Consider the following 228,957-nt stretch of genomic DNA (forward strand, 5'->3'; position numbering starts at 1 on the left):
CGACCTTAAGACTTGATTTCGGAAGGCAGTGCATTGGAGAAGACCCTCCCAATCTCACTATTCAACCTTTCCAATAGATCCAGCCGCTTAAACTTGATATGTCCGTTCTTGTTTTTGAAGATCTTCAATGAGAAATAATCATTCCAAGGCGCGTCCTCCCAGCAATTCAGATTAAGCATCCTGAATGTAGTGATTCGATGATCGAACTCCGGCTTCCCATCAAGTGAGCACATGACTCTTGCCAAGTCATCGATAACATTGACACTTGATTGATCAAAGCCACCAGTCCAGTCAGACAACTTAACAATGCACTTTTCCGCGAGATAGTGATGGTCATTGCACTTATGATCACGACTAAGCTCCAAATAAATATCCCTTAATCCTTCGTCTCGCATTTCCGCTCTTGATTCATAGTATTGGCGAAAAGTAGCCTCTACATTATCTGAACTGAACTCAGGAACTGGATCATACCCACCCAACCCTCGCGTCCATTTATCGCGCCTTGCATCATTAAGAAACGTCCAAAGTCCACTTTGTTCCATGAAGTAGCGCCATGCTGATCGATCAACCGTGTCGATCAGTGCGCTCTCAGCGCGCTTGAAATATCGCTCGCCTTCGTGCAATGGACGATCAAAAAGCTTGCCATCCCTGGCCATTTTTATCGCATCTTCAATTTCATCAAAGCCTCTCCTAATCCTGTTGCAGATCTCGGCCCTGTCTTGGATGTAGCCGGAAAAATCAAGCCCCGGGAGCAAATCATTCATGCTTCACCCCTTTTTTCATAGTAAAAGTAATCTTTAGTTCCCCCTTGCAGAGCAGCGGTCGAATTACTCAACATACATGACCTCCTCCAACTCGATAGTCATGGTCATCGACTCCCCAAAAGCATCGTTATCAACTACCGTCACATTGATTTTCACAAGTGCAGTCCCAATTTGGGTATAGAAGGAAAATGAAAGGTCCGCACTCTCATCCGATGTGCATCGAAGCTGCTCAAGAGCTTTCATACTGACAATGATGAAAACCTGCGAATACTCCAACTGAATATCGTCTCCATAAGAATAATTCTGGACCACGTGTGCAAGCTCCACGTCCATCAGAATGTTATTCCTGCCGGTTGAATCAAGTTCACTCAAATTGATGTAGCTCATTAAGCTCTCCACTTATCTGACGCCATGCCAGACTTCGATGAGAACTGTATTTTCATTGGAGGTTTTGGTCCACGTGAAAGGCGTCCCTTTCCATAAATGCTTGTTCAGCATCCGCCGCCGAGCATAAAAAAGCCCCGCAAAAGCGAGGCTATCAGCTCAGCTGGAAGGCTGAAAAACTACTGTGGCTGCAAATTTCTCGCAGAGATTTGATCAATCCAAGTTGCTTGGGCAATCCCGGCAACTGCTTCAATCGGGCAATCGACATAGCGAACATTGATGTGCTCTGTCCCCTGCTTTTCCAATGTGACCAACCCGAACGGACCATCCACTCCGAAGAGGTGGAAGTCGCCCTGGATAGCACCACACGCTTGGCAACGGTTGACCAGATAGCGCGTGCCCGATCCCTTCGTCGTCGCCATAAGCATCCAGGGCGCAGCTGCTGAGATGTGCTGCGCGGCTGGAAGGTTGATCGACTCCACAAATCTGAGAACGGCTGCGTCTGCGACGGACAGCTCTTCGTCGTCATCAAAGCGCTCAACGAAGCTTGGCACCCAAAGAGCGCTGACCGATGTCGCTGCCACGCATGTCCAGCACTCGTGATCTGTCGTCAGCACTGCAAAACTGGGGCTTAGGATGACTGAGCTGAGCTCCGGCAACGCCGCTAATACTGCTTTTCGGTCTGGTTCGATCATGTCCCTATCTCCCCTTGGCCAGGGCTTCCCGGGCCTGCCAAGTTTCCACCACAAACAGGCACAAAGAATGAGCTGAGTGGACAACAAGACGTGCGTGCCTTGGAGCGACCTTGTAGGCGCGTTTGTGCTGGCCGTGGGCACTGCCCGCATGCGTTCGATAAGCACCGAGGCCATCAATGATGGAGCTTAGCCCCGACAGCACACGCTTCAAGTCATCGTCTTCCAGCTGCTCAGGCGACAGCTTCAAGTGCTTAGCAACGACAACCCACAGGGGCTTCACTGTCTGACTCGTGGGTAGATCCAGGCGCTCAGTGGCGATGTAGTGCTTACAGAGAGCTTCGACAATGGCGCATGCTGCCGTGACGGCAGCAGCCGGATCACTGTCAATGAATCTCACCGCTCGCTCAAACTCTTCCTCCACCTCTGCGACCGAGAAGTCCTTCAAAGCATCGCCGAACGCCTTGCTTGGAGCTGTGACAGAGTGAGCGCCCAGAATGCGGCCGCCAAATCCATAGGACAGTTGATAGCGAGCAAGAATTTCGTTGATTCGCTTGCGAGCAGTGAGCTCTTTGTCGGGGTCCCAGGTCGAGACCTCACCATCCATCAGCGTTTCAATGAGCTTGCCAAGGATCGTGAAGGCCTTAGAGACATCCTCCTTCCCTTCTCTCACAAGCCAATTTTGAACCTTATCAACGCAATTTCCCTCAGGAACATCGCCAGAAGCGCCTGCTTCATAAAGCATCGTCTCCAAGCGTCGGTGACTATAGTAGTAGGAGCCAACGACATCACCAATGGTGGCAGCCAACGGCTTGGGGAACTCTTTCAGCATGACTTGGTCCGGTCAGTAAGGGGTTGGCATGGCCGATAATGCAGCCTGTCCGTAGAGCATAAATGCAGCGCCGAGCGCATAGATCAGCCATCCATATGCTGGGCGCACAAACGCGACAAGAATCAACCCGAAGATCATCGGGATCGCCGTGATCCCGAGGTAGTAGCCCCAAGTTGACGGAATCGTGCTCACCGAACTTGGCGACTCCTGGAACTCCACAAGTAGCCCGAAGGCGAGCCAAGACGCGAGAGGCCCCAAGAACAGAAGAGCTAGCCCGTGCACGAACCGCGTTCGCCTGCGAATTTTAGACTGTGGCATCTAGAGCACCTGCCGATAGACCACACGCTTGTGCTCGTCGTTGGTGTAGCAGACCAGTGATGTCATCTTGCCAAAAACGCCTATCTTTTCTACGTCCCATTCGTTCTTATATTCCGGATAGGTGTGCAGATGCATGGTGTCTCCCTTGACGAAGTCAGGTCGCTCAAAGGTCACACCGTAAGCCATGGCAATCGGGCCGTAATTTTTAGCTTCCTCTACGGCCACTGGACACTTCGAGGGCAACGCATAGCTTGCGTATTGGGAGGAACGCTTAGCGATCTTACGAACATCTTGTGGGGACATGAGCACCGAATACTCGGTGTCTGTCTTCTTCTCAAACAGTTGGGTCTGTCCGTAGACCTCCCGCCTGTTGACTAGCGGCGCACCCTCGACACTAGCCAGGCGGCAAGCCAATGTGTTCTTCAAGGCGGTGAAATCGTAGTCCGTGCAAAAGCTGGGATCCGCTGTATACGACCCTTGATCAGCATCATATTTGACCTTCGTCGTGAATTCGAAGAGATAGACTTTGCCGGCATCAATGCCAACAGGTAGAGATAGCTCCGCTTTCCGCTTCTCATAGTCCGCGGTGGTTTCGAACTCGCCTTTTGCCACCTGGTTGCGCGCCCGGATGATTTCCTGGTAGAACCGGATGGGAGGATTCAAACGAACCGTCTCACCATCGAAGGCTTTGCCTACCCAGGGCTCCTCTGTAATGACAATCGGAGGCTTGCTGTTTGCCCCGTGACCGGAGCTTGTTGAAGCCGCGTCCTGCTGACAACCTACAAAAAAGACGCATAGTGCGGCCAGGACGGCCGGTGAAATGGTAGAGCGCACGAACTTCCCCTGTTCCCTTGACGACAACCGCATTGTAAGCGCTACGTGAAGACTAGGGGTGTCAGAAAAATCTGACACTCGGCCGATGCACCGTGTGCTAGCTCAAAGACGACGGGAACTGGTGACTCGCGTTACAGATGCCGGACCAAGACTATGCTGGCTTGCAACGCATTCCTTGAAGCTCGGGGGAATTTCCACTGAGTTTGTCTGGAACTCTTTTTGGGTCAACGTAGACTCATCAGCGCCTTTAGTATGTGAGCACCTTTCCACGACACGCCACTGATCCTCCATGTTCTCGTCATCGTATTCGACTCGATCAAGCCGAAGGCTGCTATCTGAGATGATGTATGAAGTTCCGTTCTCATCTGAAATCACAGCTCCGGCCAGACCAAGATGATAGGCGGTTCGGCCGCGTATGCTCTGCAAATCCCAGGCTGGATCTTCTCCATTGGCATATTCAATAAGCTCATCGTTGCCACTACAGTCGTCAAACTCAATCGCGCATGCCCACAGGTTCTCCCACTGTTCTTTATCGTAATCGAATTCAAGGCAGGCTTTTTCGAAAGCAGATCTAATATCTTCCCCCCTAATAATTAACGGGTTTCCATGCCTGTCAGACATGTAGTCAATAGAATTGGTTGGTGATACATCCAGGTTGTGAAGCATATCGGTAGTGAGCATATTCCCCTCATCTTTAAGCTCTATTCGATACGTTACGTCACTAAAGTGATCTAGAGCGTTATCAGAAAAGCACAGTCCACGAATGACATTGTCCCTCGTAAAATCATCTAATGGAATTTTGCAAAGATTTTCGTTGTCAGTGCAGTGATATAAAAACATGAGATCTCCCAATTATTTGAACAACCTCATTAAAGCGCAAAACTATTCTTTAGCAATGGTTTTTACCCTTTATTCGCAAGAATTCGCTCGCCATAGGTGGCAGCGCAACGAGCGCTCACGGCGGTAGACTGCTGCACATGCAATGAGTGATCTACGCACCTAATTCAGTCCGCCCAGGAGGGCAGATGTCTGTCATTACAATGATCGCGGGTGCTATCAGCACTGCTTCGCTTGTTGCCTTGATCCACTACGTTTGCAGTGCTCACTTCGAGCCTGAGGCGTTCGTTCGCCGCGCCCACGTCCAATCGGGCATGTCACCCCTAAAGTGGATCTACTTTGGCCTCGCGTGGGTGGGACTTGCGATCATGTTGTATGGAGGCACACAGAGCGCACTCTTCTGGATGCCGGACGACTGGGGCTGGACTGACGAAGAGGGCGACATCCAACCTTTGAAAACCTTCATTGCGGCCGGAGCAGCGGTGCTGCTGACGTTTCCTGCCTTAGGCTTCATCTACCGTGCGGCAGCAGATCGATGGGATGCCATTGAGCGGAAGAGCCCTGGTTCGTGAGCAAGCGACTCGGGCCCGCCCGGGGCGATCAATGATCGCGTGCGAAGCACCCAAGGCGCGGTGGGCCAACGGCCCATGATCCAGGTCAAGCCGCTCGAAGCTCTCGAGCAAACTCCATCTTTGATTTGATGAGCTGCTGGACTTCCCAGCGCCGGCGTTCCTCTCTCTCTACCAGCTGTTGCTTGACTCGTTCAACAGCACGCCATTTATGATCCTCGATGGCTTGACTCTGCAAGAACAAAGAGCCCTTGCCCGAAATCAGAACCGTGTCTCGTCCGTAAACGTTGACTAGGCCTTTGCGTGCCGCTCTGTCAAAAGCATGATCAAAATCAGACTGAGCATACCCCGTTAATTGATGAAGGAATTCAGTTGGAGAGCAAAGACCAAAGCTCTCTTTAGCAGCAAGGCAAACTTGGACATCTGAGATATAAGCGTTCATAAGGTCTCCTGGATTAGACGAATCGGCGGACTGATTTGGTGCCATCGAAGCAGCAGAACTCGACACGGGTCTCAACTTGTTCGTCACTAGTCCTGTTGGTCGTCATCAGTCCTTTAAAGCGCTTCCAATAGATCCCCATCGAAAGCTTGGGAAGTCCCAAACCGTCTTTGCCGATATGCCCTCTCAGCTGTTCGGCGGTCGTGATGTCTTTGAGCTTAATTTGAGTGTTCATGATTGATCTCCTTTGATAATTTAAGTAAAAGGCAGATCTCATTTTTGTCAATACACGCAGCTGTAAAAAAGCCGCCTTTCGGCGGCATTTCCTTATACATAGCAATTGAGCTCGCGCTCTGGCCTTTGACCCAATGGCATAAACAGCCCTTTTTCTGTGTAGATCCAAAGCTCTTCGTCTACGACATTTGTAGACGCTGCCTCATCCCAGACAAGCAATTTCTCCTTGATGCCTTTTCCCGTTGAAAGAAAGACTCCCTCTTTGATCGAAATAACTCCGGCCTCACGAGCCTTGCAGATGAGCCTTTGAATTGCGTTGATTTTCATGTGATCTCCTTAATTTGAGTGGATGACTCAAGCAAAAGGCAGATCAAACTTTTGTCAAGCCTTTAAGGTCAAATTAGCACCCTAAACTGGGCGGGCTGGGGCTTGCCTCAATTGTAGCCAGCCCATTAAGCGTGGGCGCAACGGACAGAATTGGGCCATAAAAAAAGCCCCTGCTGGGGGGCCTTTGGATGTTTAAGTTGGGGCGTCACAGTCTTCGAGCTTTGGCTCTTTGAGTTGCCACCGTTCCCTGGCTGTCTGACTTAGCGTGATCAACGCATTCATTGAGGCTCTGAGGGATTTTGGCAGTGGATGCTTGAAGCTCTCTCATCTTTATCTTCGCTTCGACACCTCTTACCATCGCCAATTCCGTTTCATCAAGGCTCTCACAAGCGGCGTCTACATCAGATACAGGAATAAGCAACTCGATAATTTCTTGATGCCCCCCGAAAGCAGCCCAACCCAATGCTTGCGAGTTATGAGACTTAGGATCCGAGACAGGAATTAGAATTTCAGCTATTTTCAGATATCCTAATTTCGAGGCATCCCATAGAGCATAGCGAATTGACTCAGGGTCAGAGACAGGGATGAGCATTTCAACGATTTCATTGTGTCCATTTTCTGACGCACACATCAGTGCCATTGAACCATTTGCTTTGAAATCTGAGACAGGAAGGAGCATTTCAACGATCTCTTTGTGTCCCTTTTCTGCCGCATACAGCAAGGCCCTTGAACGATCTGCCATGGGATCTGAGATAGGAAGAAGCATTTCAACGATCTCGTTATGCCCGAAAAAAGCAGCCCAGCCTAATGCTCGTGAGCGATCTTTGAGATCTGAGAAAGGAAGAAGCATGTCGACGACTCTGCTATGCCCTTTTTCCGCAGCAGCCTGCAATGCACAGCAGTGATCTGCCAAGGGGTCCGAGACTGGCAATAGCAGCTCGACCATGTCGACGTCTCCATGTTCAGCCGCATAGCGCAGAGCTTGCGAATTCAGAGCCTTGGGGTCAGCGTATGGAATAAGCATTTCAACCAAATCTTTGCGACCTATTTCTACGGCATGTCGCAGCACGTAAGAGTTGTCTGCTTTGGCATCCGAATGCGGCAAGAGCAAATTTATGATTTCACTTCTTTGGGTGGCCACAGCGCAACGAAGCGCTGCGGAATTTCCCGTTCTAGCGTCTGCTACCAGCAAGAGCCTTTGAACTTCGTCAGCTCGCCCTTCTGCCACGGCTTCAATCAGCAGGCGGTCATTCGTTATAGGCAGGCTCATCAGAGTCTTCGGGCCTGGGCTCTTTGAACTGTCGCCGTGCCCAAGCTGTCAGACCTAGCTTGATCGACGCATCCTTTAAAGCTCTGTGGGATTTGGACAGTGGATGCTTGAAGCTCTTTCATCCTGAAATCCGCCTCCATAGCCTTTACAAGTGATATTTCTGATTCATCAAGCTGTTCGCAAGCAGCTTCCACATCAGACACGGGAATTAACAACTCAACAATTTCTTTATGCCCGTTAAATGCAGCATGTCGTAACGCCCGGGAATGTTCTGCCATAGGATCCGAGAACGGAATTAGCAATTCAACAATTTCCTTATGGCCTTTGCCTGCGGCAATATGCAACAAATACGGGCTTACCTCCTTTGGATCTGATACGGGAATGAGCATCTCAACGATCTTTGCGTGTCCTCTGACTGCAGCGACGCCCAGCGCCTCCGAATCATTCGCCTTAGGGTCTGAAACGAGGATCAGCATTTCAACGATTTCTTTATGGCCTTCACCTGCGGCATCTCTCAGCGCCCGTGACTTTCCTGCTTTCGGATCAGATTTCGGGATGAGCATCTCAACGATCTCTGCGTGTCCTCTGACTGCAGCGACGCCCAGCGCCTCCGAATCATTCGCCTTAGGGTCTGAAACGAGGATCAGCATTTCAACGATTTCTTTATGGCCTTCACCTGCGGCATCTCTCAGCGCCCGTGACTTTCCTGCTTTCGGATCAGATTTCGGGATGAGCATCTCAACGATCTCTGCGTGTCCTCTGACTGCAGCGACGCCCAGCGCCTCCGAATCATTCGCCTTAGGGTCTGAAACGAGGATGAGCATTTCAACAATTTCTTTATGGCCAAAACGCGCGGCATCTCTCAGCGCCTCTGATTCTCTTGCTTTCGGATCCGAAAACGGGATGAGCATTTCAACAATTTCTTTATGACCTACATATGCAGCATCTCTCAGTGCCACTGATTTTCTTGCTTTCGGATCCGAAAACGGGATCAGCATTTCAACAATCTCCTTATGCCCCTCACATGCGGCATCTCTTAGCGCCTTTGATTTTCGTGCTTTCGGATCCGAAAATGGGATCAGCATTTCAACAATTTCTTTATGGCCTGCACGTGCAGCGCATCTTATTGCCTCCGAGTCTCTTGCCTGCGGATCCGAAAGCGGGATTAGAATTTCTACAATCTCTTTGCACCCACTCCTCGCAGCACTTCGTAGAGCTTGAGACTCATACGCCTCAGGATCTGATATTGATATTAGTCCTTTAAAGATTTCTAAGCGCCCATAAATTGCTGCTTGAATTAATTTTTCTTCATTAGTCATAGCGATCTCCTTTCCCCCAGTAAAAGGCCAGCCGCTCTTTTGTCAATACCCATTAATATAAAAACTTCAACAAATAACCAGGAGAGCAAAGACTGTCCTCACAACCTCCGGCCAACAGCACGCGCATTTGGAACTGGTGTCGCCCGGTCTAAGAAGTAGGCTTCTAGCCGCCTGGATGCCGCAAACCAAGCTCTCTCCTGGCAATAGCTCACAGCTTCCCCAGGGCAGCAGTGGAGATAGAGAAGTCCCATCAAGCCCTCGTGCTCCTCCTCCGCAGCGATTGCCATGGCCCTGCTGTATTCGCTCGGGCTACCTGGCCCCACTCTCCCTGCCCTTGCCCACTCGACCATTCGAAGGATCAACTCAGGGTCTGTGCCTTGCCGTAGATGGCACCAGTGCTCAATGGCTTCGGCCTCAGACAACGGATAGAGAACCAGGGCGGCGTGGAGTCGAACATTCATTGCCGCCACTGCCAGGGCTTTCGAGTGCTGAGCCTTGGGGTCAACCTGGACCAGCAACGCACGCATTTTGACCATGTCACCCGTCCTAGCAGCCTCGAGGAACTGCTCTTCCGTTGAGCTAGTCACCTGCCTCATCCCCTGATCGAGCACGAGTGACCTTCAAGACCATACGCTCGCTCCTGAGCACTTTCGCACCATATTCCGCGAGGGCTATCAGGCCGGTGGTCCAAGGCTCACCAGGGTCTTCCAGGAGCTCTTGGATTGTGTCTTTTAGACGCGGCGGCACGGTGATCATTGAACGGTTGGTGCGAACGCCGTCAGGAGTGCGGTAGTCCCGGAGTCGGGCTGTTCTATGGATCTGCAACTGAGGTTCTGACCCCTTCCTCTTCTGAACATCCAAGCCAAAGTAGGATTGCCGGCATTCGTGCTCGCCAGGCTCAGGTGCAGACCTGAGCTCGACGTTGACCCGCTTCTCGTTGCGATGCCCAGACTGATGGATGACATCCAGGGCAGCGCCGAGGTCTGGCACCTTTCTCATAGATCGCCCCAGCTTTGACTGTCAAAGCGTCTGAGAGCACGTGCAATCGCTTTAATGTCCAGTTGCGCGTGCCTGGCTCTCACCCCGACATGATCAAAGACCGTCTCCCCGTAGCCATAACACGAGGAAAAAATGGCGCGATCTCTCACGATAAGCGCGCCAGGAGGGAGCTGTGCGAAGCGCTGGCGATGCTCTGAGCGGTCGGGATTGAAGCGGTTTGCCACCACGATGTGAGGCAAGCCTTTCTTGCGCACGAGCTGCATCGTTTTCAAGAACACGACATAGCTCACAGCATCCAAGAGTGTTGGGATGATGTAGACGTCAGCCTCAGGAACAAGACCGTTCTCAGGCAGCTTCGGTGGCGTGTCAAAGAGGTGAAAGTCATGCTGTGCCCGTGACTTCACGACACCGACAGTGAAAGGCGTCTCCCCAGCCAACCTTGCCCATGCCAACGATGAGCCCTGGGCATCTAGGTCGGCGACATAGACGCTGGAACGTGGGTAGGTGCACTGTAAGCAGTGAGCGAGATTGAGTGCGAGGGTTGTGCGCCCCACTCCTCCCTTACCGTTCAACATGCAGATCTTCATGCGAGCACCGCCTGCTCTTTAGACGCTTGCTGGCGGTTCCAATGCATGGTTCGACGGCTACGGTCTTTAGCTCTGTTCTTTAAACGCGATGCACGCTCCTCTTTTTGATTGAAATACATCTGATAGAACTTGACCGTTGTGTCGATGTCGTATTTGATTTTCATATTGATCTCCAATAGGGGTTATTCCCTAGATTGAAGAAAAGCCAGTTCAAACTTTTGTCAATAGTTTATACCCCAATTACTTGACAAAATTTCAATCGGCCTCTTAATCAATGAAAGGCACTCAAAGCCCCATCATCTAAAGGAGATCATCATGTTCAAATATCTTTTCAACCACGAAAGTCTTTTAATTTCACTAGGCTCGATGGCAACGCTTGCGGCCTTTGCCTTGCTTGGGTGCTACGCAGCGCTGTCCGGAATTGGCCGCTTGATCAGTAGTGCCCTGGGAACGGGCGCATGAGACGCCTGATCACATGGCTAGTTCTTATCGCTTGCTTGATGATCGGACTTGACTACTTCTCGGCGAAGGCTATTGGAAGCATTCGAACGATTGAGTCGTCTCTTGCGAGAATTGGATCCAGATAAAGCAAAAGGCCACTTGAAGTGGCCTTTGTCAAATCAAATCATCGACGCTTGGTCTTGAGCATCTCTTTCCGAGCACGTTTGATCAATGGTCCAGATCGACTAAGGTATATACCCATCTCTCTTGCGACATCTGAAACTATTTTTCGAGAGTTAGGAAATAAACTGGAAACATCGCTCCGCGTCATACCTTTTTTGAGGGCATGGCGCAGAAAAGCTCTAATTTCCGCTCGTCTCTTAACTCTTTTCAAAGAAACAGACTCGTGGAGGACCATCTTCCTAGCACTCTGGACAAGCGAGCCTGGGACCTGCTCATCTCGCGCAAGCTGGGCGAGACATTGCCCAGGATCTCTAACGAGCAACGCCGCGATTTCGAGACGCTTCTTCTCTAGCATTTCAGTTCTACTAGGTGCGCCGACTTCGATGCAGATGCGACCAATCCGTTGTCTAGTCAAACCGAACTCGCGCGCGAGGGACGAATGCTTCTCGACGCCCCGCTTGAGCTTCCGCACCAATCGAGCCTTCTCCTTTACGCTTAGCCGTCTCATAGTCATAGAGCGACCTTCGCTCGCATTGCGCGTTGATGACGCGCCAAGACTGACCCCTTCTTTTCGGAGGACGCTGAGGCGTCACCGGAAGCCTTTGCCGCTCGGAATTGATCAAGAATGACGACGTTGGTGCGAGATTTGCTGACAGAAAGAACGTTGTGCTTATTAATCGAGAAACCGGTAACTAGTCCACACTTCGGGGCAGACAAAACTACCAACGCCCTCTTGACTTCAAATTTAAATTTCTTCAACTCGAACCCGGAACGCGCCAGGCGTTTTAACTCCAAAAGAGAAATTGGAGGAACAACTTTGTGAGTAGCAATGAAGTCGTGAAGCCACAATACAAGCTGATTATTCCCAAGCGACACTTTGCGAGTCAGATCATTGACCAGAACTTCATCATCAAAGAGCTTGGATAATTCGTTGTTGATCGTGATCGTGATGTTCCCTTTCCGAACCCTCGTCCCAACGTTGACTCTGGCAATCTTCACTCCAGAGACCAACCCTCCGATGTAGTCGTGTGTTGCCGTTTGATAGCTGATCTCCCCGCTTCTTAGATCTCTGAGCATGTTGACCAGGCGACTGTGCATCTGCGAGCAGGTCGATTTATTACCCATCCTTCGCAGCAACTCGTTCCCACTGATTTCAACGGTGTCGGTTTTCTGCTCGACATATGCAGAAATGATGCTCTGCCACAGCAAAGAGTGATGCTGATTGAGCACAGGCCCTGTGTAGCTCACCTTGGTGGCGCGTAGATTTTGAACGGCTAAGCTGGTGTCTTCGAGATGAATTTCTACGCGCTCACTCTTCACTGCCATAGACGTTCCAAAAAGGGCGGATCGCGCCAGCCCCAATGGAATTTTAGAATAAATATCTTCTTTACACACGAAACCATCTCCTTAAAATGACATCAATTAAGGAATAGGCCAATATCAACTTTTGTCAACTTCAAACGGCAAACTGTTAAACGCTTAGGTTAAATTCTCCTGCGATATATCGAGAACTTTGCGCGATATAGCTAGAACCGCACTGCGATATATCGAGAACCATCACTGCGATATTTCAAGAACTTTATGCGATATATCTAGAACCGAAACAGCCGAAATCCCTTGTGGCACAGCGGTTTCCAGCGTCCTTAAGGCTCTTAGGTTTAAAGCTAAAGGAAAGAAGGGCGCTGTCGCGCTCTTTTTTTGGATCAAGAAAAGAGCAAGATCGTCAGCACTTGTCACCCCTTCCGCCTATGCCCCCTGCGAGGGGGCGGCGGGTAAGCCGGGGCTATCGCTTCACCTGGCAGCTGCGCTGCGGCTTCGCCCGCATGAGCAATGAGGGCCGCTTGGCTCGGCCAGATGGGCGATAGCCCGTTCCACAGCCAGCCCCCTGGGGGGCGTTGCCGCAGGGGGGTTGAAGTCGGGAGTGATCTACGTTGTGATTTGCTTGCTCGCTTTGAGCGACGATGGGATCAAGGATGAAATCACACACCGTATTCGCAGCAATTCTCCTGCTGAGCGTTACGCACTCGGCCCATGCCCAGGATCTTGGGAACTTGGCTTTCGACAGGTTCAACAACACGGCCAAGGGCCTGTGCGGCCCAAGCATCATCGAATACACAGGGGTCAATCAAAACCGAACTGATGGCCGCGTTGGCGGATGGAACTACGATGGAGAGGTGACGATGAAGGTCACGTCCGGGCAGAAGGTCATCACCCCGCCCTTGGGTGTAGGAAGAATCACTGCCGTGTGCCTGGGAGAGTCTCGGCCGATCCTGGTGGTCATAGAAGACAAGGCACCTTCAAAGCGATTTTTCAAGGCTTACGACGCGCGGAGTCTCGCCCCAATCAGCGAGAAGGAAGGTTGCAATTTCGTGTGTATGGAAGAAGCTGGCGTCAAGATCCCACCGAAGCTTGCTTCGTTTGATCCGCCGATTGACTGACCATAACGACCCACTCACTCAAGAAGAACGCCCATGTCTTTTTCAGAACACTTGCAATTGAAGGACGGCGAGACGCTTCGCCTCGACAGCTCGCGCGAGACAGGTTTTATGGGGAACGTTGACGTCGACAATTATTCAATCCTGAGCGCCGATGGCGAAGTGGTCGGCAAGGTTGAATACACTGTTGACACTGCCGTCAAAGGCTTGAAGGTGACATACAAGGTCGTCCAGACCGATCTTGAAGGTAAGACTGTCCTGCAAAAATTCTGGTAGAGCGTGCCCTGATGTAGACGATGAAAGCCCCGGAAATCCGGGGCTTTTTTGTTGCTCAGTTCCAGCCGAGGTCAACTCGATCAAGATCGTAGTCGCGACCAATTTGGTGAGCGGCTTCAAGAGCTGAAAGATCGCCGTAGCGCTGCTTGAACTCGGCTTCTGAGAAGCCGGCTTCGTCGATGCTGATGCCGAACATTCTGGTGAAGTGCTCGTTTGCTTCTTTGAAGAACTTAGTGCTCATCATCTTGCTCCAATTGAGCCAATTGCTCGCGATGAGTTGTAGGGAAGCGGCAAGAACGCATTGCACTGAAAGCCGAAACGCAGTGGAGGAGCGCGTGCGCTTGCAATGCGTTCAGCGACCGACCTTTGTCGCTAGCTATTTGCCTGTTGGACCAAATAAATTGTGCTAGAAACCCTTGCCAAACGAGTCAGTTGCCTTAGCTTGTTCAAGAGGAGGCATTTATGACTGATGAAGATCTGTATTTTGAAGAGAGGGCGGTCACACCTGATGATATCTATCCGCCATTTAGGCGGTTCGTCGCAGAACGGCACGGGGACGGCCTGCTGTTCAGCGTAGCAACTGATCAGACTGAGGCCGAAGGCCATTTCAACGACTTCGAGATCATCGATCTTGTCGATCTGGCTCTCATGCAACACCGCAGCATTTGGATTGGCGCATGAGCAAGACAGACGACTACGCGCGCCAATTTGCTGATCTCGTGATCCGCAGCCTGGAGAACCACACAGCGCCATGGACAAAGCCTTGGAAGCCCGGCGAAGTCCCGGCAGGGCCCCACAACGGCGTCACCAATCGTAGCTACCGGGGCAGCAATTTCATGAACTTGCTCTTGACGCAGCAAGAACGGGGCTATCAGTCTGCGGAGTGGTTGACGTTCAAGCAGATCGGGGAAGCTGGTGGCAAGGTCCGCAAGGGGCAGAAAGGCACTTCGATCCAATTCTGGAAGACGTCGGAGCCAAGTGCAGAGCAACTTGCTGAGGATCCAGCGGCAAAGAAGCGCATGCAAGTCTTTTACTTCACAGTCTTTAACCGCGATCAATGCGAGGGACTGCCAGATCCAAAGCCTCAGCTACAAGTTTCTGAGCAATGGCGACATGAGAAGTGCGAGCAACTGATGAGCGATTCGGGAGTTCCGTTCCACTTCAATGGCGGTGATAGGGCTTACTACCGTCCTGACATCGATCAGATCTTCATGCCTTCGAAAGCAGCGTTTAGCAGCCCAGATGGCTTCTATGCAACAGCACTTCACGAGCTAGGCCACAGCACCGGCCATAAAAATCGGTTGGGGCGTGATCTATCGGGAAAGTTTGGTAGTGAGAGTTACTCTATTGAAGAGCTGCGAGCTGAATTCTTCTCTTTTATGTGCGGCGAACGCTTGGGGATCGGGCACGATCCAGGGCAGCACACGGCCTATATCAAATCATGGATCAAAGTGCTCAAGAACGATCCCAAGGAAATTCTGCGAGCGTGTGCGGATGCAGAGAAGATCTGCAATTTCTTGAAGATCGAGCGATATCAAGAGCTTGAGCAAAACAATGTCCAGGCTCAACAGCTAACGGGTCAAGAGCGCCGTCAAGGACGGCCGGTGCGTAAGGCAGGCGCGAAAACTATCGATCCTTTGGCACCCGAACTGCTCGACGATCAGATCAAAGACATGAAGTCCCGGCGCAAAGCCGAAGAACTGGCAGTAGCGCTATGAACGAACGACTGCCACAAATCCATAATTCGGACAGCGAAGAGAGCCGGCAGTGCTACACACAGCCCGGGCATGAACCCCGCCCCAATCTCTTCGATTTTGGCAACCTCAGCCCTGAATCCCAGGCAATCTATGATGCAAGCCGCGCCGGTTCCAGGTTCGATCACCTCATCGACCACGCACTACTCATTGCCCGCATCCGGGGTGACAAAGAACAGCTTGTCTACGCCTCAGAGCCAGATGACACGCTCCCCGGCACGACCCTGTTGGACGCCGTGGCGAACGGGCGCTGGAACGAAGCCAGAGGCCTTATCCGCTCACATGTAGACGTCAATGCGACCAACACGTTTGGACAGACAGCCTTGCACATCGCTGACGACCCCGGAGTGATCGATGCCCTACTCCGCTTTGGTGCGAAGCAAGACATTGTCGATGACTACGGCAACACACCCATGCAAGCGGCTATAGAGCGCGGTGATCGCGATGCACAGCACTTGATGGTGAAATACCGATATGGATCCGATTCGAGCGCCACCTCGATGCGCCGATGATGTTCAAGGCTTAAGCCGATTCTTTAGGACCTGACCCCTGGGTGAGCTCAGCTTGGCGACGTATGCAGCCTCTCCCAGCATCGCAACCATGTTGCCATCACGATGCGGCATCTCAGGCCAGATCTGGTCGGGGATCTGATCAAGGTAGATCGGTATCTCAACCTCATCGTCCGGGCCGAGAGAGGCATAAAAGTCAAACGACGGCGGCTGCCAACCATCTAACGGCAATGCCTTATTGACGATGATTGCGAATGCTATGGGATAGCACTTCATGATCATCACTTGTGAGGCTATCTTAGTCCCAATGTAAGTTATAAATAGATCACGCGCGACCGTTCGTCCAGCGAATGGATAGACCCAATAGCAGACTCTACAATCTCGCAAGAAGGTCGATTGGTCGTTGAGCACATACTCGCCAAATTTCTGCGGGTCTCCCTCGTTGTAGCGATCGATGCCTAGCGCACAGAGGTGACCTAACACTGCCCTGGCTACGAGTTGCGGCTTGACTCGAATGGCCTGCGATCCATCAAGCAGGATCGGTGTGCGCAACATCGCAGTCACCTGGTCTGCCATCGCCACTAGGGCCTTGTCGTAGCGTGACAACACGACGCCATTGCAGCGCTGACAAAGGCTTCTGAACTTGATGCCGTCTGGCATCTTGGTGCCGGGAGGCGCCTTCTCTGCACCCAACTCAGAAACGAGATGGTTGAGTCGCAGAGCGATGTTTTGCGCCAGCGCTTTAGGCGGGATGTGATCTTCGGTCAAAGGCCCTACGGCGCCACAGATATTGCACCTACCCGACTTCGGACCAATGACGTTGAAGACCGGCATGCTCGTGCTACCTCATCGATAGTTGGCAAAGCAGACACGACTGGAACGGGCCCATAGGATCCAACCCGCTATATCCTTAAAGGCAGCAGCCCTCATGCGAGCCTGACTGAGGTCTCGTGGACGACCCATTTTGACGCGTCGGTCAAGTTCATGCCACTACCCTAGCTTTGCGGCGGATCCACGCCGCGATCTACCGAAAAGGACAGAACTATGACGAGTCGCACCTTTGGACATTTCGCCGCCATTGCCGCACGCGCTTCCGGCAGCCTTGGCGCGTTCGTCGCCGCACTGGGCGTGGTGATTGTCTGGGCGGGAAGTGGCCCCTTCTTTAAGTTCAACGACACTTGGCAACTCGTCATCAACACAGGCACGACGATTGTGACCTTCCTTATGGTCTTCCTGATTCAGCACACGCAAAACGGCGACACGGCGGCGCTCCATATCAAGCTCGATGAGCTGATCCGTGTGACTAAGGACGCAAACCAAGAGCTTCTCAACTTGGAATCTATGGACCCGGCCCACCTTGAGGAGATCCGTCAGCGATATGAGTCATTGGCGAAGACCGCTGCTGACATCAAGTCGAAGAAGGAACGCTGCATGCCGTGCCAAGCAGACACCCCCACCGACCCTGAATGATTTAGCGAGAATCTTGAGCGGTCCGGCCTGCCGGGGGGACTCGCGAAAGGCCTCCGGAGTAAGATCACCCGTGCCCTCAAAACAGCACTTGCCATGCCCTACTGCGACCCATTTCCGGCCGTCCATGGTTCCCTTCTGGTTCTCGAAGACGACGATGAGCTTGGGCCATTACTTAAGGACGTCCTCACCATGGCCGGCTATGACGTCTTCTTGGCCAGCACCCACTCGGAGGCCATGCCTCACCTAACGGACACGCCAATGGCGGCGGCCGTCCTGGAATGGTCGACACAGAAAGGCGGCGCCGGAACATTGGCCGACCACCTGTTTGCCCAACGCATCCCCTACGTGGTTGCATCCGGGTCCGTTGCTCACTGCATGCTGCCGGTTTGCCACCAATGGGCGCGCTTCCTGCCAAAACCGTTTGCTATCACAGACCTGATCACGGCGGTGGAGGCCAGTAGAGATTTTGGAGTGCCCGTTGAAGGTTGGCCAGCAGCCCGGTAGAAGCGGGCAAGCTGCGGATTCTGTCGATAGTGAAGGAAGTCTCAACGCGGAGGGCCCTGCCTTCACATCTCTTGGGCGAGCCTAGGGGCATGGTATTGGCTCACCCCAGCAGAGGATGCATCTATGGCAATTAAGACCGCCGAAGAGCTGTTTGTTCACGAGCTTTCGGACATTTATAGCGCTGAGAAGCAGCTCACGAAATCCCTTCCCCGCTTGGCGCGGGCTGCCGAGAATCCTGACCTCGCCGCTGCATTTGAGACCCATCTCGAAGAGACCCAGGGCCAAATCGAGCGCATTGATCAAGTCGTCGAAGTCCTGGGCATTCGGCTCAAGCGCATTAAATGCGCCGCGATGGAAGGCCTGGTGGAAGAGAGCAAGGAAGTCATCGATTCGATCGAGAAGGGACCCGTGCGCGACGCCGCGCTGATTGGTGGGGCCCAAAAAGTAGAGCACTACGAGATCGCCTCTTATGGCACGATTGCGGCGCTCGCCAAACAGCTCGGTTACAAGGACGCCTTGCCCTATCTCCTCGAAACGCTAGAGGAAGAAAAATCGACCGACGAAAAGCTCACCCTTCTCGCCGAACAGGGTGGCAATCAAAAGGCCGCAGCGGGCAAGTGACCGAACTACAGGCGGGCCCCCGGGCCCGCCTCTGACCTGGATAGGAAACATGTGGCGTCGAAACGGGTTATCCATCGTCCTGGTAGTGCTGACCGTGCTGTTCTTGAGCGCGCAGGCCGTGACGGGCTGGAACGTCCACAATGAGGAGCTGGCGCAGCATGGGCAAGCCGCCCTGGGCTTTGGGACCTACCTGACCACCGGGCATTTCAGCAGTGCAACCTTTGAGAACTGGGAGAGCGAGTTCCTTCAAATGGGGATGTATGTGCTGCTCACTGTCCGACTGCGTCAACGCGGCTCGGCGGAGTCCCGTCCCCTCGACCCCAGCGAGGAAAAACCCAAACTCGACGCCGGCCCTGCCCCGTGGCCCGTCCGCCGAGGAGGGATGTGGAAGAAAATCTATGGTCATTCTCTCGCCATCGCCTTTCTAAGCCTGTTTGCGATCTCCTTTGCACTCCATGCCCTTGGCAGCTGGCGTGCGCGGTGCGACGAAACGCGGCTGGAGAATCTGCCCGTCCCTGACTTTCTGGAGCATTTATTCAGCAGTGATTTTTGGTTCGAGTCGATGCAGAACTGGCAGAGTGAGTTCCTCGCCGTATTTGCCTTGGTGGTGCTGACCATTTTCCTGCGTCAGAAGGATTCGCCCCAGTCCAAGGCAGTCGAGGCTCCACACGCCCAGACGGGGGACTGACGTGCCGCGCCCGGCCCTGCTCATCGTTGATCTTTTTTCGCGTTTCGACTTCCCAGATGGGCCAAAGCTCGCTCCACTGGCGCTCAAAGCTGCCAAGAAGGTTCGGCAAATTCGAGATGTCTTTGACGAAGAACAGTTGCCGGTCATTTACGCTAATGAAAACTTCGGAGACTGGAAGTGCGGGTTCGATCAGCTGGCCGAGGTCTGTCGCCACGACGATGGTCCGGCTGGCGACATCGCAAAGCTCCTGTTTCCCGGACCGGACCACTACACGGTGCTCAAGCCGAAACATTCGGCCTTCCTTGCCACGCCACTGGCCTTGCTTCTTGCAAAGCTGGACATCAGCACGCTGGTGCTTGCCGGAATGGCCTTGGACTCTTGCGTTCTTGCCACCGCCATCGATGCAAATTCCCGCGAGTTCTCCACGGTGGTGGTGTCTGATGCAACCGCCTGCGTGCCGGATCGCAGGCAAGCCGCTTTGACGCTGCTGCGCTCCACAGGGGGCGTCGAGGTTCGCACGGCCCAGGTGTTTTTGCGCTCCCACGAGAGGGGAAAGGGTCATTGACCAACGGGCGGTCTGGCCGGTCTTCTGCAGGCCATCAAGAGCCGGAAGTCGATGCCGTTCACGGAAAACCAGCTGACATGTCCCTACCCTTACCGTCATGTCTGCCTCCAGCCAAAGAGGGACTCCAGTGATCGAGCAAGCCCGTCTGTCTGCCTTGCACTCATTGAATATCCTGGATTCAGACCCCGAGCCGTTTTTTGATGCGCTTACCCGGGCTGCGAGATCGGCAGCAGAGATGCCCATCGCGCTGATCTCACTGGTGGACGAGGGCCGTCAATGGTTCAAAGCCCAAACCGGGATGGAGGGCGTCCGTGAGACCCCACGCGACATGTCCTTCTGCACGTGGGCAATTCTTTCAGAAGAGATCTTTGAGGTGGAAGACGCTTCCATCGACCCCAAGTTCTGCATAAACCCACTGGTGCTGGGCGCTCCTCACGTCCGGCACTACGTGGGGGCACCGATTCAAGTGGCCGGCGGCCATCGGACGGGCACCTTGTGTCTGCTGAGCCAAACGCCTGGCAAACTAACACCCCCCCAGCGGGAAATCCTTCAGTGCTTGGCCGAGGCCGCTGCCGTGGGGATGGAACAACGGGCACAGCTGCTCGATCGGGTGTCCGAGGCTACTCGACTGCACGGCGATCTGAAGAAGAGCCAAGCGCTGCTCGAACAGACCAACGCCGTGGCCAAGGTGGGTGGGTGGGAGCTCAACGTTGATACCAACGAGTTGGAGTGGACCCAAGAGACCCGCCTCATCCATGGGGTGACCGATGCGTCTCCCTCCTTGGAGGCGGCGCTCTCCTTATACCCAGAGTCGGCACAGGGGCCCATACAAACCGCCATCGCCAGCTGCGCCGAGCACGGCACCCCTATCGACCTGACGGTGCCATCCACCAGGGCTGACGGAGAGCGGATATGGGTTCATGTCGTCGGACAGCGCCTCCAAGACGACCGTGGCACGCGCCTGATCGGGGCGGTTCAAGACGTGTCGCTTCAGCGCTCCGCCAGCGACGCGTTGGCGCTGAGCGAATCGAAATACCGACGGCTTTTTCAGCACAGCATGGGTTTGATCTGCACGCACACCATGGAGGGCATTATCACGTCCATCAACCCGGCCGCCTCCCTTTCACTGGGTCGGGAAGAGCAAGAGCTCATCGGCCAGCCGCTGTCAGCGATCCTTCCGCCGGACAGGCGGATGCAACTCGATGCCTATCTGGCCAAGATCAAAAGAGGATCAGAGCGACTCAGGAGTGATGGAACTTGTTGCCTCCGACGGGTCTCAGCGCTTCTGGGCCTACCACAACGTTCTGGATACGGAGGCGGAGCCTCCCTACGTTCTGGGGCACGCCCAGGACATCACCACGCAACACCTGCAAGAACAGCAACTCCAAGAGCTGGCCATCCGTGATCCGTTGACCCGATGCTTCAACCGGCGCTATCTCACCGAGCTCGCTCATCGTCAGTTGGACGCTTGGGGCTGCTTGGTGTTCGACCTGGATCACTTCAAGGAGATCAACGACACCCAGGGCCACGCAGAAGGGGATGCTGTGTTGATCAAGTTTGCTGCGTTTCTAGAGTCCAAGCTGCTGGACAATGAGGCCGTCATCCGCCTAGGAGGCGATGAGTTCCTGGTCTTCGTTCCCGGCGCGACGGCTGAGCGCATGCACCAGTTGGAAGACTGTTACCGGGATCACGCCGATGAAGCGCCAATCCGATTTTCCGGCGGTTGCGCCGTCAGCCGACCTCATGAGTCGGTGGGCGACACCATCAATCGTGCAGACCTGAAGCTCTACGATCGACGGAAGCAAGAGCGTTCATGACCCTTTTGGGGCATCCGTCAGGGGAGCAAACCTAGCAAAGATTGGTGAGCAGCCACGCCTGCCAACGCCCCTTCGCCCACCGCCAAGGCAATGTTCCCGGCAAACCGGGCCGCATCCCCGCACGCAAACACCCCCGCGACGGTGGTCTGCTTGGCCGAATCGGTGGTGATGCATCCTGCATCCTCTGTCTCGCAGCCCATGCGAGTAGCCAAGTCCGACGCCAAACAGGTCTCGGGGTGAACGAACAAGGCTTCCACGTTCCGCACGCTTCCGTCCGCAAGGTTCAAGATCGCGTTGCCAGTCACACCCGCTAAGGCACTTTCCTCTAACGTCACGCCAATGCCCTTCAGCTCCGCTGAAAGCTCTTCCATCTCGGCCGCTGAGAGCGTTGCGGCGTGGAAGGCCGTGACAGCGCCCCATTGCGAGAGCGCCTTGACCTGGTCCATTGCCTCCGCTTTGGACGCAATAAGCACGCCGATGTTTGTTCCGCAGATTTCATAGCCATGGCAGTAAGGGCAATGGAGGACCGTTTCGCCCCAGCGCTCCGCGAGCCCAGGAATGCTGGGCAACCGATCCACCACCCCATGGGCAAGGATCACCCGCCTGGCGTGGTAGTGGTCACCGGATGCGCAGTGGACAGCGAAGCCCGTCTGGAGAGAGCCGGTGGCCTCAATGGCCTGATCGGTCGCCCATTGCACTCGGTCGTAGGCGAGGAGCTGCCGACGTCCCAGCTCAAGGATCTGGGACGGAGCCACCCCGTCCCAGCCCAAGCACCCGTGTGCCTTCGCAGCGCGTTCGTTACGGGGTTGGCCATGGTCAATGACCAGCACCGTGCGGCAAGCCCTGGCCAGCTGCAGCGCGGCGGACATGCCCGCATAGCTGCCGCCGACCACGACTGCGTCGAAGGGAGGCAGGTCCTGTGACGTTTTGCTGCCAGGGCTGATCATCGTGCTTTGTTCCACTGTCGATAGGGAAAGGATGTTCTGATGTGCACAGGATTTGATGTATTCGCCTCCGCGCAGGCGTAGGCAGACTCAGAACAACTCAACCTGCGGCGCGGGGTAGATCAGGTCCTGCCCCACCGCCTTCGCCATCGGGCTTAGCGGATGGGGCTTGGGTTCTGCGTTGGATACGATGTGCAACACCTCATGGCCCCGGTGCGTCAAAAGGTCGGAGATCAGGCGACGATGGCAGCGCCACCATGGCGCCTCCGCGCACATCAGCGCGGTTCGATGTGCAGCCGCCAGCGCAAGAACCTTCGTTAATCCGCTGGCAAACTCTGCGGAAGCCATGTGGTCTGCATAGCCTTGGAACGCGGCGTTGTCCCATGCCCCGTTGGGAGAGTTGGGCTGCGCCCTGCGCCGGCCACCGAGTTCGGGAATCCACTCATACATCACACCATGGGCCGACAACGTCTCTGCCATCTGTTCCGATGCAAACCAAGGGTGGCGCCGAGACCCCGCGAAGCGCCGCACGTCCGCAATGGCCGCTATGCCTTGCGCAGACAGCAGTTGCAGAAAGTCGCTCCAAGGCCGAGTAGAGTGGCCGATGGTCCAGACAGTCAGCGGGTGCGGGATAGACGGATCGGACGGCATGAAGCAATTGAACACCGTTGCGGATAAAGGCCGTGTCATCACTGCATGGGAGAAGGCTCCAGCCCCTGCGTTAATGACGTCGTCCTGCCGGCGCCTTCATTGAGGAGCCTCGAAGAAGGGTAAGGCTCCTTTGCCCACGCAGGTTTTGCTGGATCGTCGTGCCACGAACACACATTGGTGAATTTGCACCGGCAGCACCCTGTTCAAGTGTCGGAGCTGCGGCACTCATGAAGCGGTGCGCAACGCAAAAATTGCCGAACTAAAATGTGTCACGTCCCGGCTCCGATCCCCATAATCGGTTCGCTAGCTCTGAACCGAGAATCCGTCTGCAACCGTGTTGAGCTTCGTCTGAGGAGAAGCCCGTCGGCCGGCGGGCTTCATTTGAACCGAGTTACGTGAATCTGGTCATGGCTCCCGTGGATTGACGTCGACAGCCCCGGCACCAGGGCCTGCGCCCAGTTCTGCGCCCGTCGCCGGGCGCGCGTCGGGATCAGAGAGGGTTCTCGCAGCCATGGCTTCCAAGGCGACTTGCTCCCTTTCGCTGAGGTCCACATCGCAGCTTCCATCCCCGCCGTCCAATGCCGCTTGAGCGTCACGGTCGGTGACCCGCTCCCAAAGCTCGCCGCTGTTCCAGCTGCCCTCTACATCGCCCTCGCCTTGCGACATGTCCATGTAGAGGTCGGTGAATGCGGGATCCCCGGGCAGCTTGCCAGGAGGGAAGTTGGGCTGGATGCTGTAAAGCGCCTTTTCAAACGATTTCTGGTGTGCGATTTCACGGGTCATGAGGAACCGAAGGGCGTCTTTGATGCCCGGGTCATCGGTCACGTTGATGAGCCGTTCGTAGACGATCTTCGCGCGTGCCTCTGCCGCGATGTTCGATCGCAAATCCGCCGTGGGCTCGCCAATGCTGTCGATGTAGGCGGCCGTCCATGGCACGCCGCTTGAGTTGACCAACGCCGGGCCACCGCCATACAAAATCTGCTCGGTGTGACTGGTGCTATTTTGGCCCATCAGTCGCATGTCTTCGGCTTCCATCATGCCCTCAGACTGAATTGCCTTGGGGCCACGGTTGAGCATTGCGATGATCGTGCCGATGATCTCCAGATGGCTGATTTCTTCAGTGGCGATGTCCATCAGGAGATCCTTGCGGCCCGGATCCGCCTCGCCGAGACCCTGCGTGAAATACCGCATCGCTGCGGCCAGTTCGCCTTGCGGACCTCCGAACTGCTCGAGCATCAACGCCGCCAAGGCGGGATTGGATTCTTTGACCCGAACCGTATACATCAACTTCTTGTGGTGAAGAAACATTTGCGCGTCTCCTTGGGGCTGGCTATGGCTTGCCTTTATGGAAGAGTCGTCATCTCCTCTGCGGCATGGGTATGGTGCCTGCTCGGGCATCGACGTCCCGTAGAAAACCGTGACGAAAAACCCGCCCTTTCGCACACGCGCTCCTGATCTACGCGTAACTTCTACGCGACTCCGCGCTTCCGTGAGACGTCGGCCGCCCAGAACATCTGAGCGGCATTCCCTCGGGCTGCTCGTGACCGGTTGCGGCCTGGCCATCGGTCACCTATACACCGACCTGGTCAGCGACGGAGCGGGTTTACTTCAAAGGAGGATCGGTCTGCTGATAGGTCCCCACAAGCTGGCCCTTGCCAATCACATGGCCTTTGGCTGCCTTGAGCACTTCATCGCGGGTCGCCCCAGGACGAACCTCCAATCGGGCGTCCAGTGCCAAGATCTGGAAATGGTAGTGGTGCGGGGGAGCCCCTACTGGCGGCTTCGGCCCGTAGTAGCCGATCGAGCCGTGGCTCGTTGCCCCTTGAAGCACGCCCTCGGGATCGGTCAGCCGGGGCTGAGTTTGGAGACCTTCCGGTAGACCGGTCAGGGATCCGGGAATGTTCCAAGCGACCCAGTGGACGAAGGGATTGATGGGTGAGGCATCGGGATCCTCGGCGACCACCACGTAGGTCACCGCCTTTGGGACGGGGTTCCACGTCAGCTGGGGTGATACGCCTTCGTGATACGCACTGAACCGCGTGGGCATGGGTTGACCATCCTGGAAAGCCGGGGACTGCACCGCAATGGACGCTGTTTCGGGGGTGCGCTCCAAGACCAACGGGACACCCGTCCCGGCGGTGACCTGCCGCTCAAGGGACTGCGAAGGAATCGCGGTGGGCTGCGCTGCAGCAGGGGTGCCGCCGCTGTAGCTCACCCGATAGAGCGTGCCATTGGCATCATCGCCCACCAACAGGGCTCCGCCACGTGTGATGGCCAGCCCCACGGGCCGGGCCACGTGCTTCTGGCCCCCATCGACCAGGAACCCGGTCAAGAACGGCTCAAAGGCGGTGGGCTGCCCGTTGCGGAAGCGGACCCGAACCACCTCGTAACCAGAAGCGGGCTTTCGGTTCCATGAGCCACGCATGGTGACGAACGCATCGCCCCGGTATTCCGCCGGGAACTGGCTGCCCGTGTAGAACACCATTTGCATGGGGGCGGCATGGGCGGTGTAGCCCAGCGTCATGGGCGCGCTCATCTGAGCCCACTGCGCCTTCGTGATTTCCCCCGGCGGGGTGCTCTGCGGGTTCTGTCCGTCCTTCCCCCAAATGTGCGGCCAGCCATACTGCTTGCCTTTGACGATGTGGTTCAGTTCTTCCGGCTGGACGTCATCGCCCAGGAAGTCGATGCCGTGATCCATGCCCCACAACTCACCAGATTTCGGGTCCCACGCGAAGCCGATCGTGTTTCGCAGCCCACTGGCAAAGATCGTCCTGCTTTTGCCATCCGGCGTTGACCGCAACAAGGCGGCATGCTCCGGGTTGGTCTCGTTGCATGCGTTACAGGACGAGCCCACGCTGATGTAGAGCATGCCGTCTGGGCCGAACGCCATCGTCCGGTTGGGATGCTGTCCGCCGTCCGGCAAATCGTTGATGATTCGCTCCACGGCACCCAGGGAACCGTCTGCATTGATGGGCGCTCGAAAGACCTCGGTTGGGGTAGCCATGTAAAGCTGTCCGCCTCCGATTGCCAACCCATGAATGTTCGGTCGGTGGGTCACTGCCCTAGGCGCCTCATCAAGGACACCGTCTTCGTTGGCGTCCTTCAAGAGCAACACGTCGCCTTGCTCCCGACGGGAGACGTAAATGTCGCCGTTTGTCGCAACGGCGATGATCCGAATGTTCTTCAGGTCCTTGGCGAAGGCCTTGACCTCGAATCCCTGCGGCACCTTCAGCGCGGCAATGCGCTGGTCAGTAGCGGGGACCTTGTCGGGTTTGAAGGTGTTGACCCGGGCGGGAACGTCCGTCCCATCGCCCTGCTGGGCAAGCACGGGGCCAGTTAAGACGCACAGCAGAGCGGCGTATACGAGGGTCCGTTTCATGGGCGTTAGTCCAAGGATAACCAGGACCTGAATCATCAGGCGGCCCCGATCAACCGCGTGCGAATGCTATGCGAGTGGAGCGTGAGCGGGCTTTCAGTTGGTCATGCACCCTTCGGAAGGAGTCCACTGCCACCCGGTTGAGCCCTTGGACGTCGCATTCTGTCGCGGTCACAAGGACTCCCTGACTCGGCGCTCCTCGCCGTCAGCCTGCATACGGCAAATGGGTTCCAAAGCAGGGGCCAAGATCAGTCGTCTTGTGCCCACCGGGCCAGGTTTTGCTGAATTGTGTTGATGTCCGCCCACGGATCTTTTCGGCGCCGCTTCAGCTTTTCGGGCACCTCCTTCATGGTGAAAGCATCCGCACGGGTCAGCTTGGAGAGCTCGCTCCAAGCGATGGGCATGGCCACGGGCGCGCCGGGCCGACCGCGCAGTGAATAGGAGGCCACAGCCGTTGCGCCGCGGCCGTTTCGCAGGTAGTCGACAAAGATGCGCTTGTTGCGAAGGCTCTTGGTCGAGGTCGCCAGGAAGCGGGTCGGCTCCGACTGAGACAAAGCCTCGGCGAACCCCTTGGCAAACCGCTTGGTCAGGTCCCAATCGCACCCGGGGTTCAAGGGCACCACCACGTGCAAGCCTTTCCCTCCCGACACCCGCAAGAACGACTCCAGTTCCAGTTGCTCAAGCAGCTTCCGGATGTCCACGGCGGCCTTTTTGACCTCGGAGAACGGAACATCCGGGCCCGGGTCCAAGTCAAAGACCACGCGATCAGCCCTGTCCGGGTTCTCTGCGTGGCTGCCCCAGGGGTGAAACTCCAGCGCGTTGAACTGCACCAGCTCCAGCAGGCTGGCCGCGTCGCGAACCACCAGGTAGTGCGCGTTGACGCCGCTGTCCTCTTTGAGGCGAACCGAGTCCACCAGCTCCAAGCCGGCCGTGTGGTGCTTTTGGAAGAAGCAGGGTTTGGCCGTCCCGCTGGGACAGCGAATGATCGACAACGGACGGTCGATGATCTCGGGCAGTAAATGATCCATCACGGCCGTGTAGTAATCCCACACGTCCTGTTTGGTCGCCTTGATGTCCGGAAAGATTACCTTGGTGGGACTGGACAGTTTGGGCGGCGTGCGCGCTTCACCTACCGACTTGGCCGAGCTCCCCGCTGAAGGTTTTTTGGTCGCCTTCCGGGACGGCTTTAACGGGACAGCATCCGTGGCCTTGTCCGCTGGAGGCGTCCTGTCTGAGTCGGCCAGGTCGGCCACGTCTTTGTCTCGCCGAACCGCTTTGAGCGAGGGTTGACGCAGCAGTTGTTGCCCACCAATGCCCCGGTAGAACACTTCCACGACAAAGCGCGGCTCAAACCAAGTCGCTGACCGCAGGTCGGTGTCCTTGGTGGGCACGTGGGCCGTGGGCGTCTTTCCACCCGCCCGGCCAATCAACTGGCTCAACTCCTTGATGAGCGTGTCGGAGAAGCCCGAGCCCACTCGCCCCACGTAAAGCCACCCGTGTTTGGGATCCGGCTTGGCCAACAACAGCGACCCAAAGCCGGCGCGGCTTCCCTTGGGGTCGGTGTAGCCCACCACCGCAAACTCATCGCTGGCCAACTGCTTGGTCTTCTTCCAGTCCTCGCTCCGGCCACCGTGATAGGCCCGATCAGTCCGCTTGGAGATAATCCCTTCGAAGTGGCGGTCGCCGGCGAGCTGGTAGGCCGATTCCCCGTCCCCCTCGATGTGCGAGCTGTAGGCCAAGTGCCCTGGACTCCCTTCCAAGAGCTCTTGCAGGAGTTCCTTGCGCTCCAGCAGGGGCGCATCGGCGATGTCGATTCCGTCGATGTGGAGCAAATCGAACAGCGCGTATGCCAACGTGCCTTGGCGCTCGCCGGACAACGTGGCCTGGAGCAGGTTGAAGTCCTCCTTGGTGCCACTGCCGGCGATGAGTTCGCCGTCCAATGCGCCTGATTTCAGCCCCAAGGTGGCCACAGCGTCCCGGATTTCGGGAATCTTCGACGTCCACTCCAGCGCATTGCGGGACCAAAGCCGCACTTGGCCTTCGGCGATCGTGGCCAGAATGCGGTAACCGTCCCACTTGATCTCATGAACCCACTGGTCTCCCTTGGGGGGCACGTCTCCCAGCTTGGCCAGCTGCGGCTCGAACGGGCCTTCGGGCGCTTTGGCTTTCTTGGCTTTGGTCAGCGCCAAGGCTTTCTTGGCCCAGTCCTTGCGCCGTCCTTTCTTGGGCAACGCCACGGCGGTGAGCTTCTTCTTCTCGGCCTTCCCCGCGCCCGCGCGCTTCAGATCTTCGGCGGGCGGTGCGGTCACATCGCCGAGCAAATCGTCCGCCTCCACGTCGCTTGCGAAGGCATCGTCGTCCTTGAAAAGCAGCCACTGGGGCTGCTTGGCGGGCTTTCCCGACCTCACCAGATGCCATCCACCCTTCAGTTTGGTGCCGAAAAGCTCAAACCGAAGATGCCCCTTGGCGAGCTGGGCTTCCGGGTCGCCCGTCGTCGCCCACACGCCGTGGTCGAACTGGGCGACGTGCCCGCCGCCGTATTGCCCTTTGGGGATGTCGCCTTCGAAGCCAGCATAGTCCACGGGATGGTCTTCCACCTCTACGGCCATCCGTTTGACCGTCGGATCGTAGCTGGGCCCTTTGGGAACGGCCCAGCTCTTCAGCGCGTCCCCGACCTGCAGCCTGAAGTCGTAGTGCCGGCGGCTGGCATGGTGTAGCTGGACGACGAAGATCGCCCGTTGCCCCTGCGGCAACGCCTTGCCAGGCTCCGGCTCCTTCGTTTTGTCAAAGCTCCGCTTGCGGCGGTATTCCGTAAGCGACATGCCCTTCTCCGGTCACTTGCCCAAGTGCTTTCGCACTGCGACCGCCGTGGGACCTACGGCCTTCACCGCCCCCCGCAGTTCCTCGGCGCTGACACCCAGCGCCTTGGTCCAATACTGGAGCTCGTAATCTTCATTGACGTTGATGCGGTCGCGGTCCGGGTTGCCAGTGTTCTTTTTGTCGTCGGTCATGGTGATCTCCTCCGTTGGTCCTAAATGGTTTTGGCCCAAGCAGCTGCCGGCTCCAGGTCACTGCATAGCGGGAGATGGGGTCGCGGCGAACGCTGTTGGCCGAACAGCGACAGGCCCGTAGGCCATCTCGCCTGCAGCAGCAATCACTTCCAATAGGTGAGCTGCGACGGGGCCTCGCGTTTTTCGCACGCCGATAAAGTGGACCCATGAACCATCCACTTCCACGCGTGTTCCGGCAAGCTCTGGGGACCGGCTCACCAGCCCTTGCAGGTTCTGAATCCACGTATCGCAGGGGGTCGCGTCCAGCTGGACCACGGTGGTGGCATCGCCCGCATAGAGATCCGCCATTTCCATTCGGGTCACTCGCGGTGTTGCAGCCAGAAACTGTGGATAAGCGCTCATACGATTCTCCTAAGAAGGTTGGAAACGAATATCCGCTTCAGAGAGAGCACGGCGTGTCACCAAGGCGTCAAGGAGACGTCAAACCGCCTGGCAGCTATGGTCACGTCGCCATTCATACAAGAATGCTCGCACGCGCGACGAAAACACACGCTGTCGTAAGCCGTAGTTCGCTAGTATTTTCGGTAGAGCTAAGCTTGCACCCATTACGTGGGAGTCACGGTGAGAAGTGATTGCAACCGATTCCGGGAGCTACAATGTTCAACTCAGCGATGGACGTGACGATTTGGCTTGGCCTTTATCTGCTTTGGCTTACTGCAGGGGCCATCGACTTTCGGCTTCACAGAGCCAGCAGCATCGAAACCACGTCGGGGCTAAAAGAATCCGCGCTGCACTTGGTGCAGATCGCGATCCTGGGGGCGGCAACGCTGCTATGGCTCTCCTTTCGAGCGTCTCAACCGCTTTTCTTGATCCTTCTGGCGCTGGTGTGCCTGCATGCCATCACAGGCTATTGGGACACACGCGTGGCCTATCCCACGCGAGCCATTCGCCCGTTGGAGCAGCACGTTCATAGCATCTTGGACTTGGCCCCTTGGATCGCAATCGGCGTCGTTTACTGGTCTATGCCTGATACGCACGTCGTAACTGCCCTGGCATTTGACTTGGCTCCCATCGCCTTGTGGTTGTTTGCCATCGTGCCGGCGCTGCTCCTTACGGTGCTTCCCGCCCTCACTGAGTTCCGACGCTGCATTGTCTACCACGCGCCCTGAGACGCATTGCAGGTCGAGGCCCCGTCGGAGCGTCGTAGCGCATCCGACAGGGCACTGATGACGATCCAGCCGTTACTTCCTGGCTTCGACGCCTGGGGTCGCGTCGCGCACCAGGAACTCCTCCGTCACTTCCGGCAAATGCGTTGCCAGCCAGTCCGCCATCGCTTCTTCTTGAACCAAGATTTCCTCGCACACGCGTGCCGTTTCCGGGTCACCTGCGGTCTTGGCTGCCGCGATCAACGCGGTATAGGAGGCAATTTCAAAGTGCTCGAACACGTAGCCGGCCATCGCCCCTTTCACGATTTCGTCCGATGCCGTCATCCCACCCAGTGCCTGGCCGAACGCGGCCATCTTCCCCATCATATCTTTGATGGTGGAAGGAGAACCGCCGAGGCGCTTGATACAGCCTTCAAGCAACTCTCGCTGTCCGATCGTTTCCTGGATGTGCTCCTCGATCCGAGCTTTCAGCACCGGATAGTGCTCAATGCGGGAAGCCTGCCCCTTCAACATGGTCTCTGCCTGCTGCTCCATTGCATGAGCGTCGCGAAGCCAGTCCAGCAGGTTCTCTTTGGGTTCCGCCATTGAAAATCTCCTCGTTGGGTAGGTGGAAGCTCACCCTATCCAGGAGGTCATCGATGCGAGGCGATGTCGGGGTGAAGGCGAGGCGAAGCCAGAAGCGGGGGTCAGGCGGAGAGCTTCTCTTGAAGCTCAGTGATCGCGCGATGGATGTCTTTGAGACGGAACGGCTTCTCCATCACCGGAGCGCGCTTGAACCGCTCAGGCAGGGCGGTCTTCCCAAACCCCGTCGTAAAGATAAACGGAATTCCACGCTCCACGAGAACGTCTGCAACAGGAAACGACTCTTGACCATGCAAATTGACGTCGAGCATAGCGACATCAAACGCGACGCTTTTCGCACGCTCTAGTGCCTCCGGTAGATACTCTGCCTTCTCTCCGACGGCGTAGCCCAAGCTCTTGATCGATTCCTCGAGCACATACATCAAGCTCGGCTCATCCTCGACCAAGAACACACTCACTCCTCCAAGTCCGTCTGCCATAAGGCCACCCTCTCGCGCTTTGCGTTTTTCCATGCAGCCCTAGTTTGAAGGCGGAGCCGTTTAGTTGTGTAAAGAGGGCATCAAAGTGCGCACGACGTACGGTTTTTACGATTTCTTTACAAACTCTCCCTTAGGGTGAAGCGATCTCGGGGAGGATAGACGTGACTGAGTTGCAGCACCCCAAAGATGTGTTCAATGACGAGTCCCGGCAGTTCGCCCTTCTGGTCAACTCCGTCACCGACTATGCAATCTATATGCTTGACACAGATGGCGTAATCCGGACCTGGAACCCTGGCGGACAGCGAATCAAGGGCTACACCGCCGAAGACGTCATTGGGACGAACTTCTCTCGCTTCTACTTGCCCGACGATGCCGCAGCCGGCGTGCCCGAGCGCAATCTCCGGACGGCAGCTACTGAGGGGCGATGCATCGAAGATGGGTGGCGGGTTCGCCAGGATGGTTCCCGCTTCTTGGCGAGCGTTGTGATCGACCCTATCTGGGTCGATGGCGTCTTGGTCGGATACGCCAAGGTGACTCGCGACATCACCGAGCGGCATGACGCTCAAGAGCGGTTGCAGCAGGTCCAACATAGCCTTCTTCAAGCGCAGAAGATGGAAGCGATTGGGAAGCTGACTCTTGGGTTGGCCCATGATTTCAATAACCTATTGACCATCATCGTCAACTGCCTTGATCTCATTAGCGTGCGTGTCAAAGACGGGCCCGCTGCCAAGCTGATTGAGACCGCTCTGCGCGCGGCGGAGCGTGGCGCGCTTCTCTCTAGGCAGTTGCTAACGTTCGGCCGAGGCCAAAAGCTATCTCCTGAGCGCTTGGATTTGACTGCCTCCCTTCGTCAATCCCAAGAAATCTTAGAGCGCTCTGCGGGAGAGGCTGTCAAGTTGGTCTTCGACCTCCATGAGGATCTTCCCTGCGTATTTGTCGACAAGGCACAACTAGAGGCGGCGGTGCTGAACTTGGTATGCAACAGCCGAGACGCGATGCCCAACGGCGGCACAATTACGATTTCGACAGGCGCAAGGGAAGCGCGTGATCCTGCCTCAGCCAATGGCGCCCTCGAGCAGCACGTCTGCTTAACCGTTGAGGATGATGGCGAGGGCATCCCAATCGCTCACCAGGCTCGCGTTTACGAGCCGTTCTTCACAACTAAGCCGGTAGGACGGGGTAGCGGACTGGGACTTAGCCAAGTTTTTGGATTCACCACGCAGTCTGGTGGTTTTCCCCAACTTAGCAGCGCCCCGGGCGAAGGCACCCGGATCGTGCTCTGCTTCCCCATCCATGAGCCTTGATATGCCGATCAACGTATTGTTCGTAGAAGACGAAGCCGACCTCCGCACGGTAGTTGTTGAGGCGTTATCAGATCAAGGGTTCGCGGTCACCTCTGCGTCTGATGGCGTCGAAGCAGTTGCTTACCTTCAAGGTAAAACGCAATACGCCGTGGTTGTGACCGATGTGAGCATGCCTGGCGGGATTTCGGGCCTGGATGTGGCTGCACAGGTTGCTGAAACACAGCCGGGTGCCCGGGTATTGGTGGTGTCTGGCCTACAACGGTCCCAGCTTCCCCCTATTCCCGCCTCTGTGCGATTTTTGCCCAAGCCCTATCGCTTCAAACAGCTCATCACGGCAATCCACGAGCAGCTGTCGTAGACCCTAACGGCGACCTTGCTCAGCTTGTTAGAGCTATGAATGTCCTTGCCAAACATGGCATGGCACGCCGATACACACGCATGGACGCATTCCAGGGATGCAACAATGAATCATTTATCGTTGGCCGACTGTCTCCACGCCTCGCTCACCGAATTTAGACGCCTTCTCCGCAGTGGAGGGTGCACATTTTATACACGCTCAGGACAGGCCTGAGTCTTTGCGGAGATAAAGAAATGGCTAACCAGAACAACCAGCAGCAGAACGATCAGAACCGCGAAAACCAGAACAATCAGCAGAACCAGCAGCAGAACGATCAGAATCGCCAAAACCAGGACAACCAGCAGAACCAGCAGCAGAACGATCAGAACCGCCAAAACCAGAACAACCAGCAGAACCAGCAGCAGAACGATCAGAACCGTCAGAACGAGCGCAACGAACGCTGATCCGTCTGCAACAGATGACGGGTGCCCCATCCGGGGCATCCGTCTCTCATACTCAACCCACGGTTCGAGCATGCTCCCATCGAGCGATGTTTACCGACACACTACTTTTTCCGCGATCAGTGGTTGCCACCACTCCAGCAGCCTCGCGTTTATCACCTCAACACCCTCTGCCAAGTCCGACGCCTACGAGAGCGTCCTATGGGTCATCGATATCACAGATGAACGCCCCACTCCGACTCGGCTTTCCTACGAAGGGTCTGTCAGCTCAGCGTGTCTCTCCCTTGATGGGAAGAAAATTGCCTTGTTGGGCCAGCGTGCAGATCAGCGGCGACCGATGGTCTACGTCATTCGCGTCGACGGCGGCGAAGCCCGACCGCTCCAACTCACGGACACGCTGCGAGTGGAGTCAATTGTGCAATGGTCTCCGGACGGCCGCCGATTGCTGGTGACGGTAAAGGCTCCTTGGGCCGAAGACGCTCGAGACGATGTAAGCCACTCGGCGCGCCCGGTCATCGCCCGACACCTTCCCTACAAGCTTGACGGTGTGGGGGCGACCGCTGGGTTCCGCACCCACTTATATGTGATCGATGTGGATGATAACGATCCCCCACGACCTCTGACGAGCGGGGACTTTGATGTAAGGGCCGGCGCGTGGTCTCCTGACGGTGACGCCCTGGCGTTCGCCTCCACTGATTCTGCCCGGCAGCGGCATCTGGTGAATGTGCATTTGATAGAGCGCGATGGCAGCCCCCGTCAAATAACTGATGACATGGCAGCAGTAACGGGGCTGGCATGGTCGCCTTCGGGTGAGTCGCTGGCCATCTCCGGGAGCCTGCACCCAGGCGACTCCGTCAACCAGCTCTTCTTCTGGCGCCTAGACGGCCAGCGGCAGGCCGTGGACGCGGCGCTGCAACTGGAAGGCAGTGACATTGCCTGGAGACCCAATTCTGAGCAAGTCGCCGTTCGGGCTCACCATTGTGGCTGCATCCAAATCGCCCGAGTGGACATTGGGACGGGCAGTTGGACTTTGGACGATCTGGGCGACACACACGTAGGCGCCTTGTCACCGTGCGGCCCAAGCCTCGTTTACTCGATCACATCGTTCGAGCAACTGGACGAACTCCATTGCACCGCCTGGGATAAGCAGAACCATGCCCAGCGGCTGACCGATTTCAACGAGGATCTCTCACGGTCATTAGATGTCCGTTGCACAAAGCGGCAGTTCCAAGTGCCAGATGGCGATGGCGGCAAAGAACTGATTGATGCTTGGCTGCTGGCCCCTCGCAGCGCTGCATCAGAACTGCCCCTTTTGGTGGACCTGCACGGCGGCCCTCATAGCGTTGCGCTGATGGATTTCGCTTCGCATGTGTATATGTATCTGCTTGTTTCGCGAGGCTGGGCCGTCGTGCTTCCAAACCCGGTAGGGTCGGTGGGCTATGGCGCGGAGTTCTATCAGCGGCTTCGTGGCCGTTGGGGGGTGCTAGACCTACCCCAGATCGAGGCGGTGGTCAGCGCGCTTCAAGAAGATGGCACGGCGAATGGTTTGGCCGTCTGCGCAGGCAAGTCTTATGGCGGATATCTCTCCGCTTGGTGCGTCGCCCAGAGCAAATGCTTCGATGCAGCGGTGGTCTCTGCCCCAGTCGCCGACATGGCTTCGCATGCGGGCACGTCAGACACCGGCTTCTACGTCACCCCATTCGCCATGCGAGCCGAGCCAAGTGAGGACCCGGGCCGATATGAGCGACTGTCCCCCGTCTCCTACTTTGATGATGTCTCGCGCCCGGTGTTGTTGCTTAATGGCGAGAATGATCAACGATGCCCTGTTGGGCAAGTGGAGCAACTGTTTGCCAGCCTAGTGCGCAGTGGCAAGGCTGACGCCACGATGGTCCTTTACCCTGGTGGCACGCATTCCTTGGCGGGCAGTGGGCGGCCCAGTCATAGACAGAACTACCACGAACGCATTGTGGATTTCGTCGAAGCTAGGCGCGCTAATTTTGGCACGACATAAGGCAAATCAGCTAGATGGGCGCGAGAAAGTTTTGCACGTAAGCTCACGGGGTTAGCCATAGCCCTCTCGAGAAACGCCTTTTTATGCTCCGAGTTCTGACAGAATTTTTCTCATGCAAGTCTCAGTCGCTTCGACATGATTGAACGCCATGAGCGGCGCGAGATCGAGCGAAAGCTCTTGGCTCTTGTCTGCAATTTGAAAAAGGATCCGCGTCACCGCGTCGAAGTCGGCATCAAGCTGCTCCCAGCTGATTTTAGCTTCATCAAAGAGCTCTCGATGCTGCTCGCGCTGGGTCGAATTATGAGAGAAGAGCTTGTTGCGAAAGACACGATATTTGTCGCAGATCTTCGCAGCTTCTGCTTCCAGCTCTGTCGGGACTTCTGTGCCATCTGCTCGGATCAAGCGAGCGAGCTCGGGGATCGAAGCACTTCCCTTGCTGTCTTCCAGCACCGCCACCAATCCCACGAACGTAGCGAGCTGGCATGACCAAAGGATGGGCAGCGTAACGTCCTCGAAACCGCTGAGCCGTTCGGTCAGTCGTCTGGGACTGTCTTCGCCCAATGCAAGATTGAGTGCTTTGCTAATCGCGTAGGACTGCCGTGTATCCACGAGTCTAGAAGTGATCAGGCGATAGACCACCACAGTCTTCGATTCTTCCATGTCCATACGTCCGCCCCTCTTCCTTAGGTCGCTGCACCTGGCTCATCTTCGCAGGCTATGCCGTGCTTGGTAAGCATGGCACTGACGCGTTGAGCGACCAACTCCTGGTGAGCGAGCTCCCGCGTTGTCTTCAATGACGTCTGCCAGGCCTGCGAAGACTGCCCAGAAGTCGCCAGAGCTGGAGTGGGCCTGGATCAGCAAGGGAAGGTCGGTTTCAAGCGCGTTGAGTTGAGCTTCCAGCGTATTCAGGTTCGCAGGCATCGGGCCGGTCCTTCTTCATCAATGACTTATGGAGTTTGTTAGTAATTTCACTAACTCAGTTCTAAGCTAGCGCCGTAGCAGCATGCTGAGGCCTGTCAGTCTCAGCCCGTGATTCAGCTTTCTCGGACTCTCCAACTATGCACCCCAACCCCCCTCAAAGCCTCCTGGGCGCTTTCAGCCCCACTGCACCTACCCATACGCTTCCCGTGCTCAGGATGCGCGTTAGCTGTGGCTTCCCAAGCCCTGCGGAGGACTTCTTCGGGGCTGAGGACACGCTATGTCTCAATCAGCACTGCATCAGCAATCCAGTGGCCACGTTCTTTGCCACCGCTGAGGGGGACAGCATGACCGGGCTGGGAATCGACGAAGGCGACACGTTGGTCGTTGACCGCAGCCTAGAGCCGAGGCACGGGGACATTGTCCTGGTGCTGTGGGAAGGGGGGTTCATGGTCAAGCGGCTTGCCATGAGCCGGAATCGTCTGGCGCTCCACTCGGGACACCCGGACTACCCTCCTATCCTGGTGCCCCCAGACATTGAACTGGATGTCTGGGGTGTGGTGACTTGGTCTTTTAAAAAGCAGCTGAGGCGATGATGCGCGAGCGTATTGAGCAGTGGAAGAGCATCTTCCAAACCGACGAGAACAGCATCTGCAAGCAGCTATCCGGAATGGCTTGGGACCTTGCCGTGTTCACCTGCCTAGTGGAAGCCATCGACCAAGCTCCAGATGGCCCTCAAGGCAAGCAGCTAAACGGAGTCATGGTCAGCATGCTTGCCAACGGTTTTTGGCACAGCGCGTTCCTGGGCGTCCGTAAACTGGCTGACAAACATCCCATTGGGGGTGCACGGGGCGTCTGCTCGATTGGAGGCCTCATCGCTGATGCGAAGGCGGCTCGTGAGCTCATCACTAGACGGGTTTTTGTAGAAGAGATTGCCGGCCTCAACTATGACTACGTAGCCACTCGTGCACGGTTCGAAGAGTTCGTTCGCGCTCATCCCGCTGGCACAATCGTCTCCGGGCGGAGGTTCGATGAAGAACTATCGATCCGTAGGCATCTCGAGTTCGACACGCTGAGCGGAACGACCGAGCAAAACAGAACGGCTGATGATGTGATTCGAGAAGACTTCTTTGTTGCGCTGGAACAGCGTATGGCAAGGCTCGAAGGTGTGGTTACACACACGCACATCGACGTGGCTCATGCGGCTACGGAAGCAAGTCGGGCAGGAAGGCAGTTGGAAAGCTGGCAGCTTACGGATGCAAAAAATGCATTCAGGGACCTTGCGCAAACGGCAGAGATCCTAGGTAGCGCCCTTTGCTATGACGGCATTGGCTCGGTCCTTCCAAGGCCCCAGTTCGATCAGTTTGAGCACATCGAGCAACCACTTTTCAGCGGCGACCCCGCAGTTCTTCACGCGAAGTGGGATGAGCTGTCGGCTGAGATCACGCGATGGCACGATGTGAGCGAGATCAGGCTGTGAGCATGATCGCTCTTCAAGACGGGAACAACTTCTACTGCTCTGTTGAAGCAAGTTTCGATCCGAGGCTTCGCGGAAAGCCTGTGTGCGTTGCAAGTAGCGGGGATGGCTGTGTCATTGCAAGAGATGCACTGAGCAAAAAGCTCGGTGTGCCGATGGGTGCGCCAATACACCAGATCCCACCAGACGTGCGCCGGCAGATCACTTTTCGGTCTGCAAATTTCGCGCTCTACGGTGACATCAGCACCAGGATTGCGTCGATCTTAAGAGACCTCTTTCCTGCCATCGAGCAATACAGCATCGATGAAAACTTCATTGACCTGGCAGGCATCCCCTCAAAGGATCACGAGCGTCTCGCAGCAGAAGCCCGTGCTCGGATTTTGAAGTGGACCGGCATTCCTTCATGCGTTGGCATTGGTCCGACGAAGACGCTCGCGAAGCTCAGCAACAAGAGGGCCAAGTCCATCATTGAAGGCGTCGTTACGACGATGCCTGACGACCCTGCCCTGCTCACTTACCCTGTCGAGGATGTTTGGGGTGTGGGAAGGAAGCTCACTGCAAGATTGGGAGCGGATGGCATCCTGACGGCTGGTGATCTCGCTGCCACTGACGTAGACACTCTGCGTTCTCGATATGGTGTTGTGCTGGCACGCACGCAGCGTGAATTGCAGGGCATCTCGTGTGCAGAACTCGAAGAACACGAGCCGCAACGCAAAGAAATTATGGTGTCTCGCACGTTTGGCAAAGACATCACGTCACAAACCGAGCTGGTGCAAGCCATTGCCACCTTTGCCCAACGGGCTTGCGAGAAGCTTCGTTCAAGGCAGCTGCAAGCAGCGGGTGTCTGGGTGTTCATCCAGACGAACCCTTTCAAGCAACATTTGCCGCAATACAATCCATCAAAGTCGTTCCGGTTGCTGATGCCCTCTGCGGACACGAGGGAAATTTTGATGGTCGCCCAGGGGCTGACCAAGGCCATGTTCCGTCAGGGTTACGGCTACAAGAAAGCAGGTGTCAGCTTGCTTGATCTGAGCCACACGGATGTCCAGCAGGGGGATCTGTTTGCAGGGATCGACCAGCGCAGCAAGGCCATTATGGAAGTGATGGACCGGACCAACCAGAAGTTCGGCCGGGGCTCCATGGGCTTTGCTTCCACGGCATGGAGACCCAAGGGCAAGACGCTTGAAAAGCCCGCTTGGTCAGTCAAGAGGGACATGCTCTCGCCGGCTTACACGACGGATTGGAAGCAGCTCATTCGCGTGAGATAAGATCAACCTGAGAACGGTCGATGTCTGCCTCGATCACAGATTCCCGATGACGGCAACGGGTCCGATAGGCCCCACCCCAATAGCATAAGGTGCTCACGATGGATGACATGGAACGCTTCCGTATTCGCAACCTAGTGCTGAATGACATTGACTCTCAGCTAAAAGGGGATGACAGCTTTCAAGTTGCCAGATACAAGATGTTCCTGGGCATCAAACATCACATGCCGAAGTTTAAGCATGCACGCTATCACCGTCCCTTTGAAAACGCTAAAAGCATCCCAGGGACAGCGATGGTGCTCGACAATGCCCTGTCGAGAGCAATGAGAGAGATTGCAAACCAGATCAACGGCTTTGGTCAGATGATACGCAAGCTTGAAGCATGGGATCTGGTGATCGAAGGACTGGAACACGAGCAAGTATTTTCGCTTGCGATTGAGCACATTGAGCCGCTTGCCAATCTCGCTATCTCGGCAACGCAGGCAATCCGAGGGCAAATGATCTACGCCACGGTCGAGTGTGGCGCACTCATCAACGCTCTCATTGATGAGCCCCTGGGCTGGGACGGCAGCACCCATGTGACCATGAAGGTTGCAAAGTCCGTGGCTGAGAATTGGAAAGCGTGGCCGGAATTAGCAGAGAAGCTGACCCTCCTTGAGGCCCAGGAACTCAACGAGGCAAGCGGACACTTCCGGAACAGCTTTCAGCACGGCGCGCCTCGCCAGCTCGTCATTGGGCTGACGGAGCACACTGAGTGGACCAAGCATGCTGATGGTTCCTTTTCATGGGGAATTGGGACTCAGGATCCCATCAAACTCAAGGAGATCATTCCCCACTTGAAGAAGGCTCACGACGACCTTCTCACGGCACACGAAGCGCTAGTAGAGCTTTCTAAGGAATGGGAGTCTTCTGTGATGAATCCAGTTCCATAGATGCTCCATTGATCACCGCTCGCCCGACTTAGCGGCAAGAAAATGGTCAATGATCTCGGATGCCACGATGGGAATACCGCTTGCCAGGTTGAAGTGGCGATAGCTTGAAAGCGTAGGTTCGCGAGATGAACCGTCATCAAAAGATGCGGTGACCACCTCTGTCCCAGGCCTAATGCGCTCCTCAACAAATTTCCACTGGCTCGTAAGCTTGGAAGGATCAAAATATAGAAGCACGGCCATCGATGCCGGAAACAACGAAGAAATCGTGTTGTTGGATCGGAAAGCGGCCTGATTTCTAACCTTGACCAAGCGCCCGTGCCCAACCATCGTCACCTCATCAATAAATCGAGAGCATTCTCCTTCGCCGATTTCGTTGCAGATGATGTCGAGCATCCCATCTACCCACTCACGAGCACCGATGGCCTGGGCCGTGAGTTCATCCTTCAAGTAACAAGCTTCAACCAAGCGCTTCCCTGTGGGCGACAGACTGTCTTTAGCCCACAGGCCCAACTGCTCGATTTGCAGCTTGTCATGCTCAACAAGTGATGCAAGGAAGTCCTTTGGCACCATCCTTCCGCTACCAGAATCCGGATGGAGATTGAAGAGCGTGGACACATGTGCGCTTCTGAGCTGCTCGACTTGGTGAAAGCTCAACTCGCGTAGGACTTTGATGAAATGCCGCCGCTCTGACAACACTATTCGCCCAAGCGCAATAGTTCGTGCAAGACGACCATAAAGAACAGATTTTTCTGCTTCCATGTCCTGTTCGAGGGATCGCATGATTGCTACCAAATCCTCAGCAGTCATGGCTTCCGCATTCTCAGGAAAAACATCTCCTACGCGTGCCGCATCGATGAACTCTTGGTATCGCTTCTCGCGCCTTTGATCCATCCATTCTGCAAGGACGCGGGGTCCTTTAACGATCAGGGCGAACGGGTCTCTCGCCGTCTCCAATGCTTCGCCAAGCCAGTCTGCCACAGCCCACCCCCACCAGTTGTAAGTTCAAAAGAACTGAAAAAACTTCCCAGAAGATTAAGGATAGCCTCTAAAGTGGACTAGGAGTGGAAGTTGATCACAGGGAGGTCTTGAAGATTCTTGATGCTTTCAACCATTTCTTCTGAAAACTGAAAGAACTTGTCAGCGTCATGGACTCGATAGCAGAGCTCAAAGAACATGCCATAAGAGATCACGTAGCAAGGGATGCTGCGCTCCACCATCAGCACATTGAGGATCTTCGCGTATTCTTCGCTCTCTCGCTCAAAGACTTCTTTGATGATCGTGATCGCAAAGAGCTGCTTCTGACTGATATCGATTGACTTCTCTTCGCCGTTGAGGATGTATCGAAGCGTTCCGTTCCCTGCTTTGATGTAACTTTGTGCACCCCGAACCTGTGCCACAGCTTTCTTGAAAGCGGTCATCGCATTGGTTTGCTTCCGACTGAGCTTCTGCTTTGCGATGCGCTCAACGTTCGGACTGTCTTTGGCTTGGATGATGAGCACTCGATCATCTGTCACCACCAAGACGTCACAAATCTCTTCCTTATCAGTTGTTCGTAGTGGTCCGTGGTTGATCAGGCTTTGGGGAAAGCACATCGCCAAGCACTTGATGATGTCTTCTTCCTGAAAGTTCCCAGGCTCTTCCCGCTCCAACATCGAGATGCTGTATCCCTTAGCCCCATGGTGTTGATGGAGCGGATACCGAGCATCTTGTATCGCGAGGCTCTCCCCAAACGAGTTGTGGACCAGCTTGACTGTCAGCGCCTCTTCATCGTCCTGGGGGGTTCGAAGGCCGAACCAGTCGCCGACTCCATGCAGCATGTTCTGAGCCTCGACGAAGTCCGACCCAAGCAGCTTCAACCCATCCAGGTGCTTCTTGGCGACGTCTGGGACATCAATCTCGGCTTCGTAGACCAAGAACTCTCGTCCATGCTCATCGAAGAAATGGACGTTGACGGAAGGACTCGTCAACGCCGCCAACAGCTGGCGACTCTCGACGTCATCGACCAGAGGTGTGCGAATGATAAATGGTTCGTCTTCGTCGTCGAAGAACGCGAAGACCAAAGCTAGCGTCTCTCGTCCGCCAAGGTCCGCAGGGCACACATACACCTTGAAAAAGCCACTAAGCTTCGCGGCTAGAAGGACTTCCTTCGTCGCTTTGACGATCAAGAAGGGACTACCGCCATCAGGATCAGGAGCTGCCATCATGCCAATGGGGAAGCTCAAGACCTGGTGGTAAATCTCGGGGTGGAGGACGGTTAGCATCAGGCGAGGATAACGCCTTACCCTCTGCTTGTGTAACAGCGGGGTCTAGCGACCGAGCAGCTGTGAGAGAGTGTCTATCACCACTGACCAGAAGCCCTTTGTTGCAGCAGGCCATGGCAGGGTCTTCGCGAGCTTTAAGCTGTTAGGCGTCTGCTGACGTCTGCAATCCACGACTATGCCAGGTGGCTTGGCAAAGATTTGATGCCCTTGTGAGGCTGCGACATAGCGCCAGGCTCTCTCGTGATCCTCAGCTTCAAGCTGTGTGCCCTGAATCGTCGATAGGTGCTGGAACTCGAAAGCGCGAGGCCAACCACCAGCGATTGACTCGTGCTCCTTGCGCCTGCGTTCCATATCAACCGTCTGGCCGATGTAGACTGCCCCACTTTTAAACTTGAGAGCGTATAGATGCCGCTCTCTTGCATGGTATTTCTGATCTCGCTTATACCGCACTGGATCTCCCGGCTTGCTGAGTTAGAACCAGCAAAACAGAGAATCCAGAATTGGCAATAATTTATTTATTTATAATTCCGTCACACCTAGTGTCAACCAGAAGAACTTGGGTAGGTGCAACTAGCTTCTCGGCGTTGAAGCATCAAGCTCAGCCCGATCAGCAATCGCTTTGCTTTGCGCCTGCTCTCGATCCAGCCATAGAAGCTTCTCCCGGTGCTTGGTTTCAAGATGTTTCCGGTAGGCCTCTATGTAAGCAGCCTTTTCTTCATGCATCGCCCAGGGCTTCTCAATTGCCTTTTCAGGCGTAAGGGCGACGATACGACATCCAGTCCGTAAGGTATCTGACAAGAGCTCGTCTGAGACAGAGGTGATCAGGCTATTGCAAAGAACAACCGGCCTGCCGGTAATCTTGTCTTTGAAGACGATAAAGAGGTTTGGGCTGGGACGAAGATCGAGTCCAGCGCTGCCTTCGATTTCCTCTTCTACCCCGCTCTTTTTCTTTAAGACCGTTGCCCACCATCGCAATATCTGATCTTTGCGAGCTGTGTGGCTTTTGGACAGGAAGAAAGGATCATCATATTTCTTTCGGGCTTCTCGCAAAGCACTACTGGTGATTCCAAGGAAGAACGACGTCATTGATAGCGTGAATAGAGCATCACCACTCATCTCATGAAGCTTCTTGCGCACTGATGCATAGTCCTGGCTTTCTAATAACTCATCGCGCTTATCCTGATCTGCAAAGATCGACTCCAAGGCGTTCTTGAAGCCTTCTTCCTCAGCCTTCTCGTTTGTCATTCTCGGCATATAAAAAAGCCGACATTGCTGCCGGCTTTCCTAGGTTCAATGAGACATCAGGACTTGTGCGGGTATGCCGGATATTCGTGATCCGGGTTGGCTTTCTTCCACTCCTGGAAGGCAATCGGGGTGCGGCCACGACCGCTCCATTTTTCACCGGTCGGCAGCTCATACTTCGGCTGCACACTGCCCTTTTCCTGAGACTGCTTACCGCCCTTCTTCGCTCCGCGAACCTTGTCAGACGGGAAGAACGACTTCAATTCAGCCTTTTGTTCGGCAGTGAAGTGCTGGAAGAACTCAGACATCTTGCCGTGGATGTCTTCAAAGTGCTTCGTTGCCTCGGCAGCGAGCAACTTCTCCTTGTCCTGCTCAAGCTTTTGCAGAGCCTCACGAAGTTCTTTCTCTTTCTTCTGAATTTCTGCGTAAGTCATTGCCATTCGTTTGCACTCTTAGGTTGATCAAAGGAATTCGGGATGCATCCGGATCATATCGAACCAGCATAAAGCTGGCAACGTTCTGAACTGATCTTATAGCTCAATCCATTGAGTTTGGACCAAGCCTCAACTTGTAATTCAGCGCCGCAAGGCCGGGCGAGTGCTTACCCATACCATTGAGCTTTTCGGCGGCAGTGAAGTCCCTACTGTAGGTCGCATGGTGCTCATCATCGAGCTCGTGACCCACAATTTGAGCGCGAAGTTCAGAAGACACACCAAGTCCTTGCAACTCTTGAATGAAGGTTTTTCTCAACGAATGGAAGCCACGCTTAGCCTTCGGCCAGTCTTTGCCAATGACAGACAAGTGCCGGCTGAATGCCTTGGTGATCCAATTTCCTTGCCCGTTGAGAGCAGTGCCTTTGGCTTGGGGGAACAGGCGCTTATGTCCTGCCGCTCGTCGGTGCTCAACCCAAACAAGAAGGCCTAGTTCAATCAAAGCTGGATGCAGAGGCACAGTGCGAAGACTGACCTCGGTCTTCACCTTCTGATTTTCACCCTCATCCGAAATTCGGATACAAGCCAATTTCCCTTCATTGAAGACGTCTGTCACCAGCAACTGGCCCACCTCAGAAGCACGAGCACCAGTGTAAAGCCCGATCAGCGAGGCCCATTTGGCGTTTTGTGAGAGCTTTTCAAAGTTGCTGGGTGAGAAGATCGTCTGGATCTGCTCATGGTCATATGCTTTAAAACCAAGCTTCCTGCGCGCCCGCTTCTCGCGGAGCGAATAGCTAACATGCCCTGTGGCAGGGTTATCGCCATTCGGGTAGAAGCCTGACGCAATTGACCAATCGAAGAAGCCGCCCTTTCCGCCTACATAGCTTTGCTTGTTCGTGAGCGTGGGCGTGGATGCACCGTTGTCGCGAAGGTGCTGATACCAGCGCGCCAGGTCAGGTCGGGACACAGTGTGGAGCTTGGACTTCGGCCCGAGGAATGAAACCAACGATTCCACCGCTGCAAGCTTGATCGTGTAGGTCTTGGGTAGCGTGCGCGGTTTGATGCTTGCAAGCCACGCATCGCGAGCCTTCTCGAGGCTAATGGTTTCGGTGACTTGGGGTCGAGAAGCGTGTGTCCGCCGAACGGGAGTGGGATCAAGGACGCCGATTGCTGCGACTTCCGCAGCATTCGCCTGGGCTTGCGCCTGACGGAAGAGCTTTACGTCTTCCTCGCTATCCATCTGCCACCGCTCTGTGATCGTGCCATCAGCGGCTTGAGTCCGATGCAGAGTGAGATCATTTCGACCTGCACCTTTGCTCAGCCGCTCAACAAGATCTTCCAGATCCTTTTTACCGAACTTCTCCACACTTCTTTCTCGCAGCAAGTCATAGGCCTGAGCATAGCTTGACGCGAGAACGGTTGCGCGCATACGAGCGCAGCTAGTGTCGGCAGTGTTTAGAGCGCGTTTGATGAGCCTGAGACCTACAACTGCATGTAGATCACCCGGAACACGCTGACGGAAAGAGTAGTGGCCAGAGGCAGCTCGAACGAGATTGTGAGGGATGCGCATGCGGGAGATGTGTCCCGACTTGTGTCCCATTTAACAATCAATCAAATCATGCAAATAATCATATAAATCAATTACTTGCGATGATCTGGCGGAGAGAGTGGGATTCGAACCCACGGAAGGAATGACCCTTCGCCGGTTTTCAAGACCGGTGCCTTAAACCGCTCGGCCATCTCTCCGTATCGGCAGCGCTTCCGCGCCCCGCGTGCCCCGGTCATTGCAACCCGGGCAACCGGTTCGGGATCGCCCCGTCCGGCATGGCTCCCCGGCTTGGGCCGGGGGTCGCATTCTCGCATTTCAGGTGGGATTTGCCCACCCGCCGGCTGTCGGGCTCAGCCCGCATCCACCGCCAAGGCACCCAGCGCACTCGCCTTGATCTTCTCCTTGGCCCGCTCGCACGCGCCACCGCAATCCAGGCGCGAGGCCTCCAGCTGCGGCGGCAGGTGTTCGGCCAGGAAGTCGATGAACACGCGCACCGCCGGCAGCAGGCCGCGACGGGAGGCGAAGACGGCATGGCAGATACCCTGCGGCAGCGACCAGTCCGGCAGTACCACTTCCAGTTCGCCGTTGCGCACGGCGTCGGCGCAGACGGTTTCCGGCAGCATGGTGATGCCAAAACCGTCCTTGACCATGCTCTGCAGCAGCGGGAAATCGAAACCCGCCACGCGCGGCTGCAGGTCCACGCGGCGGACCGCGCCTTCCGGGCCGTGCAGTTCCCAGCGCTGACGGGCTTCGTCTTCGCTGATGCTCAGGGTGACGTGGTTGGTCAGTTCGTCCGGGTCTTTCGGGCGGCCGGCGCGATCCAGGTACTTGGGGCTGGCCACCAGCAGTTCCTGCACCTGGCCAAAGCTGCGCATCACCAGGCTGCCATCGTCATCCAGGCGCGAGCGCACGCGCAGGGCGACGTCGTAGCCTTCGTTGATGATGTCCACGCGGCGGTTGCTGATGTTCAGCTGCAGCCGCACCTTGGGGTACTGCGCCAGGAAGATCGGCAGCAGCTTGGGCAGCTGCATCTGCGCGAGCGAGACCGGCACGCTGGCGCGCACCAGACCGCGCGGCTCGGCGCTGAGGCGATCCACCACCTCACGCGCGGCTTGAGCCTCGGCGAGCATGGTCTGCGCGTGGCGATGCACGCTGGTGCCGACGTCGGTCACCGCGAAGCGGCGCGTGGAGCGCTGCAGCAGGCGGACGCCCAGGTCGGTTTCCAGCTGGCTGATACGGCGGCTCAGGCGGGATTTGGGGATGCCCAGCGCGCGTTCTGCTGCGGCGAAGCCACCATGATCCACCACCATGGCGAAGTAGTAGAGGTCGTTGAGGTCTTGCATACCGAAGTTCCAGATATAGAACAATACGTGGTATTCAACCACCTTTATTCCAAACAGGCAACAACCTAACCTGATCTCCGTCGGCGGCGCCTTGCCCCGCCCCTCCCCAGATAACAGGTGATTGCCATGAAGCTTCTTCACATCGACGCCAGCGTGCTTGGCGACAACTCGGTTTCCCGCCAGCTCTCCGCCGCCGTGGTCCAGCAGTGGCGCGACCAGGTGCCGGGTCTGGAAGTGAGCTACCGCGACCTCGATGCCCAGCCGGTCCCGCACCTGCGCAGCTCGTCCCTGGCCCAGTCCGATCCGGCCGAAGTGGCTGACGCCGAGCAGGTGCTGGCGCAGTTCCTGGCCGCCGACGTGGTGGTCATCGGCTCCCCAATGTACAACTTCAGCGTCGCCTCCACCCTCAAGGCGTGGATCGACCGCCTGGCCGTGGCTGGGCGCACCTTCAAGTACACCGAGAATGGCCCGGTGGGCCTGGCCGGCGGCAAGCGCGTGATCGTGGCCAGCAGCCGCGGCGGCCTGCACACCGGCGCCCCGACCGACTTCCAGGACCCCTATCTGCGCCAGGTCTTCGCCTTCTTCGGCATCGACAACGTTGAGTTCGTGCGGGCCGAGGGCATCGCCTACTCGCCGCAGCACCGCACCGATGCGATTGCCCAGGCCCTGGCCGCGCTGCCGCAGCCGGAAGAACTCGCCGCAGCCTGAGCCGCGCAGGACCCACACCGTTCCCTCCCCCTCGTCGTGACGGTGTGGGTGTGGCAGAGATGGCCCCTCCCGGGGCCATCTTTTTTGGACGCGGTTCGGCCTTACTGCAGTTCGCAGTCGCGTGTCATCGGTGATCCCAGGATCATGCCGTTGCCCGTGCAGGCCGCGAGCACAGTGTCGCCTTTGCCGAGCGCGCCGGCCTCTTCCCTGGAGAGGCCGGAGATCATCACCTGGTCGACGCTTCCGGCCTTCAGCTGCACCTGCGGCTTATCCATCAGATCCGTCTGGATGCTGGCAACTTCGCCGGTGATCAGCAGCCGCTTGCCTTTGTAGAGGACGTCGGCGGCGACCTCATTGGCCTCGTAGTCCCGATGGAGCTGGCGCGCCGTGATTTCGACAGGCACGACAGGCGCGATGGTGATGTCCTGCTGGCGGCCCTTGTCCGCGTTGGCCTGGGCATCGAGGGCCGGCTGACCGATCGCGCTGACGGTGCCGGCGAACACCACGACGCCCACGAGGTAGACCAGTGGGGAGGCGACGAGGGACAGCAGGAGCTGGGCGATGCCTTTGCCGGCGCCGCCCTTGGCCATCGCCACGACCGCCAGGATGAAGGCCACCAGATTGAGCGGCCAGCCGAGGATGAGCCCGAGCCCCGGAAACGGGATCAGGAAGCACAGCCAGGCGATGCCCAGCATCAGCCATGCGGCGATGCCGGCGGGATTGGAGGATGGGAGGGGTGCAGCCGCTGTAGTCACCGTGCGTCCTGTGGAAGTAGATGTCGGTGCCCAGCCTGTCCGCTGTGTGCTGCAGGAAATGGGCATCGATCACACCACCACGTGCGGGCCGTATGGGTCGCCCACCGGATGCTCATCCGCGAAGCCCCGTGCCTGCCGTCTCTGCGGCCTTCCACGCCGAGTGCCGCCCACTCGGCTACCAACCTCTCCTACATTTCATCGCGGCGTTTTCTGACCTGCCTCTCTTCCTCACTGGAAGCCGCATCGCTGACGCAATCAACGCTGCAGCGGCGCGGCAATGGCCGCTAAGCTGAAGGCTCTTTACACATGGCTGATTCCGCATGGATTACCGCGTCATCCAGACCCACCGCAGCGAGTTCCCCCACCCGATCACCCTGCAGCCCGGCGATCCGCTGCAGGTCGGCGAGCGCTACCAGGGGCCCGAAGGCTGGGACAACTGGTATCTGTGCCAGACGCCGGGCCAGGCCGCCGGCTGGGTACCGGCGCAGGTGATCGGCCGCAACGCGCAGGGCGATGCGATGGCGGCCGAGGCTTACTGCGCGCGCGAACTGGACGTGGATGTGGGTCAGCACGTGCGCGGTGAGCGCGAGCTCAACAGCTGGGTGTGGTGCGAGCTGGTTGGCGGCACCACGTCCGGCTGGGTGCCGTTGGGCGTGTTGGCGCCGATGACGGACGGGTAGAGCCACCCCATGGGTGGCTGCAGGTGATGCATGACCGGTACGGAAGCCACCCATGGGGTGGCTCTACCGAAACACCAACAAAAAACCCGCCTTCCGGCGGGTTTTTTACACGCGTCACAGCACCGGATCAGCCGATGACATCCAGCCCGCCCATGTAGGGCTTGAGCACGTCCGGCACGGTGATGCTGCCGTCGGCGTTCTGGTAGTTCTCCATCACCGCGATCATCGCGCGGCCGACCGCCACGCCCGAACCGTTGAGCGTGTGCAGCAGTTCGGGCTTGCTGGTTTCCGGGTTGCGCCAGCGGGCCTGCATGCGGCGCGCCTGGAAATCACCACAGTTGGAGCACGAAGAGATTTCGCGGTAAGTGTCCTGCGAGGGCAGCCACACTTCCAGGTCGTAGGTCTTGATGGCGGCAAAGCCCATGTCGCCGGTGCACAGCAGCACCTTGCGGTAGGGCAGGCCCAGCTTTTCCAGCACGACTTCGGCACAGCGGGTCATGCGCTGGTGCTCTTCATCGCTCTGCGCCGGGGTGCAGGCGGCGACCAGTTCCACCTTCTCGAACTGGTGCTGGCGGATCATGCCGCGCACGTCGCGGCCGCCGCTGCCGGCTTCGGCGCGGAAGCACAGCGAATGGGCGGTCATGCGCAGCGGCAGCTGCTCGGCGTCGATGATTTCATCGCGCACGATGTTGGTCAGCGGCACTTCCGAGGTCGGGATCAGGTAGCGGGTGGACTCGCCCACGGCGGTCTTGAACAGGTCGTCCTCGAACTTCGGCAGCTGGCTGGTCCCACGCAGCGACTCGGCATTGACCAGGGTCGGGACGTTGGTCTCTTCATAGCCGTGCTCACCGGTATGCAGGTCGAGCATGAACTGCGCCAGGGCGCGGTGCAGGCGCGCGATCGGGCCACGCAGCACGGTGAAGCGCGAGCCGGACAGCTTGGCCGCGGTCTCGCCATCCAGCCAGCGGTTGCGGGCGCCCAGCTCGACATGATCAAGCACCGGGAAATCGAACGCGCGCGGGGTGCCCCAGCGCTTCTGCTCGACATTCTCCGATTCATCCTTGCCCGCCGGCACATCCTCGGCCGGCAGGTTCGGGATGCCCAGCGCGATCGCTTCGATCTTCTCGCGCAGCACATCCAGGGCCAGTTCCGAGGCTTTCAGTTCATCGGCGAACGCGGCCACCTCGGCCATGATCGCCGAGACGTCTTCGCCCTTGGCCTTGGCCTGGCCGATGGCCTTGGAACGGCTGTTGCGCAGGCTCTGCAGCTCTTGAGTACGCACCTGGATCCGCTTGCGATCGGCTTCCAGCGACTCCAGCCCGGAGACATCCAGCTCGAAACCGCGCGAGGAGCGCAGGCGTTCGGCAAGGTCGGCGGGCTGTTGGCGGAGCAGGGCTGGATCGAGCATGGCGGCAGAGGGGTCTACGGATTCGGAGGGGGATTATCGCCTGTTATGCGTTTTTCTGCCGCCGGTTCATCCCCGGCGTGGCAGAATCGCGGTGATCCATACGGTATGCCCCATGTCTGCTTCCCGCTCGACTTCTGGCAAGAACATCACTTTCCAGCTGCCCCGCCGCAGCCTCAAGATCGCCGCGATCGCCTTTGGTGCGGGCGTGCTGCTGTTCCTGGTGGTGTGGCTGAGCAGCCGCAAGGACGGCTTCTACAAGGCCGACCCCGCCGCGCAGACCCCTGCCCAGGTGGCCGAAGTCGAGCCCCTGCCCGAGCCACTGGCCGCTGCGGCCGGCTCCAGCGACATGCCCGACGCCAAGGCGCCGCCGGCCAATGAAGAAAAGCCGCAGCTGGTGGAGACCGCCCCGCCGCCGCCGCCGCCGGCTGCGCCCGCCGCACCTGCCGCGCCCGCTGCGCCTGTGGCGATGGCACCGAGCGACCGCCCGCAGCCGATTGCCGACCAGTCGCCGCCGCCCAGCTACCCGCCCGCCGCACTGCGCCGGGGGGATCGCGGCACGGTCGTGGTCCGCGTGGATGTGGATGCCACCGGCTATCCCTCGGCCGTGACCTTGATCCAGCGCAGCGGTTCACGCGACCTTGATCGTGCCGCGTCCGATGCAGTGCGCCGCTGGCGCTTCCAGCCGGCGCAGAGCAATGGTGTGCCGGTGCCTGGCAGCCTGGAAGTACCGTTCGACTTCACGCCGCAGTGATTCATCACCGCATCACGCGGTGATTTTGCAACGGCTCAGCAAACTGAACCTTGATGGCAATGCAGTCGTCGCGTTGACGGTGCGCTGACACATCCACAACCGGGTACGCGCAAGACTGCGGGTGTCACATCGACACCAGGAGTCAGCCATGAGTGTTACCCATGCCCCGGACATGCCCCGCTCGCCGCAGCACCAGCGCGACGTGATCGATGAGCCCCACAATCGCCGTACGTCACCCTGGTTATGGGTGGCGTTGATCGTGGCGATGTTCGCCGCTGCGCTGGTGTGGCTGCGATATGCCACCCCGGGCGATACCAACGACGCGCCGGTCGGCCAGCGCATGCTGCCCGCCACCGAGACCGCACCGGTGGCGACGACGCCGGCCCCGGCGGCGCGCCAAGCGGCTCCGGCTACCGAGCAGCGCAAGGCGACCCCGGCCGTGCGCAATCGTGAGGCCCGCCCGCTGGCGAGCAATGCCAAGCCGGCCTATCCGCGTACGGCGCTGCGCAGCGGCGTGCAGGGCAGTGTTGTGGCCAGCCTCAACGTGGATACCCGCGGCCAGGTGACCGACGCCAACATCGTGCAGCGCAGCGGTACGCGTGATCGCGATCTGGACCGTGCGGTGCTGACCACCGTGCGCGATTGGAAGTTCGAGCCGGCCATGCATAACGGCCGCGCCGTCGCCAGCGTGGTTCGCGTGCCCGTGGATTTCCGCACCGAGCGCTAACCTGATGCACTGAGGCGGAAACGAAAAGGGAGGCCAATGGCCTCCCTTTTTTGTTCCGTGAAGTACTGCGACGACGCCAGGTCAAGGTAGTGCCGCGCGCTGCCCGGCAACCACGCATACCCGACATCTGGACGCAGCAGCGGCAGAACCCGGCATTATCTCAGCCGGCGCGAAGCCCGAAACCTGCGCCGGTCGCCAGACCATCGAAATCCGGGAACGAGGTTGCTACGTTGGCGATGTCATTGACCCGCACCTCGCCCGTGCTGAGCTGGCCGGCAATGGCGAAGGCCATCGCGATGCGGTGATCGCCATGGCTTTCGATGGTGCCGCTGCCCAGCGCCGCGCCGCCATGGATCGTCGCGCCGTCCTCGGTCTCGTCCACCTGCACGCCCAGCGTGCGCAGGCCGGTCGCCATCGCGGCCAGGCGGTCCGATTCCTTGACCCGCAGCTCGGCCGCGCCACGCACCACGGTGTTGCCCTGCGCGGCGGCCGCGGCGACGAACAACGCCGGGAACTCATCGATCATGTCCGGCACCAGCGCTTCGGGAATCTCGGCGCCGTGCAGGGGCGCGTAACGCACCACCAGATCGGCCACCGCTTCCCCACCCTGCTCGGCATGGTTCTCTTCGGTGATGTCCGCGCCCATCAGTCGCAGCGCGGCCAGCAGACCGGTGCGGCGCGGGTTGAGGCCGACCGCGCGCAGGCGCAGTTCGGAGCCCGGGATGACGCTGGCGGCCACGAGGAAGAACGCCGCCGAGGAGAAATCGGCCGGCACCACGATATCGGTCGGGCGCAGGCGCTGGCCACCGCGCAGGCGGGCCTTGCCAGGCGAGAAGTCGATATCCACGCCGAACGCGCGCAGCATGCGCTCGCTGTAGTCGCGGGTCGGGTGCGGCTCGATGACCGAGGTTTCGCCCTCGGCATACAGCCCGGCCAGCAGCACGGCGGATTTGACCTGCGCACTGGCGACCGGCGAGGCGAACGCGATGCCGCGCAGCGTCTGCCCGCCCTGCACGCGCAGTGGCGGCGTGCCATCGGCCTCGGTCTCGATCTTCGCGCCCATCTCGCCCAGCGGGCCGGTCACGCGGCGCATCGGACGGCGCGACAGCGATTCATCGCCGACCATCACCGAATCGAACGGCTGCGCGGCCAGCAGCCCGGCCAGCAGACGCATGCCGGTGCCGGCGTTGCCGCAATCCAGCGGTGCGCTCGGCGCCTGCAGGCCATCCACCCCCACGCCGTGCACGATGCGCTGCGACGGCGACGGGGTGTCGATGCGCACGCCCATCTGCGAAAAGATCGCGGCGGTGGCGCGGGTGTCTTCGCCTTCCAGGAAGCCATCGATGCGCGACACGCCATCGGCCAGCGCGGCGAACATCACCGAACGGTGCGAGACGGACTTGTCGCCGGGGATGGTCAGGCTGCCCTGCAGGGGCTGGCCCTTGTGGGCGATCCAGTACGGAGATGCAGTCATCGGAAATCCTATGGGGCGGGGCCGCCGCAGCGGCGATGCAACGGTGTGCGGAAGGGCCGCAGTGCCCATGCGGGCACCGGGCCGGGCGTAGCGCGCAGCGCGGCTACGCCGTTCGGATCAGGGCACGGCGACCGGATAGGAGCCGAGGATCTTGATCTGCGCCGAGTGGGCTTTCAGTTCGGCCAGGGCCGCCTGCATCGCCTCGTCGTCAACGTGGCCAGCCAGGTCGATGAAGAAGCCGTACTCCCACTTGGCGTTGTGCGAGGGACGCGACTCGATCCGGTTCATGCTGATGCCATGCCGCGCGAACGGGCTGAGCACATCGAACAGCGCGCCAGGCTTGTCGTGGATGAACACCAGCACCGAGGTGCGGTCGTGGCCGGAGGTCGGGAAGATGTTGCGGCCGATCACCAGGAAGCGCGTGGTGTTGTCCGCATCGTTCTGGATCGGCTTGGTCACCACCTTCTTCAGGCCGTACACATGCCCGGCACTCTCGCCGCCGATCGCCGCGGCGTCATCGGCATTGCGGGCGCGGCGCGCACCTTCGGCATTGCTGGACACCGGGATCTTCTCGGCCTTGGGCAGGTTGGCGCGCAGCCACGAGGAGGTCTGCATGAACGACTGCGGGTGGCCGTAGACGCGCTCGACATCTTCCAGCCGGCCGCTGCGCGACATCAGGTACTGCTGCACGCGCAGTTCCACTTCGCCACAGATCTTCAGGTTGGAGGTCAGGAACATGTCCAAGGTGATCTGGATGGTGCCCTGCCCCGAGTTTTCCACCGGCACTACACCGAAATCGGCATTGCCCGCTTCCACTTCCTGGAAGACTTCCTCGATGCTGGCCAGCGGCAGGCCCAGCGCCGAGCGGCCGAAGTGCTTGAGCACGGCCTGCTGGCTGAAGGTGCCTTCCGGACCGAGATAGCCGATCTTCAGCGGCTCCTGCTGGGCCAGGCAGGCCGACATGATTTCGCGGTAGACGTGGACCAGCACTTCGTCGCTGAGCGGGCCTTCGTTGCGGTCCACCACCATGCGCAGCACCTGGGCTTCGCGCTCGGGGCGGTAGTAATCCACGGCGGCGGCGAGCTTGCCCTTGGCCTTCCCGACCTGGTGGGCGAAGTTGGCGCGCTCGGCGATCAGTGCCTGGATGCTGCGGTCGATATGGTCGATCTTGGCGCGCACGTCCGACAGCACGGGCGCGGCAACGGCCGGCGCGGTATCGCGCTTGGCGGCCTTGGCCTTCTTCGCGGGGGCAGCAGCCTTGGGCGTGGTCGGCGCCGGCGTGGCGGCCTTGGGCTTGGCGGGTTTGGTGGCCATCTGGGTTCCAATTGCTGTGGGGCGGCAGGCGCCCCGGGGAAAACGAACGCGTCAGCCGTTGCGCTGCTGGAAATCGCGCATGAAGGCGGCCAGCGCCTGCGCGCCCTCCACCGGCATGGCGTTGTACAGCGAGGCACGGATGCCGCCGACCGCCTTGTGACCCTTCAGCGCCAGCAGGCCGGCGGCTTTGGATTCACTGACGAAACGGGCATTGAGCGTGTCGTCGGGCAGGAAAAACGGGATGTTCATGCGCGAGCGCGCGGCTGGCACCACGTTGTTGCGGTAGAAGCCGCCGGACTGGTCGATCGCCTCGTACACCAGGCCCGACTTGACCGCGTTGCGACGCGCGAATTCTTCCACTCCGCCTTCGGCCAGCATCCACTGGAACACCAGGCCGGCCAGGTACCAGTTCCAGGTCGGCGGGGTGTTGAGCATGGAATCGCGGGCGACATGCGAGCGGTAATCGAAGATGTCCGCGCGCGGCTGGCCGCTGCGCTCGAGCAGGTCGCGGCGCACGATCACGACCGATACGCCGACCGGGCCGAGATTCTTCTGCGCCCCGGCGTAGATCAGGCCGTACCGGCTGACATCCAGCGGTTCGCTGGCGATCGACGAGCTGAAATCGGCGAACAGCGGCACCGTGCCCACGTCGGGAGTGTCACGGAACTCGACGCCGTGGATGGTTTCGTTGGCGGTGATGTGCACGTACGCGGCATCGTCGGAGAGCTGCCAGCTGGCGCGTGCCGGGATGTCGTGGAAGCCGTTGGCCTCGCTGCTGGCAGCCACGTTGACCGAAACATACGGGCTGACCTGCTTGATCGCGGTCTTGCCCCAGTGCCCGGTGAGCACGTAATCCACGGTCTGGCCGGGCTGGGCGAAGTTGAGCGCGAGCAGGGCCTGCTGGGTGGTCGCGCCGCCGGCCAGGAACATCACCGCGTAGTCGTCCGGAATGCCGATCAGGCGGCGCAGATCGGCCTCGGCCTGGGCGGCGACGGCCATGAACTCCGGGCCGCGGTGACTCATTTCGACAATGGAGGCGCCCGCGCCGTTCCACTCCAACATCTCTTCCTGCGCCTGGCGCAGGACCGATTCCGGCAGGGTTGCAGGGCCGGCACTGAAATTGAACGCGCGCGTCATGTCACACCTATGGGGCAAGACCCCTAGTATGCCGCAGCGCACCAGCCTTTAGGCCTTGCAGGACAAGGCGAATTTGGTTGCAAACGAATCTAATGGCCCACGCCAGGTGTGCCTGATTGCCGGCCAGGGGCCGGCACTACCTCGCCCCGAACCAGAGCAGGCCGCTGATCGCTGCCGCGAGCAGCAGCGCACTGACCAGCAGCCACGGCCAGCGGCTCACCCGCTTGGGCACGGCCACCGGTTCCGGGCGCTGGCGCGCTTCGAAGCCGTCGTCTTCTTCCTCGACCACGATGCGCTTGCGGCCGTCATGCGGCACCTCGAGCACGAAGCGGTGCTGGGCATCGAAGACCAGCTGGTCACCGGGCTGCAGCCAGCAGTGGCGAACGGTGACGCCATTGACCCGGGTCGACTCGCCGGCGCCCAGGTCGCGCAGCAGCAGGCGCTCGCCGTGCTGCTCAAGGCGGGCGTGCTGCTCGGCGAAGGCCGGGTCGTCGATGACGATGTCCGCCTCCGGCCCGCGCCCGATCACGCGCGGGCGATCCAGGGTGAAGCTGCGCCCGTGGTGCTGGCCGCCGACGCCACGCAACAGACGCTGGTCATCGCCACCGTCATCGCTGCGCGGCGGTGCGTGCGCAACGGCCTCGCAGTCGCCCTGCACCACCATCTCCACGCCATCGGCGTAGACGGCGTCGCCCGCGCGCAGCAGCGCCATCCGCCGCACCGGGCGGCCATTGACGTGGATGCCGCGGATGCCGCTGGCGACCTGCAGCCACAAGCCGCGGTCGTCCAGGCAGAACTGGGCCAGCAACAAGGTGCCGGGAGTGTCATCGCCAAGCCGGACAGTGCCCGAAGCATGACGCACGATGCGCTGCACCCCGGGCCGCAGGGGCTGGTCGGGGTGTTGGCGTTGAGTAAAGTGGACTAGCAGGTTCTGCACGCGGCGCAGCCTAGCAGGTTGAATGTCAGGGAAGAAGAAGTGTGACGCAGACCTTGGAGTTGTGCCTGAGGATGCGCACAATGCACGCCCGAATCCGCGCCGTTGTCCGCCAGGAGACTGTATGTCCACCATCGATATCCGTCACGCCCACTCCCTGCCCGCCGAAAACGCGCGCAAGGCCATCGAAGAAGTCGCCGCCAAACTGTCCGAGCGTTTCGGCCTGCAGTCCAGCTGGGTGGGCGACGTGCTGAACTTCAGCGGCTCCGGCGTGGATGGCGCGATCGCGCTGCAGCCCGGCCAAGTGCAGGTCACCGCCAAGCTCGGCTTCCTGCTCTCGGCCATGAAAAGCATGGTGGAAAGCGAGATCCAGCGCGTGCTGCAGGAAAAGCTCGGCTGAACCGACACCCGGCCCGGCGCTGCACAGGCGCCGGCCATCACATCGCTTGAAGCCGGCGATGCATACGATCCAAGGGTGTCCACCCACAGGGATCGCCCCATGAATTCACCCAACGACTTCGACGATCGCATCCCCGGCGAGAAGCCCTCGCTGCAGGATCAGGCCGAGCGCTTCTCGCGCAAGCTGACCGATTCGGCCCAGCAGATCTGGCTGGCGGGGCTTGGCGCCTTCGGGCGCGCACAGGCCGAAGGCAGCCGGGTCTTCGACAACCTGGTCAAGGAAGGCGAGAACATCGAGGCCCGCAACCGTGAGCAGGCCGGCGATACGCCGCGCTGGCGCGACAATGTCGAGGAACACCTCGGCGAGGCCCGTGAAAAGGCCAGCGGCACCTGGGACAAGGTCGAGAAGGCCTTCGATGACCGGGTCCAGGGCGTGCTCAAGCGCCTGCACATCCCGACCGCCGAGGACGTGGCCGCCCTCAATGCCCGGATCGACGCCCTCACTACCCGGGTCAACCGCGCCGAGGCCCGCAATGCCTCCCCGTCGGCCGATCCGTCGCCGGGGACGCACCAGTCGCCGACCTCCGACGCCTGACTGAACTGATCCGACCTCGTTTGTTGCAAAGCAGCACGACTTTGTTGACAATCGAAATCGACCCGCCAATCGCTTCCACCGCCGTTTGTTCCCTCCCCTCACGGCTTTGGATTGGCGGGTTTTTTGTGGGCGCTCGATCGCCGCACCGCCACAAAGTGAGACGGCCGTCACCGACGTGATCGACGGATGCCCATGCGTGCGACAACGACGCGCCGCTGACGTGCAAAGGCGCATATAAACTGTCTATCGCACTTCCCTGTTCATATCCCCCTGCATGCTCTCCTGGATTCTGGCCCTGCTGTTGGCCCTCATCGCCTGGTTCCTGGCCACGGCCTACTTCTGGCTGATCAAACGGAAGCGCAAGGAGACCCAGCTTGGCCTGAATGCCCTGGCCGGCATGCACTGGCGGGAATTTTCCCTGATCGTCCGGCGTGCGATGCACGAGCAGCGTGGCCTGCAGGACGTGCCCGATGAGGCCGTGGACAGCCGCCAACCCCGCAGCGATTTCCTCATGCACGACGGCCCGCAGCGCTGGCTGCTCTCCTGCAAGCACGGGCGCGCTTACCGGATCGGCACGGCGGCGGTGAATGAGCTGGGCGCCGCCGCGCGCCTGGCTGGTGCCCGCGGCGGGATCCTGATCACCGAAGGCAGGGTCGAGCGCGATGGCCGCATCGCCGCTGAAAAGCAGAATGTCGAGGTTCTGGACGGCCCGCTGCTGTGGCCGCTGCTGCAGCCGTATCTGCCCGGCGACATGGAGTCCCGCGTACAGGCCGGTGCCCGTCGCGAGGCGATCCGCCGGATTTCGATCGCGGCGCTGGGCGCGGCGACTCTGGGCTTGATGGTCGGGCTGGGCTCGCTGACCGCGGGACTGGAAAGGCAATGGGCCGACGACGAGTCCACGACGACCGCGCCTGCCGCCATGACTCCCGCCACAGCGGCCCCGGCGCCGGCCGATACCGCCCCCACCGCCGCACCGGCACCACCCGCGGCAGCGCACGAGGGCCGTCCAGGCCCGGCGACTGACGCGGCCCCCGCTGCGATGGACGCCAACCCCGACAACGCCACGCTGGACCGCTATCAGCACGAACTGTCACGCAACGTGGCCACCCGCCCCGGCGTGGCCAGCGGCATCTGGCTGACGCGGCAGACGCTGGCGATCAACCGCACCGGCGAGATCGATGCCATCTGGCCGCTGATCTGCGAGGAAGTGACCCGCTACCCGGCACTGCGCACCGTGCGCATCCAGCTCAACCCGCGCCCCGGCGTGGATGAGCCGGTCCGCTGGCGGCAATGCACCACGCTGTAACGGTCAGCGCGCGCCCGGCGAGAATCGGGCGACCAGGTCGTAGGCATCGCCCAGGAACATCTGCCGCACGCAGGTGATCGGCTGCTCGCCGCGCCAGGTGAGGCGGTCGATGACCAGGCATGCCGTGCCGGGTTTGACCTGCAACAGCGTAGCGGCCGCGTCATCGGCGCCCCACGCGCTGATCCGGTGCTGGGCGCGCGTCCACGACACGTTCTGCAGCAGCCAGCTGCCGGGCGCCGTCGTCTCGAAATCCACCGCCAGCACCTCCGGCACGCCGACCGGACTGATCAGGCGATGCTCCAGTGCCAGCGGCCGGCCATCGGCCAGGTGCAGGCAGCGGATCGCCAGCAGTTTTTCGCCGCCGGCCAGGGCGGTTTCCTCCGCGACCTGCTCGCGTGGGCGACGGTAGGCGCGCTCCAGCAGCTGGTAGCCATACACATGCCCGCGCGCTTCCACCGCCATCGCGATATCGGGGATTTCCAGCGCCACCTGTTCCAGGTGCGGCGGCTGCCGGGCGACGAACGAGCCCGCACGGCGGCGGCGCTCGATCATGCCGCTCTCGGCCAGCGCGGTCAGCACCTTGTTCACGGTCATCCGCGAGCAGCCGTACTGCTCCATCAGCTCGTGTTCGTAGGGGATGCGGAAGCCAGGCTCCCACTGTCCACTGAGGATGCGGCTTTCCAGATCGGCGCGGATGCGCTGATTGAGGGTTGCTGCTTTCTTGCCCGTCACTCTGGATTCCTGCATGGGAGGGTCGGATCAGACCCTCAACAACGGTCGAAGTGCCGCGGCGAACCGTGCGGCCACCGCCTCGCGTTGCGGGTGGCGACCGTCACGGACCAACTGGCGCCCCTGGCGCCATACCGATCGCACGGCGCCATTACGTGCGGCGAACACCCAGCTGTCAAGCAAGGCATCGCCGTCGCGGGCGATCAGCGCCGGGTGATCGGGATCGAGCTCGACCAGGTCGGCAGGTGCGCCGACCTGCAGCCCGCTGGTCACGCCCAGCGCCTGCGCAGCACCGTTCAACGACTGTTCGTACAGCCAGCGGCCGGTGGACTGGCCATCGCCCGGGGCCAGCACGTTGCGCCCACGCAGGTGCAGGCGCTGGCCGTACTCGAGCAGGCGCAGTTCTTCGGCGGCGTCGATCAGGACGTTGGAGTCGGAACCGACACCGAACCGGCCACCGGCGCGCGCGAACGCCTGCATCGGGAACAGGCCGTCGCCCAGGTTCGCCTCGGTGATCGGGCACAGCCCGGCCACCGCGCGACTGGCCACGATCTGCTGCAGCTCCGCCCCGGTGATGTGGGTGGCGTGCACCAGGCACCAGCGTGCGTCCACCGGCGCGTGTTCGTACAGCCACTGCACAGGGCGCATCCCGCTCCAGGCCACGCAGGCATCGACCTCGCGGGTCTGTTCGGCGATGTGGATGTGGACCGGGCCGGTGTTGAGGGGCAGCAGCGCCGACAGTTCCTCGCCGGTCACCGCGCGCAGGCTGTGCGGGGCGAAACCGAGCACCGCATCGTCCTGGCCCTGCAGCGCGCGCGTGCAGCCCTGCAGCAGCTCGGCAAAACCATCGACATCGTGGATCAGCCGGCGCTGGGCCGGGTTCGGCGCGGCGCCACCGAAATCGGCATGCGCATAGAACACCGGCAGCAGGGTCAGGCCGATCCCGCTGGACCGGGCGGCAGCGGCGATGCGCTCGGCCATTTCGGCACGGTTGGCGTAAGGCGCACCGTCCGGCCCGTGATGCAGATAGTGGAACTCGCCAACCCGGGTGAACCCGGATTCCAGCATCTCCACATAGGCCTGCTCGGCGATCGCCTGCATGGCATCGGGCTGCAGATGCGCCAGGAAGCGGTACATCAGCTCCCGCCAGCTCCAGAAGCTGTCCCCGCTGTTGCCACCGATCTCGGTCAGCCCGGCCATGCCGCGCTGGAAGGCGTGGCTGTGCAGGTTGCCCAGGCCCGGCAGGGCGATGGCCAACGCGGCATCACCCGCCTCGGCCGGCATCCCCGGGGTCACCTCGACCAGCATGCCGCCCTGGCTGGCGATGCGCACATCGCGCGCCCAGCCCTGCGGCAGCAGCGCGCGGGCGGCGTGGAAACGAAGGATCGGTGCGGGGTTGGCTGGCATCACTGGACATCCCGGAAGAGGCGCCTATATTGTATAGACATATACACCGATGTGGTTGCTGCCATGCACTGTGACACCCTCTGGTACCACGCCAACCTGATCACCGTCGATGGCCCGGGGCTGGGCGTGATCGAGGATGGCGTCATCGCCGCGACCGATGGGCGCATCGTGCATGTCGGCGCGGCCGGCTCGGCCGATCATCTGCAGCCGGCCCAGCGCATCGACGTTGGCGGGCGCTGGATCAGCCCCGGCCTGATCGACTGCCACACCCACCTGGTCTATGCCGGCAACCGCGCCGGTGAGTTCGAGCAGCGCCTGCAGGGCGTGAGCTATGCCGATATCGCCCGCGCCGGCGGCGGCATCGTCTCCACCGTGCGCGCCACCCGCGCCGCCAGCGAAGCCGACCTGCTCGCCGCCAGCCTGCCCCGCCTGGACGCCATGTTGGCCGAAGGCATCACCACGCTGGAGATCAAATCCGGGTACGGGCTGACCCTGGCCGACGAGACCAAGCAGCTGCAGGTCGCGCGCGAACTGGGCCGCCAGCGCGCGGTCGAGATCGTGCCGACCTTCCTCGGCGCACATGCGATCCCGCCGGGCCGCGAGGCGCAGGAGTACATCGACGAGGTCTGCAACGTCATGATTCCGGCCGTTGCCGCCGCCGGGCTGGCCGAAGCGGTGGACGTGTTCTGCGAGAACATCGCCTTCAGCGCCGCGCAGGCCGAACAGGTGTTCGTCGCCGCGCGGCAGCACGGGCTGGCGATCAAGATCCACGCCGAGCAGCTGAGCAACCAGCATGGTGCCGCCCTGGCGGCGCGTCACGGTGCGCTGTCGGCCGACCATATCGAACACCTCGACGCCGACGGCATCGCCGCGATGCGCCGCGCCGGCACCGTGGCGGTGCTACTGCCGGGCGCGTTCTATTTCACCCGTGATACCACCCTGCCCCCGATCGCCGAACTGCGCGCGGCGGGTGTGCCACTGGCGCTGGCCACCGATTCCAACCCCGGCACCTCGCCCCTGACCAGCCCGCTGCTTGCGATGAACATGGCCGCCACCCTGTTCCGCATGACCGTGGAGGAATGCATCGCCGGCTTCACCCGTGAAGCCGCACGCGCACTCGGTCGCCAGGACCGGATAGGCCGGCTCGCCGTCGGCCTGGACTGCAATCTGGCCGTGTGGGACATCGAGGCGCCTGCCGACCTCGTCTACCGCATGGGCTTCAACCCCCTGCACGCCCGCGTGATGCGCGGCCAACCCGTCTGAACCTAGTGATGTCTGGAGATTTCATGAGCACTACCCTGACCCTGCACCCCGGCGCCGTCACGCTGGCGCAATGGCGCGCGATCCATGACGGCGCGCGGGTGCGGCTGGACCCGGCTTCGGCCGCCGCCGTGCTGCGCAGTGCGCAGACCGTGGCCGACATCGTCGCCAAGGGCGCACCGGTGTATGGCATCAACACCGGCTTCGGCAAGTTGGCCAGCGTGCGCATCGAGCGCGAGGATCTGGAAACCCTGCAGCGCAATATCGTGCTCTCGCACGCGGCCGGCGTCGGTGAGCCGATGCCGGCGCCGGTAGTGCGCCTGATGATGGCGCTGAAGCTGGCCAGCCTCGCCCAGGGCGCCTCGGGCATCCGCCCGCAGACACTGGCCCTGCTGGAAGCGTTTCTGCAGCACGATTTCATTCCGGTGATTCCGTGCCAGGGCTCGGTTGGCGCCTCGGGCGACCTGGCCCCGCTTTCGCACCTGGCCAGCGTGATGATCGGTGTCGGCGAGGCCTTCGTCGATGGTCAGCGCCTGCCTGCTGCCGAGGCACTGGCGAAGGTCGGCCTGGCCCCGCTGGTGCTGGGTGCGAAGGAAGGCCTGGCCCTGCTCAACGGCACGCAATACTCCACCGCCTATGCACTGGCCGGGCTGTTCGCGATCGATACCGTGTTCCGTGCGGCGCTGGTCACCGGCGCGCTGTCGGTGGAAGCAGCCAAGGGCTCGGACACGCCCTTCGATCCCCGCATCCACAGCATCCGCGGCCAGCGCGGGCAGATCGCCACCGCCGCCGCGCTGCGCACCCTGATGCAGGGCTCGGCGATCCGCGAATCGCACCGCGACAACGACGTGCGCGTGCAGGACCCCTACTGCCTGCGCTGCCAGCCGCAGGTGATGGGCGCCGCGTTCGACGTGATGCGCCAGGCCGCGACCACGCTGGCGATCGAAGCCAACGGCGTGTCCGACAATCCGCTGGTGTTCACCGATACCAACGAGGCGCTGAGCGGCGGCAACTTCCATGCCGAGCCGGTCGCCTTCGCGGCCGACATGCTGGCGATGGCCGTGTGCGAGATCGGCTCGATCAGTGAGCGCCGCACCGCGATGCTGGTCGACCCGGCGCTGTCCGGGTTGCCGGCCTTCCTTACCCCGAAGCCGGGCTTGAATTCCGGCTTCATGATTCCGCAGGTCACTGCGGCAGCGCTGGTCTCGGAAAACAAGCAGCGCGCCTACCCGGCCAGCGTCGATTCGATCCCGACCTCGGCCAACCAGGAAGACCACGTCTCGATGGCCGCCCACGGTGCGCGCCGCCTGATGGCGATGGCCGAGAACGCGGCCAATGTGATCGGCATCGAGCTGCTCGCCGCCGCGCAGGGCTGCGATTTCCACGCCCCGCTGCGCTCCAGCGATGCGCTGGAAGCGGTGCGCCAGCGCCTGCGCGCGCAGGTGCCCACGCTGGAAGACGACCGCTATTTCCATCCGGACATGGTGGCCGCGACCGATCTGGTCCGCAGCGGCGTGCTGGCCGACGGCCTGGGCGACATCCTCCCGCCGCTGGAGCCCCTGTCATGACCGCGCACCCGGACTGGCTGCAGATCCACCGCGGCGATGCACCGTTGATCGTCAGCTTCCCGCATACCGGCACCGAGCTGCCCGATGCACTGGCCGCGCAGTTCATCTCCCCGTGGCTGGCCCGCCGCGATGCCGACTGGTGGGTGCACGATCTGTATGCCTTCGCGCAGCAGATGGGCGCCACCACGATCCGCTCGGCGGTGTCGCGCTCGGTCATCGATCTCAATCGCGACCCCAGCGGCAGCTCGCTGTACCCGGGCCAGAACACCACCGGCCTGTGCCCGCTGACCACCTTCGACAACCAGCCGCTGTACCGCGATGGCCACGGCCCGGACGAAGCCGAGATCGCGCGGCGCCGCGCTACCTGGTTCATGCCCTACCACGACGCCCTTGCCGCGGAGATCGCGCGCCTGCGTGCGCAGCACGGCACCGTGGTGGTGTACGACGCGCACTCGATCCGCTCGCATATTCCGCACCTGTTCGATGGCCAGCTGCCGCAGTTCAACCTGGGCACCAATGGCGACACCACCTGCGACAACGCTCTGACCGATGTGGTCGACAACCTGTGCGCGATGAGCGGCATGAGCCATGTCCGCAACGGCCGTTTCAAGGGCGGCTACATCACCCGTCACTACAGCGACATCCCTGGCGGCGTGCACACGCTGCAGATGGAGCTGGCCTGCCGCGGCTACATGCACGAGCCCGAGGCCGTGGATGAGCACAGCTGGCCCACGCCGCTGGATCCCGATCACGCCGCGCCGCTGCGCGCCACGCTGCAGCAGGTGCTCGATGCCTGTCTCGACTTCGCTACGTCCCGGAGTGCTGCATGACCCGTCTCGATTCCACCCGCACCATCCTCGCCCCGACCGGTACCACGCTCACCTGCAAGAGCTGGCTGACCGAAGCCCCGCTGCGCATGCTGATGAACAACCTGCACCCCGACGTGGCCGAGCGCCCGCAGGAGCTGGTGGTCTATGGCGGCATCGGCCGCGCCGCGCGCGACTGGGAAAGCTACGACAAGATCGTCGAGACGCTGCAGCGGCTGGAGGATGACCAGACCCTGCTGGTGCAGTCCGGCAAGCCGGTCGGCGTGTTCCGCACCCACGTGGACGCCCCAAGGGTGCTGATCGCCAACTCCAACCTGGTGCCGCGCTGGGCCAATTGGGACCACTTCAACGAGCTCGATAAGAAGGGCCTGGCCATGTACGGCCAGATGACGGCCGGCAGCTGGATCTACATCGGCGCCCAGGGCATCGTGCAGGGCACCTACGAAACCTTCGTGGAAATGGGTCGCCAGCACTACAACGGCAACCTGGCCGGCAAATGGCTGTTCACTGGCGGGCTGGGCGGCATGGGCGGCGCGCAGCCGCTGGCTGCGGTGATGGCCGGCGCCTCGTGCCTGGCAGTGGAGTGCCGCAGGAGCAGCATCGAAATGCGCCTGCGTACCGGCTATCTGGACACCTGGACCGACGACCTCGACGAAGCGCTGCGCCTGATCGAGGAATCCTGCACCGCGAAGAAGCCGCTCTCGGTTGGCCTGCTCGGCAACGTCGCCGACGTGCTGGACGAGCTGCTGGTGCGCGGCGTCAAGCCGGACCTGCTGACCGACCAGACCTCCGCGCACGACCCGGTCAACGGCTACCTGCCGCAGGACTGGACCGTGGAAGAGTGGGATGAAAAACGCGTCTCCGCGCCGAAGGACGTCGAAGCCGCCGCGCGCGCCTCCATGGCCAACCACATCCGCGCCATGCTCGCCTTCCACGCCCTCGGCGTGCCGACCGTGGATTACGGCAACAACCTGCGCCAGATGGCACTGGAAGAAGGCGTGGACGATGCGTTCGACTTCCCCGGCTTCGTGCCCGCCTACATCCGCCCGCTGTTCTGCCGCGGCATCGGCCCGTTCCGCTGGGCGGCGCTGAGCGGCGATCCGGAGGACATCGCCAAGACCGACGCGAAGGTCAAGGAGCTGATCCCGGACGACCCGCACCTGCACCGCTGGCTCGACATGGCCGCCGAGAAGATCAAATTCCAGGGCCTGCCCGCGCGCATCTGCTGGGTCGGCCTGGGCGATCGTGACCGACTCGGCCTGGCGTTCAACGAGATGGTCGCCAATGGCGAGCTGAAGGCACCGGTGGTGATCGGCCGCGATCACCTGGATTCGGGCAGCGTCGCCTCGCCGAACCGCGAAACCGAAGCAATGGCCGACGGCTCCGATGCCGTCTCCGACTGGCCGCTGCTTAACGCCCTGCTCAACACCGCCAGTGGCGCCACCTGGGTGTCGCTGCACCACGGTGGCGGCGTCGGCATGGGCTTCTCGCAGCATGCGGGCATGGTCATCGTCTGCGACGGCACCGAGGCCGCGGCCAAGCGCATTGCACGCGTGCTGTGGAACGACCCGGCCACCGGCGTGATGCGGCATGCCGATGCAGGTTATGAGATCGCGGTGGAGTGCGCGAAGGAGAAGGGGCTGGATCTGCCTGGGATTCTTGGCTGATCGAGTGTCGCCGGGCGTGGCCCGGTGTTACATTGAACGTGTGGTGGTGCCGGCCGTTGGCCGGCACCACCTGGTGTTGGGACGCTCCGGTAAATGCCGATCTTGGTCTGCGCTCGCACAGCTACATCAGTGCCGAAGCGACCACGGATGCCCTTACCCGGATACCGTCCGACGCATCATCCTTCAGCGCTTCGATCAAGGAGACGACTTCTGCTGCGCCCTTCGTCGAAACCATCTTCTTCAGGCAGGCAATCAACACATCTTTGTGTAGATCACTATTCAGCAATCTGCAAATGAACGTCTCCAACCATTCTGGTGCCGCGCGACGCATGTACGGAGCTGATTGGACAAGCGCAGAAATGAAAATCTCGCTGTCACTTGTCTCGACGAGATGAAGCAGCCCCCACATGACTTCATGATGCGGAGTGTCATCGGCGAATGTTGAAAAAAGGACTCCCAGCTCTCGATTGGAGAATTCCAGTCCTGATAGCGCCTGAACCGTCCGGTCAAATGCAGCAACTTCTTCTGAAGTGAGCATTCGCGAAGCCCGCAACAGCTCGTCCAGAAGTTGATCTTTCATCACAGCTTCGTTGGCGGAACCTGGCATTACTTGCACCGGTGCATCAGCGGAGTGGTATCCGATTGTACGCACGCACCCTGTAACGGTGGCTTTGGCACCAAGAACCGCCAAGTATGACCAGTGTTACCGACCGAACTCTTTGGAGCCGTGCAACTGCTCGGCTCAATTTTCCCGGCTGCACGACGCCTGACCGAAAGACAGCCGAGCATGGGTTCGGCCCCACACTATTGGGGCCTCCAATTCACTTCCGGGCCAGCGGCTTCACATCAATCGCATAGCGTGGAAACGCAGGCGCGGCGAACTCCCTCAGCAGATGCAGGTGCGGGTGAAGCTTGAGCCTGCGCAGATTGCCAATGGCTACTTCGCCGCCGCAAACCAGCGCTGGCTCAAAACCATACATCTCATCCGCCATCAAGTGCCCGCAAGTACTCACAACCCTGTCAAAAGGCAGCTCTTCGGCCCCATCCATCAGATCAAAGTCGTCGAGCTCCGCGCAAGCGAAAAACGCCCTGATGCCCCCCTCCTGCCGTGCGAGAGACTTGGGCCTCAAACAGTTCTGAAGAGCAAACACTTCACTGCGGATCGGATCGATGCTCACCCCAGCGCCTGATGCTTCACCGCACAGGTGGAGCCGTCCAAACCCGCTTCTGGCAAATACATGGTAGGTATCGATCAGGGGAAATGGAGTACCAGCCAACCACATGTGCATCAGGCCTTCGTAGTCCTCGGGATTGACCGTCCACAGCCGTCCATTGCCATAGCTCGCCCATCCATCTCGATGCCAGTAGCTCAGTAGCGATGCAGGCAAGACACCCGCCCACTTGGAGAAGCTGGCCCGCGGCACCGACGCACGCTCACTGGCCTCGCCAAAATTCTCGATGAAGAGCGCGAAGTCCTGATCTTCTTCCATTGTCCTTCCCATGCAGGGCTATCTCGTCAGCGTGGACGGAGGCGCTCTTATATCTGATGCTGCACCAGGTGCTAAGGGGCATTTACGACAGCCCTTTGGACTTTCACGCATCACGCAGCCGCCGCGACGCTTGACCCTATCCCCCGCCGTGACCAAAGCGCCCGCAATGCCTGGTCGAGCACGCTGGTGGAAAGCACGATGGCAGTGGCTGCGCCAGGCGAGTTTCCGCATGCAGCACTGTCCGAGCGGCTGATCGGCTACGCGCTTGATGACGATGCCGGTGCAACACAGACAATGCACCGCTGGCTGAGCGGCAGCAACGGAGTTCCCTCTGGCGAACTGGAACGTGCGATCAATGCCGATGGCTACGCCATCCGCGAGAGTCTCGGCGCACGCAAAGCGTTGAAGATTTTCGCTCTGAACAGCGAGCTGTATCCGGACTCGCCCAATGCGTGGGACAGCTTGGCAGAGTGCCATGCCGCGCTGGGGGAGAAGGAAACGGCTCGCCGGCTGTATACGAAAGCCAAGGCGCTGGCGACACCCCCGCTGTAACCTCGAACCGCGCTCGGTTCAGGGATGGGAGCAATCAAGCATGACCCTGCTTCAGGCCGGCGCTCCGGCGTGTTGGAGCGGCCCGACGCGTGACGTATTCCTCACGACCTGTTAACTTGCGCGCCACATTAAAGGTTTACAGCATCCCCGCATGTCGCTCTCGCCGTATCGCCCTGCCCCGTCGTCGCTATTTCTGTCCGTTTCCCTCGGTCTCGCCGCCGTCGCCCCGGCCCATGCCGGGCCACAGGCCACCACGCTCGACACCGTGCGGGTCACCGCTGCCGATGACAACGCACAGGCCCGCGAGGTACTCAAGCGCGTGCCGGGGGCCAGCAACGCGATCAACCTGGTCAACGCCGGCAACCGCCTGTCCGGCACTGCCGATGTACTGGCCTACCAGCCCGGCATCAGCGCGCAGAGCGCTGGCAATGAAGGCGTCAAGGTCTCCATCCGCGGTTCGGGCCTCAACCGGGCGCCCGGTGCGCATGCCTCCGGCCTGTCGGTCTCGCTGGATGGCCTGCCGCTCACCGGTCCGGGCGGCACGCCGTACGAGCTGCTGGAGCCGCTGTGGCTGAGCCGCGTGGAGGTGCTGCGCGGTGCCAACGGGTTCGAGCGCGGCGCGCTGGCGCTGGGCGGTGCGGTCAACTACATCACCCGCAGCGGCCGCGACACGCCCGGGCTGGAGCTGCACTACGAAGCGGGCGCACGCGGTTACCAGAAGCGCGGGATCAGCCTGGGCGGAGTGCGGGACGCGGTTGATTACTTCCTGGCCTACACCGATACCGAGTACGACGGCTATCAGCAGCACGCCGCCGGCAAGGGCAAGGGCGCCGTGGCCAACGTCGGCTGGCAGCTCACGCCGGATCTGGAGACACGCTTCTTCCTGCGCTACCGCGAGACCGATCACGAAACCCCGGGGCGCCTGACCCGCGCGCAGATCCGCAACGATCCACGCGCGGCGAATCCAGCCAACCTGGCGATCGACGCGCGCCGCCCGCAGCCGGGCAGCACCTGGATCGGCAACACCACGACCTACACCATCGATGACGATTCGTCGCTGCAGGCCGGCCTCGTCTATCACAAGTACCCGATGGACTTGAACGAGAGCCTGTACCGCCAGCAGCTGGACTACGCCAACCTCAACGGCACGCTGGACTACCGCCGCCGGCACGCGCTGTTCGGGCATGACAGCGTGACCACGATCGGCCTGCGCGTGACCCATGATCTGGACGCGAACGTGCGCGAGACGCTGCGCTTTGCCAGCAACGGTTACGCCGCCGGCACGCACACCCGCGACTTCCAGCATTACGGAACCGACAGCGTGCTGCACCTCGGCAACGACCTGGCGCTGAGCGAGACGCTGCGCCTGCAGACCGGGCTGGCGTTGATCCACACCCGCCGCGATGCGCAGGTCACCTGGCCGGCCACGCCGGAACGGCTCTCCGAACGGCAATGGGATTACGCGCCGCGGCTCGGCTTCACCTGGCAGCAGACGCCGCAGACACAGTGGTTCGGCAACCTGAGCCGTTCGGTGGAGCCGGCGCATCCGTGGTCGATGATCTGGGGCTCGAACCAGTATTTCGCCGCCGGTAACGGCGCCTCCACCGGCCGCCAGCGCGCGCCAGTGGAACTGGACAACCAGACCGCAACCACGCTGGAACTCGGTGCACGCGGCGACAGTGTGCTCGGCCGCTGGGAGCTGACCGGCTATTACGCCCGTCTCAACCACGAGCTGCTGACCGTCGAGGTGCAGCCGGTGCCGAACCTGTTCATCGCCGAATCCAACGCCAGCCCGACCGTGCACCGCGGCATCGAAGCCGGCCTGGACAGCGCACTGTGGCAGGGCATCGGCGGTCGGCTGTCACTGCGCCAGGCCTACACCTTCAGCGACTTCCGCTACCGCGATGATGCGCGCTTCGGCAGCAACCGCCTGCCCGGCCTGCCGCGCCACTACTACCAGGCCGAACTGCGCTACGACCACCCGGCCGGCGTCTACGCCGGGCTCAACACCGAGTACGCCTCGAAGATGTTCGTCGACTACGCCAACAGCATGGCCGCCGACAGCCACGTGATCTTCGGCACCCGCATCGGCTACGACGCCCCCGGTGGCCGCTGGCAGGCCTGGGCGGAGCTGCGCAACCTGGCCGATCGCCACTACGCGGCCACGGTCACGCCGGGCTACGACGATGCCGGCAAGGATGTCGCCCGTTCCACGCCCGGTGAGGGGCGCGGGGTGTATGCCGGGGTGCGTTGGCGATTCGACTGACGTTATGGCGCCACCTTTTGGCCAGCCGGCTGCCAACGGGTATCAGCGCGCCAGTGCCTTGGTGACGGCCGCTTCGGCCAACGGCACCATCCGCGCATAGCCGGCCGGCGTGGGATGCACGCCATCGGTGGCCAGTTCCGGGTCCAGGCCGCCGTCCTTGTTGGTCATGGCCGTGTGGTAATCCAGATAGACCAGGCCCTGCTGCTCCGCATAGGCGCGCAATGCCCGGTTGAGCGCGGTGACCTTGCCGGCGGGCTGCACGCCGGGTTGCCACGGGTAGTCGCTGACCGGCAGTACCGAGGCCAGCACGACGCGGATGTTGTGCGCCTGCGCCAGTTCCACCATCGCGTGCAGGTTGTCTTCGATCATCGCTTGCGTGGCAGGTCCGGTGTTGCCGGCGATATCGTTGGTGCCTGCCAGGATCACCACCACGGCCGGCTTCAGCGCGATGACATCCTGCTGGAAGCGCACCAGCATCTGCGCCGTGGTCTGCCCGGAGATGCCGCGGTTGACGTACGGCTTGCCCGGGAAGAAGCGCTCGCTGCCGGTTGGGCCCCAGCCTTCTGTGATCGAGTCGCCGTAGAACACCACGCGCTTCGTCCCCGGCGCGACCGGCGTCAGTGCGGCGTTCTCGGCGCGGTAGCGCTGCAGCTGCGGCCAGTCCAGCAGGCGCTGCTGCATCTCCGTGATCTGTGCGGGCGTCGCCTGGTCTGCCGCCACGAGGTACAGCGGATTGATCGCAGGACCATCCTGCGCCTGGGCCAGTGGGTGAAGCGCGCACAGCACCAAGCCGGCGGCAAGGGCGAAGGGACGGGTCAAGGCTGGCACGGTGCGGCGCTCCGGTAAGGGCAAGCCAGCAGTCTCAGCGATCCGCCACCAGCGATTCAAGCTGCAGCGCGACGCGATCGAACGGGCCGATGTCACGCATCGCCCGGCACATCGCCACCGCGCCCTCCACGCTGGCGATGATCATCGTCGCCAGCGCGTGCGCCTGGCCGTGCGTGCGGGCGTCGGTGCACAGCGCCTCGCTCAGCCGGGCTTCCCAGCAGGCAAACACGGCGGCGGCCGCCCGCTGCGCATCGTCGGGCGCCGCATCGATCGGCTCTTCAACCGCAGCCGCCAGCACCGGGCAGCCCGCATGGAAGTCCGAACGGATCAACCGCTCGCGCCACATCGCCAGAAACAGCGAAAGCCCCTCGGCACCACCGGCCTGCAGGCAAGTGGCCAGCACGCTGTCGACTTTGGCGCCGGCCAACGTGGTCGCCTCGGCCAGCACCTGTTGCTTGCCGCCCGGGAAATGGTGATAGGTGGACCCGAATGGCGCCTGCGCGCGCTTGGCGACCTCGCGGACACTAGAGGCATTGAGCCCATACGTGGCCAGCATTTCCGCTGCCGCAGCCACCACACGTTGCGGGGCATCGGAATGGCGTGCGCTCATGGCCGGATTCCTTGCTAAGACAGGTGTCATAGACTAGCGTATTTGCATTATGACAACTGTAATAGAAATGACGGCCCGCTCATGAATCTCTGGTTCCGCCTGCTGCTCCTGCTGCTGTCCACCCCATTCAAGCCGAAACTGGCCGCGCCGTTTGCGGTGTCGCGACTGAACTTCCGGGTGCTGCCCAACGACATCGACAGCAACCTGCACATGACCAACGGGCGCTACTGGACGATCTTCGACCTGGGCCGCCTGGACCTGGTGTTCCGGATGGGCCTGGGCCGCGTGGCCTGGCGCTCGAAGTGGGCGCCCATCGTGAGTGGCGGCACCATCCAGTTCCGGCGCGAGCTGAAGCCGTTCCAGCGTTTCGTACTGGAGACCCGCATGGTCGGCTGGGCCGGCACGCGCATCATCATGGAACAGCGCGTGTTGATCGGCGAGGAAGAGAAAGTCGCCACACGCGCGCTGCTGATCACCGGCGTCTACGACCGTCGGCACCGCCGCTTCGTCTCCACCGATCAGATGATGGAGGCCATTGGCGCGCCGATCGTGCCCTCGCCCGAACTGGGCAAGGCGGCCCAGGCGTTGCTTGCCGCCGAGATGGCGATGAAAGAAGACTGACCTCGCATTGCGTCACACCGATGACGGCGCGGCTCACGTAGCGCGCCAGGACAGAATCTCTGCTTTGGCCGCCATCGCGTGTTCAATCACGCGCAGGCACTTCACGTCAGGACTGATCAGATACCACTGCTCGCTGTTGCGCAGCAGTGGCAAATCCGCCCGATGATCGGTGTAGGCGATGCGCCACGGCGGCGGATAGCCGCGCTCGATCAGCATGGGAATCTTGTTCTCACCGATGCAGTGGTTTTCGCTGACCCAACCGCCGACACACGGCCGCAGGGTCGAGGCGACCAGCGGTACGTCCTGCAGACCTTCGCGCTCAAGCAGCGCGCGTGCCAGGGGCTCCCAACAGCCCGTGGCGATGACGACCTCGTCGCCCTGCGCCAGATGCTGACGCAGTCGTCCCACGCCCTGCGCCAGGAACACCGGCTTCGGTCCTGCGAACACCTCGTCGGCATGCGCGACCGCCAGCGCCACCAGCGCCTCACGGCTGCGCCCGAAGGTGGCCATCCAGACCGCAAAGCGCACCGGCCGCCGGCGCGTGCGCGGCAGTGCCCAGAGCGGCACCAGCACCGGCAGTGCCAGCAGCACCCCGGCGATCCGCCATGGCTGGCGCCGCAGCAGCGTTTTGAAGAACCGGCTGGCGGTCTCCCAGCGGGTCAGCGTCAGATCGAAATCGAAGACCACTACGGTACGTTCGGACATCCGTGTCACTCCGTTCAGAAGACGCCCTGCACGCGCAGGTTGCCATCATCGGTGGGCGTCAGTACCAGCCCATAAGCCTCGTTCCTGCGGCTGAATCCTGCCGAGCAGATCGCGTCCCAGCCTTGCCCGCAATCCACCTCGGGATGCGCGGCGAAGCTGGGTTCGCCCGCGTTGTCGGGCGCTGCGGCGACCCACCCTGCCTTGAGTAACAGCGCTTTGGCCTGCGCGTAGGGCATGCCGACAGTGACGCCGATCTCCGTCCAGGCACGGGGCAGCGCGGGAGCATCCGCGGCGTGCACGTGGCCGGCAGAGAACAGGAACAACAGCGCCAGGAACATCGATTTCATCAGCATCACGTCGCGGGATGGGGCTGCACAGGATAAAGCGCAGGATGATCGACGGGCACGCATCGCACCGGCCACGTCAGAATCCATCCAGCGTCCGCAGCAAGGAACCGAAGGTCAGATAGAACGAAGTGTGCCCACCTTGTGCGCGGCCGTAACCGAGGAACACCGGCCCCAGGAACGTATCGGCGCCGACGAACAGGCTGCCGGCCGTCTGCATGCCATCAAGGCTGACGTCCTCGCGTCGCTGCCAGTAACCGCCCCACTCCACGCTGCCGCCGACGTACAGCGGGATGGTCAGCAGCGAATCGGCGTGCGCGACGCGACGGTAATACACCACCCGGGCCAGCGCGGTCTGCGGCGCGAAGATGGATTCTTCCGGGTAGCCGGACAGATTGCCCAACCCACCCAGGAAGCCGTAGGTAGCCAGCAGGTCATCGCCACCGTGTGCGGAGGAGGCGCGCAGGCCCCCCAGCCAGCGGTTGTGACCGTGCGCCCATGCCCCATCCCACTGCACCCGCGTGACTGCGGCCGAGTTATCGGTGCCCAGCGCATCCAGGTAATGCTGGCGGGTCAGCGACAGGCGTTGGCCGCGGCTCGGGAAGGCGGAGCTGTCGATCGAATCGTGGCGCAGCTGCCAGCCGATGCTGCCCATATCGGCACGGTAGTTGCCCAGTTCGCTGGGATTGCCGACATCCAGCCGCAACCGCTCGCGTCCCCGCTCACCGAACAGCGCCAGTTCCCAGTCGGGGTGCGGCGAGTAGGCCCAGCGCAGTCCACCTAGCCACTGGCTGTAGCGGAACTCGGCCAGTGCGCCGCCGCGCATCAGCGCCAGGTCCAGATCGGTGGCGCGGTATTTGGCATAGGTCGACAATGCATGCCGGCCACTACTGCCGAACGGCCGGTAGTATTCGGCGAAGGCCTCTTCGACTTCGCCTAGCCCCACACGCAGCTTCAGCTCCGCGCCCTGCTCGCTGAGCCCAGTACGGGTCAGCTCGGTGATGAGCTGGTAGTTGCTGCTGCCATCGAAATCATCGGACAGGCGCAGCGCGAAGTGCAGGAAGTCCGGCCCCCAGCGTTTGTCCTGCGGTGCGAGGATCAGGCCCTGTTGCCCGTCGCGCTCTTCCAGCCGCCACTGCACCTGCTGGTAGCGGCCTTCGCCGTAGGCCGTGGCCACGTTCTGCTCCACGCGGTCCGGCGCCAGCGGCCGGCCGACCTCCGGTTTCAGGCGCTGCTCGATGTAGCGCGCGGTACGTGTCTTATCGTGCAGCACATCGATGAAGGCCACGATCGGCGCTTCATACGCCGGCGGCCGATGCTGGCGCTGGAAGGCGGCGTAGCGGGTGTCGTCCACCTGGAAGCGACGAACCGCGGCGACCTCAGCCTGCGCGGCCTGCTCACCGACGCCGACCGCCTGCGGCGAGCGGTTGAAATCCTGGCTGCCCATGTCGCCCAGCGGCGGCGTGATCAGCAGATCCTGCGGCCCCAGGGTGGCCAGCTGCGCGAGTACTTCGCGCTGCATCAGCACGCTGGCCATCTGGTGGCTGATCGCCAGCGGTGAATCCAGCTGCGCCTCGGTCATCAACGGCGAGCCGACCCGCGACACGATCAGCCGCTGCGCGCCCAGCCGCCGCGCCTCATCGATCGGCACGTTGTCGACCACCCCGCCGTCGACGAGCAGATGGTCCTCATAGCGGACCGGCGCGAACACCCCCGGCACCGACATGCTCGCGCGGATGGCCAAGGCCAGGTCGCCCTGCCCGAACACTACCTTCTCGCCGCTGACGATGTCCGTGGCAATCGCCCGGAACGGAATCGGCAACGCGTCGAAGTCACGCACCTGCCAGGTCGGCAGCAGCAGGCGGCGCAGCAGCATCTCCAGCTTCTGACCCTGGATCAGCCCCTGCGGGAACGCGATCTTGCCGTTGCTCAGGCCGACTTCGACGCCGCCCAGCAGGCGCAGGTCATCTTCCTTGCGGCGCATGCTGCGCTCATCGCGTGGCGGTTTGTCGCGCAGCACCTCAGCCCAGTCGATCCGGTCCAGCACTGCTTCGATCTCGTCGGCCGTGTAGCCGGAGGCATACAAGCCGCCGACCACCGCGCCCATCGAGGTGCCGACGATGCAGTCGATCGGCACGCGCTCGCGCTCGAGCACCTTGAGCACGCCGATATGGGCCGCGCCGCGCGCACCGCCACCGCCAAGGACCAGGCAGGTGCGGGGGCGGTCGAGAACCTGCGTTGCGGAGTCAACGGGCGCGGGAGCGGTCTGCGCCACCGCCATGAGCGGGGCGAACGCCAGCGCTGCCAGGACGAACAGCCAGCGGCTGCACCGACGCCGCGTGGCGGGACCGGTGGGTTGTAATGGTGTCTGCTGCATTCAATCCCTCGCTCCCGCTACCCGTCACCCCTTGGAGCGCACTTTGCCTGCCGCGCCCGGCGAGGTCCAGCCGCGGCGCCTGGGTCCTGTATCTCAACTGCCGTTGGAAACAAACCCCACCATCGCCACGACGAGGCAGACCAGGCCGCCTGCCAGCGGCAGATACGTTGCCCATACCGGCGCGCCCTGGCCGAGCGCGAACGCGACGAACGACTCCCGCACGCTTCGGCCGGTCAGAAACGGAATGATGACCAGCGCAGAGAGGGGCAACAACGAGGCGAGCCCGAACGCCAGGAACGCCGGGCGGTGATCGTTGCTGGTGAATCCACCCAGCGGGTACAAGGCCAGACCCCCCAGCAGTCCCACGAAGAGCAGGATGTTGGCGGTCCAGATCGTGGTCCGGTGACGGCGCCGCAGGGCGGCCCGGGACCAGCCACGGTAGTGCGTCTGCACCCCCCCCTCGCCCAGTACGCGACGAGCCATGTTGCGATGATGCCGCCAACGATCCCGCTGCCCGCCGGTCCCCAAGACTGGATATCCATGCCTGCGTCCTTGTGGTCTGAGCCGAGTGTAATTCCATCCCCCGCCCAGGAATGCAGAACGGCCGCCCATTGAGGGCGGCCGTGGGTCTGATGCGAAGCGCAGCCGAGGGACCAGCGGCGTTACGATGTCTCGCCTCAGCGTTTGGCCGGCGGCGCATTCTTCACATAGGTGTCGAACCAGCTCAGCATTTCCGACACCAGCTGCTCATTGGATTCCAGTGCGGTGTACCAATGCGGTTCGTGCGGCAGCATCACCAGGCGGGTGGTGCCGCCATTGCCGCGGATCGCCTGGAACAGCTTGCGCGACTGGAACGGTTCGGTGCCCGGGTTCGCATCGTCCTCGCCGTGAACCAGCAGCAGCGGCAACTTGATCTTGTCGGCATAGAAGAACGGCGAGGCCTTCAGGTACACGTCCTGCGCCTGCCACACCGAGCGGCGTTCATTCTGGAAGCCGAACGGGGTGAAGGTCTTGTTGTACGAGCCGCTGGTGGCGACGCCTGCCTTGAACAGATCGGTATGCGCGATCAGGTTGGCGGTCATCAGGCCGCCATGGCTGTGGCCGGTGACGCCGATCCGGTTGCGGTCGACCACGCCCAGGTCCACCGCCTTGTCCACCGCGGCTTTGGCATCGGCCTCCAGCTGTTCCAGATACGTGTTGTAGGCGGTTTTGGGGTCGCCGACGATGGGGAACGAGGCGTTGTCGATGATCGCGTAGCCGGCCAGCAGCATCAGCCGGTACGGCGCCAGGCGGGTGAAGGTCTGCTGCGAACCGGAGACTTGCCCCGCCTGTGCCGCGTTGGCGAAATCGGCCGGGTAGGCATACAGGATCGCCGGCCAGCGCTGGCCTTCCTTGTAGCCCGGCGGGGTGTACAGGGTGAACGACAGATCCACGCCGTCAGCACGCTTGTAGGTGACCAGGCGCTTCTGGATCTGGCGCACTTCCGGCGTCGGATCCACCAGGTGGGTCAACGCGGCCGGCTTGGACACGACCTGCGCTTCGCCCGGCTTGGCGTCGGCGACGTCCTCGCCAAGCAGGCGCACGAACGCATTCGGCGCATCGGTCACCGACTGGTGCCACGTGAGCAGGTGGCCCGGGATGGCGCTGAAGCCGATGAACTGCTCGTAGGCATCGGCATCGCTGCGGAAAAGACGCTCCGTCTTCAGGCTGCGGAGGCTGAGCGCATCCAGGAAGGGACGATCGCCCTGCGGCGAAGCACCCTGCCCGCGCAGGAAGACCGTGTTGCCTTCCTGACGCACCACGTAGGCGCCGTTGGGCAGGCGCTGGTACACGAAATTGCCCGGGTCCTCGTACAGCTCATCGCTGGAGAGATCCCACAACAGCCGGCCTTCCTGCCTGGGGTTGTCGACGTTGACGATGCGGGTCTGGCGCCAGTGGCGGTTCTCGTCGTTCTCGTCGAGGAAGGCAACGTCCGGCTGCGCGGTCCAGGCCAGGCCTTCGAAACGCTGCGCGGTGCGGGCGATCTCGGTGGGCTTGGTGGTGAACGGGGCTTTGAGCATCAGCACGCGATCACGATGCGGAACCGTGACTTTCCAGTCGCCCTTGTCCAGGGCTTCGGCATAGACCAGCGTGGCCGGATCGGTGGCGCGCCAATCGAAATCGCGCGGGCCCTCCGGCACGCCATGCACCGGCACGCGATCGGCCAGCGGCAGGCTGGCGATCGGCGTGCTGCGGCCGCTGGTGATATCCAGCACGGCCACCTCATTGGCGAAACGCTGGTAGGTGACCGCATGCGAGAACGGTGTCTTGAGTGTTCTGGTCAGCACATGCACGCCATCCGGGGCGGCTCCGATGCTGTCCAGCAGCGCCGGGGCGCCGACGGTGCGCACGGTGTTGGAAGCGGTATCCACCACTGCCAGCTGCGACTGGCCGTAATAGGCGAACAGCGCTTCATCGTAGGCACTGGTCAGCGTATCGCGGGCTTCGTAGGTGCTGCTTTCGCCAGCCGTGCCCAGCGACTCCTGGATGTCCGGGCCGATCGCACCTTCGGCGCTCGGCGCCGGTCCCTGCTTGGCAGGCACCAGCTTGACCAGCAGCTGCTGGCTGCCGCCGAGCCACTGTACGGTGCTGCCGAAGATCGGGTTCAGCGCGACGTTGGGCACCTGGCGGACCTGGCCGGTCGCTGCATCGCCGATCCACAGCTGCACGCTGTCATCGACCACGTTCTGGAAGGCGAAGCGTTGGCCGTCGGCCGACCACTGCGCCACGCCGGCGCACCCGCTGGGCAAGGACACCTTGGTGGAGCGGCCACTGGCGGTATCGACCACGGTGAAGTCGCCCACGCACGGTGGAATGCCATAACCACCCGGGGTGTCGTGGCGGCTGCGGTTCTTCGGCTCCAGGCGCACGCCGGCCAGCTTCAGATACGGCTGGGCGACGCGGGTGATCGACGGATAGGTCTGCGTGGTGGTCAGCAGCAGGCGCTGGCCGGTCGGGTCGACGCTGGGCGTCGGCGGCGGCGGTGCCTTGAGCACCTTGAGCAGGCTCTCCGGCGGCGTGGCGTAACCGGCAAAGGCCGGTGCAGCGAGCAGCAGCCCGAAGGTGGCGACGGCAACGGCCGCAGCCAGCGAAGTACGACGGATCAGCATCCTTATCCCCTTGCAGTGTCAACGAGTGCCCGCAACAGGGGCATGACCCGAATCTAGCACCGCCGGGACCGGTGTGAATGGGCCGGAAGGGCCAACCGCCCGACACTGCAAAGCGAGGCGTTCCACCGTGCCGGGTAGCGCCCCCTTACGCGTCACGCCCGGCCTTGGCCCGGCTAGAATGCCCCATGCGAACCGTGCACGCCCTCCGATATGTCACCCCGCTGCGCGAAGGCGGCTCCCTGCCCGCCGTGGTCGAGACCGACGACGACGGCATGGTGGTGCTCAAATTCCGCGGCGCCGGCCAAGGACCGAAGGCCCTGATCGCCGAACTGATCGCCGGCGAGATCGCCCGCACGCTCGGCCTGCCGATCCCCGAGATCGTGTTCGTGGAGCTCGACCGCGAGTTTGCCCGGACCGAACCGGACCCGGAAATCCAGGATCTGATCCGTGCCAGCGAGGGCCTGAACCTGGGCAGTGATTACCTGCCCGGGGCGATCAACTACGACCCGGCGGCCATGCAGCCCGATGCCGAGCTGGCCTCGAAGATCGTGTGGTTCGATGCGTTCACCAGCAACCTGGACCGCACCGTGCGCAATCCCAACCTGATGGTCTGGCATCGCAGGCTGTACCTGATCGACCATGGCGCAGCGATGTATTTCCATCACGACTGGGCCAGTGCCGGGGAGGCCTGCAGTAAGCCGTTCGTGCTGATCCGCGATCATGTGCTGCTGCCCTTCGCCACCCAGATTGCCGAAGTGGATTCTGCGCTCGCGGTGATGCTGCCCGATGCCGAAATCGAGCGGATCGTCGGCCTGGTGCCGGACAGCTGGCTGGTGGACGAACCCGCCTTCGACAGCCCGGCGGCTTACCGCCAGGCGTATATCGATTATCTGCAACACCGCCTTCGCGTACGCGCGGCTTTTGTACAGGAGGCCGTCCGTGCCCACACTGCACACCTATGACTATGCGGTGATCCGCGTAGTGCCCCGCGTGGAGCGCGAGGAATTCATCAACGTCGGGGTGATCGTGTCCTGCCCGGGCGCAAAGCACCTGGAAGCAGCGATCGAGCTGGATGTGGAGCGGCTGCGTGCCTTCGCGCCGACGCTGGATATCGAGGGCCTGCAGCCGTGGCTGGATGCGATCGTGGCGATCTGCCGCGGTGACGCGAACGCCGGGCCGATCGCTCAGCTGCCTGCGCGTGCACGTTTCCATTTCCTCACCGCCAAGCGTAGCTCGGTGGTGCAGATGTCAAGCACGCACGTGGGCCGTACTGCAGAGCCGACAGGCGTGGTCGAGCATCTGATGCGGAAGATGGTGCGGGTCCCGGCGTAGCGCCGTCGGGGCGGCGGCACCGTCACCATTCAGACCGGCCAGCGGCACCACGAAAACGGATAGCCATGCAGACCGCTGGCCAGCCCCGCCCGCATCGGGAGGGACAGGATGTCGGTGGCGCGCGCAAGCAGGTCGCGCTCATCGCACCGGGAATGATCGTGGCAGCCCGGTTGCCAGATCCTGCCCTGGTTCGCATTGCGTTGAGTGAGCGCGTGCGCCGATCGCGATTTCAGCCAGCGGACCACACTCGTCATCGGGTGCCTGCGAAGCCGGAACAGCCAATGCACGCGGTCGGGCATGATGGCCCAGGCGAAAGATTCCGTGCGTCTTTCCGCATCGGAAGCACGCAGCCAGCGCGCAACATCCTGCGCATTGCCGTGATGATGGAACAGCGGGAATTGATGGGTGGTGACAGTGGTGACGACGTAGCAGGCATTTGACAGCGGACATCGCGCAGATCGAACAGAGGAACTCAGCATCTGGCCAGCATGGCAGCGCGTGCCCTCCAGGCTCACCGGGAGAGAACGCGGCCCGTTGTCAGATTTCTGCGCGAAGCGCTGTAGTCGCGCAACGAGCGGCCGGGCGCTGCCCGGCCTTGCGTCAATGGAACGCCGGCCACATCCGACGCGGCGTCCCTCACCTCTTCGGCAACGCATAGGCGATCACGTAGTCGCCGGCCGGGGTTTCCATGAAGTGATGCCCGCCGGCCATGATGACCACGTACTGGCGCCCGCCGAACTCATAGATCATCGGGTTGGCCTGGCCGCCGGCCGGCAGCTTGGCATGCCAGAGTTCCTTGCCGGTTTTGAGGTCGATCGCGCGCAGCAGATCATCGGTCGCCGCGGCGATGAAGATCAGGCCGCTGGCCGTGACCACCGAACCACCGTTGTTGGGCGTACCGATCTCGATCGGCAGGCCGGAGCGGATGCCGAACGGCCCATTGCCGCGGGCGCTGCCGAACGGGCGGTCCCACAGGGTCTTGCCGGTACGCAGGTCGACCGCGCGGATGCCACCGTAGGGCGGCTGCTTGCACAGCAGCTTGGTGAACGGCAGGCGCCAGCCCGCGTTGACGTCGATGGCGTACGGCGTGCCCACCTGCGGATCGCCCGCGCCTTCGGCGCCGCCCTTGTCGGCGGTCACATCCTCGCGCGGCAGCCATCCCAGTTTGTCCGCCTTCTCGCGCGGCACCAGCCGGTTGTAGTTGGGCATGTCGTTGTAGTTGGCAACGATCACGCCACGGCGCGGATCCACGGCCACGCTGCCCCAGTCCGAGCCCCCGTTGTAGCCGGGATACTCGATGGAATGACGGTCCGCGGTCGGCGGGGTGTAGAAGCCTTCGTAACTGGCCTTGCGGAACTGGATGCGGCAGACCAGCTGGTCGATCGGGGTCATGCCCCACATGTCGCGCTCGGTGAGGTCCGGCTTGCGCAGCGTGTGATACAGGGAGAACAGCTGGGTGGGCGAGCGCTGTTCCGGCTCGACGCCGCCCGTGGGCACCTTGCGCTCTTCGGCGGCGGTCAGCAGCTTGCCGGTGCGACGGTCGAGGATGTACATGTCGCCCTGCTTGGTCGGCAGCAGCAGGGCCGGGACTTTGCCGGCGGCGGTCGGGTAGTCGATCAGGGTCGCCTGCGAGCCCATGTCGTAATCCCAGACGTCCCTGCGCACCGCCTGGAAGTGCCAGGCCGGCTTGCCGGTGTTGACGTCGATCGCCACCAGCGAGGTGGCGTACCGGTTTTCGTTTTCGGTGCGCGAGCCACTCCAGTAATCGCCGGCCGAGTTGCCCATCGGCAGGTAGACCAGCCCAAGTTCGTCGTCGCCGGTCGCGGTGGTCCACATGTTGGGGGTGCCGCGGGTATAGGTCTCACCCGGCGGCGGTGCGCCGTTGCGCTCCGGGCGGACCATGTCCCAGGCCCAGCGCAGTTTGCCGGTGACGGCATCGTAGGCCTGGATCACGCCGGACGGCGCGTCGCGGCGCTGTCCGTCCAGCACCTGGTGGCCGGTCACGATCACGCCCTGCACGATCGCCGGCGGCGAGGTGATGGAGACATAGCCGGCCGGGCTGTCGCCCATGCCCACGGTGATATCGACCTGGCCGTTGTTGCCGAAACCGGCGCACGGCTTGCCGGTGGCGGCATCGACCGCGATCAGGCGGCCATCCAGGGTGCCTTCGATGATGCGCGCCGCACAGGCGCCACGCGGCACCTGGGTCAGCACGGGCACGCCGCTGGGAACGGCCAGGTCCGCGGCCACATCGTTCAACGCGGTGTCCTGCGCGGTGGCGGGCACTTCGTAGTAGGAGACCCCGCGGCAGGCGGCGGTGTACGGGATCGACTTGTCCTTGATCTTCGGGTCGTAACGCCAGCGCTCGGTGCCATCGGCGGCGTTGAGCGCGACCAGTTGGTTGCGTGCGGTGCACAGGTAGAGGCTGTCGCCGACCTTCAGCGGCGTGGTTTCCGCACCCCAGCGCTTCTCCGGCAGGTCGCCAGTGCGGAACAGCCAGGCCTGCTCAAGCTTGGCCACGTTGTCCGGGGTGATCTGCTGCAGCGGCGAGAAACGCGTTGCCGCGTTGTTGCGACCATAGGCGGCCCAGTCACCGTCCACCGGGCGGTCGGCCGGTTGCAGGGGCGCGTCGGCCGTGGGTGCCAGGCCGGTGCTGGTCATCGGCTCGGGGAAGGCGCCCTGTGCCTCGGTAACACCATGTGGCACGAAGGCCAGGGTGAAGGCCGCCACGAACACCAGCGCCAGCACGCCGGCGATGCCGCGCGAGACCTTGCGCGACACCGGGCGATCCAACGTCGGCAGCAGCAGAGACAGCACGAAGCCGATCGCCACGATCAGGCCCAGGCGCGGCACCCAGCGCCAATAGTTGCTGCCCGACTCCCACCACGTCCACAGCAGCGTGCCGACGAACACCAGCGCGAACCACAGCGCGCCGCTGTAGCGGCCCCGCCACAGCTGCACGCCGGAGATCAGCAGGCCGACGCCGGCCAGCACGTAATACCAGGAACCACCGAGGCTGGCGAGCCAGGCGCCACCTGCGGTGAATACAACGCCCAGCAACAGAATGACAATTGCCAGCACAGCCACCAGCCAATGGCGGGGGCGGCGGGTCTGCGTCGTGGTGGACATCGGTTTCTCCTGAAGCGCGAAGATCGCCGACGTTGCCGCCGGCCCCGCGGCTCTTATCCCACCGGGGTCGTGAACGTTGCGCGTTCTTTGCTGCAGCCGCCAGCGTCGGCACAGCCGACGATGAAAGCGTGCAATCTCCCTGCCCCACAACGAAAAACGCCGGCATCTGCCGGCGTTTTCCGTGTCACTGCCGCAGGGGCTTACGCCTCCGGCGGTGCCACCACCGGGCTGGCCTCGACGGCCGCCGGTGCATCTTCTTCCACACCCTCATCCAGCGAGGCATCCATGCGTTCAACCGCCTGGAGCTTCTCTTCCTTGGACAGACGGATCAGGGTCACGCCCTGGGTGTTGCGGCCGACGCGCGAGATTTCCGAACCGCGGGTACGCACCAGGGTGCCACCATCGGAGATCAGCAGCACTTCGTCGCGCGGGCCCATCAGCACCGCACGCACCAGCTTGCCGTTGCGCTCGGTGGTCTGGATGCCGATCACACCCTGCGTGCCACGGCCCTTGCGCGGGTAATCCGGCAGCGGGGTGCGCTTGCCGTAGCCGTTCTCGGTCGCGGTCAGGATGTAGAGCGCGTTGTCATCGTCGGCGCCGTTCTCGATCACGGCATCGCCGCTGTCGATCACGGTCTCGTCGACCTGGCTCTCATCCTCGTTCTCGTCTTCGCTGCCGCCGGCACTCTCGGCCACGATCAGGCTGACCACTTCCTCACCCTTGGGCATCTTGATGCCGCGCACGCCGGTGGCGGTACGGCCCATCGAGCGGACCTTGTCCTCACCGAAGCGCACGGTCTTGCCGTTGGAGGCGAACAGCAGGATGTCGCGCTCGCCATCGGTCAGGCCGACGCCGACCAGCGCATCGCCCTCATCGAGGTTGATCGCGATCTTGCCGCGCGCCAGGCGGAAGGCGAACTCGCTGAGCGGGGTCTTCTTGACCGTGCCGTTGCGGGTGGCGAAGAACACGAACTGGCCTTCGGCGTACTCGCGTACCGGCAGCACGGCCTGGACCCGCTCACCGGCTTCCAGCGGAATCCAGTTGATGATCGGGCGGCCACGGGCGTTGGAGCCGGCCTCCGGCAACTGGTGGACCGGCAGCCAGAACACCTTGCCCGCACTGGTGAAGGTCAGCAGCGTGTCATGCGTGTTGACCAGCCACAGCTGTTCGATGAAATCCTCTTCCTTGGTCGAGGCAGCGCTGCGGCCACGGCCACCGCGGCGCTGGGCCCGGTAGGCACTGACCGGCTGGCGCTTGGCATAGCCGGCGTGCGACAGGGTGACCACCACGTCTTCCGGGGCGATCAGGTCGAGGATGTCCAGGTCTTCTTCGCTGTGGCGGATCTCGGTGCGGCGCTCGTCGCCGAACTCCGTACGCACGTTGATCAACTCTTCGCGGATGACCTGCAGCAGACGGTCCGGATCTTCCAGGATATGGATCAGCCCGGCGATCGTTTCCAGCAGCAGCTTGTACTCGTCGGTCAGGCGGTCCTGCTCCAGCCCGGTCAGGCGATGCAGGCGCATTTCCAGGATCTGGGTCGCCTGGATCTCCGTCAGCTGGTAGCCGCCCGCGAGCAGGCCCACACCCTTGGGCAGATCATCCGGACGCGAGGCTTCGGCACCGGCGGCGCCCAGCATCGAGCCGACCAGGCCCGGCTCCCACAGGCGGGCGAGCATGCGTTCGCGCGCCTCGGTGGGGTTCGGCGAGGTCTTGATCAGTTCGATCATCTCGTCGATGTTGGCCAGCGCGACGGTCAGGCCTTCCAGCACGTGAGCACGCGCACGCGCCTTGCGCAGTTCGAACACGGTGCGGCGGGTGACCACTTCGCGGCGGTGGCGCACGAAGGCCTCGAGCATCTGCTTGAGGTTCATCAACTGCGGGCGGCCATCGACCAGCGCCACCATGTTGATGCCGAACACCGACTCCATCTGGGTCTGCTGGTAGAGGTTGTTCAACACAACTTCCGCCGACTCGCCGCGCTTGATCTCGATGAAGATGCGCATGCCGTCCTTGTCGGACTCATCGCGCAGTTCGCTGATGCCTTCGAGCTTCTTTTCCTTGACCAGCTCGGCGATCTTCTCGATCAACCGGGCCTTGTTCACCTGGTACGGGATCTCGGTGACGATGATCGATTCGCGGCCGTTGTCAGCCACTTCGACCTCGGCCTTGGCGCGGATGCGCACACGGCCACGACCGGTCCGGTACCCGGCGACGATGCCGGCGGTGCCGTTGATGATGCCCGCGGTCGGGAAGTCGGGGCCCGGGATGAACTCCATCAGGCCGTCGACGTCGATCTCGGGGTTGTCGATCAGCGCGATGCAGGCGTTGATCGATTCGGTCAGGTTGTGCGGCGGGATGTTGGTCGCCATGCCCACGGCGATACCGGCCGAACCGTTGACCAGCAGGTTCGGGAACCGGGTCGGCATGACCGTCGGCTCCAGTTCCTTTTCGTCGTAGTTGGGCTGGAAATCGACCGTTTCCTTGTCGATGTCGGCCATCAGCTCATGGGTGAGCCTGGACATGCGGGCTTCGGTGTATCGCATCGCCGCGGCGGAGTCGCCGTCGACCGAACCGAAGTTACCCTGGCCATCGACCAGCATGTAGCGCAGCGAGAACGGCTGTGCCAGACGCACCAGCGTGTCGTACACCGACTGATCGCCATGCGGGTGGTACTTACCGATGACGTCACCGACGATACGCGCCGACTTGAAGTAAGGCTTGTTGGCGTGCGCGTTGAGTTCACTCATCGCGAACAGCACGCGGCGATGCACCGGCTTGAGGCCATCGCGCGCATCCGGGAGTGCGCGCCCCACGATCACGCTCATCGCGTAATCGAGGTAACTCTTGCGCATCTCGTCTTCCAGGTTGACCTGGATGATTTCCTTGGCGGTTTCTGCCATTCGGGTTCCGTTGTCTGGTAGCGGTCCAGTCCGTCACGACCGCCCTTTCGGGGCGGTTGCGCCGGAATCTCGATTAACCGTTGGATTCTACCACAGCGGGCCATTTTCCGCCCGCTTTTACGGGGGTTTTACCGGCAAGAATCAGGAACTTACGGGGGCGTTGGCGGGCGCTTGGGCAGGCCACGACCGTCGGTCGTGGCACGCGCCGCAGCCGGCCTCAGCCGAACGCGGCCTGCATGTTGGCCACCGTCGGGTTCAGGATCACCCCGCGCTCGGTCACGATGGCGTCGATCAGGCTGCCCGGGGTGACGTCGAAGACCGGATTCCAGGCGGCGATGCCCTCGGCCACGGTACGGGTGCCGCCCACGCCGTAGAGCTCGCCAGGATCGCGCTGCTCGATCTCGATCTGCTCGCCGTCGGCAGTGTCCATGTCCACCGTGGAGGACGGCGCCACCACCATGAACTTCACGCCGTGGTGGCGGGCGGCGATGGCCAGCTGGTAGGTGCCGATCTTGTTGGCGGTGTCACCGTTGGCGCAGATGCGGTCCGCGCCCACGACCACCCACTGCACCGCACCGGTCTTCATCAGGTGCGAGGCGGCCGAATCGGCGATCAGGGTGGCATCGATGCCATCCTGCTGCAGCTCCCATACGGTCAGGCGAGCGCCCTGCAGCCACGGCCGGGTCTCGCCGGCGAACACGCGGGCGATGCGGTGCTGGGCCATGCCGGCGCGGATCACGCCCAGCGCGGTGCCGAAGCCGGCAGTGGCCAGCGAGCCGGTATTGCAGTGGGTGAGCACACCGCTGCCGGCCTCGATCAGGCCGGCGCCCAGCGCGCCCATGTGGCGGTTGGCGGCCAGATCTTCCTCGGCGATTGCCTGGGCTTCGGCGGCCAGCACCTGCTGCCAGTCGGCACCGGCCGGGGCCAGCGCGCGGCGCATGCGGGCCAGCGCCCAGGCCAGGTTCACGGCGGTCGGGCGCGAGGCGTTGAGGCGTTGCAGGGCCGGCTCCAGCTTCAACAGCGCTTGGGCGCCATCGTCGGCCTGGACCTCATTGGCCGCCAGTACCACGCCCCAGGCGGCGGCAATGCCGATCGCCGGTGCGCCGCGCACGGTGAGCGCATGGATGGCCTCGGCAACCGCGTCGCTGTCGCGGCACTCCACGTGCTCGACGATGAACGGCAGTTTGCGCTGATCGAGCAGCTGCAGGCTCTCGCCGGTCCACAGGATCGGGCGGATATGGTCGTAACGGGCGTAGTCGATGTCGGTGGATGCGTTCATCGGCCCATTGTAGCGGCGTGCCGATGCAGGCGGAATCGCGCGCTCAGTTGACCGCGAACTCGGCGCGGCAGCCCTTGTCGACCCAGACCCCACGGCTGTCCCAGCCCCAGCTGCTGCCCTGCTCGCAGGGGGTGCCGGAGAGCTGCTTGTTGAGCGTGGCACCGTGGGTGATCCCGGCGCCACAGAAGCGGCGCTGGCGCGACTTGGACTCGCATACCAGGATGCGTGGCACGTTGAGGAACCCACTGCCATCGGCGGCACCGACCTCGAACTCGCCCTGGCAACCGCGGGTCACCCAGATCTCATTGCGGCGATAGCCCCAGCTGTGGCCTTCGCGGCACGGCAGCGAGGTGAGCTGGCGCAGCAGACGCACCGGCGCGCCCTGCAGCACGACCGGGCAGCTCTGCGGGCGCCCGTTGGATTCGCAGCGCACCACCCGCCGCGTGCGGCGTTCACCGTCGGCACGCGGCGCGGCAGCCGCGGTACGCGCGCGGAACTCGGCGCGACAGCCCAGGGTCACCCAGACGCCGGAACGGTCGGTGCCCCATTCCGAGCCTCGCACGCAGCTGTTGTCGGAGAGCTGGCGGATCAGATCGACACCGCCTTCGGTGGGGACATCGCAATGCACCCACCCCATGTCGCGCGATTCGCAACGCACCACCTGGCCGGCATAGCCGCCGGCCTGCGCGAGCGCCGTTTCAGGCATCAGCGCAGTCCACAGCAACACCGGCCACAAGGGCATGCCCGCGCCTACCAACAGCTTCATCAACACGATCCCCGCCACGCCTGAACAATCACATGACCCACCTTCGGACATCCGGTGTGATCAGAGCATCATCATGCAGCCCGTGCAAGACGCGAATGCGTCAAAACGCCTCAGGCGTGGGCGAAATCGAAGGCCAGCACATCGGCAATGCGGCCGGTGCGGTTCATCGCCATCAGCAGCCGGTCCACGCCCACCGCCACCCCCGCGCAATCGGGCAGCGCCGGCAGGGCCGCCAACAGGTGTTCATCCAGCGGGGGCAGCACGTCGCCGCGCGCGGTACGGATGGCATGGTCGCGCTCGAAACGCGCGCGCTGTTCAGCCGCGTCGTTCAGCTCGTGATAGCCGTTGGCCAGCTCCACGCTGCCCAGGTACAGCTCGAACCGTTCGGCCAGCGGCGGCGTGCCCGGCCGAATTCTCGCCAGTGCCGCCTGGGTGGCAGGCCAGTCATGCACCACCGTCATGGTGTCGTCACGGAAGTGCGGTTGGATGCAGTGGGTCATCAGCAGATCGAGCCAGTCATCCCGGGTCAATCCGTCCGCATCGATGCGGACCTCGGCCAGCGGTGCCTGCAGGTCTTCCAGGCTGGCCTGGAACGGGTCCAGCCCGACGTGCTGCTGGTAGAGACCACGGTAATCGATGACCTCCAGCGTCGCCTCGCGCTGGACCAGCTGCAGCGCATCGCGCACGAGGGCGGCGGTCTCGTCGATCAGGCGACGGTGGTCCCAGCCGACCCGGTACCACTCCAGCATGGTGAACTCGGGATTGTGGCGGCCGCCGGCTTCGCCGTTGCGGAACACACGACCCAGTTCGTAGCAGTCCCCCACCCCTGCCGCGAGCAATCGCTTCAGCGGGAACTCCGGCGAGGTGCGCAGCCAGCGTTGCGCGGTGCCCGCATCCACGTGCCCGCTGAAGCGGGTATGGAAGCTGTCGATGTTCGGCTCGGTATTGCCCGCTGCGGACAGGATCGGCGTTTCGACCTCGAGCACGTCGCGTGCGGCGAAGAAGCGGCGGATCAGTGCATTGAGCGTGGCACGCTGGCGCAGCGCGGCGATCACGCGCGCGCGTCCTTCAAGCGCTGGGCCAGCGGCAGGGTCAGCAGATCGCGGGTGTCATCCACGTAGCCGGTGGCCAGGTACAGGCGTCGCGCCAGTTCGTTGTGATGGTTCACTTCCAGGCGCATGCGCTCCACGCCACGTGCGTTGGCGCGCTGCTCGAGGATGGCCAACGCCTGCTTGCCGCGGCCCCGCCCACGCGCGGCATGGCTCAGGTACAGCTCATCGAGCAACGCGAAGTGGCCGCCCTGCTCCAGGCTGAAGCCCATCGCCAGTGCTCCATAGCCCACCACCGCGCCGGCCTCGTCCAGCCACAGCAGCACTTCACCGTTGCGGGGATCTTCCAGCAACGCGGCCAGCGCGTTCCGCACACGGGTGTCTTCGAAGTCGAGTTTGTCTTCGGCGTAGAAATCACGCATCAGCCCGATCAGCAACTCGGTGTCGGCGACGGTGGCCAGGCGGAAATCGAGGGGAACGGTCTGCATGCGGTTTCTCTTGTTCAGTGCTGCGCGAGGAAGGCGATCAGCTGGTCTTCGTCCCAGACCGGCACGCCCAGCTCCTGCGCCTTGGTCAGCTTGGAACCGGCTTCCGCACCGGCGACCACGAAGGAGGTTTTTTTCGACACACTGCCAGCCACCTTGGCGCCCAGCGCTTCCAGCCGGGCCTTGGCCTCGTCGCGGTTCATCTGCGTCAGCGTGCCGGTCAGCACGGCGGTCTGGCCGTCCAACGGGCCGGCGACCTGGTCGGCCTGCTCCGGCGCCAGTGCCAGCAGCTTCTGGCGGTAGTCCTCGGCCTTGAGCAGCATCGGGCCGTGACCTTCGCTGTCGAGCCAGTCGGCCAGCCCGAGGGCTACCTCGTTCGGCAGGCCGGCGGCCACGAACCGCACCGGCTCGGCGTCCAGCAACGAGGCCGCATCCGGCAACATGGCCACCAGCTTCTCCGCGCGCAGCCGGGTGATGCCCGGAATCTCCGCTTCGACCAGCAGCTGAGCGAAATCCAGCCCCTCGCGCAACTTGGCGATCGGCGGGTGCACATCGCTGATGCGCACCTGCCCGACCTGCAGCAGCGCGTCGATCGCCTCCTGGTTGCCGGCCTGTTCGAAGAAGTGGCCGAGCGATCGCGCCACTTCGCCGCCGATGTCGGGCACGCGCTTGAACAGCGGCCACGGCAGATGACGGATCAGTTCGAGATCGCCGAACCAGGTCGCCAGCGCCTTGGCGGTGCTCTCGCCGACATGCTCGATGCCCAGCGCGAACAATAGCCGCTCCAGCGTGGTGGTGCGGCTGGCGTCGATCGCGGCGATCAGGTTGTCGGCCCACTTGGTCGCGATCTTCTTCGTGTTCCAGGCGAACGTGGCCGGCATCGCCAGCGCCTGCGCGCGCCATGCCTCGTCGCTGCCATCGAGCTTGAGGATGGCCCTCAGGTACTCGCCGCTGCCTTCCGGCGGCAGGTGCAGGCCGATCTGGCTGGCCAGCGCCTCGGGCGATTCGGCATCCAGCACCAGCTTGAGCTGCAGCAGTTGATCGCGCTGCAGGCGGTACAGATCGGCTACGCCGCGCACGATACCGGCGTCGACCAGGGTCTCGATGTACTTGCCGCCCAGGCCGTCGATATCCATGGCGCGGCGCGACGCGAAGTGCGCGATGGCTTCCTTGCGCTGCGCCGGGCAGCTCAGCTCACCCGAGCAGCGCCAGGCGGCCTCGCCCTCTTCGCGGACGATCTCCGAGCCGCACACCGGGCACTGCGAGGGCATCTGCCACGGCGTGGTGCCGGCGGGACGACGGTCGGCGATCACGCTGACCACTTCCGGGATCACATCACCGGCGCGGCGCACGATCACCGTATCGCCCACGCGCACATCCAGGCGCGCGATTTGGTCGGCATTGTGCAGCGTCGCGTTGGAGACGATCACGCCGGCCACGGCGACCGGCGCCAGACGCGCGACCGGGGTCGCGGCACCCGTGCGGCCGATCTGGATCTCGATCGCCTCCACCGTGGTGGTCTGTTCCTGCGCCGGGAACTTGTGCGCGATCGCCCAGCGCGGTGCGCGCGCGACGAAGCCCATCTGTTCCTGGCCGGCGCGATCGTCGAGCTTGTAGACCACACCGTCGATATCGAAAGCCAGACCGTCGCGGCGTTCGCCGATGTCGCGGTAATAGGCGAGCAGCCCGTCGGCGCCCTCCACCACCTGGCACAGGTCACTCACCGGCAGCCCCCACGCGCGCAGCTGCGCCAGCGTGGCCGAATGCGTGGGCGGCAGCTCGCCGCCTTCAACCTGGCCGGTGCCGTAAGCGTAGAAGCTCAGCTTGCGCCTTGCGCTCATCTTCGGATCGAGCTGGCGCAGCGAACCGGCGGCGGCGTTGCGCGGATTGGCCAGCACTTTGCCGTCATGCAGGCGCGCATCGGCGTTGTAGGCCTCGAAGTCGGCACGGGCCATGTAGACCTCGCCGCGTACTTCCAGCACCGCTGGCCAGCCCTCACCCTTGAGCACCTGCGGGATCACACTGATCTGGCGGAGGTTCGCGCTGACATCCTCGCCGGTGGCGCCATCGCCACGGGTCGCCCCCTGCACGAAGCGGCCCTCCTCGTAGCGCAGGCTGATCGCCAGGCCGTCAAGCTTCGGTTCGGCGGAAAAATACAGCGTGCTGCGACGCAGGCGCTCGCTGATGCGGCGCACGAAATCCTGCACTTCCTCATCACTGAAGGCATTGCCCAGCGACAGCATCGGCACCGCGTGGCGGACCTCGGCGAAACGGGAGGACGCCTTGCCACCGACCTGCCGGGTCGGCGAATCGGCTGCGGCCAGCTCCGGGTGTGCCTGCTCGATCGCCTCCAGCTCGCGCACCAGCAGGTCGTACTCGACGTCGGGGATCAGCTGCTCGTCGCGCTCGTGGTATGCCTTGCCGGCATCCTCGATCTGGCGGCGCAGGACGTCGGCACGTGCGGCGGGGCTGGGGGTCATGCGGGAGGCGATCCTGGTGGGGCGTTCAATTTTACCCCTCCCCCCGCTCCTGCGCGCAGTGAAGAACGCTTGCCGCCGATCCGCCGTGGCGCTAGCGTGCGCCGAACCCCTTGTTTCCGGTGCCCCGTGACGCCTGCCCCCACCACTTCCCGTCGCTCGTTCCTGCAGTTGGCCGGTGCCGGCCTGGCGTTGTCCGGCCTGGGCGTGCTGCCTGCATCGGCCGCGCCGTCGCGTGCGCTCCCCGCCCGCACAGGACCGGCGCTGCTGAACTTCAATGAATGCCCGTACGGGCCATCACCCGCCGCGCAGACCGCGGCGCGCGACATCATCGCCAGCAGCGGGCGGTATCTGTTTGCTCTGGCCGGCGAGCTGCGCGATCTGTTCGCCCAGCAGGAAGGCATCGGCAAGGATCACGTGCGGCTGTATCCGGGCTCCAGCGAGCCACTGAACCGGGCGGCCGTGCTGTGGACCTCGCCTGGTGCGGGGCTGGTGGTCGCCGATCCCACCTTCGAGGCGCTGGGCGATCTTGCCGCGGCGCGTGGGGCCACGGTGGCCAAGGTGCCGCTGCGCGCCGACGGGGCACACGACGTGCGTGCGATGGCGACGGCTGCCGCGACGGTCAATGCCGGCCTGCTGTATCTGTGCAACCCCAACAATCCCACCGGTTCGATCACCCCGGCGGCCGACGTTGCCTGGCTGCTGGCCAACAAGCCGGCCCAGACCCGCGTGCTGGTGGACGAGGCCTACCTGCAGTACAGCGAGCAGCGCTCGGTGATCGGCCAGGTGATGCAGCGCGACGATGTGATCGTGCTGCGCACCTTCTCCAAGCTCTACGGCATGGCCGGCCTGCGCCTGGGGGTGGCGGCCGCGCATCCGGACCGCCTGAAGGAACTGGCCAGCCTGGGCGACAACCCGCTGCCGGTCACCGCGATGGCGGCGGGACTGGCGAGCCTGCGTGATCCGGGATTGATCGCGCAGCGCAAGGCGGAGAATGCCCTGGTACGGCAGGAGACCATCGGCTGGCTCGGGAAGCGCGGCTTTAGCTGCGTGCCGTCGGAAGCAAACTGTTTCGTGGTCGATGTGCAGCGCGACGGCGCGGCGTTCTCTGCGGCGATGGCCGAACAGGGCGTGGTCATCGGGCGCAGCTGGCCGATCTGGCCGCAGCGGGTGCGCGTGACGGTAGGCACCGCGGCCGAGATGGCGCGGTTCCGTGCGGCCTTCGACGCGGTGGTCAGCCAGCCCAGGTAATCACCAGCGCGGGGCCTTGGTCAGCGGCGGGGCCTGGTGCTGGCGGTCGTAGGCGCGCAGCTCATCACGGATGTGCGCGATGCGCTGGCGACCCAGGGCATTGCGGCTGTCATCGAGCACGACGCCATCGAGCAGCTCGCCCATGCGCTGCACGGTCGGCAGCATCTTTTCCCAGGCGTCCAGCGCGGTCAGCGGCGCCGGCAGGGTCAGGAAGAAGGCGATCGCCGGGGTTTCCATCTCGCGGATGTTGGCCATGTCGAAACTGCCCGGCTTCATGATGCTGGCCATCGAGAAGATCGGGCCGCGCTCGGGGTGGCCTTCGACCAGGCGGTGGAAGACATTCATGTGGCCGAACACCAGGCCGGTCTTTTCCGCAGCAACGACGATGTCCTCGCCACGCAGCTGCTCGCCCGCGCGCGCGGCGACGAACAGCGAGACGATCTTGTCGAAATCCTGCGTCGCACGCTTGCCCAGGTCACTGGCCGGCGCGGCGTCCACGTCCGGCAGGCCCAGCTCGGGCTGGGTGACGCCGTCTTCGCCGACAACGGGGGCAGCGCCCTCGGCCGCGCTCTCGCCCTCGCCCAGCACGGGCTCACGGCGCTGGCCGCTGGTGCTCTCGGCACCTTCGACGCGACGGCCCTGCACTTTCTTTTTCGGACGGCCAAACAGGAAGATCGCAGCGATCAACAGCAGGCCGGCGGCCAGGATGCCGATGCGGAGCAGTGCCATGTCGGACATTCGGGGGGGGTCTCCGGCTAAATCATTCAGGTACTTAAGGATGGCACGTCAGGCCGCGCCCGCCAATCGTGCGGCTTCCTCCAGGTCGACACTGACCAGTCGGCTGACGCCCGGCTCGCGCATGGTCACGCCGGAGAGCTGGTGGGCAGCTTCCATCGTGGCCTTGTTGTGGCTCACAAACAGGAACTGAACCTTCTCGCTCATTTCCTTGACCATGTTGGCCAGGCGACCGACGTTGGCTTCGTCCAACGGCGCGTCCACCTCGTCCAGCAGGCAGAACGGGGCCGGGTTGAGCTGGAAGATCGCAAACACCAGCGCCACCGCGGTCATCGCCTTCTCGCCACCGGACAGCAGCGAGATGCTCGACACCCGCTTGCCCGGCGGCCGCGCCATGATCGCAACACCGGTGTCGAGCAGGTCTTCACCTGTCAGCTCGAGGTAGGCGTGGCCACCACCGAACAGGCGCGGATACAGCTGCTGCACACCGGCGTTGACGCGGTCGAAGGTGTCCTTGAAGCGGCCGCGGGTCTCGCGGTCGATCTTGCGGATCGCGTCCTCCAGGGTTTCCAGCGCGGTGGTGAGGTCGGTGTTCTGCGCATCCAGGTACTCCGAACGCTGCGACGCCTCGCCGTATTCCTGGATGGCGGCCAGGTTGACCGGCTCCAGCCGGCGCATGCGGCCATCGATCTGGTGCACGGCCTGCTCCCAGTCGGTGACCCGCGCATCCTCAGGCAGGCTGTTGATCACGTCCTGCAGCACGAAGCCGGCCTTCTCCACCGAGGCCGACAGCTGGTCGGCACTGAGCACCAGCGCCTGCTGGTCGAGCTTGCGCTGGGAAATGCGCTCGCGCTGCGCCAGCGCCTGTTCGTCGCGCTGGTGGCGGGTCTGCTCGAACGTGCGCAGTTCGGCATCGATGCCATCGAGCAACGTACGGGCTTCGCCCAGCACGCGGTCGGCACGCACACGCTCGCCCAAGGCGTTCTGGTGTTCGGCTTCGAGCGCCTTGACCGGCGAATCACCTTCGTCCAGCTGCGAATGCAGTTCACCCAATCGCGTATCCAGCTGCCCACGCTGGGTACTCATGCGCTCCAGCGCCTGGCTCAGCGAGGCGATCTGCGCGCGTTGCGATTCCAGCGTCAAGGCGAGCGAATGCGCCGCCTCGCGCACGTTGCGGGCCTGGTCGCGGGCCTGGTCGCGGGCATCGGTAAGCTGGCGACGCTCGCCTTCCAGCGCGGCGCGGACCGATTCCAGGTCGCCCATGCTGGTGACCGCATCGTCCAGCCGCGAACGTGCTTCGCGCACCTGCTCGCGACCGGCATCCAGCGTCTCCAGCAATTGCACCAGCTCGCCTTCGATGCGGTCGATGCGGGTGCGTGCGGCCTCCACCTTGCCCTGCTGGCTCTGCAGCTGGCCACCGAGCTCGGAAACGCTGCGATGGGCCAGGTACAGCTGGCGCTGCGCGTCTTCGCGTTGCTGCTCACCGGCCAGCAACTGGTCACGGAAGCCGGCCAGCTGCTCTTCCAGGGCCGCTTCGCGGTCCTGCAGTGTTTCAATCTGCTCGCGCAGGGTAACAATCTCGCGTTCGCGCAGCAGCGCGCCCTGCTTGGCCGCGCCGGAGCGCGACACGCGCACCCAGCCCTCGCCCAGCCGCTCGCCACCGCGGGTGATGACCGAGTCGCCCTCGCCCAGTGTCGCCTGCAGCGCACGGGCGGACGCGAGATCCTCGGCGGCATGCAGGCGTGCCAGCAGCCGACGGATCGCAGTGGGGCCCTGCACTTTTGCGGCCAGCGAGGTTGGCGCGACATCCAGCGCGTCCTGCTCAGCCGAGACCAGCGCGATACGGCCTTCGCCGAGTTCGCCCAGCGCGTCCACCAGCGATGCCGGGGAATCGACCAGCACGCCCTCGATCAGCTGGCCGAGCGCGGTTTCCACGGCGTTTTCCCAGCCGCTCTCCACGGTCAGGCGTTCGCCGACACGCGCGCCCGAATCCAGCCCGCGTGCCTTCAGCCAGGCCACCGCGGCGCCCTGCTCCTGGCCCAGTGCGGCCTGCTGCAGGGTCTCCAGTGACGACAACCGGCCGCGGGCGGCCTGGGCCTGCTTGCGGATCTCGGCCAGCTCGGTCTGCCCGGCGCGCTGGCGGTCCTGCAGCCCGGCCACGGCCTGCTTGCGTTCTTCCACCTGCTCGTTGAGCGTGTCCAGCGAGGCCTTCTGGGTCTCGTGCTGGAGGTGCAGTTCTTCGAACACCTCGGCCAGGGCGTCCAGATCCAGCCCGGCGCGCTCGGCCTGCAGCGACTCGCGGCGGCGATCGGCTTCCAGCACCTGGCGGTCCAGATAATCCACGCGGGTGCGCTCGACTTCGCCTGCGCGTGAGGCTTCGGAGGTGCTGCGGGTATGGCTCTCCCAGCGCTGCTGCCAATCGGCCAGCCGGGCCTCGGCATCACGCAGGGCTTCCTGCTTTATCTCATTCTCTTCCTGCAACTGCTCCAGGCGCGGCTCGGCATCGTCCACCGCCTCGCGCAGCACCATCAGCTTGGCCTCATCGCCACTGATGTGCTGGCCCAGATCGGCCAGTGCCTGCTGCGCTTCATCGCGCGCCTTGTTCAGTCGCTGCGACATCTCGCGCTGATGCTGGATCTGCTGCTCCAGGCGGGCCAGCGTGCTGCCGACCTGGTAGACCTCGGCCTGCGCGGTGTTGAGCGCATCGGAGGCCTCTTCGCGGCGCAGGCGGCTGGTTTCGATGCGGGCTTCGGCATCGCGCTGCTCGGCGATCAGCTGCTGCAGGCGGGTCTCCTCGCGCGAGAGTGCTTCGCGCAGGCCGCCCAAGCGGCCATCCAGCCCACGGTATTCCAGCGCCTTCCACTCGGCGTCCTTGACCTTGCGCTCTTCCTGCAGCGCCTGGTACTGCTCGGCCTGGCGCGCCTGGCGCTTGAGGTGCTCGAGCTGTTTGCCGATCTCCTCGCGCAGGTCGTTGAGGCGGTCAAGGTTCTCGCGGGTATGCCGGATGCGGGTCTCGGTTTCCTTGCGGCGCTCCTTGTACTTGGAGATGCCGGCAGCTTCTTCCAGGTAGACCCGCAGATCTTCAGGCCGCGCCTCGATGATCTTGCTGATCATGCCCTGCTCGATGATCGAGTAGCTGCGCGGCCCCAGGCCGGTGCCGAGGAACAGGTCGGTGATGTCACGGCGGCGGCACTTGGTGCCGTTGAGGTAGTAGTTGCTGCTGCCATCACGGCTGACGGTGCGCTTGACCGAGATCTCGTTGAACGAGGCGTACTCGCCGGTGATGGTGTGGTCGGTGTTGTCGAAGATCAGCTCGACGGCGGCCTGCGAGACGGGCTTGCGGGCCGAGGAGCCGGAGAAGATGACGTCGGTCAGCGAGTCGCCACGCAGGCGGCTGGCGGAGCTTTCGCCCATGACCCAGCGCACGGCGTCGATGATGTTCGATTTGCCACAGCCATTGGGGCCCACCACGCCGGTCATGTTGGTCGGCAGGTGCAGCGTGGTCGGATCGACGAAGGATTTGAATCCGGACAGCTTGATCGTGGACAGACGCATGGCGTGATGGTTTTCCGGGCGAAGGCCTGAAGCGACCCCCACCATGATGGATTACGGAGCGGATTTACCCCTCAAGCCATTGATATTGCAGGACTTCAATGACCCCGGGGGCGACGCGATAGCCTGAGTATAACGGGGCCGGTGTTCAGCGCGCTGCGGGGGCGGCTCCAGCCCGCATTTCCAGCGTGGGGCCAGGCACCCTCCCGTCTGTATCGTCACGGCGCCAAGCCGTTGCCGTTGCCACAAACAAAAAACGGGCACCCTCGCGGGTACCCGTTTCAGTGACGCCCGCCTTTCGGCAGGAATCAGGCCTTTTCGGCTTCCACAACCACCTTGACGGTGGTTTCCACGTCGGCGTGCAGGTGAACAGTCACCTCGTACTCGCCCACGTTGCGGAAGGCGCCTTCGCCCAGGATCACTTCGCTCTTTTCCAGCGGCAGACCGGCAGCGGTGAAGGCTTCGGCGATATCGCGCGGGCCGACCGAACCGTACAGCTTGCCTTCCGTCGAAGCGTTGGCAGCGATGGTCACGCTCTTGCCTTCCAGCTGCGCCTTGCGAGCTTCGGCATCAGCGTGGATCGACTGGGCCTTGGCTTCGTAATCAGCGCGCTTGGCTTCGAACTCGGCCACGTTGGTCGCGGTGGCCGGAACGGCCTTGCCGGTCGGGACGAGGAAGTTGCGGCCGTAGCCCGGCTTCACGTCGACCAGATCGCCCAGACCGCCGAGGTTGGTGACCTTCTGAAGAAGAATCAGCTTCATGGTGTAGCTCCAAATGTGTATTCGTTAGCGAGGCCCAGGCCCCGCAGCGATGGCTGTCCGAATATCCGAACGGCAGATCCTTCACACCGCCCGACGCTTCACAGCGCGGGCGGCGGGATCTGCGAAAGCGGCGACCCGCAGGCCGCCCGCCTTCATCAGACGTCGTGGTTGTCGGTGTACGGAATCAGGGCCAGGAAACGGGCGCGCTTGACGGCCGTTGCCAGCTGGCGCTGGTACTTCGACTTGGTACCGGTCACGCGGCTCGGCACGATCTTGCCGTTCTCGGTGAGGTACTGGCGCAGGGTGTTGAGATCCTTGTAATCGATCTCCTTCACACCTTCGGCCGTGAACTTGCAGAACTTACGACGACGGAAGAACTTGGACATGTCAGTGCTCCTTAAGCGGCCGAAGCGGCGTCTTCGCCGGCATCGGTGTCAGCGGCGGCGGGGGTGGTTTCACCTTCTTCGTCATCACGACGACGACGCTCGCCACGCTCGGGCTTGTCACCCTTCTCGTCCTTGCTCTTCATGATCAGCGACTGCTCGGTGTCAGCTTCGTCACGCTTGATGACGAGGTTGCGCAGCACGGCGTCGTTGAAGCGGAAGCTTTCCACCAGCTCGCTCAGCACAGCCTGGTCGCACTCGATGTTGAGCATGACGTAGTGGGCCTTCACCAGGTTCTGGATCGGGTAAGCCAGCTGACGACGGCCCCAATCTTCCAGACGGTGGATGGTGCCGTTGCCGTTCTCGACCAGCGCCTTGTAGCGCTCGATCATGGCCGGGACCTGTTCGCTCTGGTCCGGATGGACCAGGAACACGACTTCGTAATGACGACTCATGTGTTTTTACCTTTCGGATGTGGCCCTTTGAGGGCCGGACAGCCCCCCGCAGGTGAACGCGGTGGGGCAAGGGTCCTGCCCGGAATCAGGCAGGAAGCCGCGCATTGTGGCAGCAGAAGGGATGGCAGGCAAGCCGGGCGGGCTGAACAGGCCCGGCGCGCGGGCGATCAGGCCTTGTCGGCCTCGGTCGTGAAGCTCTCGCCGCAGCCGCATTCAGCGGTGGCGTTCGGGTTCCTGAACGTGAAGGTCTCACTCAGCCCGTGCTTGCCGAAGTCGATTTCGGTGCCGTCGACCAGCTCGAGGCTGGTGGCATCCACATAGATGCGGACCCCATCCTGCTCGAAGACGGTGTCGCCCTCGCGCTCATCGCGGGCCAGATCGGTGATGTGGCCCCAGCCGGAACAACCGGTGCGGGTCACGCCGAAACGCAGGCCCAGCGCGCCGGGCGTCTGCTCGACGAACTTCTGCACACGGGCAAAGGCAACAGGGGTAAGGCTTACGGCCATGACAGGCAACTCCAGCGGATCGTGATCATTATAGGCGCCCCGGACCGCAAGAAATGCCTCGCAAGCCGAACACCGCACCCGTTAAACTCCGTGTTCAGAGATCGAGTCGATCAACAGAGGATTCAAGTCATGACGGTGGTCAGCGTTGAACATGCGCTTGCCGGGAAGATCCCGGAAGGCGGCGAGGCAACAGTACGCGGATGGGTCCGCACGGTGCGCGGCTCTGCGGCGCTTGCCTTCGTCAATGTCACCGATGGCTCCTGCTTCGCCCCCATCCAGGTGGTGGCCAATGACACCCTGGCCAATTTCGACGACATCAAGAGCCTGACGCCGGGCTGCTCGGTGATCGCCCGCGGCACCCTGGTCAAATCCCAGGGCAAGGGCCAATCCTTCGAGATCCAGGCCAGCGACATCGAGATCGTCGGCCTGGTCGAAGACCCGCTGACCTACCCGATCCAGCCCAAGCCGATGAGCCCGGAGTTCCTGCGCGAAGTGGCGCACCTGCGGCCGCGCACGAACCTGTTCGGTGCGGTCACCCGCATCCGCAACTGCCTGGCCCAGGCCGTGCACCGGTTCTTCCACCAGAACGGCTTCAACTGGATCAGCACCCCGATCGTGACCACGTCCGATGCCGAGGGCGCCGGCCAGATGTTCCGGGTCTCGACGCTGGACATGGCCAACCTGCCGCGCAACGAAAAGGGCGAGGTGGATTTCAGCCGCGATTTCTTCGGCAAGGAAACCTTCCTGACCGTGTCCGGCCAGCTGAACGTCGAGGCGTACTGCCTGGCGCTGAGCAAGGTCTACACCTTCGGCCCGACCTTCCGCGCCGAGAACTCCAACACCACCCGCCATCTGGCGGAGTTCTGGATGATCGAGCCGGAAATCGCCTTCGCCGATCTGGCCGAAGATGCGCGCCTGGCCGAGCAGTTCCTGAAGTACCTGTTCCGCGCGGTGCTCGATGAGCGTGGCGACGACCTGGCCTTCCTGGCCGAGCGCGTGGACAAGAACACGATCACCAAGCTGGAAGGCTTCATCAACGCCCCGTTCGAGCAGATCGACTACACCGAAGCGGTGAAGCTGCTGCAGAACTCGGGCAAGAAGTTCGACTTCCCGGTCGAATGGGGCCTGGACCTGCAGACCGAGCACGAGCGCTGGCTGACCGAAGAACATATCGGCCGCCCGGTGGTGGTGACCAACTATCCCGAGCACATCAAGGCGTTCTACATGCGCCTGAACGACGACGGCAAGACCGTCGCGGCCATGGATGTGCTGGCCCCGGGCATCGGCGAGATCATCGGCGGCAGCCAGCGCGAAGAGCGCCTGGATGTGCTCGATGCACGCATGGCGCAGTTCGGCCTGGACCCGGCGCACTACGGCTGGTACCGCGACTTCCGCCGCTACGGTTCGGTGCCGCACGCCGGCTTCGGCCTCGGCTTCGAGCGCCTGGTGGTATACGTCTGCGGCCTGAGCAACATCCGCGACGCGATCCCCTACCCGCGCGCACCGGGCAGCGCCGAATTCTGATCGACCTACGGAGGCACTGAACCATGACCCTGTTCTTCGCGCTGTGTTTCGTCGGCGTGGCGATCGCCGGGTTCAGTGCCTTCGTGATCTTCTGGCCGCTGACCCTGGTCCACATCCGCGACCGCCACCCGGCGCTGGCCAATCGCTTCGGCGCGGGTGCCTTCCTGCGCCCGGACGCGCTGCGCTGGCTGCTCGGCCGCGACTATCGGCAGAGCAGCGACCGCTCGCTGACCGGCCTGGCCACGCCGGCCTGGCTCTCGCTGCTCACCCTTCTTGCCGGACTGGGCATGGCTGCCCTGCTCTGGCTGCTTTCGATGGTACTGACATGAACGACGCTACTTCCCACCACGACGAGTGGTTCCTGGCCAGCCTGGGCAACACCCTGATCTGGGCGCGCCTGCGCGTGCGCCCGGCCGGTACCGCCGAGGTGCTGGACAGCGACGGCAACACGCTGAGCTACGACAGCGAAGACACGGCACGCTCGCAGCTGTTCGACGCCGAGTTCGTCGCCTACGACGGCCTGGATGAAGAGGACGCGCTGGTGCGCGGCTTCTCGCTGCATGAAGTGCAGCCCCCGCAGGCCGACAGCGACGATGCCCTGCACGGCCGCATGATCCAGAGCCTGGGCGCCCGCGCGTAACCGACGATGTTCATCCCGTCCGCCTTCGTCGAGACCGACCTGATCTGGCTGGACCGGCTGCTGGCGCGCGATGCGTTCGTCACCCTGGTGACCAACGGCGCCGACGGTTACCCGCAGGCCACGCGCCTGCCGGTGGTGTACACGCGTGATGCTGGCGGCATCCTGATCGAAGGCCACTGGGCCAAGCCCAACCCGCAGGCGGGCCATGCCGGCCCCGCGTTGATGCTGGTGCAAGGCCCGCATGCGTATGTGTCGCCGGGCTGGTATCCGGACAAAGATGCGCAGGCGCGCGTCCCCACCTGGAACTACGCCGCGGCCGAACTGCGCGGCGTGCTGGAACCGGTCACCGACCCGGACGCACTGGTAGCGATGCTGGACGCACTGAGCACGCATTACGAAGGCACGGTGGGCGGCGATTGGGACCTGCTGCCGATCGAACCGCGCCAACAGCGCATGCTTGGCGGCATCGTCGGCTTCCGTTTCCGCCCGGCGCAGGTGCAGATCAAACTCAAGCTCAGCCAGAACCATCCCGAGGCCAACCAGACCAGCGTGATCGACGCGCTGTCGACACTGGACGCCCCGGCATCACGCGAGCTGGCGCAGTGGATGCGCTGGCGCCGCGAAGGCGGCCCCGCCGCCGACTGACCCTCCCCACTCCTGCGACGACGCGGCCACCCTGGCCGCGCCTTGCCCCCACCCGACGTCAGGGACCCCGCACGATGAAAGACATCCACAAGCTGCTGCAGAACAACCGCGAATGGGCGGACCGGATCGAGAAAGAGGATCCGGAGTTCTTCCATCAACTGGCCAAGCAGCAGCACCCGGAGTACCTGTGGATCGGCTGTTCCGATTCGCGCGTGCCCGCCAACCAGATCATCGGCATGGCGCCGGGCGAAGTGTTCGTGCACCGCAACGTGGCCAACGTGGTGGTGCACACCGACCTGAACTGCCTGAGCGTGATCCAGTACGCCGTGGATCAGCTGAAGGTAAAGCACATCCTGATCGTGGGCCATTACGGCTGCGGTGGCGTGCACGCCAGCTTGAACAACACGCGCGTGGGCCTGGCCGACAACTGGCTGCGGCACGTGGGCGATGTGGCGCAGAAGCATGCAGCGATCATGGATGCGATCGAAGAGCCCGAACTGAAGCATGCACGCCTGTGCGAGTTGAACGTGATCGAGCAGGTGGTCAACGCCTGCCGCTCGACGATCGTGCAGGACGCCTGGGCGCGTGGCCAGAAGCTGATGGTGCACGGCTGGGTGTACAGCCTGAAGGACGGCCGGGTGCGCGAGATGGGCATCGACGTGGGCGCACCGGAAGAGCTGCAGGCCGCATACGAAAAGGCCCTGTCCTACGTTCCGCGCCACGGTCGGCGCGACTGATTCTTCCTCTTTCGGACAGCGCCCATGCTTGCCTCCCCCATCAATCTGCTCGCCTGGATCGAAGAGCACCGGCATCTGCTGAAGCCGCCGGTCGGCAACAAGATGATCGAGAACGGCGACTTCATCGTGATGGTGGTCGGCGGCCCGAACAGCCGCACGGATTTCCATTACGACGAAGGCCCGGAGTGGTTCTATCAGCTCGAGGGCGAGATGACGCTGAAGGTGCAGGAGGATGGCGCGGTACGCGACATTCCGATCCGCGCGGGCGAGATTTTCCTGTTGCCGGGCGGCGTGCCGCATTCGCCGCGCCGCCCGCCGGGCGGTGTCGGCCTGGTGGTGGAGCGCAAGCGGTTGGCGCATGAGCGCGATGGGTTGATGTGGTTCTGCGAGCAGTGCAATCACAAGCTGTACGAGGAGTTTTTCGCGCTGGAGAACATCGAGACGGATCTGCCGAAGGTGTTCGATCGCTATCACTCTTCGCTGGAGCTGCGCACGTGCGATGCGTGCGGACATGTGGATCCGTTGCCTGCGAAGGTGGCTGTTGAGGGGTGATGGTTCACTCGCTTCAAGGCGTCAGCACTTGAGGGCTTGAGAGGCTGAGAGCTTTAGAGCCGGCGGTTGAGGTGCCTGCGAGTGGGCCGGCGGAGGTGGGTTTCCGGGACCCGCCGCAAGTACGTCCATGTAGGCTCGTAGTGCGGCATCCATGCCGCACACGGTCCCGGAAACCCACCCCCACCGACCCATCCACACTGCATCGGCTTGCACGGAAAGAGCAGAGTCAACTACAGGCTCTTGCTTCTGCTGCCCCTGCTTCTGCTGCCCCTGCTTCTGCTGCTCCTTCTTCTGCGCCCCGGTCACAGTCCAACCACAGAGACAAATCAAACTGCACTGGTCCCAACGCTGCCAACCGCCGCGCAGGTATTAATGGCCGCGTCTGCGTCTGCGTCTTCCTCTTCGTCTTCGTTTCGTCCTCGCTTGCGTATGGGCGTGGGTCCGCTCCGAAAGTTGACGCGAACACCGGCCAAATCGGTAAGCAAGCGCCGCTGTTGTGTTCGGTCACGGCCGGCAATACTAGGCTGCGGCGAGTGGATGCATCGTCCATCGCTGTTGGCTCGTCTACCCTCAGCCCTCCAGCTGCGCCAAAGCACAGTCCAAGGCATAGCGCCCGCCTTTCCCATGCGCCCCAGCCAACTGTCAGCGGGCCGGTGTGGGTGGGTCTGCAGGACCGTGTGCGGCATGGATGCCGCACTACGAGCCTACACGGACGTACTTGCGGCGGGTCCAGCAGACCCACCCACATCGGCCCGTCCACTGGAACGTCACTGCATACGCTTTGGCTTTGGCTTTGGCCCCGGCCTCCACCTTGAGCGCCAGCTGCCAGCCACCAGTGCACGCCAGATCAGCGCCGCAAGCCAGATTCAGCCCACGCCCCCACCACCCGGATAAACTGTCGGCTCACTGACACCGCCGGTTGCACCATGTCCGAGATCCTCAGCCGCACCCATGCCGTTGCCCTGGACGCCGCCGATCCGCTGCGCAGCCTGCGCAACGAATTCGTCTTTCCCCAGCACAACCACCGCGACCAGACCTACTTCGTCGGCAACTCGCTGGGCCTGCAGCCGCGCGGGGCACGTGCCGCCGTCCAGGAAGTCATGGACAAATGGGCCTCGCTGGCCGTCGAAGGCCACTTCACCGGCGACACCCAGTGGCTGCACTACCACCGCCTGGTGAGCGACCAGCTTGCCCGCGTCGTGGGCGCCCTGCCCAGCGAAGTCGTGGCGATGAACACCCTCAGCGTCAACCTGCACCTGATGATGGTCAGCTTCTACCGGCCCACCGCCGAGCGCCCCGTCATCCTCATGGAGGCCGGCGCCTTCCCGACCGACCGGCATGCGGTGGAATCGCAGCTCCGCTTCCATGGCTTCAACCCGGAAACGGATCTGGTGGAAGTGCAGCCCGACGAGACCAACGGCACCATTTCGCTGCAGGCGATCGAGCGCGCCATCACCGAGCATGGCCCGCGCCTGGCGCTTGTGCTGTGGCCCGGCGTGCAGTACCGCAGCGGCCAGGTCTTCGATCTGGAGGCCATCACGCGCATGGCGCGCCTGCAGGGCGCCCGGGTCGGCTTCGATCTGGCCCACTCGGTCGGCAACGTGCCGTTGCAGCTGCACGACATCGCACCGGATTTCGCCGTGTGGTGCCATTACAAGTACCTCAACGCGGGCCCGGGCGCCGTCGCCGGCTGCTTCGTGCACGAGCGCCACCACCGCGACCCCACCCTGCCGCGTTTCGCGGGCTGGTGGGGCCATGAAGAAGCCACGCGCTTCAAGATGGCTCCACAGTTCGTGCCCGCCGTCGGCGCCGAAGGCTGGCAGCTCAGCAACCCGCCGGTGCTCGGCCTGGCCCCGCTGCGCGCCGCGCTGGAGGTGGTCGACAAGGCCGGCGGCATCGACGCGCTGCGGGTCAAATCGTTGCGCCTGACCGGCATGCTGGATGCGCTGGTGCGCGCGCGCCTGTCCGGCGTGCTCGAGGTGCTGACCCCGTCCGAACCGGAACGCCGCGGCTGCCAGCTCTCGCTGCGCGTGGCCGGTGGCCGCGAGCGCGGCCGCAGCCTGTTCGAGTACCTGCAGACCGTGGGCGTGCTCGGCGACTGGCGCGAGCCCGACGTGATCCGTATCTCGCCGACCCCGCTCTACAACCGCTACCTCGACCTGCACCACTTCGTCGAGGAAGTGGAAGCCTGGGCTGGCCTCTAAGCCGCCCTCCCCGCCCCCACGGACATTGACTTGATCGCTACCCCCTCCCGCTCGCTGAGCATCATCGGCGCAGGTCTGGCCGGTTCGCTGCTTGCCATCCTGCTGTCCCGCCAGGGCTGGCAGATCACCTTGTATGAGCGCCGCGGCGATCCGCGCGTGAGCGATTACGAGTCCGGTCGCTCGATCAACCTGGCGCTCGCCGAGCGTGGCCGCCATGCGCTGCGCCAGGCTGGTGTCGAAGACGCGGTCATGGCCAAGGCGGTGATGATGCGCGGGCGCATGATCCACCCGCGCGAGGGCGAACCGCAGCTGCAGCGCTACGGCCGCGATGACAGCGAAGTGATCTGGTCCATCCACCGCAAGGATCTCAACACCACGCTGCTGCAGCTGGCCGAGGATGCGGGCGCCACCGTGCATTTCCACCGCCGCCTGCACACCGTGGATTTCGATGCCGGCTACGCGCGCTTCATCGATGACCGCGACGACCAGCCGCACGATATCCGCTTCGATACCCTGATCGGCGCCGACGGTGCCGGCTCGGCGCTGCGCGCGGCGATGAACCGCAAGCAGCCGCTGGACGAGCGCATCGCCTTCCTGGATCACTCCTACAAGGAACTGGAGATCCCGCCGACGGCTGAAGGTGGTTTCCGGATCGAAGCCAATGCGCTGCACATCTGGCCGCGCGGGCACTACATGTGCATTGCGCTGCCCAACGACGAAGGCACCTTCACGGTCACGCTGTTCCTGCCCAACGAGGGCGACCCGAGCTTTGCCACCACCAACAGCGGGGCCGAGGCCGAGGCGCTGTTCGCGCGCGACTTCCCCGATGCACTGGCGCTGATCCCGAACCTGCGCCGCGACTGGGAGCAGCACCCGCCGGGCCTGCTCGGCACGCTGCACCTCAAGCATTGGCATATGAAGGGCCGCGCGGTGCTGATCGGCGATGCCGCGCACGCGATGGTCCCGTTCCACGGCCAGGGCATGAACTGCGCCTTCGAAGACTGCATCGCACTGGCCGCGCATCTGCTGGAGCAGGACTCGCTGGCCGAGGCCTTCGCCGCCTTCGAAACCGACCGCAAACCGAACGCCGAAGCGATCCAGCAGATGGCGCTGGAGAATTACCTGGAAATGCGCGACCGCGTGGCCGATCCGCAGTTCCTGCTGCAGCGCGAACTCGAACAGGCGCTGCAGGCGCGGTGGCCGACCCGCTTCGTGCCGCATTACACGATGGTCACCTTCCTGCGCACCCCGTATGCCGTAGCGCTGGCCCGCACCGAGCTGCAGCGGCGCATGCTGGAGGACGCCACCGCCGGGCACGACAGCCTGGCACATATCGACTGGGCCGCCCTGGAGCGCCTGGTCCACGAACAACTGCCAGTCCTGGAGGGCGCGCACTGATGGCCGACAGCTTCCTGTTCTATGACCTGGAAACCTTCGGCCAGGACCCGCGCCGCACGCGCATCGCGCAGTTTGCCGGTATCCGCACCGATGCCGATCTGAACATCATCGACGAGCCGGTCAGCTTCTACGTCAAACCGGCCGACGACCTGTTGCCCTCGCCGGTCGCCACGCTGATCACCGGCATCACCCCGCAGCATGCCCTCACCGCCGGGGTCACCGAGACCGAGGCATTCGCGCGCATCAACGACCTGATGTCGCGGCCGGGGACCTGCACGCTGGGCTACAACACCCTGCGCTTCGACGATGAGTTCGTCCGCCACGGTCTGTTCCGCAACTTCTACGACCCCTACGAGCGCGAATGGCGCAACGGCAATTCGCGCTGGGACCTGCTGGACATGATGCGGCTGCTGCACGCGCTGCGCCCGGACGGCATTGTCTGGCCGCAACGCGAGGATGGCGCGACCTCCTTCAAGCTGGAACATCTGGCCGTGGCCAACAACGTCCGCCAGGGCGATGCGCACGAAGCATTGTCCGATGTGTACGCGACGATCGGGCTGGCGAAGCTGTTCAAGCAGGCGCAGCCACGGCTGTGGGACTACGCGCTGAAGCTGCGTGACAAGCGTTTCGTCGGCGGCCTGCTGGATGTGGACGCGATGCAGCCGGTGCTGCACATCTCGATGCGCTATCCGGCCCAGCGCATGTGCGCCGCGCCGGTGCTGCCACTGGCGCGCCATCCCTTCATCAACAACCGCATCATCGCGCTCGATCTGGACGGTGATATCGAACCGTTGCTCGAGCTGCCGCCGGAAACCATCGCCGCGCGCCTGTACACCCGCGCGGCCGACATGGCCGAGGGCGAGCAGCGCGTGCCGCTCAAGGAAGTGCACCTCAACAAGGTGCCGGCGCTGGTCGCATGGAACCATCTGCGCCCGGCCGACCATGCACGCCTGGGGATCGACCCGGCCACGATCGAGGCCAAGGCCGAGCGGCTGCGCCAGATCGGACCGGCGCTGGCCGAGAAGGTCCGCCAGGTGTATTCGGGCGAGCGCAGCCTGGCGCCCAGCGATGTCGATGCCTCGCTGTACGACGGCTTCCTGGCCGACGGCGACAAATCCCTGATGTCGCGGATCCGCACCAGCCCGCCGGCCGAGCTGGCCAGCTTCGCCGAGCGCCTGCGTGACCCGCGCATGCCCGAACTGCTGTTCCGGTACCGCGCCCGCAACCATCTGGACACCCTGGACACCACCGAGCGCTCACGCTGGAACGATTATCGTCGCCAGCGCCTGCTCGGCGATGCGTCGCTGGGCGAACAGACCCTGCCGCAGTTCACCGCGCAGCTGGATGCACTGGCCGCAGAGCACGCCGACGATGCCGGCAAGCTCGCCCTGCTGCAGCAGCTGCGCGACTGGGGCACCCACCTGCAGAGCAGCCTATGAGCACGTATTTCAGCCCGGCCACCTTCACGTTCCTGCGTGGCCTGGCCCGCAACAACGACAAGACCTGGTTCAACGAACACAAGCCGAAGTACGAAGAACATGTCCGCCAGCCGTTCCTGCGGTTGATCACCGATCTGCAGCCGGACCTGGCCGCGGTCAGCGAGCACTTCCGCGCCGACCCGCGCACCGTGGGTGGCTCGTTGTTCCGCATCTACCGCGATGCGCGCTTCTCCAACGATAAATCGCCCTACAAAAGCTGGCAGGGCGCGCGCCTGTTCCATGAGCGGCGCAAGCAGGTGCCGGCCCCGTCGTTCTACATCCACCTGCAGCCAGGCGAGAGCTTCGTCGGCGCGGGGCTGTGGCATCCCGAGCCGGCCACCCAGCGCAAGGTGCGCCACTTCATCGTAGACAATCCCGGCAGCTGGAAGGCGGCCGCGCATTCCCCGGTGCTGCGCAAAAAGTTCGATTTCGAGGAAAGCGAAAAGCTGGTCCGTGCCCCGCGGGGTTTCGAGCCGGATTTCGAGTTCATCGACGATCTGAAGCACCGCAACTGGGTGTTCTGGCGCTCGCTGGACGATGCCACGATGACCGGCCCGCGGCTGCGCCAGACCATCGCGGCCGACCTGGTCACGCTGGCGCCATTCGTGGACTACCTGTGCGCGGCGCTGGACCTGGAATTCTGAGCTTCACGTGCACTGACGTCCGCTGCGGCAAGCTGGGCACCATGACGACAAGGCAGACCCGATGAAGAAACTGCTCTGGTTGCTGGTCACCGTGCTGCTGGTGCTGGCCGGCATTGTGTTCAGCGGGCCCTACGTGACCGTGCACGGCCTCAGCCGCGCGATCGAACAGCGTGATACCGCCAGGCTCGACCGTTACGTGGATTTCCCGATGCTGCGCGCCAACCTGCGCGCCCAGCTCAGCGACTACGTGGTCCGTCGCGCCGGTCCGGACATGCAGTCCAGCCTGTTTGGCGCGTTGCTGCTCTCGGCCGGCGACCGGCTCAGCGCGACCGCCGTGGATGCGCTGGTGACGCCGACCGGCATCGGCGCGCTGCTGGAGGGCCATACCCTGTGGAAGCGGGCCAGCAATGACCTGGACAGCCCGAGCAACGATGCCTACGCGGCGCCACGGCCGGCGCGCCCGCTGAAGGGGGCGACCCACCATTTCGACTCGCTGTCGCGCTTTACCGCCACCACCTACACGCCGCAGGGCGCACCGGTGGTGTTCATCCTGCAGCGTTCGGGCCTGCGCTGGCGGCTGGTGGACATCCGCCTGCCGCTGAATCCTGACACCACCGCCCCGTCGGTCCTGCCGATCCGGTAGGTACCCACCGTTGGTGGGTACATTGGCGCCACCGTTGGTGGATAGCCGGGCCCAACGTGCATCCGGTCGCTGCATCAACCGCCGTTGGCGACCCCGTGCGGCACATGCCCGGCCGCCACGCTCTGGTGCTGCAGCGCGCTGTCGATGTTGTGCTGGGAATCATCGAAGAAGATGTCCGCGCCGAACGCTTCCAGGAACGGCCCCTTGTGGCGGCCGCCAAGGAACAGCGCTTCGTCCAGACGCACGCCCCACTCGCGCAGGGTGCGGATCACGCGCTCGTGCGCCGGCGCCGAGCGCGCCGTCACCAGGGCGGTGCGGATCGGCGCATCCTCGCCTGAGGGAAACACGGCCTGCAGCGTATGCAGGGCCGAGAGGAAATTGCGGAACGGGCCACCACTGAGCGGCTCGCGGGCGTTTTCCCGCTCGTGGCGACCGAACGCTTCCACGCCCTGCTCGCGCGAAATGCGCTCGCTTTCATCGCCGAAGATCACCGCATCGCCATCGAAGGCGATGCGCAGCTGGCCCAGCGGACGGCCCAGATCGACCTGCTCGGCCGCGGCAATCGTCTCGCCCGGCGGCTTGGGCAGGATGGTGGCCGCGGCGATCCCGTGCAGCAATGCGCGGCGCACCGATTCCGGGTTGGCCGACAGGAACAGATCGGTGCCGAACGGCTTCACGTACGGCCAGGTCGGCTCACCTGCGGTGAAGGTCGCGCGGATGATGCCCAGGTCGTAGTGCTGGATCGAATTGAAGATGCGCAGGCCGGTGTCGGCGGAGTTGCGCGAGAGCAGGATCACTTCCACCCGCGGCTGTTCCGGCGACTGGCCCTGGTTGAGCGCCAGCAGCTTGCGCACCACCGGGAAGGCCACGCCGGGGCGCAGCACATCGTCTTCGTGCTTGCGCTGATACTCGGCATAGGCGTCGACGCCTTCGGCCTCGAACAGCGCATGGCCCTCTTCCAGATCGAACAGGGCCCGCGAGGTCACGGCAACGGTCAGCAAACGGGGGGTGTTGTCGCCCATGGCAATCAGCAATCCAATGCGGCCGCAGCGGCCGGCCATCCATTCTCCCACAGAGCATGGCCGCCACGGCCAAGCGCCCTCAGAACATGAACTGCTCGCTCAGGATCCGGTCTTCCAGATTGTGCTCCGGGTCGAACAGCATGGTGACGCGGCGCTCGCGCGATTCGCGGATGGTGACTTCCACCACATCGCGGGTTTCGTGCGAATCGGCGGTGACGCTGACCGGGCGCTTGTATGGGTCGAGCACGCGGAAACGCACTTCCGTGTCGGCCTTGAGGATCGCACCGCGCCAGCGGCGTGGGCGGTACGGGGCCAGCGGGGTCAGTGCGATGGTGTGCGAGCCCAGCGGCAGGATCGGGCCGTGCGCGGAATAGTTGTAGGCGGTGCTGCCGGCCGGGGTGGCCACCAGCACGCCGTCGCCGATCAGCTCGGCCACGCGTTCCTGGCCATTGAGGTCGATGCCGATGTGCGCGGCCTGGCGGGTCTGGCGCAGCAGCGAGACGTCGTTGTAGGCCAGCGAGCCGGTGGTGGTGCCCGACTCGGTCAGCGCCAGCATCTCCAGCGGGCGCAGGTTGGCCGGCTCGGCCGCAGCCAAGCGTGCCGGCAGGTCGTCATCACGGAACTGGTTCATCAGGAACCCGACCGTGCCCAGCTTCATGCCGAACACCGGTTTGCCCAGCGCGCCATAGCGATGCAGGGTCTGCAGCAGGAAACCATCACCGCCCAGCGGGCACAGCACCTCGGCCTGCTCGGGCGCGAAGTCGCCATAACGCGCCCGCATCTGTGCCAGCGCAAGCTGCGCCGCTTCGGTGGAGCTGGCCAGGAAGGCGATACGGGGGGTGTCGCTCATCGGTGAATCCGGGTGGGGTATGCCGGCAAGAGCATAACCGTTCGTGCCGGTCGCGGGCCTGCACGAACGGAAACGAAAACGGCCCCGCCGAAGCGGAGCCGTGTGTTTCTCATGCAATGCAGTTACCAGACCCCGCCCATCCCTCTGGAGCAGAGCCCCCCTGAGTCAGGGGGGCGCGCCGAAGGCGCGGGGGTCTGGACGCAGGGTTTGCATGGGGCCCACGGTCTGCAGAGCAAACCGTGGGGCGTCAGCGCGAATGCGCTTACGCACCATGCGAAGCCAGCTGGCCCAGGCGCTGCACCGCGACCGAAACGGTCGGGTAGTCCAGGGTCTTCTGCTCGGCCAGTTCGGCCAGCATCGCCAGGGTGAAGCGCAGGCTGCTGTCATCGCGGCCCATCCAGGCGGCGACCTTGGCTTCGGCGCTGCTGCCCTTCATCGACAGGACCTGGGCAGCCAGGTTGCGATGGTGGGCGGCCAGCTCGTCGCGCAGTACGCCACGGGCCACCGCGTGCCAGCGGCCATTGACCTCCAGCGCGTCGATCTGCTCGAACAGCCACGGCAGCTGCAGGGCATCGCCCAGGCGGAAGTGGACCTTGGAGACGTCCACCGGCTTGAGCTTGCGGGTGCGGGCCAGCTCGATGATGTCGAACGCCGGCTCCAGGAACTGCAGTTCCGAGAGCTGCTGCGACAACGCCGGCGGCAGACCCTTGTCCTTCCACTCCTGCACGCTCGCCTCGTAGGCCGGGCGCTGCGAATCCGGCAGCACGCCCGAGGCGTCGCGGATGTCGTTGAACGCGGCCTGGTAGCGGTTGACGGCTTCGGTGATGCCCGGCATGGCGCCCGGACGCGACAGCAGCCAACGCACGAACGAGCGCTGCAGCTTCCAGATCACTTCCAGTGCGTCGATCTGCACCGACTCCGGCAGCGTGCCATCGAGGGCGTCGATCTGTGCCCACAGGGCGCGCGCGTCCAGCGTTTCACGGCTGATCGTGTACGCCTTGGCGACCTCGGCCACGGTGCGGCCGGTGTCTTCCTGCATACGCATCAGGAAGGTGGCGCCCATGCGGTTGATGGTCTGGTTGGTCACGGCCGTGGCGATGATTTCGCGCTTCAGGCGGTGACGCTCCATCGCGTCGGCGTACTTCTTCTGCAGGGGCGTGGGGAAGTAACGCTGCAGTTCCTTGGACAGGTACGGGTCTTCCGGGATGTCCGACTCGAGCAGCTGCTGGAAGGCCACCAGCTTGGAGTAGGACAACAGCACCGACAGCTCCGGACGGGTCAGGCCCTGGCCACGCGCCTTGCGCGCGGACAGCTCCGCATCCGAGGGCAGGTACTCGATCTGGCGATCCAGCAGCCCCTGCTGTTCCAGCGTGCGGATGAAGTGCTGCTTGGAGCCCAGGCGCTTGACCGCCATGCGTTCCATCAGGCTCAGCGCCTGGTTCTGACGGTAGTTGTCCATCAGCACCAGCGCGGCCACTTCGTCGGTCATCGAGGCCAGCAGCTTGTTGCGCTGCTCGACGGTCAACTTCTTGGCCCGCACCACATCATTGAGCAGGATCTTGATGTTGACTTCGTGGTCGGAGGTGTCCACACCGGCCGAGTTGTCGATGAAGTCGGTGTTGAGCAGCACGCCGGCCTGGGCAGCTTCGATACGGCCCAGCTGGGTCATGCCCAGGTTGCCGCCCTCGCCCACCACCTTGCAGCGCAGCTCGCCGCCATTGACGCGCAGCGCGTTGTTGGCGCGGTCGCCGACATCGCTGTGCTGCTCGCTGGCCGCCTTGACGTAGGTACCGATGCCGCCGTTCCACAGCAGATCGACCGGTGCCTTCAGGATCGCGCTCATCAGATCGTTCGGGGCCATCGACTTGATGCCCTCGTCCAGGCCCAGCACGTCACGGACCTGCGGGGTGATCTCGATCGACTTCAGCGTACGCGGGTACACGCCGCCGCCCTTGCTGATCAGCTTGGCATCGTAATCGGCCCAGCTGGAACGCGGCACGGTGAACAGACGCTCGCGCTCGACGAAGGTCGTGGCCGCATCCGGGTTCGGGTCCAGGAAGATGTGGCGGTGATCGAACGCGGCGACCAGGCGGATGTGGCGCGACAGCAGCATGCCGTTGCCGAACACGTCGCCGGACATGTCGCCCACGCCGACCGCGGTGAAGTCCTGGCTCTGGCTGTCACGCCCCAGCGCACGGAAGTGGCGCTTGACCGACTCCCACGCACCGCGCGCGGTGATGCCCATGCCCTTGTGGTCGTAACCGACCGAGCCACCGGAGGCGAAGGCATCGCCCATCCAGAAGCCGTGCGCCACTGCTAGGCCGTTGGCGATGTCGGAGAAGGTCGCGGTGCCCTTGTCGGCGGCCACCACCAGGTACGGGTCGTCCATGTCATGGCGCACGACATCCACCGGCGGCACGATCTTGTTGTTGACGATGTTGTCGGTGATGTCCAGCAGGCCCTGGATGAACAGCTTGTAGCAGGCCACGCCGTTGGCGAAGATCGCATCGCGGTCGCCGTTCACCGGCGGGGTCTTGGCGAAGAAGCCACCCTTCGCACCGACCGGCACGATCACGGTGTTCTTGACCATCTGCGCCTTGACCAGGCCCAGCACCTCGGTACGGAAGTCTTCGCGACGGTCCGACCAGCGCAGGCCACCACGGGCCACCGCACCGAAGCGCAGGTGAGTACCTTCCACGCGCGGGCCGTACACGAAGATTTCGCGGTACGGGCGCGGCTTGGGCAGGTCCGGCACCAGCGCCGAATCGAACTTGAAGCTGATGACGTGGCCCGGGCGGCCCTCGGCATCGGTCTGGTAGTAGCTGGTGCGCAGGGTCGCATCGATCACGCCCATGAAGCTGCGCAGGATGCGGTCTTCATCCAGGCTGGAGACGCGGTCCATCAGCTTCAGCAGCGCATCGCGCGCGGCATCCATCTGCACGGTGCGGTCGCCCTTGCGTGCATCGACCACGGTCTTGAGCACTTTCAGGGTGGCTTCGTCACCACCGGCAAGCACGGTCAGGTGTGCGCGCAGCTGGGCCTGGCCCTCGGCGATCGCATCCTTGCTCTCGTTGCCGGTGGCCGGGTCGAAGCGGGCTTCGAACAGCTCCACCAGCAGGCGGGCCAGCAGCGGGTAACGGGTGAAGGTGCCTTCCACGTAGGCCTGCGAGAACGGCACGCCGGTCTGCAGCAGGTACTTGCAGTAGCCGCGCAGCATCGCCACCTGGCGCCAGTGCAGGCCGGCAGCGAGCACGAGGCGGTTGAAGCCGTCGTTCTCGGCATCGCCATGCCACACGCGGGCGAAGGTCTCGCCGAAGGCTTCATCGACGCTCGGTGCATCGATCGCACCGGCCACCGATTCGACTTCGAAGTCCTGCACGTACACCGGCGCGTTGTCGACCGTCAGGCGGTACGGACGCTCGGCAATCACGCGCAGGCCCATGTTTTCCATCATCGGCAGCGCGTCGGACAGCGGGATGTCATCCAGCTGGCGATACAGCTTCAGGCGCAGGCCTTCACCGCCTTCGCGCTGCACGGCCTGCAGGCTCAGGCGCAGATCGTCCGGTCCGGTCAGCGCATCCAGCTGGCTGACGTCGTTGGCGGCGATCTCGGTGCTGGAGTCTTCGATGTAACCGGCCGGCAGTGCCTTGCCGATACGCGCGGCGATGCGCAGGCCTTCGCTTTCACCATGACGGGCGACCAGCGCTTCGCGCAGATCGTCCTGCCAGTTGCGCAGCACCTGGGCAAGCTTCTGCTCCAGTTCGCTGGTGTCCACTTCCAGGGTCTGGCCAGCCTTCGGGCGCACGATCAGATGCACCTGGGCCAGCGGCGATTCGCCGAGCACCACGGAGCTGTCCACGTACTCACCCTGCAGGGCGTCCTTGAGCATGGCTTCGATGCGCAGGCGCACATCGGTGTTGAAGCGTTCGCGCGGCAGGTACACCAGCGCGGAGATGAAACGGCTGTACTTGTCACGGCGCAGGAACAGGCGGCTGCGCACGCGCTCCTGCAGGCCCAGCACGCCCATGGCGGTGCGGAACAGTTCGTCCTCGCTGGACTGGAACAGTTCTTCGCGCGGCAGGGTTTCCAGGATGTGGCGCAGGGCCTTGCCGCTGTGGCTGCTCGGCGCCAGGCCGGACTTGCTCATCACGTATTCGTGGCGCTGGCGCACCAGCGGGATTTCCCACGGGCGGCGGTTGTAGGCGCTGGAGGTGAACAGGCCCAGGAAGCGCTGCTCGCCGATGATCTTGCCCTTGGCGTCGAACTCCAGCACGCCGATGTAATCCATGTAACCGGCGCGATGCACGCGCGAACGGGCATTGGTCTTGGTCAGGATCAGTGCGTCCTTCAAACCGGAGGTGGCATTGAGCCCCTGCGCGGCGAGGGTCTTGACCGGGCGCGCGGCGGACTTGTCCTGCCCGCGCATCAGGCCCAGGCCGGTGTCGTTCAACGGCGCCAGCACCTCTTCCTTGCCCTGCTTCTCGACGCGGTACTCGCGGTAACCGAAGAAGGTGAAGTGATTGTCGGCGGCCCAGCGCAGGAATTCCTGTGCTTCGGCGCGCGAGGCGGCATCGACCGGCAGCTGGCGGCTGCCGAGATCGTCGGCCAGGCTCTGCGCCTTGGCACGCATCGCGTCCCAATCGCGGACGATGGCACGCACCTCGTCCAGCGCCTTGATGATCGCCTTCTCGACGTCGGCCATGGCTTCGGCCGGCTGACGGTCGATTTCCAGCAGCATCACCGATTCGGCGGTGCCGTCGCTGACGGTGGTCAGCTTGCCGGCCTTGTCACGCGCGAAGCGGATCACCGGGTGACCCAGCACGTGCACGCCAACGCCGTGTTCGGCCAGCGACATCGTGACGGTGTCGACCAGGAACGGCATGTCGTCATTGACGATCTGCAGCACCGTATGCGGCGACTCCCACCCGTTGCCCTTCAGCGTCGGGTTGAACACGCGGACGTTGGCCTTGCCGGGCTTGCGCACACGCGCAAATTCCAGCGTGTCCGCTGCCAGTGCGGCCCACTCCTCGGCGCTGTGGTGCGGGAACTCGTCCGCCTCCATGCGCTTGTAGAAGTCGGCGGCAAAAGCCACTGCCTCGGCCTGCCCGGCCGACGGGTAGCGCTTGCGCAAGGCCGTGTACACCGGCTCCAGCGAGAAGCCCACTGGCGAAACAGTCTGCGTATCGGCTGGTTTGGATTTGTTTTTCACGGTCTTGGCTGCTGGTTTTTGCGGTTTCATGACGGAGCGGTGCGTGTTGCTCAGTTGGGAAAATGAAATTGTAGGCCTACCGCACAGAAATACCTTGCTGCAGGACGGAATAAGGTGATTCGGGTTGGGTCCCGTTTACATCGGCGATGTCAATTCGGCGACGTACGGATCAGCGCATCGGCGCTTCCTCCGTCGCAGCATCGGCCGCTTCGGTTGCAACTTGACGTTGGTCATCAAAACGCACCGAAAGACAAGGCTTCTACAATTCTGAACTGGACGGTATAGTCCACCGCGTGACTCCCCCACACCCCGCCGCCAGCACGATGGACGCGCGCGATCATCGCGTGTTCGATGCCGTGCGCGAGTTGCTGGCCAGCCAGGGGATGCAGCTGAGCATGGACGCGGTGGCCCAGCACGCCGGCTGCTCCAAGCAGACCCTCTACAGCCGCTATGGAAGCAAGCAGGAACTCCTGCGCCGGGTGATGCAGCGGCATGTGTGCCGCGCGACCGCCGGGCTGCGCTCACTGGATGGTGATGACCTGCGTGGCAGCCTGCTGCAGTTCGCCCACGATTACCTGGATCACTTCAATCAGCCCCACGTGGTCCAGGCCCGGAGGCTGATCGCAACAGAATCCAGCCAGTTCCCCCAGGAAGCCCGCACCCTTTACCAGGACGGCGCCGGGGCACTGGCACTTCATGTTTCTGAATGGATGGCAACCCGGTCCGCGCAAGGCCAATTGAGGCATGACGACCCGCACTTCATGGCTGAACTGCTATTGAGCATGATCGCCGGCTTGGATTTCGAAAAACAGCGCTTCCACATCCCCCATCGCGCTGACGCCACCGTGCGGCGCCGCTGGGCAGAATTCTCCGTCGACAGCTTCCTGCGCGCGTTCGCTGCGCCCGAAGCCGCCACGGCTTCGCATTCAAACCAACACCGGAGCTTCTCCTGATGATCGCCCCACTCCGCACCCTTGCCCTGACGTGCGCAGTCGCCCTTGCGTTGACCGCCTGCAAGAAGGAAGAGCAGCAGGCCCCGCCGCCGCCGGAAGTGGGCGTGATCGAGGCCAAGCCCCAGACCCTGCCCCTGCAGCGTGAGCTGGTCGGCCGTCTGTCGCCGTACCGCAGTGCCGACGTCCGGGCCCGTGTGCCGGGCGTGCTGCTCAAGCGCGTCTACCAGGAAGGCTCGGATGTGAAGGAAGGCCAGGTGCTGTTCCTGATCGATCCGGCACCGCTGCGCGCTGCGCTCAACGCCGCGCAGGCCGAGCTGACCTCGGCCCAGGCCACCGCCGCGAACGCCAAGGCCGCGGCCAACCGCGCCCGCTCGCTGGCCCCGCAGGCCTATGTCTCCAAGTCCGATCTGGACGCGGCCGAAGCGACCGAGCGTACCGCCGCCGCGGCGGTGCAGCAGGCCCAGGCCTCGCTGGCCAGCGCGAAGATCAACCTCGGCTATGCCGAAGTGCGTTCGCCGATCAGCGGCCGCGCCGGCAAGCAGCAGGTCACCGAAGGCGCACTGGTCGGCCAGGGCGATGTCACCCTGCTGACCACCGTGGACCAGCTCGACCCGCTGTACGTGAACTTCTCCATGAGCGTGGATGAGCTGACCCAGATGCGCGCGGCCCAGGCCAAGGGCGCACTGGCCCTGAGCGGGGACGGCAAGTCCACCGTGCAGGTGAAGCTGGCCGACGGCACCGTCTACGACCAGCCGGGCACGCTGGACTTCTCCTCGACCACGGTCGACCCGGCCACCGGCGCGGTCTCGCTGCGCGCGGTGCTGCCCAACCCGCAGCAGATCCTGCTGCCGGGCGCCTTTGTCAGCTTCCAGGCGACCCTGGGTGAGCGCAACAACGCCTACCAGGTGCCGCTGCAGGCGCTGCAGCGCGACACCACCGGCGGCTACGTGCTGGTGGTCGGCAAGGATGGCAAGGTCATCCGCAAGAACGTGAAGAGCGAAGGCCAGCAGGGCAGCAACTGGCTGGTCAGCGGTGGCCTGGATGCCGGCGACCAGGTGATCGTGGCCGGCGTGCAGAAGGTCAAGGAAGGCGCCCCGGCCAAGGCCGCCCCGTGGAACCCGGCCGCCGGCAACGGCAATGGCCAGGCTCCGGCGGGTGCTGCTCCGGCAGGCGCCGCTCCGGCCGATGCCGCCCAGCCTGACGCCGCTGCCGCCCCGGCCGATGCCGCCGCCACGAAGTCCGACGCCGCTCCGGCTGCCGAACCGAACAAGCAATAACGGGAATCCTCCGTCATGCCTAAATTTTTCATTGAACACCCGGTATTCGCCTGGGTGGTCGCGATCCTGATCTCGCTTGCGGGCGTGATCTCGATCCTGGGTCTGGGCGTGGAGTCCTACCCGAGCATCGCACCGCCCCAGGTGACGGTGAGCGCCACCTACCCCGGCGCCAGCGCCGACACCGCCGAAAAGTCGGTCACCCAGGTGATCGAGCAGCAGCTGACCGGCATCGATCACCTGCTGTACTTCAGCTCCTCCTCGGCCTCCAACGGCCGCGTCACCATCACCTTGACCTTCGAGACCGGCACCGATGCCGATATCGCCCAGGTCCAGGTGCAGAACAAGGTCTCGCTGGCGACCCCTCGCCTGCCGACCGAGGTGACCCAGCAGGGCGTGGTGGTGGCCAAGGCCAACGCCGGCTTCCTGATGGTGGTGGCCCTGCAGTCCGACAGCGCCTCGATCGACCGCGATGCCTTGAACGACATCGTCGGCTCGCGCGTGCTCGACCAGATCTCGCGTATTCCCGGCGTGGGCAGCACCCAGCAGTTCGGTTCCGAGTACGCCATGAACATCTGGCTCAACCCGGAGAAGATGCAGGGTTACGGCCTGTCGGCCACCCAGGTGCTGGCCGCGATCAAGGACCAGAACGTGCAGTTCGCAGCCGGTTCGCTGGGCTCGGATCCCTCGCCTGAAGGCCACTACTTCACCGCGACGGTCTCGGCCGAAGGCCGCTTCAGCTCGCCGGAAGAGTTCGAGAACATCATCCTGCGCGCCAACACCGACGGCTCGCGCGTGCTGCTCAAGGACATCGCCCGGATCGCCTTCGGTGCGAACAACTACGGCTTTGATACCCAGTACAACGGCAAGCCGACCGGTGCCTTCGCGATCCAGCTGCTGCCGGGCGCCAACGCACTGAACGTGGCCAATGCGGTCACCGCCAAGATGGACGAACTGGCCCCGAGCTTCCCGGCCGGTGTCAGCTGGTTCTCGCCGTACGACAGCACCACCTTCGTGAAGATCTCGATCGAGGAAGTGGTCAAGACCCTGATCGAAGCGGTCGCGCTGGTCTTCCTGGTGATGCTGATCTTCCTGCAGAACTTCCGCGCCACGCTGATCCCGACCCTGGTCATCCCGGTCGCGCTGCTGGGCACCTTCCTGGGCATGAGCATCATCGGCTTCACCATCAACCAGCTGACGCTGTTTGCGATGGTGCTGGCGATCGGCATCGTGGTCGATGACGCGATCGTGGTGATCGAGAACGTCGAACGCATCATGACCGAGGAGAAGCTGCCGCCCAAGGCCGCCACCCAGAAGGCCATGACCCAGATCACCGGTGCGGTGGTCGCCATTACCGTGGTGCTGGCGGCGGTGTTCATTCCGTCGGCCCTGCAGGGCGGCGCCGCCGGTGAGATCTACAAGCAGTTCGCGCTGACGATCGCCATCGCGATGGCCTTCTCGGCGTTCCTGGCGCTGGGCTTCACCCCGGCACTGTGCGCGACGTTCCTCAAGCCGACGCACAACGACAACCCGAACATCGTCTACCGCACGTTCAACAAGTACTACGACAAGGTCAGCAACACCTACGTGGGCCACATCACCTCGGCGGTGAAGCATGCCCCGCGCTGGATGATCCTGTTCGTGGTGCTGACCGTGCTGTGCGGCTTCCTGTTCACGCGCATGCCGGGCAGCTTCCTGCCCGAAGAAGACCAGGGCTATGCGCTGGCGATCGTGCAGCTGCCGCCGGGCTCGACCAAGTCGCAGACCAACCACGCCTTCGCCCAGATGCGCGGCATCCTGGAAAAGCAGGATGGCTTCGAAGGCATGCTGCAGGTGGCCGGTTTCAGCTTCGTCGGTTCCGGTGAAAACGTGGGCATGGGCTTCATCCGCCTCAAGCCCTGGGCGGACCGCGACATCACCGTGCCCGAGTTCATCAACAACATGAACGGCGCATTCTTCGGCATCAAGGAAGCGCAGATCTTCGTGGTCAACCTGCCGACCGTGCAGGGCCTGGGCCAGTTCGGCGGCTTCGACATGTGGCTGCAGGACCGTGGCGGCGTGGGTTATGAGCAGTTGACGCAGGCCCGCAACATCCTGCTCGGCAAGGCAGCGCAGGAAAGCGACCTGCTGACCGGCGTGCGCCCGAACGGCCTGGAAAACGCCCCGCAGCTGCAGTTGCACGTGGACCGCGTGCAGGCGCAGACCATGGGGCTGTCGGTGTCGGACGTGTACAGCACCATCCAGCTGATGCTCGCCCCGGTGTACGTCAACGACTTCTTCTATGAAGGCCGCATCAAGCGCGTGACCCTGCAGGCCGATGGTCCGTACCGCACCGGTGCGGAGTCGTTGAACAGCTTCTACACGCCCAGCACGCTGCAGACCAACGCCGACGGTACGCAAGCGATGATTCCGCTGAGCACCGTGGTGAAGTCCGAGTGGGTGTCCGCCCCGCCGTCGCTGAGCCGCTACAACGGTTACTCGGCGGTCAACATCGTCGGTTCGCAGGCGGAAGGCCGCAGCTCGGGCGAGGCGATGCAGGCGATGGAACGGATCGTCAACGACGACCTGCCGGCCGGCTTCGGTTACGACTGGTCGGGCATGTCCTACCAGGAAATCCTGGCCGGCAATGCCGCGACCCTGCTGCTGGTGCTGTCCATCGTGGTGGTGTTCCTCTGCCTGGCCGCGCTGTATGAAAGCTGGTCGATCCCGGTGGCGGTGCTGCTGGTGGTGCCGCTGGGCGTCCTCGGCGCGCTGGCCTTCTCGCTCGCACGTGGCCTGCCGAACGATCTGTACTTCAAGATCGGCCTGATCACCGTGATCGGCCTGGCCGCGAAGAACGCGATCCTGATCGTGGAGTTCGCGGTGGAACAGCGGGCCGCAGGCAAGAACCTGCGCGAGGCGACCATCGAAGCCTCCCGCCTGCGTTTCCGCCCGATCCTGATGACCTCCTTCGCCTTCATCATGGGCGTGGTGCCGATGGCCATCTCCACCGGTGCCGGCGCCAACGCACGTCACGCGATCGGTACCGGCGTGATCGGCGGCATGGTGTTCGCCACCTTCCTGGGTCTGCTGATGATCCCGGTGTTCTTCGTGGTGGTCCGCCGCATGCTGGGTGACAAGCTGGACGAACCGTCCAAGGAGTTCCTCGAACGTCAGGGCGAAGCCAACACGGCGCATCGTCCGGATCGTTAAGGGACAGGGGCAGCCACGGTTGCCCCACCGCAGGTGACCACCGTGGGTGGTCACGCTGACACGAAAAAGCCCCGGCGCGAGCCGGGGCTTTTTCGTGTGTGATGCATGACCGGTCACACCATGTGTGGCTGACCGGAAGCGATCCCGGTAGTGCCGGCCGCTGGCCGACTCCTCCGGTTGCCCGGGAAGGGCCGCCTGGTTGCCGGCCAGCGGCCGGCACTACCTGGCGCTCTCAGCGCAGCAGCGCCACCGCCGCGCAGACGATCACGATGGCCAACGACGGCCATTGCATCGGCAGGTAGAAGAAATGATGGCGGGCATGCTCGCCCGCCGCGCGCGGGCCGCGATTGAGCACCAGGCCCAGCACCACATTGATTGCTGCGCCGATGCCGAATCCGATCAACAGCTGCGCCAGCGAGGTGTTGCCTTTGGCAACGCTCGGATCCGGCCACAGCCACATCAACAGCAGCAGGGCCGCGATGGGCGTGAGCAGCGTCAGGAACCCTGCGCCTCGATAGATCACCATGGAATCTCCTGCAGAACGGAACCGCATATTCTGCACTACCGCGCGTGCCGACCCACGGTCGGCACCTGCCCGGCTGGCGGCCGCGAGGCGACGGCCGCCGCCAGCAGGCCACGACCGTGGGTCGTGGCCGTCGAACCTCAGCGCAATCCCGTCTCGTTGCGCGCGATCACCAACCGCTGGATCTCCGAGGTGCCCTCGTAGATTTCGGTGATCTTGGCATCACGGAAGTAACGCTCCAGCGGCATTTCCTTGGAGTAGCCCATGCCGCCGTGGATCTGCACCGCCTGGTGGGTGATCCACATGGCCGCTTCGGAGGCGGTCAGCTTGGCGATCGCCGCTTCATTGCTGAAACGCTTGCCCTGGCCCTTCACCCATGCCGCACGCAGGGTCAGCAGCAGGGCTGCGTCCAGCTTGCATTTCATGTCGGCGATCTTGGCCTGGGTCATCTGGAAGGTGCCGATCGCCGCGCCGAAGGCCTTGCGGTCCTTCACGTATTCGATCGTCGCTTCATACGCGGCGCGCGCGATGCCGATCGCCTGCGAGGCGATGCCGATACGGCCGGCGTCGAGCACGCCCATGGCGATCTTGAAGCCCTCGCCTTCCTTGCCGACGACATCCTCGGCGGCCGCCACGTAATCCTGGAACTCGATTTCGCAGGTGGCCGAGGCACGGATGCCCAGCTTCGGCTCGGTCTTGCCGCGGTGGAAGCCGGCCTTGTCGGTGTCGATCATGAATGCGGTGATGCCGCGCGCGCCCTGGTCCGGATCGGTCATCGCAAACAGCACGATGTACTTGGCGACCGGGCCGGAGGTGATCCAGCTTTTCTTGCCGTTGATCGCGTAAGTGCCGTCGGCCTGCTTGACCGCCCGGCAGCGCATCGCCGTCGCATCCGACCCGGACTGCGGCTCGGTCAGCGCGAACGCGCCGATGGCCTCGCCCTCGGCGATGGCGCGCACGTACGTCTGCTTCTGCGCTTCACTGCCATGGGTCAGGATGCCGTTGCAGAACAGCGAATTGTTGACCGACATGATCGTCGAATGCGCAGCGTCTCCGGCGGCGACCTCCACCATCGCCAGGACGTAGGCGATCGGGTCCATGCCCGCGCCGCCGTATTCTTCAGGCACTTCGATGCCCATCAGACCGTTCTCGCCCAGCAGGCGGATGTTCTCCAGCGGGAACTCGCCGGTACGATCGTGGTGTTCGGCGCTGGGCGCGATTTTTTCCTGCGCGATACGGCGCGCAACGTCCTGCAGCATCAACTGCTCTTCGGTAAAGCTGAAATCCACAACACCCTCCCGGGTACAGAGTGAAAGGGGCCGCAGTGCGCGCGGCCCGGTCGGGCGATTGTACCGGGGGGCGGGGAGAGGACGCCTGACTTGACCGCACCGCCGCCAAAGGACGAAAATATCTCTATATCGCGATAGGTAGATATTTATGGATCTCGAGGACTGGTCCGTCCGGCTGAAAGTGTTCGCCGACGCCACCCGGGTGCGCCTGCTGGCGCTGCTGGAACAGGAAGAACTCACCGTGGCCGAGCTGTCGGCCATCACCACGCTGGCCCAGCCGCGGGTGTCCACCCATCTGGCCCGGCTCAAGGAAGCCGGCCTGGTCCGCGACCGTCGCTCGGGCGTCTCGGCGTATTACCGCTTCGATGACGCCGCGCTGGATCCGGCGCAGCGCGCATTGTGGCATGCCCTGAGCACCGGCAGCGACGATCCGCTGCTGCGCCAGGATGCTGAACGCGTGGCCGCGGTGATGGCCAGCCGCGCCGCCGACCAGAACTGGGCCGACAGCGTCGCCGGCGACATGGAACGCCATTACTCCCCCGGCCGCACCTGGGAGGCACTGGCGCGCACCGCGCTGCCGCTGCTGGAAACCGGTGACGTGCTTGATATCGCCTCCGGTGACGGCGTATTGGCCGAACTGGTCGCCCCGCATGCCAAGCGCTATGTCTGCATCGATACCAGCGCGCGCGTGGTCGCCGCCGCCAGCGAGCGCCTGCGCCGGCTGGCCAACGTGGAAGTGCGCGAAGGGGACATGCACGCCCTGCCCTTCCCCGACCAGAGCTTCGACCTGGTGGTGCTGATGCACGCACTGACCTACGCGGCCAAGCCGGCCCAGGCCGTCGCCGAGGGCGCGCGCGTGCTGCGCCCGGGCGGTCGCCTGCTGCTGTGCAGCCTGGCCCGTCACGAACACCGTGCGGCCGTGGACGCGTATGGCCACGTCAACCTTGGTTTCAGCGACAAGGAACTGCGCAAGTTCGTGGAGAAGGCCGGCCTGGTCGTCTCCAGCCTGGAAACCGTGACCCGCGAGAAGCGCCCGCCGCATTTCGAAGTCATTTCGCTGATTGCCAGCAAGCCCTGAGGTCTGCCCATGCCATCCCTGCCCTGGCTCCACCCCGACCGCGTGCATGCGCTGGAAACGGCGCTGGCCCAGCGCATCCTGATCATCGATGGCGCCATGGGCACGATGATCCAGCGGCACGGACTGGAGGAGGACGACTACCGCGGCGAACGTTTCGCCGGGGGGTACGACCATCATCACGGCCCCGGCTGCGACCATGCCGCACCCGGCGAGCCCCCACAGGGCCATGACCTCAAGGGTAACAACGACCTGCTGTTGTTGACCCGCCCGGAGGTGATCGGCGACATCCACACCGCCTACCTCGAGGCCGGCGCCGATCTGGTGGAGACCAACACGTTCAATGCGACCTCGGTCAGCCAGGCCGACTATCACCTTGAACACCTGGTCTACGAACTCAACAAAGCCGGTGCCGCGGTAGCCCGTGCCTGCTGCGATGCGGTCGCGGCGACCACGCCGGGCAAACCGCGCTTCGTGATCGGCGTGCTCGGCCCAACCAGCCGCACCGCCTCGATCAGCCCGGACGTGAACGATCCGGGTTTCCGCAATACCAGCTTCGATGCGCTGCGCGAGACCTACCGCGAGGCCATCGATGGGCTGATCGACGGCGGTGCCGACACCCTGATGGTGGAAACCATCTTCGACACGCTCAATGCCAAAGCCGCGCTGTTCGCCATCGAAGAGGTCTTCGATGCCCGCGGCGGGCGGCTGCCGGTGATGATCTCCGGCACGATCACCGATGCCTCCGGCCGCACCCTCTCCGGGCAGACGGCAGAGGCGTTCTACGCCTCGGTCGCGCACGGCCGGCCGCTGTCGATCGGGCTGAACTGCGCGCTCGGTGCCAGCGACATGCGCCCCCACGTGGAGACGCTGTCGACCGTGGCCGAGTGCCTGGTCAGCGCGCATCCCAATGCGGGCCTGCCCAATGCCTTCGGCGAGTACGACGAAACCCCGGAAGAAATGGCGACCACGCTGCGCGAATTCGCCAGCGCCGGCCTGCTCAACCTGGTGGGCGGCTGCTGCGGCACTACCCCGGCGCACATCCGCGCCATCGCCGAGGCGGTGGCCGATCTGCCGCCGCGCCGCCTGCCGGCGCCGCCGCTGGAAGACGCGGCATGACCGCACCTGCTCCCCGTTCCCGTTGTCGTTGACCTTCCTCCGCCAGCCCGTGCCAGCCTGCCCATGACGTCTTCCCGCCACACCCGCCTGTCCGGTCTCGAGCCGCTGGTCATCACCCCGGACCTGCTGTTCGTCAACATCGGCGAGCGCACCAACGTCACCGGCAGTGCGCAGTTCCGCAAGCTAGTGAAGGAAGAGCGTTACGAGGAGGCGGTGGAAGTGGCGCGCCAGCAGGTCGCCAATGGCGCGCAGATCCTCGATGTGAACATGGACGAGGGCCTGATCGATTCCGAAAAGGCGATGACGCGCTATCTGAATCTGATCATGTCCGAGCCGGACATCGCGCGCATTCCGGTGATGGTCGATTCGTCCAAGTGGAGCGTGATCGAGGCCGGGCTGAAGTGCCTGCAGGGCAAGAGCGTGGTCAACTCGATCTCGCTCAAGGAAGGCGAAGCGCAGTTCATCGAGCAGGCGCGCAAGGTACTGCGCTACGGCGCGGCCGCGGTGGTGATGGCCTTCGATGAGGACGGGCAGGCCGATACCTGCGCGCGCAAGGTCGAGATCTGCACCCGCGCCTACCGGATCCTGACCGAACAGGTCGGCTTCCCGCCGCAGGACATCATCTTCGACCCGAACATCTTCGCCGTCGCCACGGGTATCGAGGAACACGACAACTACGCGGTCGACTTCATCGAAGCCACCCGCATCATCAAGCGCACCCTGCCGCACTGCCATGTCTCCGGTGGTGTCTCCAATGTGTCCTTCTCCTTCCGCGGCAATGAAACCGTCCGCCAGGCGATCCACTCCGTGTTCCTGTTCCATGCCATTGGCGCGGGCATGGACATGGGCATCGTCAATGCCGGCGCGATGCCGATCTACGATGATCTGGACCCGGAACTGCGCGAGCGCGTGGAGGATGTGATCCTCAACCGCCGCCGCGACGGCACCGAGCGCTTGCTGGAGATCGCCGAGCGCTACAAAGGCAAGAAAGGCGAAGTGCGCGGCGAAGATCTGGCCTGGCGCGAGAAGCCGGTCAACGACCGCCTTGCGCATGCGCTCGTACACGGCATGGACGCCTGGGTCGAGCAGGATACCGAAGAAGCGCGTGCGCGCTCGACGCGGCCGCTGGATGTGATCGAGGGGCCGCTGATGGACGGCATGAACATCGTCGGCGACCTGTTCGGCGCCGGCAAGATGTTCCTGCCGCAGGTGGTCAAGTCCGCACGCGTGATGAAAAAGGCGGTGGCCTACCTGCTGCCCTACATCGAGGCCGAGAAGGCGCGCAGTGGCGACACCGCCAAGAGCAACGGCAAGATCATCATGGCCACGGTCAAGGGCGACGTGCACGACATCGGCAAGAACATCGTCGGCGTGGTCCTGGCCTGCAACAACTTCGATGTGGTCGATCTGGGCGTGATGGTGCCGGCGCAGAAGATCCTCGACGCCGCGCGTGCTGAAAACGCGGACATCATCGGGCTGTCGGGGCTGATCACCCCCTCGCTGGAAGAGATGAGCCACGTCGCCCGCGAGATGGAGCGGCAGGGCTTCACGATGCCGCTGATGATCGGCGGCGCCACCACCTCGCGTGCGCACACGGCGCTGAAGATCGACCCGCATTACAAGGCGCCCACGGTGTGGGTGAAGGATGCCTCGCGCGCGGTGGGCGTCGCCCAGTCGCTGATCTCGCGCGAGCTGCGCGATGCCTTCGTGGCCGCCAATGAGGCCGACTACGCCGACATCCGCCAGCGCCACCGCAACCGTGGCGATGCCAAGCGCCTGGTGCCCCTGGCCAAGGCACGCGCCCAGCGCTTCGTGGGCGACTGGGCGAACTACACGCCGCCGACGCCGCGCAGGCCCGGCCTGCATGTGCTCGACGACTACCCGTTGGCCGACCTGGTCGAGGTGATCGACTGGACGCCGTTCTTCCAGGCCTGGGAACTGGCCGGCAAGTTCCCGGCGATCCTGACCGACGAGATCGTCGGGCCCCAGGCGACGGATCTGTACCAGGATGCCCGCGCGATGCTCACCCGCATCGTCGAGGAGAAGTGGCTGACCGCCAAGGCGGTGTTCGGGCTGTGGCCGGCCAACAGCGTCGGCGATGACGTGCACCTGCGCACCGACAACGACCCGGCCGTGCTGCACTTCCTGCGCCAGCAGGTCGACAAGCCGGTCGAGCGCCCGGACTTCTGCCTGGCCGATTTCATTGCCCCGGCCGACACGGGCAAGCAGGACTGGATCGGCGCGTTCGCCGTGACCGCCGGCATCGGCATCGACCCGCACGTGGCCCGTTTCGAGGCCGACCATGACGACTACAACGCGATCCTGCTCAAGGCACTGGCCGACCGCCTGGCCGAAGCCCTGGCCGAGCGCCTGCACCAGCACGTACGCATGGATTACTGGGGCTACCAGCCCGATGAGCAGCTGGACAATGAGTCGCTGATCGCCGAGAAGTACACCGGCATCCGCCCTGCCCCGGGCTATCCGGCCTGCCCGGAGCACAGCGAGAAGGCCACGCTGTTCCACTTGCTCGATGCCGAGCGCACTGCGGACATGCAGCTGACCGAGAGCTTTGCGATGCTGCCCACCGCGGCGGTATCGGGCTATTACTTCAGCCACCCGCAGAGCCAGTATTTCGTGGTCGGCCGGGTCTCGCGCGAGCAGGTGGTGGACTATGCCAAGCGCAAGGGCGTGGATCGCGTGCAGGCCGAACGCTGGCTGGCCTCGAACCTGGATTACGATCCGGAATGACCGCGTCACCCGAGCCACGGTCGGGTGCTACCGGCATAATGCACGGGTAGGCCCCCACTGTTGGCGGGTGCGCGCCCTCCGAGACCCTGCATGACCGCCCTCCCCCGCGACGCCGTCCCGGCCGTCCGTCTGTCGTCGTTCTACCTGTTCTACTACGCCGCCCTCGGCGCGTTCACGCCCTACTGGTCGCTGTTCCTGACCTCGCGCGGCATGAGCGTCACCGCGATCAGCGTGATGATGGGGCTGTGGTATGCCACCCGTATCGTCGCGCCGACCACGTGGACCTCCATTGCCGCCGCCTCGCCGCGCCCGATCTTCTGGCTGCGGCTGGGCTGCGTGCTCACCCTGCTGACGTTCTGCGCCTTCCTGCTGCCGTTGCCGCAGCCCTGGCTGTACCCGGCGATGATCGCGTTCTGTTTCTTCTACAACGCAGTGATGCCGCAATTCGAATCGATCACGCTGACCCACCTGGGCAGCGACAGCCACCGCTACGGACTGATCCGGGTGTGGGGCTCGCTGGGTTTCATCGTGGTGGTGATGCTGTTTGGCTGGATCATCGAAGGTGACGGCGGCGCCGGCAATGCACACCTGCTGCCGTGGCTGATGCTGCCGCTGTTCGGCCTGCTCACGGCCTCGGGCTTCGCCAACCGCTATGCGCGCAACCTGCAGCGCAGCGACGGCGATGCCACTGGTTTCTGGCAGATCGTGCGCAAGCCGCAGGTACTGGCGTTCTTCCTGGCCGCCTTCATGGAGCAGCTGTCGTTCGGCCCGTACTACACGTTCTTCTCGGTCTACATGGACCACCACGGCTACGCGACTTCCACGCTGGGCGTGTTGTGGACGGTCGGGGTGGTGTTCGAAGTCGGCGTGTTCTTCACCATCGGCCGCTTCTTCCGCCGCTATGACGCCAGCTGGATGCTGCTGATCGCCCTGCTCAGCTCCACCGTGCGCTGGGCGATCACCGCACTGTTCCCGCAGAACCTGCCGGTGATGCTGGTCGCCCAGACCGCGCATGCACTGGGCTTTGCGGCCTTCTTCGCCGCTGCGATGCAGATGCTGGCCACCTACTTCCCCGGCCGCCTCAATGGGCACGGCCAGGGCGTGTTGTACGGCTTCTCCTCGGGTGTGGGCGGTGTGCTCGGTGCGTTGATCGCGGGCCAGCTGTGGCCGATCGATCAGGGCCGCACCGCATTCCTGGCGGCCAGCGGATTCGCGCTGGCCGGCGCCCTGCTGTGCTTCTTCGCGATCAGCCTGCCGCTGTTGCGGGCCGCCCGCCGGAAGCCCGGGGCCGTGTAGCGCCACGCCGTGCGTGGCCTTGCCGTCACGTTGGTGCCGGTACGCTCGGGACTCCCCAACCCCGGAGTCCCCATGCGACGTTCCCTTCGCCTGCCGACCCTGTTCACCGCCCTCGTGGCGGCCTGCGCCACCGCGAACGCGGCCCCCCCGATCATTCTCGACAACGCCCGCGTGTTCGACGGCGAACGCGACCTGGGCATCACCACGCTGACCCTGCGCGATGAGCGCATCGCGCACATCGGCCCACCACCGCCCGCACTGGCCAAGGGTGCCAAGCGCATCGACTACCAGGGCAAGGTGATCCTGCCCGGCCTGGTCAGCAACCACATCCACGTCGGCAATACCGACGGCCTGGAGCATGGCGACCGCTTCTACACCCGTGATCACGTGCTCCGCGACCTGCAGCAGTTCCAGCGCTACGGCATCACCACAGTGACCGCGCTGGGCATGAACGGCGCTGCGTTCACCACGATCCGCGCCGAAGTCCGTGACCAACCCACGCTCGGTGCGCAGCTGTACGGCGCCGGTGGCGGCATCGGCGCGGCCGCAGGCGCCCCGCCGGCCAAAACGATGGGGCTCGAGCACGATCCCGTCTCACGCCCGACCACGCCCGACCAGGCCCGCGCCGCGGTCCGCGCGCAGCAGCAGGCCGGGGTGGACGTGATCAAGCTGTGGGTGGACGACCTCGGTGGCCGCTTCCCGATGATGGCGCCGCCGATCTACCGCGCGGCGATCGATGAGGCGCACCGGCACCAGCTCAAGGTGGCCGCGCACATCCACGACCAGGCGCCGGCAGCGGATCTGGTCGAGGCCGGCGTGGACATCATCGCGCACGGCATCCGCGATACGCCGGTCGCCCCGGCGCTGGTCAGCGCGATGCGCGACAAGGGCGTGTGGTACATCCCGACGGTCAACATCGACGAGGCGAATTATCTATACGCAGAGAACCCGCAGTGGCTGCAGCAGCCGTTCGTGGCCAACGCCCTGCCGGCAGCCGTGCGTGAGCGCTGGCAGCAACCACAGTGGCAGAAGGCGCAGCTGGCGGGCGATGGCATCCCCAAGGCACGCGCAGCGGTGGCCATGAACCTGCGTAACCTGAGAACGCTGCACGAGGCCGGCGTGAACATCGGCTTCGGTACCGATGCCGGCGCGATGCCGCAGCGCGTGATCGGCGTCGCCGAGCATCGCGAGCTGGAGCTGATGACCCAGGCCGGTTTCACCCCGGCGCAGGCGTTGCAGGTAGCCACCGCCGACGCCGCACGCCTGCTTGGCCTGGACGATCGCGGGCGGATCGCGGTCGGACGCCGTGCGGATCTGCTGGTTCTGGGGGCCAACCCGCTTCAGGACATCCGCAACAGCCGCCGGATCGATGCGGTCTGGCAGGCGGGCCAGCAGGTCGCCGGCCCGATCGAGGCCGAAGCAGGCACGGCTGCCCGCGACTGATCGCGGGCGATGGGATTCAGGGGGCGGCGGCCGGCGCCGTCGCCTCCAGGCGCTTCAGCTGGGCCTGGAAATCAGGCAGCAGCAGGCGATTGCCATAGCCGCTGAGATGATCGCCATCGAAGAACAGCGGCTTGCCCTCGCGGGTCGGCAGGCACTGCTCGCCGGGGCACAGCAGCGGCATCGGATCCCAGATCGACGCCCCCGGCAGCGCATCCGCCACCTGCTGCAGGACGGCCAGCACCGGCGCACGCAGCTGCTCGATCTCGCTGCGCTGCACAGTCATGCCATTGACGCAGATCGGGTTGTGCCGGTTGAACACATCCGAGCAGCGGTACGGCGGCGCGGGCAGTACCGGCTTGGGCGCTTCCAGCACGATGTGCACGCCGCGCCCGGCCAGCGGGGTGAGCTGAGCAATCCAGGACGCGACCTCGGCCCTGCGACCGGCATCGGCCGCCTCGCTCAGATGCTCGGCACGCACCTGCGCGATATCGAACACGGTGTACTGCTCGGACAGACGCGGCAGCCGCAGCCCGGCCAGCAACACCACATCGCCCGGCTGCGCACGGGCCTGGATATCCTCCAGCACGTTGCGCACATACGCATCACACGCCGGATTGGGGCCCTGCCAGGCACGCAACCCGACCAGCGCGCAGCCCCCGCTTCCGTACAGCCGGATCGTTGCGCCATCCAGCACGGCCAGGCGCTGCAACATCTCGTGGTAGGCCAGCGCATGCGAGTCACCGGCCACGAACAGCTGGCGCGTGGAGGCGGCGCGTCCAGGGCACTGGCCGCGCTCGTACAGGCGTGCCTGCCCGCCCTGCACCGGCACGTTGCTGACCCGCACGCGGCAGTCCGGGATCTCCTTCTTGAGCCCCTTGGCATAGGGATACCAGTCCAGCGGAGCGCGGCTGACCACGCTGAGCGAGGTGTACTGCTGGGTCTTGACCAACGCCGTCTGCAGCCCGGCGCCAAGCACCAGCACGGCCACCCCGACCGCGACCCAGCGTGCGTTGCTGATGCGCCAGCGTCCGCCATGCCGCAGGGGCTGTTCCACCCAGCGCCAGGACAGCCAGGACAGCAGCGCCACGCACAGCAGTGCGGCCGCGCCGGTGGCCACCGTCTCAAGGCCCACCGTCCAGCGGAACAGCACGAAAACCGGCCAGTGCCACAGGTACAGCGAATAGGACAGGCGGCCGATCGTCACCATCGGCGTGGTCGCCAGCGCGCGGCCGATCCAGCCCCCTGGCGCGCGCTGCAGCAGACCAAGCAGGCCCAGCGTGCCCAGCACCGGCCAAAGCCCGTCGATCCAGGGCGAATGGCCCGGACGCGCGGACCACAGCCCATAGCCCAGTGCGCCAACGCTGAGCAGCAGCAGCGGCGAGCGCCAGCTGATGCCGCGCGGCGATGCCGTCAGCGGCGTGAACCGGCCGCTGAGCGACAACACCTGGAACAGCAGCACGCCAGCGCCCAGCTGCCAGAACCGCGTGGTGGTCAGATAGAACGCATCGATCTCATGGCCGCCCTGGCGCGCACGGAACACCGCATACCCCAGTGATGCCGCGACCGCCACGCCGAACAGCCCCAGCGACACCCAGCGCCCGCGCGGGCCTTTGGCCCAGGCCAGGAACAACAGCGGGAACAGCAGGTAGAACTGCTCTTCCACGCCCAACGACCAGGTGTGCGTGTACGGGTTGAATTCGGTGCGCGGTGAGAAGTAATCGTTGCCGGTACTGGCCAGCACCCAGTTACTCAGCCCGACGAAGGCCATGCGCCCGGTCTTGTCGCTGGTTTCGCTGAGCCACGATTCGGGAATCAGCAGCGCACTGAGCATTGCCGTGAACAGCAGGCAGACCACCAGCGCCGGGGCGATGCGGCGCATGCGGCGCGCATAGAAACGGGCCAGCCCGGCCCAGCCGCCCACCGCCGGCAGGCGATCCACCGAGGCACTGACCACGAAGCCGGAGATGACGAAAAACACGTCCACGCCGGTGAAGCCGCCGGGCAACCAGCTGGCCTTGAGGTGGTAGAGGATGACCGCCAGCACTGCGATCGCACGCAGGCCATCGATGTGTGGGAAATACCCGGGACTGCGTTCCTGCATGGCCCTGCTCCTGACATGCAACGGGCGCCTGCCGGCGCCCAGTGCATTCAACAATGGTGGCGTCGGCTTACCAGACCAGGTCGTCCGGCACCTGGTACTGCGGATCGGCGTACGGATCTTCGCCAGCCGGTGCATCCGGATCGACCTTCAGCGCCACCGACGGTGCGAACACCGCTTCGGCCTCGGCCAGCACGGCGGCGGTAACCAGCACGTAGCGGCCGTTCTGCTGCAGCACACCGAGCTCGCCGGCATTGAGGGCCTTGAGCTGGTCGGCCGTCACATAGATGCGCTTGATCTTGCCGCCATAGGGGAAATGGCGCGCGATGTCGGCTGCTTCGGCGTTGAGGGACTTGCCTTCCAGCAGGACCTCCAGCTTGGCCTTGGCCTCGCGGCGGATACGCGCCTCTTCCTGCTTCAGGCGCTCAGCCTCGATGCGGTCGTCTTTTTCCTTCTGCGCACGGATCGCGTACGCCTTGGCGAGATCGATATCCTCGCGCGAGCGCGGCTTGCCAGGCGCGCCCTGAGGGGCGCGGGCGCCGGCAGGACGGCCCTTGCCCGGTGGACGGCGATCACCGTCTCGCGCGGGCCGCTGGCCCTCGCCGGGCTTGCCGGCCGGGCGTGCGCCCTGCGGCTTGCCGGCCGGTCGGCCATCGCGGCGCGCATCGGGCCGACGGTCCGGCTTGCGGTCGTTGGTTCGTTCGGGTTTGGGCGCGGCTTTGAAGCCAAGGCCCAGCAGCTGGTCGCGGAGAGTATCGCTCATGACGTCAGATCAGTAATGCGGAGGCGGCGGCTCTTCGGCCGAATCGGAATACAGCGCGGTGCGGACCTTGCCGAGGTCTTCAAGCAGGATGCGGGTCAGGTCGGCATTGCGATTGCCTTCCATGCGCGCATCGGCCAGGGCCTCGCTCAGTTCGGCCAGCGCCTGCTCCTGGAAGGAGACGCGCATTTCCAGCTCGATCAGGCGTGCTTCCAGTGCCTGTTCGCGCTCGGAGGGTGTGGACTCATGCATTCAACGAACGTCCCCGGCCAATGCCGTAGTAAGCCAGGCCCGCGGCTTCGATTTCCTGCGGGTCGTACAGATTGCGGCCGTCGAACACGACCGCATCGCTGAGCATCTCACGCAGGCGGATGAAATCCGGACTGCGGAACTGCTTCCATTCGGTGACCACGACCAGCGCATCGGCGCCGTCGAGGGCGTCATAGGCATCGTCGCAGAACACCAGGTCATCGCGCTCACCGAAGATGCGGCGCGCTTCGTCGGTCGCTTCCGGATCATAGGCGCGCACCCGTGCACCGGCTTCCCACAGCTGCGCCAGCAGGCGGCGGCTGGAGGCTTCGCGCATGTCATCGGTGTTCGGCTTGAAGGCCAGGCCCCACACCGCGAAGGTCTTGCCGCGCACGCCTTCATCCTCGCCACGGTCGTAGTGGCGCTGGATCAGCGCGTACAGATGGCCCTTCTGATGTTCGTTGACGGCTTCCACCGCGTTCAACAGCTTGGGCTCATGGCCGTACTGCTGGGCGGTCCGGGCCAGCGCCTGCACATCCTTGGGGAAGCACGAGCCGCCGTAACCGGCGCCGGGATAGATGAAGTGCCAGCCGATGCGCGGATCCGAGCCGATGCCCTGTCGGACCTGCTCGATGTCGGCACCGACCTTCTCGGCGATGTTGGCGATTTCGTTCATGAACGAAATCTTGGTCGCCAGCATCGCATTGGCCGCGTACTTGGTGAGCTCGGCCGAGCGCACCTCCATCTCCACCACGCGGTCGTGGTTGCGGTTGAACGGCGCATACAGGCGGCGCATCAGCGCGACCGAGTCGGGATTGGACGCGCCCACCACGATGCGGTCCGGCCGCATGCAGTCGGCGACCGCGTCACCTTCCTTGAGGAATTCGGGATTGGAGACCACGTCGAACGCGATCTCCACGCCGCGCTCGGCCAGCGCCTCGGCGATGGCCTCACGGACGTTGTCGGCCGTGCCTACCGGCACGGTCGATTTGTTCACCACCACCACCGGCGCGGTGATGTGCCGGCCGATGGTGCGGGCCACGGCCAGCACGTACTGCAGGTCGGCACTGCCGTCCTCGTCCGGTGGCGTGCCCACGGCAATGAAGATCACCTGGCCATGCGCGATCGCGGTGGCGGCGTCGGAGGTGAAGACCAACCGCGACGCAGCGTGGTTGGCCTTGACCATCGGCTCCAGGCCGGGCTCATAGATCGGGATGATCCCGTTGTTGAGCCCGTCGACCTTGGCCTGGTCGATGTCGACACAGATCACCTGATGGCCAACCTCGGCCAGGCAGGTACCCGTGACAAGACCGACATAGCCGGTACCGAATATCGCAACGCGCATGGGCGGTGGGGCTCCAGATCCGTTACGGCAGAACGTTCAGCAGCTCGACGTCAAACGTCAGCGTCGCGTTCGGACCGATCGGACCACCCGGGGTGCCCTGCTCGCCATAGGCCAGCTCGCCCGGAATCCAGAAGCGGTACTTGGAGCCGGTCGGCATCAGCGACACGCCTTCGGACCAGCCCTTGATCACCTGGTCGAGGCCGAACTCGATCGGCTGGCCGCGCTGGTAGCTGCTGTCGAACACGGTGCCGTCGAGCAGCTTGCCTTCGTAGTTCACGCGCACCTTGCTGGTCGGCATCGGACGCTCGCCCGAACCCGGACGCAGCACCTGGTACTGCAGGCCCGAGGCGGTGGTCACCACGCCCGGCACGGTCTTGTTCTTGGCCAGGAAGTTGTTGCCTTCCACGCGGTTGGTACCGGCCTGGGCGGCGGACTTGGCGTCCATCTCAGCCTGCTTGCCCTTCATGAAGCCTTCCAGCGTGGCCTTGGCCTGCTCGGCGGTCATCTTCGGGGTGCCGTTGTTGAAGGTGGTGCTGACCGCATCGAACAGCGCGTCCAGGTCCAGATCGTCCTTCAGCGGCGCCAGCGACGGGCCCACGGCGAAGCTGCCCAGCATCAGGCCAACCTTCTCGCGGTCCACCTTCGGCGGCGCGGTGCCCGGGGCAACGCCCGGAACCGGCTGGCCGCTCTTGGCCATCACGGCCTGGCGCAGGGCGGCGTCGGTCTTCTGGGCCTCTTCCTGGCTGATCAGCGGCTGCTTGCCTTCAAAGGCATTCGTCACGCCGCGGCGCAGGGCGGCCAGGTCGATCTCGCTGGAGATCGGACCGAACGAATTGGCGACATCGATACCGATGGCGTAGCCCAGCTTTTCGCGTTGGGTATTCAAAGTGGAAGTCTCCTTGACAGCCGCGCGGGCGGCTGGTTGTTGCGACATCGCGGTACCGGTGGCACCCATCGCCAGAATCAGAACCGACGCCGCGGCGCCGCGCATTCCCATCTTCATTCGCTGCATTCCTGGAAGTGACTGGACGCCGACGTCGGCGCGAAAGCAACCATTGTCGCACGCGCGTCCGAGATGTCGATATCGTCAGTGCTTGTTGGCCGTGACAGACAGTTCACGTTCGATCGCCGCGACCAGTTTCGGGTCGTCCGGCGTGACCTTGCTCGGGAACTGCGCCACCACCCGGCCATCGCGGCTGATCAGATACTTGTGGAAGTTCCAGCCGGGCGACACGCCCGTGGCCGTGGCCAGGCTGCGATACAACGGCGTCGCCTCCGGCCCGGTGACGACCACCTTCTGGAACATCGGGAACTTGACGCCATAGGTCAGCGTGCAGAACTCCTGGATCTGGGCTTCGTCACCCGGCTCCTGGCCCTTGAAGTCATTGGACGGGAAGCCCAGCACCGAGAAACCACGCGCGGCGTACTTTCGCTGCAGCGCTTCCAGGCCTTCGTACTGCGGGGTGAATCCGCACTTGCTGGCGGTGTTGACCACCAGCAGCACCTTGCCGCCGTACTGCTTGGCCAGATTGACCTCGCCCTTGCCGGCCAGCGGGCGATAGCTCACATCCAGCAGATCGGCCGCCTGGGCCGAGGCGCCCACCAGCAGGCCGGCCGCCAGCAACAACACGGACCACCGCGCCCGGCGCGGAATGCGGCCGCAGCGGATGGGCGACAACAAAGACACGTGATGCATCGCGACACTCCAGAGTGGGGAAGAACGAAGGCCTGAATGCGCCCGGCGAGGGCGGCCAGGACGGCGGCGGGCACTATATCACCGGTGTTTTTGCCGCCGGACGCCGTTGGTCCGCCGGCAGGACGCCTCGCCGCAATGCGCCGTGGCCGGGCACGGCCCCGTCGATGCTGCCCGCCGCATTCAGCGCCGTTTTACAGCGTCTGGCGGTGTGGACCGACAGGCCAACCTCACCGATTCGATCACCTGAATACGGCGCCCACTTGCCATACCATTGACATCAATGAATGTGCGCTGGCCCGCATCGGCAGCTCACGTGCCGATATATATCTTTATATTCAATAACTTGGGAAACCATGGAGGCTGTCATACGCCCCCTGCCATCAGTTGGGTTGCTCGCCCTGTTGATCTTCGGCGTGCCGGTGTTATAGTTGCATACAACACCAGTCACCTAGACAGGGGAAGCCCATGAACCGCATGCGCCACCACCACGCCGCCAAAGCCGTCACCGCCGCCTCGGCGTTGCTGCTGCTTGGCTGGTTCGGCATCCCCTCCGGTGACGCTGGCAGCCCTGCCAGCGCCAATGTGTTTGAAGGCCCGCAGGACGCAGGCGTCATCGAGGCAGGGACCGCCGACGGCGCCCCCACGCCCCCCCGCCGGCTGCACAGCTCCCTGTCCATGCCTTACTTCTCATTCGCGCAGTCGCTGAACCCACGGAGCTGACCATGAGCGATATTCAATGGAGCGATGGTGCTCCGATCTACCGCCAGCTGAAAGAGCGCGTGATCGCCATGATGCTTGACGGCATCATCAAGCCGGGCGACGCCCTGCCTTCGGTCCGGCAGGTTGCCGCCGAGTACCAGCTCAATCCCATTACCGTTTCGCGCGCCTACCAGGAACTGGCTGATGAAGGCCTGGTCGAGAAGCGCCGCGGCCTGGGCATGTTCATGACCGAAGAAGCGGCGACGCAGCTGCGCAGCAGCGAGCGCGACCGGTTCCTCAATGAAGAATGGCCGCTGGTCCTGGAACGCATCCAGCGCCTGGGCCTGAACCTCGACGAATTGCTGCCCCAGGGGAAATCCTCATGAATGCCGTTGCAAGTGATGTCGTCATTTCCGCTCGAGGCCTGCGCAAGGCCTATAAACAGACTGTGGCACTGGACAACACCAGTTTCACGATCGCGCCCGGCCGCATCACCGGCCTGATCGGCCCCAACGGCGCCGGCAAGACCACCCTGCTCAAGGCGCTGCTGGGCCTGACCGCGGTGGAAGGCGAGCTGCGCGTACTCGGGCTGGACCCGACCGTACAGCGCAACGCCCTGATGAACGATGTGTGCTTCATCGCCGACGTGGCGGTGCTGCCGCGCTGGATGAAGGTGCGCGAGGCCATCGATTTCGTCGCCGGCACCCACCCGCGTTTCGACCGGGCGCGCTGCGAACGCTTCCTGGCCTCCACCAAACTGCATCCCAAGCAGCGCGTGCGCGAACTGTCCAAGGGCATGATCGTGCAGCTGCACCTGGCGCTGGTGATGGCCATCGATGCCAAGGTCCTGGTGCTGGACGAACCGACCCTGGGCCTGGACATCCTGTACCGCAAGGAGTTCTACCAGCGCCTGCTGGAGGACTACTTCGACGAGCAGAAAACCATCATCGTCACCACCCACCAGGTGGAAGAGATCGAGCACATCCTCACCGATGTGATGTTCATCCGCGATGGCCGCATCGTGTTGACCACCGACATGGAAGACATCGGCGAACGCTATACCGAAGTGCTGGTGTCGGCCGATGCGGTGGAGGCCGCACGCGCGCTCAAGCCGATCGACGAACGTGCCCTGCCCTTCGGCAAGACCGTGCTGCTGTTCGACGGGGTGCCACGCGCCCAGCTCACGCCCCTGGGCGAAATCCGCAGCCCGGGGCTGGCGGATCTGTTCGTGGCCATCATGAAGGGAACCTACGCATGAACACCGTCAACCATCCCATCAGCAAGGCCAGTGCGTTCAAGTGGCTGCTCAAGCGTGAGTACTGGGAAAACCGCGGCGGCTTCCTGTATGCGCCGGTGATCGCCGGCGGCATCTCGCTGGTGATGAGCCTGCTCGGCATCGTGTTCGGCCTGGTCGCCATGCACCGTGCGGTCAAGAGCGGCGGCATCCACATCGACAACGAAAGCGTCAACATCAACGGCCTGGACCTGAGCCTGCTGACCAGCAAGCTCGATGCCAAGGACCTGCACGACCTGGCCAATGGCCTGGACCTGACCCTGATCCTGAGCTCGGGCTGGCCGCTGATCGTGCTCGCCTTCGTGGTGTTCTTCTACTGCCTGGGCGCCCTGTACGACGACCGCCGCGACCGCAGCATCCTGTTCTGGAAATCGCTGCCGCTGTCGGATACCGCCACGGTGCTGTCCAAGGCCGTGAGTGCGCTGCTGATCGCCCCGATCATCGCGGTGATCGCCTCGGCCCTGACCATGCTCGGTTTCCTGGTGATGATCTCGATCGTGGTGATCGCCCACGGCGGTGATCCGATGATGCTGATCTGGGGCCCTGCCAGCCCGCTGACCATCATCGCCGGCCACCTGTCCTGGATTCCGGTCTACCTGCTCTGGGCGCTGCCGACCGTTGGCTGGTTGCTGCTGTGCTCGGCCTGGGCCAAGACCAAGCCGTTCCTGTGGGCGGTGATGCTGCCGCTGTTCGCCGGCATCATCGTCAGCACCACCAAGGTGATGACCCTGTTCGACCTGACCGGCGGCTGGTTCTGGAAGCATATCGTTGGCCGCCTGCTGCTCAGCGCGGTCCCGGCCAGCGACCAGTTCTACCGCGGTGAGTCCATGTTCAGTGGCAACGGCAACATGGACAACCTGGTCAACGAACTGGGCCCAAGCCACCAGCTGGCCGCCCTGGCCATGCCGGAACTGTGGATCGGGGCTGCCGCCGGCGTGGTGTTCCTGTTCCTGGCCATCCGCCTGCGCCGCCGCGCTGGCGAAATCTGATCCCCCGCCCTTCTTCGAGGAGCCACCCATGATCCGCACGCTCGCTGTTGCTTCCCTGTTGCTGCTGCCGCTGACCGCGCTCGCCAATGAACCGCAGTGCAGGTTCAACGAACCGCGCGACCTCAAGCTCGACCTGGCCGGTGCCAAGGCCGTGGTGTTCGAAGTGAACCAGCATGACCTGGTGCTGCAGGCCGGCCCCGGTGCGGCCCAGCTCGGCGGGCGCGCCTGCGCCTCCAACGCGGACTGGTTGCGCCAACTCACGGTCACCCAGCAGAAGGTCGGCGACAAGCTCGTCGTCCGCCTGCAGCGCGAAGGGCGCAGCCTCACCATGAGCGGCAGCAGCTATGCCTACCTGGACCTGCGCGGCACGGTGCCGGACACGCTCCTGGTCCAGATGAAGGTCGGCTCCGGCGATGCCAGCGTCAGCGGTGCGCATTCGCTCAGCGCCGATGTCGGCTCCGGGGATATCAAGCTGGAGAACATCAAAGGGCTGGTGACCGCGGCAGTCGGCTCGGGCGATGTCATCCTCGATGGCGCCGGTGCACTGAACCTGCTCTCGGTCGGCTCGGGTGATTTCAAGGCCCGCAACGTGCGCGGCGACGCCAAGGTCGGCACCATCGGTTCGGGCGACTTCGAGCTGGATACCGTCGGTGGCAATGTCGAGATCGGCGTGGTCGGCTCCGGCGACACCGACGTGCGCCAGGCCAAGGGCAACGTCCGGATCGGCACCGTCGGCTCCGGCGATACCGAGCTGCGCGACATCGGCGGCAGCGTCACGGTGGAACGCCATGGCTCCGGCGATGTGACGGCCCGTGATGTCGGTGGCGACCTGCGCGTGGCCAACAGTGGCAGCGGCGATATCCGCCACAGCAATGTACGCGGCCGGGTTGAACTGCCGCGCGGCAAGTAAGCCTCTTTACCCTCAACGGATACGGACCATGACAACTCGACTGCTGCTGCCTGCCCTGCTGTTGTGCCTGCCCATCGCCGCCTGTACCGCCCCGGACAGCGGAAAAGGCAAAGCCCCCGCCGACCAGAGCGCCGCCGCCCCGGCCACCAGCGCGCTGGATACCGACAGCATCGGCAAGACCGTGCAGGAGGCCACCGACAAGGCCCGCCGGGAAATTGCCCAGGGCAACATCTCCATCTCCAATGGCAAATCTCCCAAGGCCGAGATCAGCCCCCAGGGCGACCTGCTGATCGATGGCAAAGCGGTACCGGTGGATGCCCACCAGCGTGCGCTGCTGCAGGACTACCGCAAGCAGGTCGAGTCGCTGGCCAGTGCGGGCATGGAGATCGGCGTGGCCGGCGCCAATCTCGGCGTGAAGGCGGCCGGTGAGGCGATCAAGGGCATGTTCTCCGGTGACACCCAGGGCATCGAAGCGCGGGTGAACGAGGAAGCCAGGAAGATCGAAGGCCAGGCCCAGAAGCTGTGCGGCCTGCTGCCCGGGATGATGGCCCGGCAGCAGGCGCTGGCGGCCGCGCTGCCGGCCTTCCAGCCTTACGCGACCATGGACCAGAAAGACATCGACGACTGCGGCAAGTAAGCGGCCCCTGCCTGCGACGATGCGTCGCAGGCAGGCCCTTCCCGGCGCCAGGGGACTACAATCTGCGTTCCCGCCGCACGCGTTGTTGCCTGCTCATGAAGAAGCTGAGTCTGTTGCTGTTCGCCCTGTTCTGCCTCGTCGCCACTGGTTGCGACCAGGAGTACCGCAATCACCGCGCCGAGCGCAGCAAGCCGAAGATCACCGTCAGCGACGGCATGGTCACCGTGCGCCGCGCACCTGCGCCGAACATCATCATCCTGCCCAACGGGCACATGAAGATCGACGAGATCGAGATCCCGCTCAACGAAGAGCAGCAGGCGATGCTGCAGGGCATGTTCGGCCAGCTGCAGGTGCTGCGCCAGAACACCTTGACCGATGCTCCGCCGGACCCGGCCAAGCGCTCGGTGAAGATCCAGGTGCCCGATGGCATGCAGCCGATCCCGCCGGACCTGACCACGAAGATTCCGGAATTCAAGGATTACACCGAGACCTTCGGCAATCTGCAGGCCGACCGCCACTGACTGAGCCCCGCAGCGGCCGGCAGGCCCCTGGGCAAATGTCCCCCGTCCGCCGCCTGGCAGCGACGGCCTCCGCCTTGATTCTGCCCTGGGGCCCGCCGGCCGCTACGGGGCTCACGCACAAAAAAACGGGCCATTCGGCCCGTTTTTCGTTTCAGGTAGTACGCGCGCTCAACCGCCGCCGCCACCACCGGCGTGGATGCCGCCGGCGGTCAGCGCGGCCGGATCGAGCAGCTTGCGCAGCTCGGCCTCGGACAGACCGCTGTCTTCCTTGGCCACCTCCAGCACCGGGCGCTGTTCCTTGTAGGCACGCTTGGCGATCGCGGCGGCCTTCTCATAGCCGATGATCGGGTTCAACGCGGTCACCAGGATCGGATTGCGATCCAGTGCCTCGCGGACGCGATCCTCGCGCACCTTCAGCCCGGCGATCGCAGTATCGGCCAGCAGGCGGGTGATGTTGGCCAGCAGATTGATGCCATCGAGCAGGTTCGCGGCGATCAACGGCAGCGTCACGTTCAACTGGAAGTTGCCGGTCTGGCCGGCCACGGTGATCGCGGTGTGGTGGCCGATCACCTGGGCGCACACCATCACGGTGGCTTCGGGAATCACCGGGTTGACCTTGCCCGGCATGATCGAGCTGCCCGGCTGCAGCGCCGGCAGTTCGATCTCGCCCAGACCGGCCAGCGGACCGGCATTCATCCAGCGCAGGTCGTTGGCGATCTTGATCAGTGCCACCGCCAACGCGTTGAGCTGGCCGGACAGTTCAACCGCATCGTCCTGCGCGGCCAGGCCTTCAAACTTGTTCTCGGCGCTGTCGAACTTGATGCCGGTCTGCTGCTTGAGCTGCCTGGCCACCTGCGCGCCGAAACGCGGGTCGGCATTGATGCCGGTGCCGATGGCGGTGCCGCCCAGCGGCAGCCGACGCAGGCGCTTGAGGCTGTCTTCGATACGCTCCTGGGCAGAGGACAACTGCGCCGACCACGCACCGAATTCCTGTTCGAAGGTCAGCGGCATCGCATCCATCAGATGGGTGCGGCCGGTCTTGACCACCTTGCGCAGCGCGCGGCCACGCTTGTCGATGGTCTTGCGCAGGTGCACCAGCGAAGGCAGCAGCTGCTCATGCACGCCCAGCAGCGCCGAAACGCGCAGCGCGGTCGGGATCACGTCGTTGGAGCTCTGCCCCTGGTTGACGTGATCGTTGGGATGCACCGCGGTCTTGCCCGCCTTGCCGGCACGATTGGCCAGCGTGGCGATGACCTCGTTGGCATTCATGTTCGAGGAGGTGCCCGAACCGGTCTGGTACACGTCGATCGGGAAGTGCGCGTCATGGCGCCCATCGGCGACTTCGGCAGCGGCCGCCTCGATGGCCTTGCCGATGTTGCGCGGCAGATGGCCCAGCTCGACGTTGACGTTGGCCGCAGCCCCCTTGACCAGGCCGAGCGCGCGGATGAAACCGCGCGGCATGCGCTGGCCCGACACCGGGAAATTATCGACGGCGCGCTGGGTCTGCGCGCCCCACAACGCATCGGCGGGCACCTGCAGCTCGCCCATGCTGTCGTGTTCAATCCTGAAACCCTTGCTCATTGCTTCAACTCCGCACATCTTTCGTGGATGAAAGGGAACCTGCGGCTGGCAACGGGCCTGATTCCCTGGCTGGCGGCTCTGATCACGATACTCCCAAGCACCGTTGAAACCCAACCACGCGGTGGATCGGCTAGACTCGGGATTCGTTTTCATTCAGACAGACTGCCGCCCCCATGGGTGACGATCCCGACAGTAGTACCGGGCGTGCGAGCGCGCACGCACCGATGACCGGCCTCGCCGCCCTGGCGACCGCAGGTGCCATTCCGCTCCATGCAGCAGCGCTGCGGGGCCGCGGATGATCGGCAATCTCCTGCTTCTGCTGCTGGCCCTGCTGCTGGTGGTACTCAACGGCTTCTTCGTGGCCGCCGAGTTCGCCCTGGTGAAGCTGCGCCATACCCAGGCCGTCGGCCTGGCCGAGAACCATGGCTGGCGGGGACGGCTGCTGCTCAACGTGCACTCGCACCTGGATGCGTACCTGTCGGCCTGCCAGCTGGGCATCACGCTGTCCTCGCTGGGCCTGGGCTGGGTCGGTGAGCCGGCCTTCGCACACCTGCTGCAGCCGTTGTTCGACACCTTGGGGCTGACCCCGGAAGCCTCGCGCCTGACGTCCTTCATCATCGCCTTCAGCCTGATCTCGTTCCTGCACATCGTGCTGGGCGAACTGGCGCCGAAATCGATGGCGATCCGTCGCCCCGAGGCGATGTCGCTGTGGACGGCCGCGCCGCTGTACCTGTTCTATTGGGCCATGTACCCGGCCATCTGGCTGCTCAACAACAGCGCCAATGCGCTGCTGCGCCTGGCCGGCTGGGGCGATGTGGAGCACACCTCGCACCGCTATTCGCGCGAGGAGCTCAAGCTGATCGTGGGTCGCCAGCAACCGGTCGGCACCGCGCCGGACCAGGACCTCACCTTGATGAGTCACGCGCTGGAACTGCCCGAGCTGGTGGCCGGCGACCTGATGCGCTCCCGCGACCACATGCGTTCTTTCCGCGAAGGCATGCGCCTGGCCGACGTCATGGCCGAGTTCGCCGAAAGCCGCTACAGCCGCTACCCGTGGTTCGACCGCGATGGCGAGGAAGTGCTGGGCATCCTGCACATGAAGGACCTGCTGGTCGAGATCGCTCGAGGCAATCCCACCGACGACCTGCGCCCGCTGCTGCGCCCGGCCAACCTGATCGCGCTGGAAACCCCGGTACCGCTGGTGCTGGAGCGCTTCCGCACCGGCACCACCCACCTGGCGCTGTGCGTGGAAGAGCACGGCCGCATCCTGGGCTACTTCACCCTGGAAGACCTGCTGGAAGTGGTGGTCGGGGATATCGAGGACGAACACCCGCATATCGTCAAGGATGCCCCCACCCGTGGCGCCGACGGCACCCTGCTGGTGGCCGGCTCGACCTCGATCTTCCGGCTTGAGCGGCTGCTGGGACACGACCTGAGCGCGCCGGACCACCTCAATTCGGTCGGCGGGCTGATCGTGCACCAGCTCCAGCGGCTGCCCGAGGAAGGCGAGCAGCTGGAGATCGACGGGCACCAGTTCACGATCAAGCGCATGGCCGGGCACCGGATCCAGGCGGTGACGGTGCGCATGGCACAGGCCGAGGACGCCGGGGCAGCGTAGAATGGCGGCCCCCGCTGCCACCGATCTGCGCCCTGCCATGTCCGAATTCGCCCTGCTCGCCCTGTCCCCGCTCGATGGCCGCTACGCCGGCAAGGTCGACGCCCTGCGCCCGATCTTCTCCGAATACGGCCTGATCAAGGCCCGCGTGAAGGTGGAAGTGGAATGGCTGCTGGCACTGGCCAATGAGCCGGGCATCGTCGAACTGGCGCCGTTCTCGGCTGCCGCCACCGCACGCCTGCGTGCCCTGGCCGACGACTTTGCCCCGGCCCACGCCGCGCGTGTGAAGGAGATCGAGCGCACCACCAACCACGACGTCAAGGCCGTGGAGTACTTCATCAAGGAGCAGCTCACCGCCGATGCGGAGCTGGGCCCGGCGCTGGAGTTCGTGCATTTCGCCTGCACCAGCGAGGACATCAACAACCTCAGCTACGGGCTGATGCTCGAGCAGGCCCGCCGCGAGGTGCTGCTGCCCTCGCTGGACAACATCGCCGGCGTGCTGCGTGCCCTCGCCCATGCCCAGGCCGCCCAGCCGATGCTCTCGCGCACCCATGGCCAGACCGCCTCGCCGACCACCCTGGGCAAGGAAGTGTCCAACGTCGTGGCCCGCCTGGAGCGCCAGCGCCGCCAGATCGCCGCCGTCGAACTGACCGGCAAGATCAATGGCGCGGTGGGCAACTACAACGCGCACGTCATCGCCTACCCGGACGTGGACTGGCCGGCCTTCGCCCAGCGCTTCGTGGAAAGCCTCGGCCTGGTCTTCAACCCGTACACCACCCAGATCGAGCCGCACGACAACGTCGCCGAGATCGGCGATGCCGCGCGCCGCGCCAACATCATCCTGATCGACCTGGCGCGCGACGTCTGGGGCTATATCTCGCTGGGCTACTTCAAGCAGAAGCTCAAGGAAGGCGAAGTCGGCTCCTCGACCATGCCGCACAAGGTCAACCCGATCGACTTCGAAAACGCCGAAGGCAACTTCGGCATCGCCAACGCCCTGTTCGAGCATTTCAGCGCCAAGCTGCCGATCAGCCGCTGGCAGCGCGACCTGACCGACTCCACCGTGCTGCGCGCGGTCGGCACCGCCTTCGGCCATACCCAGGTCGCCCTGGACTCGCTGGCCAAGGGCCTGGGCAAGCTGACCGTCAATCCGGAACGCCTGGATGCCGACCTGGACGCCGCATGGGAAGTGCTGGCCGAAGCGGTGCAGACCGTCATGCGCCGCCATGGCCTGCCCAACCCGTACGAACAGCTCAAGGCGCTCACCCGCGGCCAGGGCATCACCACCGAATCGATGCAGGCCTTCGTTGAATCGCTGGACCTGCCCGCCGACGCCAAGCAGAGCCTGCGCGCGCTGACCCCGGGCGGCTACATCGGCCTGGCAGCGGACCTGGCCAAGGCGATCTGAAGGCATGGGCGCCGCCCCGCTGCGCCCCCGAACTACCGTCTACACGCTCCAAGGATCTCCCCCATGGCCGCACGCAAGATCAAAACCCCCGTCATCGAAATCCAGGCCCGTCCCGGCCTGCCGCTGGGCATGCCCGCCGCTACCTTCCTGCGCGATTACTGGCAGAAGCGCCCGCTGCTCATCCGCGGCGCCTTCCCCGATTTCGAGACCCCGGTGCAGCCCGAAGACCTCGCCGGTCTGGCCTGTGAAGAAAGCGCGCTGTCGCGGCTGATCACCCACGACCGCGCCACCGATGGCTGGACCGTGCGCACCGGCCCGTTCCAGGAAGAAGAATTCCCCGGCATGCCGGACCACGACTGGACCCTGCTGGTCCAGGACGTGGACAAGTGGGACGCCGACGTGCGCGCCCTGATCAGCCACTTCGATTTCCTGCCGCGCTGGCGCATGGACGATGTGATGATCAGCTTCGCCGCCACCGGCGGCTCGGTCGGCGCCCACGTGGACCAGTACGACGTCTTCCTGCTGCAGGCTTACGGCCACCGCCGCTGGCAGATCGACGCCAGCGAATCGATCAAGGGCAAGCGCCCGCCGCTGGACTTCCGCGACGACGTCGAACTCAAGCTGCTGCGCCGCTTCAAGCCGACCCACGACTGGGTGCTGGCCCCGGGCGACATGCTCTACCTGCCGCCGAACGTGCCGCACAACGGCGTTGCCGAAGACCCCTGCCTGACGTTCTCGTTCGGCATGCGCGCCCCGGCCTCGGCCGAACTGATCAGCGACTACCTCGATACCCTGATCGAGGGCGCCGACGAGTCCATCCGTTACCAGGATCCGGACCTGAAGGTGCCGGAGGATCCGAACGAAATCGACGTGGTCTCGATGAACCGCGTGGTCGAAGCGCTCAACGCCATCCGGATGAACGATCCGGACAAGCTCGGCGACTGGTTCGGCCGCTTCATCACCACCTACCGCGCCGCCGGGGAAGTGATGGCGCAGGGCGAACCGCTGCCGCGCGAAGAGATCGAAGCCGCCCTGGGTGCCGGCGTGGAACTGCATCGCCACCCCTGGGCGCGCCTGGCCTGGCGCCGTGCCAAGCGTGGCGCCAGCCTGTACTGCAGCGGCCTGGACTTCGCCCTGCCGGTCAAGGATGCCCAGGCGCTGGCCGGCGCCGAACAGATCGGTGCGGCGCTGTACCAGAAACTCTCGGCCAAGGGCCGTGATGCCGTGCAGGCACTGGTCGCCGGCGGCTTCTACCAGCTGGTGGAAGACACGGGGCTGGAGGACGAAGACGACTACGTCGCCGAGTACGACATCGTCGACGGCACCGAGGCAGTCGACGTGGTCGACGACGAGGCCATCGAGGCCGACGTGCACGAGGTGACCATCCATGACGACGGCATCGAGGTGATCGTCGATTTCGACGACAGCGACGAGACCGACGGCAAGGACGAGCCCCAGCGCGGCTGACCGCCCCCGCCATGACCGGCCCCGGCTTCCAGGTTGATGTGGTCGACTACCCGGTGCAGCACGCCGCGCTGCACCGGGTCCGGTTCACCGTGTTCGTCGACGAGCAGCAGGTCCCCGCCGAACTGGAGATCGACGCGCTCGACCCCCTGAGCGTGCATGTCCTGGCCTGCGACACCGCCGGCACCCCGATCGGAGCCGGACGGCTCACCCCGGACGGCCGGATCGGCCGCATGGCGGTACTGGCCGCCTGGCGTGGCAAAGGCGTCGGCGAAGCCCTGCTGCTGGCCCTGGTCGACCAGGCCCGGGCCCGGGGCTGGCGCGAGGTCGGGCTGCATGCGCAGCTGCCGGCCCGCGTGTTCTATACCCGGCAGGGCTTTCTGCCGGAAGGCGCGATCTTCGAAGAGGCCGGCATCGCCCACCAGCACATGCGGCTGGCCCTGTCCGGTGCAGTCGCGATCGAGCGCGCCGAAGAGGCCGTGGCGATCACCACCGCCTTGATCCACCGCGCCCGCCGCCAGCTGTGGATCCACAGCCGCCAGCTCGACCCCGGCCTGCTCGATGCACCGCCGGTGCTGGAAGCGTTACGCCGCTACGCCACCGCCCGCCACGACAAACAGGCCTGGCTGATCGTCCACGACAGCACCGCCATCCGTCAGGCCGGCTCACCCGTGCTGAGCCTGCTCCAGCGGCTGCCGAGCGTCTTCCGGGTGCGCGAGGTGAGCGATCCGATCGACCGCGCGACGCCATCTGCCTGTCTGCTCAACGACACGGGCGACTACTACTTTCGTCTGAGCGGCCACCGCTTCGATGGCGAGGCCGGGCTGGCCCAACCGGCACGTTCACGACCGTTGCAGGAAGGTTTGCAGCGCTTATGGGAACGTTCGCGTGATTGCAGCGAACTGCGGGCACTCGGCCTGTAGCCCACCGCGCGGCCCCGAACCTGTCTGGGAATGACACCGCGGTTCCCGCACTGGACCGTACGGTGCCCCTTCCTGTCGCGTTGGGGGTACAATTTGGGGCGTTAGATACCGCCCGCGCAGGCTATTCACTTTTCCCTGCCGGATCATCGAAGCCTTACCCCACAAGCGAATCCGACTCTCCATCGTGGACAATCAACTGAAGCAGTTTGCGCAATCTTCGCAGCTCGCCGGCGGCAACGCCTCCTATATCGAGGATCTGTACGAGCAGTACCTCGTTTCTCCGGACAGTGTCGATCCCAAATGGAAGACCTACTTCGACGGCTTCCAGGGCCGCGAAGCCGGTGATATTCCGCATTCGGCCGTCATCGCCCACATTGCCGACGCCGCCAAAAACGCCATCAAGAGCGGCACCGCCGATGGTGCCGGCGACGAGCGCGAGCGCAATGTCGGCCGCCTGATCACCGCTTACCGGTCGCGTGGCCACCTCGGTGCCCGCCTGGACCCGCTGAGCCTGACCGCGCCGACCAATCCGCCGGATCTGGGCCTGCCGTTCCACAGCCTGTCGGAAAGCGACCTGGGCAGTGAGTTCAGCACCGGCGGGGTCGCCGGCCAGCCGCGCATGAAACTGCGTGACCTGCTGGAGCGCCTGAAGAAGACCTACACCGGTTCGATCGGTGCGGAATTCATGCACATCTCCGAGGTCGAGCAGCGCCAGTGGCTGTACCAGCGCTTGGAAATGGCCGGTGGCAACTACAACCTGGACGCAGACACCCAGCGCCGTACCTTGGAGCGCCTGACGGCTGCCGAGGGTCTGGAGCGCTACCTGCACACCAAGTACGTGGGCCAGAAGCGCTTCTCGCTGGAAGGCGGCGATTCGCTGATCCCGATGATGGACACCATCATCCGTGACGCCGGCAAGGATGGCGTCAAGGACGTGGTGATCGGCATGGCCCACCGCGGCCGCCTGAACGTGCTGGTCAACACCCTCGGCAAGAGCCCGCGCAAGCTGTTCGACGAGTTCGAAGGCAAGTTCGAGCACGACGACCACGCCTCCGCCGGCGATGTGAAGTACCACATGGGCTTCTCGGCCGACGTCGCCACCGCCGGCGGCGCGGTCCACCTGGCGCTGGCGTTCAACCCGTCGCACCTGGAAATCGCCGATCCGGTCGTGGCCGGCAGCGTCCGTTCGCGCCAGGAACGCCGTGGCGATACCGCCCGCAAGCAGGTGATGCCGATCCTGATCCACGGTGATGCGGCCTTCGCCGGTCAGGGCGTGGTGATGGAGCTGTTCCAGATGTCCCAGGCCCGCGGCTTCGCCGTTGGTGGCACGGTGCACATCGTGGTCAACAACCAGGTCGGCTTCACCACCTCCAATCCGGAAGATTCGCGCTCCACGCTGTACTGCACCGACGTGGCCAAGATGATCGCCGCGCCCGTGCTGCACGTGAACGGCGACGATCCCGAAGCGGTCGTGTTCGCCGCCAAGCTGGCCTTCGAGTTCCGCCAGAAGTTCAGCAAAGACGTGGTCATCGACCTGATGTGCTACCGCCGCTGGGGCCACAACGAAGCCGATGAACCGGCGATCACCCAGCCGCTGATGTACCAGGTCATCCGCAAGCACCAGACCACCCGCGAGCTGTACGCCGCGACGCTGGAAGCGGCCGGCGTGATCGAAGCCGGTGGCGGCAAGGCCCTGGTCGATGCGTACCGCAACAAGCTCGATGCCGGCGAAGTCACTACCGAGCTGGCCCAGGTCGAGAAGACGCCGGCCACCAGCAAGATGTACGTGGACTGGCCCAAGCTGCTCAACGGCAAGCTGTCCGACGCCGTCTCCACCGCCGTGGGCATGGAGAAGGTCAAGCAGCTGGCGCAGATGATCAACACCGTGCCCGAAGGCGTGGAACTGCACTCGCGCGTGGCCAAGGTCTATGACGACCGTCGCAAGATGGCCGCAGGCGAGATCCCGGGCGACTGGGGCTTCGCTGAGAACCTGGCCTACGCCACCATCCTCGACGAAGGCAACAACCTGCGCCTGGTCGGCCAGGACGTCGGCCGCGGTACGTTCACGCACCGCCACGCGATCCTGCACGACCAGAAGACCGACAACTACTACCTGCCGCTGCGCCAGCTGGTCGAGTCGCCGGAACAGGCCACCATCATCGATTCGCTGCTCAGCGAAGAAGCCGTGATGGCCTATGAGTACGGCTTCTCCACCACCGATCCGAACACCCTGTGCATCTGGGAAGGCCAGTTCGGCGACTTCGCCAACGGCGCCCAGGTCGTGATCGATCAGTTCATCGCCGCCGGCGAAGCCAAGTGGGGCCGCATCACCGGCCTGACCCTGCTGCTGCCGCACGGTTATGAAGGCCAGGGCCCGGAGCACAGCTCCGCACGCCTGGAGCGTTTCCTGCAGCTGTGCGCGCTGGAGAACATGCTGGTGTGCGTGCCGTCGACCCCGGCACAGGCGTACCACATGCTGCGTCGCCAGATGCGCATGACCACCCGCAAGCCGCTGATCGTGATGTCGCCCAAGTCGCTGCTGCGCCACAAGCTGGCCGTGTCGATCCTGGACGAACTGGCCAACGGCGAGTTCCAGCACCTGATCGGCGATGCCAACGCAGACGCCAGGAAGGTCAAGCGCGTGGTGCTGTGCTCGGGCAAGGTCTACTACGACCTGCTGGAAGACCAGACCAAGCGTGGCCAGGACGATGTCGCCATCATCCGCGTGGAGCAGCTGTATCCGTTCCCGCGCGTGGCACTGGCAGCAGAGCTGAAGAAGTACGGCAAGGCGGCCGATGTGGTGTGGTGTCAGGAAGAACCGCAGAACCAGGGTGCCTGGTACCAGATCCGTCACCACCTGCAGGCGTGCCTGGCCGATGGCCAGAGCATCCATTACGCAGGTCGCGCCCGTTCGGCATCGCCGGCCGCTGGACACATGGCTGACCACATCATCGAGCAGCAGAAGCTGATCGCCGATGCCCTGGTCAACCCGTTCAACGACTCGGTCGCTGAATAACTCTCCCCCTCATTCTAGAAAAGACAAACCAGGAAGCTCCCGCATGGCCACCGAAGTCAAAGCCCCGGTACTGCCCGAATCCGTCGCCGACGGCACCATCGCCACCTGGCACAAGAAGGTCGGCGATGCCGTCAAGCGCGATGAAAACCTGCTTGATCTGGAAACCGACAAGGTCGTCCTGGAAGTGCCGTCGCCGGTCGATGGCGTGCTGAAGGAGATCAAGTTCGAGGTGGGCGCCACCGTGACCTCCAGCCAGGTCGTGGCCATCATCGAAGAAGGTGCGACCGCTGCTGCTGCGCCGGCCGAAGAGAAGAAGGCCGACGCCCCGGCCGCTGCTCCGGCACCGGCCGCTGCCGCTCCGGCCGCTGCTGCAGCGCCGGCCCCGGCCGCCAAGTCCGCTGCCGATTCGCTGCCCCCGGGTGCCCGCTTCACCGCCATCACCGAAGGCGTGAACCCGGCCGACGTGGACGGCACCGGCCGCCGCGGCGCGGTGACCAAGGAAGACATCGTCAACTTCGCCCGCAACGGCGGCGCCGGCAAGTCCGGTGGCGCACGTCCGGAAGAACGCGTGCCGATGACCCGCATCCGCAAGCGCATCGCCGAGCGCCTGATGCAGTCCAAGAATGGCACCGCGATGCTGACCACCTTCAACGAGGTCGACCTGTCCAAGGTCTCGGCCGCGCGCAAGGATCTGCAGGACGAGTTCGTCAAGGCGCACGGCATCAAGCTGGGCTTCATGAGCTTCTTCGTGAAGGCCGCCGCCAACGCACTGCAGCGCTTCCCGCTGGTCAATGCCTCGATCGATGGTGACGACATCATCTATCACGGCTACTCGGACATCTCGATCGCCGTGTCGACCGAGAAGGGTCTGGTGACCCCGGTGCTGCGCAACGTCGAGCGCATGTCCTTCGCCGATATCGAAAAGACCATCGCCGACTACGCCAAGAAGGCCCGTGACGGCAAGCTGAGCCTGGAAGAACTGCAGGGCGGCACCTTCACCGTGACCAACGGCGGCACCTTCGGTTCGCTGCTGTCGACCCCGATCATCAACCCGCCGCAGAGCGCCATCCTGGGCATGCACGCCATCAAGGAGCGTCCGATCGCGCAGAACGGCCAGGTCGTGATCGCGCCGATGATGTACCTGGCGCTGTCCTACGATCACCGCATCATCGACGGCAAGGACTCGGTCCAGTTCCTGGTGGACATCAAGAACCAGCTGGAAAACCCGGGCCGCATGCTGTTCGGCCTGTAAGACCTCCCACCCCTCCGCGCCCGCGCGGAGGGGTTCTGGTTTTACGGCACTGCACCGCACTGCCCTGCTCTCTCCCCCGGCGCCTGCGCGCCACCGGCTTCAAGCGAAGCTCGGGAATGCAACAAGGAACTATCAATGGCTGAACAATTCGACGTCGTCGTCATCGGTGCCGGTCCGGCCGGCTACCATGCCGCCATCCGCGCCGCGCAGCTGGGTCTGAAGACCGCCTGCATCGACGCTGCGCTGGGCAAGGACGGCAAGCCGGCCCTGGGTGGCACCTGCCTGCGCGTGGGCTGCATCCCGTCCAAGGCGCTGCTCGATTCCTCGCGCCAGTTCTGGAACATGGGCCACATCTTTGGCGACCACGGCATCAGCTTCAAGGATGCCAAGATGGACGTCGAGGCGATGGTTGGCCGCAAGGACAAGATCGTCAAGCAGTTCACCGGCGGCATCGCCATGCTGTTCAAGGCGAACAAGGTCACCGCGTACTACGGTTTCGGTGAGCTGCAGCCGGGCAACATCGTCAAGGTCAAGCAGCACGACGGTTCGGAAGTCGAGCTGAAGGGCACCAACGTCATCATCGCCGCCGGTTCGGACTCGATCGAACTGCCGTTCGCCAAGTTCGATGGCGAAACCATCGTCGACAACGTCGGCGGCCTGGATTTCACCGAAGTGCCGGCTCGCCTGGCCGTGATCGGTGCCGGCGTGATCGGCCTGGAACTGGGCAGCGTCTGGAAGCGCCTGGGTTCGGAAGTGACCATCCTGGAAGCGCTGCCGGACTTCCTGGCCGCGGCTGATGCCGAAGTGGCCAAGACCGCCCTGAAGGAATTCAAGAAGCAGGGCCTGGACATCCGCCTGGGCGCCAAGGTCTCCAAGGCCGAGGTGACCGGCAAGGGCAAGAAGAAGGAAGTCGCCCTGACCTACGCCGATGCTGAAGGCGAAAAGAGCCTGGTCGTGGACAAGCTGCTGGTGGCCGTCGGCCGTCGCGCCGCCACCAAGGGCCTGCTGGCCGAAGGCACCGGCGTCAAGATCAACGAGCGTGGCCAGATCGAAGTGGACGCACACTGCCACACCGGCGTCGATGGCGTCTGGGCGGTCGGTGACTGCGTGCGCGGCCCGATGCTGGCGCACAAGGGCTTCGAGGAAGGCATTGCCGTGGCCGAGCTGATCGCGGGCCTGCCGGGCCACGTCAACTTCGACACGATCCCGTGGGTGATCTACACCGAGCCGGAGCTGGCCTGGGTCGGCAAGACCGAGCAGCAGCTGAAGGCCGAGGGCATTCCGTACAAGGCCGGCAGCTTCCCGTTCGCCGCCAACGGCCGTGCCGTGGCGATGATCGAGCCGTCGGGCTTCGTGAAGGTCCTGGCACACGCCGAGACCGACCGCATCCTGGGCATGCACCTGGTCGGTGCGAACGTCTCCGAGCTGGTGCACGAAGGCGTGCTGACCATGGAGTTCAGCGGTTCGGCCGACGACCTGGCGCGCATCTGCCACGCCCACCCGTCGCTGTCGGAAGTGGTGCATGACGCCGCGATGGCCGTGAGCAAGCGCGCGATCCACAAGGCCAACTGAGCCTTGTTGATGGCGTAACGAAAAACCCCGCTTCGGCGGGGTTTTTTGTGGGCGACAGGCAGCGCCGGCCGCTGCACGGGCCCCTTCGCAATTGGTAGTGCCGGCCGCTGGCCGGCTCCTCGCCATTGGTAGTGCCGGCCGCTGGCCGGCTCCCCGCCATTGGTAGTGCCGGCCGCTGGGCGGCTCCTCGCCATCCCGACAGCAAGAGCCGCCGGCCAGCGGCCGGCACTACCCGATCCCATTCCTGTTCAGGCCGTTGCGACGCGCCCGCCACCCAGCAGCCGCGCCGGAAGCATCAACAGCGCACGCAGGAAGGCAAACAGCGCCGAGAACGTGATGCCGACCAGGCGGAACGGCAGGCTGACCAGCCACACCAACGGCCACGCCACCAGGGCCAGCAGCGCCAGCGGCCAGCACAGCACGAACAGCAGGCACCACACGCCCAGCACGAACAGGGTCTTCATCGTCGGTCTCCTTCGACTCGGGGCAACGTCGCCCACCGGGCCACGTTGCCCCGCGCCGGGGAACGCGACAAGCGCGCTGCGACGAAGCACGCCCCAGCGCGGATGAAGCTGCCGCTGCGGCGATGAAACCGGCGTGCCGACCGTGGCCGGCGCGCCGCCCACTCACGGTACCGGCGGTGACTCCACCGCGCCGCCCTGCCCGCCCGAGGTCAGGCGCAGGCCGATGCTGCTGGCACGATCCGCGCCGCGCGCCTGTTCATGCCCCAGCAGCAACGACAGGCTCCAGCCACGCTGGATCGCCAGATCCACGCCGGCCTGCAACGACAACACATCATCGTTGTAGCTGCGGAGTGCTACCTGGTAGTCCTGCGGCCGTGACCACGTCGCGTAGTTCAGCGAAGCCATCCCGCGGTCCTGCAGCGCCCGCCGGTACTCGATGCTCCAGAACGGACGCAACCGGCTTTCGGCCGATACCTGCGCACTGCCCTCCACCCCGATGGCCAGCGCGCGGTTTTCCACGGTCTGGCGGCCATAGGCGAGATCCAGCACGCCCAGGCCGTGCTCGCGGTAGGCATCCAGGGCGGTACGGCTGGCATCCCAGCGGGCGTACCCGGTCAGTCGGGTTGCCGCCAGCATCTGCTCGTAGCCCAGGCCGAGCGAACCGAACCACTGCGTGCCATCGCGCCGCGCCTGCGCCTGCGCATCGGCATCGGTGCTCCAGCGCTGCAGATCGAACTGCAGGTTGCCGGTGGCGATCATCGCGTCCACGTACAGGTGCGCGTTGCCACGCCACAGGCCGTACAGCGCCAGCGAGCGCTGGTCGGCGCGCAGGCGGGTGCGATCGTCGTCCTGGTCGCTGTCGCTGCGGCCCACGCTGCCGGCCACGCCGAGCAGCGTGCGTTCGCCGAGACGGCGGTCCACACCGACGCTCAGCCCGTCGCTGCGCAGGTCATAGCGGCCACCTGCGGTGGCCCCTCCGCGGCCGTAGCTCGCGGTACCCGCGGCCCAGGTTCCCCAGCCGGCCGGCAACCACGCTGCGCCGGTACCGAGTGCGCTGCCCAGCGGCAGCGATGCGGCGTTGGGGCCGCCACCGCCACTGGACACCGACAGCGTGTTGCTGGCGGCGTTGCCGCCGTCGCGTACCTGGCGCAGGCGATCGCGGATGTTGCCCTGTTGCGCGGCGGCGAAACGGACGCTCGCATCCACCTGCGCCTGCAGCAGTCCGGTGACGCCCGGGTCACGGGTCGGGTCAGGGCGCACATTGACCACCAACCGCAGTTCCACGCGGGCGGCGGCGTAACCACCACTGGCGGCCTGCTGTGCGGTGATCACGGCGCTGCCTTCAGCGTGTACCTGGACTGTGCGGCCCTCAATGCTGGCCACCGCCGGCGCACTGCTGTGGAAGGTGAACGCACCGGGGCTGACACTGGTCGGCAGCGGCAGCTCGAAGCTGCCCTGCTCCAGCAGACGCGACATGTCTGCCGCCCAGGCCAGCACCGGCACCGCGGCGGCGATGTCCACGTCCAGGCGCTGCTGTGCGGCGGCCTGGTGATTGGCGTCGCCGGCCTGGTCGGCGGTCAGGCTGCACCGCCCGGACGCCAGCATGACCACGCGCGGGCCGTCCACGCTGCACACCGCCGGGGTGGTGCTGGCGAAGATGATCGGCTGCCCCGAGGCGCCGCCCTGGGCGCTCAACAGGAAGCTGCCTCCCGCGCTGAACACCGGGGCGCCGGGATCGGCGACGAAGGCGCTGATGGCCTGCGCGGCCTGCGCGACCACGAAGCGGTAGCCGAGCGCGGCGGTGAAGCCATGCGCATCGCGGACCTCGACCTGCACCTCGAACGTGCCGGCCTGGATGGCGGTGCCCTCAAGCAGCCCATCCGCAGTCAACCGCACGCCCGGCGGCAGCTCGCCGGACAGCAGCCGGAACGCATACGGGGCGACGCCGCCACGCACTGGCAGGCGCGTGCTCACTGCCTGCCCCAGGGCGACCTCCGGCGGTGCAGTGTCGCCGGGGATGATCTGCGGCGCGTCCACCAGCAGCACCATGCTGCGGCGGGCCTGGAACGGGCCGTCGCCGGTGCTGCTGTCGGTAACCTCGACATCGACCGCAAAACGGCCGGCAACCACCGGCGTGCCGATCAGCTGCCCGCCCGGCGTCAGCGCCATCCCGGCCGGCAATGCGCCCCCCACCAGCGCATAGCGGTAGGGCGCACTACCCCCGCGGCTGAGCAGCTGCAGCGTGTAGGGGCGGCCGGCGGTGGCCGCGTCGGGCACGATGTCATCGATCGCTACACTCGGCGCGGCCACGGTGATCGTCACGGTCGCCGGTGCGGAGGTGCTGAAGGCATCGCTGGCGGTGTAGTCCACGCTGTCGGCGCCGGCGTAACCGGCGTGCGGGGTGTAGCGCAGCGTGGTGCCCTGCACCTCCAGCGTGCCATGCTGCGGCGCGCGGACAACGTCGAGGCGGGTGACGGCACCCTGCAGCGTCAACGGCAGCACGATGCCCGCTGCGCCGTAAGCGATGCCGATGCGGCTGTCCGCCGCGCCCAGGACCGGCAACGGAGTGACCGCCGCCGAAGGCGCCGAGGCCGCGCCTTGGCCGTGTTCGCTGCGTGCGACCACGATGAAACGATACGCGGTGCCGTTGGCCAGCCCGGTCACGGCAATCGGCGAGCCGCTGCCGGTGGCGCTGATGCCGCCCGGTTGCGCGCTCACGGTGTAGTCGAGGATCGCGCCGCTGCCGGCGCGGGCCGGCGCAACGAAATGCACCAGCACCTGGCCATCGGCGGCCACGCCACGCACATCGGCCGGCGCGCCCGGCAGCTCGACGCCGACCAGCACCGCCACCGTGCTGCCGACACCGTGCAATGCCGTCGCCGCGTCGGTGCCTTGCGCATTGCGCAGGCTGCCTGCAGCGGCCTGCAGCGCCTCCACGGCGATCCCATCCTCATCGAGGTCATCGGCCTGCACGGTGTAGCCAAAGCGCAGCACGGTGCCCTGCGCATCGGCCGCCTGCGCGAGCAGCACGGCCTCGCGCTGCTGTGCGCCGATACGCAACTGCAGTACCGGTGGCACGCCGACCTGCAGCGGCTGGTCGAAGCCGACCTGGAACGCCAGCGTCTGCCCCGCCAGATAGCGGCCCGCTGCAGGCGGAGTCACCCGCAGCACGCGCGGCGCATCGAGCACGGTGAGCGCGTCCGATGGCGCCGAGGCCGCGCCGCTGCCCACGCGGTTGATGGCGGTAACGGTAAAGCGCTGCGCGACGCCGGCAGGCAGGCCACCGATGCGCAGCGGGCTGCCCGCGCCGCGCACGCTCTGCCCGCCTGGCAGCGCCTGCACGAGGTAGCCGGTGATCGGGCTGCCACCGTCGAACGCGGGGGCCACGAAACGGATCTCGGCAGTCTGGCTGGACGCCAGCACGACCTGCACGATCGCGGGCGCACCCGGTGCAACCGCCCGCACTTCGAAGCGATGCGAGACGCGTACGGCGGCGCGGGTGGCGGCATCGCCGGGCTGGTCGGCATCGATGCCGCAGGTGCCGGCCGCCAGCAGGGTCAGCGTGCCGTCGGGGCCCACGCTGCACACCGCCGGTGTGGCGGCCGTCCACTGCACCGGCAACTGGCTGCTGGCGGTGGCGGTCAGCCGCGGTGACGTGCCGAGATCCTGCGGGCCCGGATCGGCGAACTGGATCTGCTGGTCGGCCATCGGTACCACCGGTGCCGATGGCGCCGAGGCCGCGCCCGTGCCGGCCGCGTTGCGCGCGGCGACGGTGAAGCGGTACGCCGTACCGTTGCGCAGGTTGGTCAGCACCGCCGGCGATTGTGCCATCGGTACCTGCAGGCCACCGGGCTGCACGGTGACGATGTAATCCAACACCGTGCCGCCGCCGTTCTGCAGCGGCGGATCGAAGGTCACCGTCGCCGTACCGTCGTCCGCACGGACGGCGGTGATGGTCGGCGCATCAGGCGCCACGGCGCCCACGGTGATGCCAGCAGTGGAACCGACACCGGCCAGGACCAGCACCGCATCGACGCCGTCGGCGTTGCGCAGGGTGCCCCCGTTCAATCCGAGCGATTCGATCGCGATCCCCTCCAGATCCCGCTGGCCGGGCAGTACGGTGTAACGGAAATCAAGCGTGGTGCCGCCCGAGCCGGCGTCGTACTGCGCCGCCACGCGCTCGCTGCCGATCACCAGCATCAGCTGCGGCGTACCCGTCACCTGCACCGGCTGGTCGAAGACAAGCTGGAAGTCGAGCGACTGGCCGGCAACATAGCGACCCGCGGCCGGTACCTGCACCGCGCTGATCCGCGGCACGGTCGGCAGGGTGACCGGGTTGGAGGCCACCGACATCGTCCCGGGACCGCTGGCCGTGCGTGCGCGCACATGGAACGTGTAACGTCCCCCTGCCTGCAGGCGCTCCACCCGTACCGGGCTGGCGGCACCGGAAACCACCGATGCACCTGGCAGGGTGATCACCTCGTAGGCCGTGATCGCGCTGCCGCCATCACTGCCAGGCGGGTCGAAGAATACGTCCACGCTGGTGGCGCCCGCGCGTTCGGCGCGCAACATGGTGGGGGCCGACGCGGTGCCGGGCACCACCATGAAACTGCGCGCCACCGGCGTGGCTGCGGTGATGCCGGCCGTGCCGGGCTGCTCGGCGAGCACGGTACAGGTGCCGGTGCTGAGCAGGCGCACGCTGGCAGGCGCTTCGGCCTGGCACACCAACGGCGTCTGGCTGCTGTACTGCACCGGCAGCCCGCTGCTGGCCGTGGCGGTGAGCGACAACAGGGTGCCGACCGGCTGTGGGGCCGGCAACGGGAAGGTGATGGCCTGGCTGGCCTGCGGGGTGACCGTGTTGCTCGGGTCCGAGTCGACACTCACCTCGGTGCCGTTGTCGGCACGCACGCGGAACTGTACCGGCACGCCATTGGCCAGCCCGGTGACGGGGATCGGCGAGGCGCTGCCTGTGGCCTGCGCGCCGCCGCTGGAGATCACGACGTAGTGCGCGATCGGCGCCCCGCCGTTGCGGGCCGGCGCCTGGAAGCTGATGCTGGCTTCGCCGTCTGCGGCGGAGGCGACCACCCGGGTCGGCGCGTCCGGTACACCCGCCGCGACGCTGCCCGCGTAGCCCGAACTGGCGCTGGCCCTGGTCGCATCGGCCACGGTGATGGTGGCACTGAAGCCACCGGCCTGTTCGGGCACGCCATGCACGCGGCCATCGGGCTCCAGCACCAGGCCGGCAGGCAGTTGCCCTGCCGTGATGGTGAAGGCGTAGGGCGCGGTGCCGCCGCGAACCCCCAGGGTCTGGTCGACGTTGCGGCCCACGGTCATCACTGGCGGCGTGGTGGCGTCCAGCGTGAGCGGCGCGGCCGAGGCGTTCTCACAGTGTACGACCGCGTTCATGAGGTAGCCGCCGCGGGTACTCACGGAAAGGTACAGGCCGTTGGCCACCAGGTATCCGGCCGGCGTACTGCCCGTATGAGGGCCTGGCGTCCCGGTGAAACTGCGGTAGTCGTATGCCACCGAGGAAAAGTTCGCCGCACGCAGGATGACGCTGTCCGACTGGGCCAGGTTGATACGGGGGTCCAGCCCGCTGTCGAGGAAGGTGACGGAGACGATGTCACCCGGGAGGAATTTCGTGGGCTGCTGACTGGTCGTCATCGTGACGCCACCGCTCAACGCGTTGACCGCCGCACACCCCGGTGATTCGGCCATGGCCATGCCGCTGCCCAGCACCAGCTGCAGCACACCGGCGCCCATCCAGATGGCGGCCCGCGCCAGCCTGCCCTTCCCTGCCCCTGACAGCATCCGCACTTCCCCTTGCCCGTCCGTTCAGCGCGCGCCGCCGTGGTCCGGTCGGCAACGCCGTCGCTGTGGTGATCGTCGAGATGGGGAAACGCACACGGCCGCACACCGCGTGGCGGTGGCGACATGGCTGGATTCCCCTGGTACCGGGTGCGGTAACGGCCCGGCGCAGGGGATCTTTAGCGGTTTGTGGGCGCCATCACGGTGCAGGCCAATGCGCGATGCCCCGGCCGCTTACTCGAACGAACCCACCGAATCGTGCGACAGATTGTCGAAGCGGGTGTATTCACCGAAGAACTTGAGCTTGCACGAGCCGGTCGGGCCGCCTCGGTGCTTGCCGATGATGATCTCGGCCAGGCCCTTGTCCGGGGAGTTTTCCTTGTTGTAGTAATCGTCGCGGTAGATGAAGACGATCATGTCCGCATCCTGCTCGATAGCGCCGGATTCGCGAAGATCGGCCATCACCGGGCGCTTGTCGGTACGCGTTTCCAGCGAGCGGTTGAGCTGGGACAGGGCGATCACCGGCACGTTGAGCTCCTTGGCCAGGCCCTTCAACGAACGCGAGATTTCCGAGATTTCGGTCGCGCGGTTTTCGCTGTTGCCCGGCACGCTCATCAGCTGCAGGTAGTCGATCACGATCAGGCCCAGGTCGTGCTCGCGCTTGAGGCGGCGGCACTTGGAGCGCAGGATTTCCGGCGACACGCCTGGCGTATCGTCGATGAAGATCTTGGTTTCCTTCAGCATCCGGATCGCGCCGGTGACGCGGCTCCAGTCCTCGTCTTCCAGCTGGCCGGTACGCAGGCGCTGGGCGTTGATGCGGCCATTGGAGGAAATCAGGCGCATCGCCAGCTGCGAGGCCGACATTTCCATCGAGAACACCGCCACGCCCTTCTTGGATTTGATCGCGGCGTACTCGGCGATGTTCAGCGCGAAGGTGGTCTTGCCCATGGCCGGACGCGCGGCCAGGATGATCAGGTCGGTCGGCTGCAGGCCGGCGGTCATCGCATCGAAGTCGGCATAGCCGGTCGGCAGGCCGGTGATGTTGCCGCCGTTTTCGAAGCGGATGCGCAGCTCTTCGAAGGCATCCTTCAGCGCGCCGGGCATCGCCACGAAATCGGTGCGGCCGCGCGCGCCCTGCTCGGCGATCGCGAACACGGATTTTTCCGCGGCCGAGAGCAGCTCGCTGCTCTCGCGCCCTTCAGGCTGGAAGCCATCGTTGACGATGTCGGTGCCGACCTGGATCAGCTGGCGCAGCACCGCCTTGTCGCGCACGATCTCCGCATAGGCGGCGATGTTGGCGGCCGACGGCGTGGTGCTGGCCAGTTCGATCAAGTAGGCGCCATCGCCGACCAGCTCCATCTTGCCCTGCGATTCGAACCACTCGCCCAGGGTCACCGCATCGAACGGGCGGTCGCGCTCGGACAGCTCGCGGATCGCGCGGTAGATCATCTGGTGATCGCGGCGGTAGAAGTCGGTTTCGGTCAGCTGGTCGTTGACCCGGTCATAGCTTTCCGGGGCCAGCATCAGCCCGCCCAGCACCGCCTGCTCGGCCTCGATCGAATGCGGCGGCACGCGCAGGGCGTCGATGCGCATCTCATCGCGATCAAAGCGGTCACCGCGGTCTTTGCGGTCGGAACGGAAACCAGAACGGGCGGACATGGGGGGCGTACTTCCTGCAGTGTGAGGCGTGGGACATGGTAGGCACGCGGGGAGCCCCGCAGCCATGCACAAACCTGTGGATAAGCAGTGGATGGGCTGGGGATACCGGCGCCTGCCGGAACGATCGGCCGGGGCCGTCGCAGTGCGTGCGACGGACGCCCTTGCGACGCCCGTCCACGCCATTATCGCAGAAGCGCCACCCGCCCGCGGTGGATCAGTGCGTGCCGCCGTGGGTGCCGACCCAGGCGATGAACCTGTCCACGAAGCCCTGCAGGAAGTCCTTGGTGCCCTCGTTGCTGATCGTGCCCTGCTCGTCGATCAGCCCTTCCTTGAAGTGCAGGAAGGCCTCGGGCTGGCCCAGCACCGGCATGTCCAGGTAGGCCAGGATGTTGCGCAGGTGCTGCTGGGCCAGGGCGGTGCCGATCACGCCGATCGAGGCACCGATCACCGCCGCCGGCTTGCCGGCGAAGGCACTGTCGCCATACGGGCGCGAGCCGAGGTCGATGGCGTTCTTGAGCACGCCCGGCACCGAGCGGTTGTATTCGGGGGTGACGAACAGCACCGCATCGGCGTCACGGATCTGCTGTTTGAGGCGGACGCCCTGGCTGGGGTAGTCCTTGTCGAAATCCTGGTTGTACAGCGGCAGGTCGCCGATCTCCACGTAGGAGAACGCCGCCTTGCCGGCGGCCAGCTTCTCCAGCGCGCGCGCCAGCGCCTGATTGTGCGAGCCCTTGCGCAGACTACCGACGAGTACGGCGATCTTGTATTCGGCCATCACGTTTGCTCCGTTGGGGGGAAAGGCCCAGCCTAGGCGGACCTACCTTCGGCAACGGTGAAGGCGACGTCAGCCACGCATGGCGCGGCGCTACGGCCGGCACCACATACGCTAGAGCCACCCCATGGGTGGCTGCCTTCCGTGACCGGACCCGCACGCGTGGCGCTATGCGCGCGTCACGTCGGCGCGTGCGTTGCGCCAATGTGCCTGCCAGGCCTGGAACATCAGCACGTTCCACAGGTGCGTGTGCCATTTGCGCTCGCCCTGCTTGAACTGCTGCCACAGCGGGGCGACCGCCTCGACATTGAACACGCCCTCCTCGGCCAGCCGCGCCGGATCCAGCAGATCATCGGCCCAGCCGCGCAGGTCACCCTTGAGCCACGCGCTGACCGGGGCACCAAAGCCACGTTTGGGGCGGTGCACCATGTCCTGCGGCACGTAGCGGCCCAGCACGCGCTTGAGCAGGTACTTGCTCACGCCATCGCGCTCCTTCATCGCCATCGGCAGCGACCAGGCAAACTCGGCCACGCGCCAGTCCAGCAGCGGTGCACGGGCTTCCAGGCTGACCGCCATGCTGGTGCGGTCCACTTTGCACAGCAGGTCATCGGGCAGGTAGGTGCTGAAATCAGCCAGCATCATCGCGTCGGCCGGCGAACCTGCCCCGTGCAGCGGATCGGCCAGGTCGTAGAAACTGCCGGCCGCCTGCGCGCCACGTACCGCAGCGACCGGGTCGCGCCAGCGGGAAATCCGGTTGCGGTAGACATCGCCGATGCCGCGCGCGCCCGACTCGGCCAGCAGCGCGGCCAGCCCACCGGTGCGCGAGGCCTCGCCCTGCGTGTGTGAATGGCTGGCCATCCAGCGCCGCAGCGGCGCCGGCACCTTGCCCAGCAGCCGCCAGTTGCGCATCGCCCGCTGGTAGCGGGTGTAACCGAAGAACAGTTCATCGCCGCCGTCACCGGACAGCGCCACCGTCACGCCCTGCCGCGCCAGCCTGGCGACCAGCGCCGTGGGCACCTGCGAGGCATCGGCGAAGGGTTCATCGAACATCGCCGGCAGGCTGGGCACCACCGCCAGCGCATCGGCGCCGCTGACATACAGCTCGGTGTGATCACAGCCCAGGTGCTGGGCCAGCGCCTTGGCCAGCGGCGCCTCGTCATGGTCCGAACCGGTAAAGCCGATGCTGAAACTGTGGACCGGCTGGCTCGATTGCGCCTGCATCAAGGCGGCCACCACCGACGAATCGGTACCGCCGGAGAGGAACACGCCGACCGGCACATCGGCCACCATGCGCAGCGCCACGGCGTCGCGCAGCACCGCATCCAGGCGTTCTTCGGCCTCGGCATCGTTGCCCGTGAACGGCGCGGCCAGCGCCTGCTGCATGCGCTCGCGCGCATTCCAGAATGGCTGCTGCAGCTGATCCGGGCGATGCGCGGCAGCACCGGCGGCCACCGCCTCGGCATCCAGCCGCAGCACGCGGCCGGGCATCAGCTTGAAGCAGCGCTCGTGGATGCAGTGCGGCGCGGGAATGTAATCCAACCGCAGCAGCAGCGTCAGCGCATCGCGGTCGACCTCGTTGTCGAAGGCCGGGTGCTGCCACAGAGCCTTGAGCTCGGAGCCGAACACCAGCGTCTCACCGGCCCAGCCGTAGTACAGCGGCTTCTTGCCGACCCGGTCGCGGGCCAGCCACAGACAGCGCTCGGCGCGATCCCACAGCGCGATGGCGAACATGCCGTTGCTGCGCTGCAGGGTTTCCTCGAAGCCCCACTGGGTGATCGCGGCGAGCAGCACTTCGGTATCCGAATGGCCGCGGAAGCCATGCCCCAGCGCTTCCAGCTCGGCGCGCAGCTCGGCGAAGTTGTAGACCTCGCCGTTGTAGGCCAGCACGTAACGCCCATCCACCGAGGTCATCGGCTGATGGCCCAGCGGCGACAGGTCCAGGATGCTCAGCCGGCGATGCGCCAGCGCGATGCCGGCCGAGGCATCGGCCCATACCCCGCTGTCATCCGGGCCACGGTGCACCAATGCGTCGCCCATGCGCCGCGCCTGTTCTTCCAGTGCTGCCTGCTCCCTTGCCGGAGCGGGCAGCAGCATGCCTGCCAATCCACACATGTATCAATGGTCCTGCGCCAGCGCGAGGGCGGCGTTCAATACCGCATTGTCGCTTGGAAGCACGCACAATGCTGCCCCCGCCAGTGGCGTGTAGGTATCGGCCCCGCACACCCGCTGGATCGGCAGGTGCCCCAGCCCGGCCTCGACCAGCGCGGTGATCACGCCCTCCCCCACCCCGGCGCTGTGCCGGCCCTCATCGACCACCAGCACGCGCTGGGCATCGGCGGCCTGGCCGCTGATGAACCCGGCGTTGAGCGGCACCAGCCAGCGCAGGTCGACCACCCGCACCTGCCAGCCCAGCTGCTGCTCGATCGCCCGCGCCGCACGCAGGCTCATCGGCACGCCGTTGCCATAGGTGAAGATGACCAGGTCACTGGCCTCCGGCGCGTAGACCCGGCCCTCGCCGAGCACCAGTGCCTGGTCCGGTGCCGGATACGGGAACAGCCACTGGCCATCGCCCGGCGCGTGCAGGTCCTTGCTCATGTACAGCGCGATCGGCTCGAGGAACACCGCGACCCGGCCATCGACCGTCGCCAGCGCCGCCAAGGTGCGCAGCATCATCGCCGCATCGTCGCCGCGCGAAGGACAGCCGACCACCAGGCCGGGGATGTCGCGCAGCGCGGCGATCGAGTTGTCGTTGTGGAAATGTCCGCCGAAGCCCTTCTGGTAGCCCAACCCCGCGATCCGCACCAGCATCGGGTTGCGGTACTGGTCATTGGAGAAGAACTGCAGCGAGCACGCCTCGCCCCGCAGCTGGTCGGCCGCGTTGTGGAGATAGGCCAGGTACTGGATCTCGGGAATCGGCAGCATGCCCAGGTTGGCCAGGCCCTGCGCCATGCCCAGGATCATGGTTTCATCCAGCAGGGTGTTGAACACCCGGCGCGGGCCGAACGCCTTGAGCAGGCCCTTGCTGACCGTATACACCCCGCCCTTCTGCGCGACGTCCTCACCGAACAGCAGCGTGGCCGGGTACTTGGCCATCAGATCGTGCAGGGCCTGGTTGATCTGGATCGCCAGGTGGCGCGGCGGTTGTGTTTCGGGCAGCTGCGCCGCACCGCCAAACGCAGCGACGCGCGCCTCATCAGCGGCCGTGCGCGTGGCTTCTGCCTGGACGGCCGCCGGCGAGTAGGGGGCCAGCGGCGCCACGACCTCGGCCAGATCGGTCAGCTTCGGCCGTCGATCCGCTTCGGCGGCCGCGGCGAAACAGCGTGCGCGCACGCGGTCGTAGAGATCGAGCACCTGCGCGGCGGTCATCCAGCCGGACTGCATCGCAATCGCCGCCGAGCGCAGCAGTGGATCGCTCGCTTCTGCCGCGCACAGCTCCGGCAACGGCCGCCATTCGATTTCGAAATCGGTCCCCGCATGGCCCATCAAACGCGTGGTGCGCAGGTGCAGGAAGGTCGGCCGCCGGGTCTGCCGGCAATGGGCCAGCGCGCGCTCCACCTGTGCATGCCCCTCCACCAGATCCAGGCCATCAGCGTAGAAATAATCCAGGCCCGGGCGGTGCGCGAAACTCTGCGCGATCCAGCCATCCGGGGTCTTCACCGAGATGCCGATGCCGTTGTCCTCGCAGACAAACAGGATCGGTGCCGGCAGCCGCTGGTACGCCGCCCACGCCGCGGTGTTGAACGCAGTTTGCGCGGTGGCGTGGTTGGCCGAGGCATCGCCGAAGGAGCAGATCACCACGCTGTCGCCGGGAATCGGCAGCGTGTGGCCGATGCGTCGCCCACTTTCGATGGCCAGCGCCGTGCCCAGGGCCTTGGGCAGGTGCGAGGCGATGGTGGAGGTCTGCGGCAGCACCCACAGTGGTTTGCTGCCCCACACCTTGTGGCGCCCACCGCTGGCCGGGTCGTCCCGGCTGGCCGCGAACGAGAGGGCCGCGTCCATCACCGGGTCCATGCCCGGCAGCTTGCGGAAGCGCTCGGCCATGAAACTGCCGGAGCGGTAATGCAGGAACGCCGGATCGGTATGCCGCGCCAACCGTGCCACCAGCGCATTGCCCTCATGGCCGGACGAGCCGATCGTATAGAAGACCTTGTTCTGCACGCGCAGCACGCGCGCCATCAGGTCCAGATGGCGGCTGACCAGCTGTGATTCGAACAGTTCGGCGAAACCTTGAGCATCCAGGGTGCTGCCGGGCAGGATCGGCGCGTCGGGTGCCGGCGTCGGCGCGGGATCGCCGCGCCACTGCTGCACGAAATCAATGAAGTTGGCGTCGCAGATCTCGGCCCGGTTGAGGCCCTTCATGCGCGCGGGAATCGGCTCGGGAACCACGGCAAACATGCATCACCCTCCGTGACGTGCTGCTTAGGCGGACAACCGGATGGGGCGGCCTGCCCACGATGCCGAGTCTGGCCTCACCCCATCGCATTTGCCAAGCGCGGGTGCAGCATCACCGCTGCGTGGCGCGACGCTGCTGCCACTGCTGCCGTGACTGGCCCCAGATCTCGATCGGCTTGCCGGCGTGCGGCGGCGGCAGCTCGCCCATGCGCAGCAGCGAGCTGCCGAGCTTGCGCGCGACCACCTTGGAGTTTTCGTTGGCCGCATCGATGGTGTGGATGATCTCTTCCCAGCCGAGCGTGTCGAACGCCCAGTCCATGCTGGCCACCGCCGCTTCGGGCGCATAGCCCTTGCCCCAGCTCTCGCGGCGGATGCTCCAGCCGACCTCGGTGCCCGGCCAGTCCAGCGGTTGCCACGGGCCCATGCGGCCAACCCACTCGCCGCTGCTTTTTTCGATCACCGAGAACATCGAAAACCCATACAGGTGCCAGCTGCCCACCAGGCAGCTGAAACTGCGCCATGCCTGGGAGGGGGCCTGCACGCCACCCAAGTGCTGCATCACCTCAGGGTCCGAGCAGAAACGCAGGAAATCATCGAAATCCTCGGCGCGCGGCGGGCGCAGGATCAGGCGCTCGGTCTCCAGCTGGAGGTCGAAAATGCTCATGGCGTCCTCGTCTGTTGCGTGTGTACCGCCATGATCGCAGACGCAGCCACCGGCATGCCGTGCCCCGTTCCCTACAACGCAACACGCCGGCAGTTGCCGGCGTGTTGGTGGTGCGTTGGAACGGCTGCGCTTTACTGGTTGTTCGCGCCCAGCGCGGCGGTCTGGGTGACCAGCTGACCGTCGATCACCGGCAGGCGATCGCTGCTCGGCTTGTTGTCCATCTTCACGGTCTTTTCGGCGCCGTCGTAACGGTAGGTCACGTTATAGCCGGTGACCGCATTGGTGGTGCCCATCGGGATGCGGTTGCCCGGCTTGCTGGCCATGCGCATGGTGCCGGTGGTGCCATCCTCATTGCGGTAGGTGACGTTGTAGCCGGTCACCCGGGTCGACTCGGAGGTCGCGGTCTCGGTGTGGCACTGGCGCTCGGTGCGGTTGACCACGCGGCCACCCACATGGCGCTTGTCCACCTGGTTGCCGATCATGCCGCCGGCAACGGCACCGGCGGCCGTGGCGGCCTTGCGGCCATTGCCACCGCCGACCTGGTTGCCCAGCAGGCCGCCGATCACGGCACCGGCAACGGTGCCGCCGACATTGCCATCGCGCTCGGGCAGGCGTTCCTGGACCACCACGTCCTGGCAGACTTCATGCGGGGTCTGCGTGCTGGACGTCTCGCGCACCGGCTCGGTGCCGATCACGGTGGCGTAGGCCTTTTCCTTCCTGGTCAGCGGATCGACCTTGACGATGTCGGCGTACTCGAGCTTGCCGGCCTTGTCTTCAATGGCCAGCTGGTCGGTGCGCGCGCCATCGTCGGCGAGTGGCGTGGTGTCCAGGGTGGGCCGGGTCTGAGCAGCGGTCACCGCGTCGGGCGAGGCACTGCCGCCCTTCATGAAGGCAGCAGTGGCGATCCCGCCGACCAGCAGCGCACCTGCAGCGACCAAAGCAGTAGTAGTTGTACTTTTCATAACCGGCTCCTTGCGGACGATCCGCAACGTTCTTGAGTGAATTCCAGCACGGCCAGCCTGAACGGAATCTCGACGGATCGTGAACATCCCCCCGCCCATTCAGGTTCGGTGAGCCCCAGGCTCGTGATAGCGTTTACAGCATCTGCCCAGGAGTGCCCCATGTCCAATCCCATACTGTTGCCGGTGCTGGAATGGGCGCGTCGGCTGCGCTACCCCACCCTGTTCAAGATCACGGCCGCGCTGTTCGCGGTGACCCTGGTGATCCCCGACCCGCTGCCGTTCGTGGATGAAATCCTGTTCGGCCTGGGCACGCTGCTGCTGGCCAACTGGAAACGACGCGGCGACTCGACGCCACCACCATTGCCGAGCAAGCGCCGCGCGTGAGGTTGGTCGACAGTCATTGCCACCTGGATGCGGGTGAGTTCGATGCGGATCGGCCTGGGGTGATCGCGCGCGCCCGCACGGCGGGTGTTTTCGCGCAGGTGGTGCCGGCCGTCACCGCCGCCAGCTGGCCCGGGCTGCGGGAGGCCTGCAGGCTGGCCGACGGATTGCACCCGGCATACGGACTGCACCCGATGTTCCTGGATCAGCACCGCCCCGAGCACCTGGACGAACTACGCGCGTGGCTGGAGCGCGAGCGCCCCTGCGCGGTTGGCGAGTGCGGGCTGGATTTCTTCGTCGAAGGGCTGGACCCGGGCACCCAGCAGCATTGCTTTCTCGGCCAATTGAGGCTCGCGCGCGAATTCGATCTGCCGGTGATCGTGCATGCGCGCCGCGCGGTGGATGCGGTGATCGCGGCGATCAAGCAGGTCGGGGGCCTGCGCGGCGTGGTGCACAGCTTTTCCGGCAGCCCCGAGCAGGCGCGGCAACTGCACCAGCTCGGCTTCCTGATCGGGCTGGGCGGCCCGTTGACCTATGACCGCGCCCAGCGCCTGCACCGTCTAGTCGCCAACATGCCCCTGGAGCAGCTGCTGCTGGAGACCGACGCACCGGACCAGCCGGATGCAGGCATCCGCGGCGAGCGCAATGAGCCGGCGCGGTTGCCGGTGATTCTGGAAACGGTGGCGCGGCTGCGCGGGGAGCCGGCGGCGGTGATTGCCGCGCAGACCACGGCCAATGCCGAGGCATTGTTCGGCCTGTGAGTGGACCGGTCCGCCCGGATCAAGCCTCGGCGGCCGCTGCACCCTTCTTCGGCTTCATCAACATCTCCAACGCCTTGCCCACCGCCGCAAACGCGAACGCACCGGTGATGTGGGTGGCCGCGCCCAGGCCCGCGCCGCAGTCCAGCTTCAGCGCCGCATCCGCGCCAAGGTTCGGACGGATGCCACACACGCTGCCGTCAGCCTGCGGGTACTTCACGTTCTCCAGCGAGTACACCGCCGGCACGCCGAAGTAGCGCGAGGCGTTCTTGGGGAAGTTGAAGTCGCTGCGCAGTTTCTTGCGGATCAGCGCCATCATCGCGTCGTGCTCGGTGCGCGACACATCCCGGATCCGCACCAGGGTGGGATCGGTACGGCCGCCGGCAGCGCCCACGGTCAGGATCGGCAGCTTGCGGCGGCGGCACCAGGCAATGGTCTCGACCTTGACCCGGAAGCTGTCGCACGCATCGATCACCAGATCGAAATCGCGGTCCAGCAGCTCGACCATGTTGGACACGGTCAGGAACGAGGCGATCGCATCGACGCTGATGTCCGGGTTGATCGCGCGGCAGCGCTCGGCCATCGCCTCGGCCTTGTTGCGGCCGTACTGGCCGGCCAGCGCGGGCAGCTGGCGGTTGGTGTTGGAGACACAGATGTCGTCGGCATCGATCAGGGTCAGATGCCCGACCGCCGTGCGCGCCAGCGCTTCCACCACCCACGAGCCAACCCCGCCCATGCCCACCACCGCCACCCGGCGGGTGGCGAGCAGATCCACGGTGCCTACCCCATACAACCGGTCGATGCCGGCAAATCGTTCGCGCAGTACGTCGTTCATGCGGACATTTTAATGCGCGCAGGCCAGCGCCGGTACGCGCCGTGGACAGGACGCGTCGTACCATCGCCGCAGCCACCCCTCAAGGAAGCCTTCACCATGAACGATCCCGTGACGCCGTCCCGCCGCCCCTCCGCCGCCTATCGCTACCTGTTCGTCGGCCTGCTCGGGCTGGTGATCGGCCTGATCGCCACGGTGATGGTCTCGCGCGCCATCCAGGCCCGCCAGGACCCCTTCCCGGATGCGCTGATGCACGTGATGAACCGCCAGGTGGAGCTGCTGCAGGCGGCGCAGGCGCAGAACCGCTGCAGCCTGGCCGATACCGTGCCGCGGCTGCAGACCCTGCGCTCGCTGTCCAATGATCTGGACCTGGCCTTTCCCGGCCTGAAGGACAGCCAGGGCTTCCAGCAGCACGCCAGCGCCTTGCGCGCCACGCTCAACGAGGCATTGGCCGCGCCGCCGACCGACTGCCCGGGCATGGCCACGCTGGTGGAAAAGATCCAGACCGATTGCAAGGCCTGCCACCAGGATTTCCGCTGATTCATCTTCCAGCCACGCTGGCAGCCCGGGATTGGCACGCTGTTCACGCAGCACAGGACACGATCTGCCCCATGCGCACCAGACGCATTCGACCACCCCTCTGGCCAGGAGATACACCATGAAGATTCAACTGATCGCCGCCGCTGCTGTTGCCACCGTCGCCCTGGCTGGCTGTGCCACCACCTCGCCGGGCTACGGCAGCAGTGGCTACAACAACGGTTACGGCAATTCCGGCGGCAACTACAACACCAACCGCTGCGCTGACTGCGGCATCGTGACCCGCATCAACCAGGTCGCTTCGGGCCGCAGCGCGCCGAGCGCGACCGGCGCGGTCCTGGGTGGCATCGTCGGCGCGGTCGCCGGCCATGAAATCTCCGACCACACCGGTGGCAGCCGTGGCAACAAGAACATCGCCGCCGCCGCAGGCGCGGTGGGTGGTGCACTGGCCGGCAACCAGATCCAGAAGAACGTGACCAGCGATACCTTCGACATCACGGTACGCATGGATGACGGTCGCACGGTCGTGGTCAACCAGCGCGATCTGGGCGGGATCCGCGAGAACACCTATGTCCGCGTGGTCAACGGCAAGGTGATCCTGCGCTGATCTGCCCCGCACACGGCGTGCAATGAAAAGGGCCCGCTTGCGCGGGCCCTTTTCATGTCTCAACCAGGCAGGACCCGGCGTGCGCTCAGAGCGGCTTGACCTTGTCGGCCTGCAGGCCCTTCTGGCCAGTCACCACTTCGAACTCGACCGCTTGACCTTCCTTCAGGCTCTTGAAGCCCTGGGATTCGATCGCACGGAAGTGCACGAATACATCTTCGCCGCTCTCACGGCTGATGAACCCGAAACCCTTCGCGTCGTTGAACCACTTGACGGTGCCCTTCTCAGCCATCTCAGCTACTCCCTAACTGTCTTGTTGTTGGATACACCCGTACAGGCGGCTGACAGCAAGGGGGAAGCGAGGTGCAACGATGCAGCGGATCCGGAAGATCTACCATCATCAGGCCACGATCCACGGTGACCTTGCCAAGCTCAGCGCCTGCAACTTAACCCGAGCAAAACGAAAAAGCAACTAGCCAAAAGCTTGCGATGTCAACCCCATTTCAGGAACCATACTGGACAGCATGGACCCTTCATTCATCTTGTATCTGCTAGCCGTCCTGCTGGTGCTGGTCGGCATCGCCGGCATCATCCTCCCCGCCCTGCCCGGCATTCCCCTGGTATTCGCCGGCCTGCTGCTGGCCGCATGGGCCGATGGCTTCGTGCATGTGGGCTGGCTGCCGCTGACGCTGCTCGGCCTGTTGACGCTGGTTTCCTTCGCCGTGGACATCCTGGCCACCGTGGTCGGCGCGCAACGCGTAGGTGCCAGCCGCAAGGCCCTGTGGGGTACGTTCCTGGGCAGCATCGTCGGCGTGTTCTTCATGCCGATCGGTCTGTTCGTCGGGCCGTTGGCCGGCGCCCTGCTGGGCGAGTACTGGCACACACGCGAGCTCGGGCGGTCCACCAAGGTAGGCTTGGCGACGTGGCTGGGCATCCTGCTCGGATTCGCCCTGAAGCTGGCGCTGGTGATCGCGATGCTGGGCCTGTTCGCCTTTGCCTGGATCTTCTGACCGCGCACGGCGCGCGGACTTTCACACCCCGAGCACACCACTGACCGGCATAAACCCGGTCAGATCGATGGCATCGCGTGCTGGCAGGAATGCCGGGCAGCGGCGACACTGTGCGATCAGACCCATTCATTTTGTCACGCGGCCCTGCTCCCATGACCCTGCCCTATTCCCGCTCCGCCCTGTTCACTGCCTTGGCCCTGGCCGGCACCGCCCTGCCCGCTGCAGCACAGGAGGCGGCACCGAAGCCGGCGTCACCGGAGGCCTGCGCACTGGTGGACACCGACGCGGCGCGTCTGGCGTGCTACGACACGCTGTTTGGTCGTACGCCGGACGTGACCCTGGCCGCCGATGCGGCGGCCACCGCCGCAAAGCAGGAACGCCGCGAAGAGCGCCAGGCCGCACGCGGGGCCGATGCCGATGCGCCTGCTGCACAGCGGGTGAAGCAGCGTCTTGGCGAAGTGTTCAAGAACGACGGCCATCAGGACGCCCTGGCCAACGCCGGCAAGGGCTCGCTGCTGGACAGCCGCTGGGAACTGGCCCAGGACTCCAAGCTGGGCGCCTTCCAGCTGCGCGCCTACAAGCCGGTCTACCTGCTGCCCGCCTTCTGGACCAGCGACAAGAACCAGATGCCGCAGTCGCCCAACCCGGTCAATACGGTCACCACCTCGCAGCAGCTGGACAGCGCGGAACTGAAGTTCCAGCTCAGCTTCAAGACCAAGGTCGTGGAGAATCTGTTCGGCGACAACGGCGACATCTGGGCCGGCTACACGCAGAGCTCGCGCTGGCAGGCCTACAACGCCGACAACTCGCGTCCGTTCCGTGAGACCAATTACGAGCCGGAAGTGATGCTGATGTTCCGCAATGGCTACTCGATCGGCGGCTGGCGCGGGCGCATGAGCGGGATCAGTGTCAACCACATGTCCAACGGCCGCGCCGATCCCCTGTCGCGCAGCTGGAACCGGGTGATCGCCACCGTCGGCCTGGACCGCGAGAACTGGGCGCTGGTCCTGCGCCCGTGGTATCGCATCCCGGAAGACCGCAAGGACGACAACAACCCGGACATCTCCGATTACATGGGCCGCGGCGACGCCACCCTGACCTGGAACAAGAACGGTCACGAGGTCTCGCTGATGGCGCGGCACTCGCTGCGTGGCGGTGATCGCTCGCACGGTGCGCTGCAGCTTGATTACGGCTTCCCGATCAGCAACCTGCTGCGCGGTCACGTGCAGATCTTCGATGGCTACGGCGAGAGCATGATCGACTACAACCACAAGGCCACGTATGTGGGCCTAGGTGTGTCGCTGCTGGAGTGGTATTGATGGCGGTGACGATCTGGCACAACCCGCGCTGCAGCAATTCACGCGGGGCGCTGGAACTGCTGCGTGAGCACGGCATTGAGCCGGTGGTGATCGAATACCTTAAGACGCCGCCGGACCGCCCGACGCTGGCTGCGTTGATCACGCGCATGGGCATCGCCCCGCGGGCGTTGCTGCGCAGCAAGGAGCCGGCCTATGGTTCGCTCGGGCTGGACGACGACGCGTTGTCCGATGCCGCGCTGATCGACGCGATGGTCGCCCACCCGGAGCTGATCAACCGCCCGATCGTGGAGACCCCGCGCGGGGCACGTCTGTGCCGGCCGCCGGAGACGGTGCTGGAGATCCTGCCGGCGTAAGGCTGCGCGTCAACTGCCTCCGCAGCGGCTGGTACACCGGTTGTTATCCTCGCCGCAGGTCAGTGCGGGCAGCCGGTTGCGGCAGTAGTCGCTGCTGGCTTGGCATGATTTACGCAGGTCCGGGTTGTCGATCTTGTCGCACTTCGCGTCGCGCTGGGTCGCCACCCCGGCGCCACAGCTGTCGCCGCTGCCAAACCCGGTACGGCTGGTCATGCAACTGTCGTACTGGCGCTGGCACTGCTGCATGCATTGGTTGGCAGCGGTGACCTCGCGCAGGCCCGGTGCGGAATAGCGCTCGCTATCGCTGCTGCAGGCCGTCAGCAGCAGGGCCAGCGCCGCCACGCAGAACATCCTTGGCATGGTGCCACTCCTGGTTGGAAACGCGTCACCTGCGACTTTATCAGGCCCGTGCGCCGTCCAGAACCGGGGGACATCAACGCCAGTCGGTGATGCCTTCGCGTCGGTAGACCTCGATGAAGGCCGGGCGCGCCTTGAGGCGGTCGGCGTAGGCCTTGAGCACCGGCCAGTGGTCGCTCGGCGTGGGCATGTTGCGCGACCAGCGCAGCAGCATCACCAGCATGAAATCGACCACGCTCAGCTGCGCTCCCAACACGTAGGGACCGCCGGCCTGCAGGTGGTCGGCCAGCCGTTGCCAAGCCGCTTCGAGGCGTTCGCGCGCATGCTGCCGCGTGGCCTCGGCATTGTCCGCGCCGGCCATTTCCTGCGCGTAGAACCACGCCCGATAGGCCGGCTGCACGGTGTTGGCGCACCAGAACATCCAGCGGTAGGCTTCGCCACGCAAGGACGTGCCCGGTGCGGGCAGCAACCCGGCCTGTGGATGCAGATCGGCCAGGTGCAGTGCGATGGCCGCCGCCTCGGTCAACACCTGATCTCCCATCACCAGCGTGGGCACTACGCCGGCCGGGTTGAGCGCAATGTACTCGGCCGATTTCTGCTGCCGCGTGTCGAAGTCGAGAAGCACCAGCGCGTGCGGCAGGTCCAGCTCCAGCAGCAGCCAATGCACGACCAGCGATGCGGTGCTGGTCGATCCATACAACGTAATGGCCATGCGTGCGACACCTGTCATGGGAAGCATCCGATTATGCGCTCGCCGCCTGCCGCAGGCGATGGATACAGATGCCCTTCCCACGGCGTGCCCACTGTGACTGTTGGACGGTAGGCCCAAGGGATAGGATGCGGCGCATCTGCACTGCCTGCGACCACCGTCATGCCCGATCCGTCCAACCTGCTCGCTTTTGGCCTGATTTCGCTGGGCATGGTGCTGACCCCGGGGCCGAACATGATCTACCTGGTGTCGCGGTCGATCTGCCAGGGGCGCGTGGCCGGACTGGTCTCGCTGGGCGGGGTGGCACTCGGCTTTCTGGTCTACCTGCTGTGCGCCGCGCTGGGCATCACCGCGCTGTTGATGGCCGTGCCGCATGCATACGACGCGCTGCGCATCGCCGGCGCGCTATACCTGCTGTACCTGGCCTGGCAGGCGCTGCGCCCGGGCGGCCGTTCCCCGTTCCAGCTGCGCGCGCTGGCATCGGACAGCCCGCGCCGCCTGTTCGCGATGGGCCTGTTCACCGCGCTGCTCAATCCGAAGATCGCGGTGATGTACCTCTCGCTGCTGCCACAGTTCATCCAGCCGCATGGGCACGGCAGTGTGATGGCGCAGTCGGTGGCGCTGGGGTTGGTGCAGATCGCCACCAGCGTCAGCGTCAATGCGTTGATCGTGCTGGCCGCCGGCAGCATCGCCGCGTTCCTGACCGGTCGTCCGCGCTGGCAGGCGGCGCAGCGCGGGCTGATGGGCACGGTGCTGGGCGCGCTGGCGGTGCGGATGCTGGTAGATGCGCGGCGGTAACGAAAAACGGCGCCCTGCGGCGCCGTTTTTTTGGATGCGATATCGACCCACGGTCGATATTTACCGGGTCACGCCACCACGACCGGAATCTTGCCAATGCGGGCCTGCCATTCGCGCGGGCCGGTCTGGTGCACGGACTCGCCGGTGGAATCCACCGCCACGGTGACCGGCATGTCCTGCACGGTGAACTCGTAGATCGCTTCCATGCCCAGATCGGCGAAGCCGACCACCTTGGCTGCCTTGATCGCCTTGGACACCAGGTACGCCGAGCCGCCGACCGCCATCAGGTAGGCCGACTTGTTGTCACGGATCGCCTCGATCGCCGCCGGGCCGCGCTCGGCCTTGCCGACCATGCCCAGCAGACCGGTCTGCTCCAGCACCTGGCGGGTGAACTTGTCCATGCGGGTGGCCGTGGTCGGGCCGGCCGGGCCCACCACTTCGTCGCGCACCGGATCGACCGGGCCGACGTAGTAGATGAAGCGGCCCTTGAGGTCGACCGGCAGCGGCTCGCCCTTGTCCAGCATTTCCACCATGCGCTTGTGCGCGGCGTCGCGGCCGGTCAGCAGCTTGCCGTTGAGCAGCAGGGTCTGGCCCGGCTTCCAGCTGGCGACGTCTTCCGGAGTGATCGTGTCCAGATCGACACGGGTGCCCTTGGAGGCGTCGTAGGTGATCTGCGGCCAGTCTTCCAGCGAGGGCGGGTCGAGCATCACCGGGCCACTGCCATCCAGGGTGAAGTGCGCATGGCGGGTGGCCGCGCAGTTCGGGATCATCGCCACCGGCAGATTGGCGGCGTGGGTCGGGAAGTCCTTGACCTTGATGTCCAGCACGGTGGTCAGGCCGCCCAGGCCCTGCGCACCGATGCCCAGCGCGTTGACCTTGTCGAACAGCTCCAGGCGCAGCTCTTCGGCGCGGTTGGAGGCGCCACGGGCCTTGAGCTCGTTGATGTCGATCGGCTCCATCAGCGATTCCTTGGCCAGCAGCATCGCCTTCTCGGCGGTGCCGCCGATGCCGATGCCGAGCATGCCCGGCGGGCACCAGCCCGCGCCCATGGTCGGCACGGTCTTGAGTACCCAGTCCACGATCGAATCGGACGGGTTGAGCATGGCGAACTTGCTCTTGGCTTCCGAACCGCCGCCCTTGGCCGCCACGATCACCTCCACGGTGTCACCCGGCACGACCTTGACGTTGACCACGCCGGGGGTGTTGTCCTTGGTGTTGACGCGCTTGCCGGCCGGATCGGCCAGCACCGAGGCGCGCAGCTTGTTGTCCGGGTAGTTGTAGGCGCGGCGCACGCCTTCGTTGGCCATGTCCTCCACGCCCATGGTGGCGTCGTCCCAGCGCACGTTCATGCCGATTTCCAGGAACACGGTGACGATGCCGGTGTCCTGGCAGATCGGCCGGTGGCCTTCGGCGCACATGCGCGAATTGATCAGGATCTGGGCCATCGCCTCCTTCGCGGCCGGCGACTCTTCGCGCTCGTAGGCAGCGTTGAGGCTCTTGATGTAATCGACCGGGTGGTAGTACGAGATGTACTGCAGCGCGTCGGCGATGGACTGGATGAGGTCTTCCTGCTTGATCGATGTCACGACTTGCTCGCTTGCTGGAGGCTGGCGGGGGTTGAACCGCCGATTTTAACAACTACCGCCCGGCGGCGTTGAGAATCGCTCGCGGTGGCGGGGTTTGGTGCAAAGTGGGCGCCCCGCCTTGTCACAGCGGCCTGCCCGGCCGCGTCCTCCTGGCATGACCCCGACCGATACCTTCCAGACCCACCGCCCCCGCCTGTTCGCCCTGGCCTACCGCCTGCTGGGCAGCCGCAGCGACGCCGAGGACATCGTCCAGGATGCCTGGCTGCGCTGGCAGGGCGCCGACACCGGCGTGATCCGCGACCCGGAGGGCTGGCTGGTCACGGCCACCACCCGGCTCGGCCTGGACCGGCTGCGCGCCCTGCGCAGCGCGCGCGTGGAGTACGTCGGGCCGTGGCTGCCCGAGCCGCTGGAGATCGCCCTGGACCCGGACCCGCTGCAGGACCCGGCCCAGCGCCATGCCCTCGCCGACGAGGTCTCGGTGGCTTTCCTGGCACTGCTGGAGCAGCTCAAGCCGGATGAGCGCGCCGCCTTCCTGCTCAAGGATGTATTCGACTACGACTACCCGGACATCGCGCCCCTGCTGGAGCACTCCCCGGCCAACTGCCGGCAACTGGTGCACCGGGCGCGGCAGCGACTGCAGACTGGCGCCCCACGCTTCACCGTCTCGCCCGCCCAGCACCGCGACCTGCTGGCGCGCTTCATGGACGCCTCGCAGCAGGGTGATCTGGACGCGATCCGCGCCCTGCTCGATGCCAATGCCGAGATGATCTCCGACGGCGGTGGCCGCGTGACCGCAGCGATCCGCCCCCTGCTCGGCGCCGAGCGCATCGCGCAGCTGTACTGGGCGATCGCGCGCCGCAACGGCCAGCATCCGGCGCAGCTCGGCCAGGTCAATGGCGAGCCGGCGATCCTGCGTTTCGCGGGCGACCAGCTGCACTCGGTGACGATGATCACGGTCGATGCCGGACGGATCGTGCGCGTGCTCAGCGTGCTCAATCCGGAAAAACTCACCGGCCTTGTCACAGCGCGCGATGCTGGCGCGTCCTCCTGATGAAGACGGCCATTGCGGCCGTCATGGAGTCCCCGATGTCCACCTCACCGCGCGTTCCATACACCCGCCTCGCCGCCGAGGCCTTCAAGGGCCTGCTCGCCACCAGCAAGGCCGTGCACGGCAGTTCGATCGACCCCGTATTGATGGAACTGGTGTTCCTGCGTGTCTCGCAGATCAATGGCTGCGGCTACTGCATGGACATGCATGCCACCACCCTGCGCAAGGGCGGCATCGAACCGCGCAAGCTCGATACGCTGCCAGCCTGGCATGAGAGCCGCTTCTTCGATGCGCGCGAGCGCGCCGCGCTGGGCTGGGCCGAGGCGCTGACGCGCTTGAGCAGCGCCGCGCCGTCCGATGCCGCCTACGACGCCCTGGCACCGCATTTCGATGAGAAGGGCATCAGCGACCTGAGCATGGGCATCGCGGTGATCAATGCCTGGAACCGCCTCGGCGCCGGCCTGCTGCCGCCGCTGCCATAAGCAACGGGTAGTGCCGGGTAGCGATGCACCGGTTCCACCGTTCTGCGGGACGTACGCGTCTGCAATCTGCGCAGGCACTGACTTCATGCATCAACCACGGTCACGGCGCGCACAATACCGCCCATGCCCGCCTCCCCCGCTGCCGGTGCACCCGGCCAGAAGAATCCCAGCCTGCGTGAGCGCGTCAATGCGATGCGCAACCTGCCCCCGTTCCTGCGCCAGGTCTGGCAGACGAGCCCGGGGCTGACCCTGGCCAGCCTCGGCCTGCGCGTGATCCGCGCGTTGCTGCCGGTGGCGATGCTGTACGTCGGCAAGTTGATCATCGATGCCGCCGTGCAGCTCAGCCAGCATGATGCCGGCTTCCCGCCGTTCGGCGAGGCGCTGTCCAGTGGCCTGCTCAATCCCCTGCTGGGTCTGCTCGCGCTCGAGTTCGGCCTGGCGATGGCCTCGGACCTGCTCGGCCGCATGGTCAGCTACGCCGATACCCTGCTGTCGGAGCTGTTCACCAACGTCACCAGCGTGCGCTTGATGGAACACGCCGCCGAGCTGGACCTGGAGGATTTCGAAGACCCCGACCTGCAGGACAAACTGGACCGGGCACGGCGCCAGACCATGGGCCGGATGAACCTGATGAGCCAGCTGTTCGGCCAGGTGCAGGACAGCATCACGGTGGCCAGCCTCGCGGTCGGCCTGATCGTGTACGCGCCGTGGTTGATCCTGCTGCTGGCGGTGGCACTGATCCCGGCCTTCATCGGCGAATCGCACTTCAACGCAGCCGGTTACAGCCTCAACTTCCAGTGGACGCCCGAGCGCCGCCAGCTGGAGTACCTGCGCCAGATCGGGGCCAGTGTGGAGACCGCCAAGGAGGTGAAGATCTTCAACCTCCATCGCTTCCTGATCGATCGCTACAAACTACTCGCCGAGAAGTTCTATCTCGCCAACCGTGCGCTGGCCCGCAAGCGTGCGATCTGGGGCACGCTGCTGGCAGCACTCGGTACGCTGGGCTATTACGCCGCCTACGCCTACATCGCCTGGCGCACCGTGCGCGGCGATTTCTCGATCGGCGACCTCACCTTCCTGGCCGGCAGCTTCCTGCGCCTGCGCCAGCTGCTGGAAGGCCTGCTGATCGGCTTTTCACAGGTTGCCGGCCAGGCGCTGTACCTGGACGATCTGTTCTCGTTCTTCCAGATCGAACCGGAAATCCACTCGCGCCCGGATGCCATCGCCATCCCGCAGCCGATCACCCAGGGCTTCGTGTTCGAGAACGTCGGTTTCCGCTATCCCGACGCCGAAAGCTGGGCGGTGCGGCATCTGGATTTCGACCTGCGTGCCGGTGAAGTACTGGCGCTGGTGGGTGAGAACGGTGCCGGCAAAACCACCCTGGTCAAGCTGCTGGCCCGCCTGTACGACCCCGATGAAGGCCGCATCCTGCTCGATGGCCGCGACCTGCGCGACTACGACCTGGATGACCTGCGCGCCAACATGGGCGTGATCTTCCAGGATTTCGTGCGCTACAACCTCAGCGCCGGCGAGAACATCGGCGTCGGCCTGGTCGAGGCGATGGGCGACGACGCCCGCATCCGCGATGCCGCCCGGCGCGGCATGGCCGACGAGGTGATCGCCGGCCTGCCCGGTGGCTACGACCAGCTGATCGGCCGCCGCTTCAAGATGGGCGTGGACCTGTCCGGTGGCCAGTGGCAGAAGATTGCGATCGCGCGGGCCTACATGCGCGATGCGCAGGTCATGATCCTGGATGAACCGACCGCGGCGCTGGATGCGCGCAGCGAGTTCGAGGTGTTCCAGCGCTTCAAGGAACTGTCCGACAACCGCACTGCGGTGTTGATCTCGCACCGCTTTTCCTCGGTGCGCATGGCCGACCGCATCCTGGTGCTGGCCGGCGGCCGGATCGAGGCCAGCGGCACCCATGCCGAGCTGATGACCCAAGGCGGCCGGTATGCCGAACTGTTCGAACTGCAGGCGGCCGGTTACCGCTGAAACCCAGACACGACAGGCCTGTCCGGCCAGTCAATGAGAATTTATCTCATTTAAGATAAACTAGACCCGACGAAACCGACCAGAACCCCACCCCCATGTCTTCCGCTTTTGGCGCCGAAACGGTGCTTGAGGTCCGTCACTGGACCGACGCCTACTTCAGCTTCACCACGACCCGCGACAGCGGCTTCCGCTTCGAGAACGGCCAGTTCGTGATGATCGGCCTGGAAACCGAAGCGCGCCCATTGCTGCGCGCGTACTCCATCGCCAGTGCCAACTGGGAAGAAAACCTGGAGTTCTTCAGCATCAAGGTGCAGGACGGCCCGCTGACCTCGCGCCTGCAGCACATCAAGCCGGGCGACAAGGTGCTGGTCGGCAAGAAGCCTACCGGCACCCTGCTGATCAGCGACCTGCACCCGGGCAAGCACCTGTACCTGCTCGGCACCGGCACCGGCCTGGCGCCGTGGCTGTCGGTGATCAAGGACCCGGAAACCTACGAGCGCTTCGACAAGGTGATCCTCACCCACGGCGTGCGTTACGAAAAGGACCTGGCCTACCGCGAGCTGTTCGAGAAGGAACTGCGCGAGCACGAATTCCTCGGCGAGATGATCGGCGACAAGCTGCTCTACTATCCGGCCGTCACGCGCGAAGCCTTCCCCAACCAGGGCCGCCTGACCTCGCTGATGGAAAGCGGCGAGATGCAGAAGACCCTCGGCCTGCCGCCGCTGGATCCGGAAAACGACCGCGCCATGATCTGCGGCAGCCCGCAGATGCTGGCCGACCTGCGCACCGTGCTGGACAGCCGCGGCTTCCAGACCTCGCCGCGCATCGGCACCCCGGGCCACTACGTCTTCGAACGCGCCTTCGTCGAAAAGTAATCGCGGCGCCTGGCTCCGCGCGGCTGATCGACCAACCTGCGCGCCAGCCGGACAGAGCCCGGCTCTACGGAGCTGATTCGCCGACCGCGGCCCTGCCGGGCAGAGCCGACCCTTGGTCGGCTCTCGCGGCAACGATCGCATGCACGTTGGGCTATATTCCGCGTCAGCCCGGCAACGGCCGGGCCTGACCTGGAGCCGTACCGATGATCAGGAAGATCCGCCCCGCCCTCGCCTGCCTGCTGCTCGCCATGAGCCTGGCTGCCAGCGCCGCCGTGCCCGCGACGCCCTCACCGAGAGCCGGCGATATCCCGCCGCAGATCCTGGGCAAGGACCGCCAGGGCAATGTGGTGGACCTGGCCAGCCAGCGCGGCAAGGTCGTCATCGTCACGTTCTGGGCCTCGTGGTGCGGCCCGTGCCGCAAGGAACTGCCGATCCTGGGCCAGCTGCAGAAGGTCATCGGGCATGACGCGCTGCAGGTCTACGCGGTGAACCTGAAGGAACCGCGCGCCGATTTCGCCGCCATCGCCCGCAGCCGCAAGGCCCCGCCACTGGACTACATCCACGACGCCAAGGGCGAGGTCAGCGACCAGTACGGCATCCAGACCATCCCGCACATGTTCATCATCGGCCACGACGGCAGCATCGCCGGCGTGCATCGCGGCTACTCCGAGAAGAGCCTGCCGAACATCGTCGACGACATTCTCGCCCTCCTGCCCGAAGACGTGCGCAACCGGAAAGCAGGCGGCTGATTCCACCGCTGTGGTGTAGAGCCACGCCATGCGTGGCTGGAACGTTGGGCAATGCGGTGATGCGAGGAGCCGGCCACCGGCCGGCACTACCGGGACGCATTCCGGCCGGTATCAGCCGGCCAGCGCGGCCTCGATATCGCCGCGCAGCGACTCGGGCTTGTCGGTCGGTGCATAGCGCTGCAACACCCGCCCGTCGCGACCGACCAGGAACTTGCTGAAGTTCCACTTGATCCCCCGCGTGCCCAGCACCCCGGCCTTCTCGGCCTTGAGCCACTGCCACAGCGGATCAGCGCCGTCGCCGTTGACCTCGACCTTGTCCGACATCGGGAAACTGACCCCATAAGTCAGCGAACAGAACTCCCCGATCTGCGCCGCATCGCCCGGCTCCTGATGCCCGAACTGATCGCAGGGAAACCCGATCACCACCAGCCCGCGCGGCCCGAATTCCCGCCACAACGCCTCCAGCCCCTCGTACTGCGGCGTGAAGCCACACTTGCTGGCCACATTGACCAGCAACAACACCTTGCCCCGGTACTGCGCCAACGCCTGTGGCTGGCCCGACAGGTCCACGAACGGGAAATCGAAGGCAGTGGTCATGGCAGGGAGCTCCGGTGGAAAGGCCTCTCATCTTAGCTCGCCCAGCGTATTCGGCCTGGTGGGCTGAGGAGCCGGCCGGTGGGCTGAGGAGCCGGCCAGCGGCCGGCACTACGCTTCTTGATGGGCTGAGGAGCCGGTCGGTGGGCCGAGGAGCCGGCCAGCGGCCGGCACTACGCCTCGGGACGGCAACGACCGGGCTGGCCCTTGCAGTGGTGCACCCTTCGCAATGCCCTGGCCTGGCCAAAACATGCCTTTCGACACAAGCCGCTCCCCAACGGCCCGGGTTACCCTCAAAGACTTGTCTGACCGGAGAATTCCCCTTGACCACCCGTCTTGCCCTCGCCGTCGCCGTGACCCTCGGCCTGGCCCTGCCCGCCTATTCCGCCACCGCCGCCACCCCGGCCGCGACCACCGCCCAGCAGGCCAACCCGTTCTTCGCCGACAGCCCGCTGCCGCTGCACTTCCCGCAGTTCGACAAGATCAAGGACAGCGACTTCGCCCCCGCCTTCGACGCCGGCATGGCCCAGCAGCTGAAGGAAGTGGACGCGATCGCCAACAACAAGGCCAAGCCGACCTTCGACAACACCCTCATCGCCCTGGAAAAGAGCGGTGAGACCCTGGACCGCGCCACCACCGTGTTCTTCAGCCTGGTCGGTGCCGACACCAACGACGCACGCAAGAAGCTGCAGGCCGACTACTCCGCCCGCTTCGCCGCGCACAGCGACGCCATCGCGCTGAACGGCAAGCTGTTCGCCCGCATCCAGACCCTGTATGACACCCGCACCCAGCTCGGCCTCGACGCCGAAGGCGTGCGCCTGGTCGAGAAGTACTACGAGAGCTATGTGCGCGCTGGCGCGAAGCTGTCCGAAGCGGACAAGACCAAGCTCAAGGAAATGAACGCCGAGCTGGCCAACCTGGGCACCAAGTTCAGCCAGAACGTGCTGGCAGAAGTGAATGCCTCGGCGATCACCGTCGATGACGTCAAGGAACTGGACGGGCTCTCGCAGGAGCAGATCTCCGCCGCTGCCGAAGCCGCCAAGGCCCGTGGCCAGGACGGCAAGTACGTCATCACCCTGCTCAACACCACCGGCCAGCCGCCGCTGACCAACCTGGCCAACCGCGCCCTGCGCCAGAAAATCTACGAAGCCTCCATCACCCGCGGCAGCCGCGGCGGTGAGTACGACAACACCGCCCTGGTCTCACGCATCATGCAGCTGCGTGCCGACAAGGCCAAGCTGATGGGCTTTGCGAACTTCGCCGCCTACAACCTGACCAACCAGACCGCCAAGACCCCCGAAGCGGTCAACGCCATGCTCGGCCAGCTCGCCCCTGCCGCCGTCGCCAACGCCAAGCGCGAAGCCGCCGACCTGCAGGCGATGATCGACAAGGAGCAGAAGGCCGCCGGCAAGCCCACCTTCAAGCTGGAAGCATGGGACTGGGCGTTCTACAGCGAGAAGGTCCGCCAGGCCAAGTACAACTTCGACGAATCCCAGCTCAAGCCGTACTTCGAAATGAAGAACGTGCTCGAAAACGGCGTCTTCCACGCCGCCCAGCTGGAATTCGGCCTGACCTTCAAGCAGCGCACCGACCTGCCGGTCTACCACGACGACGTCACCGTCTATGACGTGTTCGATGCCGACGGCAGCCAGCTGGCGATCTTCATCTTCGACCCGTATGCACGCGCCTCCAAGCGCGGCGGTGCGTGGATGAACTCGTACGTCTCGCAGTCCGAGCTGACCGGCTTCAAGCCGGTGGTCGCCAACCACCTCAACATCCCCAAGCCGCCGGCCGGCAAGCCGACCCTGCTGACCTGGGATGAAGTGACCACCACCTTCCACGAATTCGGCCACGCCCTGCACGGCATGTTCTCGAACGTGAAGTACCCCTACTTCTCGGGCACCTCGGTGCCGCGCGACTTCGTCGAGTTCCCCTCGCAGGTCAACGAGATGTGGGCCGATGATCCGGTCATCCTGAAGAACTACGCCAAGCACTACCAGAACGGCACGGCCATGCCGCAGGCCCTGCTCGACAAGGTCGTCGCCGCCGCCAAGTTCAACCAGGGCTTCGCCACCACCGAATACCTGGGTGCGGCCATGCTCGATCAGCGCTGGCACCAGATCGGTCCGGACCAGGTCCCGGCCGCGAAGGACGTCATGAAGTTCGAAGCCGAGGCCCTGGCCAAGGACGGCATCTTCTACGCGCCCGTCCCGCCGCGCTACAAGACCCCGTACTTCAGCCACATCATGGGCGGCTACTCGGCCGGCTACTACGCCTACATCTGGTCTGAAGTGCTCGACGCCAATACCCAGAAGTGGTTCCGCGAAAACGGCGGCCTGAGCCGCAAGAACGGCGATCACTTCCGCCAGACCCTGCTCTCCAAGGGCGGTAGCGTCGATGCGATGGAACTGTTCCAGAACTTCGCCGGCCATGCCCCGCAGATCGAGCCGCTGCTCGAGAAGCGCGGCCTGACCTCGGGCGACGGCAAGAAGTAAGCGCTCGCTTCAACGACGTGCACGACGAAAAACGCCCGGCACCGCCGGGCGTTTTTTTGTGCCGCCAGCTCATCTCACCGTGGCGCCAGGTAGCCTCCAGGCACGCCATTGGGCGACAACACCAGCTGCCACAACTGTGCATGCCGGCAGCGGAAACTCGCCATCGAACCGGCCAGATAGAACCGCCACATCCGGCGGAACCGTTCGTCATAACGCTGCGCGTCCAGGCGCGGCCACGCCGCCTCGATGTTGGCCCGCCACGCCTGCAGGGTCCGGTCGTAATCGGTGCCGAAGTTGTGCCAGTCCTCCAGCACGAACAACCCTTCGAACGCGTCGGTCACCTGCGCCGCCGAGGGCAGCATCGAGTTCGGGAAGATGTACTTTGCGATCCACGGGTCGGTGCGATGCCGCGACAGATTGCTGCCGATCGAATGCAGCAGGAACAATCCTTCCGGCCGCAGGCAGCGCCGCGCCATCTCGAAGTACCCGCGATAGTTCTTGTCGCCCACGTGCTCGAACATCCCCACCGACAGGATCGCGTCGAAGGACTCCTCCACGTCGTGGTAGTCCTGCAACCGTATCTCCACCGGCAACCCCGCGCACAACTGCCGCGCGTAGTCCGCCTGCTCCTGCGAGATCGTCACGCCGACGCCGGACACGCCATAGCGCTCGGCCGCAAACTTCAGCGCCTCGCCCCACCCGCAGCCGATATCCAGAATGCGCTGGCCGGGGCGCAGGCCCAGCTTGCGGCAGATCAGATTGAGCTTGGCCTCCTGCGCCGCGTCCAGGTCCGCGGCCTCGCGCCAGTAACCGCAGCTGTAGACCAGCCGCTGGCCGAGCATCGCCTCGTACAGATCATTGCCCAGGTCGTAATGGCGACGGCCGACCTCGAAACTGCCGGCGCCGGCCTGCAGATTGAACACCCGCGCCTTGATCGCATCGGCCAGATCGCGCCAGCCGTGCACGCGTTCGTCCAGATGCGCCTGCATCAGATGAAAGAGGAAGTCGTCCAGCGCGCGGGCATCCCACTGCCCCTCCATGTAACTCTCGCCCAGGCCCAGCGAGCCCTGGGCCATGACCCGTGCATAGAAGCGCGGGTCGTGCACCGTGATGTCCTGCGGCTGGTCACCGTCAACGGTGACCCCCGCTTCGTGCAGCAACCCCGTGACCCGTCGTTGCAGCCCAGCGTCCACATCGCCTCCGTCGATCAGCCCCGGGCGAACAACCCCGCGACATCCTGACCCACGTGCGGCACCAGCACGGCGGCCGGGACGTCCACGGTCTGCGTGCCGTCCGAGTACGGCCCTACCTGGTAGGGCGGGAACACGAAGCGTATCGCAGAGATGCGTCCGTCGGAACCGGTCAGCGGCTGGAACTGGCTGAAGTTGTCCGCGCTGGGCCCGGTGCCATCGGCGATCATCCGGCTGGCGTTGCGCAGGGATTCCTGCATCTGCGCAGGCTCCATCTCATCGCCGCTCAGGCGCGTGGCCACGCGTTCGCGCAGCTGGTCGGCCACGTAGTCGCTGATCGCCTTCCAGCCCTTGGCATCGGCCACCAGCTTGTCGGCGGTCAGCATCTGCTGCTGCTCCGGCAGCCATACGAAGCGTGCCACCAGCGGCTCACCGTGGGCGCCACCGGTGTAACGGCTGCCATCGGCGGTCACCACCACCAGCTGCGGCGTCTCCAGCACCTTCTCGAAGGTCAGCGAGAGCTCGTAGGGCATGGTCGGCTTGTCGTTGCCCAGCCCGTCCAGCGCCTGCTGCAGCTCGGCCCGGGCGCTGTCGGCATAGCTGCCCAGCGTCTTGGCCAGGCCCGGATACCGCGCGATGTCCGGCGGATAGGTAATCCCGACCACCGCCTGCGGCGAGGTCTCGATCACGTCGCGCAGCTCGACCGGCGCATCCGGCGTCGCCGTCGGTGCAGCCGGTTCGGCGGCGGTATCGGCCGCTGCCACCGGCGCCTGTGCGTCACCGTCGCGCTTGCAGCCTGCCACCACCACCAAGCCCATAGCCAAGGCCAACGCGCTGGTGCGCAGCGCGCAACGGTTTCCTGCGATGTTCATCCTGAAATCCCCTTGTTGTAACCCACCATCATGATCAGCCATCCCTGAAGCATGACCCGCTGCCCTCATCGGACCAGCAGGTCGTCGTACTCCTCGTGCCGCTGCAGGAACGCTTCAGCGTACGCGCAGGCAGGCACTACCTTGAATCTGTGTTCGCGCGCGTAGCGCAGCGCCACCTTGGTCAACTCACCGGCCACGCCGCGGCCGGCGATCGGCTCGGGCACCTCGGTGTGGGTGATGATCATCCGCTTGCGCTTGATCTGGTAATCCAGCAGCGCCAGATGCCCTTTGACCCGGGCCTGGAACCGGTGATGGGCCAGATCGTGCTCCACCTCGTAAGCCAGTCCGGGCGGCGTGACCGAAGCCATGAGCGGTGTCTCCTGCGGCGACTGCAGCGATAGTGCGCAGCCGGCCGCCATGATCGCGTGAAGCCTGAACAGGGGCAAGCAGCGACGTGGCGCGTCACATCCGGCCCTAAAGGCTGGAGCCGCCACGCCGATATCGGATCCGGACAGGGCGTAAAAGCTGGCATGGCTTTTGCGAAGACCTGCCTGCACGCACCCGCTCTTCCGGAGGTCCGCATGGACAACACCGCACCTGCCCCCGCCGCCCACGGCGATGCCGACAGCTCCCTGCTCGAGGGCCTGTTCCAGCTGGCCGTGAACGGCCAGACCCAGGGCTGGGAATTCGACCAGATCAACCACGAGGTCTACGCCCGGCTGCTCAGCACCTATGGCGTGGACGGCAAGAAAGCCGCCTGACGGTTGCCGGGCTCACGACCAACGGTCGTGAGCTCCCCCCCGACGCGACGACGCATCGACCCACCGTCGGTAGGTACCGACCGTGGGTCGGTACACCCGCCCCCCAGCGCGACGACGTAGGTACCGACCGTTGGTCGGTACGCGCCGAATCAACCGCCGAGGCGGAAGGTCGGGTTGCTCAGCTCACGCAGGAAGTGGCTGAAGATGCTCGGCTGCATGGCCAGCATGAACAGCACGCCGAAGGCCGCACCGGCCAGGTGCGCGCTGTGGTTGATGCGGTCGCCGCCACGGCGGTCCATCCAGATGCTGTAGCCCACGTAGAACACCGCATAGATGATCGCCGGGGCCGGAATGAACAGCACCAGGATGATCGACCACGGCTTGATCAGGATGAAGGCGAACAGCACTGCCGAGACCGCGCCCGATGCCCCCAGGCTGAGGTAGTTCGGATTCTTCTGGTTTTTCAGGTAGCTGGGCAGGATCGAGACCAGCAACGCGCCCAGGTAGAACGCCGGATAGGTCAGGTAGCTGCCGCTCAACTGCAGCATCACCTGTTCGATGAAGCCGCCGAAGAAGAACAGCGTGATCATGTTGAACGCCAGGTGCGACAGGTCGGCGTGGATGAACCCGTACGTGATCAGACGATCGTACTGACGGTTGCGGTCCACTGCCGGCGGCCACAGGATCAGGCGGTCGGCCAGCGCGCGGTTCTTGAACGCCATCCACGACACGATGACGGTGATGGCGATCAGCAGCAGGTTGACTGGGGTCATGTCAGGCTCAGGCGGTGCGGTAGTTGTCGACCATACGATAGCGCTTGGCATACCAACCGAAGGCCAACGCCGCCAGGAACGCAAAGCCGGCGAAGAAGAACATCAGGAACGCCGCCTCGCTCAAGCCGGTACTGGCGATCTGGTGGGTCACCGTGTCGTTGCGCACCGCCGCGTTGGACAGCAGCACCCACAGGTTGCCGATGGTGGTGGTCAGGTTCCAGAAGCTCATCACCACGCCCTTCATCGCCTGCGGCGCCTGGCTGTAGGCGAACTCCAGGCCGGTGGCCGAGACCAGCACCTCACCGAAGGTCAGCAGCGCGTAGGGCAGCATCTGCCAGAAGATGGACATGACGTTGCCGCCATCCATCATCACCTGGATACCGCCGACCACGATCCAGGCCAGGCCGCTGAAGGCGATGCCGGCGGTCATCCGGCGCAGCGCGGTCGGCTCGAAGCCGAAGCGGCGCAGCATCGGGTACAGGACCAGGTTGTTGAACGGGATCAGGATCATCACCAGCAGCGGGTTCAGCGCCTGCATCTGCGAGGCGGTGAACCAGCTCGGCATCGCCATCTGCTGGCCCTGGAGGACCCAGGTCGAGGCCTTCTGGTCGAACAGCGAGAAGAACGGCGTGGTCAGGGCGAAGATCACCAGCACGCGCAGCACCGAGCGCACGCCCTCCACCGCCTCGGCCGGGTGCACGGCGCGGGCGCGGTCCAGCTGGATCCAGGTACCGCCACCGATGCCGGCCAACAGCAGGACCAGCGCGATGCACAGGCAGATCACGATGCCCAGGCTGCCGACCAGCCCCATCGAGGCCACCGCCAGCACCGCACCGAGGATGGCCAGGGTACGACCCGGACGGCGCTTGCCCGGCACCTGCGCCGACAGCGCGGTACGCACCACGTTGCCGAACGAATGCGGGTCCTTCGGCGGCAGCGGGACCAGCACGTAGCGCTTGCGGCCCATCCAGAACACGAAGGTGGCCACGAACATCAGGATGCCCGGGATGCCGAAGGCCCACGACGGACCCAGGTTCTTCAGCGCCAGCGGAATCAGCAGCGAGGCGAACAGCGAGCCGAAGTTGATGATCCAGTAGAAGGCGTCGAACACGACCTTGGCCAGGTGTTTGTTGCTCTGGTCGAACTGGTCGCCCATGAACGAGGCCACCAGCGGCTTGATGCCGCCGGCACCCAGCGCGATCAGGCCCAGGCCGACGAAGAAACCCTGGCGGCTGTCCTCGAAGATGGCCAGGCAGGCGTGGCCGGCGCAGTAGATCAGGCTGAACCACAGGATGGTGTGGTACTTGCCGAAGAATTTGTCGGCCAGCCAGCCACCGAGCAGCGGGAAGAAATACACGCCGATCATGAAGCTGTGCATGATGTCCTTGGCCTCGCCGGCCCGGCCATCGGCCGTGATCTCCTGCAACAGCAGCGAGGTGATCAGGAACTGCACCAGGATGTTGCGCATCCCATAGAAGCTGAAGCGTTCGCAGGCCTCATTGCCGATGATGTAGGGAATCTGGCGCGGCATCTTTCCTTTGCCGGCGCTGGCGGCTGCGATATTGCTCATCCTGTGGGGCTGTCCTGCGAACACGAAAGGACCAAGATTACCGGAAGCCCCTACCCCAGCGCACGCTGCACAGCTGCATGACAGGGGCCACCGGACATGGCAGGCGGGCGGGAATCCCATCCGCGCGATGGCACCCGTGTCACGGATCGTCGACGGCGAAAGCGTAAACTTATCGTTATGCGCACGCACATCACCGGTGGGACCCGAGGTTGGACAGGCTGGATCCTGCTGCTGTTGCTGGCCGCGCCCGCCGCCGGCGCGCATGCGCGCCAGGCCGAGGACGCCCTTCCCTCGCTGAAGATCGCCACGCTGGAACTGCCGACCCAGGACGATGCCCAATGGCAACAGCGGCGTGACCAGGTGCTGCAGCTGCTGGAGTCGATGCAGCCGGACGTGATCGCGGTGCAGCGGGTGCTGCAGACCCAGGGCCGCAACCCCGCCTGCTGGCTGGCCAGCCGGCTGCGCTACAGCTGCGATTTCGTCACTGCCGATCCGCCCAGCCAGCCGCTGCGCCACGGCAGCGCCATGCTGACCCGGCTGCCGGTGACCGATGACGCCGTCACCCTGCTGCACCCGCCGGGGCAGTTCAGCGCGGCCGGGATGCTGCGGGTCAAGCTGCGCGAGGAACTGATCAACATCTACGTGGCCCGGCTGCGCCCGGAACCGGACGACGCGCAGATCCGCCGGCACCAGACCACCGATCTGATGACCTGGATCGGCGCGACCGCCGACGGCCTGCCTTCGCTGATCGCCGGCGACTTCTCGGCCGAGATCACCGAGCTGGTGGGAAGTACCCCGGGCTTCCAGCCGGCCCGCAAGAACCCCGGCGAACGCGTGGATCCGCCGTCGCTGGCCGGCGCGGCACGGGGCCACGGCCTGGACGTGCTGTTCCAGGTGAAGCACTTCGGCGGCATCCGCCAGGACAGCATCAAGCTGCCGGCCAGCGAGGGCGACGCTGCGGCGATGCGGCTGGGCACCATGGCCACCCTGCGCCTGCAGACGCCGGAAAGCACCAGCGCGCCCTGACCGGCACCGTTCGCGGGGGCGCAACGAAAAACGGCCAGGCATCGCTGCCTGGCCGTTCGTCTGTCAGGTGACCGTGCCGATCAGGCAATGGCTTCCTGGTAACGACGCTCGACTTCGTTCCAGTCGACGACGTTGAAGAACGCGCCGATGTATTCCGGGCGACGGTTCTGATACTTCAGGTAGTACGCGTGTTCCCACACGTCCAGCGCCAGGATCGGCGTGTTGCCGTCCATCAGCGGGCTGTCCTGGTTGGCGCTGCTTTCCACCACGACCTTCTTGTCCGGGGTGACGCTCAGCCACGCCCAGCCGCTGCCGAAGCGGGTCAGCGCGGCCTTGGTGAAGGCCTCTTTGAACTTCTCGACACCGCCCAGCTGCGAATCGATCGCCTTGGCGACGTCACCGACCGGAGCGCCGCCGCCGTTGGGCGACATCACGGTCCAGAACAGGGTGTGGTTGGCATGGCCGCCGCCGTTGTTGCGCACGACGCCCTGCAGGTTTTCCGGCAGCGACTTGGTCTTCTTGACCAGCTCTTCCACCGGCAGGTCGGCGTATTCGGTGCCTTCCAGCGCAGCGTTGACGTTGTTGATGTACGTCTGGTGATGCTTGGTGTGGTGGATTTCCATCGTCGCTGCGTCGATATGCGGCTCGAGCGCGTCGTAGGCGTAGGACAGCTTGGGGAGGGTATAGGCCATGTGGTTCTCCTGGTAGCTCACTCACCCGGCAAAGACCGGGCGTTGCGGAGTCGATGATGGGGATGGCCGACAAGCTTACCAAGGGCGATGTAAAGGAAACTTCGTCCTGCGTGGTCGATGGCGTGTCGGGCGCGTTACGCGACAGTGACGGTGTGCACCGCTGCGGCGCAGGCCCCGCGGTGCAGCATGGCTGTTCGGCTGGGCCTCACCGTGCCGGGCGGTGATCGCAGTAGAGTAGTGGCCTCGCCCCTCTTCGCTGGCCCCTCATGCGCAAGCCGCTGTTGTTGTTGATCGCCATCGTGCTGCTGGTGGGAGGCCTGGCCGCCATCAAGCTGGCCCAGCGCCCGCCCGCGCCGCAGTTCGCGCCATCGCTGACCCAGCCCGACAGCGCGCCGGCCGCCCCTGCACCAGCGTCATCGAGCCGGACGACGCGCGATCCCCTGCCCCCGTTCCTGCCGGCCGAAGCGCGCGACACCATCGCGCTGATCCAGCGTGGCGGCCCGTTCCCGCACCGGCAGGACGGCAGCATCTTCAGCAACCGCGAACAGCGGCTGCCGCAGCGGCCGCGCGGCTATTACCACGAATACACGGTGGACACGCCCGGCGCAGGCAATCGCGGCGCACGGCGCATTGTCACCGGCGGCACACCCCCTACTGGCTGGTTCTATACCGATGATCACTATGAAACGTTCCGCAGTTTCGACGTTCCACCTGCCGGGAGCTGGCAATGACGCATGACGGATTCGAGTTGGGCCTGCACGACATCAACAACGCCGGCATCTATGCGATCGGCAACGATGATGTCGCCCCGTTGTCGGCGGCGATGCGCGATGCCGGCCTGCGTGTGATCCAGATCGACCTGGCCGGCTGCCAGGACAAGCGCACTTTGCTGATGCGGCTGGCCGCCCGCCTGGACTTCCCGACCGGCTTCGGCGGCAACTGGGATGCACTGACCGACAACCTGCGTGACCTGGCGTGGCTGCCGGCCAATGGCTATGCCCTGTTCTTCAACGACGCCGATGCGCTGCGCAGCGAGGCGGGCGCGGAGTTCGACACGCTGCTGGATGTGCTGGACGAAGCCAGCCGCTACTGGGGCGAGAGCAACGTGCCGTTCTGGGCGTTCGTCGCGCTGCAGGACGCGGACGTGGAACCGGACGCGGACCCCGCACCGTAACGCCCAGCATCCGGTAGAGTCACGCCATGCGTGGCTGCGAGGCGCCGTGACACCCGGCCGAAACCCAGCCACGCATGGCGTGGCTCTACCCGCCGCCGAGGCCGCGCCTCATCGGCTGCCGTTGTCTTCCTGCAGTTCCTTCTTGAACGGGATGTCCGGCGGCGGACGCGCGATGGCTGGCTGGTCCTGCATGTTCGGATCGCTCAAGCCACAGCCGCCGCCGAACTGCAGCACGGAGATCACGCAGGAAATCGACGAGCTCGTGCCAGGGATCGGAATCTCCACCGCCTTGATGCCCTTGCGGACCCATTCGGCCAGCAACGATTCGTTGGGCGCCCAGTATTTGTCGAACGAGGTCGGGGTGTAGTCGTACGGCGGGCGCTTGAGCCAAGTGCCGGACTGCGCAATGCGCTCTTTGCTCCAGCCATCTTTCTCGCCGCCCGGTGCGCCCCGCTCACTGTTGCCGTGACCCTCCTGGCCGGGCACGCGCACACTGCCATCGGCCTTGAACAGACTGCTGCCATTGCCCTGGGTCGCACTGACGGCACGGCCATTGAGATCGGCGTCCTGCGGATGATTGGCCGCGCCCCAGTCATCGGACCGGTTGGGCGTGGTCCAGCTGCCGGGCGGTGCCTTGGATGGGCTCGCCGGGGCGCGGGTCGCGGCCGGCGCCGTGGACGTGCTGGCCGCCGTGCTGGCATTGGCGGCCGCCGGCGCCGTCGCCGTACTGCTCGCCGCGGCCGGTGATGGCGGTGCCGGACGCGGTGCGGCGTTGGGCACCGCGCGTTCGCGCACGGCGACCTCAGGCGATCGGCCCGGTACGGCCACCTCGCGCGTGGGCAGCGTGGCCACGTTCACCGCCGGCGCGGTCACCGGCCGGATCTCGCGTTCGCGCACCTGCACCTCACGTTGCGGCACGGTGGCCTCCACCCGGGGCCCGGCAATGGCCACGGTGGGAGTCGGGGCTTCGACCACCGTGACCTGCCGCTCCTGCACGGTCAGCTCGGGCGTGCGCAATTGCGGTTCGGCCGTGCGCGGGGCCGGCACGGTGGTACGCGGCGTCGGCGCTTCCACCGTGACCACGGTGCGCTCACGCACCGCGATGTCCTGCGGCTCGCGCGTCATCACCCGTACTTCGGTGCGCGGCACGCTGGTCGGCGGCACCACGAAATCGGTCGTGGCCTGGGCCACCTCGGTCGCCTGGACGGGCTGCTCCACCGCCGGCGTCGCGGGCGCCGGTGGCGCCGGTTGTGGCTCGCTTGGCGGTGCCGGCGCCGCGGTCGGCTGCGGGGCCGATGCTGTGCGCGCATCCGCCTCGGCCTGCGCCATCGCCTGCGCATTGGCCATCGCCGCAGCGATCGCCGCGTCCGCCGTGGCCGGCTCGGCAGCGGCCGGTGACGCCCCTTGCTCCTGCTGCGGGGTGCCGCGGCCGACGAACTCCACCTGCACGCGCCCGCTCTCGCCGCCCTGTTCGGGCTCGCTTGACGGGCGGATCAAGGCCACCCACAGCAACAACAGCGCGAACATCAGATGCAGCAGCGCGCTGATCAGCGCCGAGGTCCAGCGCATCCAACGCTGATCGCGCGGGGCCGGGTCCCAGCCCTGCCAGAGCAGCCGGCGCATCGCCTGGATGAAACTCAGTTCGGGCAGGCGCCCACCCGCGGGCATCGGCTCACGCTGGGCCAGTTCGGCAAGTACTTCGCTGGCCCGGAACGGCCGCGGCAATGGCGACAACGCGCGCAGCCACAGGCCCCACCCATAGGGGAGGCCCGTGGTTTTTTCGAGAATGCGCTTGTCCGGCTGGCGAGCCAGCAGCCAATCGAGGATGTCGTCAGCCCGGCGCAGTGGCACGCAGCGCGATCAGGCAGCCGTGCCGCGGGGAATGTACGGCGCGTCGCCACTCTCGTGGTCGGTCGCGTCGCGCACCGCGGTGATGCCGGGCACACGTCCCATCAAGGTCTTTTCGATGCCCTGCTTGAGCGTGACGTCGGCCATGCCGCAGCCCTGGCAGCCGCCACCGAAGCGCAGCAGCACCACGCCCTCGGCCGAGACTTCCTGCACTGCGACCTTGCCGCCATGCGAAGCCAGCTGCGGATTGACTTCGTTCTCCACCACCCAGCGCACGCGCTCGACCAGGGAAGAACCTTCCGTCGGCGCCTCGCCTTTGATCTTCGGCGCCTTGATGGTCAGCTGCTGGCTGCCGGTGGCGTTGGTGACGAAATCGATCTCGGCGCCATCAAGCCAGGCCACGCTGGTGGCGGCCACGTAGAGGGTGAAGCCATCGCAGTCCACCGCCCACTCATCACCGAGCAGCTCGCCGGGATCGGCGAACTCCAGGCGGGCATCGGCGCGCGGGGTACCCGCATCGACGGCGGTAAGGCGCACACCCATGCCGGGCACGGCCTCACGCTCGATCAGCTTGCGGAAATAGGATTGGGCAGTGTCGGATATCTGGATCATCGGGCTATTCTAGCCAATCCCTTGTTATGCGCTCATTCGGTTTATACACCCGACCGCGCATTGTTCAGTCATCCAGATGTGGAGGAACCCATGGCCGACCTGATTCCGCTGGCGCAGGCCCATTGTGTGCCGCGCAAAGGCAGCGACCACAGGCTCGGCACCGCCCGGGTCACCGAGCTGCTGGCCCAGATTCCCGGATGGGAGCTGGCCGAGGCCGGCCAGGCGCTGACCCGCACCTTCCGCTTCGACAACTACCACGGCACCATGGCCTTCGTGAACGCCCTGGCCTGGGTTGCCCATCGCGAAGACCACCACCCGGACCTGGGCGTGCATTACGACCGCGCCGTGGTGCGATTCTCCACCCATGATGTGGGTGGCCTGAGCGAAAACGACTTCATCTGCGCGGCGAAAGCCTCGGCCCTGACGGAGTAAGCCCATGAAACTGCAGTACATCGTGCTGTCCAGCCTTGCCGTGGCAGCCCTGGCCGGCTGCAACAAGACGCCCGAACAACCGGCCGCCCCGGTCGCTGCGCCCACCGAGGTCGCCGCGGTCAAGACGCCACCGCCGGAGTACCCCATCGAACTGGCCTGCCAGGGGATCGGCGGCACCAGTACGTTCAAGGTCACCATCGCCGCCGACGGCCAGCCCAGTCAGGTCCAGCTCGCCAGTGGCAGCGGCAACGCCCAGCTCGACGAGCAGGCGCAGAAGGCGGTCCAGGCCTGGCAGTTCAAGGCGGGCACCCGTGCCGGGCAGACGGTCTCGACCACGATCCAGGTACCGGTCAGCTTCAATCCGCCGCAGCCCAAGCCGGACGAGTGCTTCGCGATCGAAGAACGGCTGCGTCGCGGCGGCTGATCGCCGCAGGGTGTTGAGGTCAGCCGCCGCAAACCGCGCATCATGGATCGTCAAGGCGCCCGTCGGATCGACGCGTCGCCACGCGCCCGGTGAACACCGCCCCCACGGAGCACCGCATTTCAGCGGCCCGGTGGGGAGGTGGGGACCGCACGGCGCACTTTTCTCGTACAAGGACGCGTTGGCGGATGCCTGATATTTCCAGTGAAAACGTATGGATCGCCCTGGCGGTCACCCTGGCCGCCGGCCTGGCCACCGCGCTGGGCAGCCTGATGGTGCTGTTCTCGCGCCGCCCCAACCCGCGCCTGCTGGCGTTCGGGCTGGCGTTTGCCGGTGGCGCGATGGTCTTCGTCTCGCTGACGGAGATCCTCAACAAGGCCATCGATTCATTCACGCAGGCCTATGACGCCCGATTGGGCTTCGCCTACGGCACCGCGGCCTTCCTGGTCGGCGTGCTGCTGATCGTGGTGATCGACCACCTGATCCCGAACCCGCACGAGAGCCTGGACAAGCAGGACCCGCTGTTCCGCGACAACAACAAGGCCTACATCAAGCGGGTCGGCCTGCTGACCGCCGTGGCGATCACCGCGCACAACTTCCCCGAGGGGCTGGCGACGTTCTTCGCCACCCTGGAGAGCCCCTCGGTCGGCATGCCGCTGGCCTTCGCCATAGCCATCCACAACATCCCCGAGGGCATCGCGATCGCGGTGCCCGTGTATTTCGCCACCCAGAACAAGTTCTATGCGTTCGGCGCCAGCCTGCTGTCCGGGCTGGCCGAGCCGATCGGCGCGGCGATCGGCTATGTCGCACTGTCAGGGGTGCTCAACCATGCCACCTTCGGCTGGGTGTTCGGGATCATCTCGGGCGTGATGGTGTTCCTGGCCCTGGACGAACTGCTGCCGGCGGCCAAGCGCTACGCCAAGGGCCACGAGACCGTGTACGGCCTGGTGGCCGGCATGGGCAGCCTGGCGATCAGCCTGGTGCTGTTCAAGTGGTGATGCCGAGGGCTCTATCCCGATAACGCCGAGCCCTGTCGCCCGATAACGTCGGCGCAGGGTCACACCGCCCGGTAGTGCCGGCCGCTGGCCGGCACCCTTCTCGATCGACACCGTGAAGAGCCGGCCAGCGGCCGGCACTACCTTTATCGGTCGGGATTGTGCAGAGCCGGCCAGCGGCCGGCACTACCCTTGTCGGTCGGCCTTACTTGAGCCGGTTCAACACCTCGACCAGTTCCTCGGCCAGCGGCGCATTGATCAGATAAGGGGTCTTGCCCGCATCCAGCGCGAACTCCAGCGAGGCCGCGTGCAGGAACAGGCGTTTCAGGCCGATCTGCTCACGAAGCCGCTTGTTGACGTCCGGATCGCCGTATTTGTCGTCACCGGCCACCGGATGACCCAGATGCTGGGCATGCACGCGGATCTGGTGGGTCCGGCCGGTTTCGATCCGCACTTCGCAGTACGAATGGCCGCCCTTGCGCTCGAGCACCTTGAAGTGGCTGATCGACTCCTTGCCGATCGGATTGACCTGCACGTGGCGCTCGCCACCTTGGCGCAGGCCCACGTGCAGCGGGGCGTCCACGGTCATGGTGCCATCGGGCATGCGGCCGGCCAGCAGCGTCAGGTAGCGCTTGCGGATGCCGGCGCCGTGGTCTTCACGCAGCAGCGCCTGCAGCTCGCTCAGGGCCGAGCGCTTCTTGGCCACGATCAGCAGGCCGGAGGTATCCCGGTCCAGGCGATGGACCAGCTCCAGGGTCTTGCCCGGCCGCAGTGCGCGCAGGGTTTCGATGGCGCCGAAACTGATGCCGCTGCCGCCGTGACTGGCCACGCCCGACGGCTTGTTCAGCGCCAGCAGCCGATCGTCTTCGAACACGATGGCATCTTCCAGCCGCTTCATGAACGCGGCCGGCGGCCCCGCCTTGTCGCCCTCTTCGTTGAGACGGACGGGCGGCACCCGGACTTCGTCGCCGCCCTCCAGCTTGCGCTCGGCCTTGGCGCGGCCGCCATTGACGCGGACCTGGCCGCTTCGCACGAGCTTGTAGATCAGGCTGCGCGGTGCACCCTTGAGCTGGCCGAGCAGGAAGTTGTCCAGGCGTTGCCCGGCACGGTCGGCCGGAACAGTGATGATACGTACGCTGGTCATGGCTTCAGCGGCTTTGGGGGTGGGCTCGGTAACGGTCATTGGCCTTTTATTCTGTTACACTCGGCGGGCGAGATAAGGGATTGATTTCGTTGGAAGTTGCTCTGGGCCAGAAGCCCGACTTCCCGCGATTCCGGCACAGTGCGCAGCCACCGCCCCCGGGGCGGCCATGTTAGCGGCTCACCGGCGGTCCCGGCCATCGCCGGATGTCTGACACACATTCGCGCTGAACATGTCCCTGTGGCGCTCCAGCCTGGCTGAAAGCTGCCTCCGGCCCAGTTACACCCAAACCAAAACAAATGAAGCGCTCCCGCGGCCTGCCGTGGTGTCGTAGCGCTGGAAACCCAAACCGCCCTCCCCGCGCATGCGCGATGGGCGGTGAAGCGTGACCAGAAGCGAAACCCCATGGCGTTCCGCGCGGTAGCAGCGCGCGAGGAACGCAAGAATGAAGCGAATGCTGATCAATGCCACGCAGGCTGAAGAGCTGCGGGTAGCCATCGTGGATGGCCAGACGCTGTACGACATCGACATCGAACAGCCGTCCAAGGAACAGAAGAAGTCGAACATCTACAAAGGCCGCATCACGCGCCTTGAGCCTTCACTGGAAGCGGCCTTCGTCGAGTACGGCGGTGAGCGCCATGGCTTCCTGCCGCTGAAGGAAATCTCCCGCGATTACTTCCAGGCTGGCGTCGACCACAACAAGGCCGGCATCCGCGAGCTGCTGCGTGAAGGCCAGGAAGTCGTGGTCCAGGTGGACAAGGAAGAGCGCGGCAACAAGGGCGCTGCCCTGACCACGTTCATCTCGCTGGCTGGCCGCTACATGGTCCTGATGCCGAACTCGCCGAGCGCCGGTGGCGTCTCGCGTCGCATCGAGGGCGAAGACCGTGCCGCGCTGAAAGACGCGCTGGACAAGCTGAACATCCCCGACGACATGGGCGTGATCATCCGCACCGCCGGCGTCGGCCGCGATGCCGAAGAACTGCAGTGGGATCTGGATTACCTGCTGCAGGTGTGGAAGTCGATCGCCGAAGCGGCGCTGACCAAGCCGGCCTCGTTCCTGATCTACCAGGAATCGCGCCTGATCGTGCGCGCCCTGCGTGACTACCTGCGCGCCGATGTCGGCGAGATCCTGGTGGACACCGAGGAGCTGTACGAGACCGCCCAGGAGTTCATGCAGCAGGTGATGCCGCAGACCCTGCGCAAGCTCAAGCATTACAAGGACGACATCCCGCTGTTCAACCGCTTCCAGATCGAATCGCAGATCGAAGGCGCGTATGAGCGCAATGTCCGCCTGCCGTCCGGCGGCTCGATCGTGGTCGACCAGACCGAAGCGCTGACCGCCATCGACGTGAACTCCTCGCGCGCCACCAAGGGCAGCGACATCGAGGACACCGCCTTCCAGACCAACCTGGAAGCGGCTGAAGAAGTGGCCCGCCAGCTGCGCCTGCGCGACCTGGGCGGCCTGGTGGTCATCGATTTCATCGACATGGCCTCCAACAAGCACCAGCGCGAAGTCGAGAACCGCCTGCAGAACGCGCTCAAGTACGACCGTGCGCGCGTGCAGCTGGGCCGCATTTCGCGCTTCGGCCTGATGGAAATGAGCCGCCAGCGCCTGCGCCCGAGCCTGGGCGAATCCAGCCAGATCGTCTGCCCGCGTTGCGATGGCCATGGCCGCATGCGCAGCGTCGAGTCGCTGTCGCTGTCCATCATCCGCGTGGCGGAAGAGCATGCGATGAAGGAGAACACCGGGCAGGTGCTGGTCCAGGCCCCGGTCGAGATCGCCAACTACCTGCTCAACGAAAAGCGCAGCGCGCTGCGTGAGATCGAACAGCGCCACGACGCGCCGATCGTGATCGTGGCCGATGAGCAGCTGCACACCCCGCATTACGAAGTGACCCGCCTGCGCGAGAACGAGCTGGGCGAAGAGAGCGGCAAGCCGAGCTACCAGCGCGGCACCCCGCGCAAGCTGCCGGTGCATGCACTGACCAAGGCCCAGCTGAACATCCCGGTCGCCCCGGTGGTTACCCAGGTCAAGCACAGCCAGCCGGCCCCGGTGCGTGAAGCCCCGGAACCGGTGGCCGCACCGGCCCCGGTCGCCGCCCCCGTGGCCGCCCCTGCCGCCACCGGCGTGGTGGGTTGGCTCAAGCGCATCTTCGGTGGCGAACCGGCCCCGGCCGCCGCACCGCAGCCGAGCAGCCGCCCGGGCCAGGACGGCAACCGCAGCGGTCGCAACAAGGACCGCAACGGCAAGGACCGCAACGGCCGCCGCGATGAGCGTGGCGAGCGCGGCGGTAACGGCAATGCGCAGGCGCAGGGCCGTGGCAAGGACCGTGGTGAGCGTGGCGAGCGCGGCCCGAAGGGCGAGCGTCGTGACGAGCGCCGCCAGGACACCGCCGCACCGGCCAATGGCAACGCAGCACAGGTGCAGGCGCCCAGCCAGGGCAAGCCGCGCAACGAGCAGCAGCCGGCCAAGCCGCGCAATGAAGCGCGCAATGACCAGCAGCAGCCGAAGCTGAAGCAGAAGCAGGGCCAGAACGGCCAGGCCAAGCCCCAGCAGAATGACGGCGACAAGCCGGCCGTGAGCGAAAAGCCCGCGCGCCAGCCGCAGGCCGATGCACCCAAGCCGACCACCGCTGCCCCGGTCGCCGCCGATGCCGCGGTGATCGCCGCCGCTGCCGTGGTCGCCACCGATGCTGCTGCATCGGCTGCCCACGCGCAGGACGCGACCAAGGCCGTTGTGGCCGAGGATGCGCAGGCTGCAGTGAGCGAGGCCACCGAACAGGGTGACGCCCCGGCCAACGCCGAAGACGGTACCGGCGAAGGCGCTTCGCGTCGTCGTCGCGGTCGTCGCGGTGGCCGTCGTCGTCGTCGTGGCAACGGTGAGCAGGCCGCCGGCAGCGATGGCCTCAATGGTGACGAGAACGGTCTGGATGACGAGGGCGACGATCAGGATGGCGATCAGGACGGCGACACCGCCGCCCCGGCCGAGCGCCAGGTCGCCAACCATGGTCAGCCGCAGCCGGAGTTCGAGTTCGACGACGAATCCGGCAACGCGCCGGCCGCCGCCCCTGCCCAGGTCCAGGCCCCGCGCCCGGCGCCGGCAGCCGCTGTCGCCGCTGCCGCTCCGGCGGCGGTGGTCAGCAGCCCGGTCGTGACGGCGGGCCACACCGAGCCGACCCCGGCGCCGGTGGCAGCACCGGTCGCCGAAAAGGCACCGACCCCGGTCGTTGAAAAGGCCACTGCCCCGGCAGCCGAACCGGTCGCCGAGAAGGCCCCGGCCTCCTACAACGACCCGGTGCCGTTCGTGGAAAGCCCGAAGCCGACCCCGGCCGCTGCGCAGCCGGCTGCACCGGTGGAAGCACCGCGTGTGGTTGAACCGGTGGCTGCTCCGGTGGCTCCGGCTCCGGTGGCTGCTCCGGCGGCTCCGGTTCCGGCGGCTCCGGCTCCGGTGGCTGCTCCGGCGGCTCCGGTTCCGGCAGCTCCGGCCCCGGTCGCTGCTCCGGTGGCTCCGGCCCCGGTGGTTGCTCCGGCGGCTCCGGCTCCGGTGGCTGCTCCGGCAGCTCCGGCTCCGGTCGCTGCTCCGTCGGCCCCGGTCGTCGAGACCGCCCCGGAAGAAGTGAAGGAGCCGACCGCCGCACCGGTGCAGACCAGCATGCTGGATGCCGTCGATGCGACCCAGGCCCCGGCACAGCCGGCAGCGCCGCCGGCACGCACCGAATCGGCCCCGGCCGGCCCGGTCGTGCATAACGGCCAGCTGTTCGGTGCGACCGCCAGCGAAACCCCGGCCACCACCAATGCCGCCGAACAGGCCGCCCAGGCCGAGGCCCGCGAGGACATCCCCACCGATGCCCCGCAGGCCGACGAAGGCGACAAGGCCGACCAGGAAAAGAAAGACACGCTCTGATCCTGGGTGAGTGACGCAACAAACAGACAGCGGCCTTCGGGCCGCTGTCTGCGTTTGGGCGGTTGGATGGCGGAGCCAGCGGCGCGGGTCAGGCAGTCATGATGGCGGCGTTGAACGTATCCACGCACGGCGTGGATCTACACAGGCCGCGGGATGCAGCAAGGGTAGATCCACGCCATGCGTGGATCCCGGATCGGTCGCATCAAGGGCAGATCCACGTCATCCGTGGAGGCAACCGGTAGCGCACTACACCATCACCGGCGACGCGGCGCGCGCCTCAGGGCGTCGTCGCGCCAGCGTTGCCGGTACCCGGCGCGAACTGCAGCCGGGTCCACACGCCGTAGTGATCCGAGGCCCAGCGGCCATCGGCGTACGGCTGATCGAACAGGAGCTTCGCTTCGCGGGCAAGCAGGCGATCCTGCTGGAAGAAGATATGGTCGATGCGCGATGGTGCATCGTAGTAATGGCGGTTGAGCGTGCTGACCTGGGCCAGCTCGTTGTTGACGTGCACGCTGCCGTAGCTGTCGCCGTAGTGATTGCGCAGCTCGCTCAGATCGCCTGCATCCACCAGCGCATTGAAGTCCCCGGCCACGACCACCGGCGCATCACCTGCGGTCTGCGCGATGAACGTCAGCAGATCGGCCACCTGCTCGCCGCGGATGCGGCTGCCCACCTCGTCCGAGCGCTCGTTCAAGTGCGTGGCATAGACGTTGACCGGCCGACCGTCCACATCGATGCGCAGATGCGCCACGGTGCGGTAGTCGTTGATCGGTGCCAGCAGGTGGTCGTTGCGCGTCAGCACCGGGCGCCGGGTCAGCAGTGCATTGCCATAGCGCTTGAAACGCCCCGGCGGATCGGTGGAAACGAACTGGTACTCATAGCCCAGCTTGCGCGCCAGCCACGCGGCCTGGTTGCGCACATGGGGCTTCTGGATCACCTCCTGCAACGCGATCGCATCGGGCTGCAGGGCCTGCAGCTCCCGCAGGATCACCTGGCGGCGGGCCGGCCAGTTTTCCCGGTCGTGGTGCAGGTTGAAGGTGACCATGGTCATCTCCTGCCCGGCCCCTGCCCCTGCGGCCTGCGCCATCGCGACCACCGGCGCGAACGCCAGCACGGCGGCCAGCAGGCCGCGCCTCATCCTCATCATCTGCCGCATTACGGTGCCTTGCGTTCCGCCCGGCGTACCGATGCCGGAATCTCGATCTCGACCTTGGCCGGCACCTGCATCACCCGCAGCTCGCCGCCCACCCATTGCGCTGGCTCACCGTTGATGGTGGTGGCGCCCGGCTCGCCGCTGTACGGCCATGGCAACACCACGCCACCGGCGGGCGGAATCAGGCCGGCCGACACGGTCAGGGTGAGCTGCTTGTCATTGCGGACCAGTGCGTAGTTGAGCTGACCGTTCGGCGTGCGCAGGCCCTGCACGCCGACGCCCTTGCCTTCCAGCCAACGCGACGGCACCCCGGCGGCCAGCACCAGGCTGTCGTCGATGTCGCGGCTGTAGGCGAACATGTCCAGCGCGGAGCGCACGAAGTCCGAGGCCACCCAGGCGTGTGGCAGGTCGCCCAGGAAGAACGGCTTGCGCGGCGTGCGCGAGACCACTTCGGCCCACTGGTTCCAGGGCTGCGGCGCGCGGTCCTTGAAGAAGAACTCGGTCGCCTGCCAGGCGCGGTCACGCCAGCCCAGGCGCACGAACGCAGCCACGTTGCGCCACTCGTACGGGGTGTAGTCCTTCCACTCGCGCTTGCCATCACGACGCGCTTCGAACTCGCTCCAGTAGCGCTCGAAGGTGTTGTTCAAGTACGGCTGCGGCAGGCGCCCCTGCTCACCGGCCGGGGCCAGTGCGATGGTGGTCGAGGTCGCGTCGAAATCGCCCAGCTCGGCCGAACCGGGCAGGTAGTCGATGCTGTGCTGCGCGGTCGCTGCCAGCAACGAGGCCTGCAGGTCGTCACGGAACTGATCGCGCGACTCGCTGATCTGCATTGCCTCGGCCTTGCCCAGGGTGCTGGCGATGATCGCGGCATCCTTGTAGCCACGCAGCGCCCAGAAGTTGTCCCAGTAGGAATGCATCGGCTTGGCCGAATAGCCTTCGTGGCTGATCGAGACCGGCATCATTCCGTAGAAGGCCGGGTTGCGGGCGCGGTTCTCCTCGGTGCGCTCGCTCAGGCGCAGCTGCTCCATGTACTGGTAGGCGCCCTGCACGTGCGGCCACATCACTTCCAGGAAGGTGGTGTCGCCGGTGTAGCGCCAGTATTCGGCGATGTTGAAGATCAACTCGCCGTGGCTGTCGTTCTCCGGCACCGGATCGCTGCCGCGCGAGTCCACGCAGCACGGCACCTTGCCGTTGTCGAACTGATACGGCGCGTACCAGTTCACGTACTGGCGCACCGCATCACTACGGCCCATGCGCAGCAGGCCCTCGGAAATCATCGCGCCGTCGCGGATCCAGCTGCGCGAGTACGAGCGCGTGCCCGGCTGGATGCTCGGCCCGATCCGCGAGATCAGCATGTGCGCCAGCGCGGTGCGCAGGGTATCGGCCAGCGGCTTGCCGGCGGCCGGCACCTGCAGCGTCACCTGGTCCAGCTTGGTCCGCCACATCGAGGCGACCTGCTGTTGCGCCTTGGCGGCATCAAAGGCCTTGGGCATCGTCCAGTTGCCGGTCTGCGGCAGCACGATGGCGACCTCCCGGCTCTGGCCGGGCTCCAGCTTCCAGCGATACAGCAGCGCGCCCGAGGCCAGGCCGGTGCCGTCCTTCACTTCGGTGGTGCCCGGCAGCTTGCCGCTGGCCAGGTGGACCACGTCCAGCTTGCTGTCGAAGGCGGTGGCGAAGGCCGCATCCGGCGCCTGCGCCGGATACAGGCGCGGCTTGCCGTTGACGTCCACATGGGTCGGGTCGACCGACAGGTTGTCGATCCGGCTCACACCGCCAACGGTGTTGAGGAACTGGGTCGGCGGGTTGACCTGCCACGGGCGCACCGCCAGGGCCAGGGTGTACTCGTGGGCGACCTTGTCCGGGTTGCGCAGGGTGTAACGCCCGACCAGCTGCGCATTGTCCGGCGTGCCCTGCACGAAGCCGGTGACCTGCAGGCCGGCCTTGTCGTGGGTCCAGCCGACATTGGCGATCGGCAGGTAATCATCCTGCAGCGACTGGCTCGTCTTGACGTCGGCCCAGCTCAGCAGCTTGTTGTCCACCAGCACGAACGGCTCCACGCTGAAGCTGGACTTGGCCACTTCCAGCGCACCGTCTTCGCCGATCAGGGCCTGTTCGCGACCACCATCCAGGCCCAGCAGCGTCCAGTACGGCTGTTCACCGGTGAAGCCACGCGGCACCGAACCGCGCGGCAGGTCGGCGCCCACCGAGCGGACGAAATCATTCGGGGTATCGGCGAACTCGAGCGGCTTGAGCGTGATGTCACGGATGCCGTAGCGCCAGCTCGGGCCGCCCTTGAGGTCGAAACGCAGATAGCGCGCCTCGGTATCCGGCAGCGCCAGCCAGTCGCGGCCACCGCCGCCGGCGGTCACCTCGCGGCGCGTGTCCCAGCTGCGCCCGTCGGCCGAGGAGCGCACTTCATACCGCGTGGCCTCCAGCCCGGGCAGCCACTCGATCACCGCCCCGCCGAACTCACGCACCTTGTGCAGGTCCAGGGTGATGGTCTGCTCGGCCACGCCGCCGCTGATCCAGACCGTGTCCGGCTTGCCATCGACGATGCGGTTCTGCAGCGCGGTGGCGGTATCGGCGATCACCGACGGGCTCAGTGAAGAGGTATCGGCCGCCGGCAGTCCCTGCAGCGTGAGCCGGTCGAAACAGACCGTGCCCTTGCCGCCGACCTTGCTGTAGATGGTGAACTCGATCGCGGCGCTGCGCTTGAGCGTCGGGTCCGTTTCCGGCCCCCAGGCCTTGTCGATCTGGCGCTTGCGGTACTGCACCGGTGCCCAGGCCTTGGGGAAGGCATAGCCGGGCCGGTTGACCCACCAGACGTTGTCGCCGCTGGCGTCGATCAGCTTGAACTGCAGATCGTTGGCCGGGGAATCACCGCGCAGCTGGAAGCCGAACTGGTAATTCTCCGGGTACTGGATGCCCAGCTCGCGGCGGATGCCGACGTAGCCGGACACGTTGTGGAAGTCGTAGTCCAGGCAGAGCGCGCGCCCGCCGCCGTTGCCGGCGACGCTGCGCAGCGAGCCGCTGACCTGGTCGGAGACGACCAGCTTCCAGGGCGTCATGTCGTCGAAGCTGTCCAGCACCTTGGGTGCGGGCAGCACCGGCGTCGCCGGCGGTGCGGCCGAGGCCGCCAGTGACCAGACCAGACCCAGACCCACCGCGACGACGGCATGCTTCACCCTTTGACACTCCCCAGCAACAGACCTTGGATGTAATAACGCTGCAATGCCAGGAACAGCAGCAGCACCGGAACCACCGTGACCACCGCGCCGGCCATCATCATCTCGACGTCCATGATGTGCTCGCGCGAGAGCGTGGCCAGGGCCACCGGGAGAGTGTAGTGCTCCTGGTCGGTCAACACGATCAAGGGCCACATGAAATCGTTCCACGCGGCCATGAAGGTGAAGATCGACAGCGTCACCAGCACCGGCTTGAGCATCGGCAGCACGATCTGGAAGAAGATCCGCAGCTCCCCTGCCCCGTCGATCCGGGCCGCTTCAAGCAGCTCGTCCGGGATCGAACGGGCGTACTGGCGGACCAGGAAGATGCCGAACACGGTCGCCAGCGCCGGCACGATCACGCCGCCGAAGTTGTTGACCAGGCCCAGCTGCTTCATCAGCAGGAACAGCGGCAGCATCGCCACCTGCGCCGGGATCACCAGCGCGGCCAGCAGCAGCTGGAAGATGCGCTCGCGGCCGGCGAAGCGCAGCTTGGCGAAGGCATAGCCGGCCATGGTGTTGAGCAGCAGCGAGCCGAAGGTGATCGCCAGCGACACCATCAGGCTGTTGACGAAGTTGTTGGCCATGCCGGTACGCGCGAACAACTCATGGTAGTTCGCGGTCGTCAGCGACGAGGGCACCAGCGGCGGCGGGAAATGCGCCGCCTCGCCGGTCGGCATGAACGACACCGACAGCATCCACAACAGCGGCGCCAGGCTCAGCGCGGCCAGCACCAGCAGGCCACCATTGACCCACCAGGCGTGCCAGCGCGATTGACCGATTTCACGACTCATACCAACTGCCTCTTGCGGCCGAAACGCAGCATGATGCTGGTCACGCCCAGGATGATCAGGAACAGCAGGAACGCCACCGCGGAGGCGCGGCCCAGGTTCCACCACTTGAAGCCTTCTTCAAACATGAAGTACAGCACGCTGACGGTGCTCTGCAGTGGGTCGCCACGGGTCATCACGTAGGGCTCGGCGAACAGCTGGAAATAGCCGGACACGGTGATCACGCCGACCACCAGCAGCACCGGGCCGAGCATCGGCAGGGTGATGTGCAGGAACTGCTTCCAGCGCGAGGCGCCGTCGATCCGGGCCGCCTCGTACAGGTCATGCGGGATCGCCTGCAGGCCGGCCAGGAAGATCACCATGTTGTAGCCGAAGTTCTTCCACACCGCGAACAGCATGATGGTCGGCATCGCCCAGTTCGGATCGCCCAGCCAGTCGATCGGGCTGATGCCCAGGTGGCCCAGGCCGTAGTTCACCAGGCCGTAGCTGGTGTGGAACAGGTAACGCCAGATCACCGCCACCGCCACCAGGGTGGTCACCACCGGGGCGAACAGTGCGGTGCGGAACAGCGCCTTGAAGCGCGCGGCCGGGGCGTTGAGCAGGATCGCCGCGCCCAGCGACACCGCGATCGACATCGGCACACCGACGATCACGAAGTAGGTGGTGTTCCACAGCGACTTCCAGAACATCGGGGTCTGCAGCAGGTCGATGTAGTTGCCCAGCCCGACGAAGCGCAGGTTCTCGCCGTCGGCCAGTGCGTACAGATCGAAATCGGTGATGCTCAGGGCCAGTGCCGAGAACACCGGCAGGCCGAAGAACACCGCGATGACCAGGATGGCCGGGCCGGCGAACATCCAGCCGGCAAGCGAACGCTGCTTCATGGCGCCGCCTCCGTGGCGACCGCGCTGGAGTGCTGCTTGTCGCTCACCCCGGAGGCGTCGCGCCGGTGCTGCTCATGCATCCAACGGCGTTTGGCGAGGACCTTGTCCACGCGTTTGTCCAGTTCTTTCACTGCCACGTCCTGATCCATTCCACCACGCACCACCTGTTCGGTGATGATCCGCATTTCCTGCACGATGCGCTCCCACTCCAGCACCTTCGGCGTGGGCTTGACCCGCTCGAGCTGGTCGCGGAAGGGCTGCGCCAACGGGTCGTTGGCCAGCGAGGGGTAATCCCAGGTGCTGCGCCGGGGCGGCAGGTCACCGATGATCGAATGGAAGCGTTCCTGGATCGCCGGGCGCGACAGGAACTCGATCAGCTTCCACGACGCTTCCTTCTGCTGCGACGAGCGGAAGATCACCAGGCTGGTTCCACCGGCGATGCCGGCGCCGGGGCCGTCCGGGCCCGGCAGCGCAGCGGTGCCCCACTGCCCTTCCAGCGCCTTGGGCTGCAGCTTCTTGAACTCGCGGATGTTCCAGGGGCCGGACACGTAGAACACGTTGAAGCCACGGAAGAATTCATCCCAGACGTTGGAGATCTGCGTCTCGGACATGCGCGGGGCCCAGCCCTGCGCGAACATGTTTTCGTAGAAGCCCAGCGTCCTGCGGAAGCCGGGGCTGCTGAAGTTGCCGCGGGTATCGTCATCGCGCAGCAGCGGGTCCGGCTGCTGCAGGGCGAAGGACAGCTGCTGCTCGAACTCGTTGATCGGCATCAACACGGCATAGCGGTTCGCGCCCTGCATCTTCTTGATCGCCGCCATCATCGCGTTCCACTCCTCCCAGGTGCGCGGCGGATGGTCATAACCGGCCTTGGCGAGCATGTCCTTGCGGTAATACAGCAGGCGGGTATCGACGTACCACGGCACGCCGACCAGCTCGTCATGGATGACGTTGGTATCCCAGATGCCCTGGAAGTAATCGGCCGGGTCCACGACCTTGGACTGCGCCACGTAGGGCTGCAGCGGGGTCAGGGTATTGAGCTCGGCGAATTCGGGAATCCAGGTATTGCCCAGCTGGCACACATCCGGCAGGCCGTCGGCCGCGAACGCGGTCAACAGCTTTTCATGCGCGGCCGTCCACGGGATGTTCTGCACATCCACATGGATACCCGGGTTTTCCGCCTCGAACTCACGGATCAGGCCGGTGACGACTTCGGCCTCGCGGCCCATCGCCCAGAAACGCACGGTCACGCCTTCCGGTTCTTTCCGGCAGGCACTCAACAACAGGCTGCCGACCAGCAGCAGCAACAGACTCAACCCCAGCTTCGGGCGCGACGACGATGGCACTGCTTACTTCCCCTGCTGCTGGTTGCGGTTCGAATTGGAATTGTTCTTCTGTTCCTGGGCGGCTGCCGCACGCGATTCGGCGATGCCGACCGAGCGGGCCGAGGCCGCCTTTTCATCTTTCTGCAGTTCCATCGGCTGGTCCTCGCCTTCCGGCGTCAGCCAGCCACCGCTGAAGCCGGCGCGCTCCAGACCCTTGCGGATATGCGCGTTCTTCTTCATCACGTTCCAGACGAAATCGTTCCGGTAGTTGGCGATCATGGTCAGGATCGGGCCTTGGTCGATGCCGATGTAATCGCTGGCCACCCAGCCGCGATCCGGGACCAGGCGACCGGTCTTGATCGGGATGTCGTAGTTGAAGCTCGGGTTGAACGAATCCAGGAACCCGTAGCTGGAGTAGATGTAATCGCCGTAGCGCTTGTGCATCTCCACCGCGGCCGGGATCACTTCTTCCGGGGCGAACACAATCGAGGAGATCGCGGCGGTCGGTGCGATGGTGCCGTCATCGAAATTCTCGCGCAGGCCCGCGCCGCGCGAGGAGTAATGGCGGAACTGGCGCTGCTCGCCGCGGTACTCCTGGGTGGTGTTCTGCGGGCCGTCGCTGGCGGTCAGGCCCCACACGTTCTGGCCGTAATCCTTCCAGTTCATCGGGTTGGCGATCGCGTATTCGCGCTGCGCCAGGGCGGCCGAGCGGCTGTTGAGGAAGTAGGTGCTGCCCCGCTCGCGCATGTAGGCATCCTGGATGTCGCGGAAGTCCACCCACACGTGCGTGTACTGGTGGCCGAACAGCGGGCCGAAGGACAGGTATTCCTGGCCTTGGTAGACGCCCCAGTCGTTGTCGTAGGTGCGCGTCCAGACCGTCCAGGCGTCCGGGCTGACCGGGTGGGTCGGCGAGCCGAGCGCGAGGATGTAGACCATCATCGCCTCGTTGTAGCCCATCCAGTCGTGATCGATGAAGCCGCTCTCCGGGAACCAGCCCATCGAGATCAGCGGTGCGCGCTGCTGCAGCCAGGGCCAGTCCACGCGCTTGTAGAGCGTGTCGGCGATCTCGCGGATCTCTTTCTCGCGCGCGTCGTCACCGTCGTAATAGGACTGTGCGAACAGCACGCCCATCATCAGCAGCGCGGTATCCACGCTGGAGAGCTCCACCCAGCTGTCGTAGCGGCGGCCTTCCTGCATGTCCAGGAAGTGGTAGTAGAAGCCCTTGTAACCGGCCTTGCCGGTGCGCTGCGGGCCCATCGGCAGGTCGCGGAAATACTTCAGCGTCAGCAGGGGGCGGTCGATCGCCTGGGTGCGGCTGACCCAGCCGTTCTCGATGCCGATCGGATAGGCGGTCAGTGCATAGCCCACCGAGGCGATGCTCGCGAACGGGCGCGACGGGTAACGGTCAGGGCTGAGCCCGTTGACCTCGTTGGTGGTATCCCAGAAGAACTGGAAGGTGCGGCGCTCGATATCGTCGAACAGCGGCGGCAGTTCCGGCTTCATCGGCCGCGGCGGCACATCCGCCTCGACCAGGATCACGGGCGGCTTGGGCTTGGCCGGCTCCTGCTGGGCCTGCGGCTGACAGGCAACGGCGGCGACGCTGATCGCCGCAGCGGTCAACAGGTGGCGTGCCTGCATGGGCCAACTCCTTCTACGGTGTTCGTGACTGGGAAGCATAACGTCCAATGACCTGAAATCGTTTACAGAACGCCGCTTAAAAAAACCACGCGTGCGTGGTCCGAACAAGCGGGTCATTGCCCAGGCCGCTGCCACCCTCCGTGGCAGCGGCCTGGACAATGGACTGGCCCGAAGGCCAGCCATTGCCATGAAACCGGCCCCGTCCAAAGACGGGGCCGTTGTTGCATCAGAAGCGGAAGCCGACTTCTGCCTTGACCTGACGCGGCGTACCGATGATGTCGCCGGTCTCGTTGTAGCTGGCCTGCAGCTTGCCGTTGGTCTTGACGTAGTTGTAGGTCGAGAAGTTGTCGAAGTTGAACACGTTGATGATGTCGATACGCGCGTACAGCTCGGTCTCGCCCGGCATCTTGAACGTCTTCGTCGCCTGCAGATCGACCGAACGGTAGCCGAAGATCTTGCCACCCAGCAGGAACTTGCCATTGGCATTGGGCACGGCTGCCTGCGGGGTCGGCAGGTTGTAGCCACTGGCCTGCGGCACCGGGTACCAGTCGTTGACGGCGGTCGGGGTAGCCAGGGTGACCTTGCCACCGAAGGTGATGCCCCAGAAGCCCGCGTACGAACCGGTGACCACCAGGCGGTGGCGCGGCGCGCCGTTGGAACGGATGGTCGGATAATCTTCGATCAGGCCGCGGTCGAAGGCGTACTTCTCGTTGATGTCACGGTTGTGGCGCGCGGTGGTCCAGGTGTAGGCCACCGAGGTGCCCCAGCCGCTTTCCTGGGTGAACGGCTTCTGCGCCGACAGCAGGACCTGGGTCGCGCGGGTCTTGATGCCCTGCTGGCCGATGATCAGGCTGCCGAAGCCCGGCACGTTGCAGCTCCAGGCCTGGCTCAGGCCCGGGTCGGTGCCGCCGCACAGGCGCGGGTCATCAAAGAACTGGCCGGTCGGGTAACGGTTGCCCAGGGTGAAGGCGAAGCCGTCGTAGCTCAGCGTGCGGGAAATGGTGGCATCGGTCAGCCACTCACCGACCTGGTTGCTCATGCCGAAGCTGAACTGATCCGAGTACGGCACCTTGAGGTTGTTGTTCAGCAGATCGACTTCCAGGCCGGCGTTGCTGGTCGAACCGACCAGGGCCTGCAGGTTGCCGATGCCGTTGAGCAGGTTCGGGTTCCAGTCATAGCAGGCGGCCTGGCCGTCGATGCAGGTGCCGGTGGCCGGGTTGCGGAAGTAGATGGTCGGCTGCGGCAGGGCCAGCTTGGTGGTTTCCAGCTGCAGGTTGTCGAACAGATCGCGGTCATACGAACGACCGGCACCACCGTGGAACACGTGCTGCTCGTCGGCATTGACGTCATACGAGAAGCCCAGGCGCGGCTGCCAGGCATCCTTGAACGCCTTGCGGTTGTGGCCGTTGCTGATGTAGTCGCCGATGTTCAGGCCGCCCAGCGCCAGCGAATCGGCGTAGGTCTGGCCCGCGGCGGCGCGCGGATCCTGCGAGTAGATCGCGTCGACCACCTGCTGCGGGGTCACGAAGTCCAGGTAGGACGGGGTCTTCTCGTAGTCCCAACGCAGGCCGAGGTTCAGCTGCAGATGGTCGTTGACCTGCCAGTCGTCCTGGATGAACAGGCCGATCTGCTTGGACTTCGAACGCACTTCTCCCGACACGCCCGACACGCCGGTCACCGGCTTGACGAACTGCGCCTTGTACGGAATGGAAGACGGGAAGTCCGGATCACCCAGGCTGTAGGTGAAGGTCGGATTGATCTGCGCGGCATCGGATGCGTACAGATCGATCTGCTTGTACTTGGCGCCCATCTTGATGGTGTGGTCACCCTGCCACTCGATGCCGTCCAGGGTCAGGTTGTCTTCGATCGACCAGCCCTTCTGGCCCTTCACCTGCGAATCCAGCGCCGATGCGCCACCGATCTTCACCACGGTGCGGTCTTCGGTGCCGTCCGGTGCGGTGTAGGTGATGCCGTTGGCCAGGGTCAGCGGGGTCGGGTTGTTGAACGAATCTTCGTGGGTGACCATCAATTCGTTGTAGTAACGCTCGCCGCTGTGGTTCCAGCGCAGGGCGTAACGACGGTCGGTGTTGACCACTTCGCGGCCGGCTTCCGGCGAGGTCTGGCCGCTGAACTGCGACTGGGTTTCATCGCGGTCCTGGAAGGTCAGCTCGATGCGATCGTTGTCGGTCGGCTCGAAGTCGATCTTGCCAAAGATCAGATCCTGCTGGAACGGCTGGCTGGCCGGGCCGAGGCCGGCGGCGCCTTCCGGGGGCAGCAGGGCGGCAGCGCGGCCGACCGCGCCGTCCGGCGCGATGGTGACCGGCAGGTCGAAGCGCTTGGCTTCGTAGGTCACGAAGAAGTGCGCCTTGTCCTGGATGATCGGGCCACCCAATGCAAAACCGTATTCCTTCTCGGCCGATGCCTCTTTGCTCTGGCCAGCCTGGCGCTCGGCCGGGGTCTTGGCGCGCATGTCTTCGTTGGTGTAACGGTAGAAGGTTTCACCCTTGAACTCGTTGGTACCGGACTTGGTGGCCGCGGTCACGGCCGCGCTCGACACCTGGCCGTATTCGGCCTTGTAGTTGCCGCTGATGACCTTGTATTCACCGATCGCCAGCTGCGGGAACGGGTTGCCGGCACTGCCGGACTGGCCGGCCACGCCGCCGCCCTTGACGTAGCTCTTCTGGCCCACGCCGTCGATGTAGACGTTGGTGCCGTCGGAGTTGGTGGCACCGCCGCGCAGCGAGGTGTTGCCCTTGGCATCACGGGTGAAGATCAGGCCCGGGACCGCGTCGGCGAATTCCAGGAAGTTGCGCGACACCTGCGGGGTGGTCTGGATCTGCTGCAGGCTGACGGTCTTGCCCACTTCGGAGGTACGCACTTCCTGCAGCAGGGTCGGTGCAATGACGTTGACCGTGTCCAGGTTGGTGGCGTTGGCGGTGCCGCCGTTGGCCGGTGCGCCGCTGAAGTTCAGGGTCGCGGTGGAGGCCACGGTGACCGTCACCTTCTGCGTCTGGCCATTGGCCACGACGTTGTAGGTGCCCGGGTCCAGGCCCATCAGCGAGTAGCTGCCATCGGCACGGGTGGTGGCGCGGCGCACGGTGCCGCTGGCCACGTTGGTGGCGGTGACTTCGGTGCCGGCGGCAGCCTCGGCGACCTGGCCGCGCAGCGACGAGGTGGCCGACTGCGCCATCACGCTCGGGGCGGCGCCCAGCATCAGGCAGGTGACCAGCGCGCTGGACAACAGACTGCGTGCGGGCGCGCGGTTGCGGTGATTGGAATACGTCATGTAACTCTCCGGGTGGTGGTGGCCGTCTTTGCGGCCCCTGTCGTTTTATGTGGTGCGTTTTTTTAGGGCGTCACGACCAACGGTCGTGACCTACTGCTCGGTTCTGGCTCTGCTCGAATCACGCACGATCAGGGTCGGTACAAGCGTCTGCTTGTCGCCGGCCCCTTCTGTGTTGTTGCCATCCATCAACTGCAGCAGGCGCGTCGCGGCCTTATCGCCGAGGTCGGCGATACTCACCTGCATCGTTGTCAACGATGGGTGAACGAAACGTGCCAGCGGAATGTCATCGAACCCCGCCAATGCGACATCGAACGGGACACGGACGCCTGCCTGCGCGAACGCATACAGACACCCCAGCGCCATCATGTCGTTGGCGGCGAACACCGCGTCGGGCAGCGTGCCGGCTGCCAGCAACTCCTGTCCGGCGCGATGGCCGGAAGCTTCGTCAAAGTCACCGGGCAACTCGATCCCTTCGGCAGCATCGCCGAAGGCCGCCAGCGCATCGCGGAAACCGCGCAGGCGCTCACGGGCGTCGTAGTTGAGGTCCGGACCGGAAATGAAGGCGATGCGCCGATGCCCGACGTCCAGCAGATGGCGGGTCATGGCCATCGCGCCGGCATGGTCATCGATGCTCAGCACCGGATGATCCTGCTCGGGCAGATACGTGTTGATCAGCACCGTGGGCAACGACTGCGGCAGGTTGTCGGTCAGGAAGCCCGGGCTCTCGGCATACGGCGAGAGCACCAGCAACCCGTCGACACGGCCGCGCATGGCCCGCAGGGCCGCGCCCTGCTGCTCCTGGTCACCGTGGTAACTGGACACGAGCAGATGCTGGCGACGCTCGCGGGCCACCCCATCGATGCCGCGCATCAGTTCGGAGAAGAATTCGCCATAGAGATCGGGCAACACCACGCCAATGGTATTGGTCCGCCGGCTGCTCAGGCTCCGGGCCGCTGCATGCGGGGTGTAGCGCAGTCGCGCCGCCACCTCCAGCACCAGCTTGCGCACGGGCTCGGCAACATTTTCATGGCCATTGAGTGCGCGCGAGACCGTGGCAACAGAGACACGGGCTTCACGGGCGACATCTTTGATAGTGATCGCTGCCTTGTTCACTTCGCCGCCCTCCACGGCTTAGAGATCTGGGCTTGGCGCGGAATGTAAGCGTTTTCAAACCCGGATGTAAACACTACGTTAGCCTCATGTCGTACGGCGGTAACCAAAAGCTGTCCATGGCGACCCTGTCCCGGACCGACCAGGACAAGGTGGGACAAGGGTTTCAGCGGTTTTTGACCGGTGTCTCGGCGCGAATGGACAACGCGTGGATATCGGTCTCCATCATCGTCCCCAGGGCCGCATAGACGGCCCGATGGCGCGCCAGCGGGAGCTTTCCTTCGAAGGCTGCGCTGACCACGTGCACCTTGAAGTGCCCCCGGCCATCACGCGCGCCCTCGTGGCCAGCATGGCGATGACTGTCGTCCTTGACCTCCAGCAGCTCCGGATCCAGCGCCTGCTGCAGCGCCTCGCGGATACGCTCGACCCGGTTCATGGCAGGACCTTGCGGAACGGACGCACCTGGACGCGCACGTAGACGCCCGACTCCACATAGGGATCGGCGGCGGCCCAGTCCTGGGCGTGGGTCAGCGAATCGAACGCGGCGATCACCACGCTGCCGCTGAAGCCGGCCGGACCGGGATCTTCGCTGTCGATGGCCGGGCACGGGCCGGCCAGCAGCAGCCGGCCTTCATCCTGCAGGGCCTGCAGCCGGGCCAGATGGGCCGGGCGCGACGCCAGACGGGCGGCCAGCACATCGGTGCCGTCATAGCCTTCAATCACATACCACACGGGCAACTCCGAGGTCTTGTTGAATCGATCCCGCGCATTCTAGCGGGGCTGGCTGGACACTGGCGCCCCAACCCCGTAGTCTTAGCTCCATTGCACGTGGCTGGACGCAGCGCCCCGTCGGCCCCCGGCTCCACCGCCAGCCGACGACCGATCCACTGCCCCACACCAGCACACGTAGACGACCTCCCCGTAGTTCTGTCGCTGCCCATCGCGGCGCGCCTTGCTGTTTGAAGTGTGGAACCGCGCCGACCCAGGCGTGTCATGGCTTGCCATCCTGCCGCCCGGGACCGTTCCGGACGCTGGCATGGTGCGGCGACCGGTCCGTTGCAATACTGACGTCTATTTGATGACTGCCGAACTCGCGCCCGACGCGAACCCGCCAACCCGAGTGCCCGCCCCACAGCAGCAGGAAATGCCGCTGGCCGTGGTGCATGGACAGCCGGTCCTGCAGATCCCGCAGGACCTGTACATCCCACCGGACGCGCTGGAAGTCATCCTGGATGCCTTCGAAGGTCCACTGGACCTGCTGCTGTACCTGATCCGCCGGCAGAACCTGGACATCCTGGACATCCCGGTGGCCGAGATCACCCGCCAGTACGTCGAGTACATCAACGTCATGCAGGAGCTGCGCTTCGAACTGGCGGCCGAATACCTGGTGATGGCGGCGATCCTGGCCGAAGTGAAGTCGCGGATGCTGCTGCCGCGGCCGCCCAGCATCGAGGGCGAGGAAGCCGATCCACGCGCCGAGCTGGTGCGCCGGCTGCAGGAGTACGAACGTTTCAAGCAGGCTGCCGAAGACATCGACAGCCTGCCCCGCCAGGACCGCGATACCACCGTGGCCCACGCCTTCGTCCCCGACCGCGCGGCCGTCAAGCTGCCGCCGCCGGTGGATCTGAAGGAAATGCTGATGGCGCTGCACGACGTGCTCAAGCGCGCCGAGCTGTTCACCGGCCACGCGATCAAACGCGAGGCACTGAGCGTGCGCCAGCGGATGGGCGACGTGCTGGGTCGTCTGGAAGACGGCAGGTTCTACCGGTTTGAAACGCTGTTCACCGCCGAAGAAGGCAAGCTGGGGGTGCTGGTCACCTTCCTGGCCCTGCTCGAACTGGCCAAGGAACAGCTGCTGGACATCGTCCAGGAAGCTCCGCTGGCGCCGATCTACGTCAAGTCCCTGGCCGCCGGCAACACCAACGAACCGCTGCAGTTCAACAGTGAGTTCGACGACAACGACGCCGCCAACGAATCCGACTGAGCACCCGACCCACGTATGGATCAACCGCTGATCAACCGTATTGTCGAAGGCGCCCTGCTGGCCGCCAGCGAGCCGTTGACGCTGGCGCAGCTGCAGGGTCTGTTCCCGGAAGAGGAACCGGCACCGCCGGGCAGCATCGAACGCGCGCTGGAACTGCTGCGCGAAGGCTGCCAGGACCGCGGCGTGGAACTGGTCGAGGTGGCCTCCGGCTTCCGCTTCCAGGTCACCAGCGAGGTGCACGGTTACATCACCCGGCTGTGGACCGAACGCAAGACCCGCTACACCCGCGCCACCCTGGAAACGCTGGCCCTGATCGCCTACCGCCAGCCGATCACCCGCGGCGAGATCGAACAGGTCCGCGGCGTGGCGGTCAGCAGCAACATCATCCAGGCCCTGGAAGAGCGCGAATGGATCCGCGTGATCGGCCACCGCGACGTGCCCGGCAAGCCGGCGCTGTTCGGCACCACCAAGGGCTTCCTGGATTATTTCGGCCTCAAGCGCCTGGACGAACTGCCGCCGCTGTCCGAGCTGCGCGACCTGGGTGAGCTGGAACCGCAGCTGCCGCTGGACAGCGAAGGCCAGCCGGCCGGCCGCCTGCCCGCAGGCGCGGCGACACCGGATGCGGCGCTGGACAGCGACGCGGCCAACGACGACGACGCCCCGGCGCCGACGGACCCTGCGGAGCCGCTGGATCCTGCAGCGCCGGTGGATCCTGCAGACCCGGTGGACCCGGCCGCCGCCCGCCTGGCCGCCCGCGTGGCGCTGGCCTCGGCGCGGCTGGCGGAGCAGCCGGCAGATCCGGACAATAGCGAAGCTTCCGCCGATGCGGACGCTTCGGACACCCCATCCCATGCGCCGTTGTCGCCTGCCGACGACGACGCGGATACGACCGCCAGCGATGGCGAACCCGATACCGCGCCGGGAGAGCGCGCGGCGCCCCAGAACGAAACCGAAAACAACGCCGTCGCGAAGACGACCGTGGCTGTTGACGAAGCCGATCCCGAACCAGAGGCCGACGCATCCGTTGCCGGCCGGAGCCAAGTAAATGAGTGACACCCCCCGCAAGCCGTCGTTGAACAAGCTTTCGCTCAAGCGCGAAACCGCCTCCGAACAGCCCAAGCTCGAAGAGCGCCTGCACAAAGTGCTGGCGCAGGCGGGCCTGGGTTCGCGCCGCGCGCTGGAACAGCGCATCGCCGATGGCCTGGTCAAGGTCAATGGCGAGGTCGCGCAGACCGGCCAGTCGATCAAGAGCGGCGACAAAGTCGAACTGGACGGCCGTGGCTTCGTGGCCACCGCGCTGACCGAAACATCGCGCGTGCTGGCCTACAACAAGCCGGAAGGCGAAGTGACCACGCGCGAAGATCCCGAAGGTCGCCCGACCGTGTTCGAAGCGCTGCCTGCCCTGAAGGGCGCGCGCTGGATCGCGATCGGCCGCCTGGACATCAACACCACCGGCCTGCTGCTGGCGACCACCGACGGTGAGCTGGCCAACGCGATGATGCACCCTTCCTACGAGGTCGAGCGCGAATACGTGGTGCGCGTGCGTGCCCCGGAAGGCGAAGAGAAGGTGCCGGACAGCATCGTCGACCGCCTCGCCCGTGGCGTCGCGCTGGAAGACGGCCCGGCCAAGTTCGACGAGATCGAACGCATCGGCGGCACCGACTCGCACGACTGGTTCCGCGTGGTCGTCAAGGAAGGCCGCAACCGCGAAGTGCGCCGCCTGTGGGAATCGCAGGGCTGCCAGGTCAGCCGCCTGAAGCGCACCCGCTACGGCAAGGTGAGCCTGCCGCGCGAACTGCTGCGTGGCCAGTCGGTCGAACTGCCGGCCAAGCAGGTCGAAGCCCTGCGCGCCGAACTGAAGCTGGAAGAAGGCGCGCCGTCGGCGCTGACCCTGCAGCCGGTGATCGGCCAGCGCCGCGCCGCCAAGACCACCGTGCGCGTCTCGCGCGAGGGTGGCCGTGGCAACGCCTACGTCAACGGCCACAACTCGGCCGATGAAGGCCGCGAACTGCGTCGTTTCGACAACGTGCGCGAAGAGCGCGGCCGTGGCCGCGGCGGCAAGGGCGGCGGCTTCAAGGGTGGCCTGACGGTCAGCGGCGAAGCAGCAGCCAAGCAGTCGCAGCGCCCGTTCAAGGCGCGCCCGGACAAGGGCAACCGTGCGCTGCCGGAAGGCAACCCGGCCGCGTTCCGCAGCTGGTATGTGCCCGACGGTGTCAGCACCGGCCCGAGCGGCCACCGCAATGCCGGCCCGGGCGCTGCCCGTGGCCCGGGTGCACGTGGTCCGGGTGCCGGCGCAGGCGCCGGCGGCCAGGGCCGTCCGTACGGCAAGCCGAAGGGTCCGGGTGGCGCAGGCGGCCCGGGTCGCGGCAGCTACGGTGGCGGCGCTGAAGGCCGCGGCGGTTATGCCGGCGGTGGCGAAAGCCGTGGCGGTTATGGCGGCCAGGGCCGTCCGGCCGGTCCGGGCGGCGGTGGAAACCGCGGCGCCCAGGGTGGCCAGGGTCCGTCCCGCCATCCGTATGGCCATCCGGGCAATGCGCCGAGCTTCCCGTCCGACCACGCCAATCCGGGCGCCAGCCCGTACGGCAGCGCGCGCCCGGCGGGCAACCGCGGTCCGGGTGGTCCGGGTGGCAACCGTGGTCCGGGCGGCGCCAATGCGCGCGGTCCGGGCGGCAATCGCGGCCCCGGTGGTCCCGGCGGCAACCGGGGCCCGGGTGGTCGCGGTCCGGGCGGCCCGGGCGGTCGTCCCGGCGGCAACCGTGGCCCGGGCGGCGGCGGTCACCGTGGTGGCGGCCCGCGCGGCGGCTGATCAGTGACACAAAAAAACCCCGGCTTCGGCCGGGGTTTTTTGTTGGGTCCGCGCGGGCGGCGATCAACCCGGTCGTGTAGAGCCACCCCATGGGTGGCTGCGCGTCATGCCCGAGACGGTGGTGCAGCCACGCGTGGCGTGGCTCTACCCCTCAACGTCGCTCGATGGTGAAGCGGCCGACACCCACGCCCAGGTCCCAGCCCTTGCCGGTGCCCGCCAGGGCGAGTGAGATATCGCCCTTGGTCATGACCTGGGCATTGCTGGATTTGTCGGCACCTGCGTGCGCTTCAACGGCGGCATAGGAGCCGATCAGGTCGTTGACCGAGTAGGCGCCGGAGAACTTGCCCTTGCCATCGACGATCTTGGACTTGCCCACGGTGAGGCCGCCGCCCTTGGCGGTGATCTTCACCGGAATGCGCGCGCCGTTGTCGCACTGGATGGTGCCTGTGCCGGAAGCGGTCTTGTACAGCACCGACCACCCGGCCAGGTTGTAGTGCAGCTCGCAATCAATGTTGCCGGCGGCCTGCGCAGCCGGGACGGCCGAGATACCGGCCAATGCGATCAATGCCAGGGAGAACTTCTTCATGCGGGTCCGCTCGTACTGAAGGGGTAACGCGCCGAATCTAGCAGCGTGCGCGTGTGGCGCGGATGATGCACACCGCCCGCATCCGGCGTCTGTTCAGCCCGAGCGGCCCCGGTAGTGCCGGCCGCTGGCCGGCTCCAGGCAATCCTGCAATGCCCATGAGAACCGGTCGCTGGCCGGCGATGCGCACCGCCTGCAACGTGCAGAGCCGGCCAGCGGCCGGCACTACCGTTTCAGCTGCGTTCCTGAAGGCTGAAGCTGTCCGCATCAAGCATCGCCGGGAAGCGCGCGCGGTGCGCGGCCAGGGCCGCTGCCGAGATGGCGGTGGTGACCACCTGCTCGCGTTCGCGCACTTCCACCTGTGGCTGGCCCAGGAAATCGATCACGGCACTGTCGCCGGCGTAATGCAGCTCGTTGCCGTCCACGCCGATCCGGTTGACCGCCGCCACGTAGCAGAGGTTCTCGATCGCGCGCGCGCGCAGCAGCGTCTTCCAGGCGTAGGCGCGTGCCGAGGGCCAATTGGCCACGAAAATCTGCAGATCGAAATCCAGCTGGTCGGCGCGCTCCACGTTGTAACGGTTGCGGCAGAACACCGGGAAACGCAGGTCATAGCAGACCTGCGGATTGATCCGCCAGCCCTTCCACTCCACGCTCAGGCGCTGCCTGCCGGCGGCATAGCGCTCATGCTCGCCGCCGTAACGGAACAGATGGCGCTTGTCGTAGTACTGCAGCTCGCCATCCGGCGTGGCCCACAGCAGACGGTTGTAGACGCCCTCGCCTACCCGCAGCTGCACGCTGCCGGTCACCGCCGCGCCCAGCCGCACGGCCTGCTCGCGGATCCACGCCACGGTCGGGCCGTCCATGCCTTCGGCCTTGTCGATGGCGTCGTTCGAGAAGCCACTGGTGAAGGTTTCCGGCAGGATCACCAGGTCGGTCTGCCCGGCCAGCGGTGCCAGCAGCGCACCGTAGTAGGCACGGTTGCCGGCCGGATCGTGCCAGCGGGTGTCGCCTTGGACCAGGGAAATACGCAGATCCTGCAGTTCGGCCACGGTGCCCATCACAGTGCCCGCAGGCGTTCGATCGCCGCGTCCATCGTGGCGTCGTTCTTGGCAAAGCACAGGCGAACCAGGCGCTGGCCGGCGGGCGCGGTCTCATAGAACGGCGACAGCGGGATCGCCGCCACGCCCTTCTCGATCGTCAGCCACTTCACGAATTCGTGGTCGGGCAGATCGCTGATCGCCGAATAGTCCACCAGCTGGAAATAACCGCCCGGTACCGGCAGCGCCTTGAGCCGGGTACCGGCCAGCTGCTCGCGGAAGCGGTCGCGCTTGGCCTGGTAGAACGCGCCCAGTTCCAGATGATGCTGCGGCTCGTCGCGGATCATCGCGGCGAAGCCGTACTGCGCCGGCCCGAAACTGGTGAAGGTGTTGTACTGATGCACCTTGCGGAATTCGGCGGTCATCGCCGGCGGCGCGATCGCATAGCCGATCTTCCAGCCGGTGCAGTGGTAGGTCTTGCCGAAGCTGGAAATCACGAACGCGCGCTCGCGCAGTTCCGGATGACGCAGCGAGGATTCGTGGCGGCGACCGTCGTAGATGATGTGCTCGTACACCTCATCGGAGATCAGGTAGATGTCGGTGCCGCGCAGCACATCGGCCAGGGCCTGCATGTCATCGGCCGTCAGCATCGCGCCGGACGGGTTGTGCGGGGTGTTGACCATCAGTAGGCGGGTGCGCGGGCTGATCGCCGCACGCACGCGGTCCCAGTCCACCGCGAAGGTCTGCGGGTCCAGCGGTACGTGCACGGCGCGCGCACCGGCCAGGTCGATCGCCGGTTCGTAGCAGTCGTAGGCCGGGTCGAGCACGATCACTTCCTCGCCCGGGCGGACCACGGCGTGGATGGCATTGAAGATCGCCTCGGTGGCGCCGCTGGTGACGGTGATCTCGGTGTCCGGATCAACCTGCGCGCCGTACAGATCCAGCGACTTCTGCGCGATGGCCTGGCGCAGCGGCGCCACGCCGGTCATCGGCGGGTACTGGTTGAGCCCGCCCTGCATCGCGGCGATGGTTTCATCGATCAGCCGCTGCGGTGCGGAGAAATCCGGAAAGCCCTGACCAAGGTTGACCGCGCCGTGTCCGGCAGCGAGCTGGGACATCACGGTGAAGATGGTGGTGCCCACCTTGGGCAGCTTGGTTTGCGGTTGCATCGGCAGCAGGGAAAGAACCGGGGGAACTCCCAGTGTACGCAAATCATCCGACCCGTTCCCCCGATACAATGGCGGCCCATTCCGGTGCAAAGATCCCGCCCCTTGAACGCCCCTCCGTTGCTGGCCGCGCATGGCCTTGGCTTCAGTCGCAACGACGAACCCGTCTTCGGCCCGCTGGACCTGCACGTGGATGCCGGGGAAGCCCTGCTGGTGCAGGGCGACAACGGTGCCGGCAAGACCACCCTGCTGCGGGTGCTGGCCGGGCTGCTGCGCGCCGGCAGCGGCCAGGTGGAGATCGATGGCAAGCGCGCCGGGCACAAGGAGCGCGCCCACTATGTGGCCTACCTCAGCCACCTGCCCGCACTCAAGCCGGACCTGGACACGCTGGAGAACCTGCATTTCCTGTGCGGACTGCACGGCCGCCGCGCCCGCCAGATGCCCGGCAACGCGCTGGCGATCGTCGGCCTGGCCGGCTATGAAGACACCCTGGTGCGACAGCTCTCGGCCGGGCAGAAGCGCCGCCTGGCGCTGGCCCGCATCTGGCTCTCGCCCGCGCCGCTGTGGCTGCTCGATGAGCCCTACGCCAATCTCGACCTGGACGGCATCAACCTGGTGAACCGCATGATTTCCGCGCACCTGCGCAGTGGCGGCGCCGCCCTGGTCACCACCCACGGCGCCTACGCGGCCCCGCCGGTGCGCACGCGCCTGCTGACCCTGGGAGCGGCGGCATGATCGCGCCAGGCACCGAACCGGGTCTGTGGCAGACCGCACGGGCCCTGATTGCCCGCGACATGCGCCTGCTCTGGCGGCGCCGCG

211 protein-coding genes, 1 tRNA gene and 2 pseudogenes (2 of these 214 running past the window's edge) are annotated in these 228,957 nt (G+C 64.6%); 100 read left to right on the forward strand and 114 right to left on the reverse strand.

Annotation, left to right across the window (positions count from 1 at the left end):
* A protein-coding gene (locus OC373_RS01670; protein WP_261996895.1) for an HNH endonuclease signature motif containing protein crosses the window boundary here: on the forward strand, window positions 1–16 show its 3' portion. It extends 1,028 nt beyond the left edge of the window; the window shows 16 of its 1,044 coding nt (coding positions 1,029–1,044); its start codon lies beyond the left edge, outside the window; it ends in the stop codon at window positions 14–16.
* Here OC373_RS01670 and OC373_RS01675 read toward each other — a convergent pair.
* From OC373_RS01675 to OC373_RS01705, 7 genes are all read right to left on the reverse strand, one after another.
* Window positions 6–764, reverse strand: a complete 759-nt coding sequence (locus tag OC373_RS01675; RefSeq protein WP_164085008.1) for a DUF4942 domain-containing protein — start codon at window positions 762–764, stop codon at window positions 6–8. The two genes, OC373_RS01670 and OC373_RS01675, sit on opposite strands and share 11 nt — an antisense overlap.
* A 63-nt stretch (window positions 765–827) precedes the next feature.
* The gene (locus OC373_RS01680) at window positions 828–1,151 is read right to left on the reverse strand and encodes a hypothetical protein (RefSeq protein WP_164085007.1); all 324 of its coding nucleotides are present in this window, start codon (window positions 1,149–1,151) and stop codon (window positions 828–830) included.
* 176 nt (window positions 1,152–1,327) lie between these two features.
* On the reverse strand, window positions 1,328–1,843 hold the full coding sequence (locus OC373_RS01685; RefSeq protein ID WP_062167824.1) for a hypothetical protein: 516 nt from the start codon (window positions 1,841–1,843) through the stop codon (window positions 1,328–1,330).
* 4 nt (window positions 1,844–1,847) lie between these two features.
* The gene (locus OC373_RS01690) at window positions 1,848–2,672 is read right to left on the reverse strand and encodes an abortive infection family protein (RefSeq protein ID WP_062167826.1); all 825 of its coding nucleotides are present in this window, start codon (window positions 2,670–2,672) and stop codon (window positions 1,848–1,850) included.
* 12 nt (window positions 2,673–2,684) lie between these two features.
* On the reverse strand, window positions 2,685–2,864 hold the full coding sequence (locus OC373_RS01695; protein ID WP_154329517.1) for a hypothetical protein: 180 nt from the start codon (window positions 2,862–2,864) through the stop codon (window positions 2,685–2,687).
* Between the two features lie 126 nt (window positions 2,865–2,990).
* Entirely contained in the window at window positions 2,991–3,824 is an 834-nt protein-coding gene (locus OC373_RS01700) for a hypothetical protein (RefSeq protein ID WP_261996896.1), read from the reverse strand.
* 102 nt (window positions 3,825–3,926) lie between these two features.
* Window positions 3,927–4,664 carry a hypothetical protein gene (locus OC373_RS01705; protein ID WP_261996897.1) on the reverse strand — a complete coding sequence of 246 codons (738 nt, stop codon included), beginning with the start codon at window positions 4,662–4,664 and terminating at the stop codon, window positions 3,927–3,929.
* 185 nt (window positions 4,665–4,849) lie between these two features.
* Between OC373_RS01705 and OC373_RS01710 the strand changes: the two genes are divergently transcribed.
* A complete protein-coding gene (locus OC373_RS01710; RefSeq protein ID WP_062167835.1) occupies window positions 4,850–5,233 on the forward strand; it encodes a hypothetical protein in 384 nt (127 codons plus the stop codon).
* A gap of 85 nt (window positions 5,234–5,318) precedes the next feature.
* Here the strand turns inward: OC373_RS01710 and OC373_RS01715 are convergent, their stop codons facing one another.
* The 7 genes from OC373_RS01715 to OC373_RS01745 all read right to left on the reverse strand — a co-directional run bounded on the left by OC373_RS01715 (window position 5,319) and on the right by OC373_RS01745 (window position 10,569).
* The gene (locus OC373_RS01715; protein WP_261996898.1) at window positions 5,319–5,672 is read right to left on the reverse strand and encodes a hypothetical protein; all 354 of its coding nucleotides are present in this window, start codon (window positions 5,670–5,672) and stop codon (window positions 5,319–5,321) included.
* A 13-nt stretch (window positions 5,673–5,685) separates the two neighbouring features.
* Window positions 5,686–5,904, reverse strand: a complete 219-nt coding sequence (locus OC373_RS01720; protein WP_261996899.1) for a hypothetical protein — start codon at window positions 5,902–5,904, stop codon at window positions 5,686–5,688.
* Window positions 5,905–5,996: 92 nt separating this feature from the next.
* On the reverse strand, window positions 5,997–6,230 hold the full coding sequence (locus OC373_RS01725) for a hypothetical protein (RefSeq protein ID WP_261996900.1): 234 nt from the start codon (window positions 6,228–6,230) through the stop codon (window positions 5,997–5,999).
* Window positions 6,231–6,435: 205 nt separating this feature from the next.
* Window positions 6,436–7,500 (reverse strand): ankyrin repeat domain-containing protein, encoded by a 1,065-nt coding sequence (locus OC373_RS01730; protein ID WP_261996901.1) that lies wholly within the window; start codon window positions 7,498–7,500, stop codon window positions 6,436–6,438.
* Window positions 7,500–8,819, reverse strand: coding sequence for an ankyrin repeat domain-containing protein (locus tag OC373_RS01735; protein ID WP_261996902.1), 1,320 nt, complete (start codon window positions 8,817–8,819; stop codon window positions 7,500–7,502). Before OC373_RS01735 ends, OC373_RS01730 begins: the two co-directional genes overlap by 1 nt.
* Before the next feature lie 995 nt (window positions 8,820–9,814).
* Window positions 9,815–10,405 carry a ParA family protein gene (locus tag OC373_RS01740; RefSeq protein WP_261996903.1) on the reverse strand — a complete coding sequence of 197 codons (591 nt, stop codon included), beginning with the start codon at window positions 10,403–10,405 and terminating at the stop codon, window positions 9,815–9,817.
* Window positions 10,402–10,569 carry a hypothetical protein gene (locus OC373_RS01745; RefSeq protein WP_261996904.1) on the reverse strand — a complete coding sequence of 56 codons (168 nt, stop codon included), beginning with the start codon at window positions 10,567–10,569 and terminating at the stop codon, window positions 10,402–10,404. The genes OC373_RS01740 and OC373_RS01745 overlap by 4 nt, the downstream gene beginning before the upstream one ends.
* Before the next feature lie 151 nt (window positions 10,570–10,720).
* Here OC373_RS01745 and OC373_RS01750 point away from each other — a divergent pair, with 151 nt between their 5' ends.
* A complete protein-coding gene (locus OC373_RS01750; RefSeq protein ID WP_175422531.1) occupies window positions 10,721–10,867 on the forward strand; it encodes a hypothetical protein in 147 nt (48 codons plus the stop codon).
* Window positions 10,868–11,539: 672 nt separating this feature from the next.
* Here OC373_RS01750 and OC373_RS01755 read toward each other — a convergent pair.
* Window positions 11,540–12,424 carry a hypothetical protein gene (locus OC373_RS01755; protein WP_261996905.1) on the reverse strand — a complete coding sequence of 295 codons (885 nt, stop codon included), beginning with the start codon at window positions 12,422–12,424 and terminating at the stop codon, window positions 11,540–11,542.
* A 578-nt stretch (window positions 12,425–13,002) separates the two neighbouring features.
* Between OC373_RS01755 and OC373_RS01760 the strand changes: the two genes are divergently transcribed.
* Window positions 13,003–13,467 carry a hypothetical protein gene (locus tag OC373_RS01760; protein WP_261996906.1) on the forward strand — a complete coding sequence of 155 codons (465 nt, stop codon included), beginning with the start codon at window positions 13,003–13,005 and terminating at the stop codon, window positions 13,465–13,467.
* Window positions 13,468–13,500: 33 nt separating this feature from the next.
* Window positions 13,501–13,740 (forward strand): hypothetical protein, encoded by a 240-nt coding sequence (locus OC373_RS01765; protein ID WP_197649801.1) that lies wholly within the window; start codon window positions 13,501–13,503, stop codon window positions 13,738–13,740.
* 55 nt (window positions 13,741–13,795) lie between these two features.
* Here OC373_RS01765 and OC373_RS01770 read toward each other — a convergent pair whose 3' ends face one another.
* Window positions 13,796–13,981, reverse strand: coding sequence for a hypothetical protein (locus tag OC373_RS01770; protein WP_261996907.1), 186 nt, complete (start codon window positions 13,979–13,981; stop codon window positions 13,796–13,798).
* A gap of 221 nt (window positions 13,982–14,202) precedes the next feature.
* On the opposite strand from OC373_RS01770, the gene OC373_RS01775 reads away from it, so the two are divergent.
* From OC373_RS01775 to OC373_RS01785, 3 genes are read left to right on the forward strand one after another with little or no spacing between them, the layout of a single operon-like run.
* On the forward strand, window positions 14,203–14,421 hold the full coding sequence (locus tag OC373_RS01775; RefSeq protein WP_261996908.1) for a hypothetical protein: 219 nt from the start codon (window positions 14,203–14,205) through the stop codon (window positions 14,419–14,421).
* Entirely contained in the window at window positions 14,418–15,458 is a 1,041-nt protein-coding gene (locus OC373_RS01780; RefSeq protein WP_261996909.1) for a zincin-like metallopeptidase domain-containing protein, read from the forward strand. The genes OC373_RS01775 and OC373_RS01780 overlap by 4 nt, the downstream gene beginning before the upstream one ends.
* Complete coding sequence (locus tag OC373_RS01785) at window positions 15,455–16,006, forward strand: ankyrin repeat domain-containing protein (RefSeq protein WP_261996910.1); 552 nt, start codon at window positions 15,455–15,457, stop codon at window positions 16,004–16,006. Before OC373_RS01780 ends, OC373_RS01785 begins: the two co-directional genes overlap by 4 nt.
* 3 nt (window positions 16,007–16,009) lie before the next feature.
* Here OC373_RS01785 and OC373_RS01790 read toward each other — a convergent pair whose 3' ends face one another.
* The gene (locus tag OC373_RS01790; protein WP_261996911.1) at window positions 16,010–16,837 is read right to left on the reverse strand and encodes a hypothetical protein; all 828 of its coding nucleotides are present in this window, start codon (window positions 16,835–16,837) and stop codon (window positions 16,010–16,012) included.
* 210 nt (window positions 16,838–17,047) lie between these two features.
* On the opposite strand from OC373_RS01790, the gene OC373_RS01795 reads away from it, so the two are divergent.
* From OC373_RS01795 to OC373_RS01825, 7 genes are all read left to right on the forward strand, one after another.
* Entirely contained in the window at window positions 17,048–17,473 is a 426-nt protein-coding gene (locus OC373_RS01795) for a low affinity iron permease family protein (RefSeq protein ID WP_261996912.1), read from the forward strand.
* A gap of 93 nt (window positions 17,474–17,566) precedes the next feature.
* The gene (locus OC373_RS01800) at window positions 17,567–17,977 is read left to right on the forward strand and encodes a hypothetical protein (protein WP_261996913.1); all 411 of its coding nucleotides are present in this window, start codon (window positions 17,567–17,569) and stop codon (window positions 17,975–17,977) included.
* Between the two features lie 123 nt (window positions 17,978–18,100).
* A complete protein-coding gene (locus OC373_RS01805; RefSeq protein ID WP_261996914.1) occupies window positions 18,101–18,598 on the forward strand; it encodes a ferritin-like domain-containing protein in 498 nt (165 codons plus the stop codon).
* A gap of 49 nt (window positions 18,599–18,647) precedes the next feature.
* The gene (locus OC373_RS01810; RefSeq protein WP_261996915.1) at window positions 18,648–19,286 is read left to right on the forward strand and encodes a DUF6766 family protein; all 639 of its coding nucleotides are present in this window, start codon (window positions 18,648–18,650) and stop codon (window positions 19,284–19,286) included.
* A 1-nt stretch (window position 19,287) separates the two neighbouring features.
* Window positions 19,288–19,851, forward strand: coding sequence for an isochorismatase family cysteine hydrolase (locus tag OC373_RS01815; RefSeq protein ID WP_261996916.1), 564 nt, complete (start codon window positions 19,288–19,290; stop codon window positions 19,849–19,851).
* 127 nt (window positions 19,852–19,978) lie between these two features.
* The gene (locus tag OC373_RS01820; RefSeq protein ID WP_261996917.1) at window positions 19,979–21,256 is read left to right on the forward strand and encodes a GAF domain-containing protein; all 1,278 of its coding nucleotides are present in this window, start codon (window positions 19,979–19,981) and stop codon (window positions 21,254–21,256) included.
* Window positions 21,257–21,260: 4 nt separating this feature from the next.
* Window positions 21,261–21,668, forward strand: coding sequence for a GGDEF domain-containing protein (locus tag OC373_RS01825; RefSeq protein ID WP_261996918.1), 408 nt, complete (start codon window positions 21,261–21,263; stop codon window positions 21,666–21,668).
* A 17-nt stretch (window positions 21,669–21,685) separates the two neighbouring features.
* Here OC373_RS01825 and OC373_RS01830 read toward each other — a convergent pair whose 3' ends face one another.
* The 7 genes from OC373_RS01830 to OC373_RS01860 all read right to left on the reverse strand — a co-directional run bounded on the left by OC373_RS01830 (window position 21,686) and on the right by OC373_RS01860 (window position 30,052).
* Window positions 21,686–22,615 (reverse strand): NAD(P)/FAD-dependent oxidoreductase, encoded by a 930-nt coding sequence (locus tag OC373_RS01830; protein ID WP_261996919.1) that lies wholly within the window; start codon window positions 22,613–22,615, stop codon window positions 21,686–21,688.
* A gap of 87 nt (window positions 22,616–22,702) precedes the next feature.
* A complete protein-coding gene (locus OC373_RS01835; RefSeq protein WP_261996920.1) occupies window positions 22,703–23,263 on the reverse strand; it encodes a DUF488 domain-containing protein in 561 nt (186 codons plus the stop codon).
* Window positions 23,264–23,668: 405 nt separating this feature from the next.
* Window positions 23,669–24,571: a manganese catalase family protein gene (locus OC373_RS01840; protein ID WP_261996921.1), complete on the reverse strand. Its 903-nt coding sequence runs from the start codon at window positions 24,569–24,571 to the stop codon at window positions 23,669–23,671.
* Between the two features lie 295 nt (window positions 24,572–24,866).
* Window positions 24,867–26,642, reverse strand: coding sequence for a YbhB/YbcL family Raf kinase inhibitor-like protein (locus OC373_RS01845; RefSeq protein WP_261996922.1), 1,776 nt, complete (start codon window positions 26,640–26,642; stop codon window positions 24,867–24,869).
* 245 nt (window positions 26,643–26,887) lie between these two features.
* Complete coding sequence (ligD, locus tag OC373_RS01850; protein WP_261996923.1) at window positions 26,888–29,461, reverse strand: DNA ligase D; 2,574 nt, start codon at window positions 29,459–29,461, stop codon at window positions 26,888–26,890.
* Between the two features lie 12 nt (window positions 29,462–29,473).
* A complete protein-coding gene (locus OC373_RS01855; RefSeq protein WP_261996924.1) occupies window positions 29,474–29,650 on the reverse strand; it encodes a DUF3606 domain-containing protein in 177 nt (58 codons plus the stop codon).
* Between the two features lie 57 nt (window positions 29,651–29,707).
* Window positions 29,708–30,052: a hypothetical protein gene (locus tag OC373_RS01860; RefSeq protein ID WP_261996925.1), complete on the reverse strand. Its 345-nt coding sequence runs from the start codon at window positions 30,050–30,052 to the stop codon at window positions 29,708–29,710.
* Between the two features lie 254 nt (window positions 30,053–30,306).
* On the opposite strand from OC373_RS01860, the gene OC373_RS01865 reads away from it, so the two are divergent.
* The gene (locus OC373_RS01865) at window positions 30,307–30,819 is read left to right on the forward strand and encodes a hypothetical protein (RefSeq protein WP_261996926.1); all 513 of its coding nucleotides are present in this window, start codon (window positions 30,307–30,309) and stop codon (window positions 30,817–30,819) included.
* A gap of 72 nt (window positions 30,820–30,891) precedes the next feature.
* Here the strand turns inward: OC373_RS01865 and OC373_RS01870 are convergent, their stop codons facing one another.
* Window positions 30,892–31,401: a ferritin-like domain-containing protein gene (locus OC373_RS01870; protein WP_261996927.1), complete on the reverse strand. Its 510-nt coding sequence runs from the start codon at window positions 31,399–31,401 to the stop codon at window positions 30,892–30,894.
* A 101-nt stretch (window positions 31,402–31,502) separates the two neighbouring features.
* Window positions 31,503–31,910, reverse strand: a complete 408-nt coding sequence (locus tag OC373_RS01875; protein ID WP_261996928.1) for a response regulator — start codon at window positions 31,908–31,910, stop codon at window positions 31,503–31,505.
* A 128-nt stretch (window positions 31,911–32,038) separates the two neighbouring features.
* Here OC373_RS01875 and OC373_RS01880 point away from each other — a divergent pair, with 128 nt between their 5' ends.
* Window positions 32,039–33,181 carry a PAS domain-containing sensor histidine kinase gene (locus tag OC373_RS01880; RefSeq protein WP_261996929.1) on the forward strand — a complete coding sequence of 381 codons (1,143 nt, stop codon included), beginning with the start codon at window positions 32,039–32,041 and terminating at the stop codon, window positions 33,179–33,181.
* Entirely contained in the window at window positions 33,171–33,539 is a 369-nt protein-coding gene (locus tag OC373_RS01885; protein ID WP_261996930.1) for a response regulator, read from the forward strand. Before OC373_RS01880 ends, OC373_RS01885 begins: the two co-directional genes overlap by 11 nt.
* 188 nt (window positions 33,540–33,727) lie before the next feature.
* On the opposite strand, the gene OC373_RS01890 is transcribed toward OC373_RS01885, so the two are convergent.
* Entirely contained in the window at window positions 33,728–34,054 is a 327-nt protein-coding gene (locus tag OC373_RS01890; RefSeq protein WP_261996931.1) for a hypothetical protein, read from the reverse strand.
* 262 nt (window positions 34,055–34,316) lie between these two features.
* On the opposite strand from OC373_RS01890, the gene OC373_RS01895 reads away from it, so the two are divergent.
* Complete coding sequence (locus OC373_RS01895) at window positions 34,317–35,990, forward strand: prolyl oligopeptidase family serine peptidase (protein WP_261996932.1); 1,674 nt, start codon at window positions 34,317–34,319, stop codon at window positions 35,988–35,990.
* Between the two features lie 81 nt (window positions 35,991–36,071).
* On the opposite strand, the gene OC373_RS01900 is transcribed toward OC373_RS01895, so the two are convergent.
* Entirely contained in the window at window positions 36,072–36,650 is a 579-nt protein-coding gene (locus OC373_RS01900) for a hypothetical protein (protein ID WP_261996933.1), read from the reverse strand.
* Window positions 36,651–37,126: 476 nt separating this feature from the next.
* Between OC373_RS01900 and umuD the strand changes: the two genes are divergently transcribed.
* The 4 genes from umuD to OC373_RS01920 all read left to right on the forward strand — a co-directional run bounded on the left by umuD (window position 37,127) and on the right by OC373_RS01920 (window position 40,582).
* Window positions 37,127–37,504 carry a translesion error-prone DNA polymerase V autoproteolytic subunit gene (umuD, locus tag OC373_RS01905; protein ID WP_261996934.1) on the forward strand — a complete coding sequence of 126 codons (378 nt, stop codon included), beginning with the start codon at window positions 37,127–37,129 and terminating at the stop codon, window positions 37,502–37,504.
* The gene (locus OC373_RS01910; RefSeq protein ID WP_261996935.1) at window positions 37,504–38,388 is read left to right on the forward strand and encodes a hypothetical protein; all 885 of its coding nucleotides are present in this window, start codon (window positions 37,504–37,506) and stop codon (window positions 38,386–38,388) included. Before umuD ends, OC373_RS01910 begins: the two co-directional genes overlap by 1 nt.
* Window positions 38,389–38,390: 2 nt before the next feature.
* Window positions 38,391–39,653 carry a Y-family DNA polymerase gene (locus OC373_RS01915; protein ID WP_261996936.1) on the forward strand — a complete coding sequence of 421 codons (1,263 nt, stop codon included), beginning with the start codon at window positions 38,391–38,393 and terminating at the stop codon, window positions 39,651–39,653.
* 98 nt (window positions 39,654–39,751) lie between these two features.
* A complete protein-coding gene (locus tag OC373_RS01920) occupies window positions 39,752–40,582 on the forward strand; it encodes a hypothetical protein (RefSeq protein WP_261996937.1) in 831 nt (276 codons plus the stop codon).
* A 12-nt stretch (window positions 40,583–40,594) separates the two neighbouring features.
* Here OC373_RS01920 and OC373_RS01925 read toward each other — a convergent pair whose 3' ends face one another.
* From OC373_RS01925 to OC373_RS01955, 7 genes are all read right to left on the reverse strand, one after another.
* The gene (locus OC373_RS01925) at window positions 40,595–41,560 is read right to left on the reverse strand and encodes a hypothetical protein (protein ID WP_261996938.1); all 966 of its coding nucleotides are present in this window, start codon (window positions 41,558–41,560) and stop codon (window positions 40,595–40,597) included.
* 77 nt (window positions 41,561–41,637) lie between these two features.
* Entirely contained in the window at window positions 41,638–42,804 is a 1,167-nt protein-coding gene (locus tag OC373_RS01930) for a hypothetical protein (RefSeq protein WP_261996939.1), read from the reverse strand.
* 609 nt (window positions 42,805–43,413) lie between these two features.
* Complete coding sequence (locus tag OC373_RS01935) at window positions 43,414–44,088, reverse strand: hypothetical protein (RefSeq protein ID WP_261996940.1); 675 nt, start codon at window positions 44,086–44,088, stop codon at window positions 43,414–43,416.
* Window positions 44,089–44,144: 56 nt separating this feature from the next.
* Window positions 44,145–44,519 carry an H-NS histone family protein gene (locus tag OC373_RS01940; protein ID WP_261996941.1) on the reverse strand — a complete coding sequence of 125 codons (375 nt, stop codon included), beginning with the start codon at window positions 44,517–44,519 and terminating at the stop codon, window positions 44,145–44,147.
* A 103-nt stretch (window positions 44,520–44,622) separates the two neighbouring features.
* On the reverse strand, window positions 44,623–46,086 hold the full coding sequence (locus tag OC373_RS01945) for a site-specific integrase (RefSeq protein WP_261996942.1): 1,464 nt from the start codon (window positions 46,084–46,086) through the stop codon (window positions 44,623–44,625).
* 86 nt (window positions 46,087–46,172) lie between these two features.
* Window positions 46,173–46,262 (reverse strand) — tRNA-Ser (locus OC373_RS01950).
* A 153-nt stretch (window positions 46,263–46,415) separates the two neighbouring features.
* Window positions 46,416–47,408 carry a LysR substrate-binding domain-containing protein gene (locus tag OC373_RS01955; protein WP_019184298.1) on the reverse strand — a complete coding sequence of 331 codons (993 nt, stop codon included), beginning with the start codon at window positions 47,406–47,408 and terminating at the stop codon, window positions 46,416–46,418.
* Window positions 47,409–47,534: 126 nt separating this feature from the next.
* Between OC373_RS01955 and OC373_RS01960 the strand changes: the two genes are divergently transcribed.
* A complete protein-coding gene (locus OC373_RS01960; protein ID WP_070425427.1) occupies window positions 47,535–48,116 on the forward strand; it encodes an NAD(P)H-dependent oxidoreductase in 582 nt (193 codons plus the stop codon).
* 101 nt (window positions 48,117–48,217) lie between these two features.
* Here OC373_RS01960 and OC373_RS01965 read toward each other — a convergent pair whose 3' ends face one another.
* A complete protein-coding gene (locus OC373_RS01965; RefSeq protein WP_172838027.1) occupies window positions 48,218–48,811 on the reverse strand; it encodes a hypothetical protein in 594 nt (197 codons plus the stop codon).
* 380 nt (window positions 48,812–49,191) lie between these two features.
* On the opposite strand from OC373_RS01965, the gene OC373_RS01970 reads away from it, so the two are divergent.
* On the forward strand, window positions 49,192–49,551 hold the full coding sequence (locus tag OC373_RS01970; RefSeq protein WP_070470452.1) for an SH3 domain-containing protein: 360 nt from the start codon (window positions 49,192–49,194) through the stop codon (window positions 49,549–49,551).
* Between the two features lie 127 nt (window positions 49,552–49,678).
* Here the strand turns inward: OC373_RS01970 and serS are convergent, their stop codons facing one another.
* Window positions 49,679–50,959, reverse strand: coding sequence for a serine--tRNA ligase (gene serS / locus OC373_RS01975; protein ID WP_046273366.1), 1,281 nt, complete (start codon window positions 50,957–50,959; stop codon window positions 49,679–49,681).
* A 112-nt stretch (window positions 50,960–51,071) separates the two neighbouring features.
* On the opposite strand from serS, the gene OC373_RS01980 reads away from it, so the two are divergent.
* Window positions 51,072–51,710: an energy transducer TonB gene (locus tag OC373_RS01980; RefSeq protein ID WP_261996943.1), complete on the forward strand. Its 639-nt coding sequence runs from the start codon at window positions 51,072–51,074 to the stop codon at window positions 51,708–51,710.
* A gap of 148 nt (window positions 51,711–51,858) precedes the next feature.
* Window positions 51,859–52,437 carry an energy transducer TonB gene (locus OC373_RS01985; protein WP_070470455.1) on the forward strand — a complete coding sequence of 193 codons (579 nt, stop codon included), beginning with the start codon at window positions 51,859–51,861 and terminating at the stop codon, window positions 52,435–52,437.
* A gap of 160 nt (window positions 52,438–52,597) precedes the next feature.
* Here OC373_RS01985 and aroA read toward each other — a convergent pair whose 3' ends face one another.
* The 4 genes from aroA to OC373_RS02005 all read right to left on the reverse strand — a co-directional run bounded on the left by aroA (window position 52,598) and on the right by OC373_RS02005 (window position 57,299).
* Window positions 52,598–53,911, reverse strand: a complete 1,314-nt coding sequence (gene aroA, locus OC373_RS01990) for a 3-phosphoshikimate 1-carboxyvinyltransferase (RefSeq protein WP_070425431.1) — start codon at window positions 53,909–53,911, stop codon at window positions 52,598–52,600.
* A gap of 117 nt (window positions 53,912–54,028) precedes the next feature.
* A complete protein-coding gene (pheA, locus tag OC373_RS01995; protein WP_152663744.1) occupies window positions 54,029–55,237 on the reverse strand; it encodes a prephenate dehydratase in 1,209 nt (402 codons plus the stop codon).
* A 39-nt stretch (window positions 55,238–55,276) separates the two neighbouring features.
* Complete coding sequence (gene serC / locus OC373_RS02000) at window positions 55,277–56,362, reverse strand: 3-phosphoserine/phosphohydroxythreonine transaminase (protein ID WP_019184307.1); 1,086 nt, start codon at window positions 56,360–56,362, stop codon at window positions 55,277–55,279.
* 136 nt (window positions 56,363–56,498) lie between these two features.
* On the reverse strand, window positions 56,499–57,299 hold the full coding sequence (locus OC373_RS02005; protein ID WP_070425432.1) for an FHA domain-containing protein: 801 nt from the start codon (window positions 57,297–57,299) through the stop codon (window positions 56,499–56,501).
* Between the two features lie 121 nt (window positions 57,300–57,420).
* Here OC373_RS02005 and OC373_RS02010 point away from each other — a divergent pair, with 121 nt between their 5' ends.
* The 3 genes from OC373_RS02010 (at window position 57,421) to OC373_RS02020 (ending at window position 59,596) form a co-directional block, all read left to right on the forward strand.
* The gene (locus OC373_RS02010) at window positions 57,421–57,696 is read left to right on the forward strand and encodes a polyhydroxyalkanoic acid system family protein (protein WP_019184309.1); all 276 of its coding nucleotides are present in this window, start codon (window positions 57,421–57,423) and stop codon (window positions 57,694–57,696) included.
* Between the two features lie 99 nt (window positions 57,697–57,795).
* A complete protein-coding gene (locus OC373_RS02015) occupies window positions 57,796–58,290 on the forward strand; it encodes a phasin family protein (protein ID WP_070425433.1) in 495 nt (164 codons plus the stop codon).
* Between the two features lie 274 nt (window positions 58,291–58,564).
* On the forward strand, window positions 58,565–59,596 hold the full coding sequence (locus tag OC373_RS02020) for a restriction endonuclease (protein ID WP_070425434.1): 1,032 nt from the start codon (window positions 58,565–58,567) through the stop codon (window positions 59,594–59,596).
* Between the two features lie 3 nt (window positions 59,597–59,599).
* On the opposite strand, the gene hutC is transcribed toward OC373_RS02020, so the two are convergent.
* Together hutC and OC373_RS02030 are read right to left on the reverse strand one after the other, a co-directional pair.
* The gene (hutC, locus tag OC373_RS02025; RefSeq protein ID WP_070425435.1) at window positions 59,600–60,328 is read right to left on the reverse strand and encodes a histidine utilization repressor; all 729 of its coding nucleotides are present in this window, start codon (window positions 60,326–60,328) and stop codon (window positions 59,600–59,602) included.
* A 27-nt stretch (window positions 60,329–60,355) separates the two neighbouring features.
* Window positions 60,356–61,732 carry a formimidoylglutamate deiminase gene (locus OC373_RS02030; protein ID WP_070425436.1) on the reverse strand — a complete coding sequence of 459 codons (1,377 nt, stop codon included), beginning with the start codon at window positions 61,730–61,732 and terminating at the stop codon, window positions 60,356–60,358.
* A gap of 63 nt (window positions 61,733–61,795) precedes the next feature.
* On the opposite strand from OC373_RS02030, the gene hutI reads away from it, so the two are divergent.
* The 4 genes from hutI to hutU are packed head-to-tail and all read left to right on the forward strand — an operon-like array spanning window position 61,796 to window position 67,054.
* Window positions 61,796–62,995: an imidazolonepropionase gene (hutI, locus tag OC373_RS02035; protein ID WP_261996944.1), complete on the forward strand. Its 1,200-nt coding sequence runs from the start codon at window positions 61,796–61,798 to the stop codon at window positions 62,993–62,995.
* Window positions 62,996–63,018: 23 nt separating this feature from the next.
* A complete protein-coding gene (gene hutH, locus OC373_RS02040) occupies window positions 63,019–64,560 on the forward strand; it encodes a histidine ammonia-lyase (RefSeq protein WP_070425438.1) in 1,542 nt (513 codons plus the stop codon).
* Window positions 64,557–65,390, forward strand: coding sequence for an N-formylglutamate deformylase (hutG, locus tag OC373_RS02045; RefSeq protein ID WP_070425439.1), 834 nt, complete (start codon window positions 64,557–64,559; stop codon window positions 65,388–65,390). The genes hutH and hutG overlap by 4 nt, the downstream gene beginning before the upstream one ends.
* Window positions 65,387–67,054: a urocanate hydratase gene (hutU, locus tag OC373_RS02050; RefSeq protein WP_261996945.1), complete on the forward strand. Its 1,668-nt coding sequence runs from the start codon at window positions 65,387–65,389 to the stop codon at window positions 67,052–67,054. The genes hutG and hutU overlap by 4 nt, the downstream gene beginning before the upstream one ends.
* 121 nt (window positions 67,055–67,175) lie before the next feature.
* Here hutU and OC373_RS02055 read toward each other — a convergent pair whose 3' ends face one another.
* The gene (locus OC373_RS02055; RefSeq protein ID WP_261996946.1) at window positions 67,176–67,634 is read right to left on the reverse strand and encodes an Imm30 family immunity protein; all 459 of its coding nucleotides are present in this window, start codon (window positions 67,632–67,634) and stop codon (window positions 67,176–67,178) included.
* Between the two features lie 241 nt (window positions 67,635–67,875).
* Complete coding sequence (locus OC373_RS02060) at window positions 67,876–68,544, reverse strand: GAD-like domain-containing protein (protein ID WP_261996947.1); 669 nt, start codon at window positions 68,542–68,544, stop codon at window positions 67,876–67,878.
* Window positions 68,545–68,694: 150 nt separating this feature from the next.
* Here OC373_RS02060 and OC373_RS02065 point away from each other — a divergent pair.
* Window positions 68,695–69,096: pseudogene (locus tag OC373_RS02065) on the forward strand (serine hydrolase); the annotation flags it as partial.
* A 151-nt stretch (window positions 69,097–69,247) separates the two neighbouring features.
* Window positions 69,248–71,362, forward strand: coding sequence for a TonB-dependent receptor (locus OC373_RS02070; RefSeq protein ID WP_261996949.1), 2,115 nt, complete (start codon window positions 69,248–69,250; stop codon window positions 71,360–71,362).
* 42 nt (window positions 71,363–71,404) lie between these two features.
* On the opposite strand, the gene OC373_RS02075 is transcribed toward OC373_RS02070, so the two are convergent.
* Together OC373_RS02075 and OC373_RS02080 are read right to left on the reverse strand one after the other, a co-directional pair.
* A complete protein-coding gene (locus tag OC373_RS02075) occupies window positions 71,405–72,145 on the reverse strand; it encodes an SGNH/GDSL hydrolase family protein (protein WP_261997326.1) in 741 nt (246 codons plus the stop codon).
* Window positions 72,146–72,224: 79 nt separating this feature from the next.
* The gene (locus OC373_RS02080; protein ID WP_261996950.1) at window positions 72,225–72,800 is read right to left on the reverse strand and encodes a TetR/AcrR family transcriptional regulator; all 576 of its coding nucleotides are present in this window, start codon (window positions 72,798–72,800) and stop codon (window positions 72,225–72,227) included.
* A gap of 81 nt (window positions 72,801–72,881) precedes the next feature.
* Between OC373_RS02080 and OC373_RS02085 the strand changes: the two genes are divergently transcribed.
* Complete coding sequence (locus OC373_RS02085; RefSeq protein ID WP_070425444.1) at window positions 72,882–73,421, forward strand: thioesterase family protein; 540 nt, start codon at window positions 72,882–72,884, stop codon at window positions 73,419–73,421.
* Window positions 73,422–73,454: 33 nt separating this feature from the next.
* Here the strand turns inward: OC373_RS02085 and OC373_RS02090 are convergent, their stop codons facing one another.
* From OC373_RS02090 to OC373_RS02110, 5 genes are all read right to left on the reverse strand, one after another.
* Window positions 73,455–74,126, reverse strand: a complete 672-nt coding sequence (locus OC373_RS02090) for an HAD family hydrolase (RefSeq protein ID WP_261996951.1) — start codon at window positions 74,124–74,126, stop codon at window positions 73,455–73,457.
* A gap of 14 nt (window positions 74,127–74,140) precedes the next feature.
* The gene (locus tag OC373_RS02095) at window positions 74,141–74,560 is read right to left on the reverse strand and encodes a hypothetical protein (RefSeq protein WP_261996952.1); all 420 of its coding nucleotides are present in this window, start codon (window positions 74,558–74,560) and stop codon (window positions 74,141–74,143) included.
* Window positions 74,550–76,847: a patatin-like phospholipase family protein gene (locus tag OC373_RS02100; protein WP_261996953.1), complete on the reverse strand. Its 2,298-nt coding sequence runs from the start codon at window positions 76,845–76,847 to the stop codon at window positions 74,550–74,552. Before OC373_RS02100 ends, OC373_RS02095 begins: the two co-directional genes overlap by 11 nt.
* A 93-nt stretch (window positions 76,848–76,940) precedes the next feature.
* Window positions 76,941–77,330, reverse strand: coding sequence for a hypothetical protein (locus OC373_RS02105; RefSeq protein WP_261996954.1), 390 nt, complete (start codon window positions 77,328–77,330; stop codon window positions 76,941–76,943).
* 194 nt (window positions 77,331–77,524) lie between these two features.
* Window positions 77,525–79,996: a prolyl oligopeptidase family serine peptidase gene (locus OC373_RS02110; RefSeq protein ID WP_261996955.1), complete on the reverse strand. Its 2,472-nt coding sequence runs from the start codon at window positions 79,994–79,996 to the stop codon at window positions 77,525–77,527.
* A gap of 185 nt (window positions 79,997–80,181) precedes the next feature.
* Between OC373_RS02110 and OC373_RS02115 the strand changes: the two genes are divergently transcribed.
* Both OC373_RS02115 and OC373_RS02120 read left to right on the forward strand, forming a co-directional pair.
* Window positions 80,182–80,958: a HipA family kinase gene (locus tag OC373_RS02115; protein WP_261996956.1), complete on the forward strand. Its 777-nt coding sequence runs from the start codon at window positions 80,182–80,184 to the stop codon at window positions 80,956–80,958.
* Window positions 80,936–81,328 (forward strand): DUF3037 domain-containing protein, encoded by a 393-nt coding sequence (locus tag OC373_RS02120; protein ID WP_019184334.1) that lies wholly within the window; start codon window positions 80,936–80,938, stop codon window positions 81,326–81,328. The genes OC373_RS02115 and OC373_RS02120 overlap by 23 nt, the downstream gene beginning before the upstream one ends.
* A 29-nt stretch (window positions 81,329–81,357) precedes the next feature.
* Here the strand turns inward: OC373_RS02120 and OC373_RS02125 are convergent, their stop codons facing one another.
* The 8 genes from OC373_RS02125 to ligA all read right to left on the reverse strand — a co-directional run bounded on the left by OC373_RS02125 (window position 81,358) and on the right by ligA (window position 93,416).
* Complete coding sequence (locus tag OC373_RS02125; protein WP_261996957.1) at window positions 81,358–81,807, reverse strand: transposase; 450 nt, start codon at window positions 81,805–81,807, stop codon at window positions 81,358–81,360.
* 157 nt (window positions 81,808–81,964) lie between these two features.
* The gene (locus OC373_RS02130) at window positions 81,965–84,457 is read right to left on the reverse strand and encodes a membrane-bound PQQ-dependent dehydrogenase, glucose/quinate/shikimate family (protein WP_261996958.1); all 2,493 of its coding nucleotides are present in this window, start codon (window positions 84,455–84,457) and stop codon (window positions 81,965–81,967) included.
* Between the two features lie 200 nt (window positions 84,458–84,657).
* Entirely contained in the window at window positions 84,658–87,357 is a 2,700-nt protein-coding gene (gyrA, locus tag OC373_RS02135; protein WP_019184337.1) for a DNA gyrase subunit A, read from the reverse strand.
* 217 nt (window positions 87,358–87,574) lie between these two features.
* Window positions 87,575–88,636 carry an S-methyl-5-thioribose-1-phosphate isomerase gene (mtnA, locus tag OC373_RS02140; protein ID WP_019184338.1) on the reverse strand — a complete coding sequence of 354 codons (1,062 nt, stop codon included), beginning with the start codon at window positions 88,634–88,636 and terminating at the stop codon, window positions 87,575–87,577.
* 43 nt (window positions 88,637–88,679) lie between these two features.
* Window positions 88,680–89,402, reverse strand: a complete 723-nt coding sequence (locus OC373_RS02145) for a DUF3011 domain-containing protein (RefSeq protein WP_261996959.1) — start codon at window positions 89,400–89,402, stop codon at window positions 88,680–88,682.
* Between the two features lie 110 nt (window positions 89,403–89,512).
* Window positions 89,513–90,457, reverse strand: coding sequence for an EF-P lysine aminoacylase EpmA (epmA, locus tag OC373_RS02150; RefSeq protein ID WP_070425455.1), 945 nt, complete (start codon window positions 90,455–90,457; stop codon window positions 89,513–89,515).
* Window positions 90,454–90,939: a GNAT family N-acetyltransferase gene (locus OC373_RS02155; RefSeq protein ID WP_070425456.1), complete on the reverse strand. Its 486-nt coding sequence runs from the start codon at window positions 90,937–90,939 to the stop codon at window positions 90,454–90,456. Before OC373_RS02155 ends, epmA begins: the two co-directional genes overlap by 4 nt.
* Window positions 90,940–90,953: 14 nt before the next feature.
* Window positions 90,954–93,416 (reverse strand): NAD-dependent DNA ligase LigA, encoded by a 2,463-nt coding sequence (gene ligA / locus OC373_RS02160; RefSeq protein ID WP_070425457.1) that lies wholly within the window; start codon window positions 93,414–93,416, stop codon window positions 90,954–90,956.
* 126 nt (window positions 93,417–93,542) lie between these two features.
* Between ligA and OC373_RS02165 the strand changes: the two genes are divergently transcribed.
* The gene (locus tag OC373_RS02165; protein WP_261996960.1) at window positions 93,543–94,664 is read left to right on the forward strand and encodes a pyridoxal phosphate-dependent aminotransferase; all 1,122 of its coding nucleotides are present in this window, start codon (window positions 93,543–93,545) and stop codon (window positions 94,662–94,664) included.
* Here OC373_RS02165 and zipA read toward each other — a convergent pair whose 3' ends face one another.
* From zipA to OC373_RS02195, 6 genes are all read right to left on the reverse strand, one after another.
* On the reverse strand, window positions 94,665–95,402 hold the full coding sequence (gene zipA / locus OC373_RS02170; protein WP_261996961.1) for a cell division protein ZipA: 738 nt from the start codon (window positions 95,400–95,402) through the stop codon (window positions 94,665–94,667).
* Window positions 95,403–95,450: 48 nt separating this feature from the next.
* Window positions 95,451–98,954, reverse strand: coding sequence for a chromosome segregation protein SMC (smc, locus tag OC373_RS02175; protein WP_070425459.1), 3,504 nt, complete (start codon window positions 98,952–98,954; stop codon window positions 95,451–95,453).
* Window positions 98,955–99,259: 305 nt separating this feature from the next.
* Complete coding sequence (rplI, locus tag OC373_RS02180) at window positions 99,260–99,712, reverse strand: 50S ribosomal protein L9 (protein ID WP_019184347.1); 453 nt, start codon at window positions 99,710–99,712, stop codon at window positions 99,260–99,262.
* 155 nt (window positions 99,713–99,867) lie between these two features.
* On the reverse strand, window positions 99,868–100,098 hold the full coding sequence (rpsR, locus tag OC373_RS02185) for a 30S ribosomal protein S18 (protein WP_002804494.1): 231 nt from the start codon (window positions 100,096–100,098) through the stop codon (window positions 99,868–99,870).
* Window positions 100,099–100,109: 11 nt separating this feature from the next.
* Complete coding sequence (rpsF, locus tag OC373_RS02190) at window positions 100,110–100,550, reverse strand: 30S ribosomal protein S6 (protein WP_019184348.1); 441 nt, start codon at window positions 100,548–100,550, stop codon at window positions 100,110–100,112.
* A 167-nt stretch (window positions 100,551–100,717) separates the two neighbouring features.
* A complete protein-coding gene (locus tag OC373_RS02195) occupies window positions 100,718–101,056 on the reverse strand; it encodes an iron-sulfur cluster assembly accessory protein (protein WP_019184349.1) in 339 nt (112 codons plus the stop codon).
* 129 nt (window positions 101,057–101,185) lie between these two features.
* On the opposite strand from OC373_RS02195, the gene asnS reads away from it, so the two are divergent.
* From asnS to OC373_RS02250, 11 genes are all read left to right on the forward strand, one after another.
* Window positions 101,186–102,580, forward strand: coding sequence for an asparagine--tRNA ligase (gene asnS / locus OC373_RS02200; RefSeq protein WP_070425460.1), 1,395 nt, complete (start codon window positions 101,186–101,188; stop codon window positions 102,578–102,580).
* 23 nt (window positions 102,581–102,603) lie between these two features.
* Window positions 102,604–102,909 carry a hypothetical protein gene (locus tag OC373_RS02205; RefSeq protein ID WP_019184351.1) on the forward strand — a complete coding sequence of 102 codons (306 nt, stop codon included), beginning with the start codon at window positions 102,604–102,606 and terminating at the stop codon, window positions 102,907–102,909.
* The gene (locus OC373_RS02210; protein WP_070425461.1) at window positions 102,906–103,220 is read left to right on the forward strand and encodes a hypothetical protein; all 315 of its coding nucleotides are present in this window, start codon (window positions 102,906–102,908) and stop codon (window positions 103,218–103,220) included. The genes OC373_RS02205 and OC373_RS02210 overlap by 4 nt, the downstream gene beginning before the upstream one ends.
* Window positions 103,221–103,226: 6 nt before the next feature.
* Entirely contained in the window at window positions 103,227–103,865 is a 639-nt protein-coding gene (locus OC373_RS02215) for an FMN-binding negative transcriptional regulator (protein ID WP_261996962.1), read from the forward strand.
* 74 nt (window positions 103,866–103,939) lie between these two features.
* On the forward strand, window positions 103,940–104,602 hold the full coding sequence (gene can / locus OC373_RS02220; protein WP_019184354.1) for a carbonate dehydratase: 663 nt from the start codon (window positions 103,940–103,942) through the stop codon (window positions 104,600–104,602).
* A 24-nt stretch (window positions 104,603–104,626) separates the two neighbouring features.
* Window positions 104,627–105,154, forward strand: coding sequence for a 3-hydroxyanthranilate 3,4-dioxygenase (locus tag OC373_RS02225; RefSeq protein ID WP_070425463.1), 528 nt, complete (start codon window positions 104,627–104,629; stop codon window positions 105,152–105,154).
* A 926-nt stretch (window positions 105,155–106,080) separates the two neighbouring features.
* A complete protein-coding gene (gene kynU, locus OC373_RS02230) occupies window positions 106,081–107,358 on the forward strand; it encodes a kynureninase (protein WP_261996963.1) in 1,278 nt (425 codons plus the stop codon).
* A 30-nt stretch (window positions 107,359–107,388) separates the two neighbouring features.
* Window positions 107,389–108,756 (forward strand): NAD(P)/FAD-dependent oxidoreductase, encoded by a 1,368-nt coding sequence (locus OC373_RS02235; RefSeq protein ID WP_261996964.1) that lies wholly within the window; start codon window positions 107,389–107,391, stop codon window positions 108,754–108,756.
* A complete protein-coding gene (sbcB, locus tag OC373_RS02240) occupies window positions 108,756–110,195 on the forward strand; it encodes an exodeoxyribonuclease I (protein WP_261996965.1) in 1,440 nt (479 codons plus the stop codon). Before OC373_RS02235 ends, sbcB begins: the two co-directional genes overlap by 1 nt.
* A complete protein-coding gene (locus tag OC373_RS02245; RefSeq protein WP_019184359.1) occupies window positions 110,192–110,878 on the forward strand; it encodes a DUF2461 domain-containing protein in 687 nt (228 codons plus the stop codon). Before sbcB ends, OC373_RS02245 begins: the two co-directional genes overlap by 4 nt.
* A 61-nt stretch (window positions 110,879–110,939) precedes the next feature.
* Window positions 110,940–111,521 carry a DUF2939 domain-containing protein gene (locus tag OC373_RS02250; protein WP_019184360.1) on the forward strand — a complete coding sequence of 194 codons (582 nt, stop codon included), beginning with the start codon at window positions 110,940–110,942 and terminating at the stop codon, window positions 111,519–111,521.
* Window positions 111,522–111,595: 74 nt separating this feature from the next.
* Here OC373_RS02250 and OC373_RS02255 read toward each other — a convergent pair whose 3' ends face one another.
* The 3 genes and pseudogenes from OC373_RS02255 to OC373_RS02265 all read right to left on the reverse strand — a co-directional run.
* A complete protein-coding gene (locus OC373_RS02255) occupies window positions 111,596–112,543 on the reverse strand; it encodes a 5'-nucleotidase (protein WP_026069966.1) in 948 nt (315 codons plus the stop codon).
* A gap of 79 nt (window positions 112,544–112,622) precedes the next feature.
* Window positions 112,623–113,393 (reverse strand): NAD kinase, encoded by a 771-nt coding sequence (locus OC373_RS02260; RefSeq protein WP_019184362.1) that lies wholly within the window; start codon window positions 113,391–113,393, stop codon window positions 112,623–112,625.
* A gap of 262 nt (window positions 113,394–113,655) precedes the next feature.
* Window positions 113,656–118,548, reverse strand: a pseudogene (locus OC373_RS02265) (NAD-glutamate dehydrogenase domain-containing protein); the annotation flags it as partial.
* Between the two features lie 377 nt (window positions 118,549–118,925).
* Between OC373_RS02265 and OC373_RS02270 the strand changes: the two are divergent.
* Genes OC373_RS02270 through OC373_RS02280 form a run of 3 tightly spaced genes read left to right on the forward strand, consistent with a single transcriptional unit; the run spans window position 118,926 to window position 124,021 of the window.
* Entirely contained in the window at window positions 118,926–119,555 is a 630-nt protein-coding gene (locus OC373_RS02270) for a TetR/AcrR family transcriptional regulator (RefSeq protein ID WP_261996967.1), read from the forward strand.
* Window positions 119,555–120,832: an efflux RND transporter periplasmic adaptor subunit gene (locus tag OC373_RS02275; RefSeq protein ID WP_261996968.1), complete on the forward strand. Its 1,278-nt coding sequence runs from the start codon at window positions 119,555–119,557 to the stop codon at window positions 120,830–120,832. Before OC373_RS02270 ends, OC373_RS02275 begins: the two co-directional genes overlap by 1 nt.
* Before the next feature lie 15 nt (window positions 120,833–120,847).
* On the forward strand, window positions 120,848–124,021 hold the full coding sequence (locus tag OC373_RS02280; protein ID WP_046274306.1) for a multidrug efflux RND transporter permease subunit: 3,174 nt from the start codon (window positions 120,848–120,850) through the stop codon (window positions 124,019–124,021).
* A gap of 232 nt (window positions 124,022–124,253) precedes the next feature.
* Here OC373_RS02280 and OC373_RS02285 read toward each other — a convergent pair whose 3' ends face one another.
* Together OC373_RS02285 and OC373_RS02290 are read right to left on the reverse strand one after the other, a co-directional pair.
* On the reverse strand, window positions 124,254–124,547 hold the full coding sequence (locus OC373_RS02285) for a hypothetical protein (RefSeq protein WP_070425470.1): 294 nt from the start codon (window positions 124,545–124,547) through the stop codon (window positions 124,254–124,256).
* 137 nt (window positions 124,548–124,684) lie between these two features.
* A complete protein-coding gene (locus OC373_RS02290; protein ID WP_261996969.1) occupies window positions 124,685–125,833 on the reverse strand; it encodes an acyl-CoA dehydrogenase family protein in 1,149 nt (382 codons plus the stop codon).
* 148 nt (window positions 125,834–125,981) lie between these two features.
* Between OC373_RS02290 and OC373_RS02295 the strand changes: the two genes are divergently transcribed.
* The 5 genes from OC373_RS02295 to OC373_RS02315 all read left to right on the forward strand — a co-directional run bounded on the left by OC373_RS02295 (window position 125,982) and on the right by OC373_RS02315 (window position 133,514).
* Entirely contained in the window at window positions 125,982–126,911 is a 930-nt protein-coding gene (locus tag OC373_RS02295) for a metalloregulator ArsR/SmtB family transcription factor (RefSeq protein WP_046274305.1), read from the forward strand.
* A gap of 9 nt (window positions 126,912–126,920) precedes the next feature.
* A complete protein-coding gene (locus OC373_RS02300; RefSeq protein ID WP_070425472.1) occupies window positions 126,921–128,027 on the forward strand; it encodes a homocysteine S-methyltransferase family protein in 1,107 nt (368 codons plus the stop codon).
* 6 nt (window positions 128,028–128,033) lie between these two features.
* Complete coding sequence (gene metH, locus OC373_RS02305) at window positions 128,034–130,775, forward strand: methionine synthase (protein ID WP_261997327.1); 2,742 nt, start codon at window positions 128,034–128,036, stop codon at window positions 130,773–130,775.
* 90 nt (window positions 130,776–130,865) lie between these two features.
* The gene (locus tag OC373_RS02310) at window positions 130,866–132,071 is read left to right on the forward strand and encodes an MFS transporter (protein ID WP_019185952.1); all 1,206 of its coding nucleotides are present in this window, start codon (window positions 130,866–130,868) and stop codon (window positions 132,069–132,071) included.
* 72 nt (window positions 132,072–132,143) lie between these two features.
* On the forward strand, window positions 132,144–133,514 hold the full coding sequence (locus tag OC373_RS02315; RefSeq protein ID WP_261996970.1) for an amidohydrolase family protein: 1,371 nt from the start codon (window positions 132,144–132,146) through the stop codon (window positions 133,512–133,514).
* Between the two features lie 16 nt (window positions 133,515–133,530).
* Here the strand turns inward: OC373_RS02315 and OC373_RS02320 are convergent, their stop codons facing one another.
* From OC373_RS02320 to OC373_RS02345, 6 genes are all read right to left on the reverse strand, one after another.
* Entirely contained in the window at window positions 133,531–135,615 is a 2,085-nt protein-coding gene (locus OC373_RS02320) for an acyltransferase family protein (RefSeq protein WP_261996971.1), read from the reverse strand.
* Window positions 135,616–135,682: 67 nt separating this feature from the next.
* Window positions 135,683–136,375, reverse strand: a complete 693-nt coding sequence (locus OC373_RS02325; protein WP_261996972.1) for a DUF2058 family protein — start codon at window positions 136,373–136,375, stop codon at window positions 135,683–135,685.
* Between the two features lie 9 nt (window positions 136,376–136,384).
* Window positions 136,385–136,624 carry a SlyX family protein gene (locus OC373_RS02330; protein ID WP_019185948.1) on the reverse strand — a complete coding sequence of 80 codons (240 nt, stop codon included), beginning with the start codon at window positions 136,622–136,624 and terminating at the stop codon, window positions 136,385–136,387.
* A complete protein-coding gene (locus OC373_RS02335) occupies window positions 136,617–137,966 on the reverse strand; it encodes a UDP-glucose/GDP-mannose dehydrogenase family protein (RefSeq protein WP_261996973.1) in 1,350 nt (449 codons plus the stop codon). Before OC373_RS02335 ends, OC373_RS02330 begins: the two co-directional genes overlap by 8 nt.
* Before the next feature lie 22 nt (window positions 137,967–137,988).
* Window positions 137,989–138,969: an FKBP-type peptidyl-prolyl cis-trans isomerase gene (locus OC373_RS02340; RefSeq protein ID WP_019185946.1), complete on the reverse strand. Its 981-nt coding sequence runs from the start codon at window positions 138,967–138,969 to the stop codon at window positions 137,989–137,991.
* 84 nt (window positions 138,970–139,053) lie between these two features.
* Window positions 139,054–139,662 (reverse strand): glutathione peroxidase, encoded by a 609-nt coding sequence (locus tag OC373_RS02345; protein ID WP_070425478.1) that lies wholly within the window; start codon window positions 139,660–139,662, stop codon window positions 139,054–139,056.
* 465 nt (window positions 139,663–140,127) lie between these two features.
* Between OC373_RS02345 and OC373_RS02350 the strand changes: the two genes are divergently transcribed.
* The 7 genes from OC373_RS02350 to OC373_RS02380 all read left to right on the forward strand — a co-directional run bounded on the left by OC373_RS02350 (window position 140,128) and on the right by OC373_RS02380 (window position 144,712).
* The gene (locus OC373_RS02350) at window positions 140,128–140,382 is read left to right on the forward strand and encodes a hypothetical protein (RefSeq protein ID WP_026070209.1); all 255 of its coding nucleotides are present in this window, start codon (window positions 140,128–140,130) and stop codon (window positions 140,380–140,382) included.
* 2 nt (window positions 140,383–140,384) lie between these two features.
* A complete protein-coding gene (locus tag OC373_RS02355) occupies window positions 140,385–140,747 on the forward strand; it encodes a GntR family transcriptional regulator (protein ID WP_019185943.1) in 363 nt (120 codons plus the stop codon).
* Window positions 140,744–141,619 (forward strand): ABC transporter ATP-binding protein, encoded by an 876-nt coding sequence (locus OC373_RS02360; protein WP_070425479.1) that lies wholly within the window; start codon window positions 140,744–140,746, stop codon window positions 141,617–141,619. Before OC373_RS02355 ends, OC373_RS02360 begins: the two co-directional genes overlap by 4 nt.
* On the forward strand, window positions 141,616–142,644 hold the full coding sequence (locus OC373_RS02365) for a hypothetical protein (protein ID WP_019185941.1): 1,029 nt from the start codon (window positions 141,616–141,618) through the stop codon (window positions 142,642–142,644). Before OC373_RS02360 ends, OC373_RS02365 begins: the two co-directional genes overlap by 4 nt.
* Window positions 142,645–142,672: 28 nt before the next feature.
* On the forward strand, window positions 142,673–143,554 hold the full coding sequence (locus OC373_RS02370) for a DUF4097 family beta strand repeat-containing protein (RefSeq protein ID WP_070425480.1): 882 nt from the start codon (window positions 142,673–142,675) through the stop codon (window positions 143,552–143,554).
* 28 nt (window positions 143,555–143,582) lie between these two features.
* Window positions 143,583–144,191 (forward strand): DUF2884 family protein, encoded by a 609-nt coding sequence (locus OC373_RS02375; RefSeq protein ID WP_019185939.1) that lies wholly within the window; start codon window positions 143,583–143,585, stop codon window positions 144,189–144,191.
* A gap of 95 nt (window positions 144,192–144,286) precedes the next feature.
* Complete coding sequence (locus OC373_RS02380; RefSeq protein ID WP_046273903.1) at window positions 144,287–144,712, forward strand: hypothetical protein; 426 nt, start codon at window positions 144,287–144,289, stop codon at window positions 144,710–144,712.
* Between the two features lie 168 nt (window positions 144,713–144,880).
* Here OC373_RS02380 and OC373_RS02385 read toward each other — a convergent pair whose 3' ends face one another.
* Window positions 144,881–146,293: a class II fumarate hydratase gene (locus OC373_RS02385; RefSeq protein WP_046273902.1), complete on the reverse strand. Its 1,413-nt coding sequence runs from the start codon at window positions 146,291–146,293 to the stop codon at window positions 144,881–144,883.
* Window positions 146,294–146,588: 295 nt separating this feature from the next.
* Between OC373_RS02385 and OC373_RS02390 the strand changes: the two genes are divergently transcribed.
* From OC373_RS02390 to lpdA, 7 genes are all read left to right on the forward strand, one after another.
* On the forward strand, window positions 146,589–147,911 hold the full coding sequence (locus OC373_RS02390) for a hemolysin family protein (protein WP_070425481.1): 1,323 nt from the start codon (window positions 146,589–146,591) through the stop codon (window positions 147,909–147,911).
* 37 nt (window positions 147,912–147,948) lie between these two features.
* Window positions 147,949–149,316, forward strand: coding sequence for an adenylosuccinate lyase (gene purB, locus OC373_RS02395; protein WP_261996974.1), 1,368 nt, complete (start codon window positions 147,949–147,951; stop codon window positions 149,314–149,316).
* 63 nt (window positions 149,317–149,379) lie between these two features.
* Window positions 149,380–150,783 (forward strand): cupin domain-containing protein, encoded by a 1,404-nt coding sequence (locus OC373_RS02400; RefSeq protein ID WP_070425482.1) that lies wholly within the window; start codon window positions 149,380–149,382, stop codon window positions 150,781–150,783.
* 11 nt (window positions 150,784–150,794) lie between these two features.
* A complete protein-coding gene (locus tag OC373_RS02405) occupies window positions 150,795–151,703 on the forward strand; it encodes a GNAT family N-acetyltransferase (RefSeq protein ID WP_070425483.1) in 909 nt (302 codons plus the stop codon).
* 184 nt (window positions 151,704–151,887) lie between these two features.
* On the forward strand, window positions 151,888–154,719 hold the full coding sequence (locus OC373_RS02410; protein WP_261996975.1) for a 2-oxoglutarate dehydrogenase E1 component: 2,832 nt from the start codon (window positions 151,888–151,890) through the stop codon (window positions 154,717–154,719).
* Window positions 154,720–154,762: 43 nt separating this feature from the next.
* Window positions 154,763–155,971, forward strand: a complete 1,209-nt coding sequence (sucB, locus tag OC373_RS02415) for a dihydrolipoyllysine-residue succinyltransferase (protein ID WP_261996976.1) — start codon at window positions 154,763–154,765, stop codon at window positions 155,969–155,971.
* 135 nt (window positions 155,972–156,106) lie between these two features.
* Window positions 156,107–157,543, forward strand: a complete 1,437-nt coding sequence (gene lpdA, locus OC373_RS02420) for a dihydrolipoyl dehydrogenase (RefSeq protein WP_070425486.1) — start codon at window positions 156,107–156,109, stop codon at window positions 157,541–157,543.
* 248 nt (window positions 157,544–157,791) lie between these two features.
* Here lpdA and OC373_RS02425 read toward each other — a convergent pair whose 3' ends face one another.
* From OC373_RS02425 to OC373_RS02460, 8 genes are all read right to left on the reverse strand, one after another.
* Window positions 157,792–158,007, reverse strand: a complete 216-nt coding sequence (locus OC373_RS02425; protein WP_019185929.1) for a hypothetical protein — start codon at window positions 158,005–158,007, stop codon at window positions 157,792–157,794.
* Window positions 158,008–158,169: 162 nt separating this feature from the next.
* Window positions 158,170–163,818: an autotransporter domain-containing protein gene (locus OC373_RS02430; RefSeq protein ID WP_261996977.1), complete on the reverse strand. Its 5,649-nt coding sequence runs from the start codon at window positions 163,816–163,818 to the stop codon at window positions 158,170–158,172.
* Window positions 163,819–164,049: 231 nt separating this feature from the next.
* Entirely contained in the window at window positions 164,050–165,474 is a 1,425-nt protein-coding gene (locus OC373_RS02435; RefSeq protein WP_019185928.1) for a replicative DNA helicase, read from the reverse strand.
* Window positions 165,475–165,688: 214 nt separating this feature from the next.
* Window positions 165,689–166,249, reverse strand: coding sequence for an NADPH-dependent FMN reductase (locus OC373_RS02440; RefSeq protein WP_070425488.1), 561 nt, complete (start codon window positions 166,247–166,249; stop codon window positions 165,689–165,691).
* A 165-nt stretch (window positions 166,250–166,414) separates the two neighbouring features.
* Window positions 166,415–168,358, reverse strand: a complete 1,944-nt coding sequence (gene asnB / locus OC373_RS02445) for an asparagine synthase (glutamine-hydrolyzing) (RefSeq protein ID WP_070425489.1) — start codon at window positions 168,356–168,358, stop codon at window positions 166,415–166,417.
* Window positions 168,359–168,361: 3 nt separating this feature from the next.
* Window positions 168,362–170,641 (reverse strand): thiamine pyrophosphate-dependent enzyme, encoded by a 2,280-nt coding sequence (locus tag OC373_RS02450; RefSeq protein ID WP_261996978.1) that lies wholly within the window; start codon window positions 170,639–170,641, stop codon window positions 168,362–168,364.
* A gap of 109 nt (window positions 170,642–170,750) precedes the next feature.
* The gene (locus tag OC373_RS02455) at window positions 170,751–171,302 is read right to left on the reverse strand and encodes a GNAT family N-acetyltransferase (protein ID WP_046274182.1); all 552 of its coding nucleotides are present in this window, start codon (window positions 171,300–171,302) and stop codon (window positions 170,751–170,753) included.
* Between the two features lie 131 nt (window positions 171,303–171,433).
* Window positions 171,434–172,264 carry a glycine zipper 2TM domain-containing protein gene (locus OC373_RS02460; RefSeq protein ID WP_019185923.1) on the reverse strand — a complete coding sequence of 277 codons (831 nt, stop codon included), beginning with the start codon at window positions 172,262–172,264 and terminating at the stop codon, window positions 171,434–171,436.
* A gap of 159 nt (window positions 172,265–172,423) precedes the next feature.
* On the opposite strand from OC373_RS02460, the gene OC373_RS02465 reads away from it, so the two are divergent.
* Both OC373_RS02465 and OC373_RS02470 read left to right on the forward strand, forming a co-directional pair.
* Entirely contained in the window at window positions 172,424–172,648 is a 225-nt protein-coding gene (locus OC373_RS02465) for a DUF6116 family protein (RefSeq protein ID WP_046274184.1), read from the forward strand.
* Window positions 172,645–173,406 carry a TatD family hydrolase gene (locus tag OC373_RS02470; protein ID WP_070425491.1) on the forward strand — a complete coding sequence of 254 codons (762 nt, stop codon included), beginning with the start codon at window positions 172,645–172,647 and terminating at the stop codon, window positions 173,404–173,406. The genes OC373_RS02465 and OC373_RS02470 overlap by 4 nt, the downstream gene beginning before the upstream one ends.
* Before the next feature lie 19 nt (window positions 173,407–173,425).
* Here the strand turns inward: OC373_RS02470 and OC373_RS02475 are convergent, their stop codons facing one another.
* Window positions 173,426–174,238: a tRNA threonylcarbamoyladenosine dehydratase gene (locus tag OC373_RS02475; protein ID WP_070425492.1), complete on the reverse strand. Its 813-nt coding sequence runs from the start codon at window positions 174,236–174,238 to the stop codon at window positions 173,426–173,428.
* A 96-nt stretch (window positions 174,239–174,334) separates the two neighbouring features.
* Here OC373_RS02475 and OC373_RS02480 point away from each other — a divergent pair, with 96 nt between their 5' ends.
* Together OC373_RS02480 and OC373_RS02485 are read left to right on the forward strand one after the other, a co-directional pair.
* Window positions 174,335–174,775 (forward strand): cytochrome c, encoded by a 441-nt coding sequence (locus tag OC373_RS02480; protein WP_019185919.1) that lies wholly within the window; start codon window positions 174,335–174,337, stop codon window positions 174,773–174,775.
* Window positions 174,776–174,893: 118 nt separating this feature from the next.
* Complete coding sequence (locus OC373_RS02485) at window positions 174,894–175,379, forward strand: glycine zipper 2TM domain-containing protein (RefSeq protein WP_019185918.1); 486 nt, start codon at window positions 174,894–174,896, stop codon at window positions 175,377–175,379.
* 85 nt (window positions 175,380–175,464) lie between these two features.
* On the opposite strand, the gene OC373_RS02490 is transcribed toward OC373_RS02485, so the two are convergent.
* Window positions 175,465–175,668, reverse strand: coding sequence for a cold-shock protein (locus OC373_RS02490; RefSeq protein WP_019185917.1), 204 nt, complete (start codon window positions 175,666–175,668; stop codon window positions 175,465–175,467).
* Window positions 175,669–175,900: 232 nt separating this feature from the next.
* Here OC373_RS02490 and OC373_RS02495 point away from each other — a divergent pair, with 232 nt between their 5' ends.
* From OC373_RS02495 to arsC, 3 genes are all read left to right on the forward strand, one after another.
* Entirely contained in the window at window positions 175,901–176,386 is a 486-nt protein-coding gene (locus OC373_RS02495) for a DUF456 domain-containing protein (RefSeq protein WP_261996979.1), read from the forward strand.
* 152 nt (window positions 176,387–176,538) lie between these two features.
* Window positions 176,539–177,705 (forward strand): phospholipase A, encoded by a 1,167-nt coding sequence (locus tag OC373_RS02500; protein ID WP_070470322.1) that lies wholly within the window; start codon window positions 176,539–176,541, stop codon window positions 177,703–177,705.
* Complete coding sequence (gene arsC / locus OC373_RS02505) at window positions 177,705–178,058, forward strand: arsenate reductase (glutaredoxin) (protein ID WP_261996980.1); 354 nt, start codon at window positions 177,705–177,707, stop codon at window positions 178,056–178,058. The genes OC373_RS02500 and arsC overlap by 1 nt, the downstream gene beginning before the upstream one ends.
* A 9-nt stretch (window positions 178,059–178,067) precedes the next feature.
* Here the strand turns inward: arsC and OC373_RS02510 are convergent, their stop codons facing one another.
* Window positions 178,068–178,400: a hypothetical protein gene (locus OC373_RS02510; protein WP_261996981.1), complete on the reverse strand. Its 333-nt coding sequence runs from the start codon at window positions 178,398–178,400 to the stop codon at window positions 178,068–178,070.
* A 91-nt stretch (window positions 178,401–178,491) separates the two neighbouring features.
* Window positions 178,492–179,127, reverse strand: a complete 636-nt coding sequence (locus tag OC373_RS02515) for a glutathione S-transferase family protein (protein ID WP_261997328.1) — start codon at window positions 179,125–179,127, stop codon at window positions 178,492–178,494.
* 159 nt (window positions 179,128–179,286) lie between these two features.
* Here OC373_RS02515 and OC373_RS02520 point away from each other — a divergent pair, with 159 nt between their 5' ends.
* Window positions 179,287–179,922 (forward strand): LysE family translocator, encoded by a 636-nt coding sequence (locus OC373_RS02520; protein WP_261996982.1) that lies wholly within the window; start codon window positions 179,287–179,289, stop codon window positions 179,920–179,922.
* 68 nt (window positions 179,923–179,990) lie between these two features.
* Here the strand turns inward: OC373_RS02520 and OC373_RS02525 are convergent, their stop codons facing one another.
* Window positions 179,991–181,508, reverse strand: coding sequence for a fumarate hydratase (locus tag OC373_RS02525; RefSeq protein WP_261996983.1), 1,518 nt, complete (start codon window positions 181,506–181,508; stop codon window positions 179,991–179,993).
* A gap of 154 nt (window positions 181,509–181,662) precedes the next feature.
* Here OC373_RS02525 and OC373_RS02530 point away from each other — a divergent pair, with 154 nt between their 5' ends.
* The 5 genes from OC373_RS02530 (at window position 181,663) to OC373_RS02550 (ending at window position 186,657) form a co-directional block, all read left to right on the forward strand.
* A complete protein-coding gene (locus OC373_RS02530; protein ID WP_261996984.1) occupies window positions 181,663–182,559 on the forward strand; it encodes an RNA polymerase sigma-70 factor in 897 nt (298 codons plus the stop codon).
* A gap of 35 nt (window positions 182,560–182,594) precedes the next feature.
* The gene (locus OC373_RS02535) at window positions 182,595–183,038 is read left to right on the forward strand and encodes a carboxymuconolactone decarboxylase family protein (protein WP_261996985.1); all 444 of its coding nucleotides are present in this window, start codon (window positions 182,595–182,597) and stop codon (window positions 183,036–183,038) included.
* A gap of 123 nt (window positions 183,039–183,161) precedes the next feature.
* Window positions 183,162–185,033, forward strand: coding sequence for an ABC transporter ATP-binding protein (locus tag OC373_RS02540; RefSeq protein ID WP_070470337.1), 1,872 nt, complete (start codon window positions 183,162–183,164; stop codon window positions 185,031–185,033).
* Window positions 185,034–185,128: 95 nt separating this feature from the next.
* Window positions 185,129–185,908: a ferredoxin--NADP reductase gene (locus tag OC373_RS02545; protein WP_046274192.1), complete on the forward strand. Its 780-nt coding sequence runs from the start codon at window positions 185,129–185,131 to the stop codon at window positions 185,906–185,908.
* A 203-nt stretch (window positions 185,909–186,111) separates the two neighbouring features.
* Entirely contained in the window at window positions 186,112–186,657 is a 546-nt protein-coding gene (locus OC373_RS02550; protein WP_261996986.1) for a TlpA disulfide reductase family protein, read from the forward strand.
* 111 nt (window positions 186,658–186,768) lie between these two features.
* Here the strand turns inward: OC373_RS02550 and OC373_RS02555 are convergent, their stop codons facing one another.
* Window positions 186,769–187,254 carry a glutathione peroxidase gene (locus OC373_RS02555; protein WP_261996987.1) on the reverse strand — a complete coding sequence of 162 codons (486 nt, stop codon included), beginning with the start codon at window positions 187,252–187,254 and terminating at the stop codon, window positions 186,769–186,771.
* 320 nt (window positions 187,255–187,574) lie between these two features.
* Between OC373_RS02555 and OC373_RS02560 the strand changes: the two genes are divergently transcribed.
* Entirely contained in the window at window positions 187,575–189,746 is a 2,172-nt protein-coding gene (locus tag OC373_RS02560) for a M3 family metallopeptidase (RefSeq protein ID WP_261996988.1), read from the forward strand.
* 74 nt (window positions 189,747–189,820) lie between these two features.
* Here OC373_RS02560 and cfa read toward each other — a convergent pair whose 3' ends face one another.
* The 3 genes from cfa to OC373_RS02575 form a co-directional block, all read right to left on the reverse strand.
* The gene (gene cfa / locus OC373_RS02565; RefSeq protein ID WP_261996989.1) at window positions 189,821–190,939 is read right to left on the reverse strand and encodes a cyclopropane fatty acyl phospholipid synthase; all 1,119 of its coding nucleotides are present in this window, start codon (window positions 190,937–190,939) and stop codon (window positions 189,821–189,823) included.
* Between the two features lie 14 nt (window positions 190,940–190,953).
* A complete protein-coding gene (locus OC373_RS02570) occupies window positions 190,954–191,808 on the reverse strand; it encodes a DUF3298 and DUF4163 domain-containing protein (protein ID WP_019182901.1) in 855 nt (284 codons plus the stop codon).
* A gap of 65 nt (window positions 191,809–191,873) precedes the next feature.
* Complete coding sequence (locus tag OC373_RS02575) at window positions 191,874–192,176, reverse strand: GNAT family N-acetyltransferase (RefSeq protein ID WP_019182900.1); 303 nt, start codon at window positions 192,174–192,176, stop codon at window positions 191,874–191,876.
* Between the two features lie 213 nt (window positions 192,177–192,389).
* Between OC373_RS02575 and OC373_RS02580 the strand changes: the two genes are divergently transcribed.
* Window positions 192,390–192,569, forward strand: coding sequence for a hypothetical protein (locus OC373_RS02580; protein WP_019182899.1), 180 nt, complete (start codon window positions 192,390–192,392; stop codon window positions 192,567–192,569).
* A 149-nt stretch (window positions 192,570–192,718) separates the two neighbouring features.
* Here the strand turns inward: OC373_RS02580 and OC373_RS02585 are convergent, their stop codons facing one another.
* On the reverse strand, window positions 192,719–193,342 hold the full coding sequence (locus OC373_RS02585; protein WP_019182898.1) for a rhomboid family intramembrane serine protease: 624 nt from the start codon (window positions 193,340–193,342) through the stop codon (window positions 192,719–192,721).
* Window positions 193,343–193,349: 7 nt separating this feature from the next.
* Entirely contained in the window at window positions 193,350–194,912 is a 1,563-nt protein-coding gene (locus tag OC373_RS02590) for an oligopeptide:H+ symporter (protein ID WP_261996990.1), read from the reverse strand.
* Between the two features lie 177 nt (window positions 194,913–195,089).
* Here OC373_RS02590 and OC373_RS02595 point away from each other — a divergent pair, with 177 nt between their 5' ends.
* Entirely contained in the window at window positions 195,090–195,938 is an 849-nt protein-coding gene (locus OC373_RS02595) for an endonuclease/exonuclease/phosphatase family protein (RefSeq protein WP_019182896.1), read from the forward strand.
* 80 nt (window positions 195,939–196,018) lie between these two features.
* Here the strand turns inward: OC373_RS02595 and OC373_RS02600 are convergent, their stop codons facing one another.
* Complete coding sequence (locus OC373_RS02600) at window positions 196,019–196,630, reverse strand: superoxide dismutase (protein WP_019182895.1); 612 nt, start codon at window positions 196,628–196,630, stop codon at window positions 196,019–196,021.
* 266 nt (window positions 196,631–196,896) lie between these two features.
* On the opposite strand from OC373_RS02600, the gene OC373_RS02605 reads away from it, so the two are divergent.
* Window positions 196,897–197,361: a ribonuclease domain-containing protein gene (locus OC373_RS02605; protein WP_261996991.1), complete on the forward strand. Its 465-nt coding sequence runs from the start codon at window positions 196,897–196,899 to the stop codon at window positions 197,359–197,361.
* Window positions 197,358–197,804: a barstar family protein gene (locus tag OC373_RS02610; protein WP_019182893.1), complete on the forward strand. Its 447-nt coding sequence runs from the start codon at window positions 197,358–197,360 to the stop codon at window positions 197,802–197,804. The genes OC373_RS02605 and OC373_RS02610 overlap by 4 nt, the downstream gene beginning before the upstream one ends.
* Before the next feature lie 108 nt (window positions 197,805–197,912).
* On the opposite strand, the gene OC373_RS02615 is transcribed toward OC373_RS02610, so the two are convergent.
* Together OC373_RS02615 and OC373_RS02620 are read right to left on the reverse strand one after the other, a co-directional pair.
* Window positions 197,913–199,655, reverse strand: a complete 1,743-nt coding sequence (locus tag OC373_RS02615; protein ID WP_261996992.1) for a hypothetical protein — start codon at window positions 199,653–199,655, stop codon at window positions 197,913–197,915.
* A 9-nt stretch (window positions 199,656–199,664) separates the two neighbouring features.
* The gene (locus OC373_RS02620; RefSeq protein WP_019182890.1) at window positions 199,665–200,264 is read right to left on the reverse strand and encodes an NfuA family Fe-S biogenesis protein; all 600 of its coding nucleotides are present in this window, start codon (window positions 200,262–200,264) and stop codon (window positions 199,665–199,667) included.
* Window positions 200,265–200,354: 90 nt separating this feature from the next.
* Between OC373_RS02620 and OC373_RS02625 the strand changes: the two genes are divergently transcribed.
* The 3 genes from OC373_RS02625 (at window position 200,355) to zupT (ending at window position 202,115) form a co-directional block, all read left to right on the forward strand.
* The gene (locus OC373_RS02625) at window positions 200,355–200,696 is read left to right on the forward strand and encodes a 4a-hydroxytetrahydrobiopterin dehydratase (RefSeq protein WP_261996993.1); all 342 of its coding nucleotides are present in this window, start codon (window positions 200,355–200,357) and stop codon (window positions 200,694–200,696) included.
* A gap of 4 nt (window positions 200,697–200,700) precedes the next feature.
* Window positions 200,701–201,120, forward strand: coding sequence for an energy transducer TonB (locus OC373_RS02630; RefSeq protein WP_019182888.1), 420 nt, complete (start codon window positions 200,701–200,703; stop codon window positions 201,118–201,120).
* Window positions 201,121–201,305: 185 nt separating this feature from the next.
* The gene (gene zupT, locus OC373_RS02635; protein WP_019182887.1) at window positions 201,306–202,115 is read left to right on the forward strand and encodes a zinc transporter ZupT; all 810 of its coding nucleotides are present in this window, start codon (window positions 201,306–201,308) and stop codon (window positions 202,113–202,115) included.
* A gap of 202 nt (window positions 202,116–202,317) precedes the next feature.
* On the opposite strand, the gene OC373_RS02640 is transcribed toward zupT, so the two are convergent.
* Window positions 202,318–203,256, reverse strand: a complete 939-nt coding sequence (locus OC373_RS02640; protein ID WP_019182886.1) for an RluA family pseudouridine synthase — start codon at window positions 203,254–203,256, stop codon at window positions 202,318–202,320.
* Window positions 203,257–203,698: 442 nt separating this feature from the next.
* Here OC373_RS02640 and OC373_RS02645 point away from each other — a divergent pair, with 442 nt between their 5' ends.
* Entirely contained in the window at window positions 203,699–207,157 is a 3,459-nt protein-coding gene (locus OC373_RS02645) for an Rne/Rng family ribonuclease (protein ID WP_261996994.1), read from the forward strand.
* A gap of 277 nt (window positions 207,158–207,434) precedes the next feature.
* Here OC373_RS02645 and OC373_RS02650 read toward each other — a convergent pair whose 3' ends face one another.
* From OC373_RS02650 to OC373_RS02695, 10 genes are all read right to left on the reverse strand, one after another.
* Window positions 207,435–208,244 (reverse strand): endonuclease/exonuclease/phosphatase family protein, encoded by an 810-nt coding sequence (locus tag OC373_RS02650; RefSeq protein ID WP_237393581.1) that lies wholly within the window; start codon window positions 208,242–208,244, stop codon window positions 207,435–207,437.
* A 68-nt stretch (window positions 208,245–208,312) separates the two neighbouring features.
* A complete protein-coding gene (locus OC373_RS02655) occupies window positions 208,313–211,495 on the reverse strand; it encodes a discoidin domain-containing protein (protein WP_261996995.1) in 3,183 nt (1,060 codons plus the stop codon).
* A complete protein-coding gene (locus OC373_RS02660; RefSeq protein WP_261996996.1) occupies window positions 211,492–212,328 on the reverse strand; it encodes a carbohydrate ABC transporter permease in 837 nt (278 codons plus the stop codon). Before OC373_RS02660 ends, OC373_RS02655 begins: the two co-directional genes overlap by 4 nt.
* Window positions 212,325–213,206, reverse strand: coding sequence for a sugar ABC transporter permease (locus tag OC373_RS02665; protein WP_019182881.1), 882 nt, complete (start codon window positions 213,204–213,206; stop codon window positions 212,325–212,327). The genes OC373_RS02660 and OC373_RS02665 overlap by 4 nt, the downstream gene beginning before the upstream one ends.
* A complete protein-coding gene (locus tag OC373_RS02670) occupies window positions 213,203–214,519 on the reverse strand; it encodes a sugar ABC transporter substrate-binding protein (protein ID WP_046274201.1) in 1,317 nt (438 codons plus the stop codon). Before OC373_RS02670 ends, OC373_RS02665 begins: the two co-directional genes overlap by 4 nt.
* A 33-nt stretch (window positions 214,520–214,552) precedes the next feature.
* Entirely contained in the window at window positions 214,553–216,166 is a 1,614-nt protein-coding gene (locus OC373_RS02675; protein ID WP_261996997.1) for a glucoamylase family protein, read from the reverse strand.
* 226 nt (window positions 216,167–216,392) lie between these two features.
* A complete protein-coding gene (locus OC373_RS02680) occupies window positions 216,393–219,452 on the reverse strand; it encodes a TonB-dependent receptor (RefSeq protein WP_019182878.1) in 3,060 nt (1,019 codons plus the stop codon).
* Window positions 219,453–219,542: 90 nt separating this feature from the next.
* Complete coding sequence (locus OC373_RS02685) at window positions 219,543–220,580, reverse strand: LacI family DNA-binding transcriptional regulator (protein ID WP_019182877.1); 1,038 nt, start codon at window positions 220,578–220,580, stop codon at window positions 219,543–219,545.
* Between the two features lie 148 nt (window positions 220,581–220,728).
* The gene (locus tag OC373_RS02690; protein ID WP_070470362.1) at window positions 220,729–220,998 is read right to left on the reverse strand and encodes a BolA family protein; all 270 of its coding nucleotides are present in this window, start codon (window positions 220,996–220,998) and stop codon (window positions 220,729–220,731) included.
* Entirely contained in the window at window positions 220,995–221,294 is a 300-nt protein-coding gene (locus OC373_RS02695; RefSeq protein ID WP_070425514.1) for a YciI family protein, read from the reverse strand. The genes OC373_RS02690 and OC373_RS02695 overlap by 4 nt, the downstream gene beginning before the upstream one ends.
* Window positions 221,295–221,514: 220 nt before the next feature.
* Between OC373_RS02695 and OC373_RS02700 the strand changes: the two genes are divergently transcribed.
* Genes OC373_RS02700 through OC373_RS02710 form a run of 3 tightly spaced genes read left to right on the forward strand, consistent with a single transcriptional unit; the run spans window position 221,515 to window position 225,352 of the window.
* A complete protein-coding gene (locus OC373_RS02700) occupies window positions 221,515–222,546 on the forward strand; it encodes a ScpA family protein (RefSeq protein WP_026069732.1) in 1,032 nt (343 codons plus the stop codon).
* Between the two features lie 15 nt (window positions 222,547–222,561).
* Window positions 222,562–223,599 carry an SMC-Scp complex subunit ScpB gene (gene scpB, locus OC373_RS02705; protein WP_019182873.1) on the forward strand — a complete coding sequence of 346 codons (1,038 nt, stop codon included), beginning with the start codon at window positions 222,562–222,564 and terminating at the stop codon, window positions 223,597–223,599.
* Window positions 223,592–225,352, forward strand: a complete 1,761-nt coding sequence (locus OC373_RS02710; RefSeq protein ID WP_261996998.1) for a pseudouridine synthase — start codon at window positions 223,592–223,594, stop codon at window positions 225,350–225,352. Before scpB ends, OC373_RS02710 begins: the two co-directional genes overlap by 8 nt.
* A gap of 151 nt (window positions 225,353–225,503) precedes the next feature.
* Here the strand turns inward: OC373_RS02710 and OC373_RS02715 are convergent, their stop codons facing one another.
* The 3 genes from OC373_RS02715 to OC373_RS02725 all read right to left on the reverse strand — a co-directional run bounded on the left by OC373_RS02715 (window position 225,504) and on the right by OC373_RS02725 (window position 228,141).
* Window positions 225,504–225,938, reverse strand: a complete 435-nt coding sequence (locus OC373_RS02715; protein WP_019182871.1) for a hypothetical protein — start codon at window positions 225,936–225,938, stop codon at window positions 225,504–225,506.
* A gap of 230 nt (window positions 225,939–226,168) precedes the next feature.
* Complete coding sequence (locus tag OC373_RS02720; protein ID WP_070427427.1) at window positions 226,169–226,975, reverse strand: amidohydrolase; 807 nt, start codon at window positions 226,973–226,975, stop codon at window positions 226,169–226,171.
* Between the two features lie 17 nt (window positions 226,976–226,992).
* On the reverse strand, window positions 226,993–228,141 hold the full coding sequence (locus tag OC373_RS02725; RefSeq protein ID WP_261996999.1) for a pyridoxal phosphate-dependent aminotransferase: 1,149 nt from the start codon (window positions 228,139–228,141) through the stop codon (window positions 226,993–226,995).
* A gap of 102 nt (window positions 228,142–228,243) precedes the next feature.
* Between OC373_RS02725 and ccmA the strand changes: the two genes are divergently transcribed.
* Together ccmA and ccmB are read left to right on the forward strand one after the other, a co-directional pair.
* Window positions 228,244–228,873, forward strand: coding sequence for a heme ABC exporter ATP-binding protein CcmA (gene ccmA, locus OC373_RS02730; RefSeq protein ID WP_070425518.1), 630 nt, complete (start codon window positions 228,244–228,246; stop codon window positions 228,871–228,873).
* On the forward strand, window positions 228,870–228,957 hold the beginning of the coding sequence (ccmB, locus tag OC373_RS02735) for a heme exporter protein CcmB (protein WP_019182867.1). Its footprint extends 608 nt past the window's final position; only the first 88 of its 696 coding nucleotides appear in the window; its start codon is at window positions 228,870–228,872; its stop codon lies off the right edge, out of view. The genes ccmA and ccmB overlap by 4 nt, the downstream gene beginning before the upstream one ends.

It is taken from the genome of Stenotrophomonas sp. Ste96 (assembly GCF_024519495.1).
Lineage (GTDB): Bacteria > Pseudomonadota > Gammaproteobacteria > Xanthomonadales > Xanthomonadaceae > Stenotrophomonas > Stenotrophomonas bentonitica_A.

Excerpts from the sequence above, each read along its gene's own strand:
- OC373_RS01675 (WP_164085008.1), bottom strand. The coding sequence starts at position 764 with ATGAATGATTTGCTCCCGGGGCTTGATTTTTCCGGCTACATCCAAGAC.
- OC373_RS01680 (WP_164085007.1), bottom strand. The coding sequence starts at position 1,151 with ATGAGCTACATCAATTTGAGTGAACTTGATTCAACCGGCAGGAATAAC.
- OC373_RS01685 (WP_062167824.1), bottom strand. The coding sequence starts at position 1,843 with ATGATCGAACCAGACCGAAAAGCAGTATTAGCGGCGTTGCCGGAGCTC.
- OC373_RS01690 (WP_062167826.1), bottom strand. The coding sequence starts at position 2,672 with ATGCTGAAAGAGTTCCCCAAGCCGTTGGCTGCCACCATTGGTGATGTC.
- OC373_RS01705 (WP_261996897.1), bottom strand. The coding sequence starts at position 4,664 with ATGTTTTTATATCACTGCACTGACAACGAAAATCTTTGCAAAATTCCA.
- OC373_RS01710 (WP_062167835.1), top strand. The coding sequence starts at position 4,850 with ATGTCTGTCATTACAATGATCGCGGGTGCTATCAGCACTGCTTCGCTT.
- OC373_RS01715 (WP_261996898.1), bottom strand. The coding sequence starts at position 5,672 with ATGAACGCTTATATCTCAGATGTCCAAGTTTGCCTTGCTGCTAAAGAG.
- OC373_RS01720 (WP_261996899.1), bottom strand. The coding sequence starts at position 5,904 with ATGAACACTCAAATTAAGCTCAAAGACATCACGACCGCCGAACAGCTG.
- OC373_RS01725 (WP_261996900.1), bottom strand. The coding sequence starts at position 6,230 with ATGAAAATCAACGCAATTCAAAGGCTCATCTGCAAGGCTCGTGAGGCC.
- OC373_RS01730 (WP_261996901.1), bottom strand. The coding sequence starts at position 7,500 with ATGAGCCTGCCTATAACGAATGACCGCCTGCTGATTGAAGCCGTGGCA.
- OC373_RS01735 (WP_261996902.1), bottom strand. The coding sequence starts at position 8,819 with ATGACTAATGAAGAAAAATTAATTCAAGCAGCAATTTATGGGCGCTTA.
- OC373_RS01740 (WP_261996903.1), bottom strand. The coding sequence starts at position 10,405 with ATGAAGATCTGCATGTTGAACGGTAAGGGAGGAGTGGGGCGCACAACC.
- OC373_RS01745 (WP_261996904.1), bottom strand. The coding sequence starts at position 10,569 with ATGAAAATCAAATACGACATCGACACAACGGTCAAGTTCTATCAGATG.
- OC373_RS01750 (WP_175422531.1), top strand. The coding sequence starts at position 10,721 with ATGTTCAAATATCTTTTCAACCACGAAAGTCTTTTAATTTCACTAGGC.
- OC373_RS01760 (WP_261996906.1), top strand. The coding sequence starts at position 13,003 with ATGAAATCACACACCGTATTCGCAGCAATTCTCCTGCTGAGCGTTACG.
- OC373_RS01765 (WP_197649801.1), top strand. The coding sequence starts at position 13,501 with ATGTCTTTTTCAGAACACTTGCAATTGAAGGACGGCGAGACGCTTCGC.
- OC373_RS01770 (WP_261996907.1), bottom strand. The coding sequence starts at position 13,981 with ATGAGCACTAAGTTCTTCAAAGAAGCAAACGAGCACTTCACCAGAATG.
- OC373_RS01775 (WP_261996908.1), top strand. The coding sequence starts at position 14,203 with ATGACTGATGAAGATCTGTATTTTGAAGAGAGGGCGGTCACACCTGAT.
- OC373_RS01780 (WP_261996909.1), top strand. The coding sequence starts at position 14,418 with ATGAGCAAGACAGACGACTACGCGCGCCAATTTGCTGATCTCGTGATC.
- OC373_RS01785 (WP_261996910.1), top strand. The coding sequence starts at position 15,455 with ATGAACGAACGACTGCCACAAATCCATAATTCGGACAGCGAAGAGAGC.
- OC373_RS01790 (WP_261996911.1), bottom strand. The coding sequence starts at position 16,837 with ATGCCGGTCTTCAACGTCATTGGTCCGAAGTCGGGTAGGTGCAATATC.
- OC373_RS01795 (WP_261996912.1), top strand. The coding sequence starts at position 17,048 with ATGACGAGTCGCACCTTTGGACATTTCGCCGCCATTGCCGCACGCGCT.
- OC373_RS01800 (WP_261996913.1), top strand. The coding sequence starts at position 17,567 with ATGCCCTACTGCGACCCATTTCCGGCCGTCCATGGTTCCCTTCTGGTT.
- OC373_RS01805 (WP_261996914.1), top strand. The coding sequence starts at position 18,101 with ATGGCAATTAAGACCGCCGAAGAGCTGTTTGTTCACGAGCTTTCGGAC.
- OC373_RS01810 (WP_261996915.1), top strand. The coding sequence starts at position 18,648 with ATGTGGCGTCGAAACGGGTTATCCATCGTCCTGGTAGTGCTGACCGTG.
- OC373_RS01830 (WP_261996919.1), bottom strand. The coding sequence starts at position 22,615 with ATGATCAGCCCTGGCAGCAAAACGTCACAGGACCTGCCTCCCTTCGAC.
- OC373_RS01835 (WP_261996920.1), bottom strand. The coding sequence starts at position 23,263 with ATGCCGTCCGATCCGTCTATCCCGCACCCGCTGACTGTCTGGACCATC.
- OC373_RS01840 (WP_261996921.1), bottom strand. The coding sequence starts at position 24,571 with ATGTTTCTTCACCACAAGAAGTTGATGTATACGGTTCGGGTCAAAGAA.
- OC373_RS01845 (WP_261996922.1), bottom strand. The coding sequence starts at position 26,642 with ATGAAACGGACCCTCGTATACGCCGCTCTGCTGTGCGTCTTAACTGGC.
- ligD (WP_261996923.1), bottom strand. The coding sequence starts at position 29,461 with ATGTCGCTTACGGAATACCGCCGCAAGCGGAGCTTTGACAAAACGAAG.
- OC373_RS01855 (WP_261996924.1), bottom strand. The coding sequence starts at position 29,650 with ATGACCGACGACAAAAAGAACACTGGCAACCCGGACCGCGACCGCATC.
- OC373_RS01860 (WP_261996925.1), bottom strand. The coding sequence starts at position 30,052 with ATGAGCGCTTATCCACAGTTTCTGGCTGCAACACCGCGAGTGACCCGA.
- OC373_RS01865 (WP_261996926.1), top strand. The coding sequence starts at position 30,307 with ATGTTCAACTCAGCGATGGACGTGACGATTTGGCTTGGCCTTTATCTG.
- OC373_RS01870 (WP_261996927.1), bottom strand. The coding sequence starts at position 31,401 with ATGGCGGAACCCAAAGAGAACCTGCTGGACTGGCTTCGCGACGCTCAT.
- OC373_RS01875 (WP_261996928.1), bottom strand. The coding sequence starts at position 31,910 with ATGGAAAAACGCAAAGCGCGAGAGGGTGGCCTTATGGCAGACGGACTT.
- OC373_RS01885 (WP_261996930.1), top strand. The coding sequence starts at position 33,171 with ATGAGCCTTGATATGCCGATCAACGTATTGTTCGTAGAAGACGAAGCC.
- OC373_RS01890 (WP_261996931.1), bottom strand. The coding sequence starts at position 34,054 with ATGCTCGAACCGTGGGTTGAGTATGAGAGACGGATGCCCCGGATGGGG.
- OC373_RS01895 (WP_261996932.1), top strand. The coding sequence starts at position 34,317 with ATGGTCTACGTCATTCGCGTCGACGGCGGCGAAGCCCGACCGCTCCAA.
- OC373_RS01900 (WP_261996933.1), bottom strand. The coding sequence starts at position 36,650 with ATGGAAGAATCGAAGACTGTGGTGGTCTATCGCCTGATCACTTCTAGA.
- umuD (WP_261996934.1), top strand. The coding sequence starts at position 37,127 with ATGCGCGTTAGCTGTGGCTTCCCAAGCCCTGCGGAGGACTTCTTCGGG.
- OC373_RS01910 (WP_261996935.1), top strand. The coding sequence starts at position 37,504 with ATGCGCGAGCGTATTGAGCAGTGGAAGAGCATCTTCCAAACCGACGAG.
- OC373_RS01915 (WP_261996936.1), top strand. The coding sequence starts at position 38,391 with ATGATCGCTCTTCAAGACGGGAACAACTTCTACTGCTCTGTTGAAGCA.
- OC373_RS01920 (WP_261996937.1), top strand. The coding sequence starts at position 39,752 with ATGGATGACATGGAACGCTTCCGTATTCGCAACCTAGTGCTGAATGAC.
- OC373_RS01935 (WP_261996940.1), bottom strand. The coding sequence starts at position 44,088 with ATGACAAACGAGAAGGCTGAGGAAGAAGGCTTCAAGAACGCCTTGGAG.
- OC373_RS01940 (WP_261996941.1), bottom strand. The coding sequence starts at position 44,519 with ATGACTTACGCAGAAATTCAGAAGAAAGAGAAAGAACTTCGTGAGGCT.
- OC373_RS01945 (WP_261996942.1), bottom strand. The coding sequence starts at position 46,086 with ATGCGCATCCCTCACAATCTCGTTCGAGCTGCCTCTGGCCACTACTCT.
- OC373_RS01955 (WP_019184298.1), bottom strand. The coding sequence starts at position 47,408 with ATGCAAGACCTCAACGACCTCTACTACTTCGCCATGGTGGTGGATCAT.
- OC373_RS01960 (WP_070425427.1), top strand. The coding sequence starts at position 47,535 with ATGAAGCTTCTTCACATCGACGCCAGCGTGCTTGGCGACAACTCGGTT.
- OC373_RS01965 (WP_172838027.1), bottom strand. The coding sequence starts at position 48,811 with ATGCTGGGCATCGCCTGGCTGTGCTTCCTGATCCCGTTTCCGGGGCTC.
- OC373_RS01970 (WP_070470452.1), top strand. The coding sequence starts at position 49,192 with ATGGATTACCGCGTCATCCAGACCCACCGCAGCGAGTTCCCCCACCCG.
- serS (WP_046273366.1), bottom strand. The coding sequence starts at position 50,959 with ATGCTCGATCCAGCCCTGCTCCGCCAACAGCCCGCCGACCTTGCCGAA.
- OC373_RS01980 (WP_261996943.1), top strand. The coding sequence starts at position 51,072 with ATGTCTGCTTCCCGCTCGACTTCTGGCAAGAACATCACTTTCCAGCTG.
- OC373_RS01985 (WP_070470455.1), top strand. The coding sequence starts at position 51,859 with ATGAGTGTTACCCATGCCCCGGACATGCCCCGCTCGCCGCAGCACCAG.
- aroA (WP_070425431.1), bottom strand. The coding sequence starts at position 53,911 with ATGACTGCATCTCCGTACTGGATCGCCCACAAGGGCCAGCCCCTGCAG.
- serC (WP_019184307.1), bottom strand. The coding sequence starts at position 56,362 with ATGACGCGCGCGTTCAATTTCAGTGCCGGCCCTGCAACCCTGCCGGAA.
- OC373_RS02010 (WP_019184309.1), top strand. The coding sequence starts at position 57,421 with ATGTCCACCATCGATATCCGTCACGCCCACTCCCTGCCCGCCGAAAAC.
- OC373_RS02015 (WP_070425433.1), top strand. The coding sequence starts at position 57,796 with ATGAATTCACCCAACGACTTCGACGATCGCATCCCCGGCGAGAAGCCC.
- OC373_RS02020 (WP_070425434.1), top strand. The coding sequence starts at position 58,565 with ATGCTCTCCTGGATTCTGGCCCTGCTGTTGGCCCTCATCGCCTGGTTC.
- OC373_RS02030 (WP_070425436.1), bottom strand. The coding sequence starts at position 61,732 with ATGCCAGCCAACCCCGCACCGATCCTTCGTTTCCACGCCGCCCGCGCG.
- hutI (WP_261996944.1), top strand. The coding sequence starts at position 61,796 with ATGCACTGTGACACCCTCTGGTACCACGCCAACCTGATCACCGTCGAT.
- hutH (WP_070425438.1), top strand. The coding sequence starts at position 63,019 with ATGAGCACTACCCTGACCCTGCACCCCGGCGCCGTCACGCTGGCGCAA.
- hutG (WP_070425439.1), top strand. The coding sequence starts at position 64,557 with ATGACCGCGCACCCGGACTGGCTGCAGATCCACCGCGGCGATGCACCG.
- hutU (WP_261996945.1), top strand. The coding sequence starts at position 65,387 with ATGACCCGTCTCGATTCCACCCGCACCATCCTCGCCCCGACCGGTACC.
- OC373_RS02055 (WP_261996946.1), bottom strand. The coding sequence starts at position 67,634 with ATGAAAGATCAACTTCTGGACGAGCTGTTGCGGGCTTCGCGAATGCTC.
- OC373_RS02060 (WP_261996947.1), bottom strand. The coding sequence starts at position 68,544 with ATGGAAGAAGATCAGGACTTCGCGCTCTTCATCGAGAATTTTGGCGAG.
- OC373_RS02070 (WP_261996949.1), top strand. The coding sequence starts at position 69,248 with ATGTCGCTCTCGCCGTATCGCCCTGCCCCGTCGTCGCTATTTCTGTCC.
- OC373_RS02080 (WP_261996950.1), bottom strand. The coding sequence starts at position 72,800 with ATGAGCGCACGCCATTCCGATGCCCCGCAACGTGTGGTGGCTGCGGCA.
- OC373_RS02085 (WP_070425444.1), top strand. The coding sequence starts at position 72,882 with ATGAATCTCTGGTTCCGCCTGCTGCTCCTGCTGCTGTCCACCCCATTC.
- OC373_RS02090 (WP_261996951.1), bottom strand. The coding sequence starts at position 74,126 with ATGTCCGAACGTACCGTAGTGGTCTTCGATTTCGATCTGACGCTGACC.
- OC373_RS02095 (WP_261996952.1), bottom strand. The coding sequence starts at position 74,560 with ATGGATTCTGACGTGGCCGGTGCGATGCGTGCCCGTCGATCATCCTGC.
- OC373_RS02100 (WP_261996953.1), bottom strand. The coding sequence starts at position 76,847 with ATGCAGCAGACACCATTACAACCCACCGGTCCCGCCACGCGGCGTCGG.
- OC373_RS02105 (WP_261996954.1), bottom strand. The coding sequence starts at position 77,330 with ATGGCTCGTCGCGTACTGGGCGAGGGGGGGGTGCAGACGCACTACCGT.
- OC373_RS02110 (WP_261996955.1), bottom strand. The coding sequence starts at position 79,996 with ATGCTGATCCGTCGTACTTCGCTGGCTGCGGCCGTTGCCGTCGCCACC.
- OC373_RS02115 (WP_261996956.1), top strand. The coding sequence starts at position 80,182 with ATGCGAACCGTGCACGCCCTCCGATATGTCACCCCGCTGCGCGAAGGC.
- OC373_RS02125 (WP_261996957.1), bottom strand. The coding sequence starts at position 81,807 with ATGCTGAGTTCCTCTGTTCGATCTGCGCGATGTCCGCTGTCAAATGCC.
- OC373_RS02130 (WP_261996958.1), bottom strand. The coding sequence starts at position 84,457 with ATGTCCACCACGACGCAGACCCGCCGCCCCCGCCATTGGCTGGTGGCT.
- gyrA (WP_019184337.1), bottom strand. The coding sequence starts at position 87,357 with ATGGCAGAAACCGCCAAGGAAATCATCCAGGTCAACCTGGAAGACGAG.
- mtnA (WP_019184338.1), bottom strand. The coding sequence starts at position 88,636 with ATGAACGCATCCACCGACATCGACTACGCCCGTTACGACCATATCCGC.
- OC373_RS02145 (WP_261996959.1), bottom strand. The coding sequence starts at position 89,402 with ATGAAGCTGTTGGTAGGCGCGGGCATGCCCTTGTGGCCGGTGTTGCTG.
- OC373_RS02155 (WP_070425456.1), bottom strand. The coding sequence starts at position 90,939 with ATGCAGACCGTTCCCCTCGATTTCCGCCTGGCCACCGTCGCCGACACC.
- ligA (WP_070425457.1), bottom strand. The coding sequence starts at position 93,416 with ATGACCCCCAGCCCCGCCGCACGTGCCGACGTCCTGCGCCGCCAGATC.
- zipA (WP_261996961.1), bottom strand. The coding sequence starts at position 95,402 with ATGTCCGACATGGCACTGCTCCGCATCGGCATCCTGGCCGCCGGCCTG.
- smc (WP_070425459.1), bottom strand. The coding sequence starts at position 98,954 with ATGCGTCTGTCCACGATCAAGCTGTCCGGATTCAAATCCTTCGTCGAT.
- rplI (WP_019184347.1), bottom strand. The coding sequence starts at position 99,712 with ATGAAGCTGATTCTTCTTCAGAAGGTCACCAACCTCGGCGGTCTGGGC.
- rpsR (WP_002804494.1), bottom strand. The coding sequence starts at position 100,098 with ATGTCCAAGTTCTTCCGTCGTCGTAAGTTCTGCAAGTTCACGGCCGAA.
- rpsF (WP_019184348.1), bottom strand. The coding sequence starts at position 100,550 with ATGAGTCGTCATTACGAAGTCGTGTTCCTGGTCCATCCGGACCAGAGC.
- OC373_RS02195 (WP_019184349.1), bottom strand. The coding sequence starts at position 101,056 with ATGGCCGTAAGCCTTACCCCTGTTGCCTTTGCCCGTGTGCAGAAGTTC.
- asnS (WP_070425460.1), top strand. The coding sequence starts at position 101,186 with ATGACGGTGGTCAGCGTTGAACATGCGCTTGCCGGGAAGATCCCGGAA.
- OC373_RS02205 (WP_019184351.1), top strand. The coding sequence starts at position 102,604 with ATGACCCTGTTCTTCGCGCTGTGTTTCGTCGGCGTGGCGATCGCCGGG.
- OC373_RS02210 (WP_070425461.1), top strand. The coding sequence starts at position 102,906 with ATGAACGACGCTACTTCCCACCACGACGAGTGGTTCCTGGCCAGCCTG.
- OC373_RS02215 (WP_261996962.1), top strand. The coding sequence starts at position 103,227 with ATGTTCATCCCGTCCGCCTTCGTCGAGACCGACCTGATCTGGCTGGAC.
- can (WP_019184354.1), top strand. The coding sequence starts at position 103,940 with ATGAAAGACATCCACAAGCTGCTGCAGAACAACCGCGAATGGGCGGAC.
- OC373_RS02225 (WP_070425463.1), top strand. The coding sequence starts at position 104,627 with ATGCTTGCCTCCCCCATCAATCTGCTCGCCTGGATCGAAGAGCACCGG.
- kynU (WP_261996963.1), top strand. The coding sequence starts at position 106,081 with ATGTCCGAGATCCTCAGCCGCACCCATGCCGTTGCCCTGGACGCCGCC.
- sbcB (WP_261996965.1), top strand. The coding sequence starts at position 108,756 with ATGGCCGACAGCTTCCTGTTCTATGACCTGGAAACCTTCGGCCAGGAC.
- OC373_RS02245 (WP_019184359.1), top strand. The coding sequence starts at position 110,192 with ATGAGCACGTATTTCAGCCCGGCCACCTTCACGTTCCTGCGTGGCCTG.
- OC373_RS02250 (WP_019184360.1), top strand. The coding sequence starts at position 110,940 with ATGAAGAAACTGCTCTGGTTGCTGGTCACCGTGCTGCTGGTGCTGGCC.
- OC373_RS02255 (WP_026069966.1), bottom strand. The coding sequence starts at position 112,543 with ATGGGCGACAACACCCCCCGTTTGCTGACCGTTGCCGTGACCTCGCGG.
- OC373_RS02260 (WP_019184362.1), bottom strand. The coding sequence starts at position 113,393 with ATGAGCGACACCCCCCGTATCGCCTTCCTGGCCAGCTCCACCGAAGCG.
- OC373_RS02270 (WP_261996967.1), top strand. The coding sequence starts at position 118,926 with ATGGACGCGCGCGATCATCGCGTGTTCGATGCCGTGCGCGAGTTGCTG.
- OC373_RS02275 (WP_261996968.1), top strand. The coding sequence starts at position 119,555 with ATGATCGCCCCACTCCGCACCCTTGCCCTGACGTGCGCAGTCGCCCTT.
- OC373_RS02280 (WP_046274306.1), top strand. The coding sequence starts at position 120,848 with ATGCCTAAATTTTTCATTGAACACCCGGTATTCGCCTGGGTGGTCGCG.
- OC373_RS02285 (WP_070425470.1), bottom strand. The coding sequence starts at position 124,547 with ATGGTGATCTATCGAGGCGCAGGGTTCCTGACGCTGCTCACGCCCATC.
- OC373_RS02295 (WP_046274305.1), top strand. The coding sequence starts at position 125,982 with ATGGATCTCGAGGACTGGTCCGTCCGGCTGAAAGTGTTCGCCGACGCC.
- OC373_RS02300 (WP_070425472.1), top strand. The coding sequence starts at position 126,921 with ATGCCATCCCTGCCCTGGCTCCACCCCGACCGCGTGCATGCGCTGGAA.
- OC373_RS02310 (WP_019185952.1), top strand. The coding sequence starts at position 130,866 with ATGACCGCCCTCCCCCGCGACGCCGTCCCGGCCGTCCGTCTGTCGTCG.
- OC373_RS02315 (WP_261996970.1), top strand. The coding sequence starts at position 132,144 with ATGCGACGTTCCCTTCGCCTGCCGACCCTGTTCACCGCCCTCGTGGCG.
- OC373_RS02320 (WP_261996971.1), bottom strand. The coding sequence starts at position 135,615 with ATGCAGGAACGCAGTCCCGGGTATTTCCCACACATCGATGGCCTGCGT.
- OC373_RS02325 (WP_261996972.1), bottom strand. The coding sequence starts at position 136,375 with ATGAGCGATACTCTCCGCGACCAGCTGCTGGGCCTTGGCTTCAAAGCC.
- OC373_RS02330 (WP_019185948.1), bottom strand. The coding sequence starts at position 136,624 with ATGCATGAGTCCACACCCTCCGAGCGCGAACAGGCACTGGAAGCACGC.
- OC373_RS02335 (WP_261996973.1), bottom strand. The coding sequence starts at position 137,966 with ATGCGCGTTGCGATATTCGGTACCGGCTATGTCGGTCTTGTCACGGGT.
- OC373_RS02340 (WP_019185946.1), bottom strand. The coding sequence starts at position 138,969 with ATGAAGATGGGAATGCGCGGCGCCGCGGCGTCGGTTCTGATTCTGGCG.
- OC373_RS02345 (WP_070425478.1), bottom strand. The coding sequence starts at position 139,662 with ATGCATCACGTGTCTTTGTTGTCGCCCATCCGCTGCGGCCGCATTCCG.
- OC373_RS02350 (WP_026070209.1), top strand. The coding sequence starts at position 140,128 with ATGAACCGCATGCGCCACCACCACGCCGCCAAAGCCGTCACCGCCGCC.
- OC373_RS02355 (WP_019185943.1), top strand. The coding sequence starts at position 140,385 with ATGAGCGATATTCAATGGAGCGATGGTGCTCCGATCTACCGCCAGCTG.
- OC373_RS02360 (WP_070425479.1), top strand. The coding sequence starts at position 140,744 with ATGAATGCCGTTGCAAGTGATGTCGTCATTTCCGCTCGAGGCCTGCGC.
- OC373_RS02365 (WP_019185941.1), top strand. The coding sequence starts at position 141,616 with ATGAACACCGTCAACCATCCCATCAGCAAGGCCAGTGCGTTCAAGTGG.
- OC373_RS02370 (WP_070425480.1), top strand. The coding sequence starts at position 142,673 with ATGATCCGCACGCTCGCTGTTGCTTCCCTGTTGCTGCTGCCGCTGACC.
- OC373_RS02375 (WP_019185939.1), top strand. The coding sequence starts at position 143,583 with ATGACAACTCGACTGCTGCTGCCTGCCCTGCTGTTGTGCCTGCCCATC.
- OC373_RS02380 (WP_046273903.1), top strand. The coding sequence starts at position 144,287 with ATGAAGAAGCTGAGTCTGTTGCTGTTCGCCCTGTTCTGCCTCGTCGCC.
- OC373_RS02385 (WP_046273902.1), bottom strand. The coding sequence starts at position 146,293 with ATGAGCAAGGGTTTCAGGATTGAACACGACAGCATGGGCGAGCTGCAG.
- OC373_RS02390 (WP_070425481.1), top strand. The coding sequence starts at position 146,589 with ATGATCGGCAATCTCCTGCTTCTGCTGCTGGCCCTGCTGCTGGTGGTA.
- purB (WP_261996974.1), top strand. The coding sequence starts at position 147,949 with ATGTCCGAATTCGCCCTGCTCGCCCTGTCCCCGCTCGATGGCCGCTAC.
- OC373_RS02400 (WP_070425482.1), top strand. The coding sequence starts at position 149,380 with ATGGCCGCACGCAAGATCAAAACCCCCGTCATCGAAATCCAGGCCCGT.
- OC373_RS02405 (WP_070425483.1), top strand. The coding sequence starts at position 150,795 with ATGACCGGCCCCGGCTTCCAGGTTGATGTGGTCGACTACCCGGTGCAG.
- sucB (WP_261996976.1), top strand. The coding sequence starts at position 154,763 with ATGGCCACCGAAGTCAAAGCCCCGGTACTGCCCGAATCCGTCGCCGAC.
- lpdA (WP_070425486.1), top strand. The coding sequence starts at position 156,107 with ATGGCTGAACAATTCGACGTCGTCGTCATCGGTGCCGGTCCGGCCGGC.
- OC373_RS02425 (WP_019185929.1), bottom strand. The coding sequence starts at position 158,007 with ATGAAGACCCTGTTCGTGCTGGGCGTGTGGTGCCTGCTGTTCGTGCTG.
- OC373_RS02430 (WP_261996977.1), bottom strand. The coding sequence starts at position 163,818 with ATGCTGTCAGGGGCAGGGAAGGGCAGGCTGGCGCGGGCCGCCATCTGG.
- OC373_RS02435 (WP_019185928.1), bottom strand. The coding sequence starts at position 165,474 with ATGTCCGCCCGTTCTGGTTTCCGTTCCGACCGCAAAGACCGCGGTGAC.
- OC373_RS02440 (WP_070425488.1), bottom strand. The coding sequence starts at position 166,249 with ATGGCCGAATACAAGATCGCCGTACTCGTCGGTAGTCTGCGCAAGGGC.
- asnB (WP_070425489.1), bottom strand. The coding sequence starts at position 168,358 with ATGTGTGGATTGGCAGGCATGCTGCTGCCCGCTCCGGCAAGGGAGCAG.
- OC373_RS02450 (WP_261996978.1), bottom strand. The coding sequence starts at position 170,641 with ATGTTTGCCGTGGTTCCCGAGCCGATTCCCGCGCGCATGAAGGGCCTC.
- OC373_RS02455 (WP_046274182.1), bottom strand. The coding sequence starts at position 171,302 with ATGAGCATTTTCGACCTCCAGCTGGAGACCGAGCGCCTGATCCTGCGC.
- OC373_RS02460 (WP_019185923.1), bottom strand. The coding sequence starts at position 172,264 with ATGAAAAGTACAACTACTACTGCTTTGGTCGCTGCAGGTGCGCTGCTG.
- OC373_RS02465 (WP_046274184.1), top strand. The coding sequence starts at position 172,424 with ATGTCCAATCCCATACTGTTGCCGGTGCTGGAATGGGCGCGTCGGCTG.
- OC373_RS02475 (WP_070425492.1), bottom strand. The coding sequence starts at position 174,238 with ATGAACGACGTACTGCGCGAACGATTTGCCGGCATCGACCGGTTGTAT.
- OC373_RS02480 (WP_019185919.1), top strand. The coding sequence starts at position 174,335 with ATGAACGATCCCGTGACGCCGTCCCGCCGCCCCTCCGCCGCCTATCGC.
- OC373_RS02485 (WP_019185918.1), top strand. The coding sequence starts at position 174,894 with ATGAAGATTCAACTGATCGCCGCCGCTGCTGTTGCCACCGTCGCCCTG.
- OC373_RS02490 (WP_019185917.1), bottom strand. The coding sequence starts at position 175,668 with ATGGCTGAGAAGGGCACCGTCAAGTGGTTCAACGACGCGAAGGGTTTC.
- OC373_RS02495 (WP_261996979.1), top strand. The coding sequence starts at position 175,901 with ATGGACCCTTCATTCATCTTGTATCTGCTAGCCGTCCTGCTGGTGCTG.
- OC373_RS02500 (WP_070470322.1), top strand. The coding sequence starts at position 176,539 with ATGACCCTGCCCTATTCCCGCTCCGCCCTGTTCACTGCCTTGGCCCTG.
- arsC (WP_261996980.1), top strand. The coding sequence starts at position 177,705 with ATGGCGGTGACGATCTGGCACAACCCGCGCTGCAGCAATTCACGCGGG.
- OC373_RS02515 (WP_261997328.1), bottom strand. The coding sequence starts at position 179,127 with ATGGCCATTACGTTGTATGGATCGACCAGCACCGCATCGCTGGTCGTG.
- OC373_RS02520 (WP_261996982.1), top strand. The coding sequence starts at position 179,287 with ATGCCCGATCCGTCCAACCTGCTCGCTTTTGGCCTGATTTCGCTGGGC.
- OC373_RS02530 (WP_261996984.1), top strand. The coding sequence starts at position 181,663 with ATGACCCCGACCGATACCTTCCAGACCCACCGCCCCCGCCTGTTCGCC.
- OC373_RS02535 (WP_261996985.1), top strand. The coding sequence starts at position 182,595 with ATGTCCACCTCACCGCGCGTTCCATACACCCGCCTCGCCGCCGAGGCC.
- OC373_RS02540 (WP_070470337.1), top strand. The coding sequence starts at position 183,162 with ATGCCCGCCTCCCCCGCTGCCGGTGCACCCGGCCAGAAGAATCCCAGC.
- OC373_RS02545 (WP_046274192.1), top strand. The coding sequence starts at position 185,129 with ATGTCTTCCGCTTTTGGCGCCGAAACGGTGCTTGAGGTCCGTCACTGG.
- OC373_RS02550 (WP_261996986.1), top strand. The coding sequence starts at position 186,112 with ATGATCAGGAAGATCCGCCCCGCCCTCGCCTGCCTGCTGCTCGCCATG.
- OC373_RS02555 (WP_261996987.1), bottom strand. The coding sequence starts at position 187,254 with ATGACCACTGCCTTCGATTTCCCGTTCGTGGACCTGTCGGGCCAGCCA.
- OC373_RS02570 (WP_019182901.1), bottom strand. The coding sequence starts at position 191,808 with ATGAACATCGCAGGAAACCGTTGCGCGCTGCGCACCAGCGCGTTGGCC.
- OC373_RS02575 (WP_019182900.1), bottom strand. The coding sequence starts at position 192,176 with ATGGCTTCGGTCACGCCGCCCGGACTGGCTTACGAGGTGGAGCACGAT.
- OC373_RS02580 (WP_019182899.1), top strand. The coding sequence starts at position 192,390 with ATGGACAACACCGCACCTGCCCCCGCCGCCCACGGCGATGCCGACAGC.
- OC373_RS02585 (WP_019182898.1), bottom strand. The coding sequence starts at position 193,342 with ATGACCCCAGTCAACCTGCTGCTGATCGCCATCACCGTCATCGTGTCG.
- OC373_RS02590 (WP_261996990.1), bottom strand. The coding sequence starts at position 194,912 with ATGAGCAATATCGCAGCCGCCAGCGCCGGCAAAGGAAAGATGCCGCGC.
- OC373_RS02595 (WP_019182896.1), top strand. The coding sequence starts at position 195,090 with ATGCGCACGCACATCACCGGTGGGACCCGAGGTTGGACAGGCTGGATC.
- OC373_RS02600 (WP_019182895.1), bottom strand. The coding sequence starts at position 196,630 with ATGGCCTATACCCTCCCCAAGCTGTCCTACGCCTACGACGCGCTCGAG.
- OC373_RS02605 (WP_261996991.1), top strand. The coding sequence starts at position 196,897 with ATGCGCAAGCCGCTGTTGTTGTTGATCGCCATCGTGCTGCTGGTGGGA.
- OC373_RS02610 (WP_019182893.1), top strand. The coding sequence starts at position 197,358 with ATGACGCATGACGGATTCGAGTTGGGCCTGCACGACATCAACAACGCC.
- OC373_RS02620 (WP_019182890.1), bottom strand. The coding sequence starts at position 200,264 with ATGATCCAGATATCCGACACTGCCCAATCCTATTTCCGCAAGCTGATC.
- OC373_RS02625 (WP_261996993.1), top strand. The coding sequence starts at position 200,355 with ATGGCCGACCTGATTCCGCTGGCGCAGGCCCATTGTGTGCCGCGCAAA.
- OC373_RS02630 (WP_019182888.1), top strand. The coding sequence starts at position 200,701 with ATGAAACTGCAGTACATCGTGCTGTCCAGCCTTGCCGTGGCAGCCCTG.
- zupT (WP_019182887.1), top strand. The coding sequence starts at position 201,306 with ATGCCTGATATTTCCAGTGAAAACGTATGGATCGCCCTGGCGGTCACC.
- OC373_RS02640 (WP_019182886.1), bottom strand. The coding sequence starts at position 203,256 with ATGACCAGCGTACGTATCATCACTGTTCCGGCCGACCGTGCCGGGCAA.
- OC373_RS02645 (WP_261996994.1), top strand. The coding sequence starts at position 203,699 with ATGAAGCGAATGCTGATCAATGCCACGCAGGCTGAAGAGCTGCGGGTA.
- OC373_RS02650 (WP_237393581.1), bottom strand. The coding sequence starts at position 208,244 with ATGGCGCAGGCCGCAGGGGCAGGGGCCGGGCAGGAGATGACCATGGTC.
- OC373_RS02660 (WP_261996996.1), bottom strand. The coding sequence starts at position 212,328 with ATGAGTCGTGAAATCGGTCAATCGCGCTGGCACGCCTGGTGGGTCAAT.
- OC373_RS02665 (WP_019182881.1), bottom strand. The coding sequence starts at position 213,206 with ATGAAGCAGCGTTCGCTTGCCGGCTGGATGTTCGCCGGCCCGGCCATC.
- OC373_RS02675 (WP_261996997.1), bottom strand. The coding sequence starts at position 216,166 with ATGCAGGCACGCCACCTGTTGACCGCTGCGGCGATCAGCGTCGCCGCC.
- OC373_RS02680 (WP_019182878.1), bottom strand. The coding sequence starts at position 219,452 with ATGACGTATTCCAATCACCGCAACCGCGCGCCCGCACGCAGTCTGTTG.
- OC373_RS02690 (WP_070470362.1), bottom strand. The coding sequence starts at position 220,998 with ATGAACCGGGTCGAGCGTATCCGCGAGGCGCTGCAGCAGGCGCTGGAT.
- scpB (WP_019182873.1), top strand. The coding sequence starts at position 222,562 with ATGGATCAACCGCTGATCAACCGTATTGTCGAAGGCGCCCTGCTGGCC.
- OC373_RS02710 (WP_261996998.1), top strand. The coding sequence starts at position 223,592 with ATGAGTGACACCCCCCGCAAGCCGTCGTTGAACAAGCTTTCGCTCAAG.
- OC373_RS02715 (WP_019182871.1), bottom strand. The coding sequence starts at position 225,938 with ATGAAGAAGTTCTCCCTGGCATTGATCGCATTGGCCGGTATCTCGGCC.
- OC373_RS02725 (WP_261996999.1), bottom strand. The coding sequence starts at position 228,141 with ATGCAACCGCAAACCAAGCTGCCCAAGGTGGGCACCACCATCTTCACC.